The 206,977-nt window shown below is 56.4% G+C and carries 194 protein-coding genes, 3 tRNA genes, 1 other RNA gene, 3 pseudogenes and 1 other annotated feature (1 of these 202 cut by a window edge); of the genes and pseudogenes, 97 read left to right on the forward strand and 104 right to left on the reverse strand.

Annotated features, from left to right (window positions below; translation table 11 throughout):
* The 5 genes from ABIB18_RS05365 to ABIB18_RS05385 all read right to left on the reverse strand — a co-directional run.
* Positions 1–493, reverse strand: the 5' end (the start) of a protein-coding gene (locus ABIB18_RS05365; protein ID WP_031377614.1) for an oxidoreductase. It extends 554 nt beyond the left edge of the window; the window shows 493 of its 1,047 coding nt (coding positions 1–493); it begins with the start codon at positions 491–493; its stop codon lies beyond the left edge, outside the window.
* A 226-nt stretch (positions 494–719) separates the two neighbouring features.
* Entirely contained in the window at positions 720–1,637 is a 918-nt protein-coding gene (araC, locus tag ABIB18_RS05370) for an arabinose operon transcriptional regulator AraC (RefSeq protein WP_046288339.1), read from the reverse strand.
* Between the two features lie 77 nt (positions 1,638–1,714).
* Positions 1,715–2,701 carry an L-arabinose ABC transporter permease AraH gene (araH, locus tag ABIB18_RS05375; RefSeq protein ID WP_031377613.1) on the reverse strand — a complete coding sequence of 329 codons (987 nt, stop codon included), beginning with the start codon at positions 2,699–2,701 and terminating at the stop codon, positions 1,715–1,717.
* Positions 2,702–2,713: 12 nt separating this feature from the next.
* Positions 2,714–4,234 carry an L-arabinose ABC transporter ATP-binding protein AraG gene (gene araG, locus ABIB18_RS05380; protein WP_031377612.1) on the reverse strand — a complete coding sequence of 507 codons (1,521 nt, stop codon included), beginning with the start codon at positions 4,232–4,234 and terminating at the stop codon, positions 2,714–2,716.
* Between the two features lie 130 nt (positions 4,235–4,364).
* Positions 4,365–5,348, reverse strand: coding sequence for an arabinose ABC transporter substrate-binding protein (locus ABIB18_RS05385; protein WP_031377611.1), 984 nt, complete (start codon positions 5,346–5,348; stop codon positions 4,365–4,367).
* A gap of 365 nt (positions 5,349–5,713) precedes the next feature.
* Here ABIB18_RS05385 and ABIB18_RS05390 point away from each other — a divergent pair, with 365 nt between their 5' ends.
* From ABIB18_RS05390 to ABIB18_RS05400, 3 genes are all read left to right on the forward strand, one after another.
* Positions 5,714–7,411, forward strand: coding sequence for a ribulokinase (locus tag ABIB18_RS05390; protein WP_046288340.1), 1,698 nt, complete (start codon positions 5,714–5,716; stop codon positions 7,409–7,411).
* Between the two features lie 147 nt (positions 7,412–7,558).
* Positions 7,559–9,058, forward strand: coding sequence for an L-arabinose isomerase (araA, locus tag ABIB18_RS05395; protein WP_046288341.1), 1,500 nt, complete (start codon positions 7,559–7,561; stop codon positions 9,056–9,058).
* Between the two features lie 872 nt (positions 9,059–9,930).
* Positions 9,931–10,398: a GNAT family N-acetyltransferase gene (locus ABIB18_RS05400; protein ID WP_159222752.1), complete on the forward strand. Its 468-nt coding sequence runs from the start codon at positions 9,931–9,933 to the stop codon at positions 10,396–10,398.
* A gap of 44 nt (positions 10,399–10,442) precedes the next feature.
* Here ABIB18_RS05400 and yjfF read toward each other — a convergent pair whose 3' ends face one another.
* The 4 genes and pseudogenes from yjfF to ytfQ form a co-directional block, all read right to left on the reverse strand.
* On the reverse strand, positions 10,443–11,429 hold the full coding sequence (yjfF, locus tag ABIB18_RS05405) for a galactofuranose ABC transporter, permease protein YjfF (RefSeq protein WP_031377340.1): 987 nt from the start codon (positions 11,427–11,429) through the stop codon (positions 10,443–10,445).
* Positions 11,419–12,442: pseudogene (gene ytfT / locus ABIB18_RS05410) on the reverse strand (galactofuranose ABC transporter, ATP-binding protein YtfT); the annotation flags it as partial. The gene yjfF and the pseudogene ytfT, both read right to left, overlap by 11 nt.
* Positions 12,435–13,955 carry a sugar ABC transporter ATP-binding protein gene (locus tag ABIB18_RS05415; protein ID WP_046288343.1) on the reverse strand — a complete coding sequence of 507 codons (1,521 nt, stop codon included), beginning with the start codon at positions 13,953–13,955 and terminating at the stop codon, positions 12,435–12,437. The pseudogene ytfT and the gene ABIB18_RS05415, both read right to left, overlap by 8 nt.
* Before the next feature lie 54 nt (positions 13,956–14,009).
* The gene (gene ytfQ, locus ABIB18_RS05420) at positions 14,010–14,966 is read right to left on the reverse strand and encodes a galactofuranose ABC transporter, galactofuranose-binding protein YtfQ (RefSeq protein WP_031377342.1); all 957 of its coding nucleotides are present in this window, start codon (positions 14,964–14,966) and stop codon (positions 14,010–14,012) included.
* 755 nt (positions 14,967–15,721) lie between these two features.
* On the opposite strand from ytfQ, the pseudogene ABIB18_RS05425 reads away from it, so the two are divergent.
* The 13 genes and pseudogenes from ABIB18_RS05425 to ABIB18_RS05485 all read left to right on the forward strand — a co-directional run bounded on the left by ABIB18_RS05425 (position 15,722) and on the right by ABIB18_RS05485 (position 28,143).
* Positions 15,722–16,255 (forward strand): annotated as a pseudogene (locus tag ABIB18_RS05425) (cysteine hydrolase family protein).
* Positions 16,256–16,630: 375 nt separating this feature from the next.
* Complete coding sequence (gene ydgT / locus ABIB18_RS05430; protein WP_031377344.1) at positions 16,631–16,846, forward strand: transcription modulator YdgT; 216 nt, start codon at positions 16,631–16,633, stop codon at positions 16,844–16,846.
* Positions 16,847–16,950: 104 nt separating this feature from the next.
* On the forward strand, positions 16,951–17,394 hold the full coding sequence (locus ABIB18_RS05435; RefSeq protein ID WP_031377345.1) for a DUF2569 domain-containing protein: 444 nt from the start codon (positions 16,951–16,953) through the stop codon (positions 17,392–17,394).
* 123 nt (positions 17,395–17,517) lie between these two features.
* Positions 17,518–18,099, forward strand: a complete 582-nt coding sequence (rsxA, locus tag ABIB18_RS05440) for an electron transport complex subunit RsxA (protein WP_031377346.1) — start codon at positions 17,518–17,520, stop codon at positions 18,097–18,099.
* Complete coding sequence (gene rsxB, locus ABIB18_RS05445) at positions 18,099–18,677, forward strand: electron transport complex subunit RsxB (protein ID WP_031377347.1); 579 nt, start codon at positions 18,099–18,101, stop codon at positions 18,675–18,677. The genes rsxA and rsxB overlap by 1 nt, the downstream gene beginning before the upstream one ends.
* Positions 18,670–21,294, forward strand: coding sequence for an electron transport complex subunit RsxC (gene rsxC / locus ABIB18_RS05450; protein WP_354473777.1), 2,625 nt, complete (start codon positions 18,670–18,672; stop codon positions 21,292–21,294). Before rsxB ends, rsxC begins: the two co-directional genes overlap by 8 nt.
* Positions 21,295–22,353 (forward strand): electron transport complex subunit RsxD, encoded by a 1,059-nt coding sequence (gene rsxD / locus ABIB18_RS05455; RefSeq protein WP_031377349.1) that lies wholly within the window; start codon positions 21,295–21,297, stop codon positions 22,351–22,353. It begins immediately after the preceding gene.
* Positions 22,354–22,356: 3 nt separating this feature from the next.
* Positions 22,357–22,989, forward strand: a complete 633-nt coding sequence (gene rsxG, locus ABIB18_RS05460; protein ID WP_031377350.1) for an electron transport complex subunit RsxG — start codon at positions 22,357–22,359, stop codon at positions 22,987–22,989.
* Complete coding sequence (locus ABIB18_RS05465; protein WP_046288345.1) at positions 22,982–23,686, forward strand: electron transport complex subunit E; 705 nt, start codon at positions 22,982–22,984, stop codon at positions 23,684–23,686. The genes rsxG and ABIB18_RS05465 overlap by 8 nt, the downstream gene beginning before the upstream one ends.
* On the forward strand, positions 23,683–24,315 hold the full coding sequence (nth, locus tag ABIB18_RS05470) for an endonuclease III (protein ID WP_031377352.1): 633 nt from the start codon (positions 23,683–23,685) through the stop codon (positions 24,313–24,315). The genes ABIB18_RS05465 and nth overlap by 4 nt, the downstream gene beginning before the upstream one ends.
* A gap of 227 nt (positions 24,316–24,542) precedes the next feature.
* Positions 24,543–25,265 (forward strand): HPP family protein, encoded by a 723-nt coding sequence (locus ABIB18_RS05475; protein WP_031377353.1) that lies wholly within the window; start codon positions 24,543–24,545, stop codon positions 25,263–25,265.
* Positions 25,266–25,475: 210 nt separating this feature from the next.
* Entirely contained in the window at positions 25,476–26,819 is a 1,344-nt protein-coding gene (locus ABIB18_RS05480; protein WP_279810275.1) for an MFS transporter, read from the forward strand.
* Positions 26,797–28,143 carry an enolase C-terminal domain-like protein gene (locus ABIB18_RS05485; protein ID WP_046288347.1) on the forward strand — a complete coding sequence of 449 codons (1,347 nt, stop codon included), beginning with the start codon at positions 26,797–26,799 and terminating at the stop codon, positions 28,141–28,143. Before ABIB18_RS05480 ends, ABIB18_RS05485 begins: the two co-directional genes overlap by 23 nt.
* Positions 28,144–28,180: 37 nt before the next feature.
* Here ABIB18_RS05485 and ABIB18_RS05490 read toward each other — a convergent pair whose 3' ends face one another.
* The gene (locus tag ABIB18_RS05490) at positions 28,181–28,879 is read right to left on the reverse strand and encodes a CTP synthase C-terminal region-related (seleno)protein (RefSeq protein ID WP_354473778.1); all 699 of its coding nucleotides are present in this window, start codon (positions 28,877–28,879) and stop codon (positions 28,181–28,183) included.
* A gap of 678 nt (positions 28,880–29,557) precedes the next feature.
* On the opposite strand from ABIB18_RS05490, the gene dtpA reads away from it, so the two are divergent.
* Positions 29,558–31,054 carry a dipeptide/tripeptide permease DtpA gene (dtpA, locus tag ABIB18_RS05495; RefSeq protein ID WP_031377355.1) on the forward strand — a complete coding sequence of 499 codons (1,497 nt, stop codon included), beginning with the start codon at positions 29,558–29,560 and terminating at the stop codon, positions 31,052–31,054.
* Positions 31,055–31,203: 149 nt separating this feature from the next.
* Entirely contained in the window at positions 31,204–31,809 is a 606-nt protein-coding gene (gstA, locus tag ABIB18_RS05500; RefSeq protein ID WP_354473779.1) for a glutathione transferase GstA, read from the forward strand.
* A gap of 69 nt (positions 31,810–31,878) precedes the next feature.
* Here the strand turns inward: gstA and pdxY are convergent, their stop codons facing one another.
* From pdxY to ABIB18_RS05520, 4 genes are all read right to left on the reverse strand, one after another.
* Positions 31,879–32,739 (reverse strand): pyridoxal kinase PdxY, encoded by an 861-nt coding sequence (gene pdxY / locus ABIB18_RS05505; RefSeq protein ID WP_031377357.1) that lies wholly within the window; start codon positions 32,737–32,739, stop codon positions 31,879–31,881.
* A 56-nt stretch (positions 32,740–32,795) separates the two neighbouring features.
* Positions 32,796–34,070: a tyrosine--tRNA ligase gene (gene tyrS, locus ABIB18_RS05510; protein ID WP_031377358.1), complete on the reverse strand. Its 1,275-nt coding sequence runs from the start codon at positions 34,068–34,070 to the stop codon at positions 32,796–32,798.
* Between the two features lie 140 nt (positions 34,071–34,210).
* Positions 34,211–34,867 carry a pyridoxamine 5'-phosphate oxidase gene (gene pdxH, locus ABIB18_RS05515; protein ID WP_069728248.1) on the reverse strand — a complete coding sequence of 219 codons (657 nt, stop codon included), beginning with the start codon at positions 34,865–34,867 and terminating at the stop codon, positions 34,211–34,213.
* A 25-nt stretch (positions 34,868–34,892) separates the two neighbouring features.
* The gene (locus ABIB18_RS05520; RefSeq protein ID WP_031377360.1) at positions 34,893–35,207 is read right to left on the reverse strand and encodes an MliC family protein; all 315 of its coding nucleotides are present in this window, start codon (positions 35,205–35,207) and stop codon (positions 34,893–34,895) included.
* Between the two features lie 189 nt (positions 35,208–35,396).
* Here ABIB18_RS05520 and ABIB18_RS05525 point away from each other — a divergent pair, with 189 nt between their 5' ends.
* Positions 35,397–35,600, forward strand: a complete 204-nt coding sequence (locus ABIB18_RS05525) for a hypothetical protein (RefSeq protein ID WP_031377361.1) — start codon at positions 35,397–35,399, stop codon at positions 35,598–35,600.
* A 68-nt stretch (positions 35,601–35,668) separates the two neighbouring features.
* Here ABIB18_RS05525 and ABIB18_RS05530 read toward each other — a convergent pair whose 3' ends face one another.
* Positions 35,669–36,349, reverse strand: a complete 681-nt coding sequence (locus tag ABIB18_RS05530; protein WP_354473781.1) for an SOS response-associated peptidase family protein — start codon at positions 36,347–36,349, stop codon at positions 35,669–35,671.
* 306 nt (positions 36,350–36,655) lie between these two features.
* Between ABIB18_RS05530 and ABIB18_RS05535 the strand changes: the two genes are divergently transcribed.
* From ABIB18_RS05535 to ABIB18_RS05545, 3 genes are all read left to right on the forward strand, one after another.
* Positions 36,656–36,889 (forward strand): YgdI/YgdR family lipoprotein, encoded by a 234-nt coding sequence (locus tag ABIB18_RS05535; protein WP_031377363.1) that lies wholly within the window; start codon positions 36,656–36,658, stop codon positions 36,887–36,889.
* Positions 36,890–36,905: 16 nt separating this feature from the next.
* Complete coding sequence (locus ABIB18_RS05540) at positions 36,906–37,136, forward strand: YgdI/YgdR family lipoprotein (protein WP_031377364.1); 231 nt, start codon at positions 36,906–36,908, stop codon at positions 37,134–37,136.
* A gap of 407 nt (positions 37,137–37,543) precedes the next feature.
* Positions 37,544–37,816, forward strand: coding sequence for a hypothetical protein (locus ABIB18_RS05545; RefSeq protein ID WP_031377365.1), 273 nt, complete (start codon positions 37,544–37,546; stop codon positions 37,814–37,816).
* 191 nt (positions 37,817–38,007) lie between these two features.
* On the opposite strand, the gene ABIB18_RS05550 is transcribed toward ABIB18_RS05545, so the two are convergent.
* The 6 genes from ABIB18_RS05550 to umuD all read right to left on the reverse strand — a co-directional run bounded on the left by ABIB18_RS05550 (position 38,008) and on the right by umuD (position 41,550).
* Positions 38,008–38,148: a hypothetical protein gene (locus ABIB18_RS05550; RefSeq protein ID WP_227021914.1), complete on the reverse strand. Its 141-nt coding sequence runs from the start codon at positions 38,146–38,148 to the stop codon at positions 38,008–38,010.
* Between the two features lie 108 nt (positions 38,149–38,256).
* The gene (locus tag ABIB18_RS05555; protein WP_031377366.1) at positions 38,257–38,460 is read right to left on the reverse strand and encodes a hypothetical protein; all 204 of its coding nucleotides are present in this window, start codon (positions 38,458–38,460) and stop codon (positions 38,257–38,259) included.
* Between the two features lie 145 nt (positions 38,461–38,605).
* Positions 38,606–39,220, reverse strand: coding sequence for a TetR/AcrR family transcriptional regulator (locus ABIB18_RS05560; protein WP_354473842.1), 615 nt, complete (start codon positions 39,218–39,220; stop codon positions 38,606–38,608).
* Between the two features lie 209 nt (positions 39,221–39,429).
* On the reverse strand, positions 39,430–39,708 hold the full coding sequence (locus ABIB18_RS05565; RefSeq protein ID WP_354473783.1) for a hypothetical protein: 279 nt from the start codon (positions 39,706–39,708) through the stop codon (positions 39,430–39,432).
* Between the two features lie 151 nt (positions 39,709–39,859).
* The gene (gene umuC, locus ABIB18_RS05570) at positions 39,860–41,128 is read right to left on the reverse strand and encodes a translesion error-prone DNA polymerase V subunit UmuC (protein WP_354473784.1); all 1,269 of its coding nucleotides are present in this window, start codon (positions 41,126–41,128) and stop codon (positions 39,860–39,862) included.
* A 2-nt stretch (positions 41,129–41,130) separates the two neighbouring features.
* Positions 41,131–41,550 carry a translesion error-prone DNA polymerase V autoproteolytic subunit gene (gene umuD, locus ABIB18_RS05575; RefSeq protein ID WP_031377370.1) on the reverse strand — a complete coding sequence of 140 codons (420 nt, stop codon included), beginning with the start codon at positions 41,548–41,550 and terminating at the stop codon, positions 41,131–41,133.
* Positions 41,551–41,886: 336 nt separating this feature from the next.
* On the opposite strand from umuD, the gene ABIB18_RS05580 reads away from it, so the two are divergent.
* The gene (locus ABIB18_RS05580) at positions 41,887–42,138 is read left to right on the forward strand and encodes a hypothetical protein (RefSeq protein WP_031377371.1); all 252 of its coding nucleotides are present in this window, start codon (positions 41,887–41,889) and stop codon (positions 42,136–42,138) included.
* Positions 42,139–42,234: 96 nt separating this feature from the next.
* Here the strand turns inward: ABIB18_RS05580 and ABIB18_RS05585 are convergent, their stop codons facing one another.
* On the reverse strand, positions 42,235–42,459 hold the full coding sequence (locus ABIB18_RS05585) for a hypothetical protein (protein WP_031377372.1): 225 nt from the start codon (positions 42,457–42,459) through the stop codon (positions 42,235–42,237).
* 541 nt (positions 42,460–43,000) lie between these two features.
* Between ABIB18_RS05585 and ABIB18_RS05590 the strand changes: the two genes are divergently transcribed.
* The 3 genes from ABIB18_RS05590 (at position 43,001) to ABIB18_RS05600 (ending at position 45,349) form a co-directional block, all read left to right on the forward strand.
* On the forward strand, positions 43,001–43,258 hold the full coding sequence (locus tag ABIB18_RS05590; protein WP_031377373.1) for a biofilm development regulator YmgB/AriR family protein: 258 nt from the start codon (positions 43,001–43,003) through the stop codon (positions 43,256–43,258).
* Between the two features lie 289 nt (positions 43,259–43,547).
* On the forward strand, positions 43,548–44,396 hold the full coding sequence (locus ABIB18_RS05595) for a manganese catalase family protein (protein ID WP_069728245.1): 849 nt from the start codon (positions 43,548–43,550) through the stop codon (positions 44,394–44,396).
* An 89-nt stretch (positions 44,397–44,485) separates the two neighbouring features.
* Positions 44,486–45,349 (forward strand): glucose 1-dehydrogenase, encoded by an 864-nt coding sequence (locus tag ABIB18_RS05600; protein WP_354473787.1) that lies wholly within the window; start codon positions 44,486–44,488, stop codon positions 45,347–45,349.
* A 48-nt stretch (positions 45,350–45,397) separates the two neighbouring features.
* Here the strand turns inward: ABIB18_RS05600 and ABIB18_RS05605 are convergent, their stop codons facing one another.
* Positions 45,398–46,366 (reverse strand): UV damage endonuclease UvsE, encoded by a 969-nt coding sequence (locus ABIB18_RS05605; RefSeq protein ID WP_031377376.1) that lies wholly within the window; start codon positions 46,364–46,366, stop codon positions 45,398–45,400.
* Between the two features lie 96 nt (positions 46,367–46,462).
* On the opposite strand from ABIB18_RS05605, the gene ABIB18_RS05610 reads away from it, so the two are divergent.
* Both ABIB18_RS05610 and ABIB18_RS05615 read left to right on the forward strand, forming a co-directional pair.
* Positions 46,463–46,828 carry an MmcQ/YjbR family DNA-binding protein gene (locus ABIB18_RS05610; protein ID WP_031377377.1) on the forward strand — a complete coding sequence of 122 codons (366 nt, stop codon included), beginning with the start codon at positions 46,463–46,465 and terminating at the stop codon, positions 46,826–46,828.
* A gap of 154 nt (positions 46,829–46,982) precedes the next feature.
* Positions 46,983–47,159 carry a con-10 family general stress protein gene (locus ABIB18_RS05615; RefSeq protein ID WP_031377378.1) on the forward strand — a complete coding sequence of 59 codons (177 nt, stop codon included), beginning with the start codon at positions 46,983–46,985 and terminating at the stop codon, positions 47,157–47,159.
* A gap of 125 nt (positions 47,160–47,284) precedes the next feature.
* Here ABIB18_RS05615 and zinT read toward each other — a convergent pair whose 3' ends face one another.
* Both zinT and ABIB18_RS05625 read right to left on the reverse strand, forming a co-directional pair.
* On the reverse strand, positions 47,285–47,935 hold the full coding sequence (gene zinT, locus ABIB18_RS05620) for a metal-binding protein ZinT (RefSeq protein WP_354473788.1): 651 nt from the start codon (positions 47,933–47,935) through the stop codon (positions 47,285–47,287).
* An 86-nt stretch (positions 47,936–48,021) separates the two neighbouring features.
* Complete coding sequence (locus ABIB18_RS05625; protein ID WP_354473789.1) at positions 48,022–48,435, reverse strand: VOC family protein; 414 nt, start codon at positions 48,433–48,435, stop codon at positions 48,022–48,024.
* A 195-nt stretch (positions 48,436–48,630) separates the two neighbouring features.
* On the opposite strand from ABIB18_RS05625, the gene katE reads away from it, so the two are divergent.
* On the forward strand, positions 48,631–50,895 hold the full coding sequence (gene katE / locus ABIB18_RS05630; RefSeq protein WP_031377381.1) for a catalase HPII: 2,265 nt from the start codon (positions 48,631–48,633) through the stop codon (positions 50,893–50,895).
* Positions 50,896–51,007: 112 nt separating this feature from the next.
* On the opposite strand, the gene ABIB18_RS05635 is transcribed toward katE, so the two are convergent.
* Positions 51,008–51,271, reverse strand: coding sequence for a hypothetical protein (locus ABIB18_RS05635; protein WP_069728242.1), 264 nt, complete (start codon positions 51,269–51,271; stop codon positions 51,008–51,010).
* 451 nt (positions 51,272–51,722) lie between these two features.
* On the opposite strand from ABIB18_RS05635, the gene ABIB18_RS05640 reads away from it, so the two are divergent.
* A complete protein-coding gene (locus ABIB18_RS05640; RefSeq protein ID WP_354473791.1) occupies positions 51,723–52,184 on the forward strand; it encodes a hypothetical protein in 462 nt (153 codons plus the stop codon).
* 147 nt (positions 52,185–52,331) lie between these two features.
* Positions 52,332–52,901, forward strand: a complete 570-nt coding sequence (locus ABIB18_RS05645) for a hypothetical protein (protein ID WP_069728241.1) — start codon at positions 52,332–52,334, stop codon at positions 52,899–52,901.
* A gap of 235 nt (positions 52,902–53,136) precedes the next feature.
* On the opposite strand, the gene ABIB18_RS05650 is transcribed toward ABIB18_RS05645, so the two are convergent.
* Entirely contained in the window at positions 53,137–54,798 is a 1,662-nt protein-coding gene (locus ABIB18_RS05650) for a methyl-accepting chemotaxis protein (protein ID WP_031377385.1), read from the reverse strand.
* A gap of 264 nt (positions 54,799–55,062) precedes the next feature.
* Between ABIB18_RS05650 and ABIB18_RS05655 the strand changes: the two genes are divergently transcribed.
* Positions 55,063–56,319 (forward strand): mechanosensitive ion channel family protein, encoded by a 1,257-nt coding sequence (locus tag ABIB18_RS05655; RefSeq protein ID WP_031377386.1) that lies wholly within the window; start codon positions 55,063–55,065, stop codon positions 56,317–56,319.
* Positions 56,320–56,360: 41 nt separating this feature from the next.
* Here ABIB18_RS05655 and ABIB18_RS05660 read toward each other — a convergent pair whose 3' ends face one another.
* Positions 56,361–56,627 (reverse strand): hypothetical protein, encoded by a 267-nt coding sequence (locus tag ABIB18_RS05660; RefSeq protein WP_089561265.1) that lies wholly within the window; start codon positions 56,625–56,627, stop codon positions 56,361–56,363.
* Between the two features lie 463 nt (positions 56,628–57,090).
* Between ABIB18_RS05660 and treZ the strand changes: the two genes are divergently transcribed.
* From treZ to budC, 4 genes are all read left to right on the forward strand, one after another.
* Complete coding sequence (treZ, locus tag ABIB18_RS05665; protein ID WP_089561258.1) at positions 57,091–58,878, forward strand: malto-oligosyltrehalose trehalohydrolase; 1,788 nt, start codon at positions 57,091–57,093, stop codon at positions 58,876–58,878.
* A complete protein-coding gene (gene treY / locus ABIB18_RS05670) occupies positions 58,875–61,403 on the forward strand; it encodes a malto-oligosyltrehalose synthase (protein WP_354473792.1) in 2,529 nt (842 codons plus the stop codon). Before treZ ends, treY begins: the two co-directional genes overlap by 4 nt.
* A gap of 62 nt (positions 61,404–61,465) precedes the next feature.
* Entirely contained in the window at positions 61,466–63,541 is a 2,076-nt protein-coding gene (glgX, locus tag ABIB18_RS05675; RefSeq protein ID WP_046288352.1) for a glycogen debranching protein GlgX, read from the forward strand.
* A 116-nt stretch (positions 63,542–63,657) separates the two neighbouring features.
* The gene (gene budC / locus ABIB18_RS05680; protein ID WP_031377849.1) at positions 63,658–64,422 is read left to right on the forward strand and encodes a meso-2,3-butanediol dehydrogenase; all 765 of its coding nucleotides are present in this window, start codon (positions 63,658–63,660) and stop codon (positions 64,420–64,422) included.
* Between the two features lie 139 nt (positions 64,423–64,561).
* Here budC and ABIB18_RS05685 read toward each other — a convergent pair whose 3' ends face one another.
* The gene (locus ABIB18_RS05685) at positions 64,562–64,837 is read right to left on the reverse strand and encodes a hypothetical protein (protein WP_031377850.1); all 276 of its coding nucleotides are present in this window, start codon (positions 64,835–64,837) and stop codon (positions 64,562–64,564) included.
* Between the two features lie 542 nt (positions 64,838–65,379).
* Here ABIB18_RS05685 and ABIB18_RS05690 point away from each other — a divergent pair.
* Positions 65,380–65,922, forward strand: a complete 543-nt coding sequence (locus ABIB18_RS05690; RefSeq protein ID WP_031377851.1) for a TetR/AcrR family transcriptional regulator — start codon at positions 65,380–65,382, stop codon at positions 65,920–65,922.
* Positions 65,919–67,088: an MFS transporter gene (locus ABIB18_RS05695; protein WP_354473793.1), complete on the forward strand. Its 1,170-nt coding sequence runs from the start codon at positions 65,919–65,921 to the stop codon at positions 67,086–67,088. Before ABIB18_RS05690 ends, ABIB18_RS05695 begins: the two co-directional genes overlap by 4 nt.
* A 172-nt stretch (positions 67,089–67,260) precedes the next feature.
* On the opposite strand, the gene ABIB18_RS05700 is transcribed toward ABIB18_RS05695, so the two are convergent.
* The gene (locus ABIB18_RS05700) at positions 67,261–67,494 is read right to left on the reverse strand and encodes a hypothetical protein (RefSeq protein ID WP_069728235.1); all 234 of its coding nucleotides are present in this window, start codon (positions 67,492–67,494) and stop codon (positions 67,261–67,263) included.
* 309 nt (positions 67,495–67,803) lie between these two features.
* Here ABIB18_RS05700 and ABIB18_RS05705 point away from each other — a divergent pair, with 309 nt between their 5' ends.
* The 3 genes from ABIB18_RS05705 to ABIB18_RS05715 all read left to right on the forward strand — a co-directional run bounded on the left by ABIB18_RS05705 (position 67,804) and on the right by ABIB18_RS05715 (position 70,150).
* Positions 67,804–68,328 (forward strand): GNAT family N-acetyltransferase, encoded by a 525-nt coding sequence (locus ABIB18_RS05705; RefSeq protein ID WP_089561255.1) that lies wholly within the window; start codon positions 67,804–67,806, stop codon positions 68,326–68,328.
* 97 nt (positions 68,329–68,425) lie between these two features.
* Complete coding sequence (locus ABIB18_RS05710) at positions 68,426–69,643, forward strand: diguanylate phosphodiesterase (protein ID WP_354473794.1); 1,218 nt, start codon at positions 68,426–68,428, stop codon at positions 69,641–69,643.
* A gap of 273 nt (positions 69,644–69,916) precedes the next feature.
* Positions 69,917–70,150, forward strand: a complete 234-nt coding sequence (locus ABIB18_RS05715) for a DUF4060 family protein (RefSeq protein WP_046288354.1) — start codon at positions 69,917–69,919, stop codon at positions 70,148–70,150.
* 61 nt (positions 70,151–70,211) lie between these two features.
* On the opposite strand, the gene anmK is transcribed toward ABIB18_RS05715, so the two are convergent.
* A complete protein-coding gene (gene anmK, locus ABIB18_RS05720) occupies positions 70,212–71,333 on the reverse strand; it encodes an anhydro-N-acetylmuramic acid kinase (RefSeq protein WP_354473844.1) in 1,122 nt (373 codons plus the stop codon).
* Positions 71,334–71,618: 285 nt separating this feature from the next.
* On the opposite strand from anmK, the gene slyB reads away from it, so the two are divergent.
* Entirely contained in the window at positions 71,619–72,086 is a 468-nt protein-coding gene (gene slyB / locus ABIB18_RS05725; RefSeq protein WP_031375726.1) for an outer membrane lipoprotein SlyB, read from the forward strand.
* Between the two features lie 43 nt (positions 72,087–72,129).
* On the opposite strand, the gene slyA is transcribed toward slyB, so the two are convergent.
* Positions 72,130–72,567 carry a transcriptional regulator SlyA gene (slyA, locus tag ABIB18_RS05730; RefSeq protein WP_031375725.1) on the reverse strand — a complete coding sequence of 146 codons (438 nt, stop codon included), beginning with the start codon at positions 72,565–72,567 and terminating at the stop codon, positions 72,130–72,132.
* A gap of 150 nt (positions 72,568–72,717) precedes the next feature.
* Between slyA and ABIB18_RS05735 the strand changes: the two genes are divergently transcribed.
* The 3 genes from ABIB18_RS05735 to ABIB18_RS05745 are packed head-to-tail and all read left to right on the forward strand — an operon-like array spanning position 72,718 to position 75,813.
* A complete protein-coding gene (locus tag ABIB18_RS05735; RefSeq protein ID WP_031375724.1) occupies positions 72,718–72,954 on the forward strand; it encodes a DUF1656 domain-containing protein in 237 nt (78 codons plus the stop codon).
* A gap of 4 nt (positions 72,955–72,958) precedes the next feature.
* On the forward strand, positions 72,959–73,816 hold the full coding sequence (locus ABIB18_RS05740; RefSeq protein WP_354473795.1) for an efflux RND transporter periplasmic adaptor subunit: 858 nt from the start codon (positions 72,959–72,961) through the stop codon (positions 73,814–73,816).
* Positions 73,813–75,813, forward strand: a complete 2,001-nt coding sequence (locus tag ABIB18_RS05745; protein ID WP_354473797.1) for an FUSC family protein — start codon at positions 73,813–73,815, stop codon at positions 75,811–75,813. The genes ABIB18_RS05740 and ABIB18_RS05745 overlap by 4 nt, the downstream gene beginning before the upstream one ends.
* Here the strand turns inward: ABIB18_RS05745 and ABIB18_RS05750 are convergent, their stop codons facing one another.
* From ABIB18_RS05750 to ABIB18_RS05765, 4 genes are all read right to left on the reverse strand, one after another.
* Positions 75,814–76,281, reverse strand: coding sequence for a hypothetical protein (locus ABIB18_RS05750; protein WP_031375723.1), 468 nt, complete (start codon positions 76,279–76,281; stop codon positions 75,814–75,816).
* Between the two features lie 131 nt (positions 76,282–76,412).
* Positions 76,413–76,931, reverse strand: coding sequence for a superoxide dismutase family protein (gene sodC / locus ABIB18_RS05755; RefSeq protein WP_089561252.1), 519 nt, complete (start codon positions 76,929–76,931; stop codon positions 76,413–76,415).
* 84 nt (positions 76,932–77,015) lie between these two features.
* Positions 77,016–77,912, reverse strand: coding sequence for an aldo/keto reductase (locus ABIB18_RS05760; protein ID WP_031375721.1), 897 nt, complete (start codon positions 77,910–77,912; stop codon positions 77,016–77,018).
* A 68-nt stretch (positions 77,913–77,980) separates the two neighbouring features.
* Positions 77,981–78,220: a DUF1289 domain-containing protein gene (locus ABIB18_RS05765; protein WP_354473798.1), complete on the reverse strand. Its 240-nt coding sequence runs from the start codon at positions 78,218–78,220 to the stop codon at positions 77,981–77,983.
* Between the two features lie 178 nt (positions 78,221–78,398).
* Here ABIB18_RS05765 and ABIB18_RS05770 point away from each other — a divergent pair, with 178 nt between their 5' ends.
* The 4 genes from ABIB18_RS05770 (at position 78,399) to rnt (ending at position 81,450) form a co-directional block, all read left to right on the forward strand.
* Complete coding sequence (locus ABIB18_RS05770) at positions 78,399–78,995, forward strand: TetR/AcrR family transcriptional regulator (RefSeq protein ID WP_031375719.1); 597 nt, start codon at positions 78,399–78,401, stop codon at positions 78,993–78,995.
* Positions 78,996–79,045: 50 nt separating this feature from the next.
* Positions 79,046–80,143 carry an alkene reductase gene (locus ABIB18_RS05775; RefSeq protein ID WP_046288357.1) on the forward strand — a complete coding sequence of 366 codons (1,098 nt, stop codon included), beginning with the start codon at positions 79,046–79,048 and terminating at the stop codon, positions 80,141–80,143.
* A gap of 114 nt (positions 80,144–80,257) precedes the next feature.
* A complete protein-coding gene (gene gloA, locus ABIB18_RS05780; protein WP_031375718.1) occupies positions 80,258–80,665 on the forward strand; it encodes a lactoylglutathione lyase in 408 nt (135 codons plus the stop codon).
* Positions 80,666–80,784: 119 nt separating this feature from the next.
* Complete coding sequence (gene rnt / locus ABIB18_RS05785; RefSeq protein ID WP_031375717.1) at positions 80,785–81,450, forward strand: ribonuclease T; 666 nt, start codon at positions 80,785–80,787, stop codon at positions 81,448–81,450.
* A gap of 45 nt (positions 81,451–81,495) precedes the next feature.
* Here rnt and ABIB18_RS05790 read toward each other — a convergent pair whose 3' ends face one another.
* The gene (locus ABIB18_RS05790) at positions 81,496–81,831 is read right to left on the reverse strand and encodes a Grx4 family monothiol glutaredoxin (protein ID WP_176035873.1); all 336 of its coding nucleotides are present in this window, start codon (positions 81,829–81,831) and stop codon (positions 81,496–81,498) included.
* A 364-nt stretch (positions 81,832–82,195) separates the two neighbouring features.
* Between ABIB18_RS05790 and ABIB18_RS05795 the strand changes: the two genes are divergently transcribed.
* The gene (locus ABIB18_RS05795) at positions 82,196–82,990 is read left to right on the forward strand and encodes a C40 family peptidase (RefSeq protein WP_031375715.1); all 795 of its coding nucleotides are present in this window, start codon (positions 82,196–82,198) and stop codon (positions 82,988–82,990) included.
* A gap of 59 nt (positions 82,991–83,049) precedes the next feature.
* Here ABIB18_RS05795 and cydH read toward each other — a convergent pair whose 3' ends face one another.
* Complete coding sequence (gene cydH / locus ABIB18_RS05800) at positions 83,050–83,139, reverse strand: cytochrome bd-I oxidase subunit CydH (RefSeq protein WP_122983609.1); 90 nt, start codon at positions 83,137–83,139, stop codon at positions 83,050–83,052.
* A gap of 281 nt (positions 83,140–83,420) precedes the next feature.
* On the opposite strand from cydH, the gene purR reads away from it, so the two are divergent.
* On the forward strand, positions 83,421–84,446 hold the full coding sequence (gene purR, locus ABIB18_RS05805; RefSeq protein WP_031375714.1) for an HTH-type transcriptional repressor PurR: 1,026 nt from the start codon (positions 83,421–83,423) through the stop codon (positions 84,444–84,446).
* Here purR and punR read toward each other — a convergent pair.
* Positions 84,443–85,348 (reverse strand): DNA-binding transcriptional activator PunR, encoded by a 906-nt coding sequence (gene punR, locus ABIB18_RS05810; RefSeq protein WP_031375713.1) that lies wholly within the window; start codon positions 85,346–85,348, stop codon positions 84,443–84,445. The two genes, purR and punR, sit on opposite strands and share 4 nt — an antisense overlap.
* 106 nt (positions 85,349–85,454) lie before the next feature.
* On the opposite strand from punR, the gene punC reads away from it, so the two are divergent.
* Both punC and cfa read left to right on the forward strand, forming a co-directional pair.
* Positions 85,455–86,657, forward strand: coding sequence for a purine nucleoside transporter PunC (punC, locus tag ABIB18_RS05815; RefSeq protein ID WP_046288358.1), 1,203 nt, complete (start codon positions 85,455–85,457; stop codon positions 86,655–86,657).
* Between the two features lie 312 nt (positions 86,658–86,969).
* On the forward strand, positions 86,970–88,118 hold the full coding sequence (gene cfa, locus ABIB18_RS05820) for a cyclopropane fatty acyl phospholipid synthase (RefSeq protein WP_031375712.1): 1,149 nt from the start codon (positions 86,970–86,972) through the stop codon (positions 88,116–88,118).
* A gap of 53 nt (positions 88,119–88,171) precedes the next feature.
* Here the strand turns inward: cfa and ABIB18_RS05825 are convergent, their stop codons facing one another.
* Complete coding sequence (locus tag ABIB18_RS05825; protein WP_279809986.1) at positions 88,172–88,831, reverse strand: riboflavin synthase subunit alpha; 660 nt, start codon at positions 88,829–88,831, stop codon at positions 88,172–88,174.
* Between the two features lie 205 nt (positions 88,832–89,036).
* Between ABIB18_RS05825 and ABIB18_RS05830 the strand changes: the two genes are divergently transcribed.
* The 6 genes from ABIB18_RS05830 (at position 89,037) to ABIB18_RS05855 (ending at position 93,104) form a co-directional block, all read left to right on the forward strand.
* Positions 89,037–90,410 carry an MATE family efflux transporter gene (locus tag ABIB18_RS05830; protein ID WP_031375711.1) on the forward strand — a complete coding sequence of 458 codons (1,374 nt, stop codon included), beginning with the start codon at positions 89,037–89,039 and terminating at the stop codon, positions 90,408–90,410.
* A 153-nt stretch (positions 90,411–90,563) separates the two neighbouring features.
* Positions 90,564–90,640: transfer RNA gene (locus ABIB18_RS05835), tRNA-Val, on the forward strand.
* A 3-nt stretch (positions 90,641–90,643) separates the two neighbouring features.
* Positions 90,644–90,720: transfer RNA gene (locus ABIB18_RS05840), tRNA-Val, on the forward strand.
* A 10-nt stretch (positions 90,721–90,730) separates the two neighbouring features.
* Positions 90,731–90,807, forward strand: a tRNA-Val gene (locus ABIB18_RS05845).
* Between the two features lie 344 nt (positions 90,808–91,151).
* Positions 91,152–92,564 carry a pyruvate kinase PykF gene (pykF, locus tag ABIB18_RS05850; protein ID WP_031375710.1) on the forward strand — a complete coding sequence of 471 codons (1,413 nt, stop codon included), beginning with the start codon at positions 91,152–91,154 and terminating at the stop codon, positions 92,562–92,564.
* Between the two features lie 303 nt (positions 92,565–92,867).
* Complete coding sequence (locus tag ABIB18_RS05855) at positions 92,868–93,104, forward strand: major outer membrane lipoprotein (RefSeq protein WP_006118977.1); 237 nt, start codon at positions 92,868–92,870, stop codon at positions 93,102–93,104.
* 79 nt (positions 93,105–93,183) lie between these two features.
* On the opposite strand, the gene ABIB18_RS05860 is transcribed toward ABIB18_RS05855, so the two are convergent.
* From ABIB18_RS05860 to sufA, 7 genes are read right to left on the reverse strand one after another with little or no spacing between them, the layout of a single operon-like run.
* Entirely contained in the window at positions 93,184–94,209 is a 1,026-nt protein-coding gene (locus tag ABIB18_RS05860) for a L,D-transpeptidase family protein (RefSeq protein WP_046288360.1), read from the reverse strand.
* A gap of 56 nt (positions 94,210–94,265) precedes the next feature.
* A complete protein-coding gene (gene sufE / locus ABIB18_RS05865; protein WP_031375709.1) occupies positions 94,266–94,682 on the reverse strand; it encodes a cysteine desulfuration protein SufE in 417 nt (138 codons plus the stop codon).
* Between the two features lie 21 nt (positions 94,683–94,703).
* Positions 94,704–95,927 carry a cysteine desulfurase SufS gene (gene sufS, locus ABIB18_RS05870; RefSeq protein ID WP_354473845.1) on the reverse strand — a complete coding sequence of 408 codons (1,224 nt, stop codon included), beginning with the start codon at positions 95,925–95,927 and terminating at the stop codon, positions 94,704–94,706.
* A complete protein-coding gene (sufD, locus tag ABIB18_RS05875) occupies positions 95,927–97,207 on the reverse strand; it encodes a Fe-S cluster assembly protein SufD (RefSeq protein WP_031375707.1) in 1,281 nt (426 codons plus the stop codon). The genes sufS and sufD overlap by 1 nt, the downstream gene beginning before the upstream one ends.
* Positions 97,182–97,928 carry a Fe-S cluster assembly ATPase SufC gene (sufC, locus tag ABIB18_RS05880; RefSeq protein ID WP_031375706.1) on the reverse strand — a complete coding sequence of 249 codons (747 nt, stop codon included), beginning with the start codon at positions 97,926–97,928 and terminating at the stop codon, positions 97,182–97,184. The genes sufD and sufC overlap by 26 nt, the downstream gene beginning before the upstream one ends.
* Before the next feature lie 42 nt (positions 97,929–97,970).
* Positions 97,971–99,464, reverse strand: coding sequence for a Fe-S cluster assembly protein SufB (gene sufB / locus ABIB18_RS05885; protein WP_031375705.1), 1,494 nt, complete (start codon positions 99,462–99,464; stop codon positions 97,971–97,973).
* Positions 99,465–99,471: 7 nt separating this feature from the next.
* On the reverse strand, positions 99,472–99,846 hold the full coding sequence (gene sufA, locus ABIB18_RS05890) for a Fe-S cluster assembly scaffold SufA (RefSeq protein ID WP_031375704.1): 375 nt from the start codon (positions 99,844–99,846) through the stop codon (positions 99,472–99,474).
* A 389-nt stretch (positions 99,847–100,235) separates the two neighbouring features.
* On the opposite strand from sufA, the gene ABIB18_RS05895 reads away from it, so the two are divergent.
* Positions 100,236–100,640, forward strand: a complete 405-nt coding sequence (locus ABIB18_RS05895; RefSeq protein ID WP_089561262.1) for a hypothetical protein — start codon at positions 100,236–100,238, stop codon at positions 100,638–100,640.
* 33 nt (positions 100,641–100,673) lie between these two features.
* On the opposite strand, the gene ydiJ is transcribed toward ABIB18_RS05895, so the two are convergent.
* Positions 100,674–103,727, reverse strand: a complete 3,054-nt coding sequence (gene ydiJ, locus ABIB18_RS05900; RefSeq protein WP_089561247.1) for a D-2-hydroxyglutarate dehydrogenase YdiJ — start codon at positions 103,725–103,727, stop codon at positions 100,674–100,676.
* A gap of 207 nt (positions 103,728–103,934) precedes the next feature.
* Here ydiJ and ydiK point away from each other — a divergent pair, with 207 nt between their 5' ends.
* Positions 103,935–105,044: an AI-2E family transporter YdiK gene (gene ydiK / locus ABIB18_RS05905; protein WP_031375702.1), complete on the forward strand. Its 1,110-nt coding sequence runs from the start codon at positions 103,935–103,937 to the stop codon at positions 105,042–105,044.
* 264 nt (positions 105,045–105,308) lie between these two features.
* Positions 105,309–105,416: antisense sRNA RprA (rprA, locus tag ABIB18_RS05910), an RNA gene on the forward strand.
* Positions 105,417–105,486: 70 nt separating this feature from the next.
* Here rprA and ppsA read toward each other — a convergent pair.
* Positions 105,487–107,871: a phosphoenolpyruvate synthase gene (gene ppsA, locus ABIB18_RS05915; RefSeq protein ID WP_354473800.1), complete on the reverse strand. Its 2,385-nt coding sequence runs from the start codon at positions 107,869–107,871 to the stop codon at positions 105,487–105,489.
* A gap of 439 nt (positions 107,872–108,310) precedes the next feature.
* Here ppsA and ppsR point away from each other — a divergent pair, with 439 nt between their 5' ends.
* Both ppsR and ABIB18_RS05925 read left to right on the forward strand, forming a co-directional pair.
* Complete coding sequence (gene ppsR, locus ABIB18_RS05920; RefSeq protein ID WP_031375700.1) at positions 108,311–109,138, forward strand: posphoenolpyruvate synthetase regulatory kinase/phosphorylase PpsR; 828 nt, start codon at positions 108,311–108,313, stop codon at positions 109,136–109,138.
* Between the two features lie 152 nt (positions 109,139–109,290).
* Positions 109,291–110,337: a 3-deoxy-7-phosphoheptulonate synthase gene (locus tag ABIB18_RS05925; protein ID WP_031375699.1), complete on the forward strand. Its 1,047-nt coding sequence runs from the start codon at positions 109,291–109,293 to the stop codon at positions 110,335–110,337.
* Between the two features lies 1 nt (position 110,338).
* Here ABIB18_RS05925 and ABIB18_RS05930 read toward each other — a convergent pair whose 3' ends face one another.
* The 15 genes from ABIB18_RS05930 to ABIB18_RS06000 form a co-directional block, all read right to left on the reverse strand.
* Entirely contained in the window at positions 110,339–111,790 is a 1,452-nt protein-coding gene (locus ABIB18_RS05930; RefSeq protein ID WP_354473802.1) for a protein adenylyltransferase SelO, read from the reverse strand.
* Positions 111,791–111,875: 85 nt separating this feature from the next.
* Positions 111,876–112,622 (reverse strand): EAL domain-containing protein, encoded by a 747-nt coding sequence (locus tag ABIB18_RS05935; protein WP_089561244.1) that lies wholly within the window; start codon positions 112,620–112,622, stop codon positions 111,876–111,878.
* Positions 112,623–112,917: 295 nt separating this feature from the next.
* Complete coding sequence (locus ABIB18_RS05940) at positions 112,918–113,376, reverse strand: C40 family peptidase (protein ID WP_031375696.1); 459 nt, start codon at positions 113,374–113,376, stop codon at positions 112,918–112,920.
* Positions 113,377–113,444: 68 nt separating this feature from the next.
* Complete coding sequence (gene btuD, locus ABIB18_RS05945) at positions 113,445–114,194, reverse strand: vitamin B12 ABC transporter ATP-binding protein BtuD (protein WP_354473803.1); 750 nt, start codon at positions 114,192–114,194, stop codon at positions 113,445–113,447.
* Positions 114,195–114,740, reverse strand: a complete 546-nt coding sequence (locus tag ABIB18_RS05950; RefSeq protein ID WP_031375694.1) for a glutathione peroxidase — start codon at positions 114,738–114,740, stop codon at positions 114,195–114,197.
* A 39-nt stretch (positions 114,741–114,779) separates the two neighbouring features.
* Positions 114,780–115,763 (reverse strand): vitamin B12 ABC transporter permease BtuC, encoded by a 984-nt coding sequence (btuC, locus tag ABIB18_RS05955; RefSeq protein ID WP_069728223.1) that lies wholly within the window; start codon positions 115,761–115,763, stop codon positions 114,780–114,782.
* 161 nt (positions 115,764–115,924) lie between these two features.
* Complete coding sequence (gene ihfA, locus ABIB18_RS05960) at positions 115,925–116,227, reverse strand: integration host factor subunit alpha (RefSeq protein WP_003853259.1); 303 nt, start codon at positions 116,225–116,227, stop codon at positions 115,925–115,927.
* 4 nt (positions 116,228–116,231) lie between these two features.
* On the reverse strand, positions 116,232–118,619 hold the full coding sequence (gene pheT / locus ABIB18_RS05965; protein ID WP_354473804.1) for a phenylalanine--tRNA ligase subunit beta: 2,388 nt from the start codon (positions 118,617–118,619) through the stop codon (positions 116,232–116,234).
* 14 nt (positions 118,620–118,633) lie between these two features.
* Positions 118,634–119,617, reverse strand: coding sequence for a phenylalanine--tRNA ligase subunit alpha (pheS, locus tag ABIB18_RS05970; protein WP_031375692.1), 984 nt, complete (start codon positions 119,615–119,617; stop codon positions 118,634–118,636).
* Between the two features lie 71 nt (positions 119,618–119,688).
* Positions 119,689–119,814: a sequence feature (Phe leader region), on the reverse strand.
* Entirely contained in the window at positions 119,765–119,809 is a 45-nt protein-coding gene (gene pheM, locus ABIB18_RS05975) for a pheST operon leader peptide PheM (RefSeq protein ID WP_159859786.1), read from the reverse strand. (Overlaps the previous feature by 45 nt.)
* Before the next feature lie 117 nt (positions 119,815–119,931).
* Positions 119,932–120,288: a 50S ribosomal protein L20 gene (gene rplT, locus ABIB18_RS05980; RefSeq protein WP_003853267.1), complete on the reverse strand. Its 357-nt coding sequence runs from the start codon at positions 120,286–120,288 to the stop codon at positions 119,932–119,934.
* A gap of 40 nt (positions 120,289–120,328) precedes the next feature.
* Complete coding sequence (rpmI, locus tag ABIB18_RS05985; RefSeq protein WP_004157374.1) at positions 120,329–120,526, reverse strand: 50S ribosomal protein L35; 198 nt, start codon at positions 120,524–120,526, stop codon at positions 120,329–120,331.
* Positions 120,527–120,626: 100 nt separating this feature from the next.
* Positions 120,627–121,178, reverse strand: a complete 552-nt coding sequence (infC, locus tag ABIB18_RS05990; RefSeq protein ID WP_031375691.1) for a translation initiation factor IF-3 — start codon at positions 121,176–121,178, stop codon at positions 120,627–120,629.
* 3 nt (positions 121,179–121,181) lie between these two features.
* Positions 121,182–123,110 (reverse strand): threonine--tRNA ligase, encoded by a 1,929-nt coding sequence (thrS, locus tag ABIB18_RS05995; RefSeq protein ID WP_031375690.1) that lies wholly within the window; start codon positions 123,108–123,110, stop codon positions 121,182–121,184.
* Positions 123,111–123,357: 247 nt separating this feature from the next.
* Positions 123,358–124,119: a DUF481 domain-containing protein gene (locus ABIB18_RS06000; RefSeq protein ID WP_069728221.1), complete on the reverse strand. Its 762-nt coding sequence runs from the start codon at positions 124,117–124,119 to the stop codon at positions 123,358–123,360.
* Between the two features lie 352 nt (positions 124,120–124,471).
* Between ABIB18_RS06000 and ghoS the strand changes: the two genes are divergently transcribed.
* Complete coding sequence (ghoS, locus tag ABIB18_RS06005; RefSeq protein ID WP_031375688.1) at positions 124,472–124,792, forward strand: type V toxin-antitoxin system endoribonuclease antitoxin GhoS; 321 nt, start codon at positions 124,472–124,474, stop codon at positions 124,790–124,792.
* Between the two features lie 78 nt (positions 124,793–124,870).
* On the forward strand, positions 124,871–125,764 hold the full coding sequence (locus tag ABIB18_RS06010; protein ID WP_354473805.1) for a fructosamine kinase family protein: 894 nt from the start codon (positions 124,871–124,873) through the stop codon (positions 125,762–125,764).
* Positions 125,765–125,769: 5 nt separating this feature from the next.
* Here the strand turns inward: ABIB18_RS06010 and ABIB18_RS06015 are convergent, their stop codons facing one another.
* The gene (locus tag ABIB18_RS06015) at positions 125,770–126,306 is read right to left on the reverse strand and encodes a YniB family protein (protein ID WP_031375687.1); all 537 of its coding nucleotides are present in this window, start codon (positions 126,304–126,306) and stop codon (positions 125,770–125,772) included.
* 145 nt (positions 126,307–126,451) lie between these two features.
* Here ABIB18_RS06015 and hxpB point away from each other — a divergent pair, with 145 nt between their 5' ends.
* The 6 genes from hxpB to ABIB18_RS06045 all read left to right on the forward strand — a co-directional run bounded on the left by hxpB (position 126,452) and on the right by ABIB18_RS06045 (position 131,757).
* Positions 126,452–127,120, forward strand: a complete 669-nt coding sequence (hxpB, locus tag ABIB18_RS06020; RefSeq protein ID WP_069728220.1) for a hexitol phosphatase HxpB — start codon at positions 126,452–126,454, stop codon at positions 127,118–127,120.
* Positions 127,121–127,295: 175 nt separating this feature from the next.
* On the forward strand, positions 127,296–128,132 hold the full coding sequence (gene kduI / locus ABIB18_RS06025; protein WP_046288365.1) for a 5-dehydro-4-deoxy-D-glucuronate isomerase: 837 nt from the start codon (positions 127,296–127,298) through the stop codon (positions 128,130–128,132).
* A gap of 16 nt (positions 128,133–128,148) precedes the next feature.
* Positions 128,149–128,910 carry a 2-dehydro-3-deoxy-D-gluconate 5-dehydrogenase KduD gene (gene kduD / locus ABIB18_RS06030; protein ID WP_031375685.1) on the forward strand — a complete coding sequence of 254 codons (762 nt, stop codon included), beginning with the start codon at positions 128,149–128,151 and terminating at the stop codon, positions 128,908–128,910.
* A gap of 141 nt (positions 128,911–129,051) precedes the next feature.
* Positions 129,052–129,642 (forward strand): metal-dependent hydrolase, encoded by a 591-nt coding sequence (locus ABIB18_RS06035; protein WP_354473807.1) that lies wholly within the window; start codon positions 129,052–129,054, stop codon positions 129,640–129,642.
* Between the two features lie 152 nt (positions 129,643–129,794).
* Positions 129,795–131,186, forward strand: a complete 1,392-nt coding sequence (locus ABIB18_RS06040; protein ID WP_031375684.1) for an L-cystine transporter — start codon at positions 129,795–129,797, stop codon at positions 131,184–131,186.
* 196 nt (positions 131,187–131,382) lie between these two features.
* Positions 131,383–131,757 carry a DUF6515 family protein gene (locus ABIB18_RS06045; RefSeq protein ID WP_031375683.1) on the forward strand — a complete coding sequence of 125 codons (375 nt, stop codon included), beginning with the start codon at positions 131,383–131,385 and terminating at the stop codon, positions 131,755–131,757.
* Between the two features lie 72 nt (positions 131,758–131,829).
* On the opposite strand, the gene osmE is transcribed toward ABIB18_RS06045, so the two are convergent.
* A complete protein-coding gene (gene osmE / locus ABIB18_RS06050; protein ID WP_010245718.1) occupies positions 131,830–132,165 on the reverse strand; it encodes an osmotically-inducible lipoprotein OsmE in 336 nt (111 codons plus the stop codon).
* Between the two features lie 303 nt (positions 132,166–132,468).
* Between osmE and ABIB18_RS06055 the strand changes: the two genes are divergently transcribed.
* From ABIB18_RS06055 to cho, 4 genes are all read left to right on the forward strand, one after another.
* Entirely contained in the window at positions 132,469–133,671 is a 1,203-nt protein-coding gene (locus ABIB18_RS06055) for a multidrug effflux MFS transporter (protein WP_354473809.1), read from the forward strand.
* 118 nt (positions 133,672–133,789) lie between these two features.
* Complete coding sequence (gene nadE / locus ABIB18_RS06060; RefSeq protein ID WP_031375681.1) at positions 133,790–134,614, forward strand: NAD(+) synthase; 825 nt, start codon at positions 133,790–133,792, stop codon at positions 134,612–134,614.
* A gap of 60 nt (positions 134,615–134,674) precedes the next feature.
* On the forward strand, positions 134,675–135,565 hold the full coding sequence (gene yddG, locus ABIB18_RS06065) for an aromatic amino acid DMT transporter YddG (RefSeq protein ID WP_354473811.1): 891 nt from the start codon (positions 134,675–134,677) through the stop codon (positions 135,563–135,565).
* A 67-nt stretch (positions 135,566–135,632) separates the two neighbouring features.
* A complete protein-coding gene (cho, locus tag ABIB18_RS06070; RefSeq protein WP_354473812.1) occupies positions 135,633–136,493 on the forward strand; it encodes an excinuclease Cho in 861 nt (286 codons plus the stop codon).
* 78 nt (positions 136,494–136,571) lie between these two features.
* Here cho and spy read toward each other — a convergent pair whose 3' ends face one another.
* The 6 genes from spy to ABIB18_RS06100 form a co-directional block, all read right to left on the reverse strand.
* Positions 136,572–137,066: an ATP-independent periplasmic protein-refolding chaperone Spy gene (gene spy, locus ABIB18_RS06075; RefSeq protein WP_094106258.1), complete on the reverse strand. Its 495-nt coding sequence runs from the start codon at positions 137,064–137,066 to the stop codon at positions 136,572–136,574.
* A gap of 295 nt (positions 137,067–137,361) precedes the next feature.
* Positions 137,362–138,357 (reverse strand): succinylglutamate desuccinylase, encoded by a 996-nt coding sequence (astE, locus tag ABIB18_RS06080; RefSeq protein WP_089561238.1) that lies wholly within the window; start codon positions 138,355–138,357, stop codon positions 137,362–137,364.
* Positions 138,358–138,407: 50 nt separating this feature from the next.
* Positions 138,408–139,736 (reverse strand): N-succinylarginine dihydrolase, encoded by a 1,329-nt coding sequence (astB, locus tag ABIB18_RS06085; protein ID WP_354473814.1) that lies wholly within the window; start codon positions 139,734–139,736, stop codon positions 138,408–138,410.
* Entirely contained in the window at positions 139,733–141,202 is a 1,470-nt protein-coding gene (gene astD / locus ABIB18_RS06090; RefSeq protein ID WP_179420088.1) for a succinylglutamate-semialdehyde dehydrogenase, read from the reverse strand. Before astD ends, astB begins: the two co-directional genes overlap by 4 nt.
* Positions 141,199–142,230: an arginine N-succinyltransferase gene (gene astA / locus ABIB18_RS06095; RefSeq protein ID WP_069728212.1), complete on the reverse strand. Its 1,032-nt coding sequence runs from the start codon at positions 142,228–142,230 to the stop codon at positions 141,199–141,201. The genes astD and astA overlap by 4 nt, the downstream gene beginning before the upstream one ends.
* Complete coding sequence (locus ABIB18_RS06100) at positions 142,227–143,447, reverse strand: aspartate aminotransferase family protein (RefSeq protein ID WP_046288369.1); 1,221 nt, start codon at positions 143,445–143,447, stop codon at positions 142,227–142,229. Before ABIB18_RS06100 ends, astA begins: the two co-directional genes overlap by 4 nt.
* Before the next feature lie 922 nt (positions 143,448–144,369).
* Here ABIB18_RS06100 and ABIB18_RS06105 point away from each other — a divergent pair.
* Positions 144,370–145,443 (forward strand): porin, encoded by a 1,074-nt coding sequence (locus ABIB18_RS06105; protein WP_031375675.1) that lies wholly within the window; start codon positions 144,370–144,372, stop codon positions 145,441–145,443.
* Positions 145,444–145,507: 64 nt separating this feature from the next.
* On the opposite strand, the gene ABIB18_RS06110 is transcribed toward ABIB18_RS06105, so the two are convergent.
* The 7 genes from ABIB18_RS06110 to ABIB18_RS06140 all read right to left on the reverse strand — a co-directional run bounded on the left by ABIB18_RS06110 (position 145,508) and on the right by ABIB18_RS06140 (position 153,010).
* Entirely contained in the window at positions 145,508–146,956 is a 1,449-nt protein-coding gene (locus tag ABIB18_RS06110) for a YchO/YchP family invasin (protein WP_354473817.1), read from the reverse strand.
* A 170-nt stretch (positions 146,957–147,126) separates the two neighbouring features.
* Positions 147,127–147,924 carry a glucose 1-dehydrogenase gene (locus tag ABIB18_RS06115; RefSeq protein WP_031375673.1) on the reverse strand — a complete coding sequence of 266 codons (798 nt, stop codon included), beginning with the start codon at positions 147,922–147,924 and terminating at the stop codon, positions 147,127–147,129.
* 11 nt (positions 147,925–147,935) lie between these two features.
* Positions 147,936–149,003: an ABC transporter permease gene (locus tag ABIB18_RS06120; protein ID WP_354473818.1), complete on the reverse strand. Its 1,068-nt coding sequence runs from the start codon at positions 149,001–149,003 to the stop codon at positions 147,936–147,938.
* A 17-nt stretch (positions 149,004–149,020) separates the two neighbouring features.
* Entirely contained in the window at positions 149,021–150,553 is a 1,533-nt protein-coding gene (locus ABIB18_RS06125) for a sugar ABC transporter ATP-binding protein (RefSeq protein WP_089561234.1), read from the reverse strand.
* 10 nt (positions 150,554–150,563) lie between these two features.
* Positions 150,564–151,175: a DUF2291 family protein gene (locus ABIB18_RS06130; protein WP_046288370.1), complete on the reverse strand. Its 612-nt coding sequence runs from the start codon at positions 151,173–151,175 to the stop codon at positions 150,564–150,566.
* A 45-nt stretch (positions 151,176–151,220) separates the two neighbouring features.
* Positions 151,221–152,156 (reverse strand): D-ribose ABC transporter substrate-binding protein, encoded by a 936-nt coding sequence (locus tag ABIB18_RS06135; protein ID WP_069728206.1) that lies wholly within the window; start codon positions 152,154–152,156, stop codon positions 151,221–151,223.
* Between the two features lie 56 nt (positions 152,157–152,212).
* Entirely contained in the window at positions 152,213–153,010 is a 798-nt protein-coding gene (locus tag ABIB18_RS06140) for a GolD/DthD family dehydrogenase (RefSeq protein ID WP_046288371.1), read from the reverse strand.
* A 350-nt stretch (positions 153,011–153,360) separates the two neighbouring features.
* Between ABIB18_RS06140 and ABIB18_RS06145 the strand changes: the two genes are divergently transcribed.
* Positions 153,361–154,173, forward strand: a complete 813-nt coding sequence (locus tag ABIB18_RS06145; protein ID WP_031375669.1) for a DeoR/GlpR family DNA-binding transcription regulator — start codon at positions 153,361–153,363, stop codon at positions 154,171–154,173.
* Between the two features lie 281 nt (positions 154,174–154,454).
* On the opposite strand, the gene cobA is transcribed toward ABIB18_RS06145, so the two are convergent.
* The 7 genes from cobA to ABIB18_RS06180 all read right to left on the reverse strand — a co-directional run bounded on the left by cobA (position 154,455) and on the right by ABIB18_RS06180 (position 166,378).
* Positions 154,455–155,273 carry a uroporphyrinogen-III C-methyltransferase gene (gene cobA, locus ABIB18_RS06150; protein WP_354473820.1) on the reverse strand — a complete coding sequence of 273 codons (819 nt, stop codon included), beginning with the start codon at positions 155,271–155,273 and terminating at the stop codon, positions 154,455–154,457.
* Complete coding sequence (locus ABIB18_RS06155; protein WP_354473821.1) at positions 155,270–157,888, reverse strand: nitrate reductase; 2,619 nt, start codon at positions 157,886–157,888, stop codon at positions 155,270–155,272. The genes cobA and ABIB18_RS06155 overlap by 4 nt, the downstream gene beginning before the upstream one ends.
* Positions 157,885–161,952, reverse strand: coding sequence for a nitrite reductase large subunit NirB (nirB, locus tag ABIB18_RS06160; protein WP_354473823.1), 4,068 nt, complete (start codon positions 161,950–161,952; stop codon positions 157,885–157,887). The genes ABIB18_RS06155 and nirB overlap by 4 nt, the downstream gene beginning before the upstream one ends.
* A 10-nt stretch (positions 161,953–161,962) precedes the next feature.
* Positions 161,963–162,751 carry an ABC transporter ATP-binding protein gene (locus ABIB18_RS06165; protein WP_354473824.1) on the reverse strand — a complete coding sequence of 263 codons (789 nt, stop codon included), beginning with the start codon at positions 162,749–162,751 and terminating at the stop codon, positions 161,963–161,965.
* Between the two features lie 10 nt (positions 162,752–162,761).
* A complete protein-coding gene (gene ntrB / locus ABIB18_RS06170; protein WP_031377501.1) occupies positions 162,762–163,634 on the reverse strand; it encodes a nitrate ABC transporter permease in 873 nt (290 codons plus the stop codon).
* Between the two features lie 11 nt (positions 163,635–163,645).
* The gene (locus ABIB18_RS06175; RefSeq protein WP_354473846.1) at positions 163,646–164,896 is read right to left on the reverse strand and encodes a CmpA/NrtA family ABC transporter substrate-binding protein; all 1,251 of its coding nucleotides are present in this window, start codon (positions 164,894–164,896) and stop codon (positions 163,646–163,648) included.
* Positions 164,897–165,157: 261 nt separating this feature from the next.
* Positions 165,158–166,378, reverse strand: coding sequence for a nitrate regulatory protein (locus ABIB18_RS06180; protein ID WP_031377503.1), 1,221 nt, complete (start codon positions 166,376–166,378; stop codon positions 165,158–165,160).
* A gap of 489 nt (positions 166,379–166,867) precedes the next feature.
* On the opposite strand from ABIB18_RS06180, the gene ABIB18_RS06185 reads away from it, so the two are divergent.
* The 8 genes from ABIB18_RS06185 to ABIB18_RS06220 all read left to right on the forward strand — a co-directional run bounded on the left by ABIB18_RS06185 (position 166,868) and on the right by ABIB18_RS06220 (position 175,883).
* Complete coding sequence (locus ABIB18_RS06185; protein WP_031377504.1) at positions 166,868–167,359, forward strand: hypothetical protein; 492 nt, start codon at positions 166,868–166,870, stop codon at positions 167,357–167,359.
* A gap of 85 nt (positions 167,360–167,444) precedes the next feature.
* Positions 167,445–168,662: a type IVB secretion system protein IcmH/DotU gene (icmH, locus tag ABIB18_RS06190; RefSeq protein WP_031377505.1), complete on the forward strand. Its 1,218-nt coding sequence runs from the start codon at positions 167,445–167,447 to the stop codon at positions 168,660–168,662.
* Between the two features lie 2 nt (positions 168,663–168,664).
* A complete protein-coding gene (gene tssM / locus ABIB18_RS06195; protein ID WP_354473826.1) occupies positions 168,665–170,779 on the forward strand; it encodes a type VI secretion system membrane subunit TssM in 2,115 nt (704 codons plus the stop codon).
* Positions 170,780–170,792: 13 nt separating this feature from the next.
* Positions 170,793–171,491, forward strand: coding sequence for a type VI secretion system-associated protein TagF (gene tagF, locus ABIB18_RS06200; protein ID WP_031377507.1), 699 nt, complete (start codon positions 170,793–170,795; stop codon positions 171,489–171,491).
* Positions 171,492–171,527: 36 nt separating this feature from the next.
* Positions 171,528–172,670: a type VI secretion system-associated FHA domain protein TagH gene (tagH, locus tag ABIB18_RS06205; protein WP_031377508.1), complete on the forward strand. Its 1,143-nt coding sequence runs from the start codon at positions 171,528–171,530 to the stop codon at positions 172,668–172,670.
* Positions 172,667–173,443 (forward strand): PP2C family protein-serine/threonine phosphatase, encoded by a 777-nt coding sequence (locus ABIB18_RS06210; RefSeq protein ID WP_031377509.1) that lies wholly within the window; start codon positions 172,667–172,669, stop codon positions 173,441–173,443. Before tagH ends, ABIB18_RS06210 begins: the two co-directional genes overlap by 4 nt.
* Before the next feature lie 14 nt (positions 173,444–173,457).
* Positions 173,458–174,411 (forward strand): hypothetical protein, encoded by a 954-nt coding sequence (locus ABIB18_RS06215; protein WP_031377510.1) that lies wholly within the window; start codon positions 173,458–173,460, stop codon positions 174,409–174,411.
* A 44-nt stretch (positions 174,412–174,455) separates the two neighbouring features.
* Entirely contained in the window at positions 174,456–175,883 is a 1,428-nt protein-coding gene (locus ABIB18_RS06220) for a serine/threonine protein kinase (protein WP_046288374.1), read from the forward strand.
* A gap of 97 nt (positions 175,884–175,980) precedes the next feature.
* Here the strand turns inward: ABIB18_RS06220 and ABIB18_RS06225 are convergent, their stop codons facing one another.
* A complete protein-coding gene (locus tag ABIB18_RS06225; RefSeq protein ID WP_031377313.1) occupies positions 175,981–176,658 on the reverse strand; it encodes a gamma-glutamylcyclotransferase in 678 nt (225 codons plus the stop codon).
* A gap of 228 nt (positions 176,659–176,886) precedes the next feature.
* Entirely contained in the window at positions 176,887–177,117 is a 231-nt protein-coding gene (chaB, locus tag ABIB18_RS06230; RefSeq protein ID WP_031377314.1) for a putative cation transport regulator ChaB, read from the reverse strand.
* Between the two features lie 369 nt (positions 177,118–177,486).
* Between chaB and chaA the strand changes: the two genes are divergently transcribed.
* Entirely contained in the window at positions 177,487–178,578 is a 1,092-nt protein-coding gene (gene chaA / locus ABIB18_RS06235) for a sodium-potassium/proton antiporter ChaA (RefSeq protein WP_031377315.1), read from the forward strand.
* Between the two features lie 68 nt (positions 178,579–178,646).
* On the opposite strand, the gene kdsA is transcribed toward chaA, so the two are convergent.
* The 6 genes from kdsA to hemA are packed head-to-tail and all read right to left on the reverse strand — an operon-like array spanning position 178,647 to position 183,968.
* Entirely contained in the window at positions 178,647–179,501 is an 855-nt protein-coding gene (kdsA, locus tag ABIB18_RS06240) for a 3-deoxy-8-phosphooctulonate synthase (RefSeq protein ID WP_031377316.1), read from the reverse strand.
* 25 nt (positions 179,502–179,526) lie between these two features.
* Positions 179,527–180,336 carry an invasion regulator SirB1 gene (gene sirB1 / locus ABIB18_RS06245; protein ID WP_031377317.1) on the reverse strand — a complete coding sequence of 270 codons (810 nt, stop codon included), beginning with the start codon at positions 180,334–180,336 and terminating at the stop codon, positions 179,527–179,529.
* A 1-nt stretch (position 180,337) separates the two neighbouring features.
* Positions 180,338–180,730 (reverse strand): SirB2 family protein, encoded by a 393-nt coding sequence (locus ABIB18_RS06250; RefSeq protein WP_031377318.1) that lies wholly within the window; start codon positions 180,728–180,730, stop codon positions 180,338–180,340.
* Positions 180,731–180,753: 23 nt separating this feature from the next.
* Positions 180,754–181,587 carry a peptide chain release factor N(5)-glutamine methyltransferase gene (gene prmC / locus ABIB18_RS06255; protein ID WP_069728197.1) on the reverse strand — a complete coding sequence of 278 codons (834 nt, stop codon included), beginning with the start codon at positions 181,585–181,587 and terminating at the stop codon, positions 180,754–180,756.
* Positions 181,587–182,669: a peptide chain release factor 1 gene (prfA, locus tag ABIB18_RS06260; RefSeq protein ID WP_031377320.1), complete on the reverse strand. Its 1,083-nt coding sequence runs from the start codon at positions 182,667–182,669 to the stop codon at positions 181,587–181,589. Before prfA ends, prmC begins: the two co-directional genes overlap by 1 nt.
* Positions 182,670–182,711: 42 nt before the next feature.
* A complete protein-coding gene (hemA, locus tag ABIB18_RS06265; RefSeq protein ID WP_031377321.1) occupies positions 182,712–183,968 on the reverse strand; it encodes a glutamyl-tRNA reductase in 1,257 nt (418 codons plus the stop codon).
* Between the two features lie 216 nt (positions 183,969–184,184).
* Here hemA and lolB point away from each other — a divergent pair, with 216 nt between their 5' ends.
* The 4 genes from lolB to ABIB18_RS06285 all read left to right on the forward strand — a co-directional run bounded on the left by lolB (position 184,185) and on the right by ABIB18_RS06285 (position 188,112).
* Positions 184,185–184,808, forward strand: a complete 624-nt coding sequence (gene lolB, locus ABIB18_RS06270) for a lipoprotein insertase outer membrane protein LolB (protein WP_031377322.1) — start codon at positions 184,185–184,187, stop codon at positions 184,806–184,808.
* Positions 184,805–185,662, forward strand: a complete 858-nt coding sequence (ispE, locus tag ABIB18_RS06275) for a 4-(cytidine 5'-diphospho)-2-C-methyl-D-erythritol kinase (protein WP_046288375.1) — start codon at positions 184,805–184,807, stop codon at positions 185,660–185,662. The genes lolB and ispE overlap by 4 nt, the downstream gene beginning before the upstream one ends.
* A 136-nt stretch (positions 185,663–185,798) precedes the next feature.
* Positions 185,799–186,746: a ribose-phosphate diphosphokinase gene (gene prs, locus ABIB18_RS06280; protein ID WP_006118899.1), complete on the forward strand. Its 948-nt coding sequence runs from the start codon at positions 185,799–185,801 to the stop codon at positions 186,744–186,746.
* 214 nt (positions 186,747–186,960) lie between these two features.
* Positions 186,961–188,112, forward strand: a complete 1,152-nt coding sequence (locus tag ABIB18_RS06285) for a GGDEF domain-containing protein (protein ID WP_354473828.1) — start codon at positions 186,961–186,963, stop codon at positions 188,110–188,112.
* Here the strand turns inward: ABIB18_RS06285 and ychH are convergent.
* Positions 188,109–188,384, reverse strand: a complete 276-nt coding sequence (gene ychH, locus ABIB18_RS06290) for a stress-induced protein YchH (protein ID WP_031375314.1) — start codon at positions 188,382–188,384, stop codon at positions 188,109–188,111. The genes ABIB18_RS06285 and ychH overlap by 4 nt on opposite strands.
* A gap of 261 nt (positions 188,385–188,645) precedes the next feature.
* Here ychH and pth point away from each other — a divergent pair, with 261 nt between their 5' ends.
* The gene (gene pth / locus ABIB18_RS06295; RefSeq protein WP_031375313.1) at positions 188,646–189,233 is read left to right on the forward strand and encodes an aminoacyl-tRNA hydrolase; all 588 of its coding nucleotides are present in this window, start codon (positions 188,646–188,648) and stop codon (positions 189,231–189,233) included.
* Between the two features lie 108 nt (positions 189,234–189,341).
* Positions 189,342–190,433 carry a redox-regulated ATPase YchF gene (gene ychF, locus ABIB18_RS06300; protein ID WP_031375312.1) on the forward strand — a complete coding sequence of 364 codons (1,092 nt, stop codon included), beginning with the start codon at positions 189,342–189,344 and terminating at the stop codon, positions 190,431–190,433.
* A gap of 280 nt (positions 190,434–190,713) precedes the next feature.
* On the opposite strand, the gene ABIB18_RS06305 is transcribed toward ychF, so the two are convergent.
* On the reverse strand, positions 190,714–191,340 hold the full coding sequence (locus ABIB18_RS06305) for a hypothetical protein (protein ID WP_354473829.1): 627 nt from the start codon (positions 191,338–191,340) through the stop codon (positions 190,714–190,716).
* A 392-nt stretch (positions 191,341–191,732) separates the two neighbouring features.
* Here ABIB18_RS06305 and ABIB18_RS23775 point away from each other — a divergent pair.
* The 3 genes and pseudogenes from ABIB18_RS23775 to ABIB18_RS06315 form a co-directional block, all read left to right on the forward strand.
* Positions 191,733–191,887: pseudogene (locus ABIB18_RS23775) on the forward strand (tyrosine-type recombinase/integrase); the annotation flags it as partial.
* A 198-nt stretch (positions 191,888–192,085) separates the two neighbouring features.
* Positions 192,086–195,688, forward strand: a complete 3,603-nt coding sequence (locus tag ABIB18_RS06310) for an AAA domain-containing protein (RefSeq protein ID WP_354473830.1) — start codon at positions 192,086–192,088, stop codon at positions 195,686–195,688.
* 586 nt (positions 195,689–196,274) lie between these two features.
* Positions 196,275–196,463: a YjfB family protein gene (locus tag ABIB18_RS06315; protein WP_069728194.1), complete on the forward strand. Its 189-nt coding sequence runs from the start codon at positions 196,275–196,277 to the stop codon at positions 196,461–196,463.
* A 222-nt stretch (positions 196,464–196,685) separates the two neighbouring features.
* On the opposite strand, the gene ABIB18_RS06320 is transcribed toward ABIB18_RS06315, so the two are convergent.
* From ABIB18_RS06320 to ABIB18_RS06355, 8 genes are all read right to left on the reverse strand, one after another.
* A complete protein-coding gene (locus ABIB18_RS06320) occupies positions 196,686–196,841 on the reverse strand; it encodes a hypothetical protein (RefSeq protein WP_162836813.1) in 156 nt (51 codons plus the stop codon).
* A gap of 118 nt (positions 196,842–196,959) precedes the next feature.
* Positions 196,960–198,072: a lactonase family protein gene (locus ABIB18_RS06325; RefSeq protein ID WP_354473831.1), complete on the reverse strand. Its 1,113-nt coding sequence runs from the start codon at positions 198,070–198,072 to the stop codon at positions 196,960–196,962.
* Positions 198,073–198,273: 201 nt separating this feature from the next.
* Positions 198,274–199,683: an EmmdR/YeeO family multidrug/toxin efflux MATE transporter gene (locus ABIB18_RS06330; RefSeq protein WP_031377882.1), complete on the reverse strand. Its 1,410-nt coding sequence runs from the start codon at positions 199,681–199,683 to the stop codon at positions 198,274–198,276.
* Positions 199,684–199,801: 118 nt separating this feature from the next.
* Positions 199,802–200,551, reverse strand: coding sequence for an ABC transporter ATP-binding protein (locus ABIB18_RS06335; RefSeq protein WP_354473833.1), 750 nt, complete (start codon positions 200,549–200,551; stop codon positions 199,802–199,804).
* On the reverse strand, positions 200,544–201,425 hold the full coding sequence (locus ABIB18_RS06340; protein ID WP_069728192.1) for an ABC transporter ATP-binding protein: 882 nt from the start codon (positions 201,423–201,425) through the stop codon (positions 200,544–200,546). The genes ABIB18_RS06335 and ABIB18_RS06340 overlap by 8 nt, the downstream gene beginning before the upstream one ends.
* Entirely contained in the window at positions 201,418–202,701 is a 1,284-nt protein-coding gene (gene livM / locus ABIB18_RS06345) for a high-affinity branched-chain amino acid ABC transporter permease LivM (protein ID WP_354473834.1), read from the reverse strand. The genes ABIB18_RS06340 and livM overlap by 8 nt, the downstream gene beginning before the upstream one ends.
* A 10-nt stretch (positions 202,702–202,711) precedes the next feature.
* Complete coding sequence (locus ABIB18_RS06350) at positions 202,712–203,626, reverse strand: ABC transporter permease subunit (protein WP_046288247.1); 915 nt, start codon at positions 203,624–203,626, stop codon at positions 202,712–202,714.
* A 136-nt stretch (positions 203,627–203,762) separates the two neighbouring features.
* Complete coding sequence (locus tag ABIB18_RS06355) at positions 203,763–204,878, reverse strand: branched-chain amino acid ABC transporter substrate-binding protein (RefSeq protein WP_031375104.1); 1,116 nt, start codon at positions 204,876–204,878, stop codon at positions 203,763–203,765.
* A gap of 340 nt (positions 204,879–205,218) precedes the next feature.
* On the opposite strand from ABIB18_RS06355, the gene ABIB18_RS06360 reads away from it, so the two are divergent.
* A complete protein-coding gene (locus tag ABIB18_RS06360) occupies positions 205,219–206,673 on the forward strand; it encodes an AMP nucleosidase (protein WP_069728190.1) in 1,455 nt (484 codons plus the stop codon).
* The last annotated feature ends 304 nt before the right edge of the window (positions 206,674–206,977 follow it).

Raw genomic sequence — 206,977 nt, forward strand, 5'->3', positions numbered from 1 at the left:
CACGCCAGCGCTGACGCACTTCCAGCCGGAAGCGGTCGAAATGCGACTCGAAGTAGCGGACTTCTCCCAGCGTACCGGCGTCGATCAGCGATTTCAGCGTCAGGAAATCACTGTCCCAGCGACGGTTATGGAACACCGATAACAGCAGCCCTTTCGCTTTGGCTAAGGCATCCAGCTCGCGCGCCTGTGACAACGTCACGGTGAACGGCTTATCGACCACCACATGTTTACCGGCGTTCAGCGCCGCTTTCGCCAGCGGAAAGTGGGTATCGTTGGGGGTAGGAATAACAATCAATTGCAGAGACGGGTCGTCCAGCAGTGCCTGAGGATCAGCCACTACCTGAACCGCAGGCCAGTCGGCGTGGACTTTGCTGGCATCGCTACTGGAAATAGCGGCCAGTTCAACGTCCGGGGTGCCCGCAATCAGCGGGGCGTGAAACGTTTTGCTGGCAAAACCGTAACCGATCAGGCCAACACGCAGTTTATCGCTCATTTTAATCCCTCTTAGAGCCTATCCCGCTAGGCGTAATTATTGCAGATAGTCTGGACCCGGACAGCGCGGAGTAACCGGAGCGTACAGCGGGTTCGTCAGGATTGTGAGCCCTGTTCAGGCACAGACTGTCAAATAAAATAGCCTACCGGGATAGGCTCTTAGTTGCTAACCTGATTGATTTAAGACTATTAACCAGGCCAGGACAAGGAGGAATTTCCCGAAAAAACTAAGAGATAGCACTCTGTGTCATCGGCCAGGCGGTTTGTGCCGCCAGGTTGTCGTGCGCGTCCTGATTGCGGCGACGGAAGTCACTCGGGCTGACGCCGACCCGCTTACGGAACACCCGGGAAAAGTAGAGCTGGTCGTCGTAGCCGACTTCGCGCCCGACGGTAGCAATCGGTTCCTGAGTGGTTTGCAGCAGCAGTTTAGCGCGAATCACCCGCTGATCTTCGCGCCAGCGCAGCAGGTTAACGCCCATCTGTTCGCGGAACAGGTGTGCCAGCCGCGACGGTGACAGGCAGACATGACGCGCCACCTCTTCAATTTTCACTTCGCTGGCCAGATGATTGGTGACGTACTGACAGGCTTCAATCACCCGCGGATCGCGGATCAGCTGATGACTGCGCGGATCCTCTTCCACTGCCCGCAGCAGCAAGCGCTCCAGCAGGTTCATCGCCAGCTCTTCCGCAAAGCGGCGGCCGGAGTTATGGGTCTGTTCGATACTGGCAAACAGCCGGTCAAATTCGCCGCGCAGCGATTCCGGCAACAGCAGACGGCCGACGCCCTCCTGCTCATCCTGCCAGCGCAGCCAGTCGTGCCAGTAGGCGCGCGGCCGGAAATAGACCCAGCGATGAAACCACTGTGGGCTGTCAGGCGCGCGGCCATAGTAGTGGGCGGTTTTAGGCTGAAACAGCAGCATTTCGCCCGGCTCGCAGTCAAAGGCCCGCTCGCCATCGAATACCCGCCCTTTGCCTTTAATGGTGAGATTGAGAATGTAACCCTTCATGCCGTGCGGACGATCGATAAAAAAGTCCAGCGGACCGTCGGCGGTAATCGGCGTCAGCCCCGCCACCAGCCAGGCATTGAACGAATAGCCCGGCAGTAAGGGATTTTGCTGCTCGGCCGGTAATTCACGGTGATACATAGCGTCCTCACTCAGTCTGTCATTGATCGGATCATCCGCGGACGCCTGATGCGTCCGCGGGTTAACTGCTCGCCAAATCAGGCTTTATGCTTTTGTTTGTAGCGGTCAAATATCACCGCTGCTAACAGTATCAGACCGCGCACCACATACTGTGAGAATGGCGAGATATTCAATAAATTCATCGCATTCTCAACGGTTCCCAGAATCAGCACCCCGGCAACCACATAGGAGATTTTACCGATACCGCCCTTCAGTGAGACGCCGCCGAGCACGCAGGCGGAGATCACCACCAGCTCATAACCCAGCGAGGTCATCGGCTGACCACTGGTCATGCGTGAAGCCAGAATGATGCCCGCCGCGGCCGAGACCAGGCCGGACAGAATAAAGATAATGATCCGGGTCCGCACCACCGGCACCCCGGCCAGTCGTGCCGCTTCTTCATTACCGCCAATCGCCAGCGTATTACGGCCAAAGGTGGTTTTGTTCAGCAGAAAGCCGAAGATCAGCATGGTGGCGATGGTCAGCCAGATAGGCGCAGGGACGCCCAGCCAGTTGGCAAACCCGAGCGCGAAGAAGCGTTCATCTTCGATACCAACGGCTTTACCGTCGGAGAAGATGTAGGCCAGACCGCGCACGATCTGCATGGTCGCCAGGGTGGTGATCAACGCATTGATCTTCAGCCGGGCGATGACAAAGCCGTTGATAAAGCCGGTGAGCATACCGAGCACCAGACCGGCTGCCACGCCAATCCACAGGCTTTCGGTCATGTTGATCACTACCGCCGTGACCACGCCGGCACAGGCGATGACCGAGGCGACCGACAGGTCAAAATCACCGGACGCCAGGCAGAACAGCATGCCGCAGGCGACCATGCCGGACATCGACATCGCCAGCCCGAGGCCTTTCATATTGATAAATGAGCCGAAGTTCGGCACAAATACCGCACAGGCAATAAACAGCAGCGCAAACACCACCAGCATGCCGAAATTGTCCCAGATGCGACCAAACTGCAGGCCGCTGCGTGACGCTGGCGGCGGCGTATTTGAGGTCGTGGATGAAGCCATGTTGCTCTCCTGTCAGGCCACGGCGGCCGCTTGTGTGGTTTTTGGCATTGCCAGGCTCAGCGTTTGCTGCTCCGTGGCGTCGTCGTGCAGCACTTCACCGGCAATCGCCCCTTCACGCATCACCACGATGCGATCGGCAAGGCCCATCACTTCCGGCAGGTCGCTGGAGGCGAACAGTACCGCGATGCCGTCGTTGGCCAGCTGGTAAATCAGGTTATAGATTTCGTGTTTCGCCCCGACATCAATGCCGCGCGTCGGCTCATCCAGCAGGATCACCTTCATCTCTTCGGATAACCAGCGGCCGAGAATCGCCTTCTGCTGGTTACCGCCGGAGAGGTTCATGATCAGCTGTTCTGCCCCAGGCGTTTTGATGTTAAGCGAGCGGATATGGCTGTCGGCGTTGCGGCTTTCCCAGTCGTTTTTGATCAGGCAGCCCGCGGTAAGGTTGTGACGCCGGGCGCTGATGTTGATGTTATCGCGCACCGAGTGCACCGGAATGATGCCTTCAGCTTTACGATCTTCCGGGCACAGCATAATGCCGGCGCGGATAGCGTCGATCGGTTCGCGCAGCGTCAGCGGTTCGCCATCCAGCAACACCCGGCCGCCGCGCAGGCGCGTGCCGCCGAACAGCCCTTTCAGCAGTTCGCTGCGTCCGGCGCCGACCAGGCCAAACAGCCCAACGATCTCGCCAGCGTGGACCTTGAGCGAAATCGGCGTTCGTACCCCCTTCGCTTCCACCTGGTCCAGCTCAAGGCGCACCGCGCCTTTTTCACGCGGCGAATAACCGTAGATATCACCGAGGTTGCGGCCCACCATCGCCTGCACCAGATCGTCATGATGGGTGTTAGCCATGTCGGTAAAGGTGCGGACATAGCGGCCATCTTTGAACACCGTGATAGCGTCGCTGAGGGCAAAAATCTCTTCCATCCGGTGTGACACGTACAGCACCACCCGGCCCTCCTCACGGAGCTGACGGATGACGCGGAACAGGTTGTCGATTTCACGCGCCGACAGCGAACTGGTCGGTTCATCAAAGGCGATAATGCGCGCGTTACGCGCCAGCGCTTTGGCAATCTCCACCATCTGCCACTGACCGAGCGACAGGTACTTCAGCGGCATATCCGGGTCGATATCCATGCCGAGATTTTTCAGTTGCAGACCGGCCTCGTAGCGCATCAGCTTACGATTGACCAGGCCATGCTTGTGCGGAATCTGGCCGAGATAGATGTTCTCCGCCACGCTCATTTCCGGCACCAGGTGCAGTTCCTGGTAAATAATCGCCACCCCGGCATCCAGCGCATCGGTGGTGTGCTGGAAGTTTACCGGCTGGCCTTTGATCCGAATCTCGCCGCCGCTCGGCTGGTAGCTGCCGCTGAGAATTTTCAGCAGCGTCGATTTGCCTGCGCCGTTCTCGCCCATTAAGGCGTGGACTTCACCGCTGCGGCAGTCGAAAGAGATATCCTGCAGCGCTTTCACGCCAGGAAAGGTTTTACTGATGCCATGAAACGACAGAAATGCTGAATCAGTGTTCATGTTTATCCTCACTATTTCGCGCCGCTTACCCGCACCGGGTGTTAATGCCCGGCGGCAGTGTGGCGGCGCGAAATACACGGGCTGACTATATCGTGACGCCGTTGTGTTCAGACACCGGCAGGAGCAGGCTTTACATCAGCCCTTTCTTCGCCAGTTCGGTTTTGAAGTTGTCGCGGGTGATTAACACCACGTCGGTGACTTCGGTGAATTTTGGTGGCTCTTCGCCTTTGCTGACCCAGTTGTAGAGCATCTGGCTGCTTTTATAGCCGTGAACATCCGGGCTCGGCAGCAGAGAACCGTAGAAGCCGGTGGCTTTATCTTTCGACAATTCGCTGATCGCATCGACGCCGTTGATGCCGATACCGATGACGTCAGCCGCTTTAAAGCCCTGTCCTTCTGTGGCACGCACGCCGCCCAGCACGGTGTTGTCGTTCATGCCGACAATCAGCCAGTGTTTAATTTCAGGGTGCTGGACCAGCAGTGAGTTACCGGCATCAAACGCGCCCGGAATATCATTTGATTTGGTCGGCACCTGATAAATCTGCGCGGCCGGGAAGCCGGCTGCTTTGATCGCGTCCATCGAGCCGCCGGTGCGACGACGCGCGGTGTCCAGCTCATTCGCTGTAATGGCCATTACGCCGGTGGTTTTCGCATCCCAGCCGCGTTTCTGCATCTCTTTGTAGAGTTCCTGACCCTGACGCTCACCAATTTTGGTGGCCGCCATCATCACCAGCGGAACGGTATCCATCGGCTTGCCTTTGGCGGTCACGAACTGATCGTCCACCGCAATCACCTTCAGACCATAGCCACGTGCTTTGGCCATGATCGCTGAGCCAAGCTTTGGATCGGGCGTACAGATGACGAAGCCTTTGGCGCCGTTAGCGGCCAGGCTGTCGATGGCGTTGAGGGTTTTCTCACCATCGGGAACGGCAATCTTAATCACGTCAAAGCCCAAATCCTTGCCGGCTTTATCGGCGAACTTCCACTCGGTCTGGAACCAGGGTTCCTCCGGTTGCTTGACTAAGAAACCGAGCTTCATGGTCTCGGCGATAGCGGATTGTGACATAACCGCTGCCAGGCCGATGGCCGCGAACGCTTTAGTGAATTTATGCATGATGCTCTCCGGTGCCAGGTTGTTTTTCACTGCTAATAACGAATCGGTGTAAACGCTACCAGTGTTTTCTCATTTGTAGGTACAGCCATAAATCAGTGCGTTAGAGTGCTATGTGCTGAAAGCCTGTTCAGACGCTGGGCTAGTTTTAGCGGGATTAGCGAAGAAAAATGTAGAGCGGTATCACATCTTAAAATCACGGCAGAATGGTCCATATATTCAGCAAATTTAACCGGAGGTTAACTTTTGCAATGGATCACAAAATCACTGTCGATGACAGAAAAGTGCATATTGTCAGCCAGCCATGACTAACCGTTCTGGCGCGCCGGTCACAGGATGTAGGAGTTCATTAACTACAGGAGATTCCGATGCGTGCTGGAGCCATCACCCTTGGGCTGGACTTTGGTAGTGATTCGGTGCGTGCGCTGGCCGTTGATTGTCACAGCGGCAAAGAGCTGCAGAGTGCGGTGGTCAGCTACCCGCGCTGGCAACAGGGCTTATACAGCGATCCACACACCAACCGTTTTCGTCACCATCCACAGGATTACATCGATGCGATGGAACAGGCGATGCTCGGCGTTCTGAATGCGCTCAGCGAAACGCAGCGCGCCGCCGTAGTCGGCATTGGCGTCGACACAACCGGCTCGACCCCGGCCCCCATCGATCGCGACGGTAACGTGCTGGCGCTGCGCCCCGAATTTGCCGACAACCCCAACGCCATGTTTGTGTTATGGAAAGATCACACTGCAATTGAAGAAGCGGAAGAGATCAATCAGCTGTGCCACAGCGGCCGCTTTCAGGATTACAGCCGCTATATCGGCGGCATTTACTCCTCAGAATGGTTCTGGGCCAAGATTCTGCACGTATCACGCGAAGACGCGGCGGTGCGTGACGCGGCAGTCTCGTGGGTCGAACTGTGCGACTGGGTACCGGCGTTACTGAGCGGCACCACGGCACCCGACCGGCTGCGGCGTGGCCGTTGCGCCGCCGGACATAAAGCGCTGTGGCACGGCGACTGGAACGGCCTGCCCGAAGCGGACTTCCTCAATGCGCTGGACCCGCTGCTCACTCAGCAGCTCGATTCGCCGCTGTTCAGCGACACCTGGACCGCTGACCTGCCGGTCGGCACCCTCAGCCCGGAATGGGCGCAGCGGCTCGGTCTGCCGCAGACGGTCACCCTGTCCGGCGGTGCGTTTGACTGCCACATGGGCGCAGTCGGCGGCGGCGCGAAGCCGTATACCCTGGTCAAAGTAATTGGCACCTCCACCTGCGACATCCTGATTGCCGATGCTGACCAGGTTGGCGATCGCGCAATTAAAGGTATCTGCGGTCAGGTTGATGGCAGCGTGATGCCCGGTGCTGTCGGGCTGGAAGCGGGACAGTCTGCTTTTGGCGATATCTATGCCTGGTTCAGCCGCCTGCTGGGCTGGCCATTGCAACTGGCCGCTGAGCGTCATCCGGCGCTGAAACCGCAACTGGCAGAAATGCAGAAAACGCTGATTAAAGATCTGACCGAGGCGTGGGCTGCCAATCCGCAGCTCGACCACCTGCCGGTGGTACTCGACTGGTTCAACGGCCGCCGCACCCCGAATGCCAACCAGCGCCTGAAAGGGGTAATAACCGATCTCAACCTCGGCACTGACGCACCGGCGCTGTTTGGCGGGCTGGTTGCCGCCACCGCGTTTGGTGCGCGCGCCATTATGGAGTGCTTCGAGCAGCAGCAGATCCCGGTAGAAAACATCCTGACCCTCGGCGGCATCGCGCGTAAATCGCCGGCGATTATGCAGGCCTGCTGCGACGTGATGAACCGGCCACTGGATATCGTCGCCTCTGATGAATGCTGTGCGCTGGGCGCGGCGATTTTCGCCGCCGTCGCGGCTGGCGTCTACTCCAGCGTGCCCGAGGCACAGCAGGTGATGGCCAGTCCGATTGCCGTCACCCTGCAGCCCGATCCGGCGCGCGTGGCACGCTATCAACAACTCTATCAACGCTATCAACAATGGTGCGTGACGGCTGAACCGCAATACGCCGCTCGCCCCGCTTCCGCTAAGAGCCTATCCCAGTAGGCGTAATTGTTGCAGGCAGTCTGGACACGGACAGCGCGGAACAACCGGAGCGTACACGGAGTACGTGAGGATTGTGAGCACTGCCCAGGTTCAGACTGACAAATAAAATAGCCTATTGGGGTAGGCTCAAAGTAAAGGAGTGATTTTATGGAACAGTTAAACAGCTACAGCGTGTGGTTTGTGATTGGCACGCAGCACCTCTACGGTGCGGAGACGTTACGCCAGGTAGAACAGCATGCGCGTCAGGTAGTCGAGGGATTAAATCAGGCTGGCCTGCCGCTGCAGCTGGAGCTGAAACCGCTGGTGAAATCACCGGATGAAGCGCTGACGCTGTGCCGCGACGCGAATCATGACACCCGCTGCGTTGGCATCATTACCTGGCTGCACACCTTTTCGCCGGCTAAAATGTGGATCGGCGGCCTGAGCGTGCTGAATAAACCACTGCTGCAGTTCCATACCCAGTTCAATGCTGAAATTCCGTGGGACAGCATGGACATGGACTTTATGAACCTGAACCAGACCGCACACGGCGGCCGTGAGTTTGGTTTTATCGGCGCACGGATGGGTCTGCAGCACAGCGTGGTCACCGGTCACTGGCAGGACGGTGCCAGCCAGCAGCGTCTGGGTAACTGGATGCGTGCGGCGCTGACGAAACAGGCCAGCCAGCAGCTAAAAGTGGCGCGCTTTGGCGATAACATGCGCGAAGTGGCGGTTACCGAAGGCGATAAAGTTGCGGCGCAGATTCAGTTCGGTTATGCCGTCAACGGCTGGGGCGTCGGCGATCTGGTTGAGGTAATCAATCAGGTCAGTGATGGCGACGTCAATGCGTTGATCGATGAGTACGAAAGCCTCTATCGCTTTACCGATGTGGCGGCCTCGGGCGGCGAAAAACGGCAGAACGTACTGGATGCAGCGCGTATCGAGCTGGGCCTGAAGCGTTTCCTGGAAGCAGAAGGCTGCCAGGCATTTACCACCAACTTCCAGACGCTGCACGGTATGACGCAGTTGCCGGGACTGGCGGTGCAACGTCTGATGGGCCAGGGTTATGGCTTTGCCGGTGAAGGTGACTGGAAAACCGCGGCGCTGTTACGCATTTTCAAAGTGCTGGCGGGCGATCGCAAAGGTGGTACCTCATTTATGGAGGATTACACCTATCACTTCTCACCGGGTAACGATCTGGTGCTCGGCTCCCACATGCTGGAAGTCTGCCCGTCGATTGCCATTGAAGAGAAGCCATTAATCGATGTGCAGTTCCTCGGCATTGGTGATAAAGCCGATCCGGCCCGCATGATTTTCTCAACGCCAGCCGGGCGTGCGATTAACGCCAGCGTGATTGATATGGGCGATCGTTTCCGTCTGCTGGTTAACGTGGTAGATGCGATTGAACAGCCGAAACCGCTGCCGAAGTTGCCGGTTGCGCGCGCACTGTGGAAAGCCCAGCCGTCATTGGCGACCGCGTCCGAAGCGTGGATTCTGGGCGGCGGCGCGCACCATACGGTGTTCAGCCAGGCGCTGACTTTGGATGATATGTATCTGTACGGTGAGATGAACGACATCGAAGTGCTGGTGATTGACGAGCATACACGTTTACCTGCTTTCAAAGATGCGCTGCGCTGGAACGAAGCGTACTACCGGCTAAAACGTTAATTACGCACTGCGGCAGCGCTGTTCATTTTAATGATTAGCAGCGCGCCAGAATCAATCAAACCACCGATGCAGGCTTATGCGGCATCGGTTTTTTTTTATAAAAACGGTGCTATTTAGTCGGGATGGCGGGCGTTCCGTAACATCGCCGTCAACAGATCCCTGTAGCCCCGGCTGCCGGGATACTCGCCTCACACTATCCGCTTCCTGCTTCTTAAAACGATGCATCAGCCCAGCCGGGAAGGAAAGGCATGCCTGAAGAGCAAAGCGTCCGCGCCGGGGATGGCGCGGCCGATCCGCAGGGATGCGGGAATCCTTTGCGATCGGGCATGCCTTTCCTGACCCTGTACTCTCAGCCAACAGCGACTGTTTTATGCTATCCCCAATAAAAACTATCCGCTTCCTGCTTCTTAAAACGAAGCATCAGCCCAGCCGGGAAGGAAAGGCAATGCCTGAAGAGTAAAGCGTCCGCGCCCGGGATACAGCGGCCGATCCGCAGGGATGCGGGAATCCTTTGCGATCGGGCATGCCTTTCCTGACCCTGCACCCTCAGCCAACAGCGACTGTTTTATGCTATCCCCAATAAAAACTATCCGCTTCCTGCTTCTTAAAACGATGCATCAGCCCAGCCGGGAAGGAAAGGCATGCCTGAAGAGCAAAGCGTCCGCGCCGGGGATGGCGCGGCCGATCCGCAGGGATGCGGGAATCCTTTGCGATCGGGCATGCCTTTACTGACCCTGCACCTTCATCTAACAGCGACTGTTTTAGCCGGATATACAAACATCCTTTACTGCAATGTAACCTCTTCATGATCTTGCTCTTTAACCCACCAGCCTGTATTGCTTGATGCCTGACAAAATAAAGGCGCCCCGCACATGCTTATTGCCGAGCTGAATCAACATCCCCGCTACGCCGAACAAACCGCACAGCTGCTGCACACTGAATGGTCACATTTTCCTGCATGGTCTCACCCGCCTGCCATTGTTGCGCGTTTAAAACAGCGCAATCAGAAACCTTCGGCAGAATTTACCCTTATTGCCACGCCGGATGGCGAAACGGTGATCGCGACCTGTAGCATCATTCGCTATGAACTGGATGACATTGCCGCGCGGGAATACTGGATTGGTGAGGTGGTCACAGATAAGAGATTCCGGGGTCAGGGCGTGGCAAAAGCGTTGATCCAACAGGCGATTGCGACAGCAATCAAACAACAAATCAGTGAACTGTGGCTCTATACGCCCGATCAGCAAGGGTACTATCAGCGCTCAGGATGGCAGGCGGTGGAACAGCGGCACATAGCGGGTGAAGAGGTCACGGTGATGAAGTTGCGTCTGGCGCAGTAAAGGACGGCTCCGGCGAGCCGCCCTCTAGCGGGATACTCAGGTAGTCAGGAACTCAATCGTTTTACCGGTGCATTCTGCTGGCGATCCCAGATCACCGTCAGCAAACGTTGTAACGCGATAAAGGCAAACAGCAGGATACCAATGGCGATTTTGGTCCACCACGAGCTGAGGGTGCCGTCGAAGTTAATCCAGGTCTGGATCAGCCCCTGAATCAGCACGCCGAACAGCGTACCCAGCACCGTTCCGACCCCGCCCGACAGCAGCGTGCCGCCGATGACTACCGAAGCAATCGCATCCAGCTCCACGCCCAGTCCCGCCAGCGCATAACCGGCCGAGGTGTAGATAGAGAAGACGATACCGGCTAGCGTGGCTAAGGTGGTAGAGAGCATATAGATTTTGATGGTGGTGGCACGGGTCGACACCCCCATCAGCTGCGCCGAGGTCAGGTTACCGCCAATCGCGTAGACCTGATTACCAAAGCGGGTACGGTGCGCCAGAATAATCCCACCCAGCACCACCACCAGCATAATCACCGCCAGCAGGCTGAGACGTCCGCCGCCTGGCACTTTCCACGCCAGGCTGGAGAGCATGGTATAGAACGGATGATCGATCGGAATCGAGTTCTCCGACACCAGATAGCTGCAGCCGCGCAGAAAGAACATGCCGGCCAGGGTGATAATAAATGCCGGGATCTTCAGCGCATCGATCAACCAGCCCATCATCGCGCCGAACAAGGCACCCAGCGCCAGAATTACCGCAAAAGCCAGCAGCGGATCGAGGTGGAAATCGCCAATCGCCCGCGCCAGGAACACCCCGGTAAAGGCGATCACCGCGCCGACCGACAGATCGATACCGCCGGATAAAATCACAAAAGTCATACCGACCGCGATAATGCCCAGAAAGGCGTTATCAGTCAGGATATTGCAGATGACCCGGGTTGAGGCGAAGCCCGGAAACTGGCTCAGGCAGAACAGGTAACCCGCGACGAACACCAGCAAGGTGATCATCAACGGCAGATGGCGTTTGATCATGTCGGGCGTCTCCGTTTTAACATCGCAATAAACCGGGGTGATTGCAGTAACAGCACGCACATCACTACCACCGCTTTGACCACCTGATTCAGCTCTGGCGGGAAGCCGGAGAGCAAAATACCGGTGTTCATCGACTGAATAATCAACGCACCGATCAAAGACAGCACCAGATTGAAGCGTCCGCCCATCAGCGAAGCGCCACCGATTACCACCGCCAGAATCGCATCCAGCTCCAGCCATAATCCGGCGTTATTGGCATCCGCACCGCGAATGTCGGCAGCAACAATCAGCCCGGCTACCGCAGCGCAAACGCCGCTGATGGCGTAGGTCGACATCACCACCAGCCAGCCGGTGACGCCCGCATTGCGCGCGGCACGCAGGTTGATCCCTACCGCTTCAATAAACAGGCCGAGCGCGGTTTTGCGAGTCAGCAGCCAGACCGCCAGCGCCACCAGCAGAGTGATCCACACCGGTACCGGCAACATCAGCAGCGAACCGTTGCCAAACCAGCCAAGACTGTCACTGTCGAAGGTAACGATCTGACCCTGGGTAATCAGCTGGGCAATACCGCGCCCCGCCACCATCAGAATCAGCGTGGCGACGAACGGCTGTATACGCAGCAGCGCCACCAGCACCCCATTCCAGATACCGCAGGCCAGACCGGTAGCCAGCGTCACGGCAATGATAAACGGCACGCTGTGTCCGGCCACGGTCAGGGTCGCTGCCGTCGCGCCGGCAATCGCCATCACCGCCCCAACCGACAGATCGATACCGCCGGTGGCGATCACCAGCGTCATGCCAATGGCCAGCAGCGCCACCGGCGCAGCGCGGTTGAGGATATCAATCGGACTGCCGAACAGTCGGCCATCCTGCAGATGGACAGCAAAAAAGTTATTTGCCACCAGGCTATCGATCAGCAGCACCAGCAGCAGCGCCGCGATTTGCGGCATGCCCGGTGGCAGTTTCAGCTTACGGCGTTGCGGTTTTTCAGGTGTCATAGGGGTCTCAAGCATGTTGTGCCCCTCCGTCAGCGATAGCGTTGACGATCGACGCTACCGAAAGTTGCTCCAGCGGAATTTCTGCCACCTGCTTCAGATCGCGCATGATCAACACCCGATCGGCATAACCCACCAGTTCTTCAAGCTCAGAGGAGATGACCAGCAGCGCCAGTCCATCAGCACATAAGGATTCAATTAAACGAATAATCTCGGCGTGCGCGCCCACGTCAATGCCGCGCGTCGGCTCGTCGAGGATCAGAAACTGCGGTTTAGTCACCAGCCAGCGCGACAGCAGCACCTTTTGCTGGTTGCCACCCGACAGCAGCTCCACCGGTTGATCGGCGTGCGGCGTACGAATGCCCAGGCTCTTGATAAAGCGTTCGGCGATCGCCTGCTGCTCACGCTTTTTAATCGGTCGTAACCAGCCGCGCTGCGCCTGCAATGCCAGAATGATATTTTCGCGCACCGATGCCGCGCCAATAATCCCGTCGGTTTTGCGATCTTCCGGACAGAACCCCATCCCCAGCTGCGAGGCGCGAGCCGGGTTAGTGATTCGCTGCACCTTGCCTTTGATTTTTGCCGTGCCGCGATCGGCGCGGCGAATACCAAACAGCACTTCTGCGGTTTCGGTACGGCCCGAGCCCAGCAGTCCTGCCAGACCGACCACTTCACCCGGCCGGACCTCCAGATTAAACGGCTCGATGGTGCCTTTTTTGCCGTAATCTTCAAACGATACCACCGGCTGATTACTGCGCAGAGTGCTGCCCTGCCGCTGCAGCGCCGTCTCCAGCAGTTCGCGCCCCAGCATCAGTTTGATCAGTTCAATTTGCGGCAGCGAGGCGGTGTCGCGGGTAGCGATAAATTGCCCGTTGCGTAATACCGTGATGCGATCGGTGATGCGGTAAACCTGGTCGAGAAAGTGGGTAACGAAAATCAGGCTCATCCCTTTGGCTTTTAACTGCGCCATCAGGGTAAACAGCATCTCCACTTCACTGGCGTCGAGGCTGGCGGTTGGTTCATCCAGAATCAGCACCTGGGCGGAGAGATCGACTGCGCGGCAGATAGCGATAATCTGCTGCATCGCCACCGAGTAGTGTCCCAGCGGGCGCGTCACGTCGAGTGAAAAACCGTAGTTACGCATCAGCGCATCGGCATCCCGCACCATGCGCCGCCGATCGAGCATGCCGAAGCGTCGTGGCTCGCGGCCTATATAGAGGTTATCGGCTACCGACATATTCGGCAGCATGTTCACTTCCTGATAAACGGTACCAATGCCCATCTCCTGCGCCTGGGCAGTGTTGTGCGGCGTAATCGGCTTACCGTTCAGGGTGATGGTGCCGGCATCGCGGCTGTAGACCCCGGTCAGCACTTTGATCAGGGTTGACTTCCCCGCGCCGTTCTCGCCCAGCAGCGCCATGATCTCGCCCTTGCGAATATCAAACGAGACGTTGTTCAGCGCTTTAACGCCGGGAAATCCTTTGCTGACGCCGCTGATGGTTAACAGCGATGTTTCATTGTGTGTGGTCATTCTGCTAACTCCGCCTCACGTCATGAAAAACCGCCCCGCAGGGCGGTCTGCGGCTTAGTAACCCATGCCTTTTTTGCGTTCCAGTTCCCGCTGAGCGTCAGCAGGCAGGAACAGTTTCGATTCGGTTTTGATCACTTTTGGCGGCAGCGTTCCCTCTTTCTTAAATTTCTCCAGCGCATCAAAGGCCGGGCCGGCCATGTTTGGCGTCAGCTCCACGTTGGCATTGGCTTCGCCTGCCAGCATCGCTTTATAGATATCCGGTACGCCGTCAATCGAGCCGGTCAGAATATCTTTGCCAGGCTTCAGACCGGCTTCTTTAATCGCCTGGATGGCACCGATCGCCATGTCATCGTTGTGTGCGTAAACCATGCAGATGTTCTTGCCGTTGTTTTCCGCCTTAATGAAGCTTTCCATTACCTCTTTACCTTTGCTGCGGGTAAAGTCGCCAGACTGAGAGCGGATCACTTTGATGTTCGGATGACCGCTGATCGCTTCAGCAAAGCCTTTCTTACGATCGATCGCCACGCTGGCCCCGACCGTGCCCTGCAGTTCCACCACGTTACACTGTTTGTCGCCGACGGTTTTCACCAGCCAGTCGCCAATCAGCTTGCCTTCCAGCACGTTATCCGCAGTGACAACCGCCTGATACAGCGATTTGTCTTTGACTACGATGGCGCGGTCCAGCAGATAGACCGGGATTTTGGCGTCTTTGGCTTCTTCCAGCACCGGTTCCCAACCGGTCTGCACCACCGGCGCGATAAAGATGGCGTCAACGCCCTGAGCGATAAACGAGCGAACCGCTTTAATCTGGTTCTCTTGTTTTTGCTGACCATCAGCGATTTTCAGGGTGATACCGCGTTTTTTAGCTTCGCTTTTCGCCACGTTGGTTTCGGCGGAGCGCCAGCCAGATTCCGAACCCACCTGCGAGAAGCCGACCGTCATGTCCGCAGCCAGCACTGGTCCGGTCAACGCGGCGCTGACCAGCGTGGTCAGAAGTAAACGTTTCCACATAGTTTTTATTCCTCTGAAGGGCATTTGCTGTTTAGGGTAGAGAGCCCGCTTAGCCTGGACTAAAAAAGGGTGCATAATGGCGACATGCTTCACAAAATTGAGCAATTTAAAGGAGTTACGTCAACATCAACCGTTTTATAGTGCAGGCTGTTATGGATAAAACGACTGAAAGTGAAATCAGGACGGGTTAAATAATTGTAATAAACAGAATCGCTTATGCGCAGCCCCACTGAAAGCGATTACAGCCAGGCGTACAAAATGGGTTATCTGCCTGCGGGATGAACAAAAAATGGGATTTGTGATTGCCCGCACATTGCTTGCATAGTGCTAGCGTAGCGCTCGCATAGTGCCTACATAGTGCATTTTTCAGGTGACTGGCGGGCGAAACGTTTCTCTGGCGACTTCTGCGGGCGATCGGTTGACAGCGCGACGCCGTCTGACCACGACGGGCGGCCTGAGACGACGGCAGGCAATGCGCACTGCCGGGTTAAGTGCGACCCTGACCAAGCGTTTTTTACTCCGCTGCGGCGTATTTACTGCACCATCTGTGTTAGCGTGTTGTTCAGTAGTCACCACTCGTTCAGCAGTCACCACTGAAGGCAACATCATGTTTATCTCAGGTTCGATCACCACCACTACCACCCGCACCGCTTTGAGCGTATCTGTGACCGGCACCTGACAAACAGATCTTCGCTCCCCGCCCAACCGGACGGGGACCTGTTCTCCGTTCTTTACCCTCTGAATGGAGAAACAACATGAGTTCATCTGAAAGCGCATTATTAGTCATCGATATGCAACAGGGCCTGTTCAGGGGAGCTGTCACGCCTCATCACGCCGATAGGGTGTTAGCGAATATTTGCCTGCTGATTGAAAAAGCGCGTCAGGCTAAGGTCCCGATCTTTTTTGCACGCCATACCGGACCCGATGATTCCCCATTCAGCGCCCGGAGCCCGTTAACCCGTCTGTTGCCGGAACTGGGCGTTGATGACGCGCAGGAGGGTGTTTTTATCAAAAAATTCCCCAGCTGATTCAGAGATACGCCGCTGCTGAGCCAGTTACGAGAAAAAGGGATTAAACAGCTGGTGGTGACCGGGATGAAAACCGAGTTTTGCGTCGATACCAGCTGTCGGGCAGCCGCAGATTGCGGTTTTTCAGTGGTGCTGGTTTCTGATGCCCACACCACGGTGGATAATCCCCATCTGACCGCAGAAAAAATCATTGCACACCATAATCTGACCCTGGCCGGTCCGTTTGTTACCCTGAGCGCGGCTGCAGAGTGGCATTTTTAGTCAGCATTGCGTTATTAAAATCTGCGCAGTCACTCTATCTGCCGCGCCGGTCAGCCACCTGCCACGCTGCTGCCGGCAGGCCTGATGCTGGCCTTCACCACGCAGGCCAGGCAAAAACCGTCCGGACGCGGTGTGACACGCCTGGCACGTCAGCGCGGAGGGATTATTTTCTGACACGGGCGATGTTGCAGAATTCCCGGTTCAGCACCGCGGGCAGGTGGCCCTATCCGCGAATAAACCTGCAAAAATGGACTTTTAGCGGCGTATTCCGGTCGTTTATCTGATTTTCACCTTTTTTTGATCACAGGATCTGGACAGGTTTAGCTTGCCCCCTATACTGAGCACTCCTTAGTTCCTTCTACTGTTATGGCAATGATGACTGCGTACGACTACCTGCTTAAATTTCGTAAAGTGAATAACTCAGACAGTCTGGAAAAGCTCTTCGATCACCTCAATTACTCGCTCACCGATGAGATGGATATCATCAATATGTACCGTGCTGCCGATCATCGGCGCGCCGAACTGGCGTCGGGCGGACGGTTATATGATCTTGGCTGTGTGCCTAAGACGGTGTGGCGCTACGTGGTATAACTTCCTGCTGCCTGATTTTTTTGGTTACGTTGTCCAGGCGGGCGCGCCCCATCTGGACATGCTATTCTGCTGCGCTTCGACTTCCCAAGACAGGAATTACCGCTATGAATGAACAGGTTGCTGCGCCGCGCATCGGTGGCTGGCTTTTGCTGCCGCTGGCCTGGCTGATTATGACCCTGTTAACCACTGCGCTGGTAATGGCGATGTACCTTACACCGCTGTTTAATCCGGAATGGCGCGCGACACTCTTCTCCCATGGCAGCACCCTTTTCTCTTACTGGGCCATCTCCCTGCTGACCGCCGCGGCGGTCTGGGCTTACAGCCTGTGGATTAGCTGGCTGTTCTTTAAGCGCTCACGCCGTTTACCGCGCCATTATCTGCTGTGGTTGCTGATTACCGTGCTGTTGGCGCTGAAAACCTTTGCCTTTACCCCGGTAACCGACAGCCGCGCCTTACAGACGCTGTTGCTTTCACTGGCGGCCGCAGCGGTGTTTGCCCCCTACTTCAAACGCTCAAAGCGGGTAAAAAGCACCTTTATTGAACCCTAACGCTGTGAGTTGTGTCAGGAATTTAATTCTGAGTGCGGTCTGCCCGGCCGGTTGCGGCGTAGCGGTTGAGATACGCCGCACTATCAATGATAATAAGCCGCTTTCTGGATTTCAGGCGAAAAAATGACCGATTATCTGCTTCTCTTTGTTGGTACTGTGCTGGTAAATAACTTCGTGCTGGTGAAGTTCCTTGGCCTGTGCCCGTTTATGGGCGTTTCCAAAAAACTGGAGACGGCAATCGGCATGGGCCTGGCCACCACTTTCGTGATTACGCTGGCCTCAATCTGTGCCTGGCTGGTGAATCACCTGATTTTGCTGCCGCTCGATCTGGTCTACCTGCGCACCATGGCTTATATCCTGGTGATCGCGGTGGTGGTGCAGTTCACCGAGATGGTGGTGCGTAAAACCAGCCCGTCGCTCTATCGCCTGCTGGGCATTTTCCTGCCGCTGATCACCACCAACTGCGCGGTGCTGGGCGTGCCATTGCTGAGCGTCAATCTGAATCACACCTTTCTGCAGGCAGCCCTGTACGGCTTTAGCGCCTCACTCGGCTTCTCGCTGGTGATGGTGCTGTTCGCCGGCATGCGTGAACGTCTGGTGCTGGCCAACGTCCCGGCCCCGTTCAAAGGTAACTCCATTGCCCTGATCACCGCTGGCCTGATGGCGCTGGCATTTATGGGCTTTACCGGTCTGGTGAAATTCTGATGACCGCGATCTGGATAGCAGTTGCTGTATTAAGTGCGCTGAGCCTGGTGTTCGGTGCGCTGCTGGGCTACGCCTCGCGCCGCTTTGAGGTCGAAGAAGACCCAATCGTTGAGCAAATTGATGCCATTCTGCCGCAGAGTCAGTGCGGGCAGTGCGGCTATCCCGGTTGCCGCCCGTATGCCGATGCGGTGGGCAACAACGGTGAAGCCATCAACAAGTGCGCGCCAGGCGGTGAGCAGACCATGCTCAAGCTGGCAGAGCTGCTGAACGTTGAGCCGCAGCCGATTGATGGCGATGAAACCGCCAAAGCGCCGGTCCGCACCGTGGCCTTTATCGATGAAGCGAACTGCATTGGCTGCACCAAGTGTATTCAGGCCTGCCCGGTAGATGCGATTGTCGGGGCGACCCGCGCCATGCACACCGTGCTGAGCGATGTCTGCACCGGCTGCGATCTCTGTGTTGCGCCCTGCCCGACTGACTGCATCGAGATGCGGCCGGTTGAGACCACGCCTGCCAACTGGAAGTGGGATCTGAACAGCATTCCGGTGCGGGTGATTCCGGTAGAAACTCATGCTTAATTTGTTGAATTTTTTCAAAAAAGATAAGATCTGGGATTTTCAGGGCGGCATTCATCCGCCGGAAATGAAAACCCAGTCCAACGGTACCCCGCTGAGCGAACTGCCGTTGCCGCACCGTTTTATCATCCCGCTGAAACAGCACATCGGTCACGAAGGTGAAATCTGCGTGGCACCGGGCGATAAGGTGCTGCGCGGTCAGCCCCTGACCTTTGGCACCGGCCGGATGTTACCGGTGCATGCCCCGACCTCCGGCACCATCGAGGATATCGGTCAGCACATGACCGCCCATCCGTCTGGCCTGTCAGAGCTGTGCATTTTCCTGACGCCCGATGGCGAAGACCGCTGGATGCCGCTTGATCCCCTGCCCGATTACCGCCAGCATCCGCGCGCCGACATCGTGCAGCGTATTCACGATGCCGGGATTGCCGGTCTGGGCGGCGCGGGCTTCCCGACCGCTACCAAGCTTAAAGGCGGTCTGCGCGGTGTCAAAACCCTGATCATCAATGCGGCAGAGTGCGAGCCTTACATCACTGCGGATGACCGTCTGATGCAGGACTACGCGGCTGAAGTGCTGGAAGGCAGCCGGATTCTCGCCTGGGTATTACAGGCAGAACGGGTGCTGATTGGCATCGAAGATAATAAACCTGAAGCCATTGCGGCACTGAAGCAGGCGTTAGGCGGCGAGCGCGATCTGCAAATACGGGTGATCCCGACCAAATACCCCTCTGGCGGTGCTAAACAGCTGACCCGCATCCTGACCGGGATGGAGGTTCCGCACGGCGGACGCTCGACCGATATTGGTGTGCTGATGCAGAACGTCGGTACCGCCTGGGCAGTTAAGCGCGCGATTATCAATGGTGAACCGATTACAGAACGCGTCGTGACGCTGACCGGCGAGGCGATCGCCCAGCCGCGCAACGTCTGGAGCCGTCTCGGCACGCCTATCAGCCATCTGCTGCATCAGGTCGGGTTCCGTCCTGGCCCGCGCCAGATGGTGATCATGGGCGGTCCCCTGATGGGCTTTACCCTGCCGTCGCTGGACGTGCCGGTGGTGAAGATCACCAACTGTATTCTGGCCCCGTCCAGCAGCGAAATGGGTAACAACGACGAAGAGCAGTCCTGCATTCGCTGTTCTGCCTGCGCTGATGCCTGCCCGGCTAAACTGCTGCCACAGCAGCTTTACTGGTACAGCCAGGGCGGCGACCACGATAAGGCGCGCGCGCATCACATTGATGATTGCATTGAGTGCGGTGCCTGCGCCTATGTCTGCCCGAGCAATATTCCGCTGGTGCAGTATTACCGGCAGGAAAAAGCTGAGCTGCGCGCCATCGATCTGGAAGCGAAACGTACCCTCGAAGCCAAAGCGCGCTTTGAAGCGCGCCAGGCCCGGCTGGAACGTGAGAAGCAGGCGCGTGAAGCGCGACATGAAGAGGCGAAACAGCGCGTTGCCCGCAGCGACAACGGCGAGCTGGCGGCAGCGAAAGCGCGGGCCACCGCCCGTCGTGCCGAACCTGATGAAGCCGCTGCTGAAGCGCAGCGTGAAGCCCGTCATGCGCAGGCGCGTCTGCGTCAGGCCGAGGCTCAGGCAGAAACTCAGGCGCTGAGTCGTCAGACTACCGATCCGCGTAAAGCGGCGGTTGAGGCGGCGATTGCCCGCGCCAAAGCGAAGAAAATGACGCCAGCCGGGGCCGGGAGCGAGGCCAGTGAAGAGGCGGCAGTCGATCCGCGTAAAGCGGCGGTTGAAGCGGCTGTTGCCCGTGCGAAGGCGAAGAAAGCCGCCCAGGCGGAAAGCGCGCAGCCGGTAACGGACGCTGACGCCCAGCCTGCCGCTGAAACTGACGATCCGCGTAAAGCCGCGGTGCAGGCCGCGATTGCCCGCGCGAAAGCGAAGAAAGCCGCCCAGGCGGAAAGCGCGCAGCCGGTAACGGACGCTGACGCCCAGCCTGCTGAAGAAACTGACGATCCGCGCAAAGCCGCGGTGCAGGCCGCCATTGCCCGCGCGAAGGCGAAGAAAGCCGCCCAGGCAGACAGCGCGCAGCCGGTAACGGACGCTGACGCCCAGCCTGCCGCTGAAACTGACGATCCGCGTAAAGCCGCGGTGCAGGCCGCCATTGCCCGCGCGAAGGCGAAGAAAGCCGCCCAGGCAGACAGCGCGCAGCCGGGAACGGACGCTGAGTCACAGCCTGCCGCTGAAACTGACGATCCGCGTAAAGCCGCGGTGCAGGCCGCGATTGCCCGCGCGAAAGCGAAGAAAGCCGCCCAGGCGGAAAGCGCACAGCCGGTAACGGGCGCTGACGCCCAGCCTGCTGAAGAAACTGACGATCCGCGCAAAGCCGCAGTGCAGGCCGCGATTGCCCGCGCGAAGGCGAAGAAAGCGCAGGCTCAGGCAGCGGCGGCCGATGCAGCCTCACGTGATGCTGCGGTAGTGGCCACGCAGGCCCATTACGCCGTCGAAAAAGCTGAACAGGCGCAGGAGCAAGCGAACAACGCCAATGCTGAACCGGAACAGGCACCTGAATTGAATCAACCCGATGATGCGCGTAAAGCCGCCATAGCGGCCGCCATCGCACGTGCCAAAGCGCGTAAAGCGCAGTCGTCTACGACGCTTGAGGATTAAATGGCTTTTCGTATCGCAAGTTCCCCTTATACCCATAACCGCCGCAGTACCGGCAATATCATGTTGCTGGTGGTGCTGGCGGCGGTGCCGGGTTTTGCCGCACAGTGTTATTTCTTTGGCTACGGCACGCTTTTACAGGTTTTACTGGCTACGCTGACCGCCTGGCTGACTGAAGCTGCTATTTTACGGCTGCGTAAAGCGCCGGTTGGCAGCAACCTGGCAGACAACTCAGCGCTGCTGACGGCGGTGCTGATCGGTATCAGTCTGCCCCCGCTGGCACCGTGGTGGCTGGTGGTGATCGGCACGGTGTTCGCCATCGTCATTGCCAAACAGCTGTATGGCGGGCTGGGCCAGAACCCCTTCAATCCGGCGATGGTCGGTTATGTGGTGCTGCTGATCTCCTTCCCGGTCCAGATGACCAGCTGGTTGCCGCCCGACACGCTACAGGCGATTAAACCGACGCTGATGGACAGTCTGAGCATGATATTCCGCGGCCATACGCTGGCGGGCGAGACCATGCAGCAGTTGCAGATTGGCGTTGACGGCATCAGCCAGGCGACGCCGCTGGATACCTTTAAAACCGGGCTGCGCGCCGGTCACAGCGCCGATCAGTTACTGGCGCAGCCAATCTACAGCGGCGTGCTGGCGGGTCTCGGCTGGCAATGGGTCAATCTGGGTTACCTGGCTGGCGGTCTGTTTCTGCTGTGGAAAAATGCGATCCGCTGGCATATTCCTGCCGCTATGCTGCTGTCGCTGGCGTTCTGCGCTACGCTTGGCTGGGTATTTTCACCAGACTCGCTCAACAGTCCGCTGATTCACCTGTTCTCCGGCGCGACTATGTTGGGTGCATTTTTCATCGCCACCGATCCGGTTACCGCCTCCACCACTAACCGCGGTCGTCTGATTTACGGCGCGCTGATCGGCCTGCTGGTCTGGCTGATCAGAAGTTTCGGCGGTTACCCGGATGGCGTGGCCTTCGCGGTGTTGCTGGCCAACATCTGCGTGCCGCTGATTGACTACTACACCCAGCCGCGCGTTTACGGCCATTTAAAGGATTAAGCGATGCTGGAGACGATTCGTAAAAATGGCGTGACGCTGGCGATCTTTGCCGCGATCACTACTGCGGCGACCGCAGTGGTTAATACCGTGACCAAACCCACGGTGGAACATCAGACTCAGCTACAGCAGAAAAACCTGCTTGACCAGGTGGTGCCGACCTCGCTCTACGACAACAACATCCAGCAGGATTGTTACGTTGTCACGGACCCGGCGTTAGGCAATGCCGCGCCCCACCATCTTTATCTGGCGCGTAACAACGGTCAGCCAGTGGCGGCCGCGCTGGAAACGACCGCGCCGGATGGCTATTCCGGTGCCATTCAGATGCTGGTCGGGGCCGATTTTCACGGTAAAGTGCTGGGTGTGCGGGTGGTGGAACATCATGAAACGCCGGGTCTGGGCGATAAAATCGAGTTGCGTATTTCGGACTGGATCAACAGCTTTAACGGCAAAGTGGTTCAGGGTCCGACAGATAAAGCCTTTGCGGTGAAAAAGGATGGCGGTGAGTTCGACCAGTTTACCGGTGCCACCATTACCCCACGCGCGGTGGTCAACGCCACCAAACGCACCGCACTGTTAATAGCAACCCTTCCGGAGAAACTCTCTTCGTTACCGGCATGTGGAGACGCAAATGAGTGAAGCTAAAAGCCTGCTGGTCGGCGGGTTGTGGAAAAATAACTCCGCCCTGGTGCAGCTGCTGGGTCTCTGCCCGCTGCTGGCCGTGACCGCCACCGCCACCAACGCCCTGGGATTAGGTCTGGCGACCACCCTGGTGCTGACTCTGACCAACAGTTTTATCTCCGCCTCACGCCGCTGGGTGCCGTCGGAGATCCGCATCCCGATTTACGTGATGATCATCGCTTCGGTGGTGAGCTGTGTGCAGATGCTGATCAACGCCTACGCCTATGGTCTGTATCAGTCGCTGGGCATCTTCATCCCGCTGATTGTGACTAACTGCATCGTGGTTGGCCGGGCCGAGGCGGTCGCCTCGAAAAGCAGCATCCCGCTGGCGGCGCTGGATGGTTTTGCCATCGGTATGGGTGCCACCTGTGCCATGGTGGTGCTGGGATCGATGCGTGAAATCATCGGCAGCGGCACGCTGTTTAACGGTGCCGATCAGCTGCTGGGTCCGTGGGCTAAATCGTTGCGGATTGAGGTGGTGCATTTTGACTCGCCGATGCTGCTGGCGATGCTGCCGCCCGGAGCCTTTATCGGTCTCGGCATGATGCTGGCGGGTAAATATCTGATCGACCAGAAAATGAAACAACGGGCTGCACAGCGCGCAGAAGCCGCTGCCTCTGCCGCTCCACAGGGCGCGACCGGGAAAGCGGTGTGAACCAGACCAAACGTAATGAGATCCTCCGTCGGCTGCAGCAGAATAATCCGCATCCGACCACCGAGCTAAACTTCAGCTCGCCGTTTGAGCTGCTGATTGCGGTTCTGCTGTCGGCGCAGGCCACTGACGTCAGCGTTAACAAAGCCACCGCCCGGCTCTATCCGGTAGCGAATACCCCGGCCGCGATGCTGGCGCTGGGCGTTGAGGGCGTTAAGGAGTACATCAAAACTATCGGGCTGTTTAACAGCAAAGCGGAAAATGTGATTAAGACCTGCCGCATCCTGCTGGAACAGCATAACGGCGAGGTGCCGGAAGATCGTGCGGCGCTGGAAGCACTGCCCGGCGTGGGCCGTAAAACCGCCAATGTGGTGCTGAACACCGCGTTTGGCTGGCCGACTATCGCGGTCGATACCCATATCTTCCGCGTCTGCAATCGCACCCACTTTGCGCCGGGTAAAAATGTCGAGCAGGTGGAGCAGAAACTGCTGAAGGTGGTGCCGGCGGCCTATAAAGTTGATTGCCACCACTGGCTGATCCTGCATGGCCGCTATACCTGCGTGGCGCGAAAACCGCGCTGTGGTGCCTGTCTGATTGAAGACCTGTGTGAGTATCCCGATAAGGTTGATTAATTTTCATTCTGACCCGCTACGGCGGGTCTTTTTATTTAGCGCCCCACCTGCCAGCGCCAATGTCGACAGTTAAACATCGTTGCTGCCCCCATGATTTCCCCTTTTTTCCGGGGTAAATATCGCCCCGAAGATACCTGCACAATTTGTCGGGTTGTTACATTGATGTTGATGATGGAAAATCGCCGACCCCGACGATAAGAAAAAGTTATGACACGGTGCGTAAAGTAATGAGCAAAAGCCCTTCCAGCGGGAGGCAGGCGATGCGCCTGTTTCTGGCCCGATTCTGGCCCCATCCGCTGGCGGTGAGTAAAAAGCATGTGATGATCGCCAGCCTCGGTGCCGGTATCGGATTGATCCTGACCAGTCTGCTGAGTCACTGGGTGCTGGGCGAGCTGAACCTGTGGTTTGTCGCGCCGGTGGGTGCATCGGCGGTATTGCTGTTTGGCGTACCGGCCAGTCCGCTGGCGCAGCCGTGGGCAATCGTCGGCGGCAATACGCTGTCGGCGCTGGCTGGCGTGACGATCGGTCAGCTGATCCCCAATCCGGCGATTGCCTGTGGCGTCGCCGCCTGCATGGCGATCCTGCTGATGTTTCAGCTACGCTGCCTGCATCCGCCGGGCGGCGCTGTCGCCCTGACCGCCATTCTGGGCGGACCCACAGTGAATCAACTCGGCTATCATTTTGTGCTGACGCCGGTGCTGCTCAACTCCCTGACCCTGGCGCTGCTGGCTATCCTGTTCAACAACCTTGCCGGGCGGCGCTATCCCCATCCGCTGGCACCGGAAGAGGTGAAACCGTCTCCGGTTGAGATACCGGTGCCGCTGACGCGCGCGGATCTGCATCAGGCGCTGGAAGGCGGCGAACTGCTGGATATCGACGAGGACGATCTGCAGGCGCTGTTGCAGCGTGCCGAACAGATTGCCCAGCGTCGTCAGACCGCCAAAGCGTGAAACGCCGCAGCCGGTAATGCTGACGGCCAGACCCTGAATATGATCCGACCCACAGTTTTGCTCAGCCAAAGCGAAGCGCCGGTCCAATAACATATTGATAACAATGATGCCCAGGCCGGACGCCCAGTGTCCCCTGGGCGATTGCCCATAGAGCCCGCCTTTTCAGCGCCCTACACTTTGCTCTTCTCTACGCAGCCGCGAGGAAGACCGATGGATAGCGCCCTGTCACCGCATCACGATGAGCTGATCGCCTCCGCCATCAAAAAGTTTTTTACCCGCATCATTCCGATGCTGGCCGTTATGCTGATCATTAACCAGATTGACCGTGCCAACATTGGCTTTATCAAGGCAGAGCTTCACACCGACGCCGGGATCAGCGCGGCCGCCTTCGGCCTGGGTGCCGGGCTATTTTTTATCGGTTACGCGCTGTTTGAGGTACCGAGTAACCTGATGATGAAGCGTTATGGTGCCCGGGTCTGGCTGACCCGCATCATGATCACCTGGGGTATGGTGGTGGTGCTGACCGGCTTTATCACTTCTCCGCTGCATTTCTACCTGTTGCGCTTTTTACTGGGCGTTGCCGAAGCGGGCTTTTTCCCTGGCGTGCTGTTCTATTTTCGCCAGTGGGTGCCCAATGCCTGGCGCGGCCGGGCCACTGCGATGGTACTGAGCGCAACCGCCGGGGCATTTCTGTTTTCCGGCCCGATCACCGGCGCGATCCTGATGTTGCATGATTTTCTCGGTATCGCCGGCTGGAAATGGGTGATGTTCCTCGAAGGTGGTGCCTCGGTGCTGGTGGGGATCGTGGCCGCCTGGGTGCTGGTTTCGCGGCCCGCCGATGCCCGCTGGCTGAGCGAGCCGGAAAAACAGGCGCTGGCACAGCAGCTGCACAACGAAGAAGCCCATCGCGATCGGCTTAACCAGCAGCCGGGCCGGATGTCACTGCTGCGTAACCGTAGCCTGCTGTTCTTCTGCGCCATTTTCTTCACCATGACCATGACCGGCTACACGCTGGTGTTCTGGCTACCGCAAATTATTCAGCGTATTCAGGGCTTCAGCAGCTTTGGCATCGGCATTCTGACCGCCGTTCCCTGGCTGTGCGCGATTGTCGCCATCAATCTGCTGAGCCGTTTTTCAGACCGCCATCGCGATAAGCTGGATAAAGCGCTGGGTGTCGCGATGCTGGTGGCCGCCTGCGGTACCTTTATGGCGACGCTGGGATCGCCGTGGTTTGGTTTTCTGGCGATGATCGTCGCCTGCATCGGCTCGAAAGTCAGCGCCACCTTCTTCTGGCCCATGCCTCAGGGTGAACTGCCCGCATCGATTGTCGCCCCGGGAATTGCGCTGGTGAACTCCATCGGCAATCTTGGCGGTTTTTTCGCGCCGACGGTGTTCGGCTATCTGGAAATGAAGACCGGCTCGACCACCGGCGGCCTTTATGCACTGACCAGCGTGTCGCTGCTGACCGGTCTGTGGCTGCTGCTGCGCCGTAAACCCACCCCGTCTTCCCTTGTACCTATGGAGAATCAACATGTCAGCCAGTCCAGTCATTAAAACTATGCGGGTGGTGCCGGTCGCCGGCTATGACAGCATGCTGCTGAATATTGGCGGCGCGCATAACTGCTATTTCACCCGCATTCTGGTGATTATGACCGACTCCGCCGGCCGCACCGGCGTCGGCGAAAGCCCCTGCCACGCCTCGACGCTGGCGCTGCTGGAGCGCTTCCGGCCACAGATTGAGGGCAGCGATCTGCTGCGGCTCAACGCAACGATTTCGACGCTGTTTGCCAGCGATGCGCGACACCAGCAGAGCGCACATACTAATGACATTCACATTCCGCAGATGAACCCGGAGAAGTTCTACAATGCCGCTGCGGCAATTGAAGCGGCGCTGCTTGACCTGCTGGGACAGCATCTCGATTTGCCGGTCGCCGAGCTGCTGGCCAGCGGCAAACAGCGCGATCGGGTGCCGGTGCTGGGCTACCTGTTTTATATTGCCGACCGTAAACTGACCACCATGAATTATCAGGCGGGTCCGGCTGGTAGCGATGGCTGGCTGCAACTGCGCCATGAAAAAGCGATGGATGCTGCTGCCGTGGTGCGGCTGGCGGAGGCTGCGACGGATCGTTACGGTTTCCGTGATTTCAAGCTTAAGGGCGGCGTGCACCACGCAGAGGTGGAAGTTGAAACCGTTAATGCCCTGCTGGCACGCTTTCCCGATGCGCGGGTCACGGTGGACCCCAACGCCAGCTGGTCACTGGATGACGCGATTTACTATGGACGCCAGCTGGCGGGTCGCATTCCTTATCTGGAAGATCCCTGCGGCGCGGAGAACGGCTATTCCGGCCGCGAGACGCTGGCAGAATTTAAGCGCGCCACCGGCATTCCGGTCGCCACCAACATGATTGCCAATGACTGGCGTCAGTTGCAGCATGCCTTACAGCTTAATGCCATCGATATTCCGCTGGCCGATCCGCACTTCTGGACGATGCGGAATGCGCATACCGTGGCGCAGCTGTGCCACGAATGGGGCCTGACCACCGGCTGTCACTCGAATAACCATTTTGATGTGTCGCTGGCGATGGTGGCGCACCTGGGAGCGGCTGCGCCTGGCGATCGGCTGACCGCCTTCGATACGCATTGGATCTGGCAGGATGGACAGCAGCTGACGCAGCAGGCACCCCAGATTCGCGACGGCTATCTGGAACTGCCTGAGGGGCCAGGACTGGGTATTACGTTAGATATGTCGAAGGTTGAAGCGGCACATGCTCTCTACAATGCACTGCCGGATAAGAACCGTAACGATGCAATCGGCATGCAGTTCCTGATTAATAACTGGCGCTTTGATGCCAGACGCCCGGCGCTGTTACGCGATTAATCGCGCAGCCGGTGACACTGTCACTGGATGCTGGCGGTCAGCGCTGCGCCAGCGCGGCCTGCATCCAGGCGACCACCAGCGGTGAGGTCTTCTGTTGCAGCGCGGCCCGCTCTGACTGAAACAGCGTGGCGACAAAAAACGGGTGATCGTCCAGCTCAACACCGCGTACATCACCGTCTGAGTCCCAGGCGGTGATAGCCAGCGTCCTGTCGGCCAGCGCTGCGCTGAAGTCCGGGTTAACGCCAAAGTTACAATGGTAACCCTCATCGCTGTTCAGCGTGCCGTAGGCCCTGGCAATACGCGAACCGGCGGCAAAGCTGACCGCGCCGCGCTGCTCCACCAGCGAACAGCTCAGTGGCGCTATCACCATCCGTCCGCTCTGGTCGGTCTCCGCATGTGCCGCATCCTGCCAGTCGAGCACGTTGCGGGCATACTCAATCACCGCATACTGAAACCCGCCGCAGGAGCCGAGAAAAGGTTTGCCCTGTTCCCGCGCCATACGAATGGTGGCAAACACACCGGCATCATGGCGATAAGGGCTGCCTGGCACCACCCAGATCGCCTCACGCTGTTGCAGCTGGCTGAGATCGCCCAGTTGTTCAGTGGCAATCCACTCTGCGTCAACGGTGATATTCAGCTCAGCGGCGGCACGTTCTATTGCCAGCGGAATCGCCTGATGGGCGACGGCGTCAGCACGGTAATCGCCGACCAGAGATAAACGTAAAGGGGAAGACATAAACCATCCTCATGAGGGAAAGAATGAGGTTACAGGAATGTTAATTTGCTGTCGAGCGAGGCCGGACGCGCCGTGAATTTGTGCCCTCTGCACCCTACCGAACCGGGCATCTGATTCCGGACTGTCAGACCGCGCAGGCAATTTTTATGCTTCGATTGTCGTCTGCTGCCGTTTTTTGCTGCGCAGATTTTCAGCACGCAAACGGTTTCTTCTTTTTCTTCCTGAATTAAATCATCTATTTGTGCGCAGGATCGTCATTTGTTCACTTTTAGTGCAAAGCGGCCAGATAAATGATGGATATTTCGCCGCTTCGCCTGGAATATAGTCGCTGGCTGACGAATAGTGCTGGATAGTTATTATTCAACAAACTATTAATCTGCATAATCCTCTATTAGCAGTTAATATCAATATTATCCAGCCACTGGCTCGCATCCACAGCATTTATACTGCTATAATCGACACTTGCCATATTTAAATCCGATTAACAGTTTGTTATAAGTTTTTTAACCCGACAATATCAGGCTAAACCAGTGGTCAGAAAATTCTTGCCCTGTCGCGCTTAATCAGCCAAATTAGTCGCCGCTTTTCCCTTCTAATAACAATCTTGCGCATGGACAACTCACATGACGCGGACTTAATTCCTGTCCCGAAACAGGGTGTGATAAAACTGAGGTACATGTGTCAACTGCAAACAAACACACTGATGAGACAGTCAGTCTCAATGCGTTTAAACAGCCAAAGGCGTTCTACTTAATCTTCTCGATTGAGCTGTGGGAACGTTTTGGTTTCTATGGCCTGCAGGCCATCATGGCGGTTTACCTGGTGAAACAGCTGGGGATGTCCGAATCAGACTCCATCACGCTGTTCTCCTCGTTCAGCGCACTGGTCTACGGACTGGTGGCGATTGGTGGCTGGCTCGGCGATAAGGTGCTGGGTACCAAACGCGTGATTGTGCTGGGCGTGCTGGTGCTGGCGCTGGGTTATGCGCTGGTGGCCTTCTCCGGTCACAACGTCAGCATTGTCTATATCGGTATGGCGACCATCGCCGTCGGTAGCGGCCTGTTTAAAGCGAACCCGTCTTCGCTGCTGTCAACCTGCTACGACAAAGATGACCCGCGTATCGACGGTGCTTTCACCATGTTCTATATGTCGATCAACATCGGCTCGCTGTTCTCGATGATGCTGACCCCGTGGTTAGCCGAGAAATATGGCTACAACGTGGCGTTCTCGCTGTCGGTCATTGGTCTGGTGATCACCCTGTTCAACTTCCTGTTCTGCAAGCGCATGGTCAAAGATTACGGTTCTAAACCGGACTTCGCCCCGCTGCAAATCGGTAAGCTGCTGATGACGCTGGTTGGCGTTGTGGTGCTGGTGGCACTGGCTAACTGGATGCTGCATCACCAGTCTATCGCCCGTCTGGTGCTGGCGGTGATTGCGCTGGGTATCGTGCTGGTGTTTGCCAAAGAGGCCTTTGCCCTGCAGGGTGCCGCGCGTCGTAAGATGATTGTCGCCTTCCTGCTGATGGTCGAAGCGATTCTGTTCTTTGTGCTCTACATGCAGATGCCGACTTCGCTGAACTTCTTTGCCATCCGCAACGTTGAGCACAGCATTCTTGGCATCACCTTTGCGCCGGAACAGTTCCAGGCGCTGAACCCGTTCTGGATTATGCTGGCCAGTCCGCTGCTGGCGGCGCTCTACAACAAGCTGGGCGATAAACTGCCGATGCCGCATAAGTTTGCTTTCGGCATGGTGCTCTGCTCAGGTGCGTTTCTGGTGCTGCCGGTGGGCGCGAAGTTTGCCAGCGATGCGGGTATCGTCTCGGTTAACTGGCTGATTCTGAGCTATGCGCTGCAGAGTATCGGTGAGCTGATGATCTCCGGTCTCGGCCTGGCGATGGTCGCACAGCTGGTGCCACAGCGTCTGATGGGCTTTATCATGGGCTCATGGTTCCTGACCACCGCAGGCGCGGCAGTGATTGCCGGTAAAGTGGCTAACCTGATGGCAGTGCCGGAAAACGTGACCGATCCGCTGATTTCGCTGGCCACCTATAGCCGCGTGTTCCAGCAGATTGGTATCGTGACCGCGGTCATTGCCCTGCTGATGCTGATTACAGCGCCGTTGCTTAACCGGATGACCCAGGATAACGACGCAAAAACCAAAGAGGTCGAGGCGTAAACCGTCTGACCCTTTACCCGCCGGGCACTGCCCGGCTTTTTTTTATTCCTCTCCCAGTCGCCCTCTCTCCGTTCCCTGATCGTCGTCACTGGCAATTCCGGGCCAGGCCCTTATGATGCAATGATCCCATCGCATCAAGGAGGCTGGTCATGAAACTGTTTTGCAAAGCGGGTGCCTGTTCTCTCTCACCCCACATTGTCATGCGCGAATGCGGGCTCGACTTCACGCAGGTGAATGTTGATCTGGCAAAAAAAATCACGGAACGTGGCGACGATTATTGGCAAATCAATCCCAAAGGACAGGTACCGGCGCTGCAGCTCAGCGACGGCACGGTACTGACCGAAGGCGTGGCGATTGTGCAGTATCTGGCGGACCTCAAGCCTGACCGCCATCTGCTGGCTCCGGGCGGCAGCCTGACGCGCTATCACACCGTGGAATGGCTGAGCTACATCAGCAGCGAACTGCACAAAAGTTTTACCCCGCTGTTTCGTCCGGATAGCACGGAAGAGGAAAAAAGCCGGGCGCGGACCCTGCTGACGGCTAAGTTCCGCTTTGTGGATGAGGCGCTGCGTGACAAGCAGTGGCTGATGGGGCTGCGCTTTAGCGTGGCCGATGCCTATCTGTATGTGGTGACGCGCTGGGCCAGAGCGCTCAGGCTCGATTTATCGGCCTGTACGGCGCTGGAGAGCTGGTTCAGTCGGGTGACGGCGCGGCCGGCGGTGCAGGCGGCGTTAACGGCGGAAGGCTTACACTGAGTCTGGTGCTACCTCAGCAAAAAATGAGCCGCTACGTGAACAGGGCCGATGATCCGGCCCTGCTCTGTTTTACAGCTTTTCAGCCGCGAAGTGCTGGGTCGGCGCGGCAATCGCATCCTGCGCGGCCACCAGTTGCAGTTCATACTCGCCCATCTGATGGGTTTTCAGCATCACTTCATACACTGCCGCCGTCACGTGCTCCAGCGCATCCTGTAAGCTTTTGCCGTGCAGCAGATTCACCAGCAGCAGGCCGCTGGTCAGATCGCCCACGCCAACCGGCTGCCGTACGCCAAAATCAACCAGCGGACGACTGATGTGCCAGGCATCTTCGGCGGTGACCAGCAGCATCTCAAAGCGATCGCTGCGACGGCCCGCCCGCGCCAGATGTTTTACCAGCACCACTTTTGGTCCCTGGGCGATCAGCGCCCGCGCGGCGTCTACCGCGGCATCAACGTCGGTAATGCTGCGCTCGCTCAGCATTTCCAGTTCCAGCAGATTCGGGGCGATGATATCGCTGGCCGGCATCGCCATTTTACAGTGAAATTCCGCCACGCCCGGCGCTACGATACAGCCCTTTTCAGGATGGCCCATCACCGGATCGCAGAAATACCAGGCGTCGGGATTAGCCGCTTTGACCTGGCGGACAATCTCTAAAATCTGTTCGCCCTGTTCCGCCGATCCCAGATAGCCGCTCAGCACCGCATCACAGGTCTTCAGGCGGTCGATGTCGGCGATACCTTTCACGATATCGGTCAGATGAGTGGCTGGCATCACCGTGCCGGTCCAGTGACCATATTGCGTATGGTTGGAAAACTGTACGGTGTTCAGCGGCCAGACGTTCGCGCCCATGCGGCGCATCGGAAACTCGGCAGCCGCGTTACCGGCATGACCAAAAACAACGTGCGACTGAATCGCTAAAATATTTTTCACTTGTTTGCCCTGTCCTGCCTTGCCATAAAAAAGGGCCGGAAACCGGCCCTGAAATCTTACTGCCAGTTAATCAGGCAGTAATGTTTCTTGCCGCGACGCAGCAGCGTGTAGCGATTAAACAGCTTATCGCTGTCGCTGAAGCGGTACTCCGCGTCCGACTGCTTCTCACCGTTGAGTGAGACGGCGTTTGAGCCGATCATGGTGCGAGCCTGACCGCGTGACGGCACCAGCTCCGCTTTCACCAGCGCCTGCTGCAGATCGTCCTCCGCGCTCAGGGTGATGGTCGGCATGCCATCCTGCGCCAGCTGTTCGAAATCGGCTTCGGTCATTTCGCTGATCGAACCGGAGAACAGGCTGGCGGTAATCCGTTTCGCGGCGGCCAGACCTTCCTCACCGTGCACCAGGCGGGTGACCTGCTCGGCCAGTACATACTGCGCACGTGGCGCGGTACCGCTGTTTTTGTCTTCTTCTTCCAGCGCATTGATCTCTTCAATGCTCATGAAGGTAAAGAACTTCAGGAACCGGTAAACATCGGCATCTGCGGTGTTGATCCAGAACTGGTAGAACTTATAAGGACTGGTTTTCTTCGCATCCAGCCAGACCGCGCCGCCTTCGGTTTTACCGAATTTAGTGCCGTCAGACTTGGTGATCAGCGGAACCGTCAGGCCAAATACCTGGTTCTGATGCAGACGACGGGTCAGATCGATACCGGAGGTGATGTTGCCCCACTGATCGGATCCGCCAATCTGCAGCGAGACGCCGTGACGCTCATTGAGGCAGGCAAAGTCGTAGCCCTGCAGCAGATTATAGGAAAACTCAGTGAAGGAGATGCCCTGATCGTCACGGTTCAGACGCTGCTTCACCGCTTCTTTATTGATCATCTGGTTCACTGAGAAGTGCTTACCAATATCACGCAGGAAGGTCAGCACATTCATGCTGCCAAACCAGTCATAGTTATTGGCGGCGATAGCGCTGTTGCTGCCGCAATCGAAATCAAGGAATGGCGCCACCTGCTGGCGGATCTTTTCAACCCATTCGTTGACGGTTTCGCTGGTATTGAGTTTACGCTCTGCTGCTTTAAAGCTGGGGTCGCCAATCAGGCCGGTAGCACCGCCAACCAGCGCGACCGGCTTGTGTCCGGCATCCTGAAAACGCTTCAGGCAGAGCAGCGGTACCAGATGGCCCAAATGCAAGCTGTCAGCAGTGGGATCAAAGCCGCAATAGAGCGAAATTGGCCCCTGCGCCAGTTTCTCTGTTAACGCGTCTTCATCCGTCACCTGGGCGATCAGGCCCCTCTCTTGCAATTGTTGTATCAGGTTACTGCTGGTCATCACTGACTCCAAATTGATCAGACTGCACCTATGCTGGTACACAGCTTTCCGCTGAGTTGCGGAATCGAAAAAAATGAGGGCTATAGCATAAAGCGCTGACGCCTTCTGTGCCAGCGCTGAAAGGCGGGAATCTTACCGATTCAGGGTGCCAGTCGGTCGATTTTCCAGCCGTCGTGATCGCGCTGATAGAGGAAACGATCGTGCAGGCGATGTTCGCCCCCCTGCCAGAACTCCACCGTATGAAATTTCACCCGGTAGCCGCCCCAGAAACTGGGCAGCGGGATCTCGCCCTGCTGGAACTTCTGCTTAAGCTCAAGGAACTTGCCTTCCAGTATGCCGCGCGCGGAGATGCGACTCGACTGCTTCGACACCCAGGCACCAATCTGGCTGTCACGCGGACGGCTGTGGAAGTACTTCAGCACCTCCAGCGGCGACAGCTTCTCGACCTCACCCAGCACCAGCACCTGACGCTCCAGAAAGTGCCACGGGAAATGCAGCGAAATACGCGGGTTGTGCGCCAGCTGCAAGGCCTTACGGCTGCCCAGATTGGTATAGAACACCATGCCCTGCGCATCAAAATGCTTCAGCAGAACGATGCGTTGCCACGGCTGCCCCTCTTCATCCACCGTCGCCACGGTCATCGCCGTCGGATCGGGCAGCTTCGCTTCGCAGGCCTGGCTCAGCCACTGTTCAAACAGCACGATAGGATCGTCCGGCAGATCCTTACGGCGCAGCCCGCCGCGGGTATATTCACGCCGCAGGTGGGCAATGGTGTGTAGCGTATCGCTGTCGCTCATAATGTTCGCTCATTCAGATAAACAGTCAGCTGGCGGGTTGCAGCTCACAATCATTAACGACAATTTTATCGTTACGTTCGATAAACGCGCCGTTTCCTTTGGACCAGAAGACATAGTTGCCGTCGCTGTAGCGGGCACCCGAGGCGGATACCGTCTGTTTTAGCGTCAGCGGCTGACCATCCATAATAAAGCTGACCTGCTGCTGTGCTTCATCAAGGGTGACGGTCAGCGGCAAGGTACCGCAGCGGTAGTGCAGGGTCTGGGGCGCCGGTGGCTGTTTATGCATCAGGCTACAGCCCGACAGCAGCAGCGCAGCGGCAACGGTTAATCCTTTCAACATAAGCGGGTCTCCTTCACGAGTGAAGCTGGCATTATAAGAAGGATTTGACGTGAAGTAAGTGGGAATCAACGCCAATCTGGCCGACAGCTGAGATTGAGGTGCTTTATTGCGGTTTATCAGCCGGTTGTCTGAATGCACGCGCGGCTTAATCAGGCTACGCTCTATAGATCTGAAGCGAGGGAGACAAAAATGAAATTTGATAACGAAGATGCGTTCAAACTGGCAGTCGCGTTTATGAACCACAAAGAGAACGCCACCATAGCCAGTAGCTACTTTAAAACCTTTATCGACACCTACCAGAAATTCGATCGCTGGCTGAGCGCCTCCGATCCGATCAATGCGATGAAAGCCGAGAAAGCGGCCGCCAAAGCCGGGGAAGACTCGCTCCTCTGATCGGCCCTGCCGATCGGCGCACCCAGTTGATCGGCACGGTTATCAGCCCTGTCCGACCCGGTAGCGGCTCACTCTGCCGGGTCATCAATCTCCGCGATCAGGCTGGCATCCTGATGATGAATATTCCCCACCGCCTGGCTCACCGGGTGCCAGGCAAACGCCTGCTCCGGTAACGCCGCCTGCTGCGCAATCTCAACCGCCCGTTCTGGCGTCGTCTCCGCACTTAGCCACTCAGTTACTGCGCTGGCTTCCAGCACCAGCGGCCGCCGATCGTGAATATCAACCATCCCCTTATCGCTGGCGGCAGTCACAATCACAAATCCCTCTTTGCCGTGCTCGCGGTCATAAGGCGCTTTGCCGATAGCGGCGAAGAACAGCGGTTGCTGGTGACGATGGTAAATAAACCACGGCTGCTTCTGCTTGCCCTGTTTTTTCCATTCGTACCAGCCATCGGCTGGCACGATAGCGCGACCCTGTGCCCACAACGGTTTAAACATCCGTCCCTGCGCCGAGGTTTCGCTGCGCGCATTGATCAACGGGGCCTTGTGCCACCAGTCGGGACCGTAACCCCACAGCACCGGATCAAGATGCAGCTGGTTATCGTGCTGGTTAAGCAACAGCACCCGGGTACCGGGCGCCACGTTGTAGCGGCCGATCGGTTGCGGGTCGTAAATAATTTCATCTTCCGGAATCCCCAGCGCATCGAAATAGTCATTCCGGCTGCTGTACTGCGCAAATCGTCCACACATAAGCACCTCCATGGTTAAGCATAGCTGACGCCGACGGCACCACCTGGACAGCGGCAGTGAGATTAATTTTACTGGTCTGACCTTTTTACTGCGGATTATTTGCGTACCCTTTAACCAGGCGGATAAATAACCTGCCCGACTGCTTTCATTGGCAATAAATGCTATATCCGGCGCACAGGTGGGCGATTATTCCCCTGCACGCGCCTTTCTGGCCAAAAATCAGCCAACGAAGCGCTACAGAGCCAGCAAAATTTATAAAGGCGTCTATGCTGTATACGTCTGGATTTACTTCAAGGAGATGAAAAAATGAAAATGAAATCCCTCTCGGCTGTCGCTTTGGTGGCCCTTTGTTTAGGCACCCTGGCGGGTTGCGCATCTAATCAATCGATTAAGACTACCGATGGCCGCACTATTGTTACCGATGGCAAGCCACAAATTGATGATGATACCGGACTGGTCTCATATCGCGATGCTCAGACCGGTAAAACCGAGCAAATCAATCGCAATGAAATTAGTAACATGAGTGAACTCGACAACTAATTATAAGGTGAATACGATGAAAAAAGCGCTGATTTTACCTCTTGCTGCATTGATTGGTATGACCGTATTAACCGGTTGCACCCGTACCAGCTACGCAATCCACACCAATGATGGACGCACCATTATTAGTGATGGCAAACCTTCTGAGTCAGATGCCGGTCTGCTGGCATATAAAGATGCCAACGGCGTTAAGCAGCAAATTAATAAAGCTGACGTTAAAGCAGTTTCTGAAGTGCCAAATAAATAATTACGGATATTCCGTTATAAAGCCGCCGCATGGCGGCTTTATTTTTGCTTTTTTTTAGCTGAAACGTTAATCGCGGCCTGTGCTGCAGTGCGCCCTTAACACCGCCGCCCTTCAGCTGTGTCGGGCTGTCCGGTGCTACTGCCGCGCTTTATTCCGCCCCTTCGCTTATCTGAATTTCAGGCTCATCCAGCTTTTGTTACCGGTATTATGTGTACCCCGAGTGGCGTCAAAAATAGTAATGCGTAACGTTTTATCGCGATATCAGTAAGTTAACCGGATAGGCAAAAGTTCATTTTATTTGCTGATGACTTTAATAGCGTCTGCCTTAGGGGATTCCACTTTCGTTTAAGCTGCCTTTAACTAGAATAATTATTGTGTTATTTACATTTTCACTCAGGAGGTTACCCATGGTATTTCACGATAAATCAACCGGTCATATGATTCTAGGTGAAGCCGCCATTAACCTGGCGTTTGAACAACAGGATATTACGCTGGTATCACTGATTCGACAGTTGGGTGAGATGGCTGAAAATGAGCGTAACGACGATCGCGTGGCGCAAATTGCTGATGCGCGCAACTGGCTGAAAAGTTTTATCAATGCTTCAACCCGCGATCGGGCCGAGCTGAACTGGCTGGTGGTGACCGGACAGGAACCGGTTGAACTTAAAAACTATCGTTAATCCTTCCTCTCCGGCTGACATTTCTGCCGAGGGCACCTTCTCCGGTGCCCGTATCGCCCCGCTGCCCGCCTTTTATTACCGCGTCATGCTGCTTCAGACGAGCCAGCTGAAAAGCGAATCCTGTGCTCTGCGGCGTGCCGGGCAACGGCAGGCTGACCTGTCCGGGCCGACTGTGGCGCTATCCAGTTCGCCTATTCAGTCAGTGGCTCGCCGTTTTCGGTTACGCTCTGATGCGACGGATGTTGTGTCGCATGGGTTTCGAACCCGCCACGGGCGGCAAAAACGGAACAGCCGATAGCGGCCACCAGGGTCAGTAAGATTGAGGTTTTCACGAAACAGGCCTTAATTTTCTACGCAGGATAATGGAGCAGAAAAGCCTGGCACACAATAAGCGGTTCGGAAAGCGCACCGCAGAATTTCTCTGACTGAAAAGCGCGGGGCTAATGGAGTTTACGCGCCAGAATGCGAATCGCTTTCCGACAGGATAAGCGCGTATTACGGTCAGGTGAACGGACGCGCAAACTGTGCAGCGCAGTGATGATCTCATGAACACTCAGCACTTCATCGGGCCTGATCAGGCGTGAGACCACTTTTCCTATCAGGGCGCGAATTTCATCATTAATCGTCAGGTCGTCGTCTGTCACTGCTCGCTCCCGGGCATCTGGCGGGCGGCGATTGTCCCGCCGCGGGTTATGATCGTTGCCATCGCGTTTCTCTTGTTCGCTGTGGGTTACCTCTGTCCGTTTACCGATAAATTTAGGAAGCGCTCGCCTCCTAATTAGCTAAATTTTAACCCAGCACTTTTAATGCCAGGGCAAGGGTCTGTTGTTCGTCTGCCACATCGCTGACCTTGCCCGCCACCCGCATCCCATAGGCAATGCAGAGGATCAGTCCGGCAGCCGACTCAACATCCAGCGTGGCGGAGACAGAGCCATCCTGCTGTCCCTGCTCCAGCAGCGAAACCAGAAAGCACTGATTACGCCCCACCACCTGATTGATGCGGAGCGCCAGCGCCTCATCCAGCGTCTGCAATTCAATCGCGCTGGCGACCACCAGACAGCCGCGTCGCCCTTCAACGGCACGCGCGGAATCGAGATAAAACTGCAGCAGTTCCGCTATTTTTGCTCGTCCGCTGGTACAGGGCAGCAGCCGGCGGCGCAGCTCGGCATTACGCAGCAGCAGATAACGTTCAAACACCTGCAGAAACAGGGAGCGTTTATCTTTAAACGCCTTGTAGATGCTGCCAGCAGAGAGGTTCATCGCCTCGCCCAGCTCGCTCAGTGATGCCGCGTGATACCCTTTTTGCCGAAAAACAATCATGGCGTGGTCCAGAGCCTGTTCAATATCAAACTCTCTGGGGCGGCCCCGTTCTTTGTTTTTATGCGCTGTGGCTATCGTGATCATCATTACCGGCCAGGGGGAAAGGTGCTCCCGTAAAAATCAACAGGGGATTGTATCCCAGCCGCTGATAATAAGTATACCGCGCTGATACTTTATCTTCAGGCACGGGTTCGGCTGCGTGACAATTTAATCGCCTTAATGGTTAACGATGCTACTCAATTTATGCTTTTTAGTGAGAACCTATTTTCCCGGCATCAGAACAATCCCGCCGCTTATTTATCCGGCAATAATGCTGCCTCGGCGTGACGTTCGGCCTTTTGCTGGCGGCGTTTATCGCTATTTATTTTGATCAGCCACAGCGTAAATTGTTTAATAAGCAAGCTGGCATGGCTTTCATTATCCGCAAAGCAGATAAATAGCTGAGATTTTATATTATTGCTCTCATCGACTGCATAAATTTCATATTCCTCTTCGCGACGGTTTTTTACTATCGCGGTGAAATGTATGGCCGGCCACTGATTAATTCTGTTTTCAAATTGTCTAAAATTCATCACATTTACCTAAATATTTTATCAATACACCCGACCAGCTAACAACTGGTCGGGCCAGGTAAAGGATAACGGCCCGATAATTTCACTGCGTGATAAAAAAGCTTTTATCCGGAAATCATTATGCTACGGCGGCAGTAAAAACAGCGGGCGCTTATTTCACTCTCGCGACCGGTAAATCGGTCAGACGGGTAGTGTAAGCGGGCGACAGCATCTCGCGTTTCATCGCCCACTCTTTATGGATGCCCTGCCCGGCAAACCACAGCTTTCCCCGGCCTTTCTGGTTGATGTGGTCAACCAGCTGCATCAGCACCTCGCTGTCAGCGCGCGGTGGCATCTCATCGAACAGATTAAGCTGGGCAACGCCCTGACTGAAAAAATCGCCCAGCAGGACACCGGCTTTCATATAGCGGTGGCCCTCTATCCAGATATTATCCAGGCACGCCATGGCGACGCGGATAATGTCACGCGTGTCATGGGTTGGGGTCAGCAGCTGACCGGTAGACTGATTGCCATAGAAAGTTTCGTTGACCGCATGCGGACTGGTACGCACAAACACCCCGACCTGACGGCAATATTGTTTCTCCCGCCGCAGTTTTTCTGCCGCCCGTTCGGCATAGGCGCAGATGGCCTGCCGCATCTGATTGTAATCGGAGATACGGCTGCCAAACGATCGCGAACAGATGATCTGCTGCTTCACCGGAGTGAACTCTTCCATTTCCAGACAAGGCTCGCCGCGCAGCTCCCTGACCGTACGCTCCAGCACCACATTAAAATGCTTGCGAATGGTCGGAGTACTCTGGGCAGCCAGATCCTGCGCGGTCTCGATCCCCATCGCATTCAGCCGTTTCGCGATGCGGCGACCTACGCCCCACACCTCGGCGACATCAATCAACGCCAGCAGCTTTTTCTGCCGCTCAGGATCGGACAGATCGACGATGCCGCCGGTTTTGCTCCACTTCTTGGCGGCAAAATTAGCCAGCTTCGCCAGGGTTTTGGTCTGGGCAATGCCGACGCCGACGGTCAGATGCGTCTCTTTCAGCACCCGTTGGCGGACCTGGCGGGCAAAGGTTTCCAGCGCCGTACAGTTCTGCACGCCGGTCAGATTCAGAAACGCTTCGTCGATCGAGTAGATCTCAACCGAAGGTGCCATCTCTTCCAGGATGGTCATTACGCGTTGGCTCATATCGGCGTAGAGCGCATAGTTCGAGCTGAAGACCTGCACCCCATGACGCGTCAGTTCTTCACGCATTTTAAAATAGGGTGCGCCCATTTTGATGCCCACCCTTTTCGCCTCAGCGCTGCGCGCAATGACACAGCCGTCGTTATTCGACAGCACCACCACCGGCTTGCCGCGCAGATCGGGCCGGAACACCGTTTCACATGAGGCATAAAAACTGTTCACGTCGACCAGCGCGAACATGATTAATGGGTCGATTTAATAACGAAGGTCACCACACCGAACACTTCAAGCGCATCTTCCGTTTTAATGGCGATCGGCTTGAACTGGGTATTCATCGGCATCAGTTGCAGGCAGGGATGGAGCTGGAGGCGTTTAACCGTGAATTCACCGTCAACGGCGGCGACCACAATATCGCCATGGGCAGCGGTCAGCGAACTGTCGACCACCAGCATGTCACCGTCGTTAATACCCGCGTCTGTCATCGATTCACCGCTCACCCGGACAAAATAGGTGGCGCTGGGTCGCTGAACCATCAGCGCGTTTAAATCAATTCTTTGTTCGACATAATCCTGCGCCGGTGAGGGAAATCCGCAGGGTACCCGTTCGATGTACAACGGCAACGGCATAACGGCGTGCAGGTCCGCAGGTTTGATGAACTCCATAATAACACTCCTTTTCCAGATAACTGTATATAAACACAGTAATATCGAATTACCCTTTTAATCAAGCGCAACGGAAAAGGTTTAAGCGAAGGGGTTGATGACAATGCACTTTTTTTTGTGGCGTTTTTTTGCGCTGGCGTAATATTCAGCAGAAAGCGATCACTATCACCGCACAAGCTGAGCGGCGCGACTTGTTGATCGGGAATGGCGGTATAATCGCCCGGCTAATGCATTATTCTGACTTAAGGAAAATCTGACAAAGTTTGTCTGCTGCCTGCGTTGTTTGAATATCCGGCGTGGCATGGTTATTCTGCGGTGTTTAATCATGGAGGTGTTATGTCAGACGATGCGCGAATCAAACATCTTGAAGATGAAGTCCGTCAGCTAAAAGTAGAGACCACGGTATTAAAAGAGATCCTCGGCCAGCAAATTGCGCTGAATAATCTCAACTACAAAGGTAAGTTTGATGATGTGCTGGCGGCGCTGGCGAAAGAATATGCCGGACGCGGTCTGGATGAGGGCGATAACCGGGCGATCCATGACACATTACGGCAGTACATTAAATATGAGCCGCCGTCAGTAGAATAAGCGTTACCCGGCAGCCAGAGCGTTGCCGGGCTTCAGCGGCGACCCGGTGCTGAGGCCCGGTCTGCCATCCACACCTCGCCGCCTCAGGCCGCAGGTTTACACTTCGCTATCGCTTTCCAGCGCATCCTGAATCGCATCCGCCAGATTAGCAATTTCATTGGCCACCGCCTGCAGATCCCACGCCGTTTTTGAACCGGTCGCCGAGGTTGACGCGCTGACTGACTCTTTAGCTACCGCCAGCGCCGCTGCCACCGCCACCGTGCGCTTGTGCTGTTCCTGCGTGATGCCGGCAGGCGGAAGCGCGAAATAGTCGTTAATCATGATCATCTCCTTCTGATAAGTAAGCGCTAAACCTTAGCCTTCTGAGGCGCAGGTGTGAAGTGAATTGTGCTGGCTTCACGGTCAGGTGAATAAGATTGCCACCGTTGTACCGCCCGCCCCTGTCCCGTCAGCGCGGTTTTACTGTCTGAACCTGTACAGGTTTTTGCGGAAAATCACCCAGACGTACAGCCTTGAGCGGAAATATTTTTTTCAGCGAATTTGATAAAGAAAAAGCGAAAAGCGCAGCGACAACAAGATAACCACTTGTATTTAAATATATTTAATAAAAATTAACCGTTAATTATTTTAAACATGCATGTGAAATACACCACCGACCAGTAAAATTTTATCGAATTTCGTTGTACAAGTTTGTCGTTATTGTATAACTTTGCGCCGTGATGTTAAGTCACTTGTAACGAAAGGTGCATTGCACCGCATCTGAAGGTGTCGTGGATTTCCACCTTCAGATGCTCTTTTTTTGCGTCGTCCGCTGACCGGACCTGAAATGGCGCATTTATCCCCCTTTTTGATGAGGCCTGATATGCAAACGACAATCAATACAGAGTCTCAGATTTCTGAATACTTCATGAACTCTGGCACTCCGGTTACCAGCGAGAAAGAAGTTATTGCAGCCGTCCATGCTGAACTCGCGCATTACAAAACCCACGTTTCCGATAAAGACATTGTGCTGGGCCTGATTCATCGCCTGGAGAGTGAGCGTGACGTGGCTAAACAGGATATTTATCGTCAGGCACTGGAACACGTTCTGCAGAATGCGTCGTCGACCAGTAACAGCTGACATCCTGTGTCTGTTGTGAGGGATCACTGATTAGCACGGATGCTTTTGCTTCCCAGAATTTGCCCCGCCTGCGGGGCTTTTTTATGCCTTTTCTTCCGGTGGTCAGCGTCATCATTCTACTGTAATCAGCCCTCATCGGCGGACCAACCGTTTATTCATTTTTCGCGGTTTTTTGCCGCTTATCCCCTCTTACTCATCCACTAATTGCTCTCGTTACGCTTTCTTTTTTCGCTATCCCTGTCCAGGCTTTTTTCTGCATCGAGTGCGAACACTGACGAGGAAAAAAATCATGTTTCATCATTCATCAAAACTCCAGTTCCCGGTTCGCGTCGAGAAACCAGATCCAGAATTCGCCATGCTGTTACAGCAAGCCATCGGTGGCGTAGAGGGTGAAATTCGTGTGGCGATGCAATACTTTTTCCAGGCGATGGGCGCGCGTGGCGATGCCCGGATTCGGGATCTGCTGATCTCCACCGCAACCGAAGAACTCGGCCATATCGAAATGCTGGGCTATGCAGTGGCACTCAACCTTGAGGGCGCACCGCTCTCCTACCAGGAAGCCTCAGCCAAAGATCCGGTGGTTAACGCCATTCTGGGCGGCATGAACCCGCGTCATATCCTTTCATCGGGTCTGTCAGCGATGCCGGTTAACGCCAACGGTATGCCGTTCGACATGAGCCATATCTATGCTTCCGGCAACGTGGCGGCCGATATGCTGGCTAACGTCACGGCTGAAGCCACCGGCCGCGTGCTGGCGACCCGCCTGTACAATATGACGGAAGATAAAGGGATGAAGGACTTCCTGTCGTTCCTGATCGCTCGTGACACCATGCACCAGCAGCAGTGGCTGGCGGTGATTGAAGAGATGGGCGGCCTGAATGCTTCGCTGCCTATTCCAAACAGCTTCCCGCAGGAAAATGAAGCGCAGGAGCACTCTTACTACTGCCTGAACACCTCGCTGGATAAACCGCTGCCGGAAGGCCGCTGGAGCAATGGCCCGGCCTACGACGGTCACGGCCAGTTCAGTGCAAAACAGCAGCCGGAGATCCTCGGTGATGAGCCGCTGCTTGGTAACGCCCGTCCAGGCTCAGGCGCACAGCAGGAGCAGATTGACGGTGTCGCGTCACCGAAACCTTAATTGACGCCAGCGTGTCAGTCAGGGCCACAGCCGTTTCGGCGGTCCTGACTGACTGTTTTACGCTAACGGATTTTTATGGAGGAATATTCATGTCATCGACTCAACGCCCCCAACCCCCTTTTGCCGAACAGCAACAGAACTGGCCCGGTACGACCTCGGCCATGCAGCCGCAGCCCGATCATGGTGAACAAAGTTATCAGGGCTCAGGCCGGCTGGCGGGCAAAAAAGCCATTATTACCGGCGGCGATTCCGGCATCGGTCGGGCGGTCGCTATCGCGTTTGCCCGCGAAGGGGCTGATGTCCTGATCTCTTATCTTGATGAACATGAAGATGCGCAGGATACCGCCCGGCTGGTCGAAGCCGCAGGCCAGAAAGCGATTCTGGTGCCAGGCGACATTACCGAGGCAGCACACTGTTCCGCCATCGTTGAGAAAGCGGTAGAAGCGTTTGGTGAGATCAACATTCTGGTGAACAACGCGGCTTATCAGATGACGCGTGAATCGCTGGATGAAATCAGCGATGACGAGTTTGACCGGACGATGAAAACCAATCTTTACGCCCTGTTCCGCATCACCAAAGCAGCAGTGCCGCATATGCCAGCGGGTGGATCGATCATTAATACCGCGTCGATCAACGCCGACCAGCCAAAGCCGAAGCTGCTGCCCTACTCGGCGACTAAAGCGGCTATCGTCAACTTTTCCGGCAGCCTCGTCGCCATGCTGGCGGAAAAAGGCATCCGCGCCAACGCGGTAGCACCGGGCCCAATCTGGACACCGCTGATCCCGTCGACCATGCCGGTTGAGCAGGTGAAAAACTTTGGCAGCGAAGTGCCGTTGCAGCGCGCCGGTCAGCCGGCTGAACTGGCCCCGACCTATGTGATGCTGGCCAGCGATGAGGCCAGCTATATTTCGGGCGCTACGGTCGCCGTCACCGGCGGCGTGGCGATTATTTGAGGTCGCTTCCCCTTGCTGCCCGACCAGCAAGGGGAAAGCTGTCGGCTGTTACGCTATCCGCTGTTGCTGTTTCGCCCACTGGTAGAGCTGTTCCCGCGCCAGATTCTTCATTTTCACTTCGCACATGATGTCGAAATCCTGAAACGACAATGCCCAGTCATTGAGCGTGTCGTTGAAGTAGTAATCGGAGTGCGCCCGCAGTTTGCTTTTCGACACGCCCAGCTGTTGCTGATCCGGCCAGCCCTGCGGCGGAATAATCCCCTCCTGTGAAATCGAATAATGCAGTACCGGCCGGACGCCGCGCCACGAAGCGATTATCGCGGCAATCCGCGCATCGTCAGGCTGGATAAACTGATTCTCTTTCACCCAGTGATGGTGAATATCCAGCACCACCGGACAGAGCGCGGCGGCCTGCAGTACGTCATCCAGCGAACAGGATATTTCATCATTCTCTACCGTCAGCATCCGGCGCGCTTCCTCGCTCAGCTGACCAAACGAACGTTTAAAACCGTCGAATCCCGCCTTACCGTTCATATGAATATTGATTTTAAAATCCTGGAAGCGTTGGCCGTAGCCCATCAGGCAGGCGCATAGGGTGTGATATTCGACATCCTCCAGCGCGCGGCTCACCACATCCGGATTATCTGACGCCAGCACCGTATATTGCCCCGGATGAAAGGAGAGTCGGATCTGGTGCGCGCGTGCCAGTTCACCGCAGCGGGCGAACAGCGGATGAAGCTCGGGTAAAAACGCGGCAAACAGCGACGTGGCCTCCGGAACGGTATAAAGCGGCAGCAGATCGCTGCCAATACGCATCATTCTTAACGGCTCCGGTAAGGTCGCCAGCTGCTCCAGCGTCAGGTAGAGCTGGTTAAGGTTGGTAACGGATATCTCATAAATCAGTTGATTACGTTGATCGTGCGGTAAACTCAGAAACCGTTTACGCGTGGTGGCGCGGAACGGGAAAAACTGTTTGCCATCGTGGTTGAGATACTTACATGCAAAGCCTAATTTCATGTCTGCTCCTGATTTATGCTTATCAGAAGTGTAACAGGCCTCAGTCACTCAGCCAGTGGGCAGAGATTGACCAACCCGGTAACAAGGAGATTCGCTATGCAGGGTGCTGATATCCAGCGCATCGCTATTGAGGCGGCCGAGCGGCTGCCTGCCGCCGAGTCCAGCTATCCGTTTGGACCGGCACATCAGGTCTATAAAGTGTGCGGTAAGGTGTTTCTACTGCTGACCGTGCTGCGGGGGGTGCCGATCATCACCCTGAAATGCCAGCCGCAGCAGGCGGAACTGCATCGCGCCATCTATCCCTCTATTACCGCCGGTTACCATATGAATAAGCAGCACTGGATCACCGTCTACCCGGGCGACGCACTGTCAGAAGGGTTGATCCAGCAGCTGGTCGACGATTCGTATCAACAGGTGGTGAAGGGAATACCGGCCTCGCGCCGGCCGGTATGGGTTGGCTGAAGTCCCGCCAATTTATGCAGATAATCAACAGATTAGCGAGGCGACAGCCGCCTCGATTTTGCCGTTTTGCTGGCATAATCCAGCCGGCAAACTAAACTTAATGCTGTGACTAGCTAGTCCTACTTATCTAAGGAACCTGATACGAGGCCTATCTATGACACAACAGAAATACCGGGGTGGCGCAGGCAACTTTGCCAATGACCCGGACCGTGCCAGTGAAGCTGGAAGTGCCGGTGGCAAAGCCAGCGGAGGCAATTTCAAGAACGATCCTGAAAGAGCCAGGGAAGCTGGCCGCAAGGGCGGTAAAGTCAGTCGGCGCACCTCTAAGTAGATCTGAGTGAAGCGCTTTAGGATTTTGTACGCCACGGATTGGCGATTTACCTGCATAAGCTGGCCGCGTTTGTCGCCTGAAAACCCGCCGTTACGGGCGGGTGTGTCAAAAGCCGAAGCAAATCCTTAATGATGCAGCATCTCATCCACCACCTGCGCATTCATCATCTGCCAGGGATAGTAGGTCGGCCAGTTATCCATCTCCGCCAGTAAAGCTTGCTGCGAACGATTACCCATAAAAATATGGAAGTGGGCTGATTTGCGCGGTGCGATGGTGTGATCGCTGAACTGCACATATTTCGGCGCATCGCTGTTTGCCTCCTGGCATTCGAACAGGTAGCGCACCCCTTTCTTGCCCGAGGTATAGGTCAGGATCCGGTGGCCGGCATAATGGTAGCGGCAGGCGCTGACCCGATCGCCAATATGAAATTCCATCACGCCGTTTTCGATGCCGATAGTGTCGACGTAGGTCGCGTAGCCTTTACGGTAATAAGCTTTAACCTGCTGCGCCGTTTTGCTGCCATCCTGCTGCGCTTTTTTCTGCCATACCGGGTCCAGCTCGCCACTTTCTAATAGCGGATAGACCGACTGCCACAGGCCATCCCAGTCCGACAGCGGGCGATCTTTAACATCCGCATCGGCAAAGTCCCCTTCCGCCGCTTTCTGTTCCATGGCTGACAACGGTTTGCCGTGCGCATGATCGCCATGCGCCGCCACCTGATTGCTGATCAACAGCGCGCCCAGCGCCATCGCCCACTTACCTGTATGATTTGCCAACGTCGCGATCCTCAATAGAAGTTACAAAATGAAATGTTATGATATAACATTTCTAACTTCAATCAGGAAATGCACGCCGGCTGCAATTAAACCGACGCGTAGGCCGGATCGTCGTTACAGAACAGCGCCAGCTTATTGCCTGCCGGATCGCGCAGGTAAGACACGTAAAAATTCGGGTTATAGCGTTCACGAATGCCTGGCGCGCCCTCATCTGTGCCCCCTGCCCGCAGGCCCGCCGCGTAAAGCTCGTCAACCCTTTGCCGCGTCGGCGCGCGGAATCCGGCCATGTTGCCGTTACCCGGCTGCGCGTCTGCGCCATCCCACGGCTTCGCAATGTAGACGGCACCGGGTCCGTTTTGCCGATCGGGCACCTCCGGCAGCGAAAAAATCAGCTGTTCGCCATCGGGCTCAACCAGATACCCGAGCGGCAGCAGAACTGCCCGATAAAAGTGACCGGACAGCGCCACATCATTCGCACCAATAAACAGATAGCTGAGCATACAGACCTCCGAATAGTTGCAGTTGGCCGGCAATAAGCGAAACGACAGGCTGCCGCACCGGGTGAAGGTGTTATTTTAGCCCGCCAAAAAGAAACCCGGCGAGGTCAGTTAAAGTCGCGGTTTACCCCCAGCATTGGTCAGGTTGTTCTATATTTAGTGTCGTCGAAAGTAAAATAACCGCTGGAGCATGGATTAATGTCGAAAGAAACAGAGAAGAAAGAACTGAGCCACCGCGCCCCCACCACCGGGCCGGAGTCGTCAGAACCCGGACTCGGTTCGCTGGCACCTCAGGATGGATCACATCAGCCGCCAGCCGAACCGACGCCTCCCGGCAAACAACCGACCGCGCCAGGTAGCCTGAAAGCCCCGCAGACCCATAACGCTAAACTCGACCAGCTCAATGCCAGCCGTAAAAACGGCACCAACAGCCCGCTCACCACCAACCAGGGAACCCGTATTGCGAACGATCAGAATTCGCTGCGTGCCGGTTCGCGTGGGCCAACCCTGCTGGAAGACTTTATTATGCGTGAGAAGATCACGCATTTTGACCATGAACGTATCCCGGAGCGCATCGTGCATGCGCGCGGCTCAGCGGCGCACGGCTATTTTCAGCCCTACCGCTCGTTAAAAGATCTGACTAAAGCGCAGTTCCTCAGCGATCCGAATCAGGTGACGCCGGTTTTCGTGCGTTTCTCCACGGTACAGGGCGGCGCCGGTTCCGCTGATACGGTGCGTGATATTCGCGGTTTCGCCACCAAGTTTTATACCGAAGAGGGCGTCTTCGACCTGGTCGGCAACAACACCCCGGTGTTCTTTATTCAGGATGCGCATAAATTCCCTGACTTCGTGCACGCGGTGAAGCCTGAACCCCACAACGAAATCCCGCAGGGCCAGAGCGCCCACGATACCTTCTGGGATTACGTCTCTCTCCAGCCGGAAACCATGCACAACGTCATCTGGGCGATGTCCGATCGCGGCATTCCGCGCAGCTATCGCACCATGGAAGGGTTTGGTATTCACACCTTCCGCCTGATTAATGCTGCAGGCAAAGCGACCTTTGTCCGCTTCCACTGGAAGCCGGTGGCAGGCAAAGCCTCGCTGCTGTGGGATGAGTCGCAGAAACTGACCGGCCGCGATCCCGATTTCCATCGTCGCGACCTGTGGGAAGCGATTGAAGCGGGTGACTTCCCGGAATATGAACTGGGCCTGCAGCTGATCCCGGAAGAGGATGAGTTCAAATTCGATTTCGATATTCTGGACGCCACCAAACTGATCCCGGAAGAGCTGGTACCGGTCGAGATCGTGGGTAAGATGGTGCTTAACCGCAACCCGGATAACTTCTTCGCAGAAACCGAGCAAGTAGCATTCCACCCAGGCCACATCGTGCCGGGCCTCGATTTTTCCAACGATCCGCTGCTGCAGGGCCGTCTGTTCTCCTATACCGATACCCAGATCAGCCGCCTCGGTGGTCCGAACTTCCATGAGATCCCGATCAACCGTCCAACCTGTCCGTACCATAACTTCCAGCGCCAGGGGATGCACCGTCAGGATATCGACACTAACCCGGCCAACTACGAGCCGAACTCGATCAATGATAACTGGCCACGTGAAACCCCGCCAGCCGCTGAAGGTGGCGGTTTTGAAAGCTACCAGGAGCGCGTTGAGGGCCACAAAGTGCGCGAGCGCAGCCCATCATTCGGTGAGTATTATGCTCAGCCGCGCCTGTTCTGGATGAGCCAGACGCCGGTCGAACAGCAGCATATTATCGGCGCTTACTCGTTCGAGCTGAGTAAAGTGGCGCGGGCCTATATTCGTGAGCGGGTGGTCGATCATCTGGCGCGGATTGACCTCGGTCTGGCGAAAGGCGTGGCGGATAATCTCGGTATCGCCCTGACCGCCGATCAGCTGAATATCCAGCCGCCAAAAGCGGTTAACGGCCTGACCAAAGATGACAGCCTGAGTCTCTACGCCATCCCGGATGGCGAGATCAAGGGCCGTCAGGTAGCGTTACTGGTCAGCGATGGCGTGAAGGCGGCAGATGTGCTGTCAATTCTGCAGGAACTGAAAGCGGTCGGTGTTCACACCAAACTGCTGGCCGCACACATGGGCCAGGTACGCGCCGATGATGGTTCGGTGCTGCCGATTGATGCCACCTTCGCCGGTCTGCCGTCACTGACCTTTGACGCCGTTATCGTGCCGGATGGCAACATCGACGCCCTGCTGCTGAGCGGTGATGCGCGTTACTTCCTGCTGGAAGCCTACAAGCATCTGAAAGTTATTGGTCTGTCAGGCGATGCACGTCGCTTCAAGGCGCAGTTCAGTCTGGGCGAAACCGAACAGGAAGAAGGCATTGTTGAGGGTGACAAAGCAGAAAACGCCCTGATGGCGGACTTCATCCAGGCGATGAAAGCACACCGCGTCTGGTCACGCAGCCAGAAAGCGCTGTCAGTACCGGCCTGACGATCGCGACGTGCTATTGCGCGTCAGATCTGCAATAAAAAACCGCCTCCCGGGGCGGTTTTTTACTGCTCGATCCGGTCGGCAAGCGGCGCTGCTGCCAGATATGCGCCGATCATTTTGTCTTTTTGACCCGGTTTTCACGGAACAGTAAGGTGACGACACCGAATATCCCGCCGGTCAGAAAACCGTATTCGAGATCGGCGGCATCCTTACGGATATCCTGCAGCCTGATCAGCGCCCTTTCCGCATCTGGCGCAATAATTTCCTCAAACTGTTTCTGATAGCCGTCAGCCTTAAGCCGTTCGACTGCCGCGCTGTCCTTCCGGTCGGCAGCCACCAGCTGACGGCCTTTCCTGAAAAAGAAAAATTCGGGCATGCTGAGTTCCTTTGCAGTCACGATTTGAAGCTTCAACATAACCGCAATCGGACGCTGCGCCCAGCGGAAACTCAGGCCAGGGCAGCCAGGCAAAGCGACATTGATCAGACGCCGGCTTATCCGCGCTGGCCGTCGCCTGCTTGTATTCTGTTATCGGTGGCAACGGGTCGTCCTGGTAAATGCACTAAAGCGCAATAGCGAGAAAAACAGGCGGTTGCGCCAGCGAGATGGATTCAGGCTCACGGACAACGAATGTGCCTCGCGGACGGCTGCCTCGCACGGGAGCCGGGTCGAATGCGGGTCGGGTTTGTGGAGTGGCTCTTTACCTCTTCCGTGTCATGAGTCAGCAACGGCAGATGAGGCTGGATGACAAACGTTAAAGGATGGACCAACCGTACCGATACTGTTTCAATAACTGATTAGAACGCGTGAAAACAGCCAGGAAGGGTCGATGGCACGAAGAAGAGAGCTCAAAGGAATTAGCCATTCTCTGAATAGTAGTTTTGTCAGTCGAAACAACGATTACAATGGTTTCTGGGCTATAGGCCGGTTAAAACGCTTTGCTATTAACCAGGGACTTAAATCCGTGACGTTTACCTTTCCCATGCCTGCAAGCGGTGCAAATTTTGATCTGATAAATGATATCGGGCAGCGTTATACGGTAATGCTGGCAAACCTTATACTGAAACAGCAACTGCCTGACTCATGGGTTAAAAATGCCGCTATTGTCATCGATTTTTATACAAATGATAACGCTGCTCAGTCAGCTGAGTGTCATACATCAGGTGATCCTTTTAAGTGCGTTTGTCAGATAACTGATGATAGGGGGGGTGATTATTCTTCCATCATTTATGGCCGGTGTCTGCCTCACTCCCCGGCGCGAGAATTACGATCAAACCGTTATCTCGGCTGATAATTTCTAAAAAGCTTAAACTACAATCTGAGCTGGCCCCCAAAGTGAAAATCCAGCCGAAACAGGAAGCTGCGTCAGACGCTAAAGTTGAGCGAGCATGTCAGAAAAGCGGCAGCATTACTCACTGATAAATAAGGGAATATAAGTATGAGCAACAGTACTTATTTCAAAGATAATTTCAGGAAATGGTTTACTGCCGCAGTGGTATACATTCTGTTAGGTGGTTGGTGCTGGTATATGTTGTGGGCATCAAGCATTTCCCACAATACAGTGTTAAAAAAATCGGTTCCTGAATGGAAAACCTATATTTTATCTGGCCTGTTTATGGGCGTCATTATTCTGGCGCTGGCTTGCTGCCGGGGCACTTTTAATAAAAACGTAAAATCTCTGTTTAATGCATTCAGTGGCGGTTTTATTCTGGGCTTTGTGTTGTCCTTAAATTGTTATGATGTCTATGTTTATCTCTTCCCGGACAAAGTTATTGGCTATGAATCGGAATATGAAGTTGTCTTTCCAGGCCCGTCAAGAGGCAAGCACGGGCAGTGTGAAGCGGGTATCTGGCTAAAAGACCCGAACACCAGCAGATGGAAGCAGCTTTGTATCAATAAAGAGTATCTGCACAGCCACCGTAAGCAAGGAATGACAGGCGTATGGGTAACCGCTCGTGTGAATAATATTGGCTCTTACATCGTGAAATATGAATTTATCTACCGGTAAATTAAGCTGGCTGTAGTGATTCACCAATGTTATTCGCCAACGTATCGGCCGCTATCTTCTGTTCTGCCGACTGTAAAAATGAGTGATAGTCATTAACGTCCGCCCTTCACTGTTAGAAACATTCACCACCGCTGCACCGCAATCAAATACCTTCCCGGTTGAGCTCAAATGCAGCGAGCTCAACCGGGTTATCACGCGATGGCGGTCAGCTTTTGGCTGGCTGACGGCCAGCCACTCAGAAGGCCTGCCAGTTCTGGTTATCCGCCTGCGGGCTGACCGCAGCAGGACGCAGCTGACTCACGACCGGCTGGGCCGGAGCTGCGGAAAACGCCGCCTGCAGGCTGCCGGTTTTAAATACCGCCACCGTTTTACGCAGATAGCTGGCCTGCTCTTCCAGCGAAGCCGCCGCGCTGGCCGACTCTTCAACCAGGGCGGCGTTCTGCTGCGTCACGCCATCCATTTCAGAAACCGCGATGCAAACCTGCTCAATGCCACGCGTCTGCTCAACTGATGATGAGGCGATCTCTTCGATCAGCTGGGTTACCCGACTGACCGACGTTACGATACTTTCCATCGCCTTACCGGCTTCAGAGGCATGGCCGGCCCCGGTTCTGATCCGTTCGGCGGAGCGATCGATCAGGCCGCGGATTTCCTGAGCGGCACTGGCGCTGCGGCCTGCCAGCGAACGTACCTCGCCCGCGACCACCGCAAATCCACGTCCCTGCTCACCGGCACGCGCGGCTTCTACCGCAGCGTTGAGCGCCAGAATATTGGTCTGGAAGGCGATGCTGTCGATAATCGCAATAATGCCGGCGATTTGCCCGGAGCTTTCACTGATCTGCTCCATGTTGGCGATGACCCGGGCCACCGTCTCGCCGCCCTGGGTGGCGGTGGTTGACGCCTGTTTCGATACGGCCGTTGCCTGCTGCGCATTGTCGGCATTGAGCTTAACGGTTGAGGTCAGCTGCTCCATGCTGGCCGCCGTTTGTTCCAGCGCCGCGGCCTGCTGTTCGGTGCGTGATGAAAGATCGGTGCTGCCGGCTGAAATTTCGGCAGCGCCGGTAAAGATAGAGCGGGTGGCGTCATCAACCGAAGTAATGGTGACCACCAGCGCATCGCGCATCTGCTGCAGTTCGGTAATCAGCAGCCCCATCTCATTACGGCCTTCATGCTGAATGTCTGAGGTCAGATCGCCGGCAGAAATCGCGCGGATATAGCCGGTCAGTCGGCTAAGCGGGCCGATAAGCCGTTTTTGTAACCCGACCCAGACCGCGAAAATGATCACCACGGTCACCAGGCCAAGCACCAGCAAGGTCCAGAGCGCATCGGTCAGGCTGCGCTGGTTCTGCTCAGAGGTGTTTTTCATTAGCTGAATGTTGACCGCGCGCCAGGCCTCATAAGCGCTGTCGAGCCGATCCTGCGCCGCCTGCGCTTCCAGATTGCCGTAGCCCTGATAGTTGCGCTGTTTCAGGAAAGTCACCGAGGCCAGCATGGTGTCGTGCATTTGCTGATAGGCAGCCTGCACCTCACCGGCCTGGGCTTCATCCTGCCCCGCTTTACGCGGCAACGCCTGCCAGGCGCGGAATTCAACATCGGCGGCGGCGGCTGACTGCTCAGCCTTATCCAGCAGCGACGCCATCGCAGCCAGTGAGGCCGGATCCTGCTGATTTTTAAGGAAGCGGATCGCCACCCGATTGATAGTGACGCGGGTTTTAATCAGGGTTTTCACCGCATCGCTCAGGTGCTGTTGCTGCAGGGTTAACTGCTCCGCCGCAACGAAGTTCTGGTCTGCTTTGGAGACGGCGTTATACAACAGAAAGCCGGTCAGACTCAGCAGTGCGGTAAAGATAAAAAGTACGGCGAGAATACTGTGGGTTATTTTGAGGTTTTTAAGCATGTCAGCAAACTCATGTCAGAGGAGATAGTGCTGTTATCGGCCAGCCTGGACTTTATCTGAGTGCCGGCAGGCGATGAGCTCGCGATAAGATAAATAACCGGGTAAATGGGCCTGGTTTTAGTCGCCTCTGCCGTCGGTCGGGGTTGACGCAGCCGAAGCGGCGGCAAAACCGGGCCTCAGCCGCGCTAAACGCATTCGTCGCTCAACAACCCGCGCCGCAGTGTGGTTGAATTCGCCCCTTATCTAGCTCAGCACGTGGTTAACATGCATTACATTCATAGTTTAATGGATTTTATTGAGGGAAATGCGGTGCTGTCGGCCAGCTTCAGCGTGATCCTGTTGATCATGGCCGGGATGGTGGCTCACTTAATCTGTAAGTTTTTCGTGGTCAAAGTGATCAGAAAGGTCTTTTTCAGCAGCCATAAACAGGGCGTTCCGCTGGATAAAGATGTCCGCCTGTCTCAGAAGCTGTCGAATTTTGTGCCGGTGATTGTGGTCTACAATTTCCTGCAGTTTATGCCGGGCCTGCCTGATAATCTGAAAGTGGCGATTCAGACCATCTGCGGCATTCTGTTTTTTGTCTATCTATCGATCTTCTTCAATGAAGTGCTGGAGATTGTTAACAACTCCTATTCACGCAAATCGAAGCGTAAGAATCACTCGATCAAGGGCTATATCCAGATTGGCAAAATTCTGGTGCATATTATCGCCGCGATCATGATTCTGGCGATTATGTCCAATAAGTCACCGGCGATTATTATCTCCTCGCTGGGTGCGGTTGCCGCGGTACTGATGCTGATCTTTCAGCACACGCTGCTGTCGCTGGTGGCGAATATTCAGCTCTCTTCCAACGATGTGCTGCAACTGGGCGACTGGATTGAGATGCCGGATAGAAATATCAGCGGCGAGGTGATCGATATTGCGCTGCATACCATCACCATCCGCAACTGGGATAACACCATCTCGCGCATTCCGACCAAGAATTTCCTCACCGAGACCTACACCAACTGGCAGGCGATGTTCTCTTCAGGCGCACGGCGGATCATGCGCAGCTTTTATCTTGATCAGAAGTCGATCACCTTTGTGAATCAGGAGATGCTGCAGGCGATGAGTCAGATCCGCATCGCCAGCGAATCGATTACGGAACTGCTGGATGGACGTGATATCAGCGCGGTCGGCGACCGCTGGTTTATGGAGAACGGTATCACCAACCTGATGGTGTTCCGTAAATTCCTGACCGCCTGGCTGACGCAGCGCGAGGACATTAAGAAAGAGATGTATATCGTGGTGCGTCCGCTGAAGCCGTCGCCGGATGGCTTGCCGGTGGAGATCTACTGCTTCACCTCCTCTATTTTCTGGGCTGATTATGAGAATACCCAGTCAGCCATTTTTGAATACATTTACGCGATGGCCCGCTATTTTGATCTGCAGATTTATCAGCATCCGGCGGGTTCGGATTTCGCCCGACTGGCCCAGCCACGTGCTGCGAGCGCTGATGCGCAGCAGAACGGCCCGCAGTAAGCCGATCGCCGCCGCACGCCCCCTGCAATGGCGCGGCGGCGTCAGCTTTTGCTCAGGGCAAAGTTCAGCACCCTGTCATTCTTCATCTGCACCGTCAGCGTCTGCCCTTCGGTGGTGTTAAGGGTGCGCGCCTCACTGTAGGTCCACTTCAGCAGACGCTGTCCATCCGGATACGGCGTCTCGCTGTCGGGCTGACCAAACAGCGAAATCAGCTGTGCCTGCGTAGTCTGGCCGGGATGGATATGCTGCAACCGCGCGGTATCCAGATTATGTCCGACGCGATTAGAGCAGCCGGATAACAGCATCATCAGCGCCACAAACAGGGCTTTCTTACTCACGTAACATCCTTTTGAAAAAATAATTTCGCGCTGCTGGATTGCCCGGCACGCCTGCGTTGGCAGGTCATCCAGCTTATACGCAATCGACCGCCGTCGGCAGGATTTTCTGCCGCCGTTCCGCCCGGACTGACCGCGGCGAGGATGCGAATCCGCGCCACTAAGTCAAATTCCCGCCTCTCTATGGTCCGCTGCCCCGCGATTGCGACATCTTAGTCTATGATTATTCTTCGTATGCCGCGTGGAAACGGTCTCATCACCGGCTTTTCGCCGCATCACACTGTTTACCAGTCCAGGATCCTGGCTGAAGAGACGCGCCAACCCATTTGGCATCCTGGTCTCGCTGACATGTTTATGTTTTTGAAGCTCGCATCATCGGCATCATTTCCGCGCGATGGCGATCATTGCGCATTTCCAGCTTAAACGAGGCAACTGAATGGAATCCAAATCATTTTTTAAAAGCTGGGGCGCCGAACGGGTGTCCAGCGATGAGGTCCGTTTCCGTCTCTGGGCAACGGGCCAGCAACGCGTCACCCTGCGGTTATCCGGCAAAGATATCGAGATGACCCGCCAGCCTGACGGCTGGTTCGAAACCCAGCTGAGCGGCGTCGCCCCCGGCGCCGAATACGATTTTGTGCTGGCGGACGGCACCGCAGTGCCCGATCCCGCCTCCCGCGGCCAGAAAGGTGAAGTCAACGGTCCGTCACTGGTGATCGATCCTGAGGCTTACGTCTGGCAAAACACCGACTGGCAAGGCCGCCCATGGCAGGAATCGGTGGTGTATGAATTGCACATCGGCACCTTTACCCCACAGGGCACCTTTCAGGCCGCGATTGAAAAGCTGCCGTGGCTGGCGGAAAACGGTATCACCATGATTGAAGTGTTACCGGTTTCGCAGTTTGGTGGCAATCGCGGCTGGGGCTACGACGGCGTACTGTTGTATGCACCGCATTCCGCCTACGGCACGCCCGATGATTTCAAAGCGTTTGTCGACGCGGCGCACGGTCATGGCCTGTCGGTAGTGCTGGATATCGTGCTAAACCACTTTGGCCCGGAAGGTAACTATCTGCCGCTGCTGTCGCCGGACTTCTTCCATAAAGAACGGCAGACGCCGTGGGGCGCGGGTATCGCTTATGACGTTGACGCGGTGCGCCGTTACATCACCGAAGCGCCGCTCTACTGGCTGCAGGAGTTTAATCTCGATGGCCTGCGCTTTGATGCCATTGATCAGATTGAAGACCCGGCCGATAAACATGTGCTGATTGAGATTGCGGAGCGCATCCGGGCTGAAATTACCGATCGACCTATTCATCTCACCACCGAAGATTGCCGTAACGTCACCTTTCTGCATCCGCGCGATGAAAAAGGTCAGGCAACGCTGTTTACCGGCGAATGGAATGATGACTTCCACAACGCGGTCCACGTGCTGGCGACCGGCGAAAACCATGCCTATTACCAGGACTTCGCCGATCGACCGGAACAACGGGTTGCCCGGGCGCTGGCGGAAGGCTTCGTTTATCAGGGTGAGGTATCGCAGCAGTCTGGCGAGCCGCGCGGTGTTGACAGCCGCGGTCAGCCGCCGGTGGCCTTTGTCGATTTCATCCAGAACCATGACCAGGTGGGTAACCGGGCCCAGGGCGAAAGGCTGGTGAGCCTGGCCGGCGTGGAACGTACCCAGCTGTTGCTGGCTACCTTACTGCTGTCGCCGCACATCCCGCTGCTGTTTATGGGCGAAGAGTATGGCGAAACCCAGCCGTTCCTGTTCTTCACCGATTTCCATGGCGACCTGGCCAAAGCGGTGCGTGAAGGCCGCGCCCGAGAGTTTGAAGGCCATGCCGGTCACGAAGGTGAAAGCGTGCCGGACCCGAACGATCCACAGACCTTTGAACGTTCGAAGCTGAACTGGGATAAGCCGCAAACGCCGGAAGGCCAGCAGTGGCTGGCGCTGACGCGCAGACTGCTACAGCTGCGCCAGCAACACATTGTGCCGCTGCTGCACACCGCCGGCGGCCACTGTGGTCGGGTGGTGAATACCGCGCCCGGTTTCCTGGCAGTGCGCTGGGACTTCCCGCAGGGCACGCTGTCACTGGCGCTGAACGTCGGCGACCAGCCGCAACCGATCGCCGATCTGCCGGGCGAGACCCTGTTTGCCTGGCCGCAGCAGACCCCCGAACTGGCACCGGAGGCGATCGTGGTTCGTCTGGATAAAGGAGCCGCACAATGAACATCCCAACCGCCACCTACCGTATTCAGTTCCGCAACGGCATGACCTTTGATCGTGCTGCGGCGCTGGTGCCTTACCTGAAGCAACTCGGTATCAGCCACCTTTACGCTTCGCCGATCTTCAGTGCTACTGCGGAATCGACCCACGGTTATGACGTCACCGACGTTAACCAGATCGAACCGTCGATTGGTGGTCGTGCAGGTTTTGACCGCATGGCTGCGGCGCTGAAAGCGGCCGGACTCGGGCTGATCCTCGATATCGTCCCCAACCATATGGCGGCCTCGCTGGAGAATCCGTGGTGGCGCGACGTCATCGAGAACGGTGAGCAGAGCCGTTATGCCCACTACTTTGACATTGACTGGTCACGTCGCCTGACGCTGCCGTTCCTTGGCGACAGCTTTGAGACAGTGCTGGCCAACGGCGAGATCAGCGTGCAGCGCGATCCGCAAAGCGGCAAACCGGCGCTGGCCTACTTCGATAACTATTACCCGCTGGCGCCACACACCTGGCAGGGCCGTGAGGAAGAGGTGCTCGGCCTGCGCGAGCCGGACCAGATTGCCGCGCTGCATGATCAGCAGCCGTGGCGCCTGATGTCGTGGCGTGATGCACCCAACGACCTCTCCTACCGCCGCTTCTTTGAAGTGACCGGGCTGGTGGGCGTGCGGGTCGAAGATAAAGCCGTGTTCGACGCTGCACACCAGCTGATCCTCGAACTGGTGCACAGCGGCGCGGTGCAGGGATTGCGCGTCGACCACGTCGATGGACTGGCCGATCCGCGTGGCTATCTTGAGCAGTTACGCCAGGCCGCAGGCCCTGATTGCTACCTCACGGTCGAGAAGATCCTCGGTGAGAACGAGCAGTTACCGGATGCGTGGCCGGTCTCCGGCACCACCGGTTACGAATTTATGGCCGCGCTGTCGAACGTGCTGGTGGACGGTAATCACCTTGGTGCGCTGCGTAAGGCTTATCAGGCGGTGATTGGCAAAACGGTCGACATGAAGGCCGAACTGCGCGCCGCCAAACTCCTGATGGCCAATCGCAACTTCGCGGGCGAGTTTAACCGCCTGCTGCAACTGGCTCTCGGTATCGCCAGCCACGATGGCGCGCCACAGCCGGAAGCCAAACTGAAAAATGCGCTGCGCGAGCTGCTGGTGGCGTTTCCGGTCTACCGCACCTACGGCACGCCGCAGGGCCTGACGCCGGCCGATACCGCCCTGCTGCAACAGGTGGTGAGCCAGGTAAAAGCCAGCACCAGTGCACCGGATGAGCAGGCACTTGACCTGCTGGTCCGGATTCTGCGCGGCGACGTCGCAGCCGCTGCCGCTGAAGATGCCAGCCAGTTCCGCACCCGCTTTCAGCAGCTGACCGGGCCACTGATGGCGAAATCCGTTGAAGACACGCTGTTTTTCCGTCAGCACATGGCGCTGGCGTTAAACGAAGTCGGTGCCGAGCCGCTGGCGCGCCACTTTTCGCCGGATCAGTTCCACGCCGAAATGCAGGCACGACGTGAGCATCAGCCGGATGCGCTGTCGGGTACCTCAACCCACGATACCAAGCGCGGCGAAGACGCCCGCGCCCGCTTGTATACCCTGACCGAAGCGCCAGACCGCTGGGCAGAATGTGTCGCCCGCTGGCGGGAGATGAATCACGGGCAGGTGATCGCGTTGAAAGATGGTCCGGCACCGGAACCGGCGGTGGAGTGGATGCTGTATGAAGCGCTGGCCGGTGTCTGGCCGCCGTCCCTGCAGCCAGAGGACGCCGACGGTCTGGCGGCACTGGAAGCGCGCTTTGTGGTTTACGTCGAGAAAGCGCTGCGCGAAGCCAAATTACGCACCGACTGGGCAGACAATAACGATGCCTACGAACAGGCGGTACTCGACTATGCCCGTCATCTGCTGGCACCGGCCAATATCACCTTCCTGCGCGATTTCTGCTCCGCCCTGCGCCCGTTTGTGCGTGCCGGACTGGTTAACAGCCTGACCCAGACGGTGGTGAAACTCACCGCGCCAGGCGTGCCGGACATTTACCAGGGCAGTGAAGCGCTGGACTTCAGCCTGGTCGATCCGGATAACCGGCGCGAGCCTGACTTTGCTGCACTGGCCGCAATGCTGGACCAGCCGCAGCATGACGAGGGCGACGGCCACTGGCTGCGCGGTCAGGTGAATCAGCAGGCCATTGCCCGCCTGCTGGCGGTGCGTCAGCAACATCCGTCGCTGTTCCGCCACGGTGACTATCTGCCGCTGCCGGTGCACGGTGAGCATCAGGATCGGCTGCTGGCATTTGCCCGTTGCGAACCGGATCAGGCATTGATTGTGGTGGTTCCGCGGCTGGTGCTGAGCAACCTGCCGGCGACGCTCGAACAGCCACCGGCAGACCGCTGGGCCGCTACCGCGATCGCCCTGCCGCCTTCACTCAGCCAGCGCCGCTACCGTGATGTACTGAGCGGGAAAGAGATTGCGCCTGGCGAACAGCTGCAACTGGATAGCATCGCATCAGGCTGGTGTGCAGTGCTGCTGGCACAGTGATCGTCCGCTTTCAGGACGTTTTTTTTAACGCGTCAATCTGGTCATTGAATAACGAGGCATAAATGTCAAACAGTAAGCGTTTTGAAATCACGGCGGGCTACAGCCATCTGCTTGGGGCAAATTTTGATGGTCAGGGCGTTAACTTCGCTCTGTTCAGTGCGCATGCCGAGCGGGTGGAGCTGTGCCTTTATGATCCGAGTGGCAAGACTGAAATCGCCCGGCTGGAACTGCCAGAGTTTACCCATGAAGTGTGGCACGGCTACGTGCCAGGACTGCAACCGGGCGCGCTGTATGGCTATCGCGTCTACGGTCCTTACGACCCGGAAAATGGCCATCGTTTTAACCCGAATAAATTACTGCTCGATCCCTACGCCCGTGAACTGGCTGGCGATATTGAGTGGAATGAGGCGCACTTTGCCTATGACCTTTATCACGAAGACAAAGACCTGACCTTTGACAGCCGTGACAGCGCGCCGTTTACCCCAAAATGCCGGGTCATCGATCCGGATGAGTTCGACTGGCAGGACAAGAACCGTCCCAACGTGCCGTGGCCGAAGACGGTGATTTATGAAACCCACGTTAAGGGTTTCACCCAGCTCAATACGGCGCTGCCACCAGAACTGCGCGGCACCTTTGACGGCATGAGCCACAAATCTACCGTCGACTACATCAAAAGTCTGGGGATTACCTCGGTTGAGCTGTTGCCGGTGCACTGGTTCCCGGATGACCAGCATCTGCTGGACAAAGGGTTGAAAAACTTCTGGGGTTACAACACGCTGGGCTTCTTTGCGCCCGCCACGCGCTACTTTGGTCCGCGCGGTATTCAGGGCTTCCGTGACATGGTGCGGGCGTTTCACGATGCCGGTATCGAGGTGATCCTTGACGTGGTGTATAACCACACCGCCGAGGGCAACGAGCTGGGCCCAACGCTGTCGTTTAAAGGCATCGATAACTTCTCTTATTACCGTACCCTGCCCGATCAGCATCGTTACTACATCAACGATACCGGTACCGGCAACACGGTTAATACCTCGCATCCGCGGGTGCTGCAGATGGTAATGGATTCGCTGCGTTACTGGTCTGAATCGATGCATATCGACGGTTTCCGCTTCGATCTCGGCACCATTCTCGGCCGTGAGCCTGAAGGGTTCGATCCGCGCGGCGGCTTCTTTGACGCAGTGATGCAGGACCCGGTCCTGTCGCAGAAAAAACTGATTGGTGAGCCGTGGGATATTGGTCCGGGCGGCTATCAGGTTGGCGGCTTCCCGCCGGGCTGGGCGGAGTGGAACGACCAGTACCGCGACACGGTGCGCGATTACTGGAAAGGCAACAACGTCTCAACCGACTTTGCGGCTCGCCTGCTGGGTTCGGGCGATCTTTACGATCAGCGCGGCCGTCGTCCGTGGGCCAGCGTCAACTTCATCACTGCCCACGATGGCTTCACCCTCAACGATCTGGTGTCGTATAACGACAAGCACAACGATGACAATGGCGAGGATAACAACGACGGGCACAACGATAACCGTTCTTACAACTACGGAGCGGAAGGCCCGACCGATGATGAGAACATTAACGCGGTGCGCGAGCGTCAGAAACGCAACTTCCTCGCGACGATGATCTTCTCACATGGCACCCCGATGCTGCTGGCGGGTGACGAGTTTGGCCGGAGCCAGTTGGGCAACAACAACGGCTACTGTCAGGATAGTGAGATCTCCTGGGTGCACTGGGATAACCTGCCGGAATCCGCCGAGGCGCTGCGCGAATTTACCCGTCAGATCCTCAAGCTGCGTGCTGACCAGCCGCTGCTGCGGCGCGAAAACTGGCGCGACGGCATGGATATCAAGTGGTTCAACGCCGGTGGCGGTTTCCAGCAGGCGGAACAGTGGGATGAAGGTTCGACGCTGGGTGTCTATATCGGGCGACCGGATCTGCAGACTGAGGAAGGCATCTGGCACGACGTGCTGATGCTGTTCAATCCATTTGAAGGCAACGTGCCGTTCCGTATTCCGCAGTTTGGTGAAGGTGGCTGGGTGCTGGAGCTGACCACCAGCGACACGGCGAAGCGCGGTCTGGTGATCACCAAAGAGAAAGATTTCGAGCTGGAGGGACGCAGCTTCGCCCTGTTCAGACGTCCCTAGCCGTTAAGCAAGGCAGCCAGGCGCAGCGCATTTCGCGCTGCGCTTGAGTTTCTGACCATGGCTGCCAGGCTTGACCGGTTATTAACACGCAATATTGATGCTGACAAGGAGGCATAATGTCGAGATTTACGCAGAAGGTTGTGGTTGTGACAGGTGCCGGTTCTGGTATTGGTGAAGCGGCGGCTAAACGCTTTGCTGAAGAAGGCGCATCGGTGGTGCTGGTGGGAAGAACCCGCGAAAAACTGGAAAAAACCCTGGCCGGGCTGGCTGCGGGCGATCATCTGGTCGCTGCCTGTGACGTCTCTGACGCTGACCAGGTGAAGCAACTGTCAGAAACGGTACAGGATAAATATGGCCGGGTTGACGTGCTGGTCAACAACGCCGGGGTGATCGTGCAGGGCCGGATCCATGAGGTCGAGCTTGATGACTGGAAAACGCTGATGAAAACCGACCTGGATGGGGTTTTCCATGGCGTACACTACTTCATGCCCGCCCTGCTGCGCAGCAAAGGTAACGTGGTGAACATCTCTTCCGTTTCCGGCTTAGGCGGCGACTGGGGCATGAGCATCTATAACGCCGCTAAAGGCGCCATCACTAACTTCACCCGTGCGCTGGCGATGGATTACGGTGCTGACGGCGTGCGGGTGAACGCCATCTGTCCGGGCTTCACCTTTACCGATTTGACTGAAGATATGAAAGATAACCCCGAACTGCTGGAGCGCTTTTACGACCGTATTCCGTTACGGCGCGCCGGGGAAGCGGACGATATTGCCCGCGCGATTGTCTTTATTGCCAGCGAGGATGCTGCTTATATTACCGGGGTCAACCTGCCGGTAGATGGCGGTATTACCGCGTCAAATGGTCAGCCAAAACAGGCTTAATGAGCTGACAGATATCCTGACGGAGATAATCAAAAGGGCAGCGTAAATACGCTGCCCTTTTTCTTTTATCACTGCCGCGCTTCACCGCGCTTTTTATTATCTGCAGGGTCCAGGCCGTCAATAATCAGCGACAGCGGGATTAATGTCTGGGTGTATGACGGGTTGGCGTAGCGGCACGCGCCGGCTTAATTGCCGTACTGCTGGTGGTCGGGCAGATAAAATTATTCAGGCAAACACTACACATGGTGGCATTAGCGTGATGTATTTTCGCAACGGTTAATGCCTGCTGACGGGTATAAAGCGAGCCTATAAACACGCGCTTATCGCTTTTTAACAGATTAACGCAACCTTCTTTGTGTAAAATCCATCCACCCATGGGACGTGGGCACAGATAATAATAACTGGCTTTGAGCATGGTATTCATCCTAATAGTTGCTGTATGTATCTTAAAAAAACCGACAAAATTCGTAAGGGCTTATGTTTTTATCTGAAGCTTTATTAAACTAACTGAGAGTTATGCTTAAAACCACTTTATTGTACCGGTTAAACTGACTTTGGGATTTAGCCGTTTTCAGACGCCTGAGTCGCTTTAGTCCTCCAGTAAGAGTTAATTCCCTCTATGCCCCACCGTCGCCAGTTTCATTCAGCATGCTAATGATTTTAATCGATAGCCAATGATAAAATAATCCTTTAAAATCAAAATATTAAAAACAACGACTTGTTCAGCAATGCAGTGGAAGAGATCAATTTGATTAAATCAGCTGTGGTAAAAAGCGTGCCTCTGGCTGGTAATTATGAGCATTGATGAACTGAAGCAAAATCATCCAGTCATTCAACTGCTGGCCTTAATCAGACTCAGCGGCAGTGCCGTCTGGCTTAGCGGTTAATCAGTTAAGGCGGACGCGATAAATCCGTTCTCGCCTTGAAAAAGTAAAACGATCGGTTTACTTTTAAACTATGAAAAAAAGAAACGATATTATTCAGGCGGCCGAGCGCTTGTTCTATGCCAGCGGCTTTCACGCCACCAGTACCGACCAGATATGCCGCGCGGCAGGTGTCTCGACGCGCACGCTTTATCATCACTTTAGTTCGCGGGAAGCGCTGACCGCTGCGGTGATGGATGCCCGTGAGCAGCGTTTTATGGCGGACCTGTGGATGCCACAACAGCCTGAAGCGATTGCCCGTCTGTTTCAGGTTCTGGGCGAGTGGACACAGGCGAACGGGGCAAAAGGCTGCTTTTTTCTTAAAGCCTGGGGCGAGTATGCCGAGCGGGATGCGGCGCTGGCTGCCCAGGCGCTGGCCTTTCGCGCCACGCTGCGTCGTTACATTAGCGACTGCGTCACCGTCGCGCGGGGAGAAGAACAGCCGCTGTTGAGCGACGCCATCTGGATGCTGTTTGAAGGTGCAATTACCTCGGCGCTGGTGATCGGTCCCGCCGCGGCTCAGCAGGCCGGTACGGTCGCCAGTCAGCTGCTGCAACAGCACGGTGCAGCGCAATGAGATCGCCGGGCGCGCTGGCGCTGACCGGATTTAGCCTGATTGCGGTGACTTATGGCATGGCGAGATTTTCATGGGGGCTGATGCTGCCGGCTATTTCGGCTGATATTCCGTTCAGCCCGCAGCTGGCGGGTCTGCTCTCCGCCTGCAGCTTTGTCGCTTACTGCCTGACTATTCTGGCCGCCGCCTCGCTGGCGCAGCGGTTTGGCGCGCGTCGCGTCGCGCTGCTGGCGTCACTCTGCGCGGCGAGCGGTCTGGTACTGCTCGCCTGTGCCACTTCGCCGCTGTGGCTGGCGGCGGGCCTGTTTATTGCCGGCCTGAGTTCCGGCCTGGCGTCTCCGGCGCTGGCCGCCGCCGTCAGTCAGCGGCTGAGCGCCGCCCGGCAGTCGCCGGTTAATACCCTGATTAATGCGGGCACCAGCGCCGGAATTATCCTGACGGTGCCCATACTGAACCTTTTACCGGGTGGCTGGCGGGCCGCCTGCCTGCTGTTCGCGCTGCTGGCGCTGAGCTGTATCGTGCCGGTGATGCGGGTTTTACCCGGTGACACTGAAGTCGATCACCGTTGCCGCCAGCCGTGGCATCAGCAACTGTTTCGCCGTTCAATGGCGCGCCTGATCGCCATCGCCTTCGTTTCAGGCCTGACGAGCGCCGCCTGGTGGAGCTTTGGCTCCGCCCTGCTGCGGCAGCATGTCGGCCTCGATCCCGCTGCCACCAGCCTGCTGTGGCTGGTGGCAGGCGGTGCGGGGATTGCCGGCGCGGCGACCGGACCGGTCGCGGCCCGCATCGGCATGAACGCCGTTTACCGGCTGTCACTGTTGGGCATGGCGCTGCCGCTGCTGATGATCGCCTTCAGCCACGGTTATTCAGCAGGCTTGCTGATTGCGGTGGCCTGCTGCGGTGCAGGTTATGTCACGCTGTCAGGCGTGCTGCTGGTATGGGGCGCGCAGGCGACCGAAGAAACGCCGGCTACCGGCGTCGGTATCCTGTTTTTCATGCTGGCTGTCGGTCAGGTGATTGGATCGCTGCTGTTTGGTCAACTCTACGCCGCGGCGGGTGCCGTTATTGCCCTGCTGCTGTTTGCCGCCAGCGCGTTACTGCTGCTGTTTTTTGCCCCGCAAGAAGCCACACGAAGTGAGAGCAAAAAAAAACCCGCACGCTGCGGGTAAAAGTTCGTTACAGAGAAACTCTGTTCTGTTTCGGCAGCACGTCTGGGGCGAAGTTCATTTTTTCTCAGCCGACTCTTTTAAACCAGCCGGCTATTTATGCCGCTGGCAGTATCAGCGGCAAATAAACTCGCTCTGCGTCGGAAGGACTATTACGGCTGGGCAGGCTGACAGGTCAGATAACACGAATATTTTTAATTCTCGGATTTATCGTCTGGTTTAACAGCTCCTGTTCCGGCCCAAGATAATAAGGCACGGCGCACTGCTTGCCATCTTTGGTGAAAATAACCTGATTGTCATGCAGAAACAGCGCAGTGAAATGGCCTAATACCACACCATTTAATTCAAAGCAGTGTTTTCTTGCTTCACGAAGCCCCTGCTTACTATTAAGAAAATCAACAAATCGCATCACGCTGCGTCTCCCCTGGCGAATTTCATCCGCTCTGCTTTTTTATTAAACAGAGACCTGGCGAAGGATAATAGCCGTAAGCGCAGCGCGGATCATTAAGGTCGCGCGGTTTTCAGAATAGGCTTAATGGCGAATAATCAGCCGGACTGAACAGAGCAAATAATCTCAGTCCTGCCCGCTTAACAGTGCTGGCGGGGCCATCAGAGGAAATACTTATGCTTCGGTCTGCGCATATTGCGCCGGGAAAGCGCGCGCCTTATGGTGGTTTTCACTGAGCGCACCTGGGAAAGAATAGCGAAGAGGCAGGAGATGGAAATTTTTGAGGCGGATGAGCGTCATATTGCGGCGATTCAGCAGATTTATGCCTGGCATGTGCTTAACGGTACCGGTTCCTTTGAAACCGTGCCGCCGGATGAGGCGGAGATCGGTGAGCGTCTGAACAAGATTAAACAGGCGGGCCTGCCGTGGTTTATTGCCGTCGGTGACGGCGCAGTTCTCGGCTTTTGCTATCTGGCGCCCTATCGTCCGCGCCACGCCTACCGTTATACCCTCGAAGACTCAATTTATATCGATCCGCAGTTTCGTCAGCGCGGCGTCGGCTCGCGTTTGCTGCGCCATGCCATTAGCTGGGCAGAACAGGCGGGATACCGACAGCTGATTGCCAACGTCGGTGATAGCGATAACCGCGCGTCGGTCGCACTGCACTGTGCGGCAGGCTTTGAAATGGTCGGCACACTCAGGTCGGTCGGCTTCAAACATGGCCGCTGGCTTGATACCGTTTTCCTGCAGCGCGCACTCGGCGTGGCTGATTCGGTGCTGCCCGCCGACGGCTAAATCACGGCGGGAATAATAAAGGCAGCCAGGCCTCGTTCACCGCTGATAAAGCTTCTGGTAATGTGTGCGGACAAAAGCAAAAAATCCGGAAGCCTTTATGTTGTCGACAATCATTTACCGCAGCCATATCGCCGGGCATGTTCCGGTTAAATCACTGTTTGATTTGGCGGTAAAAGCTAACAAGATCAATGAATCATCCAGCATTACCGGCATCCTGCTGTTTAATGGCACCCACTTTTTTCAGGTGCTGGAAGGCCCGGAACAGGCGGTAAAGTCGATATACAGCCGGATTTGTCAGGACCCGCGTCATCATAATCTGGTGGAACTAATGCGCGATTATGCGCCATTACGCCGGTTCGGCAATGTCGGCATGGAGCTGTTCGACCTGCGACAACATGACAAAGAGACGGTGCTGGAGGCAGTGCTGGCAAAATGCACCACCAAATTCCAGCTCACCTATGCCGATCGCGGCCTGCAGTTCCTGCGGACCTTTGTCGAAGCCCGCGAAAAAGAGAACTATTTCGAGATCCCTGACGCCAGCAGCTGGACCTTTATCCACGATGAATCCGCCGGGCGCGACGGTGAAGCGGCGCTGCTGGCCTCTGATGAGGTCAGTTTTGCCTTTCAGCCGATTGTCGATCCCTTCGCCTGTGAGATTGTGTCGCTGGAAGCGTTGCTGCGCGGCCCGCAGGGTGAACTGCCGCTCGACTATTTCTCCCGACTGTCACGCGACGAGGTTTATCTCACCGATATCCGATCTAAAAAGATCGCCTTTGCTCAGGCAAAGCAGCTGGGCATTGAAGGCCTGACGCTGTCGATTAATCTGTTGCCGATGTCACTGGTCGAGGTGCCTGACGCGGTGCCGTTCCTGCTGAATGAGATTGCAGCGCAGGGGCTGGTACCTGAGCAGATCATGGTAGAATTTACGGAAAACGAAGTAATCTCACGGCTTGATGAGTTCGAAGCCGCGATCAAGCAATTAAAAGCAGCCGGTATCAGCCTGGCGCTTGATGATTTCGGTGCCGGTTTTGCCGGCCTGTCGCTACTGACCCGGATCCAGCCCGATAAGATTAAGATCGACCGCAACATCATCAGTGGCGTACATAAGAGCGGCCCGAAACAGGCGATCATTCACGCCATTCTGAAATGCTGCTCCTCACTGGAAATCTCGGTTATTGCGGAAGGCATTGAACAGCCAGAAGAGTGGATGTGGCTGGAAGCGGCGGGTGTTTCGCAGTTCCAGGGCTTTCTGTTCGCGAAACCTAAACTCAATGGCATCGCGCCGGTTGCCTGGCCCGAACTGAGCCAGAGCTGAAACCACAACCAAAGCCAGCGCTAAACAGAGTCTCGCGCCCTGCGATTTAGACGAATCTGATCTCCCCCGCCTTGCCGGATCGCCCTGGTGCTGCTAAAAAATAAGCAGCACCGGGTGATGATCTTCATCTCACTGTCATCTCACCGCTGCACAGTCAGCTATTATTATTTCGTTATTATCATCGATGTTTAGCAGTCAGATGTTCAGTGTTTAGGCCGACGCAGCGCGCCATGCTTGCGACGTGACTCCCAGGGACAGCATTTGAGGAACTGAATGAAGCAAATCATCCGCGGTGATAAAGAACCCGCCCATATCCTGGCCGCGACTCGCGCGCTTGAAGCGCACTACTCGCGCTACGGTGAAGGCAACAAATACCATCCCATCATCTATTCCATCGCCTATCGCAGCCGGTTTTACCAGGTTGAAGTCATTACCCGCCGTGAAACCATGGTCGCTACGGTGATTACCGGGGTGCGCAATCTGACCCATCTTTCTGGCGCAGCCTGATACCGACCGATCCCGTCAAAAATCACAGGGGCCCCCGGCCCCTGTTTCATTCGTTCCCGCCTCAGCGGCGGTAAAGCGCATTAGCCGGATAAATCGCACCAAGCACGCTCTTTTCGCGCGCGCCTGTCACGGCTGGCAGGTTGCCCGGCAAGCCGGAAAGCGTGCGAAAGGCCAGCCAGGCGAACGCCAGCGCTTCCATATCATCGCCACTGATGCCCGCAGCATCGGTGGTGGTCACTTCCGTGCCCGGCAGATGCGTCGCCAGACGCGCCATCAGCAACGGATTGCGGCTGCCCCCGCCACACACCAGCAGGCGATCGCAGCCATCGTTGAGCTGCACCTGCTGAGTGATGGTGATGGCGGTGAGTTCCACCAGAGTCGCCTGCACGTCCTGCGGTGCCAGTCCCGGGAAATGGCGCAGATGCTGCTCCAGCCAGCCGAGATTAAAATGTTCACGGCCGGTGCTTTTCGGCGGCGGCAGCGAAAACCATGGCTCACGCAGCAGTGCCTCCAGCAGCGCCGGGATCAGCGTGCCGCTGCGTGCCCACTGGGCATCTTTGTCGTAGGCTTTGCCCTGATTGCGCCAGATCCACGCATCCAGCAGCATGTTGCCCGGTCCGGTGTCAAAACCGCGCACCGGCTGACCCGGAAACAGCAGCGAGAGGTTGGCAATGCCGCCGATGTTCAGCACCATGCGACGCTCCGTGGCATCCATTAAGAGCGCCTGGTGGAAGGCCGGTACCAGCGGTGCACCCTGCCCGCCGAGCGCCATATCGCGGCGGCGGAAATCCCCGACCACGGTAATGCCGGTCGCCGCGACAATCTGGTTATTATCGCCAATCTGCAGGGTGTTCGGGGCGTCGCTTTGCGGCTCATGCCAGACGGTTTGCCCGTGACAGCCGATCGCTACCACGTCGCTCGCCTCCAGCGATTCGCGTTTCATGAGCGTCAGCACCGCCTCAGCAAACAGCTGGCCCAGACGGGTATCCAGCTGGCCCAGCTGTGAGAGCGTCAGGCTCTGGCCCTGGCAAACCGCCAGAATAGCCTGACGTAACTCGGGTGGCATCGGATGGCAATAGCTGGCCTGCTGCGCCACCAGATTCTCATCAATCGCCGCCAGTACCACATCCACCCCATCCAGGCTGGTACCTGACATCACACCAATATAACGTCCTGATTTCATAGCCATTGATTTTTCCCCGCTGGGTGTGCGATTCATCTGCGATTAGCCTGACAAATTACGTGGGCTAATTCTATGATTAATTTGTTTTTTTCTCAGAGATAGCGCACAGATAACGCAATGGGACACTTTTTTTTCTGCCGATTGAATTATTGTTAACCTTGCGCAGTCTATGCTTCGTCCCACCGTGTTTTATTCGGACAAGGATTAATTTGCCAGGTTTGTGTCTTATACTGTGTGCAGGATATCGCGATAAACGTGGCGCCTTCTCGACTAAAGGAGTTTCAAATGATTAAGCGTGTAGTTGTGGTCGCTTTGACCGGTATGATGCTGGCAGGTTGTAGCAACACGAGTACGCTGTCGGGTGATACCTACAGCGCCAGTGAAGCTAAACAGGTGCAGAGCGTCTCTTACGGCACACTAGTCTCGGTTCGTCCGGTGAAAATTCAGGGCGGTGATGAGAGTAATGTGATTGGCGCTATCGGCGGTGCCGTGCTCGGTGGCTTCCTGGGTAATACCATTGGCGGTGGCAGCGGCCGGAGCCTGGCAACAGCCGGCGGTGCAGTACTGGGCGGCGTTGCCGGTCAGGGCGTACAGGGCGCAGTGAACAAAACTGATGGTGTCGAGCTGGAAATCCGTAAGGATGATGGCAACACTATCATGGTAGTGCAGAAGCAAGCCGCAACGCGCTACTCTGTGGGTCAGCGTGTCGTGATGGCGTCGAATGGCAGCCAGGTGACAGTTTCACCTCGCTAATCTGCATGATGCAGAAAAAACCGACGCCTGGGCGTCGGTTTTTTTATTTCTCGCGATGCTGTAATTCGAGAATGTTTTTTTCAAGCCGGGCAATCAGCGTCACCATCTGATTGATCTCTTCACGGCTGATGCCAGATAAGATGTCATCCCGCGTAGCATCAATCACGCTCTCAACCTGTGCGATAATCGGCTCCGCCTGTTGCGTCAGCTTGATGCGCTTGGCGCGACGATCGTTGGCGCAGGTCGAACGGGTAATCAGTCCCTTCTCCTCCAGCTGGTCCAGCGTACGCACCAGTGAAGGTTGTTCGATGCCGATGGCTTTGGCTAACTGAATCTGTGACTGCTCTGGCGGCAGTTGATGAATATTGTGCAGCGTTACCCAGTGAGTCTGAGTCAGCTCAAGCGGTTTTAATCGCTGATCAATCAACGCGCGCCAGATGCGCACCAGTCGAGATAAATCCGTTCCGAGGGGCGTATCCATTTCATCTCCTTATAATTAGCTTGCTAGCTATCAAGCCAGATTTTACACTATTCTGCGAGTTTACAGGACAAATTACAAATCCCGGGCCAGCGCGCCATTGCGCGGCATCCCCTTCAGACTGCCGCTCGGGTTACTTAAGGATATTGAAACGTGCTCACCAACGTCTTCTCCAGTGCCAAACCGCTGACTGATCTGGTGGTAGGCGCCTCGCTGTTTTTCCCGCCGATCTTCAAAGCGGTGATACTCGGCTTCCTGGTCTGGCTGCTGATTCACCCGCTGGTGCGCGGCTGGATCTATTCTGGTGATATCTGGCATCCCACCTTGTTTGATCTCTCCCTGTTTGTGCTGTGCGTTACCGCTGCACTCTGGCTCATCGGTCACGGATAATCGTATGAAATTCAACGCGGTAAAATACTTTTCAACCCTGATTGTGTTTGCGCTGGCGCTGCTGGCCGCCGGCTGGATGTGGAACTACTATATGCAGTCGCCCTGGACCCGCGACGGCAAAGTGCGCGCCGAACTGGTCGATATTACGCCTCAGGTCTCCGGCCGCATTACGCAACTGCAGGTGAAAGACAATCAGTTCGTTCACCGCGGTCAGCTATTGCTGACGCTCGATCCGGTGCCGTGGCAGATTGCGCTCGACAACGCCGATGCCCAGCTCAGCAAAACGCAGGCCGATCTGGCCCGGGCGCAGCACGAATTTAACCGGCGTAGCCGCCTGCCGCGCAATGTGATCTCAGCCGAAGATCTCGATGCCGCACGGCTGGCAGCCAATGCCGCCGCGGCCAGCGCCAAAGCCGCCCAGTCAGAGCTGGATCGGGCACGCTGGAATCTGCAACAGACCACTATCACCGCGCCGACTGACGGCTGGATCACCAATCTCACCCTGCGGCCCGGCAACTATGCCACCGCGGGCAGCCCACTGTTTGCGCTGGTGGATAGCCACTCTTATTACGTGGTGGGCTATTTCGAAGAAACCAAACTGCGCCACATTCGTCCGGGTGCGGCGGCCCAGGTGGTGCTGTATAGCAATGGCGCACGGCTCCAGGGTCAGGTCGACAGTATTGGTCGCGCCATCTACGACCAGAGTATTGAGACGGACAGCGGCCTGGTGCCGGACGTCAAACCCAACGTGCCCTGGGTACGGCTGGCGCAACGGGTGCCGGTGCGGATTCATCTCGATCCGCTGCCAGCGGATGTGCCACTGGTGGCGGGAACCACCTGCACTATCACTATTCAGCCATGAATTTTCAGTGGCTGGCATGGGATCAGTTGCCGTGGATTAAGGCTAACGCTAATCAGTGGCGCTATGCGTTGCGCAACGCCATTGCTATGTGTCTGGCGCTCAGCATCGCCTATGGACTGGATCTGGATGAGCCTTACTGGGCGATGACCTCAGCGGCGGTGATCAGCTTTCCTACCGTCGGCGGCGCCATCAGTAAGAGTCTGGGCCGGATTGCTGGCAGCCTGCTTGGGGCCAGCGCCGCCCTGCTGATCGCCGGGCATACCCTGAATGAACCCTGGCTGTTTACCTTTGCGATTGCTGGCTGGCTGGGGTTGTGTACCGGCGTCGCCAATCATTATCAGAACAACGTCGCCTACGCCTTTTCGCTCGCTGGTTATACCGCCGCCATTATCGCCTTCAGCAGCGTTAACATTACCGATATCACCGATTTGTGGACCATTGCCCAGGCGCGGGTTTGTGAAGTGATATCCGGTATTTTATGTGCCGGCTTTATGATGATGGTGCTGCCGAGCACCTCGGATGGCGAGACCTTAATCACCTCGCTGAAGCAGATGCATGCGCGGCTGCTGGAACATGCGGTTTTGCTGCTGCAGCCGTCGGTCAGCGATAACATTCGTACCGCGCACGAGAACGTTATCAGCCAGATTCTGACCATGAACCTGCTGCGGATTCAGGCGTTCTGGAGTCACTACCGCTTTCGCCGGCAAAACAACGTGCTCAACTATGTGCTGCACCAGCAGTTGCGGCTTACCAGCGTGCTTTCCAGTCTGCGCCGCATGTTGCTGAACTGGCCCGACGCGCCCGACGCGCTGTTTGCTGCGCTGCAACAGCTGCTGGCGGAGCTGGGTAAACCGGAATGTGATAAATACCAGCTGGCACGCATCCTGCGTAGCGTCACGCCGGCTGCTGATGGCGACTACCGCCAACGCGCCTTCTGTCAGCGGCTGCGCTACTTCTGCTGGATGTATCTCAACGTGCTGCGCTGGATCAGGCTGCTGGATCGGGCCGACGCCGATACCCGCTTCCAGCCGCCACCGGTTCCCGCACTGGCGCGCGATAGCGACAGCGCCGAAGCGGGCTGGAGCGCGCTGCGCACCTTTAGCGTCATCGTGCTCGGCTGCGCGTTCTGGATCAATACCCAATGGTCCTCCGGCGCAGCGGCGCTGACCTTAACCGCCATCGCCTGCGTGCTGTATGCCTCTTCGCCTTCACCGGGCGGCAGCGTTACCCTGCTGCTGAAAACCCTGCTCTGGCTGTTTGCATTCAGCTTTGTCATGAAGTTCGGTCTGATGGTGCAGATCAGTCAGCTGTGGCAGTTTTTGCTGCTGCTGTTCCCGCTGCTGGTGACGCTACAGCTGTTCAAGCTACAGCAAAAGCAGCGGGCGGGAATGTGGGGGCAATTTATCGTGTTTATGGGCTCGTTCATCGCCGTCACTAACCCGCCGACCTGGGATTATCAGGACTTCTTTAACGATAATATCGCCAAAGTATGCGGGGTGTTGCTGGCCTGGCTGGCGTTTCAGGTGCTGCGCCCCAGTTCAGATGCCCGTCGCAGCCGGCGTCATATCCGGGCGCTGCGGCTGGCGTTTCTCGACCAGCTCAGACGGCGTCCACGGCTGAGTGAAAGCCGGTTTGAATCGCAGATTTATCATCGCATCAGCCAGCTCAGTCACAGCCGGGATGAGCAGGCGCGCGTCTGGTTATTGCGCTGGGGAGTGGTGTTACTTAACTGCTCGCATATCGTCTGGCAGTTACGGCAGTGGCAGGCGGACTCCGCCACGCTGATGGAGGTGCGCGACAGCAGTCTGCAGAATTTACAGCGGATTATCAGCAGTCGCGGCGTGCAGCACAGTTCGCTGGACCAGATCCTGGCGGAGCTGGAGAGGATGATCGCCACATTGCTGGCGCTGGGCAGTAATGAGGCCAGTGAACTGGCCGGTATTATCTGGCGGCTGCGCTGTTCGCTGGCCCAGTTGCAACAGGCGGTACCCGGCTGATTACTGGCAGTATTGCTGCTGTTGCCGGTTAAAGTCATCCTGTAACTGTTGCAGCGTTTTATGACCCTCAAAGCGGGTTTTATCCACCTCGGTCATCGGTTCGATCACCAGCGCTTTTTCATCCGGCGAGAAGATAAAACGGCGGGTCAGTTCAGTGCCGGTAAAACTTTTACCCTGAATGCTGCCACAGACCATCGTCATGGTGCGCCGGGATATGGTGGTTTCAATGAAATTGGTCTCGGTGGCGCTGCGGAACACCTGCTCACAGCCCTTCGCTTCCAGCTTCCGCACCGTATTGCGGCTCAGCCATTCACGCCCTTTAGCGATATTTTCACAGGTGCTGCGCATCGGGCTGGTATCAATCGTGCGCTGTAGCTCACGCCCGGTTTCCGTCACCAACTGTGTATCGTTGGGTTTATCGCACCCCACCAGCAGTAAGCACAGCAGTAATGCGCCCTTGAATTTCATACTCCTGCTCCTTGACCCTTCGCGCTTTCTTACCTGAATCAATATCATAGGGGGGAAATCTGCGGGATGGTACAACAATTCATAAACAGGCGGGAAGAAAAGCGGGCGGCAGGCTTTCACCGCCCCAAAACTCAGATAACACCGCAGGCAAAGCGCGCGCCGCCGCCGCCCAGCGGTTGAGGATGATCGGCATGGTTATCGCCGCCGACATGCACCATTAGCGCTTTCCCCTTAATCTCGCTCAGTGATTTGAGGCGCGGTGCCAGTACCGGGTAGCCGGCGTTGCCTTTGTCATCGATATACAGCGCCGGCAGATCGCCAGCATGTCCGTCGGCATAGGGACCGAGATGTTTGCCGCTGTTGGCCGGATCAAAATGTCCTCCTGCCGCACCGGCCGCCACCACTTTCCCCTGTGATTCTCCCGGCTCACAGCTGCCCTTCGCATGCACATGGAAACCGTGAATGCCCGGCTGCAGCCCTTTCAGGTCCGGGGTGAACTGTAAGCCATACTGCGTCTCTTCAATCGTCACGCTACCGAGCGATTTGCCAATCCCCTCCGCCGTAACCTGATGGAGGGTAACCTGCTCGCTGGCCGCCGAGGCCGCACCGCAGGCAAGAAGGGCTGATAGCGCAACTGCTTTGAGTTTCATTGTGACTCCTTTGAGGTACCAGGGTAAGGCATAAGCCTGGTACCGGTTGCGCTATTCTGCCGAAGATTGACGCAGTTTTACGCTTCAGGGCACATCAAAGCCTAACGCCGCCTTGCGGATGCGGAACCATTGCTGACGCGTCAGCGATAAGTTTACCGCCGCCGCCGCTTCGCTGACGCGCGCCGTTTTACCTGAACCAATAATCGGCAGCGGTTTACTCGGCAGCATCATTATCCACGCATACACCACCTGCTCGAGGCTGCTGGCACCGGTTTCCTGACGAATGACCTCCAGCTCGTCACGCAGCGGCTGATAATGAGGATCGTTAAACAGCCGGCCACCGCCAAGACAGGACCAGGCCATCGGCCGGAAACGTAACTGCTGGCACTGATCCAGCGTGCCATCCAGCAGCAGATTTTGTTGTACCGGCGAGATCTCCAGCTGATTAGTGACCAGCGAAAACGGCAGACGTGACTGCAGCAGCGCAAACTGTGCCGGGGTGAAGTTGGACACGCCGACGTGCAGCACTTTTCCGCTCTGGTGCAGAGACATAAAGGCTTCGGCGACTTCATCGGCATCCATCAGCGGATCGGGACGGTGGATCAGCAGCAGGTCGAGGCGATCGGTACCAAAGTGGCGCAGTGAATTTTCAGCACTTTGCAGGATATGGGCTTTACCGGTGTTGTAATGACCGATCTGATGCTCAGGGCGGGCGCGGGTAGCAATGCCGCATTTGGTGACGATCTGGAGCCGCTCACGCAGGCCCGGTGCCAGCTTCAGCGCCTCGCCAAATGCGGCTTCGCACTGATAATCGCCGTAGATATCCGCGTGGTCGACGGTGGTAATGCCGAGGCTCAGATGGTGTTCAATAAACGCCACCCGCTGTTGCGGCGACATGCCCCACTCCATCAGCCGCCAGTAACCCATAATCAACGGTGAAAAATCCGGACCCTGCGACGCGATGGCTTGCGGTTGTAACATAACGATCTCCCTGTGGCACGATGGCTGCAATAAATGTGTCAGAGAGTATAACGGAAAGCGAGAGACCGTCAGAACAAGCTCGGCTGATGTGGATCAAGCGGCTCCTCTTTATTCTGTTGCCGCTGCAGGCGCAGACGACGCTGATAACAGAGACGCAACACCTCACGCTTTCGCGAATCGCTAAAGCGCATCCAGTTGAACCGCTCATCACGGCTGCGTAAACATCCCAGACAATAGCCGCGGGCATCGCTCTGGCAGATGCCACGACAGGGACTGGGAACCGGGAAAAATTCAAGCTGCTCGGCCACCACGACTCCGGATTGAGAGAGTGAAACAGTCTATTGAAAAGATCTTAGCCGGTTTGTGCAACAAATAAGCATAAACTCACCCAATTTCTCTTTAATAACCCCAATACACTGAACACTCTGTGCCAAATGGGAGCGACTGGCATTGCATTAGACCGACTGGTCTACTAACCTGATGGCCATGAACAAGACGCAACAACGCAATGAAACCCGCGAACACCTGCTCCGCATCGGTGAGCAGATCTGTCTGCAACGCGGTTTTACCGGAATGGGCCTCAGCGAACTGCTGACCCAGGCGGAAGTGCCGAAAGGCTCTTTCTACTATTACTTCCGTTCCAAAGAGACCTTTGGCGTGGCGTTGCTGGAGCGCTATTTTGCGCGATTCCTGCAGGATGTTGAGTTACAGCTGAATCAGCCCGACGGTACGCCGCGCGAGCGTCTGCTTAACCATTTCCGGGCGGCAGAGCAGCTGTTCACTCAGCAGGGGCACATCGTGGGTTGTCTCGGCGTGAAGGTTTCCGCTGAGGTCTGCGATCTCTCTGAACCGATGCGCGATGCGCTGCAACAGGGTGCGGCAAAAATTACTGCCCTCTATGCGCGCACGCTGAGCGCCGCTGCGCAGCAGGAGTCGCTGTCGTTACCGCACCCTCCGGAACAGATGGCTGAGTTGCTGTCACTGCTGTGGCTGGGTGCCAGTTTACAGAGCAAGATTTCCCGCGAGCCGCAGCCGCTGCGTCTGGCATTACGTACCATCGAACAGTGGCTGAAAATCCACTGATTTTTAAAAAGAGTGTTTGTAGACGACTGGTCTACTAATCAGGAGCTAATATGGCGAGTACCCAGCTGTTTCGTCCGCTGAAAGTCGGCGCGATTACCGTGCCAAACCGCGTTTTTATGGCGCCGTTGACCCGTCTGCGCAGTATTGAGCCAGGCGATATTCCTACCCCGATGATGGGCGAATATTACCGCCAGCGCGCCAGTGCCGGTTTGATCATTACCGAAGCCACCCAGGTCTCTTTCCAGGCGAAAGGCTATGCCGGTGCACCAGGCTTGCATACTCAACCGCAGATTGCGGCGTGGAAAGCGATTAACGAAGGCGTTCATCAGGCTGGCGGACACACTGCCGTGCAGCTGTGGCACACCGGCCGCATCTCACATAACAGCGTGCAGCCAGACGGTAAAGCACCGGTTGCGCCCTCCGCTATCGCCGCTGGCACCCGCACCTCGCTGCGTGCCGCTGACGGCAGCGTTTATCGCGAAGACACCTCGTTGCCACGTGAACTGACAGTGGCCGAAATTCAGCAGATCGTGGCCGATTTCGGTCAGGCGGCAGCCAATGCCCGTGAAGCTGATTTCGACCTGCTGGAACTGCACTCGGCGCACGGTTATCTGATCCATCAGTTCCTCGCACCGGGCTCTAACCAGCGTACCGACGAATATGGCGGCAGCATTGAAAAACGTGGCCGTTTTGCACTGGAAGTGGTTGATGCCGTGATCGCTAACTGGTCAGCCGACCGGATTGGTATCCGCGTATCGCCGATCGGCAGCTTCCAGAATCTGGATAACGGTCCGGATGAAGAAGAAGCGGCGCTGTGGTACATCGGTGAACTGGCGAAGCGCAATATCGCCTATCTGCACCTCTCCGAGCCTGACTGGGCCGGCGGTAAGCCATACAGCGACGCGTTCCGTGAGAAAGTTCGTAACCTGTTCCCTGGCGCAATCATCGGCGCGGGTGCCTACACCGTTGAGAAAGCGGACGACCTGATTGCGCGTGGTCTGATCGACGCGGTCGCGTTTGGTCGCGATTACATCGCCAACCCGGATCTGGTGGAGCGCCTGCAGCAGGATGCGCCACTCAACCCGCAGCGTCCGGAGAGCTTCTACGGCGGCGGTGCTGAAGGCTATATCGATTACCCAACGCTGTAAGAGAGCGGGCTGCCATCCGGGATGATGGCAGCCATTATTCATTGGCGATTTTGATCGCTATACTTAGCGCTTGTGTCATCCGGCGATGGCGTTTTGATTATTAAAGAGGATGTTATGCGTTTACTTCATACCATGCTGCGCGTTGGCGATCTGCAACGCTCAATCGACTTCTATACTCGCGTGCTGGGCATGCGCGTGCTGCGTCAGAGTGAAAATACCGAATATAAGTATACGCTGGCGTTTGTTGGCTATACCGAAGAGAGCGAAGGCGCAGTGATCGAACTGACCTACAACTGGGGCGTTGATAAGTATGACCTCGGTAACGCTTACGGTCACATCGCGCTGGGCGTCGACGACGTTGCTGCAGCCTGCGAACGTATCCGTAACGATGGCGGCAACGTCACTCGTGAAGCGGGTCCAGTGAAAGGTGGCTCAACCATCATCGCCTTTGTTGAAGATCCCGATGGTTATAAAATCGAACTGATCGAGAACAAACACGCCGGTCACGGCCTGGGCAACTAAGCCTGCTCTTCAGCCTGCCCTGTCGGGTGGGCTGACCTCTTCTGCTCCTCTTCATCTGCTGCACCCGGGCCAGATTTTTGCCATAATGCGCGCTGCCCTTTTTCTGCAATGAGATCCTGATGTCTGAATCGAATTCCCCCAATGCACTCAATCAACGTTTCCGTGGCTTCTATCCGGTGGTCATCGACGTCGAAACCGCCGGCTTCAACGCGCAGACTGACGCGCTGCTGGAGATTGCCGCTACCACGCTGAAAATGGATGATGAGGGCTGGATCCATCTCGACCAGACGCTGCATTTTCACGTTGAACCGTTTGTTGGATCGCTACTGCATCCTGAAGCGCTGGCGTTCACCGGTATCGATCCCAGCAATCCGCTGCGCGGCGCAGTGAGTGAATATGAGGCGCTGCACGCCATCTTTAAGATGGTGCGTAAAGGCATTAAGGATACCGGCTGCAATCGCGCCATTATGGTCGCGCATAATGCGACGTTTGATCTGAACTTCATGAACGCGGCCGCCGAGCGTGCCAGTCTGAAGCGCAATCCTTTCCACCCGTTTGCCACCTTTGATACCGCGGCGCTGAGCGGACTGGTGCTCGGACAGACCGTGCTGGCGAAGGCGTGTAAAGCCGCGGGTATGGCGTTTGACAGCACCCAGGCACACTCGGCGCTGTATGATACTCAGCAGACCGCTATTTTGTTCTGTGAACTGGTGAATCGCTGGAAACGGCTGGGTGGCTGGCCCCTGCCCTTCGCCGAAGGCGAAGCAGCCGCGAGCGCTGACTGAAGAATCTGCAATGAAAAAGGCCGACGCGATGTCGGCCTTTTTGTTTTATTCCGCTTCTTTAAACTTCTCTGCGGTCTCTTTAATCAGCGACTGCAGTTCACCGCGCTGGAACATCTCGACGATGATGTCACATCCGCCGACCAGTTCGCCATCAATCCACAGCTGCGGGAAGGTTGGCCAGTTGGCATATTTCGGCAGCTCTGCACGAATGTCTGGGTTCTGCAGAATATCCACGTAAGCAAAACGCTCACCGCAGGCTGACAGCGCCTGTACCGCCTGCGCAGAGAAACCGCAGCTTGGCAGTTTCGGGGAACCTTTCATGTACAGCAGGATCGGGTTTTCTGCGATCTGGCGCTGAATTTTTTCTACAGTACTCATAATTGCCTTCCTTAATTCGTCACTTCGTGTTTGTTTATTGTAGCGACTTCGCACCAGGACTGAAAACGAGATTTTGGGGGTTGCCCGATTAAATCGCCATGTTTGTTAAGTCCTCTTTTCGGCCCTGTTAACTCCCGATTATTAACTACAAGTAACATATTAATAATTTGCAATAGTTTTGTAGATATAAGACGCTGAAAATGCTCATTTTCAGCGCAAACGGGCGAGGCCGAAAGATTAATAAAAAAAGGCGTTACGGTTTTCAGGTGAACTGGACTAGAATGGCTTCGGCGCTGATCCTGGATCAGATTTTTCCCAACTTTGTCGCGGTGCGTAGTGGCCCTGACAACTTAACTAAAACCGGACTATGCGTTTAATCATTACGCTTTTCATCCTTGCCTTTGCGCAACTGTTCTTCAACATCGCTTCTGCTTCCCCGCAGGCGCCGGTGAATGTCAGTTCGCATAAAGCAGAGAAAAAGAGTGCGCGCGAAGATGAGCGCCGCAAGCGTCGCCCGTTGAAAACGTCGGCGAAGAAAACACGCGTCAGCCCGGTCCAGAAGCTCAAACTCAAAAAACAGAAAAAAAGCGAACTCACCGCCAGTCATCTTCCCGCAAAGAAAAGCAAAACCCTGCTCAAAACCGCCAGTAAGAAACGCTACGGCCATCAGCGTCTGCTTAAAACGGCTGACGCCAGCAGCAATGACAGCGGTGACACCGGCACCATTAAAATGAGCAAGTCACATCGCCAGCGCTACCAGAAGGCGCGCGAGACGGCGATGACCAAGTTGATGGGCCAGCTGGGTAAACCCTATCAGTGGGGCGGCACCTCACCGCACACCGGTTTCGACTGCAGCGGTCTGGTGTGGTACGCCTATAAAGATCTGGTTAAATTTAAGATCCCGCGTACCGCCAATGAGATGTACCACCTGCGCGACGCCGCGCCGGTAAAACGTGAGTCGCTGGAGAAAGGCGATTTAGTCTTCTTCCGGATTAATGGTCGCGGCACCGCCGATCACGTTGGGGTTTATCTCGGCAACGGCAAATTTATTCAGTCGCCACGCACCGGCAAAGATATTCAGATCAGTGCGCTGGGTGAAGATTACTGGCAGCGCCACTACATCGGCGCGCGTCGGGTGATGACGCCGAAAACCATTCGTTAAGCGGATTCGCTACGCGAATAACCAGACAGAGAAAAGCCGGGCGATGCCCGGCTTTTTCATTAGTGCAGCACAGCTGTAAAGCTAAAGGCGACAATCATCAGCAGACAGCCGACGGTAGTCATCAGGGCCAGTTTCAAATCTGTACTCATTTACCGCTCCTTAGTCACACATTTTGTAGGGATAAGCCATTTTCCCATACGGGCCGGTAAAAATCTCGTTTTATCCGTCCAGCCTTGTTAGAATCCTGCCTTTGTTGCGCAACGCGCGCAGCCCCGGTTCCGTTTGCTCTCCTTTTCAGGCGCTCATTACCCGCCAGACGCCTGTTTACCGGCCAGAAAAGCTGCATAATTGCGGAGAAAACCCTGAGCAGACGCAAACGTTTAACATTATGCTTATCATTGCGTTAGATAAGCCCTGGAGTCCGATTTTAATGGCAACAATTAAAGATGTGGCAAAACGCGCCGGCGTCTCAACGACCACCGTTTCGCACGTCATCAACAAAACGCGTTTTGTCGCTGAAGAGACGCGCAACGCCGTCTGGCAGGCGATTCAGGAACTGCACTATTCGCCGAGCGCCGTAGCGCGCAGCCTGAAAGTGAATCACACCAAAACGCTGGGCCTGCTGGCAACCTCGAGCGAAGCGCCCTACTTTGCTGAAATTATTGAAGCGGTGGAGAATCACTGCTTCGACAAAGGTTACACCCTGATTCTGGGCAATGCGCATAACGACCTGCAAAAGCAGCGAGCCTATCTCAGCATGATGGCGCAGAAGCGCGTCGATGGTTTGCTGGTGATGTGCTCTGAGTATCCGGACGATCTGCTGAAGATGCTGGAAGAAAATCGTAATATCCCGATGGTGGTGATGGACTGGGGCGAGTCACGCGCCGACTTCACCGACACGGTGCTGGATAATGCGTTTCAGGGCGGCTATCTGGCCGGACGTTATCTGATTGAGCGCGGTCACCGTGAGATTGGCGCGATTCCCGGTCAGATGGAGCGCAACACCGGCGGTGGACGTCATGCTGGTTTCCTCAAGGCGCTGGAAGAAGCCGGCATTCAGCCGCGTGCCGAATGGATCGTGCAGGGCGACTTCGAACCGGAATCAGGCTATCAGGCGATGCAGCAGATCCTGTCGCAGAAACAGCGCCCGACCGCGGTGTTCTGTGGTGGTGATATCATGGCGATGGGCGCGATTTGCGCCGCCGATGAGATGGGTTTGCGGGTGCCGCAGGACATTTCGGTGATCGGATATGACAATGTGCGCAACGCGCGCTACTTCGCGCCTGCGCTGACTACCGTGCATCAGCCAAAAGCACAACTGGGTGAGAAAGCGCTGGAGATGCTGCTTGACCGCATCACCAGTAAACGAGAGGTTTCTCAGACCATCGAAGTGCATCCGACGCTGATTGAACGTCGTTCCGTGGCTGACGGTCCGTTCCGCGATTATCGCCGTTAATCTTCGCTTAACCACTCCTGATTAAGCGTTTGCGCATCACCCAGATAGCTGAGTAACCAGCCCGTCGCCGGTGATGCGCGATCTTCCGCCCAGCTTACGCAACAGGGGCTGTCCGGAAATGCAACCGGCAACGTCAGCTCCACCAGCGCTCCGCTGTCCAGTAATGGCCGCGCCAGATGCCCCGGCACCATCGCCACACACAATCCCGCCAGCACGCAATCCAGGCCGGTCTGCCATTCCGGCACCACCAGACGACGCTGATTGTCGAGCGTCCACGTCATCCGGCGTGGCAGCGCGCGTGAGGTATCTTCCAGCACCAGCGACGGCCAGCTGCGCAGGGTGTCGTCATCAATCTGACTCACGCCAGTCAGCGGATGGTGGTTCGCCACCACGCAGCGCCAGTTGAGCGTCCCCATGTCGCGAAAGGCAAAGCGTCCGCCGACCGGTATCGCCTGAGTGGCGCCGATGGCCACTTCAACCCGATCATCCGCCAGCGCATCCCAGACGCCGTTAAACACTTCATAACTGATGTGCAACTCCATGTCGGGGAAATGGCGGTAAAAATCTTTGACTAACTGCCGGGTGCGCTGCGGCTTGACGATGCAGTCGACCGCAATACTCAGCTGTCCACGCCAGCCGTTAGCCAGCTGCTGACACTGGCGGCGGGTGGCGAGCATTTTTTTGATAACGCTGCGCCCTTCACGGACAAAATGCTCGCCAGCGGGGGTTAATACTACCTCGCGATGCTGGCGCTCAAACAGCGGTACCGCCAGCCACGTTTCCAGCTGACGCACGGTATAGCTGATAGCAGATGGCACCCGATGCAGCTCCTGCGCCGCGGCGCTGAAGCTGCCACCGCGCGCCACCGCATCCACCACCTCTAATGCATATTCTGACCACATAATCTGCCTTCAATTTTTTTAACAGCAACCGGCAAATATTAGCGTTTCACAGCGGCAAACGCACCTTTTACACTCTGCCGCGTTCAACCTGCAAAATGAGAATCAGATGTCACCGTCAAAAGGATTTATGCCTTATCTCGCTCTGCTGAGCATGCTGGGCTTTTTAGCCACCGATATGTACCTGCCCGCCTTCGGCGCGATGCAGCAAACTTTTAACACCTCACCCGGCCTGATCAGCGCCAGTATGAGCCTGTTCCTGGCGGGCTTTGCCTGCGGTCAGCTGTTCTGGGGACCGCTGTCAGATCGCATCGGCCGCAAGCCGGTATTGCTGGCCGGACTGGCGCTGTTTGCCGTCGGCTGCGCCGGTATGCTGTGGGTCAATAATATCTATCTGATGCTGGCGCTGCGCTTTATTCAGGCGATCGGCGTCTGTGCCGCAGCCGTTAGCTGGCAGGCGCTGGTTGTAGATCGTTATCCGGCGGCGCGCGCCAACAAGGTGTTCGCCACCATTATGCCACTGGTGGCACTCTCGCCAGCGCTGGCGCCGTTGCTGGGCGCCTGGCTGATCAGCCATTTTCACTGGCGGTCTATTTTTCTGGTGCTGACGCTGATTGCCGTGGCCTTGATCCTCACTACCCTGCGTCTGCCGGCCAGCCGTAAAGCCAAAGGTGAGCAAGGCGCACAGCCTGGCTTTTTCACTCTGCTGAAGTCGCGGGTCTACAGTGGCAACGTGCTGATCTACTCCGCCTGTTCCGCCAGCTTTTTTGCCTGGCTGACCGGCTCGCCGTTTATTCTGGCCGATCTGGGCCTGACGCCAGCCGACATCGGTCTGAGCTATCTGCCACAAACCTTTGCATTCCTGATTGGCGGTTTCGGCTGCCGCGCCCTGCTCAACCGTTTTGCTGGTGCACAGTTGCTGCCGTGGCTGCTGGCGATCTACAGCCTGAGCATTCTGGCGCTGTTTGCGGTTGCGCTTTCCGGCCACAGTACGCTGGTCAGCCTGCTGCTGCCGTTCTGCGGCATGGCGCTGGCCAATGGTGCCATCTACCCGATCGTGGTTTCCGCTGCGCTGATGCCTTTCCCTGACGCCACCGGTAAAGCGGCAGCATTGCAGAATACTCTGCAACTGGGATTATGCTTCGCCGCCAGCCTGGCCGTCTCGGCCGGACTGACGCAGCCGCTGCTGACCACTACCCTGATGATGGCGCTGACTATCCTGCTTGCTCTGCTCGGCTTCGTGATGCAGCGTATTGCAAACGCACAATCTGATGTTGCCACCCCCTCTACCGCCTGCCAGGATAATCACTGAAGCAATGATTTTTTAGTTAGCAAACTAACAATAAGTCATTGAATATTGACCCGCGTGAGAATATACTCATTCGGGTCAATAATTCTGCAACAAATCAACAACATAATAACGTTACACATTGATTGGCAACCGGGTTGCCGGGATGGCGTCTGCGCGCAGGTTAGGGTTATCGCGCCGGATCGTTTTGCACCGTTTTAATCCTCTGTATCACGCCAGATATCTGGTTTACGGAGTCATCCGTGACTTTTCTCAATTCCTGAAGAAATTGACTATTCTTTTTCAGGTTAAGATTGGACAGGTGGTGGAGAAGCTATGAGTTCATCGTATGTAGAAGAAGTGAGCCTCGAAGAAAACCATTGGTATCGCATCGTTCATGAACTGCTGGATAAAGCAGATATCGAAATTAATGGCTCACGTAGCTGGGATATTCAGGTTAAAAACCCTGACTTCTTTAAACGTGTTTTGCAGGAGGGATCGCTGGGTCTGGGCGAAAGTTATATGGACGGCTGGTGGGAATGCGATCGGCTGGATATATTCTTCCACCACGTGCTCAAACATAAACTGGACCAGCAACTTCCACATCATTTTAAAGATACGCTGCGTATTGCCGCGGCGCGCTTAACCAACCTCCAGTCGAAAAAACGCGCCTGGATTGTCGGTAAAGAGCATTATGATTTAGGAAACGATTTGTTTTCTCTGATGCTCGATCCTTATATGCAGTACTCCTGTGGCTACTGGAAGGAAGCCACCACGCTCGCCGCCGCGCAGGAAGCAAAGCTGGATATGATTTGCCGCAAATTAGCGCTGGAGCCGGGCATGTCGCTGCTGGATATTGGTTGCGGCTGGGGCGGACTGGCAGAATTTGCCGCACGTCATTATGGCGTTAAAGTGCATGGTGTCACCATTTCGGCTGAACAGCAGAAACTGGCGCAGCAGCGCTGTGAAGGATTAGACGTCACCATTCTATTACAGGACTATCGCGATCTGAATGAACAGTTTGACCGTATTGTATCGGTCGGAATGTTTGAACATGTCGGTCCTAAAAATTACGCCACCTATTTTGATGTCGTCGATCGTAATTTAAAGCCAGACGGTATTTTCCTGCTGCATACAATCGGTGCGATTAAAACCGATATGAATGTGGATCCGTGGATCGATAAATATATTTTTCCGAATGGCTGTCTGCCTTCGGTACGACATATTGCTGACGCCAGTGAGCCGCATTTCATTCTGGAAGACTGGCATAACTTTGGCGCAGATTACGACACGACCCTGATGGCATGGTATGAACGCTTTATTCAGGCCTGGCCGCAGCTGGCGGATAGCTACGGTGAACGCTTTAAGCGTATGTTCTCTTACTACCTTAATGCCTGTGCTGGCGCATTCCGCGCACGTGACATTCAGTTATGGCAGGTGGTCTTCAGTCGGGGCGTGGAAGGCGGATTACGCGTGGCGCGTTGAGGCAGTCGTGGACCGGATTAACCATTAAAAAAGGCGCTGATGCGCCTTCTTTTTTAGCTTTCTGCCGTCGGTTGCCCGGTCAGCATATTCATCGCCGCCGCCGCATCACGCTGCGCTAATACCCGCTCAACGGTGTCGACAATCGCCTGAGTATGTGGATCAATCTCGATATTAACCCGGTCGCCAAAGGTTTTGGCCCCCAGGGTAGTGCGCTCCAGCGTTTCCGGGATCAGATAGACGCAGAATTTGGTACGGGTTACATCCCCTACCGTCAGGCTTATCCCATCGATGCCGACGAAGCCTTTGTGCAGGATATATTTCATCTGGGTCGGATCCTGGATCTTAAACCACACTTCGCGGTTATGTTCCGACTGGATAATTTTGCAGATTTCAGCGGTGGTCATAATATGACCGGACATCAGGTGTCCACCTATTTCATCGCTGAATTTCGCGGCGCGTTCAATATTGACCACATCCCCCTGGCGTAAATCGCCCAGGTTGGTGACGCGCAGGGTCTCTTTTATTAAATCAAAGCTGACCCGATCGCCCTCAATAGCCGTCACGGTTAAGCAGCAGCCGTTGTGTGCCACCGATGCGCCCAGTGCCAGGCCCGGCAATAATTCTTCCGGCAACCTGACGGTGTGAGTACGGAACAGCTCTTTCTCTTCAATGGACACTATTTCTGCGGTGCCCTGCACAATACCGGTAAACATAGTCTTTGCCTCTGCGAAGTTTGCGCTAGTTTATCACAGCTCACGTCCGCTGTTAGCTTTCAGCCAGCGGCGTAGCCTTACAGCGTAGCAAAACGCATGCAGTGACAAAGATTGGCGAATCCGGTATCGCCAGTTACACTAGCTGACGCAATTCCTGGGGCTTCCCTGCCCCGCCATTATTTCATTTAACTATTCAGGTGTTAACGTGCAGAAGTATTTAACAGAAGCACGTCAATTGCTTGCCCTTGCGATTCCGGTCATCCTTGCTCAGGTGGCTCAAACCGCAATGGGATTTGTGGATACCATTATGGCCGGCGCCGTCAGCGCCACGGATATGGCCGCCGTCGCTGTCGGCACCTCTATCTGGCTTCCGGCCATCCTGTTTGGTCATGGTCTTCTGCTTGCATTGACGCCTACGGTTGCGCAACTCAACGGCTCTGGCCGCCGCGAACGCATCGCCGAGCAAATTCGCCAGGGTTACTGGCTGGCCCTGTTCGTCTCGCTGCTGATTATGGTGCTGTTATGGCATGCCGGCTACTTAATCCGGGCGATGCATGACATCGATCCGCTGCTGGCGCTGAAAGCAGAAGGCTATCTGCATGCCCTGCTGTTTGGCGCACCGGGTTATCTGTTTTTCCAGGTACTGCGTAATCAGTGTGAAGGCCTGTCGAAAACCAAGCCGGGTATGGTGCTGGGCTTTCTCGGCCTGATGGTAAATATTCCGCTGAACTACATCTTTATTTATGGCCATTTCGGCATGCCGGCGCTGGGCGGCGTGGGCTGTGGCGTGGCAACGGCCTCGGTCTACTGGGTGATGTTCATCTGTATGCGCTTCTGGGTACGCCGGATGAGAACCATGCGCGATATCCATCTGACCAGCAGCTGGTCACCGCCTTCGCGTCCGATTCTGACCCGTCTGATGACGCTGGGCTTACCGGTAGCGCTGGCGCTGTTCTTTGAAGTCACGCTGTTTGCTGTGGTTGCACTGCTGGTGTCGCCGCTGGGTATTGTTAACGTAGCCGGCCATCAGATCGCGCTGAACTTCAGTTCACTGATGTTCGTTCTGCCGCTGTCGCTGGGCGTGGCAACCACTATCCGGGTCGGCTATCGGCTGGGTCAGGGGTCAACCGAGCAGGCCAAAGTCGCCGCCTGGACTGCCCAGGGCGTCGGCATCAGCATGGCCGCGCTGACCGCGCTGTTTACCGTGACCTTCCGGCATCAGATCGCCCTGCTGTATAACGACAACCCGGAAGTGGTGACGCTGGCGGCGCAGTTGATGTTGCTGGCGGCCATCTATCAGTTCTCTGACTCGATACAGGTGATTGGCAGCGGTATTTTGCGCGGCTATAAAGATACCCGCTCGATCTTCTTTATCACCTTTATCGCCTACTGGCTGCTGGGCCTGCCGGCCGGTTATTTACTGGCGCTGACCGACTGGCTGGTGCCGCGGATGGGGCCGGCAGGCTTCTGGTGCGGCTTCATTGTCGGCCTGACGTCTGCGGCGGTAATGATGATTTGGCGGATCAGGCGCCTGCAACAGTCACCTGCCGAGGTGATCCTGACGCGCGCTGCGCGCTAACCGGTTGAGCGGGCGGTAAAAGGCCCGCGACGCCTAAAAAAACGACGCATAGCACAGTTGCTGTTCAGTCACGGTGAAAAAACCATTTTTCCCCTTGCCAGCCTCATCGGCTGCCGTTAATATTCGTCCCCGCTGTCGCCCAGACAGCGTGTTGCGCTCTTAGCTCAGTTGGTTAGAGCACCACCTTGACATGGTGGGGGTCGATGGTTCGAGTCCATTAGAGCGCACCAAGTGCGTCCGTAGCTCAGTTGGTTAGAGCACCACCTTGACATGGTGGGGGTCGGTGGTTCGAGTCCACTCGGACGCACCATTTCCTGTAAGCGTTCTTAGCTCAGTTGGTTAGAGCACCACCTTGACATGGTGGGGGTCGATGGTTCGAGTCCATTAGAACGCACCACTTTCAGAATTTCTCCCGCTTGCGCAAATCCCCCTTTTATTGATCTACATCTTTTCCGGAACTGCTTTTCGATTGGTTTTCGCATACTTAGCGACTATACTGTGCCGCGTTGTCCACTTGAAAGGTTTCAGCGATCACGTGCCTATTGCGATAACTCAGATAATTTGCGCAACACTCAGAAGGTGGTTACCAACCGTAACCGCACAACTTCCCTGCACGCCTGGCCTTCGTCACCTATTCTTACTCTGTATAGCCCGTTTCGATTTCAAACAGAATTCTCACTTCGATGCATTGCCATCGGATTTCGCCCTTTATCATCCATCACAACTTACAGATAACCCGTCATGAAAAAGACTAAGATCGTTTGTACTATCGGCCCGAAAACCGAATCAGAAGAGATGCTGACTCAGCTGCTTGAAGCCGGCATGAATGTTATGCGTCTTAACTTCTCCCACGGCGACTACGCCGAGCACGGCCAGCGCATCACCAACATGCGTGCCGTGATGGAAAAAACCGGTCGTCAGGCGGCTATCCTGCTGGACACCAAAGGCCCTGAAATCCGCACCATGAAACTGGAAGGTGGAAATGATGCGCCGCTGAAAGCGGGTCAGACTTTTACCTTCACCACCGACCAGAGCGTGATCGGCAACAGCGAGCGCGTTGCGGTGACCTATCCTGGCTTTACTGCTGACCTGAAAATCGGTAACACCGTGCTGGTCGACGATGGCCTGATCGGTATGGAAGTGACTGAAGTCACCGAAAACACCGTGGTGTGTAAAGTGCTGAACAATGGCGACCTCGGTGAAAACAAAGGCGTTAACCTGCCAGGCGTTTCTATCCAGTTGCCAGCGCTGGCAGAAAAAGACAAGCGCGACCTGATCTTCGGTTGTGAGCAAGGCGTCGATTTCGTTGCTGCGTCGTTCATCCGTAAGCGTTCAGACGTGCTGGAAATTCGTGAGCACCTGAAGCAGCACGGCGGTGAGCACATCCAGATCATCTCTAAAATTGAGAACCAGGAAGGCCTGAATAACTTCGACGAAATTCTCGAAGCATCAGACGGCATCATGGTTGCGCGTGGCGACCTGGGCGTTGAAATCCCGGTTGAAGAAGTAATCTTCGCGCAGAAGATGATGATCAAGAAGTGTAACAAAGCGCGCAAAGTGGTGATTACCGCTACTCAGATGCTTGACTCGATGATCAAAAACCCACGCCCTACCCGTGCTGAAGCGGGCGACGTGGCAAACGCCATCCTCGACGGTACTGATGCGGTTATGCTGTCAGGTGAAAGCGCCAAAGGGAAATACCCGCTTGAGTCAGTGACCATCATGGCCACTATCTGTGAGCGTACCGACCGCGTGATGAAGTCCCGCATCGATAGCCAGAACGACACCCGCAAGCTGCGTATCACCGAAGCGGTCTGCCGTGGTGCAGTTGAAACCGCTGAGAAGCTGGAAGCCCCACTGATTGTGGTCGCGACTGAGGGCGGTAAGTCAGCTAAGGCAGTCCGTAAGTACTTCCCGAACGCCACTATCCTGGCGCTGACCACCAATGCCACTACCGCGCGTCAGCTGATCCTGAGTAAAGGGATTGAGACCCGTCTGGTAACCGAGATCGCTTCTACCGACGATTTCTATCGTCTGGGTAAAGAAGCGGCACTGGAAAGTGGCTATGGTCAGAAAGGTGACGTGGTGGTGCTGGTGTCAGGTGCATTAGTACCAAGCGGAACTACCAACACCGCCTCAGTACACGTCCTGTAAAACTATTTTCACCATTTATTTAGAAGCGCCTTTCACGGGCGCTTTTTTTATTTGTACTTAATACAAATGTCGGAAAATTCCAATCGAAAATAACTATTCAATTTCACTTTATATTAAGGTTAATCCGATTAAATCTCTCTGTTTTCGCTAAATTTTTTTATCATCTTCTGCGATCCGCTGCTTCTTTGAGCGAACGATCAAATTTAAGCATCTTCTCATCAAAAATTTATTCTCAACTTAAAAAGCTTTGTGTAATACTTGTAACGCTACATGGAGATTAACTCAATCTAGAGGGTATAAATAATGAATCGTACTAAACTGGTACTGGGCGCGGTAATCCTGGGTTCAACTCTGCTGGCTGGTTGCTCAAGCAACGCTAAAATCGACCAGCTGTCTTCTGACGTTCAGACTCTGAACGCTAAAGTTGACCAACTGAGCAACGACGTGAACGCAGTGCGTTCAGACGTTCAGGCTGCTAAAGATGACGCAGCTCGCGCTAACCAGCGTCTGGACAACCAGGCTCACTCTTACCGTAAGTAAGAGTTCTGGTTTAAAAATGGCGCCTTTAAGGCGCCATTTTTTTTGCTTTGCGTTTACGCGGTTTCCCGCGTAACTGGCTTTACGGCGTGGCCGTTTCGGCTTCAGCCCGATCAACCGGCGCAGCAGAGGCCGATGAAGGTGTCTCCAGCCCCGCAGGCGGCGTTGTTTCACTCTGGACCGGCTCACCACTGCTTACCAGCACCGGCATGCCTGAGCGGCGCGTCAGGCTCGCTTTAATCAATGCGCTATCACTCTTCTCGCTTTTGATAAATTGCTTCAGCCCGCCACTCAGTGCTAACGGCATGGTTTGTGGATCGTCCTTATCGTTGTGCGATAACGGCTGATGCACCTCGACGTAGCGTTTGCCATCCGGTTCCACCGCATACTTCACCGGCTGATTGATGATCTGCACCCGCGTACCTTTCGGCACCGAATTGAACAGCGCTTCGATATCCTCTGAACGCAGACGAATACAGCCTGAGCTGACGCGCATACCAATACCGAACTTCGCATTGGTGCCATGAATCAGATACTGGCCGCTACCACGCGCCAGGCGCATTGCAAACAGCCCCATCGGGTTATCCGGCCCGGCAGGCACCACCGCGGGCAGCGTGATGCCCTCTTTGGCATAGCGCTTGCGAATATTCTGAGTTGGCGTCCAGGTCGGGTTAGGAATTTTCTGGCTGATTTGGGTCACCATCACCGGGGTTGCCGCCCCCAGCTGACCAATACCGATCGGATAGACGATGACCTTGTCTTCGCCTTTGGGATAGTAGTAGAGCCGCAGCTCGGCCAGATTCACTACAATGCCTTCTCGCGGGGTATCAGGCAGCAGCATTTGCAGCGGGACGGTGAGTTGTGTTCCGGCTTTCGGCAGCCAGGGATCGGTGCCTGGATTGGCTTCCAGCAGGCTAAGCAGGCCAACCTGATAGCGAGCCGCAATCTCTTCCAGTGGGCGTTTGTCGTCAGGAACCTGGGTCAGGACGTTTTCGCCAATCAGGCGACTGTCAGGTGGTGGCAGCGGGTATTCCGTGGCAAATGCGGGTGCAGAGAGCCCAAAACAGGTCAGCAGCAATGCACCGGCTAAACGTAAAGCAGGTTTCATGCAATTTTCTCGTCAGATAAAAAAACAGACGCCGGATGGCGTCTGTCGAGTGTAGCTTAGCTGAGGTTCTGAGCGGTATGGCGAATAGACCGAATCATCGCTTCCAGCCCCTGCGACCGGGTCGGCGTCAGGTGCTGCATCAGTGCCAGTTCACCGAACCAGTGGCGCACATCCAGCGCCACGATTTCGGCCGGCGGCAGATTCTGATAAAGGCTAAACACGATGGCAATCAAGCCCTTAACAATAGCAGCATCGCTGTCGCCTTCAAACGCGATGGTGCCATCTTCCTGCGGCGTCATCCTGATCCATACCTGGCTCTGACAACCTGAAATAGCATTCTCTGGCTGGTGCAAGCTTTCGGATGATTCCGGAAGTTTTGCACCCAGCTCAATGATGTAGAGATACTTCTCTTCCCAGTTGGCGCAACGGTTGAAGTTACGAACCAGTTTCTCTTTTTCTGGCAAGTTCGCCATCTGTCACTCCGTTAAAACTGTTCAGCCGCCCAGCAGACGATGAATACGTGTCAGTCCGGCCGCCAGACGATCCACTTCCTCTTCACTGTTGTAGAAGGTGAAGGAGGCGCGACACATGGCAGGCACATTGTAATGGTGCATCAGCGGCATCGCACAGTGGTGACCGGTGCGGATCGCAATGCCGTACTGATCGAGGAAACTGCCAACGTCAAATGCGTGGTGCTTGCCCAGGTTGAAGGCGATCACCCCGGCGCGTGACTGCGGGCCGTAAATCCGGATGTCCGGTACCGAGGCCAGCTTATCGAGCGCATAATTCATCAGTGCCGTTTCGCGCTGATGAATGGTATCCAGTCCCAGCGCCTCGACGTAGGCCAGCGCTGCGCCAAAGCCGATAATCCCGCCGGTGTTCGGCGTACCGGCTTCAAAACGCCAGGGTGCGCTGTTCCAGGTGGTGCCGGTTGGCAGCAGTACGCGGTCGATCATCGATCCGCCCCCTTCCCACGGCGGCATCTCATCAAGCAGCGCTTTACGCCCATAGAGAATGCCGACGCCGTTCGGGCCGTACAGCTTGTGGCTGGAGAAGACGTAGAAGTCGCAGCCGATATCCTGCACGTTCACTTTGTCGTGCATCACCGCCTGCGCGCCATCAATCAGCGTCACCACGCCCGCGGCTTTCGCCTGTGCGACGATCGCTTTCACCGGGTTGACCGTGCCGAGAACGTTAGAAACGTGCGTCACCGCCAGCAACCGGGTACGGCTGTCGATCAGTCCCGCCAGTTGCTCCAGTGCCAGCTCGCCATTATCGTTCAGCGGCAGAACCCGAATTTCAGCACCGGTACGCTGTGCCAGCATCTGCCACGGCACGATGTTAGCGTGATGCTCCATCTCAGTGATGATCAGGTTATCGCCCGGCTGGAGGTTAGCACCGCCCCAGCTGTTGGCCACCAGATTGATGCCTTCAGTGGTGCCTTTGACGAACACGATCTCTTCCTGCGTGGCCGCATTCAGAAAACGGGCCGCCTGATCGCGCACGTTCTCCATGTCGCTGGTCGCCTGCTGGCTGAGCGTATGGATACCACGATGCACGGCCGCATAGCCGTGCTGGTAAAAATGGCTTTCGGCGTTGATTACCGACAGCGGACGTTGTGCGCTGGCCGCACTATCAAGATAGGCCAGCGGATGACCGTTGACCTCACGCTTCAGGATCGGAAAATCTTCCCTGATGCGTTCGAGATCGAAGTTCATCATGAGTCGCCTCCAGGAAAGCGCTCAGCGATACGCTGCAGCACTGCCTGACGCAATACCTCATTCTCCAGTGCTTCGGTCAGTTCCGCAGCAAAGGCATGAATGATCATGGTCTGGGCAGCATCCTGCTCAATACCGCGCGAGCGCAGATAGAACATCTGCTCATCATCGATGCGACCGATGGTGGCGCCGTGGCTGCACTTAACGTCATCCGCATAGATTTCCAGCTGCGGTTTGGTATCCACTTCGGCCAGACGTCCCAGCAACAGGTTGTTGTTGGTCATCTGTCCATCGGTTTTCAGCGCATGCTTCGCCACTTTGATGTGACCATTAAACACCGCACGGCCTTTATCGCGCACGATGGTTTTATGCATCTGGCGGCTCAGGCAGTAGCCTTTATTGTGCTCAAGGTAAGTACGGGTATCCGCCACTTCCTGACGCACCGGCAGCACCAGGCTGTTCACCGCCAGTTGGGTGTTTTCACCGTTCAGCTGAGTACTGGTGTTATGACGGCTCAGGCCCGCACCCAGCAGGAAGCTGGTGCTGCTGACCTGCGCATCGCTGCCGATCACCAGGTCGTTATGTGCGAAGTGATAACTTTCGCTGCTTTCAAACGCCAGTTTGGTGTGGGTCAGTTTTGCATTGTCGCCGACGGCAAAGGTAAAGCGGGCACCGGTGAAGTGCGCACTGCCATCCAGCGAAACGTAATGCTCAATCACTTCTGCTTCAGCGCTCTCATCCAGCTGCAGATGATGACGATGATGAACCGTGTTCATCCCGTTCTGCTGGCCGCTGGTGATGTGCAGCAGATAAAGCGGACGGGCCGCCGACTTGCCGCGCGCCAGACGCAGGAAGGTCACCTCTTCCGCCAGACTCTCGGTCAGGTGCAGGAAGACTTCCGGCTGCACGGCGGCCGGCAGTGGGCGACGTTCAGCCGCTACGCTGTGCTGAATCTCAAACAGATCGCTGTCGCGGCTGCTGAGTGCAGGCTGGAACTGGCCATCAACATAAACCAGACGCACCGCATCCAGTGGCAGAGCCAGCGCATCGACCTGCTCAGCGCTCAGCGTTTGCGGTGCCTGCGGCAGCACAAACTGTTGCGCCAGCAAGGTATCCAGCGAGGTGTATTTCCAGTTCTCATGCTTGCGGGTAGGCAAGCCGATCCGCATCAGTTGCTGCCAGTGCTGCTGTGCCTGCAGCGAACGCAGGTCGCCGCGCGATTCAAACAGGTGATGCCACTGTTGCAGCGCAGAATCACTCTTCGTCGGTAAGCCAGCCATAACCTTGCTCCTCCAGCTGTTTCACCAGCGAGAAGTCGCCAGATTTCACGATTTTGCCCTGATAAAGAACGTGTACGAAGTCTGGCTTGATGTAATCCAGAATACGCTGGTAGTGGGTAACGATGATGAAGGCACGCTTCTCATCGCGCAGGCTGTTAACGCCATTGGCCACAATTTTCAGCGCATCGATGTCCAGTCCGGAATCGGTTTCATCGAGGATACAGAGTTCCGGCTCCAGCGCCGCCATCTGCAGAATGTCGTTACGCTTCTTCTCACCACCGGAGAAGCCCACGTTTACTGAACGGGTCAGCAGATCTTCCGGCATCTTCAGCAGGTGAATTTTATCTTCGATAAAGTCCTGGAAATCGAAGCGGTCCAGCTCTTCCTGCTGACGATATTTACGCACCGCGTTAACGGAGGTTTGCAGGAAGAACTGGTTGCTCACGCCAGGGATCTCAACCGGATACTGGAAGGCCATAAAGATACCTTCACCGGCACGCTCTTCCGGCGCCAGCTCCAGCAGATCTTTGCCTTTGAAGGTCACCGAACCGCCGGTCACTTCATAGTCTTCACGTCCGGCCAGCGTGGCAGAAAGCGTACTTTTACCTGAGCCGTTCGGGCCCATAATGGCATGGACTTCACCCGGTTTAATTTCGAGGTTCAGACCACGCAGAATGGCTTTATCTTCAACACTTACCTGTAAATCTTTAATGCTTAACATACTTATTCCTTCACATTGCTTCCGGCAACGCGTGTGACGGCATCAGCCCACACTGTGCTCAAGGCTGATGGCTAACAATTTTTGGGCTTCCACGGCAAATTCCAGCGGCAGCTCCGAAAATACGTCTTTACAGAAGCCGTTCACGATCATCGAGATGGCATCTTCTTCACTGATACCGCGTTGCAGACAGTAGAACATCTGGTCTTCGCCGATACGTGAGGTGGTGGCTTCGTGCTCAAGCTGGGCGGTGTTATTGCGGGTTTCAACATACGGGAAGGTATGTGCGCCGCAGTCCGGGCCAATCAGCATTGAGTCACACTGGGTAAAGTTACGCGCGTTGGTGGCGGTCGGCATGATCTTCACCAGGCCGCGATAGGTGTTCTCACTTTTACCGGCCGAAATCCCTTTCGAGATGATGGTCGATTTGGTGTTTTTACCAATGTGAATCATCTTGGTGCCGGTATCCGCCTGCTGGCGGCCGCTGGTCAGCGCCACAGAATAGAATTCGCCGACCGAGTAATCACCGCGCAGAATGCAGCTCGGGTATTTCCAGGTAATGGCTGAGCCGGTCTCAGACTGCGTCCAGGACATTTTACTGTGGTCACCTTCACACAGCGCACGCTTGGTAACGAAGTTAAGGATACCGCCCTCGCCTTCACCGCCCGGGAACCAGTTCTGCACCGTCGAATATTTCACTTCGGCATTTTTATGGATGATCACTTCCACCACGGCCGCGTGCAGCTGATAGCTGTCACGCACCGGCGCTGAACAACCTTCGATGTAGCTGACGTAACTGTCTTCATCGGCAATCAGGATGGTGCGTTCGAACTGACCGGTTTTGGCTGCGTTGATGCGGAAATAGGTCGACAGCTCCATCGGGCAACGGACGCCTTTCGGGATGTAGACAAACGTTCCGTCTGAAGCCACCGCCGAGTTCAGCGCGGCAAAGAAGTTATCGTTGGCCGGGACGACCGTGCCGAGATACTGCTTCACCAGCTCCGGGTGTTCCTGAATCGCTTCGCCGAAGGAACAGAAGATAATGCCCTGCTCCGCCAGCTTGCCGCGATAGGTCGTAGCCACCGAGACGGAGTCAAAAATAGCGTCAACGGCCACTTCACGACCTTCACGCACCGGGACACCTAGCTGGTTAAAGGCGTTTTCCACTTCCTGCGTCAGGTAATCGCTGGCCGGCGCGCTGCCTGATGCCTGGGTCGCACCCGGCTCAGAAGCGCAGCTGTCATCGCAGTTACCGCACGACGGTGCGGAATAGTAGCTGTAATCCTGGTAATCGAGTTTCTCGTAATGCGCTTTCAGCCAGTGAGGCTCTTCCATTTCAAGCCAGGCACGGAAAGCTTTAAGACGAAACTCCAGCATCCACTCTGGCTCGTTACGCTTGGCCGAGATCGCGCGCACCACATCTTCATTGATGCCGTTCGCAAATTCTTCGGTCTGCAGTTGGGTAAAGAAGCCCTCTTTATAGTTGAGCTTGCCGTCCCAGATTTGTACATCGTCAGATGTTTCGCTGTGTCGTGACATATTTCACTTACTCGACGCCAAAGCTTTCGCCACACCCGCAGGCGTGCTGAGCTTTAGGGTTATTGAATTTAAAAATCTGATTCAGGCCTTCGCGAACGTAATCCACTTCGGTGCCATCAACAAATGGCATCGCCTGAAGCGGCACAAACAGAGTTGCGCCGTGGAACGAGAACTGCAGATCGTCATCGACTGGCTCTTTCACCAGATCCATGACGTAACCAAACCCGGCGCAGCCGGATTGTTTCACGCCTAACCGTAGCCCCTTGACATCAGGGTCCTGAGCAGCCAGATTGAGAATTTGTTGCGCTGCGGTTTCAGTCAGCGTCAGCCCTTTCCAGACGAAATCGTCGGGTGAGAAAGAGTCTGCATTAACGGATGCCATGTTGATACCTCTTGAGTCCGGACCTTTTCAGGCTATCCCCCTATGGTAGTGATCTGACCGATCACTTCAACCTCTTGTTTTGCAGGGATAATCATCTTGTGCTGTTTTTTTCGCCTGTTTATTAAGCATAGACCCTTCAACTCACTTTGCGGTGAGACAGACCACGCGAAGAGTCCTGTTGTAACCTGTTAATAACGCACTCTTTTTTAAATTATGACTTTTCATAAAAGTGCTTATTAATAGGTTACGCCTTTCTACGATGTAAACAGATTGTTATTTCCGATTATACCGACAGGTCAGATAAATCGTTAAATTTTTCTGCCGCAGCAATTGCATTCCTCGCCCGGATGAATATGATAATTATTATCATTCACGTTCAGGGTGGCATTATGACGCTTTCAGTCTCTGCCTGGCTGCAGCATAAGATCGATGAATACAAATTTTCGGTACGCGATATCACCGTCGACTTCTACCTGGCGCAGGCCAGACTCGACCGGGCCGACTGTCCCATTCAGCAATTACGTCAGTTTAATGATACCTGTCTGGATATGGCAGAAGTCTGCCAGCTGAACGGAGATGACCAGAGCTATCTGCATGCCATGGGCAAACTGCATCATCGCCTGGTGCAGGAGATGGGAAATAGCGATCGCGATCGCCTGTTCCGCATTCAGGCCTACCAACTGGCGCGACTCTCCCTGACCCGTCTGTGCCATCAGCTGGCGATGATCGGTGAATGGGATAAAGCCACCGCGCTGCAAAGCGACTTTGTGCGTCACGCGGGCTGGATATTCTAATCCAGCCGCGTCGTGACGTCGCGCACAATTTTTTTACATTAGCGTTAAGAGCGCCTGCAGCGGATGGCGCATGCCGTTACCTTCCACCCGCTTGACCTGACTGCGGCAGGAGTAACCGGTGGCAAGACAGCGCTGACGCGGTAAGCGCTGTAGCTGCGGATGCCAGGAGAGCGCGTAGATCCCCAGCGAGTTTTCGAGGTTTTTCGTTTCGTGGCCGTAGGTGCCCGCCATGCCACAGCAGCCCACGTTGATATTCTCCAGCTTTGCGCCAAAACGGGAAAAAATCTCCTGCCACTGATTCGGCGCGGAAGGCAACGCCGTCACTTCGGTACAGTGTGCGAACAGATACCACGACTCGCCCGTAGTGCCCTGCACTTCCCGTTCCGCCAGCGCACTCTGCAACCACTCATGCACCAGCAGCACGCTGAAATCACCGCGTGTCTCGCCCAGCGTCTGACGATACTCATCGCGGTAGCAGAGCACGGTCGCAGGATCGACCCCAACCATCGGCATTCCCAGCCGTGCTACCCGGTTAAGGAAATCAGCGGTGCGGCTGGCGGTCCGGGCGAAGCGCTGCAGGAAGCCTTTCACATGCTGCGCTTTGCCATTCGGTGAGAACGGCAGTAGAACCGGTCGATAGCCGAGCTTCTCAATCAGCCGGATAAAATCATTCACCAGCTGCGCCTCATAGAAGCTGGTAAACGGATCCTGCACCACCAGCACGCATTTCGCCTGTTCAGCCGCCGGTAACCGTTCCAGCTGTTCCAGCGTCATGTTCATGGCGGGATGGCCGCTCAACTGCTGTTTCAGCGTCGGTGAAGAGAGTAGTGGCAGATCGACCATGCCGATCTGGCTTTTGCTCAGCTCTTTCAGCCACGGCTGGCGCAGAAAGAAGTTAAAGGTTTTGGGGGCCTTCGCCATTAATGGCGCGTAGCTTTCAACCGCCGCCACCAGATGATCGCTGACCGGACGCAGATAACGGGTGTGATAAAGCTGTAAGAAGCGCGAGCGGAAGCTGGGCACGTCAATTTTGATCGGGCACTGCGTTGAGCAGGCTTTGCAGGCCAGACAGCCCGACATCGCCTCTTTGACCTCATGCGAGAAATCGTATTCCCCTTTACTGGCGTGCCAGCTGTTGCGGGTACGGGCGATCAGCCCACGCAGCGAAAGCCGGCTCTCCGGTAACTGCTTCTCCAGCATCAGTGGATCCACGCCCTGATTAGCCAGCAGTCGCAGCCATTCCCGCGTCAGGGTCGCCCGGCCTTTGGGAGAATGGATACGGTTACGGGTGATCTTCATCGACGGACACATCGGGCTGCGAACATCAAAGTTAAAGCACAGGCCGTTACCGTTACACTCCATCGCGCCGCGCCATTCGTCACGCACCGTGAGCGGAATCTGACGATCGAAGGTGCCACGCTTCTCCGCATCGACCTGCATCATCTCGTCATGGCTGTCAAAAGGGGTGCAGATTTTGCCGGGATTGAGGCGGTTATGCGGATCGAATGCCGATTTAATGCGGCGCAGCTCATTGAACAGGGTTTCGCCAAAGAACGCCGGACTGTACTGCGCGCGGAAGCCTTTGCCGTGCTCGCCCCACAGCAATCCGCCGTAGCGCGCCGTCAGGGCCACCACTTCGTCGGAGATCTGCTTCATCATCATCTCCTGCTGCGGATCGCACATATCCAGCGCCGGACGGACATGCAGCACGCCAGCATCAACGTGACCGAACATGCCGTAACTCAGTCCGTGGCTATCGAGCAAGGCGCGGAATTCGACAATGTAATCCGCCAGGCTTTCCGGCGGGACGGCGGTATCTTCGACGAACGGGATCGGCTTGGCGCGGCCTTTGGCATTACCCAGCAGCCCCACCGCCTTTTTGCGCATGTTATAGATACGCTCAATGCCCTGCAGATCGTCGCAGAGCTGATAACCGATGACGCCGCCCTGCTGTTGCGCCATCAGCGCATCCAGCCGCGCACAGAGCTGGCTGATTTGACTGTCGATCAACGCAGCGTTATCACCGGCAAACTCGACAATGTTCAGCCCCAGCATCTCTTTATCCGGCACGTCGGTAATCAGTTCCCGCACTGAATGCCAGACGATATCTTCACGCGCCAGGTTAAGCACTTTTGAGTCGACGGTTTCGACCGACAGCGCCTGTGCTTCCACCATGAATGGCGCATTACGCAGTGCAGAATCGAACGAATCATATTTGATGTTGACCAGCCGCCGCACTTTAGGCAACGGCGTAATATCCAGCCGCGCTTCGGTGATAAAGGCCAGCGTCCCTTCGGCTCCGCACAGCAGGCGCGTCAGGTCGAAGGTTTGCATATCGTCGCTGAACACATGTCGCAGGTCGTAACCGGTCAGGAAGCGGTTGAGCCGCGGGAATTTTTCGAGGATCAGCTCACGCTGCTCACGACAGCGGCTCAGCACCTGCTGATAGATGCGCCCTTCCGGGGTTGCCGTGCGGGCAATCGTTTCAGCCAGCGCTGTCGCCATCGGCCGGGTATCGAGGATATCGCCCCCCAGCAGCACCGCTCGCAGACCAATGACGTGATCGGAAGTTTTGCCATACACCAGCGATCCCTGGCCGGAGGCGTCGGTATTGATCATCCCGCCCAGCGTCGCGCGATTACTGGTCGACAGTTCTGGCGAGAAGAAAAAGCCATACGGCTTAAGCCAGGCGTTCAACTGATCTTTGATGACGCCCGCTTCTACCCGCACCCAGCCCTCATCCGTATTGATCTCGAGGATGCGGTTCATGTAGCGCGACATATCAACAATAATGCCCTGGTTCAGCGACTGTCCGTTGGTGCCGGTGCCACCGCCGCGTGGCGTGAAGACCAGGCTTTCAAAGCGTGGCTCGCCTGCCACCCGGGCGATCAGCGCAACGTCAGCGGTTGAGCGCGGAAACAGCGCCGCGTCGGGCAGCAGCTGATAGATGCTGTTATCGGTAGAGAGTGAAAGGCGGTCAGCATAGCTGGTGGCGGTGTCGCCGGTAAAACCCTGCTCTTTCAGCGACTCAAGGAATGTCAGCACCAGTTGAACGAGGCCCGGCGCCTGCGAAATCTGTGGGATCATTATTGTCTAACCGAAGATGTTGTAAACGTTTGCGTTTGCGCGTTTGCGGTCCCTCGTTTTATCACATTTTTTGGCTGACCGCCGTTTTTTCAGGAAAGGGAAAAACCTTTCCCTGCTGCTCTGTTTAATCCGCACTAAATAGATCATGATAAAAACGGGCACCGAGAGCCCGGCAATGAAGGATTTAGACGAGGTTATGAGTCGATGATGAAAAGCCTGTATCGGGACATGGATTTACCACAGATACTTTTTACCCTGATGTTCATTTTGTTACTGATCATCGCCTGTTTGTGGGTGGTGCAGCCCTTTATTCTGGGTTTTGCCTGGGCCAGCATGGTGGTGATCGCCACCTGGCCGTTGATGCTCCGGCTGCAGCGGCTGTTATGGGGACGCCGTTCACTGGCGGTGATTGCCATGACCTTGCTGTTGCTGCTGCTGTTTATTATTCCTATCGCTCTGCTGGTCAGCAGCCTGATCGATAACAGCGCACCAGTGGTCGCCTGGGTGACGCAAGGCCATCTGATGCCACAACTGCTGTGGCTCAACGATATGCCGATGGTGGGCGAAAAGCTTTACGCCAGTTATCACACGCTGGTGGAAGGCGGTGGCTCCGGCATCATGGCCAAAGTGCAACCCTATATTGGCCGCACCACCGGCTTCTTTGTGGCGCAGGCCGGCCATTTTGGCCGCTTTATGATCCATCTGGCGGTCATGCTGTTGTTCAGCGTGCTGCTCTACTGGCGTGGTGAACAGGCGGCGCAGGGTATTCGCCATTTCGCTTTCCGTATGGCGGGTCGCCGGGGCGATGCAGCAGTGTTGCTGGCGGCGCAGTCAATCCGTGCCGTGGCGCTGGGCGTGGTCGTGACGGCGCTGGTGCAGGGCGTGCTGGGCGGGATTGGCCTTGCGGTCTCCGGCATTCCTTACGCCACGCTGCTCACGGTGCTGATGATCCTCTGCTGCCTGGTGCAGATTGGTCCGCTGCTGGTGCTGGTGCCGGCCATTATCTATCTCTACTGGAGTGGGGATACCACCTGGGGCACCGTACTGCTGGTCTGGAGTTGCGTGGTCGGTACGCTGGATAACGTGCTGCGCCCGGTGCTGATTCGGATGGGTGCTGACCTGCCGATGATATTGATCCTTTCCGGGGTGATCGGCGGCCTGTTCGCCTTCGGCATGATTGGCTTATTTATCGGTCCGGTGGTGCTGGCAGTCTCTTATCGCCTGGTGTCGGTCTGGGTGCATGAAGCGCCCGCGCCAGACGATGACCCGCTGGCCGTGGCCGAAGCCCTCACCGATCACGACGAAACCCCGCATTAAATCTGCATCAGCAATGGTTAGGGCGGTTAATGATGATTGACCGCCCCAATTATTTTGCGTCACGTAAAGTTTATTTTTCATTAGCGGTTTTTAAGAAAAAAGCCATCTTTAGCCCTGAATCGACCATTCAGGGCTAAAAAAGATTACTTTCTGCACTGTTTCTTAAGGGAAATGCAGCATAAAAGGTGACAAAAGATTATCGGCTTTAAACTAATAAGAGGATTCTTAAAGACGTCAGCCGGTCTGGTGAATAACATGTTTCCTATGTTCGAAATCAACCCACTGATTTCTAAACAACCTTTTTCCCCTGAGTAAAGTAAAGAATTGCTGTGTGTAGTCTTTGCCCATCCCCTGTGATGGGCTTTTTTTTTGCCTGTCACTGGCCAGCCATAAATAGAAAAGGCCAGCAGAGCTGGCCTTTACGGGTGAATCAGGGTTGCCGTCAGGCAGATTTGTTTAACTGCGCCAGGCTTACCCAGGTCTCGACGACGGTGTCCGGGTTGAGCGATAAACTGTCAATCCCCTCCTCCATCAGCCAGGCAGCAAAGTCCTGATGATCCGACGGTCCCTGACCGCAAATCCCGACATACTTGCCCTGCTTCTTCGCTGCCTTGATCGCCATTGACAGCAGGGCTTTGACGGCCTCATTGCGCTCATCAAACAGTGCTGAAACCACCCCTGAGTCGCGGTCCAGTCCCAGCGTCAGCTGAGTCATGTCATTGGACCCGATCGAGAAGCCATCGAAGTGCTGCAGGAACTGCTCCGCCAGTAAGGCATTGGACGGGATTTCGCACATCATGATCACCTTCAGCCCGTTCTCTCCGCGCTTCAGTCCCTGACGGGCTAGCTCTTCAACCACCGCCTGCGCCTGATCGACGGTGCGTACGAACGGGATCATGATCTCCACGTTAGTCAGCCCCATCTCATTGCGTACCCGCTTCACAGCTTCACACTCCAGCGCAAAGCAGTCACGGAAACTGTCGGCGACATAGCGACCGGCACCCCGGAAGCCGAGCATTGGATTTTCCTCTTCCGGCTCGTAACGCTCACCGCCGACCAGGTTGGCATACTCATTGGTTTTGAAGTCCGAAAGTCGCACAATTACCCGTTTCGGTGCAAAAGCGGCCCCAAGTGTGGCAATCCCTTCAGTCAGGCGTCCGATGTAAAACTCAACCGGATCGTCAAATCCCTTCATCATTTTACGAATCTGCTGCTGCAGTTCCGGGGTCTGCTGATCAAATTCCAGCAGCGCTTTTGGGTGGACGCCAATCATGCGATTGATGATAAATTCCAGACGCGCCAGGCCAACGCCTTCATTCGGCAAACAGGCAAAGTCAAATGCGCGGTCAGGGTTGCCAACGTTCATCATGATTTTCAGCGGCAGCGTCGGCAGTGAATCAACCTGCGAACTGGTGACGTCAAAATCGAGCAACTGATCGTAGACATAACCGGTATCGCCTTCGGCACAGGAGACCGTGACCTGGTGGCCCTCTTTCAGACGATCGGTGGCATCACCACAGCCGACTACTGCCGGGATCCCCAGCTCACGCGCAATGATCGCCGCGTGACAGGTACGGCCGCCACGGTTGGTGACAATCGCCGAGGCCTTCTTCATGATCGGCTCCCAGTCCGGGTCGGTCATGTCAGTCACCAGCACATCGCCTTTTTCGATACGGTTCATTTCGCTGATGTCGTGAATCACCTTCACTTCACCGGCGCCGATACGATGACCAATTGCGCGGCCTTCTACTACCACACTGCCCTGGCCCTGCAGGGTGTAACGCTCCATCACCTGACCGTTTGAACGGACGGTTTCAGGACGCGCCTGCACGATAAACAGCTTGCCGGTGTGACCATCTTTGGCCCATTCGATATCCATCGGACGCTTATAGTGCTGTTCAATCAGCACCGCCTGCTGCGCCAGCGCCTGCACTTCGTCATCAGAGAGACAGAAGCGATCGCGCTCCGCTTCCGGCACATCTTCAATCCGCACCTGTTCGCCATGCTCCAGTGAATCGGCATAGACCATGCGAACTTTTTTCGAGCCCATATTGCGGCGCACAATCGACGGCCGGCCAGCCGCCAGCGTCGGTTTATGCACATAGAACTCATCGGGGTTAACCGCGCCCTGCACCACCATCTCACCTAGGCCCAGCGCTGCGGTGATGAATACCACCTGATCAAAGCCGGATTCAGTATCGATAGTAAACATCACGCCGGAAGCGGCAAGGTCGGAACGGACCATTCGCTGGACGCCCGCTGATAAAGCCACGCCACGGTGGTCATAGCCCTGATGCACGCGGTAAGAGATGGCACGGTCGTTAAACAGCGAAGCATAGACATGCTTCACCGCCACCATCACTGCCTCGATGCCCTGCACGTTGAGGAAGGTTTCCTGCTGACCGGCAAAAGAGGCATCGGGCATATCTTCAGCCGTCGCCGATGAGCGAACCGCAAAGGAGGCTTCGGCATCGTCGGCCGAGAGCTGCTGATAGGCTTCAAGGATTGCCGCTTCGAGTTCCGGCAGGAACGGCGTTTCAATAATCCACTGACGAATTTGCTTACCGGCTTTCGCCAGCGCATCAACATCATCAATATCGGTGCTATCCAGTAATGCATAAATGCGCTGGTTCAGTCCGCTTTGATCGAGAAACAGGTTGAAGGCATACGAGGTGGTCGCAAAACCGTTGGGAACCGAGACCCCAAGCGACGACAAATTAGTAATCATTTCACCCAGAGAGGCATTTTTGCCCCCCACCCGATCAACATCATGCATGCCAAGCTGGTTATACCAGAGCACTAGCGGCTGTTCGCCTTTATTGGACATTGAGCTTATCCTTTATCAATGAATGGGCACATGGAATATTCTGCAATCAACCCGTTCAGCCTGGCATAAGCCCCTGGCAATGACGATCTGTTGAATCGTTAAAGCAGAATATTGGCAACAGATTCGGAATTGTGCACGCCAGAATAACCCGTTGCGCAAGCGGTTTATTTTTCGCTAACTGACTGATGCAACAGTAAATGACAGCTTTTCAGTCACTTAATAATTGTTTTTTGTTGCGCAACAAGCAGGGTGACTATTTACGGTCCCCGAAAGAGTGACCGCCAAATTATGCGGAATGAAACACGCTTTCATTTTTACTGATGTGCTAAAACAGGGCGTTAATAATGCAACTAAAAGATTCATAACAGGGAAATATGGATTATTTATTTTATCTCGCGGCGCTTTCTGACCGCTCATTCTTTGCAGAGGCTGACCCGTCATGACGACTGACAGAAGCGTTTTCTATATTTCCGATGGTACTGCCATCACCGCCGAAGTGCTGGGCCATGCGGTGCTGTCACAGTTTCCGGTCAATATCACCAGCCTGACGCTGCCGTTTGTTGAAAATGTTCAGCGGGCGCAGGCGGTCAAAGCGCAGATCAATGCCCTTTATCAGCAGAGCGGTGTGCGGCCGCTGGTGTTCTTTTCTATTGTTACGCCGGAAGTGCGCGACATCATTGTTCAGAGCGAAGGCTTTTGTCAGGACATCGTTCAGGCGCTGGTGGCCCCGTTGCAGCAGGAGCTGGGATTATCGCCAGCACCGGTAGCTCACCGCACCCACGGGCTGGATGCCAGCAACCTCGGCAAATATGATGCGCGTATCGCCGCGATTGATTACACCCTGGCGCATGATGACGGCATTTCGCTGCGCGGTCTGGAAGACGCTCAGGTCATTCTGCTGGGCGTGTCGCGCTGTGGCAAAACCCCCACCAGCCTCTATCTGGCGATGCAGTTTGGTATCCGTGCCGCCAACTACCCTTTTATCGCGGATGATATGGATAACCTCAAACTGCCGCCGGCGCTGCGCGCGCATCAGCATAAACTGTTCGGGCTGACTATCGATCCGGAACGGCTGGCCGCCATTCGCCAGGAGCGGGCGGAAAATACCCGTTACGCCTCAATGCGCCAGTGCCGGCTGGAAGTGGGAGAAGTGGAAGCGCTGTTCCGGACCCATCAGATCCGCTATCTCAACAGCACCAACTACTCGGTGGAGGAGATTGCCACCAAAATTCTCGACATCATGGGCCTGACCCGCCGCATGTACTAAGCGTCTCCCCGCGGCCGCGATGTAAAGCGTCGCTGCCGTCGGTTTTGATTTCATTATTAATTCCCGGGTTGAATTCGCAGGCTAATGGTTTATTGTGACCACCATCACTTCCCGGTATTTCACCGTTGCGAAGAATAGTTTCCGAGAAAATCATGAACAAAACCGACGAATTGCGTACCGCGCGCATTGGCAGCCTGATTACGCCTGCCAGCCTTGCGGCCGGACATCCTGTCTCAGACGCCATTGCTGATAACGTCACGGCGGCCCGCCAGCGTATTGCCCGTATCCTGACCGGTGAAGATCCACGTCTGCTGGTGATTATCGGCCCCTGCTCACTGCACGACCCAAAAGCGGCGCTGGAGTATGCCGAACGCCTGAATGCCCTGCGCGTCCGTTATCAGGATCGACTGGAGATCGTGATGCGCGCCTACTTCGAGAAGCCGCGTACCGTTGTGGGCTGGAAAGGGCTGATCTCCGATCCCGATCTGGATGGCAGCTATGACGTGAACCGCGGGATTGGCATTGCTCGCCAGTTGCTGATTGATATCAACGCCCTTGGCTTACCGACCGCGACAGAGTTTCTCGATATGGTGATCGGGCAGTTTATTGCCGATCTGATCAGCTGGGGCGCAATTGGTGCTCGTACCACCGAAAGCCAGATCCACCGTGAAATGGCTTCTGCACTCTCCTGTCCGGTCGGCTTTAAAAATGGTACCGACGGCAATGTCCGCATTGCGGTAGATGCGATTCGTGCCGCCCGCGCCAGCCATATGTTCCTGTCACCGGATAAGCTCGGTCAGATGACCATCTATCAGACCAGCGGCAACCCGCATGGCCATGTGATCCTGCGCGGTGGCAAGCAGCCTAACTATCACGCCAGCGATGTGGCAGACGCGGCGGCCAGCCTGACAGAATTTAACTTACCGCAACAGCTGGTGATCGACTTCAGTCACGGCAACTGCCTGAAGCAGCATCGCCGTCAGCTTGATGTGGCGGCCGATGTGGCGCAGCAGATCGTAGCCGGATCGCGTGCGGTCGCCGGCGTGATGATTGAGAGCTTCCTTGCAGAGGGTAATCAGAAGGTGGTCGGCGGTGAACCGCTGGTTTATGGCCAGTCGATTACCGATCCCTGCCTCGGCTGGCAGGACAGTGAAGCCGTGCTTGCCCTGCTCGCCGAGGCAGTCTCCTGCCGTTTCTGAGTTAGCTGGAACAGCTCACCTCTAAGGTTTTACCCCAGTCTGGCGGCCGTTGACGATATTCAGCGGCCGTCTGATCGCTGCAAGGTTGCTGCAGCGCCTGGTGCAATCGCGCCAGCGCGCCCTGCTCTCCCCGCTCTGCCTCATCAATCGCCTGCTGTGCCAGATAATTACGTAACACCACTGCCGGATTCGCTGATTTCATCACTGCCTGTCGGCTGGCATCGGGCACCTCTTCCTGCAATAACCGCGCACGATAGCGCTGATACCAACCATCAAAGGCTTCACGATCGATAAACTCATCGCGCAGCGGTGAACGGGATTCAGCCTGCTGCGTCTCACTTAACAAGCGGAAGGTCAGCGTGTAGTCGCTGTGCTCTTTGGTCATCAGCGCCAGCAGTTCGGTCAGAATTTCGTTGTCGCCGCTCTCCGCCGTCAGCAAGCCGAGCTTAGCCCGCATCCGTTCGCCCCAGACCCGCATCAGTTCCGGCTCGTAAACGCTCAGCGCCTGCTTCAGCTGCTCTGTAGTCATTAGCCCGGACAGCGCATGTGCCAGCCGGTTGAGGTTCCATAAGCCGATCATCGGCTGATTTTCGAAGCTGTAGCGCCCCTGATAATCGCTGTGGTTACAGATGTAATCGGGCTGGTAGTCATCAAGGAAGCCGAACGGGCCATAATCGATGGTCAGGCCCAGAATCGACATGTTGTCGGTATTCATCACGCCATGGGCGAAACCGACGCTTTGCCACAGCGCGATCAGGCGTGCCGTGCGCAGGACCACATCGGTAAACCACAGTTGATAGCGTTCAGCATCCTCTTTCAGGTGAGGCCAGTGGTGGCGGATCGCATAATCGGCCAGTTGCTGCACCTTATCCTGCTGCTGGCTGTAGAAGAAATGTTCGAAGTGGCCAAAGCGCAGATGGCTCGGCGAGATCCGCATCAGCATGGCGCCGCGTTCCGGCGTTTCACGATAGACCGGTTCATCGCCAATCGATAACGTCAGCGCCCGGGTGGTCGGGATACCCAGATGATGCAGCGCCTCTGAGGCCAGAAATTCGCGCACGCTGGAACGAATCACTGCACGGCCGTCCCCCATCCGTGAATAGGGCGTCAGACCCGCGCCTTTCAGATGCCAGTCAAGCTTGCTGCCATCTTCCAGCCGCTGTTCGCCCAGCAGAATACCGCGCCCGTCGCCCAGTTGCCCGGCCCAGACGCCAAACTGGTGGCCGCTGTAAACCTGCGCCAGCGGCTGCATGCCGGGCAGTAAGGCCGCGCCGTGCCAGACATCATGACCGTCACCGGTAAACAGCGCCTCATCCAGCCCCATTGAGGCGGCCAGCGGTGCGTTATGATAGAGCAGGCGTCCGCCTGTCAGCGGCGTGGGGGTAAGCGCGGTGTAACACCCTGTCAGTTCGCGAAACCAGGTGTTGTCAAAGGTAAGCTTGCCAGTGGACATTGTTTCTCCCATGCGACGCTCAGCGATACGTCGTTCAGCTAAAACCTTCAGTGTAACGCTGATATCGGGGATTAAACAGGTCGCATCAGCACGGATGCAGGGAGGATGGCACGCGGTTGTCGGCACTGATTAGTGAGCATAGCGCATCTGATTTCACCACCGGGAACAGCGCGCCCTGCAAATGCGCACCGCTCAGCTGAAGGGCTTTGTCCAGCAGCGCCTCATCGTCAATGCCACAAATAATGATCTGATCGCAATGGGATCGGAAGTTATCGATAATGCTTTGTATAAACGGCACGAAAGAGGCGCGTTTGGCCAGCGAGTGAATAAATCCTTTATCGAGACTGATACAGTTAAATAAATTATCGTAGACTGCATTGGCCGGTGATTTTCCGGCACCAAAATGCGAAAGCGATAAATTAAATTCAGCCCGCAGGCTCTGTAGCAACGGATTATTTCTGCCCTGCCTGAGGTGCGGAAACGTTTCAGTGATATCCAGCCGCACATAAGGAAGCTGCTTTATTTTCCGCATCAGCAATTCACTTTCCAGCAGGGTGTGCGCCATTCCCTCATCAATTCGAATTAATGCCGAAACCGTGTGGGTTTCAAACAGCGCGCGATACTGCTCCAGTAATCCAATTTGACTCTGTAACAGGCGCAGCTGCTGCGATTCGTCCAGCTGCGGCAGCAGCAGGTCCTGCGGCAGGGTGATAGGTGCACTTTCATGCACAAACTGGGTTACCAGCTCGACAGCGGTCAGCCGCCCGTCAACATCACAGGCAGGGTAGAACCAAATTTCCGACTGATAGTCGGCCGATAAGTGAATTTTCATTTCTACTGCCAGAATATGCGGCGATGGTTATATCCTATATGAATGGATACAGGCAGGCAATAGGACCAAATCATTGAAGAGATGGACTTAATTAGCCTTCCATCGCCGTTTGCCGCCTCACAATCTCGCTTAAGCCAAATAGGACTAATAAAACCCCGGTTATTAGTGGAATTAAACCGGCAGACATTATGATTAATAAAATCCCGCCGGGATAAATGTCATTTAAAATAAAACTTTCACTGGCGGGTTAAGGTCTGATTTAAATTGGACTTAAGTCGGCGGGATGGGCGCGCGGTTAAATGCGCCGCGCCTGCCAGAACACTTTACGCCAGTAGACATTATCCAGCGATGACCGGATCACGCCCTGGCTGGTCGAGGCATGGATAAAGGCGTTATCGGTGTCATAAATCCCGACGTGTAAGCCATTTTCTCCGCGGCCGGTTTTAAAAAATACCAAATCACCCGGCAGCAGATCGTCCTTACTGATCCGCGTTCCGATATCGCTCTGCGCCGCAGTGGTGCGCGGTAATTGCAGGGCGAATTTGTCACGGAAGGTGAGATAAACAAAGCCGGAGCAATCGACGCCGTTGCGGCTCATGCCACCATAGCGATAAGGCGTACCACGCCAGTTGCCAAGCTGATCGTTCAACTGGGCAATCACGGTGATCGAATCGGAAAGACGGCCGTTAATGGGCGGCGCGTGATGACTGCAGCCCGTCAGTAGCAGAACCCAAAGCAGCAAAGCCAGGCGCATCGCCAAATGTCCTTATCAGAAGTTACGACCGGCTTAATGTAGCGGGAAAGCGCGCCGGGTGGCAAGTGTCAGGGCAGCACTGTCAGCAGCGTGCGCCCTTCTATTTCCAGCTGGCGAAACGCAATCTGATACAGCGGCGTCAGTTGCGACGGCGTCAGTACCATCGCAGGCGTTCCCTGCGCCACAACCTGGCCCTGATGCATCAGCCAGACGCAATCAGCCTGTTGCAGGCTGTGATTGAGGTCATGGCTGCTGGCGATGACGCTGATACCCGCCGCGCACAGCTCAGCAATTAAATCATCCACCGCTTTCTGCTGGGCCAGATCCAGCGCGGTTAGCGGCTCGTCGAGGATCAGTAACCGGCCACGCGGATTAATCTGCGGATCGATCTGGGCACAGACCGCAGCCAGCCGGACGCGTTGCCACTCACCGCCAGAGAGCTGGGTCAACAAACGGGTTAACTTGTCATCCAGCTGCAGCCGTTGCAGCAGCGTAGTCAGGCGCCGATCCGCGCCGGTATCAGCCGGTTGCAGATGCAGGCGCAAATAGTGCCAGACCGGCATCTGGCTCAGTGGTAACTGCTGCTGAGGCAACCAGCTCCGCACCTGCGCCAGCGCGCTGCCGTGCCAGTTACCCAGCGGACGCTGATCCAGCTCGACGCTGCCGTCAGCGGATTGCAGACCGGCGATGACGCTCAGTAAGGTGCTTTTGCCGGCACCGTTCGGCCCGACCAGATGCAGCAGCTGACCGGCATCCAGCGCACTGCTAAACGGCAGCAGCCGTCCGGAGACGGCTACCTGTTTCAACCGCAACAGCATTTATTTTGCCAGCGCCTGCTTGATGGTCTCCAGAATGATCGGATCTTCCGGCGTCATATCAGGTGCAAAACGCTGAATAACCGTGCCGTCACGGCCAATCAGGAATTTTTCGAAGTTCCACAGGATATCTCCTGGCGCTTTCGGGCCCCGGCCTTTGCTCACCTGGCGCTCATAAAAACCACTGCCTTCCGGACGCACGGCGTCAGGTCGTGCCGCCACCAGCTGGGCATAGAGCGGATGGCGTTGTTCGCCATTAACCTCGGTTTTTTCAAACATCGGAAACGTCACGCCATAAGTGGTGCTGCAGAAAGTTTTGATCTCCTCACTGCTGCCCGGCTCTTGCTCAAGAAACTGGTTGCAGGGAAAGCCCAGCACGCTGAAACCCTGATCCTGCCAGGCTTTTTGCAGATTCTCCAGCTCTTCATATTGCGGCGTCAGACCGCATTTAGAGGCGACATTGACCACCAGCAGTACCTTGCCCTGCCACTGTGACAGCGTGGTTTTTTCCCCATCAAGCGTAACCAGTTCAGTTTGATAAATGCTCATTCTGGATTCCTATCGTGGATGTTAAATAACCAGCCGAGGCTAGCGTGAAGATTTCACCAGTAATGCAATAAACAACGGTGCACCGAGCGTTGCGGTCACCACGCCAATCGGTAATTCAGCTGCGGTCAGTGCCAGGCGGGCGACGATGTCGGCGCCCAGCAGCACACTGGCACCGGCCAGCGCGGACGCCGGCAGCAGATAACGGTGATCGCTGATGCCGCTCAGGCGCAGCAGATGTGGGATCACCAGCCCGACAAAGCCGATGGCCCCGGCCATGGCGACGCTAACGCCCACCAGCCAGCCCATCGCCAGCACCAGCAGATTGCGCCAGCAGAACAGCGACAGGCCAAGCTGGCGTGCCGAAGTCTCGCCCAGTGCCAGTAAATTCAGTATCCGGCCGCTGCCGTTCAGCGCCAGCATCACCGGCAATAAGGCCAGCATCATCCAGCCGTAGCGCCAGTCAATACCGCTGAAGCCGCCCATCATCCAGTACATCAGCTGACGTAAATCAAGACTGGTGCTGAAGTAAACCGCCCAGGTCATGATAGCGCTGCAGATGATGCCCAACGCAACGCCGGTCAGCAGCAGCCGGGTCACGGAGAGCTGGCGATGGGCGAAATGCAACAGTATTAAGGTGATGATCAGCGCACCGGCCATCGCCGCCAGGCTCAGGCTCCACAGTGAGCCGCTGCCGAGCAGTACCCCGAGCACCAGCCCTATCCCGGCACCATTCGAGACGCCAAGCAGTCCCGGCTCGGCCAGGGGATTGGTAAACAGTGCCTGCATCACCACGCCGCATAACGCCAGTGAGGCGCCCACCAGCATCACAGCCACGCTGCGCGGCAGCCGCAGCTGCCAGACAAACAGCATGCTACTGTCATTGAGCCAGTGTGACGGCGCAATCCAGCTGTCGCCAGCGCACAGGCTGACAATAAGTAGCGCAAGCAGCGCAATAGCCAGCCCCGCCAGCCATTTCTGGCTACGGCGATCGGCCTGGTGAGCAAGCTGGTCTAGCAAAGACATAAGCAGGATTAGCTGAGAAAACAGAGATTTGATTGTAGAGGGATTGCAGAAAAAAGAAAGGCTGCTGGTGATGCGTACCGGCGCGGTTGCCGGGAAGCGTGAGGCCGGGAATGCCTGAAATGAAAAAAGGCCGCTTGCGCGGCCTTTTTGAAACGCTGAAATCAGTCAGTCTCTTTGGGTGTAGCGTTCTCTACGCGGCTTTTCAGCTTCTGCCCTGGGCGGAAGGTCACTACGCGACGCGCAGTAATCGGAATATCTTCCCCCGTTTTCGGGTTTCTGCCAGGACGCTGGTTTTTGTCGCGCAGGTCGAAATTGCCAAACCCAGACAGTTTTACCTGTTCTCCATTTTCCAAAGCGCGGCGTACCTCTTCGAAAAACAGCTCCACTAACTCTTTTGCATCGCGTTTGCTCAGCCCGAGTTTCTCAAACAGGTACTCTGACATTTCAGCTTTTGTAAGCGCCATAGGTTCAATCCCTCAAGGTTGCCTGGAATCGCTCTTTTAATGCCGCAACGCATTTGCCAACGGTCGCGGCAATCTCCTCTTCTTCGAGTGTCCGGCTGGTATCCTGCAAAATCAGGCTGATTGCGAGGCTCTTGTAACCCTCAGAAACGCCCTTACCGCGGTACACGTCAAACAAGTTTACGCCAACTACCTGATTTACGCCAACTTTCTTACACTCCGCGATGATATCTGCTGCAGGGACGTTTTCAGCCACCACAACGGCAATATCACGACGGTTCGCCGGGAAGCGTGAAATCTCGCGCGCGTCAGGCAGGACGCGGTCTGCGACCTTATTCCAAAGCAGTTCAAAGACTAAGGTGCGACCATTGAGATCAAGCTTACGTTCCAGCTCAGGATGAACCACTCCGATAAATCCGATTCGTTCATCATGCAAATAAATCGCAGCGCTCTGTCCTGGATGCAACGCCGGATTCGCTTCAGCCCGGAAGCTGATGTCGTCCAGTTTGCCAGTTAAATCGAGCAGCGATTCTAAATCGCCTTTTAAATCATAGAAGTCAACCGTCTGGCGCGCCAGATCCCAGTGCTCTTCAGCGCGGTTGCCGCTCAGTACGCCAGCCAGCATAAGATCCTGACGGATGCCAAGATCGGCCTGACTATCCGGCACAAAGCGCAGGCCGCTCTCAAACAGGCGCACCCGGCTCTGCTGACGGTTCTGGTTGTAGACCACCGCACTCAGTAAGCCGGTCCACAGAGAGAGACGCATGGTCGACATATCGCTGGAGATCGGGCTGGGCAGCAACAGTGCCTCTTCACCCGGATGCAGCAGCTGCTGAATTTTCGGGTCCACAAAGCTGTAGGTAATCGCTTCCTGATAGCCTTTATCGACCAACAGAGTTTTGGCACGCTTCAGCGACAGATTTGCTTCGCGGTGGCGGGTCATCACCAGGCCGGCCTGTACCGGCACGTCCGGAATGTTGTTGTAGCCATAGATACGGGCGACTTCTTCAACCAGATCTTCTTCAATCGCCATATCAAAACGCCAGCTCGGCGCAACCGCCTGCCACTGGCCCTCAGCGGCGCTCACCTGGCAACCGAGGCGGGTCAGAATATCCGTCACCTGCTGATCCGGGATAACGTGACCAATCAGACGGTCCAGCTTCTCACGACGCAGGGTAATGGTGGCCTGCGGCGGTAACGCGGCCTGATGGGTCTGATCGATGATCGGACCCGCTTCACCACCACAGATGTCTAACAGCAGCGCGGTCGCACGCTCCAGCGCCATCTGCTGCAGAGCCGGATCGACGCCACGCTCATAACGATGTGACGCATCAGTGTGTAAACCGTGACGACGTGCGCGGCCGGTAATCGAGAGCGGGTCGAAATAGGCGCACTCAAACAGGATATTCTGCGTTTCGCTGTTCACACCGGAATGCTCGCCGCCAAAAATACCGGCCATCGCCAGCGCTTTCTGGTGATCGGCGATCACCAGGGTGTCGCTCTGTAAAGTGGCTTCGGTGCCGTCCAGCAGCGTCAGGGTTTCCCCCTCTTTCGCCATCCGCACCACAATCCCGCCATCAATACGGTCGAGGTCAAAGGCGTGCATCGGCTGACCCAGCTCCAGCAGCACATAGTTGGTGATATCAACGATAGGGTCGATAGAACGAATGCCACAGCGACGCAGCTTCTCTTTCATCCACAGCGGAGTCGCCGCCGTGACGTTCACGCCTTTCACGACGCGGCCCAGATAGCGCGGACAGGCTTCGGTTGCATCCACCTGAATCGGGAAGGTCTCGTTCAGCGTCGCCGCTACCGGCTGGATCTCCGGCATGTTGAGCGGCAGGCCATTCAGGACGGCCACATCACGCGCAATACCGATAATGCCCAGACAGTCGGCGCGGTTCGGCGTGACGCTGATTTCGATGGTGTTGTCATCCAGCTGCAGATAGTCGCGGATGTCAGTCCCAATCGGCGCATCCGCAGGCAGTTCGATAATGCCGTTGTGATCGTCGGAAATACCCAGTTCGGAGAACGAGCAGAGCATGCCCTCGGACGGTTCGCCACGCAGTTTTGCGGCTTTGATTTTGAAATCACCCGGCAGTACGGCACCCACGGTCGCCACGGCGACTTTCAGGCCCTGACGGCAGTTTGGCGCGCCACAGACGATATCCAGCAGGCGATCGCCGCCGGTGTTGATTTTGGTGACGCGCAGTTTGTCGGCGTTCGGGTGCTGACCGCACTCCACAACTTCACCGACTACCACGCCGTGGAACGCGCCCGCGACCGGGTCCACGCCATCCACTTCCAGGCCGGCCATGGTAATTTGCTCAGACAGCGCCGCGCTGTCCAGGGCTGGATTTACCCATTCGCGTAACCAGAGTTCACTGAATTTCATTGGATAACCTGCCCTTACTTAAATTGTTTGAGGAAACGTAAATCGTTTTCGAAGAATGCACGCAGATCGGTCACGCCATAGCGCAGCATGGTCAGACGCTCCATTCCCATACCGAAGGCGAAGCCGGAGTAAACTTCCGGATCGATGCCGACATTACGCAGCACGTTTGGATGCACCATGCCGCAGCCCAGCACTTCCAGCCATTTACCGTTTTTGCCCATCACATCGACTTCCGCCGAAGGCTCAGTGAACGGGAAATAGGAGGGACGGAAACGAATCTGCAAATCTTCTTCAAAGAAGTTGTTCAGGAAATCGTGCAGCGTGCCTTTGAGATTGGTAAAGCTGATGTTTTTATCGACAATCAGCCCTTCCATCTGATGGAACATCGGCGTGTGAGTCTGATCGTAATCGTTACGGTAGACGCGGCCTGGAGCGATGATGCGAATCGGCGGCTGCTGGTTTTTCATGGTACGAATCTGCACGCCAGACGTCTGGGTACGCAGCAGACGCGTCGCGTCGAACCAGAAGGTGTCATGATCGGCGCGTGCCGGGTGATGGCCAGGAATATTCAGCGCATCAAAGTTATGGTAATCGTCTTCGATCTCCGGGCCCGTCACCACCGCGAAACCCAATTCGCCGAAAAAGGTTTCGATACGGTCGATGGTGCGGGTTACCGGATGCAGACCGCCATTCTCAATGCGGCGGCCAGGCAGTGAAACGTCAATCGTTTCGGCGGCCAGACGCGCATTCAGTACCGCCGACTCCAGCGCGTCTTTGCGTGCGTTCAGACGCTCGGTGACCTGCTGTTTAGCTTCGTTGATCACCGCGCCCGCTGCCGGACGCTCTTCGGCTGGCAGCTCGCGTAAGGTGGTCATCTGCAGGGTCAGATGGCCTTTCTTACCCAGGTATTCGACGCGCACCGCGTCAAGGGCGGCGATATCTGTCGCCCCGTCGATGGCCGCCGTGGCGTTGGCCACCAGTTCTGCGAGTTGGGACATAGTTTCCTCTTTTTCCAGTCAGGCTGGTCAGTTCTCGTTGGGACCTGCCGGTCCAATATGCTAGCGCCAGAAACAAAAAAGCCTCCACGAGGGAGGCTTTCAGCGCGATTTTTCGTTTCTCTTCTTATGCGCAAAAGCCCCCGAATGTCAGGCGCTAAAGTAAAAAAAGAAACGGAAAATAGCAGCAGTCATGCTTGCGGTTACCTTGTCATGAATCATGAGGGTACTATTGAAATGCGTGGCGAAGAAAATGTCAATCTTTTGCGCGAGTTACAGGCAATAAAAAAGGGAGCAAGCTCCCTTTTTCATCCGGCTTACGCCAGTGCTGATTTCGCTTTTTCGACCAGTGCAGAGAATGCCACTTTATCGAATACTGCGATGTCAGCCAGGATCTTACGGTCAATCTCAATGGCTGCTTTTTTCAGACCATTGATGAAACGGCTGTAAGACATGCCGTTCTGACGTGCCGCTGCGTTGATACGCGCGATCCACAGCTGACGGAACTGACGCTTACGTTGACGACGGTCACGGTAAGCATACTGACCAGCTTTGATAACAGCCTGGAAGGCAACGCGGTAAACACGTGAACGTGCACCGTAATAGCCTTTAGCTTGTTTTAAGATTTTTTTGTGACGTGCGCGAGCAACTACACCACGTTTAACGCGAGCCATGTGAGCTCTCCTGTTCTATATTCTGTTTAAAAAAATGGACTTATGCGTACGGCAGGCAGGCAATAACCAGACCCAGATCGCCTTTGGACACCATGCCTTTAGGGCGCAGGTGACGTTTACGCTTAGTAGATTTTTTGGTCAGAATATGACGCAGGTTTGCGTGTTTACGCTTGAAGCCGCCAGAAGCGGTCTTCTTGAAGCGCTTAGCCGCGCCACGTACAGTTTTAATCTTTGGCATTTTAAAAAATATCCACTTCGCATTGTTGATAACATGACCCAGACAGGCGAACAGTTAACCGCACAGCGCGAACGCTGCGCGGCCAATGTTACTTGAAAGCCTACTGTTTCTTCTTAGGAGCGAGCACCATGATCATCTGGCGGCCTTCGATCTTCGAAGGGAAGGATTCGACAATGGCCAAATCCAGATCTTCACACAGGTCTTTACGGACGCGGTTAAGCACTTCCATACCGATCTGCTGGTGCGCCATCTCACGACCGCGAAAACGCAGCGTGATTTTGGCTTTATCGCCTTCTTCCAGAAAGCGAATCAGGTTGCGTAGTTTGACCTGATAGTCGCCATCATCGGTTCCAGGACGGAATTTGATTTCCTTAACCTGAATAACTTTTTGCTTCTTCTTCTGTTCCTTAGAAGATTTGCTTTTTTCATAGAGGAACTTGCCGTAATCCATGATGCGGCAGACCGGCGGTTCGGCGTTCGGGCTGATTTCTACTAAATCAACACCCGCTTCCTCGGCTTTTTCCAAAGCTTCGCGTAATGTGACAATGCCAATCGGCTCGCCATCCATGCCTGTTAAGCGCACTTCAGTTGCACGGATTTCACTGTTGATTTTGTTCGGACGCGTCGGTAGTACTCGTTTTCCGCCTTTAATACTTTATTCCTCCAATTGGTGAAGATTTCGGCTGCGAATCTCTTGTTGAAGTTTCTCAACAAACACATCGACATCCATCGACCCAAGGTCTTTACCACGGCGGGTGCGAACGGCCACTTTGCCAGCTTCCACCTCTTTATCACCGCAGACCAACATATAAGGGACGCGACGTAATGTATGCTCGCGGATTTTAAAGCCTATCTTCTCATTTCTCAAGTCTGCCTTCACACGAATGCCAGCATTCTGCAGCTTACGCGTCAAAGACTCAACATATTCTGCTTGTCCATCGGTAATATTCATTACCACGACTTGCAGCGGTGCCAGCCAGCTTGGGAAGAAACCCGCGAATTCTTCGGTCAGTATACCGATGAAACGCTCCATCGACCCCAGAATCGCACGGTGAATCATCACTGGCGTCTGACGATCGTTGTTTTCGCCCACGTAGGTTGCTTCAAGGCGTTTTGGCAGGGAAAAGTCTAGCTGAACTGTTCCGCACTGCCAGGCGCGATCAAGACAATCGTACAAAGTAAACTCAATTTTAGGACCGTAGAACGCACCTTCGCCTGGCTGGAACTCAAACTCAATGTTGTTCTCGTTCAGCGCGGCGGCCAGATCTTCCTCAGCACGGTCCCACATTTCATCAGTGCCGATACGCTTTTCAGGACGGGTGGACAATTTCACCACAATCTTTTCAAAGCCGAAGGTGCTGTACATGTCATAAACCATGCGGATACAGCTATTCACTTCGTCACGCACCTGCTCTTCAGTACAGAAGACGTGTGCATCGTCCTGGGTAAAGCCACGAACGCGCATCAGACCGTGCAGGGCTCCTGATGGCTCATTACGGTGACAGCTACCAAACTCCGCCATGCGCAGCGGCAGGTCACGGTAGGATTTCAGACCCTGATTAAAGATCTGAACATGCCCAGGACAGTTCATCGGCTTGATGCAATATTCACGGTTCTCAGACGAGGTGGTGAACATCGCTTCTTTGTAGTTTTCCCAGTGCCCGGTTTTTTCCCACAACACGCGATCCATCATGAATGGACCTTTGACTTCCTGGTACTGGTACTCTTTTAGCTTGCTGCGGACAAACACTTCCAGCTCGCGGAAGATGGTCCAGCCGTCATTATGCCAGAATACCATGCCCGGCGCTTCTTCCTGCATGTGGTAGAGGTCAAGCTGCTTACCAATCTTACGATGGTCACGCTTCGCCGCCTCTTCCAGACGCTGCAGATAGGCGGCCAGTTGCTTCTTGTCTGCCCACGCGGTGCCATAAATACGCTGCAGCATTTTGTTATTGCTGTCGCCGCGCCAGTAGGCACCGGAGATTTTCTGCAGCTTGAAATGATGACAGAAACGCATGTTCGGCACGTGCGGACCGCGGCACATGTCGACATATTCTTCGTGATGATAAAGGCCAGGATGGTCATCGTGGCTGATGTTTTCATCAAGAATGGTGGTTTTGTAGACTTCACCCCGCGCCGCGAACACGTCGCGCGCTTCCTGCCAGCTGACTTTTTTCTTCACCACGTCATAGTTGGTTTCAGCCAACTGATGCATGCGTTTTTCCAGCAGGTCGATATCTTCCTGGGTCAGAGTACGATCAATATCGACATCATAATAGAAGCCGTTATCAATCACCGGACCGATAGCCATTTTAGTATCCGGCCACAGCTGCTTAATCGCATGCCCTAACAGGTGCGCGCAGGAGTGACGGATGATTTCCAGACCCGCTTCGTCTTTTGCGGTAATGATCGCAACGGACGCATCTTCAGTGATGGGATCGACAGCATCAACCAGTTCACCATTAACGCGACCCGCGATGCAGGCTTTTGCTAATCCCGGGCCGATGTCCAGCGCGATATCCATCACGCTGACAGGGCGATCAAATACACGCTGGCTGCCATCAGGAAGCGTAATTACAGGCATTTCATATCCTTAATTGCAGTGGTAAGCCACACGAAAGCTTACATGCAACATCATGTAAATTTAATGACCTGGCGTTATGTCAGACCCACAGTGTCGGAATGTCGCCAGGATTTCAGTGCGAAAGCGATGATAGCAGTTTTCCTGGGCGAGAAAAACCCATGCCGTTTTCGCTAAGCCTCGGAGAGATCAAAAAAAAGCGGCCTGACTCATCGTCAGACCGCCTGGCATGCTGCTGCGGGAAACCGCCTTACATGGCGTAAGAGAGCATGATAGAGGTTTTGGTATCAGTGCGATCCGGCGCAGACTCTGGTGGATTGTTGTTCCAGGTCACGTTGTAAGCCAGCTTCAGCGCGAAGTGGCTATTGATGGCAACCTGCAGGCCGGTTTCAGAGTTGAGGGTGGTGTCTTCACCGAAGCTGCTCAGCACGGAGACACCCTGCACGAATTTGGTGGTATCAGTCAGCTGCCACTGGTAGCTGATGGCGCCGTAGCCCAGCGCTTTAGTTTCATGACCGCCATCGTGGAAGTCATCATAACGTACACCCGGACCAAATTCCGCACGCAGCGAATGCACCGGGCCGTTCAGAATCTGGCGACCGTAACCGGCAGTCAGCACATCACGTGAATCGTAGCCGTTGAAGCGATCGCTTAACCAGCTTGCCTGACCAAACAGGTAGTCATAGGAGTTGAGGTTATAACGTGAACGGCCACCGATGTTATAGGTCTCAGACGAGCGCTCATCATTTGATGAAGTATTCGCTGCGTTGCCCCATAAGCTGTATGCCATCGATGACTGATACCAGGTCATGTTGGTCTGAGCGGTCATGGATGAACTGGTGGTGTTACCGGTTTGCGCCAGGTAACCTGCAGATGCAGAACCTTCGAACGGTTTTTTCGCCGTGGAAGGGTCATCCATTGAAGTAAATACGGCATTATCGGCCAGTGCCTGGTGGCAAAACGCTCCGGCGGAGAGCAAAAGAACAGCAGACAGCTTATTAAAGGCTTTCATTAAATGTGATCCGTGCGACAGTTTAAAAAACGGAGAGTCTGAAGCGTTTTGCCGGGCAATCAATGCAATTTACGGTAAGTTTTGTAAAAAAATATTAACTCGCTCGAAATGCATGGTATTGCTCTGAAACCGCATGTTAATTGGGACTCTTCTGATTAACGCGGCGCATTATAGTGGTCCCCACAGCAAAATACAGCCGCTGCGCAACAAGATTTTTCAGAACGTTAACCGTTGCCATTGACAGGTTTTTACGTTCCGTCGTCAGCGTATGCTTTCACCATCCCCTTAATAACTCGCTCATTTTTTCACCATGGTCTACGCTCAGTTCAGTTTCTCTACCCAGAGGTGCATGATGAGCAGCAATTCCTTAACCCGTTATATCGTCACGTTGCAGTATCAGGAATCTGGCTTAAGTGACATTCTTGAGCTAACCGGCGCAATGACTGCTGCCGGGTTTACCACCACCCTGACGGATGATGAGGGGCACCCGCATGAGCTGGGGACCAATAGCTTTGGTATTGTTACCACGCTGGAGGAAGACGATCTGCGACAGCAGGTCGCTGCCGCTGGCGAAAGCGCACTGGGACAAAAGCCAGAAGTGACCGTCACCACCTTTGAGCAATTCCTGCGCGACGCCGCCGATCATCGCCCTGCCGCCTCCCCGGCTGAGTAAAGGGTGCTTCCGCGCTGGTTTTGGTGAATATTTACGCGCTACAATCGAACTTACGCAGCGAATAACGAGGATAGCCCGATGTGGTCAGCCATTAGTCGTCTGTTAAGCGAGCAGTTAGGCAACGCCGAAATTACCCAACGTCACGCCCTGCCCGGTGGCGAAGTCCATCCCACCTGGCGTATCCGCTACGGTGACTACGACGTGTTCGTAAAATGCAACAGCCGCGAGATGCTGTCGCTATTTACCTGGGAAGCCGATCAGCTGGCACTGCTGGCCCGCACCCAGACCGTCAGGGTGCCGAAGGTCTATGGTGTCGGTCATCATCGCGAAGAGAGCTTCCTGCTGCTGGAATATATTCAGCCGCAGCCGCTCGATCCCCAGAGCGCCTTTCAGCTGGGCCAGCAGCTGGCGCATCTGCATCAGTGGAGCGAGCAGACTCAGTTCGGGCTCGACTTTGATAACAACATCACCACCACTCCCCAACCCAACAGCTGGCTGCGACGCTGGTCGGTTTTCTTTGCTGAGCAGCGCATCGGCTGGCAGCTACAGCTGGCAGCGGAAAAAGGCATTCAGTATGGCGATACTGAACTGATTATTGCCTGCGTGCAGCGGGTGCTGGCATCGCATCATCCTCAGCCCTCTTTACTGCATGGCGATCTCTGGCCCGCTAACTGCGCCGGCAGCGCAACCGGGCCGTGGATCTTCGATCCCGCCTGTTACTGGGGCGATCGTGAATGTGATTTAGCGATGCTGAGCTGGTTTCCTGACCTGCCGCGGCAAATCTTCGAGGGCTACCACGCTGTCTGGCCGCTGCCGGATGGCTTTTCGCAGCGTCAGCCGGTTTATCAGCTTTATTATCTGTTAAACCGGGCGAACGTGTTCGGCGGTCACTGGCTCGGCGACGCACAGTTCGCCATTGGTCAGTTGCTGGATGAGGATGCACTGTCAGCCAGTCAGGCCAAACCGGCCTGACTGCATCAGATAAAGCCCAGCAGCGACAGCGCGAAATAGCCAGCGATGGCAATCACGATCGGCAGGACGTAAAGCGGAAAAATCTGCAGAAAGATGGTGTGGCGCGGGACGCGTACCTTCTCTTCCAGCTGCTGGCGGGTGCGCCCTTCACTGCCCTTCACCTGCTCCAGAATTAACTGATCCTCAATGCCTTCTTTGACATGACGCACCTGACGTCCCATCCGCGCGCCTGATGATTCCAGCGCCAGCCCGACAAAGATCAGAATATAGATCAGCCAGAACCCGAGGTTCATCTGACCGTTAAACTCCGGTACCGGCGAGTTATGCCAGAACACGTTAAGGAACGGGGTATTAAAGCGGATCATGTCGACGATCACATGGACAAAATCGAGCATAACTGCGTCAATGCCTGGCTGCTTTTCGCTGTGCTTAAACATAAAGCTCAGCACAGAAATAATCGTCGAGAGTAGCGCCAGTAAAAAAATCACCCAGCCAGCCACACGCTTAAGGATGGCGATGCGGCCAGCCTGTTGATAGGTCATGATATCTCCTGAACCCAAAATCCAATTTGCTGTAAGTCTACCTGCCAATGACGAAATTTCCCAAATAAAGCGTGGCTGGCTGCTCTGCGACCCGCAGCCGGCCGATCAATGCTAAGGTAAGTCAGACTTTATAAGGAGACCTCAGATGCCCTATCACCGCCCCGTTCTCGCCGCATTGTTTGACATGGATGGCTTATTAATCGATTCCGAGCCGCTGTGGGATCAGGCTGAACTGGATATTTTTTCGACGCTGGATGTCGACCTGTCGCGCCGCAACGAGTTGCCTGACACGCTCGGCTTACGCATCGATCAGACAGTACGTATGTGGTACGAAACGCTGCCGTGGAACGGTCCCAGTCAGCAGGAGGTCACGCAGCGCATCATTGCCCGGGCGATGACGCTGATTGAAGAGACCCGTCCGCTGTTGCCAGGGGTTGAGGCCGCACTGCAGCTGTGCCGGCAGCACAACCTGAAAATTGGCCTCGCCTCCGCCTCACCGCTGGCGATGCTGGAACGGGTACTGGAGATCTTCAACCTGCGGCACTATTTCGACGTGCTCGCCTCGGCGGAAGCGCTGCCTTACAGCAAACCCCATCCGCAGGTCTATCTCAACGCGGCCGCCAGCCTGGCGATCGACCCGCTTAACTGCGTCACGCTGGAAGATTCCTTCAACGGTATGATCGCCACCAAAGCGGCGCGGATGCGTTCGATTGTGGTTCCGGCGGCGGTGCACCGGGACGATCCGCGCTGGGCGCTGGCAGATGTCCGGCTGGATGACCTGACCCAACTGACGCTGGCCGATTTACACGGTTAAGTGCAAGCCCGCCAGCAGGCGGGCTGTTTAACCCGCTTCGGCGTACTGTTGATCTACTCCGCAAATAATTAAAACAACGTTTCATTTTTATTGAATTCATATCCCGCTCTGCCTAAGATGCCCAGACAGTCCCTGTTCCGGGGCATGCTTAACCTGATCTGCAGAGAGGCCTGAGATGGACGTTCGTCAAAGCATTCACAGTGATCACGCCAGACAGCTGGACACTGACGCGCTGCGCCGCGAGTTTCTGATTGAAACGATTTTTACTGCCGATAACTACACCCTGACCTACAGCCATATCGATCGCATTATCATCGGCGGCGTAATGCCGGTGAATAACCCGGTAACGATTGGCGACGAAATGGGTAAGCAGTTAGGCGTCAGCTACTTTCTTGAACGCCGCGAACTGGGCATGATCAATATCGGTGGCCCCGGACTGGTGGAAGTGGATGGCAAAAGCTGGGAAATCGGCCATGAAGAGGCACTCTATATCGGTAAGGGTGCGCGAAATCTGCTGTTCCGCAGTCTGAATCCGGCCCAGCCGGCGAAGTTCTACTACAACAGCGCGCCTGCGCATGCGACCTTCCCGGATAAAAAAATCACCTTACAGGAGGCCGCCACCGCCACACTCGGCGATCCTGCCACCTCCAATCGCCGCACCATCAATAAGTTCATCGTGCCGGACGTGCTACCGACCTGTCAGCTCACCATGGGCTTAACCAAACTGGAGGAAGGCAGCCTGTGGAACACCATGCCGTGCCACACCCATGAACGCCGCATGGAGGTCTATTTCTATTTCGACATGAGCGAGGAGAGTGCGGTTTTCCACATGATGGGCGAGCCGCAGCAAACCCGTCACCTGCTGGTGCATAACGAGCAGGCGGTGATTTCACCCAGCTGGTCGATTCACGCCGGCGTCGGCACGCAGCGCTACACCTTCATCTGGGGCATGGTGGGCGAAAATCAGGTCTTTGATGACATGGACCACGTCAAAATCAGCGAACTACGCTGAGCAGAGGAGAAATATCATGGTACTGAATGCGTTTAGCCTGGAAGGGAAAGTGGCGCTGGTGACCGGCTGTAATACCGGTTTAGGACAGGGTATGGCGCTGGGTCTGGCGCAGGCGGGATGCGACATCGTCGGCGTCAACCGCGAAGGACCGGACGAGACCCAAAGCAAAGTGGAAGCGCTGGGCCGCCGTTTCTGGTCGATAAAGGCTGACCTGATGAAAACGGAGGTGGTCGGCTCGGTGGTTGAGCAGGCGCTGGCCGCTGCTGGTAAAATCGACATTCTGGTGAATAATGCCGGGATTATCCGCCGCGAAGATGCGCTGAACTTCAGCGAGCAGGACTGGGATGATGTAATGAATCTCAACAGCAAGAGTCTGTTTTTTCTGTCACAGCAGGTAGCCCGGCAGTTTATCGCCCAGGGTAACGGCGGCAAAATTATCAATATTGCTTCGATGCTTTCGTTCCAGGGTGGGATTCGCGTGCCCTCTTATACTGCGTCAAAAAGTGCGGTAATGGGGCTGACCCGCCTGATGGCGAACGAATGGGCGAAGCACAATATTAATGTCAATGCGATTGCCCCCGGTTACATGGCCACCAATAACACCCAACAGTTACGCAGTGATGAAGCGCGCAGTGAAGAGATCCTCGGGCGTATTCCGGCCGGACGCTGGGGCGTACCCGACGATATGATGGGGCCGGTGGTGTTCCTGGCCTCAGCCGCCTCTGACTACGTTAACGGCTTTACGCTGGCGGTGGATGGCGGCTGGCTGGCGCGCTGATTTATCGGGCGGACACGCCACCGGGATTGTCCGCTTTTTTTAGTTAAATTCACGCTTCGTTACAGCGTCACATGTTCTCATTCACTGGATAAATCCCTATACTGGATGCATCGACAGTTTTCTTTGCAGCCAGGTTCCATCATGACGGCCGAGGGCCATATCATTTTTGCCATTGCGAGTGCCATTTTCGCTAAACGTGCTGAACTTACACCGGTGCTGGCGCAGGCAGACTGGTGGCATCTTGTTCCGTCGGCACTGCTGACCTGCCTGTTGCCCGACATCGATCACCCCAAATCGCTGCTCGGACAACGACTACGCTGGCTCTCTCATCCGATTGCACGGGCGTTTGGCCACCGCGGTTTTACCCACAGTTTACTGGCGGTGGCTGCCGGGCTGTGGCTGTTTCAGCTTAACCTGCCAGCTGAGTCGCCGATTCCGCCTGATGTATTGCAGGGACTGACGCTGGGTTATCTCAGCCATATTGTTGCTGACATGCTGACACCGGCGGGCGTGCCTCTGTTATGGCCCTGCCGCTGGCGCTTTCGTCTACCTATTCTGAAAAGTCAGAAAGGTAACCAGCTTGAGCGGGCTTTGTGCCTTGGACTGGTTGGCTATGCGCTGTGGTTCCCGGTGGGTATGCCTTCGTTTGGTGCAAACGGCTGGCCCGCTCAGCTATTTGATACGCTACAAAATGGTGTTGGTCGGTTAATTTCCAGTCATACTGCGCATTAAATCAACAAATTAAGCGATTAAGTTATAAAGCATGCCATTTGGATATAAGGCCTGCACCCTCTCCTGCTGATACCATTCCCGCAGTCTTAATTCGTGATTAACATTATGCGGTTTTCCCGACGCGGAAAACCGCATTACTCTGGAGTTTCAGTATGGACCTTCCTCTTACGCTTAACCTCGTCGCCTTTGTGGTGCTGCTGGTGTTGCTCTCCCGTTTCAGCCGCAACAACTGGAGCCTGTCGAAGAAAGTGCTGACCGGTCTGGTGATCGGCGTACTGTTCGGCCTGGTGCTGCAGCTGATTTACGGTGAAAACAGCGCGGTGGTTAAAACCTCTATCAGCTGGTTTAACATCGTTGGCAATGGCTACGTGCAGCTGCTGCAGATGGTGGTAATGCCGCTGGTGTTTGTTTCGATTCTGAGTGCGGTTGCCCGCCTGCATAACGCCTCTTCACTGGGTAAAATCAGCGTACTGACCATCGGCGTGCTGCTGTTTACCACCGCTATCTCGGCGCTGGTTGGGGTGTTCGTCACCGGCCTGTTTGGTCTGAGCGCTGAAGGTCTGGTGCAGGGTGTGCAGGAAACCGCGCGTCTGAGTGCCATTCAGAGCAACTACGTCGGCAAAGTCTCTGACCTGAGTGTGCCGCAGCTGGTGTTGTCCTTTATTCCGAAAAACCCGTTTGCCGATCTGACCGGTGCGAATCCGACCTCGATCATCAGCGTGGTCATCTTTGCTGCCTTCCTTGGTGTGGCCGCGCTGCAGCTGCTGAAAGATGATGAAGTAAAAGGTCAGCGCGTGCTGGTGGCGATCGACACGCTGCAGTCGTGGGTGATGAAGCTGGTTCGTTTAGTGATGAAGCTGACGCCGTACGGTGTGCTGGCCCTGATGACCAAAGTGGTAGCCGGTTCGAATCTGCAGGACATCATCAAACTGGGAAGCTTCGTGGTTGCCTCTTACCTCGGTCTGGCAATTATGTTTGGCGTCCATGCGCTGCTGCTGTCGGTCAACGGGATTAACCCGATGCGTTTCTTCCGCAAAGTGTGGCCGGTGATTACCTTTGCCTTTACCAGCCGCTCCAGCGCCGCCAGTATTCCGCTGAGCGTTGAGACGCAAACCCGTCGCCTCGGCGTGCCAGAGTCGATTGCCAGCTTCTCAGCCTCGTTCGGTGCCACAATCGGCCAGAACGGCTGTGCCGGTCTCTATCCGACCATGCTGGCAGTGATGGTTGCGCCAACCGTTGGCATCAATCCGTTTGACCCACTGTGGATCGCCACGCTGGTCGGGATTGTCACGCTGAGCTCGGCTGGCGTAGCCGGTGTTGGTGGCGGTGCGACTTTCGCCGCGCTGATTGTGCTGCCCGCCATGGGCCTGCCGGTCACTCTGGTGGCGCTGCTGATCTCCATCGAACCGCTGATCGACATGGGCCGTACCGCACTGAACGTCAATGGCTCCATGACGGCTGGTTCCCTCACCAGCCGCTGGTTAGGTCTGACCGATAAGCGCGTGCTGGACAGCGACGAACACGCCGAACTGGCACACCGTTAATCCGGTATCAAACCTGGCGCGCCCGCGCCAGGTTTTCTGCTCTTCTCCCGCTTTCTCTCCATAATTTCCCCGCTTGATGGCGACGCCGTTAAGAAAACGTTAAGCATGGTAAACAGGCGAAAATTCGCCGCTTTAGCGCTTGTCTTTAGTCGCTAAAAGGCCAATTCTGCAGGCAGTCTTATAAGGAGAATGCCCGATGAAAAAAGTTATCGCCTCCCTGCTGGCGTTAACCCTGTTAACCCCGGCTATCGCTTTCGCTCATCCTGGCGGATGGGGTCCACATGGTGGTCCTGGCCCACACTGGGGCGGGCCCGGTCCGGTGCGTTTTTTACCTGAAGCCGCAACAGCGGTGTTGATCGGCGGACTGACCTATTACCTGCTTAACGGCAACTATTATCAGCGCCATGGCGAAGAGTATGTGGTGGTCGAACCGCCTGAAGAGCGCCGGGTCAGCGATGACATGCGGGTGCTGGACTTCAACGGTAAACGCTTTTATGTGCAGCAGGGGCATTACTACCAGCGGCAGATAGATGGCGATTACGTCGAGGTTCCGCGTCCGGCAGGCTTATAACGGCCGAAACGAAAAACGGCCCGTCAGATGACGGGCCGTTTATTATTCAATCGGGGCTTTGCAGCGAATGACTTACTGCTGAACCTGCGGATCGGTATCGTATTCCGCACAGCTCTGGAAGCCGTAGTTCATTACGCGACCGGTATCGTTATAGCTCACGAAATAGGTCTGCGCTTTGCCGTCACGCTGGCCCAGTACATACGTCTGGCAGGTGCCACGCGCGTGAACCATGGTGATTTCAGTAGACGGTGTGCCAGCGATCTGACGAACCTGGTCACGGGTCATGCCTTTTTTAACATCCTTTACCACCGGCTTAGTCACATAGCTTTCAGCGCGATCGTAAGTCGTACAACCAGACAGGGCAGCCAGCGTCAGCGCCGCAGCGATACATCCCATCACTTTATTCATCTTGTTGTTCCTCATTTATTGTCCATGTGCAGACAAGCCTGGAACATAAATTCAGGTTTATCAAGTTTATGGCGAACTTTTAATGCGCTGACAACCGTCAGGATTTCGTAAAGAAGGCTGTTTTGCTGTCAACGGGCACGTATAATCTGCGGCAAAAAACAGGTCCCCTTAGCCAGCATAAAAGCGTCGCCGGGGCGCGGGTTGCCCTCACCGGCGGCTCACGGGATGACGCCGGCATCAGTAACCGCCCGCTAATGCGTTGTCCGCCTTTCATTCACCCATCGCTTCAGATACTGAGGATAAATGACACCTGCACACTCCAACCGGCTGGTTTATGCCATCACGCTGGGCCTGCTGGCCGCACTCGGCCCGCTCTGTATCGACCTTTACCTGCCCGCGCTGCCTCAGCTGGCCCGGGACCTGCACACCGAAACCGCCACGGCGCAGCTTAGCCTGACCGCCGGACTACTCGGCCTGGGTGCCGGCCAGTTAGTCTTCGGTCCGATGAGCGACAAATTTGGTCGTCTGCGACCGCTGGCTTTGTCACTGGTACTGCTGTTTATCGCTTCGATCGGCTGTGCGCTGGCGCAGGATATTCATCAGTTGCTGCTGGCTCGCCTGTTTGAAGGTTTGGCCGGCGCGGGCGGCGCGGTGTTATCACGCGCCATCGCTCGTGACATGTATAGCGGTCACGAGCTGACCCGCTTCTTCGCCCTGCTGATGCTGGTAAACGGTCTGGCACCGATTGCCGCTCCGGTACTCGGCGGCGTGCTGATGACGGTGCTTAACTGGCGTGGCATTTTTGTGGTGCTCGCCTGCATTGCGGTACTGCTGATTTTACTGGCGCGCTGGAAGCTGCATGAAACCCTGCCCGATGCGCGCCGCAGTAAAGGCTCGATTTTCTCCGCCTACGCCGCGCTGGGCCAGGTAATTACCCATCGTCCTTTTATGGGCTTCTGCCTGACCCAGGGCTTTATGATGTCCGGCATGTTCGCCTATATCGGCGCATCGCCGTTCGTGTTGCAACAGCTGTACGGTCTGTCACCGCAGGCATTTAGCTTCTGCTTTGCGGCTAACGGTGTCGGACTGGTGATCGCGTCCCAGACCAGCGCCCGTCTCTGCCCGCTGTGGGGAGAATATCGGGTACTGAAAGGCGGGCTGACGCTGGCCTTTGTTGCCTCCAGCCTGCTGCTACTGGCCGCACTGACGCAGGCGCTTTTACCGCTGCTGCTGGTGGCGCTGTTCTTTACCATTGCCAGTAACGGGGTCATTGCGACCACCGCTTCATCACTGGCGATGCAGAGCCAGGGCCATCGCGCCGGTAGCGCCTCAGCAGTGATTGGCGTCACCATGTTCACACTGGGCGCCCTCACCGTGCCGATTACCGGTATTGGCGGCACCTCAGTGCTGAGCATGACCGCCACCATTTTTGGCTGCTTTATGCTGGCGATCCTGATGTTCCTGCTGCTGGCAAAAAAACCGCTGCCGCAGGTGAAAACTGTCTGATTTCGCAACGGTTAACTGCAATCGGCTGCCGCTTTGGCTTGTTGTTTTCGCTGAGGCACGTTAGCTTTAATAAAACGTTCGCATCGAGCCGACGGGCCACTGACCTGAGGAGAAGTTCATGTCACTGCAGCAGGAAATCATTGAAGCACTGGGCGTTAAGCCCACTATCGACGCCGATCACGAAGTGCGCGTTAGCGTCGATTTTCTTAAGTCCTACCTGAAGCGGCACAGCGGTCTTAAGACGCTGGTGCTGGGGATCAGCGGCGGCCAGGACTCTACCCTGGCGGGTAAACTGGCGCAGCTGGCAATCAGCGAACTGCGCCAGGAGAGCGGCGATAACGACTACACCTTTATCGCGGTGCGCCTGCCTTATGGCGTGCAAGCCGATGAGCAGGATTGTCAGGACGCGCTGGCGTTCATTCAGCCCGATCGGTCGCTGGTGGTGAACATCAAAGAGTCGGTGCTCGCCAGTGAGCGGGCGCTGCAGGCGGCCGGCATTACGCTGTCTGACTTCGTGCGCGGCAATGAAAAAGCGCGTGAGCGAATGAAAGCGCAGTACAGTATCGCAGGCATGACCAAAGGCGTGGTGGTCGGTACCGACCATGCGGCTGAAGCGGTCACCGGCTTCTTCACCAAGTATGGCGATGGCGGCACCGACATTAATCCGCTGTTCCGCCTCAACAAACGCCAGGGCAAACAGCTGCTGAAACAGCTTGGCTGTCCGGAACATCTCTACCTGAAGAAACCGACGGCCGACCTCGAAGACGATCGTCCCGGCCTGCAGGATGAAGTGGCGCTGGGCGTGACCTACGAGATGATTGATGACTATCTGGAAGGCAAAACCATCGATCCTGATAACGCAAAAATCATTGAAGGCTGGTATCTGAAAACCGAGCACAAACGTCGCCCACCGATTACCGTTTTCGACGATTTCTGGAAGTAATCCCGCTCCTCCCTTGCTGCGGCAAGGGAGGCTTTAGCGCCTTACCCGGTTGAGAGTGACATGCCTGCTCCTGTCCCACGCGCCACCCTGATCGGTCTGACTGCCATTCTGCTCTGGAGTACCACCGTTGGCCTGCTGCGCAGCATCAGCGAAGCCTTTGGCCCCACCGGCGGCGCTGCACTGATCTATACCACCACCGCCCTGCTGCTGTGTGTTACCCGCGGTCTGCCAAAACCGGGTGCGATCCCCGCCGCCTATTTAGCTATCGGGGGCGCGCTGTTTGTCGGCTATGAAATCTGTCTGGCGCTGGCAATTGGGCTGGCCAGCGATCGCAGCCAGTCGCTGGAGCTGGGGATGATTAACTATCTCTGGCCCTGTCTCACCGTGGTGCTGGCGATCCCATTTAACCAGCAGCGTTTTCGCCTGTGGCTGTGGCCGGGACTGGCGCTCTCTCTGCTGGGCATTTTCTGGGTGATGAAAGCCAACGGCGGCGGTTCACCCGGCCTGATGTGGCAGAACCTGTTGCGTAACCCCACCGCCTATTCGCTGGCCTTTATCGCCGCCGTCACCTGGGCACTCTACAATAATGTCACCCGTCGCTACGCCAGAGGGGCGAATGGGGTAACGCTGTTTTTTATCCTGACCGCGATGGCACTGTGGCTTAAATACTTACTGAGCGCGCCAGCGGCACCGATGACGTTTAGCCTGGCGCCGCTGCTGCAAGTGTTATTTATCGGGGCGTCGACCGCCATTGCCTATTCAGCGTGGAACCACGGCATTCAACACGGCAATCTGACGCTGCTAGCGACCGCCTCCTACTTCACGCCGGTTTTGTCCGCACTGCTGGCTTCGTTATGGCTGGGCCTGACGCCGCCGCTGGCATTCTGGCAAGGAGTCGCGATGATCACCCTCGGTTCCCTTATCTGCTGGCTGGCGACGCGGCGTCTCTGAGCAGACGGCTGGCGATCATTTCACCTGCCTGTTATGCTGTATGGACAACCAGTAAATGGAGTCCATCTTGGTCAGACGTGCTGCAACGCCCCGCCTCGAGTTCGACGCGGCTGCAATTTATCAATATCCCGAACACCTGCGTGAGTGGCTGGAAGGCCTGCCCAATCAGCCCGGCGTTTACACCTTCCACGGCGAAAGTGATTCGCTGCCGCTCTACATTGGCAAAAGCGTCAATCTGCGCTCGCGAGTGATGTCCCATTTCCGCACCGCGGATGAGGCAAAAATGCTGCGCCAGTCGCGGCGCGTCAGCTGGATCCCGACCGCAGGCGATCTCGGCGCGCTGCTGCTGGAAGCGCAGATGATCAAAACGCAACAGCCGCTGTTTAACAAGCGCCTGCGTAAGAATCGTCAGCTCTGCTCGTTGCAGATCACCGACGGTAAACCGCAGGTGGTTTACGCCAAAGATCTCGACTTCAGCCAGTCACCCAACCTGTTTGGCCTCTATCGCAGCCGCTTTGCCGCGCTGGAACGGCTGAAACAGCTGGCCGATGAGTATCAACTCTGCCACGGCCTGCTGGGGCTGGAAGCGCTCAGCGCTCAGCGCGGCTGCTTCCGTTCCGCGCTGCGCCGCTGTGCCGGTGCCTGCTGCGGCAAGGAGCCGGTCAGCGATCATCAGGATCGGTTACTGGAAGCGCTGGAAAATGTGCGGGTGTTTTGCTGGCCGTGGCAGGGTGCGGTCGGGCTGGTTGAAGAAGGTAAACATATGACCCAAATCCACGTCATCGATCACTGGTTTTATCTGGGATCGGTCAGCAGTATGGAGGAGGCGAAGAAGTTGAAGCGTACTAAAGGCGGCTTCGATCATGATGGCTACAAGATCCTCTGCCGCCCTATTCTGTCAGGCGATTACCCTATTCAGCCGCTCTGATCAAAAAAAACCGCCGACGCTGTCCACTCACTGTCAGTGGACAAGGCCGGCGGTCTCAGACCGTTCGCTTAACGAAAATTATTCAGCGGGTGCGGCTGGCGGTGCCATTTTGTCATCGTGCGGACGTTTCTCCGTCAGACGCTTTTCGAAGTTGGCGTTATATTGCTTCTTCTGCTCTGGCGTCAGCACGTTGTACAGTTTGTTCTGGGTTTCCAGCATCTTCAGCGCATGCTCTTTCGCATTGGCGGTCATTTTTTCCGCCTGAGCCTCCGCTTTGCTCTGGTCGAAGCTGTCAGCGGCAACGATGCTGTGCATCGCACGGCGCTCTTCCAGCGACGGACGCTTCATATCTTTGTGGCTCTCTTTCATGATGTCGCGCATCTGGTTTTTTTGCGCGTCGGTCAGGTTCAGACCTTTAAACATCATCTCCATGCCGTGACGCATTGGCGGCTTATGCATTGCTTTTTCACTGCCGGCTGGCGGTGGAGTCAGGTTATCAGCGGCGGCGTGAACAGCGCTGGCCGCGCCAAATGCCAGTGAAGAAGCCAGTAACAGGGAAGTCAGTTTGCGCATAATAGTGTCCTTATTGATTCGGGATTATGACGACAGCACTCTGTCGCGTCTTCGGAAACAAGCATACGACGCCGAACGTCAACTACTCAGAGGCTGAGTAAAGCCGTGAAAGCATAAAAGACAAAAATTCGGCAATCATGAAGAGAATGCGAAGAAAGGCGTGAGGAATTGCAAAAGTTTATGAATTTAAAGCGAATCTGGCAGAAATCATGGAGAGGTGTGCGGAGAGTGTAAGGGTTAAGTCAAAAAAGCGGAAGCAAAACTCCCGCTTATTGCTGGATGGTGAAGAACCACGTCAGATCGGCAGCGCCTGGGTCTGTTCGCCCTCTTCAATCAGCATCAATCCGGCACGCAGCCCGGCAGCCACATTGGGGTTAGGGAACAGCACATACTCACGCGCCTGCTGGACGTAATAACGGGTCTCGCCGTCCTCCGCCAGCAGCGTGCCCTGTGGAAACGCGGTGAAGTTCAGCGTTTCCGGTGACATGTGTAGCTGAAAGTTTTCACTCAGCCGGGTAATCTGCTGCGCCACCCGATAGTGACGCGGGGGTGCCAGCGGCTGCGGCAGCGTATCGCCGTACAGCAGCGCCGCCAGCGCCTGTTGCGTAGCGCTAAACTGGCTGAGATCGTTAGCGCCGAACGGCAACGCTTTCCCTAACTCCAGCGTGCAACTGGCCGCGCCAAAATGTTCACAGCTGAAATGGGTAAAGGTGCCGCCGGGCGAACGGTGGAACACCAGTGCCTCCAGTCCGGCCGCCGCCAGCCAGTGAAGAAACTCTGGCGGCCACGGACGTTCATTGTGCGGCATCACGCCGAATCGAGGGTGATAAGAGCCGCGAATCGCGGTGTGCATATCGAGGTGCCAGCGCGTCTCATCACACTCACCGACCTGCCAGAAGGTTTCCAGCGTCTGTTCGAGCCGCAGCACGCGACGGGCTTCATCGCCGTCATCAATCTGCTGCCAGCGTCCACCAAACAGCCGGTTAATGTCATAGCGGATGTAACGCTTGCCGGTACGCAGCGCAGAGGGATTCCCGAGGATCACCAGCATCCGCTGCTGTAGCGGCTTCTCACCGCGTAACAGCGGCGTGATCACCTGATTGAGTATTTCGACCGGCGCGGTTTCATTGCCATGAACGCCCGCGGACAGCACCAGCGCCTGTTTGACCTGCACTGTCGGTTCCATTAACAGAATGCCGTGATATAACCATTGCCAGCGAAGATGCGCCGTTTCACCACTACGCTTACGCGGCGCCTCGCCGGACAGCGTTTGCTGTAAAAAGTCCTGCATCGTTCCTCCTTTTGGCCTGAAGCGAGCGGCAGCCTCTGCTGCCGCGCCCTTCACTGCTGAAATGCGTACACATTTCCTAAGTCTAGCAGCTTCGTCAATTCATCCAGCGCGTCACGTCCTTCGCGCAGCAGCTGAGGATCGACCAGATCGGCCTGAGTCAGGCGATCGCGATAGTGACGATCAACCCACTGGTTAAGCGTGGCGAATAGCCGATCGTTCATCATCACCGCCGGATTGACCGCCTGCTGCTCCTGTGGCGTCAGCACCACCCGCAAGCGCAGGCAGGCCGGACCGCCTCCGTTATACATGCTTTCACGCAGATCAAACACCTTCAATGCCTTCAGCGGACCGCCGCTTTCCACCTGTTCGCACAGATAATCCCAGACGCCCGCGTGCTGACGTGACTCTTCTGGCAGCACCAGCAGCATGCTACCGTCGGGCTGGCTCAGCAGCTGGCTGTTGAACAGATAGGTGTTAACCGCATCCTTCACTGATACCCGATTTTCCGGTACTTCCAGCGCCACAAATCCCGCTACCCGCGCCTGTAGCTCGGCCAGTAACGCAGGCTGATCGACAAAGGCGTGCTGATGACAGAACAGCATCTGCTGATTGCTGACGGCAATCACATCATTATGAAACACGCCCTGATCGATAACCGCCGGGTTTTGCTGGGCAAACAGCAGATGATCGGGTGAGAGCTGATGCAATCGCGCCACCGCTTCACTGGCTTCGCGCGTCTGGCGGGCCGGATAACGCTGCGGCGCCATCCCTTCGTGGCTGCTGTCGCGACCATAAACAAAAAGCTGCACGCCGCGCTCACCATAATCTCCGCCAAACCGGTTATGGTTGGCCGCGCCTTCATCGCCAAACATCGCGACCTGCGGCAAAGCATCATGCACCGTAAAATGGTGGCTATCGCGGAAAATGGCGCGCAGCAGTAACGCGGTCTCCGGCGCTTCCATCGCCCGATGAAACTTGTTGTTGAGGTTAGCGACGGTCAGATGGACCCGGCCATCACCACTGTCAGCCGACGGCGAAACCGTGGCAGCATTTGCTACCCACATCGCCGAAGCGGAACTGGCGGCCGAGAGTAAACCCGGTGCGGTTTTACCGGCGCGGGCCAGCATCTGCTCATCGCTGCCGCTGAAGCCTAACTGACGCAGTGCCGCAATATTTGGCCGCTCATGGGGAGGAATGACACCCTGCAGATAGCCCATATCCGCCAGCGCCTTCATCTTCAGCAGGCCCTGCTTCGCCGCCAGACGGGGATTCGACGGCTGCAGCTGATTACGCGTCGAGGCCTCATTACCAAACGACAGACCGGCATAATGGTGAGTTAAACCCACCAGCCCATCAAAGTTCGCTTCTGTTGCCTTCATTTGGCCGTCTCCCCGCAGGCGAAATCAAGCCCCGGCGATAGCGTGGCAGGCAGCGTCAGATCCGGCGTCTCCAGCGAGGCCATCGGCCAGGCACAGTAGTCGGCGGCGTACCAGGCGCTGGCCCGGTGGTTGCCCGATGCTCCAATACCGCCAAACGGCGCGGTACTGGCCGCCCCGGTCAACGGTTTATTCCAGTTTACGATGCCGGCGCGTGCCTCAAGCAACAGCTGATCAAACTGCTGACGCGACGGTGAAATCAAGCCGCACGACAGGCCGTAGCGCGTCTGGTTGGCCAGCGCAATCGCATCATCGTAATGGTCATAGCGAATCACCCCGAGCAATGGACCAAACACCTCTTCATCCGCTACATCTTCGACGCCGGTCAGTTCAATAATGCCCGGCGTCAGCAGTGCGCTGTGGCGATCCGGCCAGCGCATCGCCAGCAGCACTTTGCCGCCCGCCGCGACCCGCTGCTGCCATTCGCCATAAATTTTTTCTGCCGCTGCGGTCGAAATCACGCTGCCCATAAACGGCTGCGGCTCTGCGTTCCAGCGGCCCGGCTGCAAACGACCGGCCACTTCCACCAGCCGCTGTAAAAAAGCATCGCCTGCCGCGCCGCGTTTCACCAGCAGCCGACGCGCACAGGTGCAGCGCTGACCGGCAGTGATAAACGCCGACTGCAGCGCAATGTGAACCGCGGCGTCAATATCAGCCGGATCTTCAACTATCAGCGCATTGTTACCGCCCATCTCCAGCGCCAGCATTTTCTCTGGCTGGCCGGCAAACTGACGGTGCAGCTGATAACCGGTATGCGCGCTGCCGGTAAACAGCAGGCCATCGATCTGGCTATCCGCAGCCAGCGCCTGACCGGTTTCCCGACCGCCTTGCAGCAGCGCCAGCACACCGGTGGGCAGACCAGCCGCCAGCCAGAGCTGCACGGTTTTCTCAGCCGTCAGCGGCGTCAGCTCGCTGGGTTTGAACACTACGCAGTTACCGGCCAGCAGCGCCGGAACGATATGACCGTTCGGCAGATGTCCGGGGAAATTGTAGGGACCAAACACCGCCAGCACGCCGTGAGGACGGTGACGCAGGCTGCTCTCACCTTCCGACTGTTCACCCGTCCGGCTGTGATAGGCCTTAATCGAGATAGCGATTTTATTAATCATCGCGCCGACTTCAGTCAGCGCTTCCCAGCGCGGTTTTCCGGTTTCACGGGCAATGGTTTCCGCCAGCTCAGCTTTGTGGGCCTCCAGCTGCGCGGCAAATTTTTCTACCGTCGCCTGACGCTCGGCAAACGGCCGCTTTGCCCAGCCGGGAAACGCGGCGCGCGCCGCTTCACAGGCGGCACTGACCTGTGCCGGCGAGGCGGCCTGGCCCTGCCACAGGGTTTCACCGCTTACCGGGTCAGATTTGACCAGAGATTCAGCCTCGCCGCTCAGCCAGTTTCCATTAATCAGGTGGGTCATGCTTTTTTCTCCTCGCTGCAGAGCGGCACCACGCGCAGGCTATCGCCCGGCTGGCAATGTAACGCCCGCATCTGTTCATCTGTCAGGTGCACACAGTCGCTGTCAGCCTCGGCCGGGATCAGCGCCACGCGGAACTGGCGATAATTGTTGTTGGCAACCAGGCACAGCGGCGCATCGTGGCGGTTTTCGCCCGATTCAGCGCAGCGCAGCCGGCTTTTGCGTACCGCACGGATCCGATCAATGTCGCACTCCAGCGTCGGACCGCCATCAAAGATGTCGACATAGTTGAGGTAGCGAAAACCTTCCGCCTCCAGCACGGCACGGGCCGGCGCGGTTTTAGGATGCACCTGGCCAATGACTGCCTGCGCTTCTGGCGACAGATAGTGGATATAGAGCGGGTGTTTTGGCATCAACTCGGCGATAAACGATTTCTGACCGGTACCGCTCAGGAAGTCCGCTTTGCTGAATTCCATCGAGAAAAAACGGCTGCCAACGCTGTCCCAGAACGGCGAATGGCCATGCTCATCGCTGACGCCGCGCATCTCTGCCACCACGCGATCCATAAAGCGCTCGCGGAAGTTAGCCATAAACAGAAAGCGCGATTTAGACAGCAGATAGCCGTTTTTACCGTCGCGGTAGTCCGGATCAAGGAACAGCGTACACAGCTCACTGCTGCCGGTATGGTCATTACTCAACGACAGCGTGGGCAGCGCGGCATAAACATTCAGCTCTTTTGACGCGTGCACCTGAGTACCGACCCGGAAGTTATACCAGGGGTCCTGCAGGCCCACCGCCACTTCAATAGCGCAAATCCCGACTGCGCGGTTGTCTTCACTGTCGGCCAGCACAAACACATAGCCCTGCTCGGCGCGCGGCAGCGTATCCTGCCAGGTTTGCAGCGATCGATCGATACGCGCCTGCAACGTGGCGCTATCAACCGGCAGCGAGGTCAGCCCGCCGCCGGTTTTGCCTGCCAGCGCCAGCAGCTGGCTCAGATCATCGCGTTCAACCGGACGGATTACCATCATGATGCGGACCCTCGTACCAGACGCTCACATACCTCGGCGAAGCGTGCCATGCCCAGCTTCACTTCCTGCTCACTGATATTGAGCGCTGGGGCGAAACGCACCACGTTGGCACCGGCGATCAGCACCATCACTCCCATTTCTGCCGCGGCGAGATTGATCTGCTTCGCTTTGCCGGCAAAATCGTCGTTCAGCACGGCACCAATCAGCAGGCCCAGACCGCGAACCTGTTTAAACAGGTGCAGCCGCTGGTTAATCTCGTCTAGCGCGGCGACGATCCACTGGTGGCGCTCGGTCACGCCAGCCATCAGGGCCGGTTGATTGATCAGCTCCATCACTTTACCGGCGACGGCTCCGGCCAGCGGGTTACCGCCGTAGGTGGTGCCGTGTGTCCCGACACCCATCACTAAGGCCAGATCTTCACGCGTCAGCATTGCCCCGATCGGGAAGCCGCCGCCGAGCGCTTTGGCGCTGGTCAGCACGTCAGGCGTCACGCCATAGTGCATGTAGGCATAAAGCGAACCGGTGCGGCCGACCCCGCTTTGTACTTCGTCAAAAATCAGTACCGCATGATGCTTATCGCACAGCTCACGCAGTCCGCGCAGGAACGCCGGTTCAGCAGGCACCACGCCCCCTTCACCCTGAATCGGTTCAACAATCACTGCACAGGTATTGTCGTTAATCAGCGCTGCTGCTGCGGCCAGATCGTTGAAAGGCGCATGCTGAATGTCAGGCGGCAAAGGGGCAAAATCTTTGGAATAGGCCGGTTGTCCTCCGGCGGAAACGGTAAACAGGGTGCGGCCGTGGAAGGCGTTATTAAAGGCGACAATGCCGCTTTTGGCCGGACCAAAGCGATCGTGCGCGACTTTACGCGCCAGTTTCAGTGCGGCTTCATTCGCCTCGGCACCGGAGTTACAGAAGAACACCCGGTCAGCGAAGGTGGCATCGATCAGCTGCTTAGCCAGACGCAGAATAGGCTCGTTGGTATAACCGTTGCCGGTATGCCATAAACGCGCAGCCTGATCCTGTAACGCCTGCTGTAAGGCCGGATGAGCATGCCCTAATGCATTGACGGCAATGCCACCGGCGAAATCAATGTAATCCTTGCCGTTTTGATCCCAGACGGTTGATCCTTCAGCGCGAACCGGCACAAATGCGGCGGGCGCATAAACCGGCATCATCCATTGATCAAAATCGTGACGCGAAACCTGCAGTGACATAACCCGCTCTCCTGCTTCCCCGACTGGGTAAAGCTTTTGTTTTAAAATTGTTAAAGGATGTTGTGAAGCAGCCCTACTGTAGAGTGCAGATAGCGTGCCAGCCAAGGAGATTAATGCATAAAATCGGCCATCAAACGGATTATCAATAACTTAGGTAGAGAGGCTATTCACTTATTTTGCATATATAGTGAATAATTGTCTGATCGAAGCGCCAGCGCCGGGTTTTAATCAGCAGAATTATGCATTTATGGCAGGAAATATCGCTTTTGTGATCGCTGATAAATTATCTGTCCAAAAAAGTTCAGACGTTGCCCTGTTTTAGCGCATTACGCCTTTTCACGGTGCACAAAAAGCGGCTGCTGCACACCGGGTGGATTGCCGCCAGCGGTGTCTGTTTTAACAATTAATCTTCATTTATAACCACTAAGCTGACCGTAACGGCGATAGTTAAGGATTATTTTTTAAGCACCATGTACATTATTTAATCAGATTGACATCTTTATTAATTACGATATTAACCAGACAAAAATATAACTCCGCAGCATGTAAGCAACTATTACTAAGCAGGCTAATGGTCAGACAAAAACCTTTATCAGCTTATTCCTTTTATAAGACTCCTTATTTTAATAATGGAAAACGCCCACTGATAAGCCGTATAAAAAACAGCCTTCAGAAAACAATAAAAAAAACATTCAATCTATTGTTTTCAATGAAATTAATGTTGAAAATACATTTCAATCCGTCAGAAGAAAAAAGTATTAGCGCTGCTGAAATTATTCTATCGCCATCATTTTTTCGAATACCAATGTAATCATTAATATTTTGTTACTTTTATTACACTTTGTGATTTTATCGTTTTATGTCATTTTCATTTCACCCCAAAAAGGGGAATAATAATGAATGAATACAGGGTAATAATTAAATGATAAAGCGCACGCTTCTGGCGGCTACTGTGCCGTTACTGATCGGCTTGTCTTCTGCTCAGGCCGCAGAGATTTATAACAAGGACGGAAATAAGCTCGACCTGGTCGGCAAAATTAACGTGTCTCACCTGTTTTCGGACGACAACAACAACAATGGCGACACCTCGTCCTATGCCCGTTTCGGCTTTAAAGGCGAGACCAAAATTACTGACCAACTGACCGGCTACGGTTTCTGGCAGTATCAGTACAGCCTGCGCAACTCTGAAGGCAGCGATGCTCAGACCGGCAACCGTACCCGTCTGGGCTATGCTGGGCTGAAATTTGGCAAGGCAGGTTCTCTGGATTATGGCCGTAACTATGGCCTGGTGTATGACGTACTCGGTTACACCGATATGCTGCCGTTCTTCGGCGGCGATTCCGGTTACACCGATGCTTTTCTTTCCGGTCGCTCGACGGGCGTGCTGACCTGGCGCAACAGTGATTTCTTTGGTCTGGTGGAGGGATTAAACCTTGCTGCGCAGTATCAGGGTAAGAATGAGCGCAGCAGCGACATCGATGGCGTACGGCGCTCTAACGGCGACGGCTTTGCCCTCTCCGCCTCCTATGATTTCGATTTTGGTCTGAGCTTCGCCGCTGCCTTCGCCAGCCTCGATCGCACCAACAGACAGAATGCCGCCGCACGCGGTGAAGGCGAGAAAGCTCAGCACTGGGCGACCTCGGTCAAATATGACGCCAGTCAGGTCTATCTGGCAGCGATGTACGGTGAGACCCTGAATGCCACCCCGATCAGCGGTGGTTTTGCCAACAAAGCGCAAAACTTCGAAGCCGTGGCGCAGTATCAGTTCCTGAATGGGTTCCGTCCGTCGCTGGGCTATGTTTCATCGAAAGGCAAAGAGATTGAGAACATCGGTGACGCCGACATCATTAAGTACACCGCGGTAGGCGCGACCTGGTACTTCAACAAGAACATGTCGGTTTACGGTGAGTACCGTATTAACCTGCTGAAAGATAACAATCCACTCGGCCTGGCCACCGACGACATTACCGCGCTGGGCCTGATCTACCAGTTCTGATTATCCCGCTGTGTTACGCAACGGCCCGACAGTGATTGTCGGGCCGTTTTTATTGGGCTGCGCGCTACAGCGTGACGCCGGAAGCGCCGATCGGTGCCATAAGATCGTAGCGATTATCCGCGGAAGGATCGTCCATCGCCATCGGCGGCTGAATTTTCAGGGTAATCCAGTTTGATGTTACCCGTTGTTGCTTGTTGTCTTCCAGCGTGACCGACAGCCGGTATTCATTGCTGGCACCCGGTGAGTCATCCCACTGCGGTAAAATCACGCTCCAGCCCTGCGGATCGGCGTTATTGGCCGGCGGCGTCAGGCTCAGCGCCTGGGTATCGCCCTGCCAGCTCACCGCTTTGATCGGATTGCTGGCGCGGACCTGAAGCTTCAGCGGCAGGCTCTCACCGGCGTTTAATTGCCACGGCGGCGTCGCCAGGAAGACTGACAGGGTTTTGCGCTGGCGGAACGACAGCACCGGCGTATCGCTGCGGGTGACAATATCGTAACGGCTGCCGCGCAGCGAGCGCGCTTCATCGACATTACTGGCATCCAGCTGGCGACGCAGAGCAACGCCGAAGCGATAATTGAGCTTCAGCCCGAGCTGATCCTGCGTCTCTCCGGCGCTGCTGGTTTTATGGGTCGCCGACAGCGTCACCAGCGGCACCGGGGTATACGACAGGCCAAACGACATCGCCGAAGGATTATGGTAGCGGTTGCCGCTGTTAAACAGATCGACGTTTTCGCCCAGATATTGCTGGTAGCTCACCGAGACGCCGAGCTGACGATAGAAAGGCAGGTAGGTTTGACTGGTGATGTCATAGCCGCGCGCCATGCGCTGTTGCTGGGAATCACCAAGATTTTTCCAGCCTGACAGCGGCATGTAGTAGTTGGCTGAGAGCCGCAGATTATCACTCCAGGCTTCGGTACCGAGCGAAGCGCGCTGCAGGCCGCTGCTGAATACCCGATCGACAAAACCGTTGTAGCCGAGCAGCCAGTTACCGGCATCCCAGCGCTGGCCCAGGCCGGCATTGCCGACCACGCCGTCACCGGTATCGTGCAACCCGAGCTGGCTGAAGGTGAGCATACTGTTCTCATCAGCCAGCGCACTGAACAGATCGCCGCCGGTGCCGGTAAAGTTACCGTTCATGTCCACCATCAGATCGAGCTGTGCCGTACCGTAAGGCGAAAGCAGCGACTGCCCTTCGCTCTCGACCCGATTGGCGACCTCGTCACGCAGATGATTAAAGGCCCAGACCCCGGCCTGCTGACCAAAGGAAGCGTTGCTGTCATTGTTGCTGGCTTCACCGATGCTTTTGGCAACCGATGCCAGCTTCCGGCTCCACTCTTCATCCTGTTCCGCGCTGCTGCCCAGCGTCGGAAGCGCCTCCAGCGACTGACGGTAGCGCGCCGGGTCGTCGAATGGCGTCTCTGACACCCGTGTTTCGGTCTGTAACGCGCGGACGGGCTGCGTAACCAGCAGCGCGGGCGCGATCAAAGAGAGAATCACTGTTTTTCGTATCATGTCACCAGGCATTCGGATTAAGGTTAAGCGTGAGCGAATGAAAAATATCTCGCCTCTACCTTAACATATTGTGACAGCGATTCAGGACAGACGTGACAAATTGTGCATATGCCAGAAAATTCTGACACAAAAAAGCCTGCCGCAGCAGGCCCGGGAATCACAACCCTGTATCAGGAGAAAATTAAGCCGCCATCGACATTGATAGTCTGGCCGGTGATGTAGCGCGCATCCTCAGATGCCAGAAAGGCCACCAGCCCGGCGACGTCTTCAGGCTGGCCGGCACGTTTCAACGGAATGTTATTCACCCACTCCGCCATCAATTCCCCTTTGCCGTAGGTTTTCTGATCGTTACTGAGGATTTCGCCCCAGACTCGGTCGTTGTAATCCCACATTTCGCTCTCAATGATGCCGGGACAAAAAGCGTTGACCGTGATGTGCCACGGCGCCAGCTCCAGCGCCAGACTCTGGGTAATCCCAATCACGCCCATTTTGCTGGCGGCGTAGTGCGGCGTATAGATGAAACCCTGCCGTCCCTGACCCGATGAGGTGTTAATCAGACTGCCGCTGCGCTGCTTTACCATATACTTCGCCGCTTCACGGCAGCAGAGCCAGACGCCGGTGGTATTCACCGCCAGCACCTTGTCGAAATCGCTTTTTGGCATGCTGTCGAAGCGATCGATGGTGATCACCCCGGCATTCTGGATCGACACATCGATCTGACCAAAGCGATCGGCGGCCTGCTGGTAGAGCTGCTGCACTGCGGCCTCATCGGTGACGTCCACCTGCAGCGCCAGAATTTCACTGCCGAACTGCTGCTGGAGCTGTTCGGCGGTGGCAAAGACGCGATCGGCATTCGACACCATCACCAGCCTCGCCCCGTCGCGGGCAAAGCGGGCCGCAATACCGGCACCAATGCCTCGGCAGGCTCCGGTGATCACCACTGTTTTTCCACTAAAATCGCGGGTCATAAACACTCCTGTTAACTGTGACGGATGTCAGAGAGCGGTGCCGCCTGCAGCTTCTTTTCATGACGACGTAACAGCACCACTTTGCTTTGCAGACGTTGCTGGAACTGGTCAATCACCACTGCGGTGACAATTACCAACCCTTTAATCACCATCTGCCAGAAATCGCTGACGCCCATCATCACCATGCCGTCCGCCAGGAAGACAATCACGAAGGCGCCAATAATCGAACCGGAAACCCGTCCGCGCCCGCCTGCCAGTGCCGTACCACCCAGTACCGTGGCGCCAATCGCGTCCATCTCAAACATATTGCCGGTCATCGGGTGCGCCGTTTGCAGCTGAGAAGCGACCACCAGCCCGACCAGGCCCGCGCACAGGCCGGAGAAGGCGTAGACAAACACTTTCACTTTGATGATCGGCACGCCCGCCAGCCGTGCGGCTGACTCATTACCGCCAATCGCGTAGATGTAACGACCGAGCGGGGTTTTACGCGTCAGATAGAGCCCGAGCAGCAGAAAGCCGATCATCAGCCAGATCGGGATATAGACGCCCAGCACCGAGCCGGAGCCGAGCAGCGCAAAGCCGGTGTTACCGAGTGCCGGCAGGCCGACCAGGTTGGCGTAGGTGCTGCCATCGTTGAACAGCAACGCCGCACCGCGCGCCACATACATCATGCCGAGGGTACAGATAAACGGTGCCACGCCCAGCCGGGTAATCACCGTGCCGTTAATTAATCCCACCAGCACGCCAAAGATGGCCACCACCAGAATCACTTCGGGCACGTTGAGGAACAGGGTATTGCCACCACACAGCGGCACGCCATTAGTCAGCAGCGCGCCCGCCACCATGCCGCAGATGCCGGCGACCGCACCCACCGACAGATCAATGCCGCCGGTGAGGATCACCAGCGTCATGCCGATCGCCAGCAGTCCGGTAATCGCCACGTGCTGGGTCATGATCAGCAGATTGGATGGGGTCAGGAAGTTGGGAACCATCACGCTGAAAAAACTGACCACGATCAGCAGCGCAATAAAGGTGCGCGCCTTCAGCAGGTACATATAAAGCAGATATTTTTGGTTCATGGAGTTCTCCGGCCAGCTTAATCTTGCGGGGTGGATGCCGCGATCAGTTGCTCTCGCGTTGCCACAGCACGCGGTAAATCGGCGGTAATCCGGCCATCGGCCATCACTAAAATACGGTCCGCCAGTGCCATCACCTCATCCAGTTCCGATGAGGAGAACATCACCGCCAGCCCCTGTTGCGCCAGATTGCCAATCAGGTGGTAAACGTCAGTTTTGGCGCCGACGTCGATACCGCGCGTCGGTTCATCCAGTAACACCACCTGCGGACCGGTCATCAGCGCTTTACCCAGCACCACTTTTTGCTGATTGCCACCGCTCAACGAGGTGATAGGCAGTTCGGCGTCGCTGACCTTGATCGACAGATGCCCAATCATCTCATTGACCCGCTGATTCTCCTGGGCCGGACGGAGCAACCGCAGCGCGCGGCGAAAACCGCGCAGGCTGAGATCGGAGAGGGTCATGTTGGCGGTAATCGACATCAGCTCTACCACGCCTTCCCCCTTGCGGTCTTCGGGCACCAGCGCAATGCCGCTTTTTAACCGCTGCTGGAAACTGCGTTTCGCCAGATCTTTCCCGGCCAGTTGTACCCGGCCCGACTGGCACGGCATCAGGCCAATCAACCCCTTAAACAGCTCGGTGCGCCCGGCGCCCAGCAGGCCATAAATGCCGATGACTTCCCCTTTACGCAGCGTAAAGCTGACGTCGTTCAGGGTGTAACCGCCGTTCTGGTGCAGGGCGGTGAGTCCCTCAACCTGTAATACCGTTTCGCCCTGCGGGGCGGCCTGATAATCAAACTGCTTCTTCTTATCTCCCACCATCTGAGCGATGATCCACGGCACGCTCGCCTCACGCACTTCGCGTTCGCTGATGAACCGTCCATCGCGGAAAATGGTGATGTGATCGCCAATCTCCATCAGCTCTTCAAGCCGGTGCGAGATATAGATGATGGTGACGCCCCGCCGCTTAAGCTGAGCGATAACGTTAAACAGCACTTTCACTTCAGACTGACTCAGCGCGCTGGTCGGCTCATCCATGATCAATACCCGGGTATCTTTAGAAAGCGCGCGGGCAATCTCCACCAGTTGCTGATGGCCGATACCCAGCTCGCCGAGCGGAGCATAGGGATCAACATCCAGCTCCAGCCGCTCAAGCAGCGTCTTCGCCAGCGCATACTGATATTTCTCGTTGATCACTCCGCGCTGGAAAAACTCGTTGGCGATAAAGATGTTGTCCATCACGTTCATGTTGGGAAACAGGTTCAGCTCCTGAAAGATAATGCTGATGCCCTGCTTTTCTGCCTGATGCGTGGAACTCAGTGACACCACTTTTCCATCCAGCAGAATCTCGCCCGACGAAGGGGTTTCCACCCCCGCCAGCATCTTCATCATGGTCGATTTACCGGCACCGTTTTCGCCAATCAGCACGTTGACCTTATTGCGATAGACCCGGTAATTAACCTGATCGAGCGCCGTTACGCCGGGATAGAGACGCGACACATTGCGGGTTTCGATGATCACATCGCTACTCTGCTGCGGTTGAAGATCTTGCATCTGCCGCTCCTTATTGCCGGCTTATCGCCGCCGGGGTGATATCCGGCAGCGACTGCGGGATATCCCAACTGCTGAACACGCCGATGACCGTCACCTTATCGCCCACGGCAGGCTTGAATTTCTGCATCAGGCTGGACGCCTGCTGATTAATCGCCTTGCCGTAATCGCCAAACAGCACCTGATCGTTAAAGTCCTGATAGCTTGCGCCCTTGTAAGCATCGCGCAGTGCGGTACCGCGAATGATTGGCCCGGTCTGAATAGTGACAGTGTCACCTGACTCATCGCGGATTTTCATCTTACCGCTGCGTGAGGTGCTATTCAGCGCAGTGATTTCGCCACGCACCGCCACGCTAAACACGCACGGATTCTCCGCCTGGCTGCGATAGCCGTAAGATTGACAGGCGCTGTCAAAGTCCTTAGCCGACTGCAGCGACTTAATTAAGGTCGCCAGTGGTTTCGCCTCCGCCGTCAGCTGCGGCACCAATTTCTGCTGCCAGACCTGATCGACGTTTGCCATCTGCGGATTGGGGGGATTTTTCAGCTCGGCCAGCTGTTGCTGTGACACTATTCGGCAGCCGCTTAGCAGCAGGACCACCAGCGTCAGCCAGACTCTTCCGGACATCTCATTCTCCCTGGCGCCCGCTCTGGCAGGCGCGGCGGCGGTTAATTACGACTTAAAGTTGAAATCCTGCACGCCTTTGGCATTGTCCGGCGTAATCAGGATGCCGCGGAACATCACGCGCTGTTTCTCTGGCTTCGCGCCTTTCTGAATGTAATTGTCGAGATCGGTCACGCCCTGCGCCGCAATCGCCTGCGCCTGCAGCATCACCGTGGCTTTCAGGGTGCCGGCCTTCACCGCATCCCGCTCGTCATTGCTGCCATCAATACCCACCACAATCACATCGTTGCGTCCAGCCGCTTTCAGCGCCGCAATCGCTCCCAGCGCGACCGGGCCATTACCGCAAATCACCCCTTTCACATCCGGGTGCGCCTGCAGAATACTGTCCATGATCCGCTTGCCGTCGATCAGCGTCCCTTTAGCATCCTGACGTGCGACGCTCTGCATATCGCTGTACTGATCCAGCACCTGATGGAATGATTTGGACCGCGTAACACAGTTATTGTCGGCCAGGTTACAGGTCAGCTCGGCATACTTGCCCTTCTCGCCCATCTTCTCGACAAACACGTTGGCCACGTCAGACCCCGCCTGGAAGTTGTTGTGGGTAATCTGCGCCAGCGCCACATCGTCTACCGGGATTTCGCGGTTAATCAGCACCACCGGAATGCCAGCATCTTTGGCCTTTTTGATCGCCGCCACGCTGGCCGTTGAGTCAGCGTTATCCAGCACGATACCCTGCACTTTTTTGCCGATAGCTGCGTCGATCAGTTCGCTTTGCTTCTTCACATCTTCGCCGTGCGACAGCACCGAGGTTTTGTAGCCCAGCGCCTGCGCTTTGAGGTTGGCGCCTTTGGCTTCAGAGGCGTAATAAGGATTATCAAGTGAGTTAACCAGAATCATAATGGTGCCTTTCTCGACGGCGAATGCCGCCTGCGAAACCAGACAGGCAGCCACAGCAGTGCACAGCAGGGTACGGTTTTTCATGATGTTCTCTCTTATCGTTATCACTGGTTGGTGATTTCCCGGGTGTCAGAGCAGCCTTACCAGATGGTAAATCCGCCATCGATCATTAAATCCGCGCCGGTAATCATGTCGCTGCCGTTGCTGGCAAAAAACAGCACCGCCGCGGCAATCTCATCGGTATAAGCAAAGCGGCCTAACGGAATCAGTTTTTTCATCTGCTCACCCTTCTCACCGCGCCAGGCTTTTTCGCCCATCGGCGTCAGCACCACGGTGGGCGAAAGGGTATTTACGTTGATGCGGTGTGGTGCAAACTCTTTGGCCATCACTTTGGTCATGCCGAGCAGTCCGGCTTTGGCCGAGGTGTAAGCGACGTGGTTATCGATCGCAATCGAGGCTGCCTGCGAAGCGATATTGATAATTTTTCCGCCGTTACCGGCAGTGATCATCAGGCGTGCTGCCGCCTGCGAGCAGAGGAAAGGACCGGTAAGATTGACGGCAATTTGCTTCTGCCACTCGGCAAAATCGGTATCAATCACCGGCTGTAACATCACATATCCGGCGCAGTTCACCAGAATATCGATGTGGCCGTAGTGGGAAATTACCTGATCAAACGCCTGGGTAACGGCGGCGGGATCGGTGACATCACAACAGACAAACTGCACCCGATCGGCGGCAAACTCTGCCTGCAGGCTGGCAACCCTGTCCGCTTCGAACGGCGGATAAAGCAGCGCCAGACGCGCACCCTTTTCCAGCAACATGCTATTCGTCGCCATCGCAATGCCGCCCAGGCCGCCGGTCACCACCGCGACTTTGTCAGCCAGATTCAGCGCGGTATCCACGCCGTATCGCAGGTTTACGTCATATTCACCACTCATCCCACTTATCCCCTCAGTTTTTTGCTGTCGCCGCTGACTCAATCATTTTCGAACAAAAATATAAGCTATCGAAAAGAAATGATATGTGGGGCAGATCAAATTTCGACCATCTGCTGCTCTTCGGGGATTATCTTATTGAAAAGACGTGATCTGGCTTGCAATGCGCAAATAAAAATGAAACCTGCAAATCGTGAAAGCAGGTGTGATTCAATAACCTGCAACTCTTTAACTTTCGTTCGAAAATGAACATCCCTTGCGGCCATCTCGCATTCATAAAAATGGCGCGTTAAACTCTGCGACAGATCCTTCTTCGCCTGAAAACCCTGCGATTGGAAAAGGGAGCATTTCGATTGAAAAGCAAAAGTGAGCAGTTAGCTGATATGCAGCAACGCCGCGAAAAGATTCTGGAGATGATCCGCGAGGATGGCACGGTCACGGTCAAAGCGCTGACGGAGACCTTTGGCCTGACTGAAGCAACGTTGCGCAGCGATCTGCGAATGCTGCAAAAACAGGGTTTTGTCCAGCGCTACCACGGGGGCGCGACCCTGATGACCGGCAAACAGAATACCGGCGCGATGCTGCTTGAGCGGCAAACCCATCTGGAAGAGAAAGAGGCCATTGGCCGACTGGCGGCGCAGCACATCGAAAATGGTGACACGGTGATTTTCGATTCCGGCACCACCACCACCGCCATCACTGATGCCATTACCCATATTCGCCGCTTATCGGTGGTCACCACGGCGGTGAATATCGCACTGAAACTGGGTGGCGAACCCGGCATCAATATTCTGCTGACCGGCGGCACCTTCAAATTCCCGACGCTATCGACCTCCGGTGAAAAGGCAGCCAGCTTTTTCGAAAACGTACTCGCCGAGAAACTGTTTCTGGCGACCGCCTGCATCTCACCTCGCCTCGGCCTGAGCTTCCCCAGCGAAACCGACATCAAGGTCAAGCTGGCAATGATTCGCTCAGCCAACACGGTGTATGTGGTGGCCGACTCCAGCAAGATTGATAAGGTGTCGATGTTTGCGCTGCCGTGCGACTGGAGCAATATCCACTATCTGATTACCGACAGCGGCATCACCCCAGCACAGGTTAAGGCGTTCGAGGCGCTCGGCGTTAAAGTGCTGGTCGCCCCGCTGCCGCTGAAGCGGGCAATGTAATCGGCATTACCGGCGCGGTTCTGCCCGGCGGCAGGGATCATCAGAAAGAGATCTGGTGGGGTTATGCTGTGCTAACCATGCTGAAACGGGCAGCAAGTGCCTGCCTGAACGCCTTTCACCCAAAACACGCACACCAGCCAGCCGGCCAGTAAGCGCCTGCCCGAAGAGCAAGGTGTGCGAGCCACGGATGGCGAGCCCGGTCCGCAGGGACGCGGGTCCCCCGTGCGATCGGGCAGGTCCTTGCTGACCTTCGCACCGGGCGCACCACCGCACTCGCCATCTCAACACACCGCAACGCGCGCCCTCGCATCGGCCTGTGAATCCGCCCGGTAATAACGCACCACCTCACCGACCAGCAACAACGACGGCGAAACCGGCTTCTCCTGATCCACCGTCTGCGCCAGTCCGCCCAGCGAGGTAATCAACACCCGCTGATCCGACCGGGTACCGTTCTCAATGATCGCTACCGGCGTCGACGCATCACGCCCGTGATCCTGCAACTGCCTGCTGATCGAGGCACTCCAGCTCAACCCCATATAAAACACCAGCGTCTGATTGTCCGCCGCCAGCGCAGCCGCATCCAGCTGCGGCTCCCCGCTGCGCCCGTGCCCGGTGATCAGCCGTAACGACTGCGCGCAATCACGGTGGGTCAACGGAATGCCACTGGCCGCCGCGCAGCCCACCGCGGCGGTAATCCCCGGCACCACCTCACATCGAATCCCGGCCAGCTGCAGACTCACCATCTCCTCGCCGCCGCGACCAAAAATAAACGGGTCGCCGCCTTTCAAACGCATCACCTGGCGGCCACTGCGCGCCAGATCCACCAGCAACTGATTGATCTGCGCCTGCTTAAGACCGTGCTGCCCAGGTCGCTTACCCACATCAATGCACAACGCGCTCTCCGGCACTTCCGCCATCACCGCTTCACTCACCAGCCGGTCATACACCACTACCTCGGCACGCTGCAGTAAACGCAACGCTTTCACCGTCAGCAGATCAACGTCGCCCGGCCCGGCACCCACTAACCACACCGCGCCCTGCTGCGGAACACTGCCCTGCGGCGACAGCAATTTATCCAGCGATTCAATTAACAGCGTCATGACGCCTCCGTAATCGATTGGGAACGCAACAGCTGCTTCAGTTCCGGAATACAGGAACCACACTGCGTGCCGCATTTAAGCTTCTCGCCCAGCGCCTGAGTCGTATCACACCCCTGCGCCACCGCCTGCAAAATGGCCGACTCACCGACCGCCATGCAACTGCAGATAATCCGCCCCGCCGCCTGACCCTGGGCGGCCTGGCCCGCCAGCAGCCGATGCCGCCGAAACGCATCCGACGGCGCAGCCTGAAACGCGGCAGCGACGAAATCGTGGTCGACTGCTGGCAAGCCAGCCCCGGCATACAATGCCAGCTGCAGCACGCCGTCTCGCCATGCCAGCACCCGGTAATCACTGCCGCTGCCGTCAGCGACCTGCAACTGGCACCCGCTAAGATCGTAATGCGCCGCCAGCCACGCTTGTGGCGCGCCCTCGCCAGCAACCACATAACGCTGCACCCCGGCATACGGTGACCGCGCCCAGTAACGCAACCCCACGGGTGATGCCAGCGTCGGCTGCCATAACCAGCCCTGCCAGCTCACCGGCAACGGCATAATCCGCACCGGCGTCTGCTTCAGCGCCGGCTGGCGCGAAAACGGACAGCCTCGCGCGGCGATTAACATATCGACATGGCTCTGCTGACTGAACTGCCGGTTCCAGTGCATCGGCACAAACAGCTCTCCGCGTCGCAGCCCGCTATCCAGCGTCACCCGCGCGCTGATCCAGCCAGACAGCGACTGCACACGGGCCAGCGCCCCCGCCGTCAGCCCATAGCGGGCCGCATCGGCCGGATGAAGCGCCACAAACGGCTCGTCACAGTGCTGCATCAGCCGTGGCACCAGCCCGGTGCGGGTCATGGTATGCCACTGATCGCGCACCCGACCGGTATTCATCAGCAACGGATAAGCCACCTCGCGTGGCGTCACCACGGGCGTCGCCGGTACCCATAGCCGGGCTTTGCCATCTGGATGATAAAACCGGCGATCGCTAAACAATCGGGCACAGCCAGCAGGATGTTCAGCGTTGACCGGCCACTGAACCGGACGCAGCGCATCCCAGTCGGCATCACTTAACTGCGCCAGCGCGCTGATATCAAACGCCCGCTGACCGCCGTTCTCAAAGCCCGATAGCGCCGCATGTTCACGGAAAATCGCTGCCGGATGCTGCCAGTTAAATCCTTCAAAGCCTAAACGTCGGGCCACCTGGGCCAGCAGCCACCAGTCGGGACGGGCATCGCCGGGCGCGGCGGCAAAGGCGCGCTGACGCGAAATCCGCCGCTCTGAATTGGTCACCGTGCCATTTTTCTCGCCCCAGCCCTGGGCCGGCAGCAGAATGTCAGCAAACGCGCTGGTATCGGTTTGCGCCATCACGTCCGACACAATCACCAGCGGACAGGCCGCCAGCGCCTGCGCCACCCGATTGCCCTCCGGCACAGAGACAGCCGGATTAGTGCCCATAATCCAGACCGCTTTAACTTCGCCGGTGGCGATAGCCTGAAACAGATCCACCGCCGTCAGGCCGGGCTGACGGGCGATAGTCGGGCTGCGCCAGAAACGCTGCACCCGATCGCAGTCAGCCAGATCAAACCCCATATGCGCCGCCAGCTGATTAGCCAGCCCGCCAACTTCACGTCCTCCCATCGCATTTGGCTGTCCGGTCAGCGAAAACGGACCGCAGCCCGGCCGCCCGATCCTGCCGCTTAACAGATGCACATTGAGGATCGCCTGATTGTTATCACTGCCGGTGAGCGACTGATTAATCCCCATGCACCACAGCGTCACTACCCGCCCGGTCTGGCTGAACAACCGGTAAAAGTCGGTCACCTGCTGCGGCGTCAGATCGCACTGTGCGGCGACGTGCGCAACCTGCCACGGCTCTGCCGCCGCCAGCGTTTCCGCCACGCCGCTCAGGTGCGGCAGCATCGTCTGATCGATGCCGCCCTGCTTTGCCAGCCAGCGCAGCAGGCCGGAAAACAGCAGTGTATCGCTGCCAGGACGCAGCGGCAGATGCAGATCGGCCAGGTCGCAACTGGCGGTACGCCGCGGATCGATGACCACCATCCGCATTTCAGGACGCTGCTGCTTCGCCTGCGCCAGCCGCTGCCAGATCACCGGATGTGCCCAGGCCGCGTTGGAACCGACCAGCACCACCAGATCGGTCTGATCCAGATCCTCATAACAACAGGGCACCGCATCCGCACCGAACGCACGCTTATAGCCGATCACCGCTGAGGCCATACAGAGCCGCGAGTTGGTATCGATATTGGCGGTGCCGATATAACCCTTCATCAGCTTATTGGCGACGTAGTAATCCTCGGTCAGTAACTGGCCGGAACCGTAAAACGCCACTGCCTGCGGGCCGTCACGCTCAATCACCGCGCGTAATCCTGCCGCCGCCGCATCCAGCGCCGCGTCAAGCGTCACCGGCTGGCCATTAACCTGCGCCTTCAGCAACCGTCCCTCTGGCGTCAGCGTCTCGCCTAACGCCGTTCCCTTAACGCACAGCCGCCCGGCGTTGGCCGGATGCAGCGGATCGCCCGCCACCTGCGCCCGATGATTGTCCTGCGGCGTCACGCAGACGCCACAGCCGACGCCGCAATAGGGACAGGTGGTATTCATGATGCCTGCGCCAGTTGATTCGCCGGACGGTTCGCCAGCCAGATCTGCCCCGCTTCCAACTTCACCGGCCAGCAGCGTAACTGGTGCTGCGGGTTATCCAGACTCTGACCGTCCCGCAGCCGCACCCGCTGCTTGTAAAGCGGCGAAATCACCACCGGCTCGCCGCCGACATCACCGAGAATACCGCGCGACAACACGCTGGCTTCGCTGCCTGGCTCGCGATCCTCCAGCGCATAAAGCGTCTCACCAAAGCGGAATAGCGCGATACGCTCACTGCCGAGCCGCGCCCCGATGCCGGCCTGCTGTGGCACCGCGTCGAGTGCGCAGACTGCGCTCCATCGCTCGGCCGGCAGGTGCAGCAACGGGCGGGACGTGGCCGTGTCCGGCTGGCGCTGGCCGCGCACCCGGCTGTAGTGCAGGCTCTCATCCGGCTGATCGCTGTTGACCGTCGGAGTGAACAGCGCCAGGCGTGACGCATCCGCCAGCGTGGTCTGCCATTCGCACTGGTACGCCTCGACCACCTGCTGCATCTCCTGCTCCAGCGTTGCCGCCAGCCCGAGGCTATCGTCAATCACCACCTGACGCAGATAGTCGAGGCCGCCCTCCAGGTTATCCAGCCAGACGCTGGTGCGCTGCAGCCGGTCGGCGGTACGGATATAAAACATCAACAGACGATCGACATACCGCAGCAGCGTAGCGTCGTCGAGGTCGCTGGCGAACAGATCGGCGTGACGCGGCTTCATACCGCCATTGCCGCAGACATAGAGATTCCAGCCCTTGTCAGTGGCGATCACCCCGATATCTTTGCTCTGCGCTTCAGCACATTCACGGGTACAGCCGGAAACCGCCATCTTGATCTTGTGCGGGGCGCGCAGGCCCTTGTAGCGATGCTCCAGCGCGATAGCGAACGCGGTAGAGTCCTGCACGCCATAGCGGCACCAGGTTGATCCGACACAGGACTTCACGGTGCGCAGCGATTTGCCGTAGGCGTGGCCGGTTTCGAAGCCAGCGTCCAGTAACGTCTGCCAGATAGCTGGCAGTTGATCGAGCCGCGCACCGAACAGATCGATGCGCTGTCCGCCGGTAATTTTGGTATAGAGATCGTAGCGCGCCGCCACTTCGCCAATGGCAATCAGACCTTGCGGAGTGATCTCACCCGCCGGAACGCGCGGCACCACTGAATAGGTGCCATCTTTCTGGATATTGGCAAAGTAGCGATCGTTGGTGTCCTGCAGCGGCAGATGTGCCGGTTGCAGCAGATAGTCGTTCCAGCAGGAAGCCAGCAGCGAGGCCACCAGCGGTTTACACACTTCACAGCCGTGGCCTTTGCCGTGCGCCGCCAGCAGATCGTCAAAGGTTTTGATCGCCTCCACCCGGATCAGGTGATAAAGCTCCTGCCGCGACCAGGCGAAGTGCTCGCAGACATCCTTCTTCACCACCACGCCGAGGTTCGACAACTGGTATTCCATCACCTGTTTCACCAGTGCCGCACAGCCGCCGCAGCCGGTGGCCGCTTTGGTACAGCTTTTAATGCTGCTCATCTCACTGCAACCGCTTTTCACCGCTGCGCAGAGTTCGCCTTTGCTGACGTTATGACAGGAGCAGAGCTGGGCACTGTCAGGTAGCGCGGCCACGCCCGCTGCCCTGGCCGGTGCGCCCGCCAGCAGCGGCAGAATCAGACTCTCGGGCGCGGCCGGCAGCGGCAGCGCATTCAGCATCATCTGCAGCAGTGTGGCGTAATCGCTGCTGTCCCCCACCAGCACGCCGCCCAGCAATCGGCTGCCGTCGCCGGAGACCACGATTTTCTTGTAAATGCCTTTTGGACCGTCCGTCCAGTGATAACTCTGGCTGCCGATAGTGCGACCCTGCGCATCACCAAACGACGCGACCTCGACCCCCAGCAGTTTGAGCTTTGTGCTCATATCCGCACCGCTGAACGCAGTGGGTTCCGCCGCCAGATGGCCCGCCAGTACCCGCGCCATCTGATAGCCGGGCGCCACCAGCCCAAAAATCTGACCGTTCCACAGCGCGCATTCGCCGACGGCGTAGATCGCTTCATCGCTGGTCTGACAGCGATCGTTAATCTCGATACCGCCGCGCGGACCGAGCGTCAGCCCAGCCTCACGCGCCAGCTCATCACGTGGCCGGATGCCGGCGGAGAACAGCACCAGATCGCTGTGCAGGCTGCTGCCATCGGCAAAGTGCAGCAGCACGCTGCCGTCGGCCTGAGTCTCAATCTGCTGAGTCTGTTTTGAGGTGTGTACCGTCACACCAAGCGACTCGATCTTCTGACGCAGCATTGACGCGCCGCCCTCATCGAGCTGCACCGCCATCAGGCGCGGCGCAAACTCCACCACATGGGTTTCCAGCCCGAGTTGCCGCAGCGCATTGGCCGCCTCCAGACCCAGCAACCCACCGCCAATCACCACGCCGCGCTGACTGTGACGGGCGCAGGCGGCAATCGCATCGAGATCGTCGAGCGTGCGGTAGACGAAACAGCGTGCCGCATCGTGGCCGGGAATCGGCGGCACAAAGGCGCGTGATCCGGTCGCCAGCACCAGCCGATCCCACGCCAGCTGGTTACCCGCACTGTCAGTCAGGCTACGCTGCGCCCGATCAACCGACACCACCTGGCAGCCCGTGCGCAGCTCAATGCCGTGCTGCGCAAAGAAATCCGCGCCCACCAGCGAGAGATCGGCCGCCTGTTTGCCGTTGAAATAGTCCGACAGATGCACCCGGTCATAGGCTGGCTGAGACTCTTCGCCATACACCACAATGTGATAGTGCTGATGCAGTTCACGGGCGACCAGTTGCTCAAGAAAATAGTGGCTGACCATGCCGTGACCGATCACGGCTAATAGCGGTTTGCTCATCAGAAGACTCTCTGCAGCCTGCGGCTGCGTTTCAGGTTGATCGGGATCGAACAGGGTGGCGAGCGTGACGGGTTCAGCACGCTGCAGGCGGCCGAGCAGTGCGGCCCCCTGCTGGCTGTCACCAAACAGCAGCACGCCGTTGAGGCGTCCCTGTCGCAGAAAGAGACGACGATAGTCGCCGGAGAGCGGATCAAAACTGCTGACCGATGGCGCTTCACTGATATCCCCGGCGCTGAACAGTGAAATGCCGCTGACTTTCAGCCGCGTGCCGCCAGGCTGGGTACGGTAATCGGCCTGTGGCGAACCGGCCAGCTGCGCTGCCAGCACCTGCGCCTGCGCCAGACAGGGCGCCACCAGGCCAAAGGTCTCCCCCTCGATTTCACAGCACTCGCCGACGGCATAGACATCGGGCACCGCGCTGCGTAGCTGGCGATCGACCAGAATACCGCGCTGACACGGCAGCCCCGCCGCCCGCGCCACGGCCACGGCTGGCTCCACGCCGATGGCGATCACCACCTGCGCGGCGGCGTAATCAGCGCCATCCGCCAGTGTGACGCCGGTTGCGGTGATCGCCTGCAGGCCACTGTTCAGCAAACAGTGGATGCCACGCCCGCGCAGCGCCGTCAGCAGCAGTTCACCCGCTCTGGCATCCAGCTGGCGATCGAGTAACCAGCCTTTGTGGTGAATCAGCGTCACCTCACGGCCCTGCGCCCGCAGTGCCGCCGCCGCCTCAATGCCGAGGAAACCGCCCCCCAGCACCGCCACCGGGCCGTGGCCCGCCAGCAGCCGTTCAACATCATTGATGCTGCGGAAACCGCTGACGTGCGGCCGATCGATGCCCGCAATGGCCGGCAGACGCGGCTGCGATCCGGTGGCGAAAACCAGCCGGTCCCAGCCCAGCTGACGCTGGTCGGTCAGCACCGTGCGGGCCGCCAGATCGACCTGCTGCACCGTTTCACCGGCCAGCAGCGTCACGCCGTGCTGCTGATACCATGAGGTGGCATGAAGCAGGGTCTCGCTGAAGCGCATCTCGCCAGCCAGCACCGGTGATAACAGCACGCGGTTATAGTTGCCGTACGGTTCGCGACCGATCACCGTGATGGCGTAGCGCTGCGGCGCGCGTTGCAGCAGGCTTTCGACCAGCTGCATCGCCGCCATTCCATTCCCTATCACCAGCAGCCGTTGCGTCATGATGCGATCCTCACGCCGCCGTGGTCTGTTTTTCATACAGAAAGTGCAGCACCTGCTGACGTAGCTGGTGATAGCGTGGATCGTCGGCCAGCGCGACGCGTGAGCGCGGACGCGGCAGATCGACCGGCAGAATCTCACCGACCCGCGCCGCCGGGCCGTTGGTCATCATCAGTACCCGATCTGACAACAACACCGCCTCATCGACGTCATGGGTGATCAGCACGATGGTGGTGTTCAGCGCCTGCTGAATGCGCATCACACTGTCCTGCAGATGCGCGCGGGTCAGAGCGTCCAGCGCGCCAAACGGCTCATCCAGCAGCAGCACCCGCGGCTTCATCGCCAGCGCCCGTGCGATGCCGACGCGCTGCTTCATGCCGCCGGAAATCTCACCCGGCCGCTTGTGCATCGCATGGCTCATCTGCACGCGATTCAGGTTGTGCTCAATCCAGTCACGCATTTCCGCTTTACTGAGCCGGCCTTTAAACACCTGCTGCACCGCCAGTTCAACGTTCTGAAACGCCGTCAGCCAGGGCAGCAGCGAATGGTTCTGGAACACCACAGCCCGCTCTGGCCCCGGCCCGGCGATCTCGCGGTTATCGCACAGCAATACGCCGCTGCTGGGCCGGCTTAATCCGGCAATCAGGTTCAGCAGGGTTGATTTGCCGCAGCCGGAATGGCCGATCAGACTCAGGGTTTCGCCCTGGTGAATATCAAAGCTGACGTTATCCAGCGCCAGAAATTCACCGCTGGCGGTATTGAAGCGCTGGCTGACCTGCTGAACGCGAATAATGTGTGACATGGTGAACTCCTTATTTATCCCAGCTAAAACGACGGACCAGCAGCATCAAGCCCTGCTCCAGCAACAGGCCGACAACGCCGATAATCAGGATGGCGATCAGAATGTTTTCCACATTGAGGTTGTTCCACTCGTTCCAGATCCAGAAGCCGATACCCAGTCCGCCGGTCAGCATTTCGGCAGCGACAATCACCAGCCACGCAATGCCAATCGACAGGCGAACCCCGGTCAGCACGGCGGGCAGCACCGCCGGCAGCAGGATGCGGCGCATTACCGTCCACTCGGAGAGCTGCAGCACCCGCGCCACATTGAGGTAATCCTGTGGAATGCGTTGTACCCCTTCAGCGGTGTTGATGATCATTGGCCAGATTGAGCAGATGAAAATGGTCCAGCTGGCAGCAGGCTCGGCACGCTGAAACAGCAGCAGACCAATCGGCAGCCAGGCCAGCGGACTAACCGGGCGCAGCAAGGCGATAATTGGATTGAACATCCGTGCCATAAACAGAAAGCGGCCGAGCAGAAAACCGGCCGGAATGCCGACCAGGGCCGCCAGGCCGAAGCCGACAGCGACCCGTTGCAGCGACGCCAGCACGTTCCAGCCGATGCCCTGATCGTTGGGACCGTTGCTATAGAACGGATCGGCAAACAGCACCTGCGCCGCCTGCCAGGTGGCGTACGGCGTCGGAAAAGACGGCTCCGACAGCGCGGCAAGTTGCCACACCAGCAGCAGCAACAGCATCCCGCCGGCTGCCGGGATAGCCCGCTGGATCAGCGGACGCAGGCGAGCCGGTCTGGCGGCGGCTTTCGGGGTAATCTGCAGCGGGATAACGGTAGCACTGCTGTCGGTCTGTACCGGCTGCGCCAGGGCGCGCGCGTCAGTTTTCATGGCATCCTCTCTTAATGTTTGATGGCGAAACTGGCGGCATAGGCGGCAGGATCGCTGCCGTCCCAGACTTTGCCGTCGATGAGGGTACTGCTGCGCATCTCCGTGGCGGGCAGTGCGATCTGGCCGACCGCACTGGCGGCCTGTTTATAGATGTCGATGCGGTTAATCTGGCGTGCTACCGCCAGGTAATCAGGATCGTCGGTCAGCAGACCCCAGCGTTTCATCTGGGTCAGGAACCACATGCCGTCAGAGAGCCACGGGAAACTGACCTTGCCGTCACCGAAGAAGCGCATCGGATGCGCGTCCTGCCACGACTGACCCAGCCCGTTCTGGTACTGACCCAGCATCCGCCCTTGCAGCGTCTCAACTTTGGTATTGATCCAGGCGCGCCCGGCTAACACCTGGGCCGTTTCGCGACGGTTATCGTCAGAGGCATCAATCCAGCGGGCGGCTTCCAGTACCGCAGCCGTGAGTGCGCGTGCGGTATTAGGATTCTCGTTGACCCACTGCGCGCGGGTGCCGAGGATTTTTTCCGGATGCTCAGGCCAGATCTGCTGGCTGGTGGCGGCGGTAAAGCCGATGTTGTCGCTGATGGCGCGCTGGTTCCACGGCTCACCGACGCAGAAGCCGCTCATGTTGCCTATCTTCATGTTCATCACCATCTGCGGCGGTGGCACAACCACAGTGCGTACCTCCTCAAACGGGTTGATGCCGGCATTGGCCAGCCAGTAATAGAGCCACATGGCGTGGGTGCTGGTGGGAAAAGTGTGGGCGAAGGTGAAGTGGCCTTTGGCCTGGCTGTCGACCGCCTTTTTCAGGCTGGCCGCATCTATCACGCCGCTGGCTTTTAGCTGGTTCGACAGAGTGATCGCCTGGCCGTTATGGTTGAGCGTCATCAGATTAGCCATGTCGTGCTGCGGACCGGCCACCCCGAGTTGCAGGGCGTAGATCATGCCGTACAACACGTGCGCGGCATCCAGCTCGCCAGAGGTCAGTTTGTCGCGTACCGCCGCCCAGCTCGCCTCTTTACTGACCTGTAGCGTCAGGCCATATTTTTTATCAAATCCTTTAACTGACGCCATCACCACGGGTGCACAGTCGGTGAGCGGAATAAAGCCGACCCGCACGGTGTTTTTCTCAGGCGCATCCGATCCCGCCGCCCATACGGCATTGCGTAATCCCGGAACAACCCAGGCCCCGCCCAGCGCGGCACCGGACAGCAGTAACTGACGTCGTGAAAGGGAAAATGGCGTTTTGCTCATCATATTGCCCCTGAACAGGAATAAAAAAAGGCGTCCTCCGACATGCCGAAGCATGCGGATGGACGCCTTTATCCAAAGCACTGGCCCCACCGCCGTTGGCGGGAACAATGCGCACTGTCTGTACTATCAAGCAAGCAGCGTGCCAGAATTACTGACCGCTTTAACGCCGGGTTTTCGCCCTGCTCCGGGTGAAAAAGCAACCGTTTTTGCACTTCTCTGACGCAGGCTGCGCACAAGCGTTGTGCAGCTAACGCTTTCGGGTTAAGTGTTGAGGGTCGCGGCGACGGCCAGCACCGCCTGCGCGATCTCCAGTACCCGTTTGTTCTGGTTCATGGCGCTTTTACGCAGTGCCTGCCAGGCCGCCTGCTCGCTGAAACCGTGCTGCTGCATCAGCCAGTGCTTGGCCTGTTCAATGATCCGGCGCTCATCCAGTGAAGCGCGCATGGCGGCCAGTTCATCGGCTTGTTGCTGCAAGCGCTGCGACTGTTCACCAATCAGCGACAGTACTGAGCGCCCAAGCTGCGGCGCCAGGCCGTCGCTGTCCAGCGTGGCCGCGCCGGGCAGCCAGTCGGCACCCGAAACATAGAGCGCAAAACTGCTCTCTCCCTGCACCGGGGTCAATGGCAGCGCCGCCTGCTGTTCGGCCAGTTCAATCGCGGTCCGGCAACGCAGCATCAGCGTGGCGGAGAGTCCGTCTTCGACCTGTTTCATCTGATCGAGCCGTGCGGAAAGCAGTGAAAACCAGTGCAGCGCGCCGGACGCTTCGCCGCTGCCGCCGGTGCAGGCGATGCGCCGCAACCGCTCGATATCCCGGCTGGCCTGCGCCAGCGGCTGCCATCGGGCACGCGCCTGGTCATCGGCAAACTGGTGAAAGGTGGTGAAACTCTGCTCCTGGGCCGCAATCAGCGCGACCATCTGGCTGCGCTGATCGGTGCTGAACTGCCCGGCCGCAAAGCCAGCGGAACCAATGGCGCGCTCCTGTCCGGCCAGCTCTTTGCCCTGCATAAAGCTGAACAGCGCAATCAGGGCGCGGGAGATATCGGGATGGCTGGCGGTGTCAGCGGCTTCAAATACCAGGTTGAGTAAGGTGCGTATCACCTGGTTAAACGCCGCCATCGCCGCTGGCTGATTAAGCGTCCCCTCCGCGATCTGCTGTCGCAGTGCGGGCAGTTCACTCAGCGCCTGTAATGCGGCGGCGATCAGGTGACAGAAGCGGCTGTAGCCCGGTTGCGCTACCGCTGGCGGTAGCGCCTGATAAACCTGCTGCAGGCAGGCGCTGACCTCCTGCTGACGGGCGACCCGCTCAGCGCTGAACAGCCGGCCGTGGGAACAGATCCAGATATTGCTGGCACCGCGCTCCCGCTGCAGTTGGTGGACCAGCTCACTGACCGCCGTTAGCAGTTGTCCGGTCTGCAGTAGCCGTTGCAGGCTGGCAATATCGCTTTCCCGTGATGCCTGCAACCAGCTCAGGGCGTCCCTCATGGTTCACCTCTCATCGGCGTAAAACCATTATTAAGCAAAAGCCGTGCCGTTTTGACAGTAAAAAGCGTGGCCGGCGCGCCCGGAAATTCCGATTTTGATGAGTTTCTTAAGGCAAATGGATAAAAATTTCTGACAATGAGTGATTAGAAAAACTTAATAGTTTCCCATTGAATCCTTTGCGTGGCAGAATGCGCGACAACGTTCTCAACCAGTTTGCCGTCGCGATAATTCAGTTAGCTTTAACTATCGTAAAGCATGGCGCTTTTCCCGCGCCCTGGCTTGCCAGAAAAGCGCCTGCTATCACGCATCGGCAGCCGGTGCAATGGTTTGAATTCTCAAAAGTCTTAGGTAGACTGAACGCAGTACTATCCTGATGTAATCTGACCTTTTTTTGAATGTCAGAACTTTGGCCTGCTGCGGCGCCCTTGTCGGCGCCCTCCTGCGTTGGGCCAGGTAATATGCAGATACTTTGATGAGATCACGAGGAACATGGTGAAAAAGAGTCTTGCGTTAACACTGCTGGCGGTCCTTACCCTGGCAGGCTGTAAGGCCCCGCCGCCGCCCGTCACTGATGACACGCTGGTGACCAGCGAAATCAACGGCGTCAAGCTGGTTCATCGGCATGCCGTTGCGGCGCCGACCGAATTCGAACCGGTCAATCAGACCTGGCGAGCGTTGTATGGCGCGTCAGTGATGACGACGCCCGATTACGGCGGCAAAGTGGTTCGCTATCTCGAAACGGGTAAACCGTTTGAAGTATTAGGCAATGTGGAAAATCACTGGCTGGCGATTGCCGATCAGGCTGACGGCCCGATGATTGGTTACGTTCCGCTAAAAGCGGGTGTGGAAAGCAGCCGCTATGACGCCACTGTCCAGAGCGATCGCCCCCGTCCTCGCAAGACGAAACAGGTCTGTGTCGCCGTTGGCGGTGCCAGTAAAGCGTGCCGCACTAACGATACCGCGACCTGGATCTTAGACTAAACATGAAATCCGGCGCATATTGCCCGCAGCACCGTCCTGGGCTGCGGGTTCAGGGATTTGCCATTGGCTGGAAGATCACGAATTAATGACTGTGGAATCCCCTGCGCGTGAGGTCACCCCCTCAGGCAATGAGAATCTATTACTTCAGGCTGCAGCGCCACTGCTGAACGCGGTGGTGCAAATTCGTCAGTCAGCCACCCATGACGACCCTGCGGGCTTACGCCAGTCGCTTATTGATGAGATCCGCCAGTTCGAACAGCGTTGTAAACAGGCCGGCCTGCCGTTTGAGATGATTATCGGCGCGCGTTACTGCGTCTGTAGCGCGCTGGATGAAGCGGCGGCGCAAACGCCCTGGGGCACGCGCGGCGTCTGGTCTGGCAACGGTATGCTGGTGACCTTTCACAATGAAAGCTGGGGCGGTGAAAAATTCTTTCAGTTGCTGTCACGTATTTCACAGAGCCCGCAACAGCACCTCTGGTTACTGGAGGTGGTGCATTACTGTCTGCTGCTCGGCTATGAAGGCCGTTATCGCGGCAGTGAACAGGGCCGCGCCCAGTGCGACGGTATCCGTAAACGACTGAAAAAGCTGATTGAAGAGACGCGTGCTCAGCGTCAGACGCCACAACCGCCGCTGGTGGAAGTGCATCCGCTGGTCAGCACCCTGGCGCGGCCGATGGTCCCGCTGTGGGCCTGCGCGATGCTGGTGGCGCTGATCGGCTGCCTGATTTACAGCGGCCTGAACTGGCGGCTGGGCAATGCGGCCGAGCCGCTGCTGCGCGCTATCTATCAGACGCCGCTGCCGCAGATAACCGCCGGTCGTCGTCCCTCTTCTCCTCAGGCGCTGCTCGACCTGCGACAGCGGCTGAATGATGTGATTGCCGCAGGCCAGCTTGAAGTCAGTGACGGTGCCTTCGGCAGCAAAGTTATTATCCCGGCGGATAAGCTGTTCGCCGAACAGGGCACGGTCATCAACCCGGTGGGGCGCGCCCTGCTGGCTCGCGTCTCGACCGCCATGAAAAATGTCAAAGGCACGATTCTGGTGTCGGTGTTTACCGACGATCACCCGGTTGATAACAGCCGGTTCGCCTCCAGCTACGAATTCTCGTTCGCCCGCGCCCGCGCGGTGACGCAATTGTTGCAGGTCCAGCTGGCCGACGGCCATACCGTACGTTCTGAGGGCCGCGGTGACAGCGACCCGCTGCTGCCGAACGACAGTAGCGAAAACCGTACCCGCAACCGCCGCGTTGAAATCACCCTGTTTGCCGCGCCCGAAACGCTCAGTAATCATCAAGGAGCACAATAATAATGCGCGCTTCCGTTCGACTGCTTCTGACACATCGATTGTTATGGAGTTTTATCGGCGTTACGGCGCTGAGCTGTCTGGTGTGGATGCTCGGTCCGCTCTGGACGTGGGGCGAATCGCGACCGCTGGAGCCGATCCTGCCGCGCCAGCTCACCGTCAGCGCCTTCTATTTTTTATGGGTCCTGTTCCAGCTGATGCCGTCGCTCTATCGTGCCTGGTTTAATAGCCGGTTACTGAATCAGCTACAGGCCGCAGGCAGCGACGATCCCGCCGAACGTCAGGTGACCGAAGAACTGCTCAACCAGCGCTTCAGCGATGCGGCGATGCAGCTCAGGCGCACCCAGTTTGGTCGCCGCCATTCCGGTGGTCTGCTGTCGCGCTTTAATTCCAATTACCTTTATCAGCTGCCGTGGTATCTGGTGATGGGCGCGCCGGGAGCCGGTAAAACCACGGCGCTGTTGAATGCCGGACTGAATTTTCCCCTGACCGATACGCTGGGCAAAAATGCGATTCGCGGCGTGGGCGGCACCCGCAACTGCGACTGGTGGTTCACCGACAGCGCGGTGCTGATTGATACCGCCGGCCGCTACGCGCTGCAGGAGAGCCAGCGCGCGCGCGACGCCGCTGAATGGCACAGCTTCATCAACCTGCTTAAACGCTACCGCACCCGCCAGCCGATTAACGGCGTGATCATGACCATTAGCATCGCCGATCTGCTGAGTGACTCCGCCGAGGCGCGGTTTGCGCAGGCCAGCGCGCTGCGTGAGCGTATGGCGGAACTGCACCAGCAGACCGGCATCCATTTTCCGGTCTATGTCATGGTGACCAAAACCGACTTGCTGAAAGGTTTTATGAGCTATTTCGGCTCGGTCGACAAAGCGAAGCGTGATGCTATCTGGGGCTTTACCTTTAACTGGGACCTCGGTAAGCCACATAAAGGCGACTGGCATCGCCATTTCGGCCAGCAGTTTCAGCGGCTGGAGCTGGAGTTACAGCAGAAGCTGGCTGACCAGATGACTCAGGAGCGCGATCTTAATGAGCGCGCCGAATGTTTCCTGTTCCCGCAGGAGTTTGCCTCGCTGCGTCCGCTGCTGAATGAATACCTCGATATCGTCTTCTCTGACCATCAGGATGCGGTTGCCTGGAGTCCGCGCGGCCTGTTCTTCACCAGCGGCACCCAGGAAGGTCTGCCTTTTGACCGGGTGATGGGCGAGCTGAGCCGTAAACTGCAGCTGCGCCAGGCCGGTGATCATTCGATCGCCGCGTGGGACAGCGTTAACCGCAACAGCCCGATTCCGGGTAACAAAGGTCAGAGCTTTTTTATTCGCGACCTGCTCAACGATCTGATCTTTAAAGAGAGCGGCCTGGCCGGCAGCAACCGGCGCTGGGAATACCGCAATCAGCTGTTTCACTGGATCGGTTACGGCGTGCTGGCTGGCGGCCTGCTGATTATGTCAAGCCTGTGGGGCCTCAGTTATTACCAGAATCAGCACTATCTGCATCAGGTTGAAGCGCGGGTACCGGCTATTCGTGAGCAGAGTCAGCAGGTGATTCATCAGCCTGCTGATAATATTTTTGATCTGCTACCCTTTCTCAATAGCCTGGTGAAATTGCCGCTGTCCGATCGTTTTTCTCTCGATAATCCGCCGCTTACTATGCGGGTGGGCTTATATCGCGGGACGCAGGTCAGCGATGCGGCCTGGGCGCTTTATCAAAATGCGCTTAAGTCTTTACTGCTGCCGCGCGTCGCCCAGCAGATCACCAATATTCTGCGCAATGACCCGGGCGATGATAACGCGTACAGCCGCAATGCCCTGCGCGCCTATCAGATGCTGTATCAACCGCGTAATTACGATGGCGAATTTCTGCGTGCCTGGCTGCTGCAAAACCTGCAGTGCTCGCTGCCCGACTCGGTCAGCACCCGCGATCTTCAGCAGCTCGACTGGCACCTGAGCCAGCTGCTGGATCAGCAAATTCAGTCATCGCCCTATGCACGTGATAATGCGCTGATGATGCGTAAGCTTGCGGAAAATCTGAAAATTGCAGGGCAGTCCGGCCCTATGCTGGCGGTGACGCCCTCCCGCTCTGCACAACGATTGACCCTGCATAGCGAGTAATGGTGAGGTGTACATGGCTGCTTATACTGCCCCCGGCTGGTATGGCAAGCTGCCGTCAACCGGCGACTTTCTGCATCACCGGCTGAGCGAGCAACAGATCACCCCCTGGAATCACTGGTTCCAGCAGGGTTTGATGCACTGGCATCAGCAGGATGATGCGGTAACCGCGAACTTTTTACGCGCACCGGTATGGAATTTTGTCCTGCCGATTACCCCAACCCGACAGCAGGTGCAGATGGGCTGTTTACTGCCCTCCTGTGACCGCGTCGGCCGTGCCTGGCCGCTGCTGGCGCTGCACAGTTTTCCGCTCAGCCAGTGGCATCCGGCTCAGTTGACCATTTCAGGCGACTGGTTTCAGGATCTCGGTGCGACGCTGCTGCGGGCAGTACAGACGCCGCTCAACGGTGCGCAACTGGAGCAGCAGATTCAGACGCTGCCGCCGCTGCTGGTGCCGGCCCGACAGCCTTCCGAAATCATGGAGGTGATCGGTTATCAGGATTTGCCCTGCACGCTGAGCTGGCGTGAAGTGGCTGAACGCTTCGATCCCCAGCAGCATATGAGCTACTGGTGGAGTAACCGCAGTGATGGTTTTGCCCATGCCACCCACAAGCACAGCGGCAACCTCACGGCACAACTGTTTTCGTTACTGTTTAACCCGGCGGCAGGTGCACAGCCGGGACGTAATGGCCTTTACCCACCGATGTTTGAGTAAGGCCGGTTGCGTTTGCCGTTCAATCTGGGATAACTCATGCAATTTACCATTGTGCAATGCACTACGGATGTTCCGGTTAAAACCGTTGCGTTTCAACCGCCTGGCGGCACCATTGGCCGTAGTCAGGATAACGATCTGGTGCTGCCAGATGAGTCGCGCGCGATTTCGCGCCTGCAGGCGCTGGTTCATCTGTCGCATGACGGCGAATGCCGCCTGACCAATCAGGGCAGCGTGACGCCGGTTGAGCATAACGGCATCGCGCTCGGTCGCGGCATGCAGGTGTTGCTAAAGCATGGTGACGCGTTGCGTATCGGCGATTATGCGCTGGAAGTGCGCGATCCCGCCTGTCAGAGCGACCAGAACGATCCCCTCGCGCTGTTTGCCGGCAACAGCGATCAGCCTGCCAATCCGTTAGGCATTCATGAACACCACGAGCACGAGGTTGAAGACCGCCTGCTGGTAAACGATGCGTCTCCGGTGCGCCACGAACGCCATAATGATGCGCGGCTGGCGATTGAGCCTCAGGCGGACGAGCCGCGCCGCGCCCTGTCGTCCCAGCCGCAGGATCAGGACAAGCTGATCGCCGCGCTGCTGGACGGGATGGGGCTGAGCAACGGCCACGCAACGCCGATTGATGAAGAGCAGATGCGCATCACCGGTCGGATGCTTAGCCTGTTTTCGCAGGGTACGGTGGCGCTATTGTCGTCGCGCTCCATCCTCAAGCGCGGCGTGAAAGCGGACATGACGATGATCCTGAATGAGGCCAACAACCCTTTTAAGATCCTGCCGTCCGGTAAAACCGTGCTGATGCAGATGTATCAGAGCCAGATGCCCGGCTTTATGCCACCTGAGCAGGCGGTACGCGATGCGCTGGTTGATCTGCAGGCGCATCAGCTGGGGATGATTGCCGGTATCCGCGCCATCATTGCAGCGATGCTGCAGTCGTTTAATCCGGCGCGACTGGAAGAGCAGGCACGCGCCGACGGCGTGCTGCCGAAGCTGCCGTTCTCCAGCACCAAAAAGGCGGCGCTGTGGGATTACTTTACCCGCAACTATCAGCGCACCGCCGGCGAAATTGAAGATGATTTCCATACCCTGTTTGGCGAAGCGTTCCTGCATGCCTATGACATGGAGGTTAATCAGTACAAAGATTCCCAGACGCGGGTAGATGAAGCATGAAAATCGTTTTTGCCAGCCGCTGCCAGCAAGGCCTGCGCGATGATAATCAGGACCGCACCGGTGCCGCGCTGGACGATCGCCGGGCCTGTTTCGTGGTCTGTGACGGCGTCGCCGGTCTGCCAGGTGGCGAGATGGCGGCGCAGCTGGTGCGTGACAGTCTGCTGAGCCAGCTGGAGAACTGTGAACACTTTACGCCCGACTTTACCCGTCAGGCGATCGAACAGTGCCGTTTTGCGCTGCATGAGGCACAGGGAAAGAATCCGAAATTTGCACGGATGAGTACCACCCTTGCGGCGCTGTTTATTGACCGTCAAAAACAGCGTGCATGGTGGGCCCACGCAGGTGATAGCCGGGTTTATCACTTCCGGCGCGGGGTGCTGCATGAGGTCACCCGCGACCACAGCCTGGCCCAGCAGTTGAAAGAAGCGGGCTATGAAAATACCGGCATTAACAGTAATTTACTCTATAATGCGCTCGGCGCTGAACCGCCGCGTGCAGTCAGTTTTTCGCACCAGATTGCGCTGGAAGATGGCGACGCGTTTCTGGTCTGTACCGATGGATTCTGGCTCAACCTGACCACCGGTGAAATGGAGCAGGCGCTGCGCATGGTGAACGCCTGCGAAGAGTGGCTGGCACTGATGGAACAGGCAGTGAGCCGCAACGTGAAAAAAGATAATCTCAGCGCACTGGCGGTCTGGATTGGTGAGCCGGAAGAAGCGACATTGCTCTATTCACTGGCTGATTCGGCGCGCTTTCTGCCGCCTCGTTTTTGATTCCAAGGATCCTTATGAAACTGTGGTTGCCCGGCATCGCCACCTTACTGATAGCCTTTTACGCCCAGGCCGAAAATTATCGTGTGGTCTATTCCCCCAGCCTGGCGCTGGAGGTCTACATCGATAACGTGGTGAGCAAAGCGCCCGACGACTGGTGCAAAGAGACGTTGCCGCTGCGCATTGTCTCTGGAAAAAGTAAGGATTCGGCGGTGCTGACCACCTTTTTACCGCGCGTCGGTACCCTGCTCGCCAACCAGTGTGGTTTGCTGGATGTCATGCCGTGGCAGATGACCGACAAAGACGGCGGCGTACTAGCCAGCGGCAGCGCCAGCAAGCTACAGAACTGGCGGCCGATTGTGATGGCGGACGCCACGGCCAGCGCCAGCGAAAGTAACGCCGCGCCGCTGGATCTGTCGCGCCCGGCCAACAGCACACCGCTGCAGCACTTTGATCTGCCGAGCGGCTGCCATTTTCGTACCGCCTGGGATGAGAATGCCCGGACGATGTTTATCCCGGACGTCAGCAAGCAGCAGTGCTCACCCGACGGCTGGGCCGAAGGCAAAAGTGAACTGACGCTGGCGACACCGGATCATCCGACGCCGGTGGCGGTGACCTTTTATCAGGGTTATCCGATCGCTAACCTGACCATCCCGGACAGCAAACTGGAAGTCATTGCGGCGAACAATCAGCGCATGATTGTGACCCGCGCCGATACCGCCGATAGCTGGCTGGTTCTGCCGTTCGATAGCCAGCAACACGTCTGGCGTTTTAATGGAACCCTGTTGATTAAGATGGATAAGAATGCTGCGCAGCAGGATGCTGACGCTGTGAAATCGCGAGTTGATACTTTGCGCGGCCAATGGGCGCCGCATTTCATGCCACAGCAAAAAGTGAATGTGTTACTCATCGACACCCTGCACGCGGATCTGGTTGATCCTGCCATTGGTGCCTGGCGTAACATCAATTAATTACCGCGCAGCCTGGCGAGCAGGCCGTGTTCAGAGAGTTCACTATGTCGGCAAATGATAATCAGAAAACGGTTCCGAATGCCCTGCCGGACGGATACCGCTTCAACGAGTTTGAGATCAAGGAAGTGATTGGCGGTGGCGGTTTCGGCATTGTCTATCGCGCATGGGATCACCAGCTGGAACGCACTATCGCCATCAAAGAGTACATGCCGGTTTCGCTGGCGGTACGCGCGGCGGACTTGACGCTGGAACTGCGTGGCGAACGCTTCCAGAAACTGTTTAACGCCGGCCTGAATAGTTTTATTCAGGAAGCGCGGCTGCTGGCCCGCTTTAACCATCCGGGCCTGCTGCACGTGCTGCGCTTCTGGGAGCAGAACGGCACCGCCTATATGGGTACGCTCTACTACAGCGGCATGACGCTGAAAGAGTGGCAGATCACCAGCCCGGAGTCGATTTCCGAAGCCTGGATCCGTCGTCTGCTGCCGCCGCTGCTGGGAGCCATCAGTACCATTCATCAGGCCGGTTATCTGCATCGCGATATCTCGCTGGATAATATTCAGATTCAGGAAAACCAGCTGCCGGTGCTGCTGGATTTCGGCTCTGCGCGTAAGGAGATCGGCAATCTCTCCGATGAAACCGAAATCATGCTCAAGCCGGGCTTTGCGCCGATTGAGCAGTACAGCGAAGAGGGTGAGGTCGAACAGGGTCCGTGGACCGATATCTACGCCCTGGGTGCCGTGCTGCATAGCCTGATCACCGGCAACCCGCCGCCGGTCAGCGTGGTGCGCTGCATTGAAGATAATTACCAGCCGCTGGCCGAGCGTCAGCCGGCAGGCTATTCCCTGCCGCTGCTGCATGCGATTGACCGCGCGCTGGCGATGAAACCCGGCGATCGTCCGCAATCGATTGATGCGTTTGCTGCATTAATCGATCTGCCGGTGAGCGATGTTGAAGCGGTGGTGAATAGTTTTCCGGTGCCGGGCGAGAGTGTCGCCGCAGTGGAAGAGGAGCCGGTCGACGCAGCGGCTCCGATCGTGATGGCGGTGAATCACGGTGCCGCCGCCGCCGAGCCGGTTACACCGCGTACCGTGCGTCGGCTGTCGCCGGGACTGATCGGTGCCGCCGCCGTGGCTCTGCTGGCGGTGGTTGCTGCGGTATGGCTGGCGAATCGTCACAGCGCCGCGCCGGAGCAGGTGACGCAATCACCGGTAGCGGCCAGCGCGCCCGCTCCGACAACCCCAGTGGCGGCTGCGCCAGCCATGCTGGCAACGGTCTATCTCAAGCTGGAAAGCGGTGAGAATGTGGTGCTCAATGGACAGCCGCTGGAGGTCAAACCGGGCAGCAGCGGTTTCGCTGCACTGAATCTGGCGGCCGGACAGTATCGTATTGAAGTCCACAACGGCAGCGTGACGCACGCGCAATCGTTGACGATTGACAAACCTGGCACCTGGCTGATTAATCCGGATAACTGACTGGCGAGGTAACGGGCTGGAGCAGTCTCCGACTGTGCCGCCCGACTGGCTGACCTCACCGCCGGGCGGTGGTGAGGGTTGTTGTTCCTGAGAGAGATCAGGCCTGCTTCAGGCAGTGACTCTGCTGTAAAGTCCGCACCTGATGCGCCAGCCGGCTCAGGCTCTCCTCTTCCATGCCGCGTTTAGTCAGCTCCTCTTCGAGTGAAAAAAGATACTGGGCATTCGAGCCAAGCGGGCCGCTGGCGGCGGCAATCAGCGGGGCGATCGCTTCCGGGCAGGAATCTGACTCATACAGCGGATGACGCGGGTCCATGATAAAAGTCAGCGCCGTTACGCTGCGACCATCATCCAGTTGCAGTTCACACCAGGTCGGCAGATAGCAGCCGGTAATCATCTCGCGTTTCCACAGCAGTGCCAGCTCTTCATGCAGCCGCGCCTCGGGCAGACGAAAAGCCAGACCGCTGGTCCGGCCGCCCTGTTTCAGCGCCAGCATCCGGCCAGGATGGGTGGCGGTACCCCGTCCGGCAATCAGCCGCAGACAGAAAGCGCGATGCCAGCCTTCCAGCGAGCCGGACGCTACCTCATCCGCTTCAAAGATCGGGTTCCACATCAGAGAGCCGTAACCAAAGATCCATACCGGGCTGTGATCGGGACGGCAGGCCAGCGTAGCAGCCAGCGACGCCGCGCGCTGCTCGCAACTCCAGAGCAGCGTCTCTTCGATATCACCGAACGACGTTTTACAATCCGCTTTTAAAAGAAATTCCCGGGTAAGCAATGCGACCTCCTCGACTTTCACGGCGTCCTGTCCAGATGGCTCCTCTGTAACGATCACCAAAACGGCTTCGCGTTTCGTTCACAAAATTGACATTAATCCATTTACTGGTGGGGTTTCAAGCGTGAGGCGGGTCGCAGGATAAAAAAAACCAGATAAACCTGATAGCAGAGGCAGAAAAAAGGGCCGGATATTTCTGGCCCTTTGATGAAAGCAGGCTACGCAAATAGATTAGCGCTTAGGATGCCACTTATCGTCATCGCCTTTTTCATACTCTTTTTTCACCGCCGCCCAGGCCACTTTATGTGCCACCTCTTCGCGGGAATCATCGCCGCGGCGATCTTCGGCCTCTTTATACTGCGACCAGGCACTGTTAAACGCCTGCTGATAAATATCCTGCGCGTGCGCCGGGAGTACGTGTTTAACGTTGTCAGGTAAATCGGCTCGGCTATCGTAAGGCATACTTCCTCCTCGGTTTACAGGGTCATAATAAGTCTGGCTCAGGACAGCAAAAATACAAATAACGATTTATGCTCAGTTTAGACAAAAATCCTTATAATCACCCTGTAAATTCATTTAATCCAACCATTTTATCGTTCTAAACAGCGAAGTCATCGGGGATTAACGATTCTTTATTACCTGATTATTAATGCAATATTCTGGATAACACCCGGTTAACCGGCTTCCGATATTTTATAGTACTTAAGTAAAAAGCAGTAAATTTTTCCCGCTCAGGCGGTTGAAAAGATAAACTGCGCGCTGCCCTAAAACTGATTATATTTTAACAGCAGCGCCGCTGCCCTTATGATCATTAACCAGAGAGGATGGTGAATGCCTTCACATGAAAAAACACGTCACAAGGAATTCTCGCTGATATTTCCCATCGTTACGCTGGGTGTACTCTATTTTTTTGGCGCACAAACCTCGTTTCCGATCGTCGTCGGTATCAACATACTGGCGCTGATTGCCATTCTTAGCAGCGCGTTCAGCGTGGTGCGCCATGCCGATGTGCTGGCACACCGGCTGGGCGAGCCCTACGGATCGCTGATACTGAGTTTATCGGTAGTGATCCTTGAAGTGAGCCTGATCTCGGCGCTGATGGCCACCGGCGATGCCGCGCCCGGCCTGATGCGTGACACGCTCTACTCGATTGTGATGATTGTCACTGGCGGGCTGGTCGGTTTCGCCCTGCTGCTCGGCGGCAATAAGTTCGCCACGCAGTACGTTAATCTGGCAGGCGTGAAGCAATATCTGATCGCCATCTTTCCGCTGGCGATTCTGGTGCTGGTGTTTCCTAACGCCCTGCCCGGCGGCAACTTTTCTACCGCGCAGGCGCTGTTGATTGCCGCGATTTCAGCCGCCATGTATGGCGTTTTCCTGCTGATCCAGACCAAAACCCACCAGAGCCTGTTTGTCTATGAGCATGAGGATGAGAGCGATGATGGCGATCCCCATCACGGTAAGCCCTCGGCACACAGCAGCGTCTGGCACACCGTCTGGTTGATTGTGCATCTGGTGGCGGTGATTGCGGTGACCAAAATGAATGCCAACACGCTGGAAAGCTTGTTGACCGAATTGAATGCACCGGTACAGTTCACCGGCTTCCTGGTGGCGCTGCTGATCCTGTCGCCGGAAGGATTGGGGGCAATTAAAGCGGTGCTGATGAACCAGGTGCAGCGCGCGATGAACCTGTTCTTCGGTTCGGTGCTGGCGACGATTTCGTTAACCGTACCGGCCGTGACCCTGATCGCTACCCTGACTGGTCAGGAGCTGATCTTTGGCCTTGAGCCGCCGCAGATGGTGATTATGATGGCGTCGCTGATCCTGTGTCAGCTCTCCTTCTCTACCGGCCGCACCAATGTGCTGAACGGTGCGGCACATCTGGCATTGTTTGCCGGTTATCTGGTCACCATTATGCTGTAAGGCCCGCCGCCTGCAGACGAAAAAAAAGAGCGATTTCTCGCTCTTTTTTTTGCCTTGCTGCAGCAGAATTACTTGCTGGTATCCAGCTCAGGGAAGCTTTTAACCAGATCGTCAATCGCCTTCATCTGCACCAGGAACGGCTCCAGCTTGTCGAGCGGCAGCGCCGAAGGACCATCACACAGCGCGTGATCCGGGTCCGGATGCGCTTCAATGAACAGGCCCGCAATGCCCACTGCCATACCGGCACGTGCCAGTTCGCCCACCTGCGCACGACGACCGCCAGAAGCCGCGCCAAACGGATCGCGGGTTTGCAGCGCATGGGTGACGTCGAAAATCACCGGGCTGTTGTGGGTGACCTTCTTCATCACGTTAAAGCCGAGCATGTCGACCACCAGGTTGTCATAACCGAAGTTGCTGCCACGGTCGCACAGGATCACCTGCTCGTTGCCGCCTTCAGCGAACTTATCAACGATGTTGCCCATCTGGCCAGGACTGACGAACTGTGGCTTCTTGACGTTGATCACCGCGCCGGTTTTCGCCATCGCTTCCACCAGGTCGGTCTGACGAGCCAGGAAGGCTGGCAGCTGGATGACGTCAACCACATCCGCCACCGGCTGCGCCTGTGACGCTTCGTGCACGTCAGTGATAATTTTCACGCCGAAAGCCTGCTTCAGCTCCTGGAAAATCTTCATGCCCTCTTCCAGGCCCGGACCGCGATAGGAGTGAATAGATGAACGGTTAGCTTTATCAAACGACGCTTTAAACACGTAAGGGATACCGAGCTTGTCGGTCACTCTGACGTAATGTTCGCAGATGCGCATCGCCAGGTCGCGCGACTCCAGCACGTTCATCCCGCCGAACAGTACAAACGGCAGATCGTTTGCTACCTTGATGTCACCAATACTCACGACTTTCTGTGTCATGCCCTTTCCTTTTCAGTGGGTACGCTTAGTGCAGCGTGACCTGTTTTTGTTCGATTGCGTGAATCTGAACTTTGATCATCTCGCTGACCGGGTCCTCAGGACACTGCTCAACGAAATAAGTGAGATCATTCAGCGCGATATGTTCGCACTCCAGCTGCGCATAGATCAAACCGCGATCGCGGATTTCGTACGGATCGTCAGGATCGATTCGCAACAGCACCTGGCTGACGTTCAGCGCCAGTTCCATCTTCTTCTCTTCCATCAACGCCGCTTTTAACGTGTCGAGCATTTTACGCATCACGGTGACGGTTTTGGCTTCATCAAGATCGTCATCGTACAGACGCGCGGTCGGGCTGATGTTGCCCTTGAGCCACACTTCCAGCGTATGCATGTCGAGCGTTTCGCCATTGAACGGATTAATCAGCCATTTCTCGCCGTCAATCCAGTCGGCGCGCAGGATCAGCTGAGTCGGGAAGATGACCGGCATCAGCGGCAACTCCAGCTCGGCAGCAATGTGCAGCAGGATCACGCCCAGTGAGACGGCCGTGCCCTGGCGGGTTCTCAAAACGTTGTCGAGCCAGAGCGCGTCAGAAAGATTATATACCCCGCTGGCGCCGCCAAATCCCCATTGGCGATAGAACAGCTCCAGCAGTTTTTCGAGTTTCAGATCGGCATCGCCGGCCTGGCTGACATAATCACGCGCTTCGGCCACCAGGGCCGCAAGTTGTGCTTCCACCGACACGGCCGGAAAATCGGCGCGGATGGCAAGCGTAGCGCCAATCACCGCTTCACATAACGGTGTCTGGCTAAAATCTAATTGTTCGGTAGAGGTCATACTATCCCCATAACGGCATTTTGCTCAGCGCCAGCTTAATGACCATCACCAGCGCGATTAACGCCACCAGAAACGCGATCCAGCGGGTACGGTCAGTGCGTGGTCGGCGGCTCAATGCCACAAATCCTAAGGCGATGTAGATAATAACCCCTAATAGCTTCTCAGTCAGCCAGCTTCCTTGCGGAGTGAAGGGATAGAAGTGAGTAATCATCACCAATGAGATACCGGTCAACAGTAACAGCGTGTCGTTGGCGTGCGGCAGAATGCGCACCCAGCGCCGCGATAGCATCGCCGATCCGGTGCGCAGCCAGAAAAAGCGCAGCACAAACATCGAAATGGTGACGATGACCGTTAACAGGTGGAGATTTTTGATCAGTGGATACCAGGCGTACATAGTGAGTCCTTTTTCGTCCGCTTTCAGGTTGAAGATTGCCCGAGGGTAACGCGGGGATTGCCACCGTAGTCATTGACGGTTTCTACCGCGCGGTAGCCGTGCTGGCGCATCATGTCACGCACCGCCTGATCCTGCTGCCAGCCGTGCTCCAGCAGCAACCAGCCGCCGGGCTGCAGCCAGTCAGCCGCCTGTTCAATCAGCGTGCGCAAATCTGCCAGGCCCGCGTCTGCTGCCACCAGCGCGCTGCGCGGCTCAAACCGCACGTCGCCCTGCTCCAGGTGGTGATCGCTGGCGTCAATATAAGGCGGGTTGCTGACGATAATGTCAAAACGCTGCGGAGTGAGTTGCTGAAACCAGTGGCTGAGCGCAAAACGGGCATTCGGCAGATTGAGCTGCTGCGCATTGCTGCGTGCCAGTTCCACCGCCTCAGCGATACGATCCACGCCGATGACCTGACAGTCGGGCCGTTCGCTGGCCAGCGCCAGCGCAATCGCGCCGGTGCCGGTACCGAGATCAAGGATGGTGGCTGCGGACACCGGCAGATGCGCCAGCGCCTGCTCAACCAGCAGTTCGGTGTCCGGTCGCGGGATCAGCGTGGCATCCGTGACGCGCAGCGGCAGCGACCAGAATTCACGTTCGCCGACCAGATGCGCCACCGGCTCACCGCGGGCGCGACGGCTCAGTAAAGCATCAAGCTGGCTAAGCTGCTGATCGCTGAGCAGGGTTTCATCAAAAGCGATTAACCAGCTGCGCGACTTGCCGGTCACGAAGCTCAACAGGATTTCGGCGTCGCGCTTCGGGCTGTCGCCGCCATTCAGGGTCGCAATGGCCTGTTTCAGCCAGTGACGAATATCCATTAATCCTGGCCAGCCAGCGCCGCCAGCTGATCCGCCTGATATTCCTGCACAATCGGCTCAATCAGGCTGTCGATTTTCCCTTCCATGGTTTCATCCAGACGGTAAAGCGTCAGGTTGATGCGGTGGTCGGTGACGCGACCCTGCGGGAAGTTATAGGTACGGATACGGTCAGAACGATCGCCGCTGCCCAGCAGGTTACGACGGGTGCTGGCTTCGGCGGCGTGACGACGGGCCATTTCGGCGGCGTGAATACGCGCGCCCAGCACCGCCAGCGCTTTGGCTTTGTTTTTATGCTGCGAACGCTCGTCCTGACACTCCACCACAATGCCGGTTGGCAGGTGGGTAATACGGATCGCGGAGTCGGTGGTGTTAACGTGCTGACCGCCGGCACCTGATGAACGGAAAGTATCGATTTTCAAATCACCGGCGTTGATTTCCGGCAATTCTGCCTCCGGTATTTCCGGCATTACCGCCACGGTGCAGGCGGAAGTGTGGATTCGTCCCTGAGATTCGGTCTCGGGCACGCGCTGAACCCGGTGTCCGCCCGATTCAAACTTCAGGCGGCCATAGGCACCCTCACCGGTCACCCTTGCGATCACCTCTTTATAACCGCCATGCTCGCCTTCGTTGGCGCTGACGATCTCAACCCGCCAGCGGCGCGCTTCGGCATAACGGCTGTACATGCGGAACAGATCACCGGCAAAAATTGCGGCCTCATCACCGCCGGTACCGGCGCGAACTTCAATGAAGCAGGCACGCTCATCATCGGGATCTTTTGGTAACAGCAGCACCTGTAACTGTTGCTCCAGCGCTTCGCTCTGCTCGCGTGCCGCCTGCAGCTCTTCCTGCGCCATGTCGCGCATCTCAGGGTCGTCGAGCATCTGCTGCGCCGTCTCAATATCTTCCTGAACCTGCTGCCAGTCGCGGAAGCAACGGGTGACATCGGTCAGCTGGGCATATTCGCGCGACAGCGCACGGAAGCGTTCCTGGTCGGCGATCACGCCGGCATCGCCCAGCATCGCTTCCACTTCTTCGTGGCGCTCCTGCAGGGCTTCCAGTTTGGCAACAATAGAGGTTTTCATTTAAATGTGGGATTCCCGTAACAGGTAGCAGCAGCCTGGTGCCTACTCGAGACCCAGGCTGTCGCGTAAAATCTGCAGGCGTTCATTATCGCCGTCGCGGGCGGCCTGCTGAAGCGATTTGGTTGGAGCGTGAATTAAACGGTTGGTCAGCTTGTGCGCCAGTTCCTGCATCACTTTCTGCGGATCGGCACCCTGTTGCAGCGCCTGTAGCGCGCGGCCTTCCAGCTCAGCACGGATTTCATCCGCCTGAGAACGGTATTCACGGATGGTGTTAACTGCGCCCTGAGAACGCAACCATGCCATGAACTCACCGCTTTCCTGCACCACGATGCTCTCGGCCTGCACTGCCGCCGCTTTGCGCTGCGCCAGGTTCTGCTCGATAATCGCCTGCAGGTCATCGACGCTGTAGAGATAAGCATTGGGCAGTTTGCCGACTTCCGGCTCGACATCGCGTGGAACCGCAATATCCACCAGCAGCATCGGCTTATTACGACGCGCTTTCAGTGCGCGCTCCATCATGCCTTTGCCAATAATCGGCAGCGGACTGGCGGTAGAAGAGATGATAATGTCGGCTTCCGCCAGCCGGGCATCGATCTCCGCCAGGCTGATCACCTCAGCACCAACTTCGGTGGCCAGCGCTTCAGCACGCTCACGGGTGCGGTTGGCAATAATGAGTTTTTTAACCTGATGCTCGCGCAGATGGCGCGCCACCAGCTCAATGGTTTCACCGGCACCGACCAGCAGCACGTTGACGGAAGAGAGCGATTCAAAAATCTGACGCGCCAGAGTACAGGCAGCAAACGCCACCGAGACGGCATTGGCACCGATATCAGTTTCGGTACGGACCCGTTTGGCGACGGAGAAGGTTTTCTGGAACATGCGTTCCAGTTCGCTGCTCAGCGCCTGGCTACGCGAGGAGTCGGCGAAGGCTTTCTTCACCTGTCCAAGAATCTGTGGTTCACCCAGCACCAGCGAATCCAGCCCGCTGGCAACCCGCATCAGGTGGCTGACCGCCTCATTATCCTGATGCCAGTAAAGGCTGTTGCGCACATCCTCTTCATCGAGCTGATGATAGTCGCACAACCAGCGTACCAGACGCGCCTGCAAATCGGCCTGCTGCTCTACACTGAGGTAGAGTTCGGTCCGGTTACAGGTCGACAGCACCACGCCGCTCTGCACCATTGGCTGTGATAACAGGCTGTTCAGCGCCTGCTCAAGCGTCTCCGGCCCGAACGATACACGTTCGCGCAGAGCAATGGGGGCAGTTTTGTGATTGATTCCGAGAGCGAGCAGCGTCATGGTGGTTTCGGTTGGGATGTCCCAATAATGTCAGGGTTTTGTGAGGCGCATTCTACAAGATGCGGCAGATCAAGAAAAGCCATACAAAGCCTATGACTGTAATAAGATTAACCTGATCGTGCTCAATTTGCTGCATAACAGCATTGACGGCTTAAATACGGATGGTTAGCGTTATCCGTTACGAATTATAAACGTGTCTGAGGAGATGACCACTTGATGCTTTATTCACCACGCACTCTGTTGCGCATTTTGCCCCTGGCCAGCGTATTGCTGGCCGCCTGTAGCGTTAACAAACCGCAAGGCCCGGGCCCCAGCGTGACCGCGCCACAGTGGCAACAGCATCAGCAGGCGGTCTCACACGTCACCCACTATCAGACGCGCGGCGCTTTTGCTTACCTGTCTGATAAACAAAAGGTCTACGCGCGCTTTAACTGGCAGCAAACTGCTCCTGACCGCTATCGCCTGTTACTGACCAATCCGCTTGGCAGCACCGAACTGCAGCTGGATGCGCAGGGTTCAGTGGTGCAGATCGTTGACAACAAGGGCAAACGCTACGTCAGCAATGATGCGCAGAAAATGATTTCGCAACTGACCGGTATGAACATTCCGCTGGCGAACCTGCGTCAGTGGATGATGGGCCTGCCCGGCGATGCCACCGATTATCAGCTTAATGAGAACTATCAGCTGCGCAGCCTGAATTACAGCCGTGACGGCCAGAACTGGCAGGTGTCGATTGCCGGTTACGACAGCAACGTCACGCCGCCGCTGCCTGCCAGCCTGGAGCTGAAAGAAGGCGATCAGCGGATTAAACTGCGCATGGACAGCTGGACCGTTCAATGATGAGTCACTGGCCGTCTCCGGCAAAACTGAACCTCTTTCTCTACATCACCGGCCGTCGTCCTGACGGCTATCACAACCTGCAGACGCTGTTTCAGTTTCTGGATTATGGCGATACGTTGCAGATCAGCACCGATCACAGCGATCGCATCCAGCTGCTGACGCCGGTGGCGGGCGTCGCGGAGGCGGATAACCTGATTGTGCGCGCCGCCGAACGGTTAAAACAGGCGGCACTGGCGAAGCAGACCCTGCCGCCAAAGGCAGGCGCGCAGATTGCCATCGACAAGCGGCTGCCGATGGGTGGCGGTCTCGGAGGCGGCTCATCCAACGCGGCGACCGTGCTGGTGGCGCTGAATCACCTGTGGCAAACCGGCCTGACGCCGGACGAGCTGGCGGCGATCGGCGTGCAGCTCGGTGCTGACGTTCCGGTGTTCGTAAAAGGCTTCGCCGCCTTTGCTCAGGGTGTAGGTGAACAACTTCAGCCCGCAGAGCCGGAAGAAAAGTGGTATCTTGTCGCCCATCCCGGCGTGAGTATCAGCACCCCGGCAGTCTTCAACGACCCCGCGCTAACGCGAGATACGCCGGTGCGCACTTTAGCGACGCTTTTATCCTCACCCTTCGCTAATGATTGTGAAGCAGTGGTAAGAAAACGTTTTCGCGAGGTTGATGAGCTTGTTTCCTGGCTGCTAGAATACGCGCCGTCGCGCCTGACTGGCACTGGCGCTTGTGTGTTTGCTGAATTTGACACCGAGTCTGCTGCTCGTCAGGTGCTGGAACTTGCCCCGAATGGGGTGCGCGGATTTGTAGCCCGAGGCGTAAATGTTTCGCCGTTACAGCGTGCCCTGCGAGGCGATTAGCGATTGCGTGACAGCGTCACCCCGTTCCAGACACTGCACGTTTCGCATCAACACACCCGTGTGAACGCCCATGACCGTATTCGCCGGTTACTGTCGTGCCGTTCATTCTCTGGACGCAAAGCCTGAGGTTCTTCTCGTGCCTGATATGAAGCTATTTGCTGGTAACGCCACCCCGGAACTAGCACAACGTATTGCCAACCGCCTTTACACCAGTCTGGGAGACGCCGCCGTTGGGCGTTTCAGTGATGGTGAAGTGAGCGTACAGATTAACGAAAATGTACGCGGTGGTGATATTTTCATCATCCAGTCCACCTGTGCTCCCACCAACGATAATCTGATGGAACTGGTTGTGATGGTCGACGCGCTGCGTCGTGCTTCTGCTGGTCGTATTACCGCAGTCATCCCCTACTTTGGTTATGCCCGTCAGGATCGCCGCGTGCGCTCCGCGCGTGTACCGATTACCGCTAAAGTAGTGGCAGACTTCCTTTCCAGCGTCGGTGTTGACCGTGTTCTGACGGTTGACCTGCACGCCGAGCAGATCCAGGGCTTCTTCGACGTCCCGGTTGATAACGTATTTGGCAGCCCGATTCTGCTGGAAGACATGCTGCAGATCGGTCTGGAAAACCCGATTGTTGTTTCTCCCGATATTGGTGGCGTAGTACGTGCCCGTGCTATCGCTAAACTGCTGAACGACACCGATATGGCCATCATTGATAAACGCCGCCCGCGCGCGAACGTTTCTCAGGTGATGCACATTATTGGTGACGTTGCTGGCCGCGACTGCGTGCTGGTCGACGACATGATCGACACCGGCGGCACGCTGTGCAAAGCGGCTGAAGCGTTGAAAGAACGGGGCGCCAAGCGCGTATTTGCTTACGCAACCCATCCGATCTTCTCTGGTAACGCCGTTGAAAATCTGCGTAAGTCAGTGATCGATCAGGTGATTGTCTGCGATACCATTCCGCTGTCTGAAGAGATGAAGTCACTGCCGAACGTGCGCACCCTGACCTTGTCTGGCATGCTGGCTGAAGCGATTCGCCGCATCAGTAACGAAGAGTCAATCTCGGCCATGTTCGAGCATTAATCTTCGCCAAACCGGGCCACGCGCCCGGTTTTTTTCATGCCGCTGATGATCCGATTAACTCGCTTCCTTTTCTGATATTCCCGCGATAAATTTCCCCAAAATCGACTATTTTCAACGCCACCCACTCTTTTAGTAAAACGCCGCGTTCCGCACTTCTGCCCCAGACGCTTAAGTGATAATTTGCTGCGCACTTTTCATAACAATCCCAACCACCATGACTCTGGATATCTATACCTTATTTATTTGTGAGCTTTACGTGTTGGGATTTTTAAGCATCATCATGGTATTTGCCTGGATGGGATCGCAATACGATCGCGTGCTGGGTTTTACCTGTCTGTCGCTGATTTTCACCCTGGTGGCGGTATTTTTCAGCAGCCTGCGCAGCAGCGGCCTGCAGTTTTTGCCGGTTGCTGCCGGCAATGTACTGGTGATGCTGGCCTACGGCGGATTACTGAATGCTTTTCGATTATTTTGCGGCAAAAAGATCGGCACTGGCTGGCTACTCGGCGCTTTACTGTGGGCGATCCTCTGCTGTTTCCCGAGCTTCTATCACAGCTTGCCCAGGCGGGTACTGGTGCTGTGCATCGCCTGTATTGCCTACACTGCGGCGCTTATCCAGCTGTTATGGCTGGCGCGCGACGCGCTGAAAGTCACCTTCTGGCCCGCGCAGCTGCTGCTGTGGATCCATCTGCTGTTTCATTTGGTGCGCATCTGGCTGGACAATGCGATACCGACCCGGCTGCACGGTGCGATTGGCGGTTCAGGCTTTTCGGTGTTCGTGATTCTGGAGTCGATTCTGTTTGTCATCGGCCTGACCTTCACTATTCTGGCGATGGTCAATGAACGTACCCAGATTGCCTATAAATACGCATCGCTGCACGATCCGCTGACCAGCGTCTGGAACCGGCGGGCACTGTTTAGTGAGGCGGAAAAAATGGTGGTGCATTGCCGTCGTCATAACCGCCCTTTCAGCGCCGTGCTGTTCGATCTGGACCACTTCAAAACGATTAATGACCGGTTTGGCCATCATCAGGGCGACCTGGTTCTGATCGACTTTTGCCGCCTGGTCAGTGGATTGATGCCGCCTGAGGGACGTTTTGCCCGGCTGGGCGGAGAGGAGTTTGCCGCGATTGTTGCGCTCGGTGAGCAGGATGCGCAAGCGTGGTGTGAAGCGATCCGCATGGCGGTCTGTCAGTCACAGCCCAGTGCTGTTGGCTACACGGTCAGCATTGGATTTACTACTGCCAGCCACCGCCATCAGAACTTCGAGGATTTACTGGCGCTGGCAGATGAGGCGCTTTATCGCGCCAAAGCCAGCGGCAGAAACCGCACGGAACAGCAGCCGGTACCGGCGCTGATCATTTAGTGGTGGGTGTGATGCGACCGGCGGCAGCGTTTGTCGTAATGACGCAGCCAGTAATAACGGTCTTCCACTTTTTCTCGCCCGCTAACGCGTGCACCCACTAACCACAGCAGCGCGCCAATAAAAATGCTGAACATCGCGCCGTGCGCCAGAAACTGTGGCAGATGAAGCGAAGGCAGCTGATTAATAATGGAATAGCCGACGCCCAGCACCATGGTGAGTAATCCCAGTACCATCAAACTATTACCCGCTACGCGACAATGTTGATGTTTCATCCTGCACCTCCATCCTTATGAGCCAATGTAAAACCGCACACAATGTTAAGTTGCCATAAGTTTAGGCAATGGCTGACGGCGACGTTGCGGGACGGATCACACAACCGGTATAAACTTCAGGCTGGATCTGTGGGCAGCTTGTTGATTTAGATGAAAAATGATTAATCACCGGCCTGAATCAATTTAGCCCTATGCGCTTTGTCATCTCGCCTGAGGCGAAGTAAACTAACGCCCTTTGGCAATAACAGCAGGATATTCATTGTGAGCAGCATTAAACTGATTGTGGGCCTTGCCAATCCAGGCGCTGAATATGCCGCCACGCGCCACAATGCCGGTGCCTGGTATCTGGATTTACTGGCCGAGCGCCACAATCAGTCACTGAAAGAAGAAGGCAAATTCTTCGGCTATACCGCCCGACTGGCGATCGCCGGAGAAGATGTGCGCTTGCTGGTGCCGACCACCTTTATGAACCTGAGCGGTAAAGCAGTGGCCGCAATGGCGACCTTCTATCGCATTGCGCCGGAAGAGATTCTGGTGGCGCACGATGAACTCGATTTGCCGCCGGGCGTGGCGAAGTTTAAGCAAGGCGGCGGACACGGTGGCCACAACGGGCTGAAGGACATCATCAGTAAACTGGGCAACAACAACAATTTTCACCGTCTGCGCATCGGAATCGGCCATCCTGGCGATCGCAATAAGGTGACCGGTTTTGTGCTGGGTAAACCGCCCGCCAGCGAGCAGAAGCTGATTGATGATGCCATTGATGAAGCGGCGCGCTGCACTGAACTGTGGCTGAAAGAGGATCGCATCAAGGCGATGAACCGGCTGCACGCTTTCAAGCCTGCTTAATCGCCCGAATCGTCGCGATTCTGTGTATAATGCGCGAAATTTTTCATTTCGTCTCCGACAGTCCGCCGCCGGGCGAGCTGTCCATCCAGTTATAAAGGGTATCAAACCATGGGATTCAAATGCGGTATCGTGGGCCTGCCGAACGTCGGTAAATCCACTCTGTTCAACGCGCTGACTAAAGCGGGTATCGAAGCGGCTAACTTCCCCTTCTGCACCATTGAGCCCAACACTGGCGTGGTGCCGATGCCTGACCTGCGTCTCGACCAGCTGTCTGAGATTGTTAAACCGCAGCGCGTGGTGCCGACTACCATGGAATTTGTCGACATCGCCGGTCTGGTAAAGGGCGCGTCAAAAGGTGAAGGTCTGGGTAACCAGTTCCTGACCAACATCCGTGAAACCGAAGCGATCGGCCATGTGGTCCGCTGCTTTGAGAACGACAACATCATTCACGTTGCGGGCAAAGTTAACCCGGCTGAAGATATTGACGTGATCAACACCGAACTGGCGCTGTCCGATCTCGATACCTGTGAGCGTGCGATTCAGCGCGTGCAGAAGAAAGCCAAAGGCGGCGATAAAGACGCTAAAGCCGAGCTGGCCGCGCTGGAGAAGTGCCTGCCGCATCTGTCTGAAGCCGGTATGCTGCGTTCGCTGGATCTGGATGCTGATGAGAAAGCGGCGATTCGCTATCTGAGCTTCCTGACGCTGAAGCCGACCATGTACATCGCCAACGTCAATGAAGACGGTTTTGAGAACAACCCATATCTGGATCAGGTGCGTGCCATTGCCGAAGCAGAAGGTTCCGTGGTGGTACCCGTGTGCGCCGCCGTTGAATCAGATATCGCTGAGCTGGAAGATGAAGATCGTGACGAGTTCATGGCGGAACTGGGACTGGAAGAGCCGGGCCTGAACCGCGTGATCCGTGCCGGTTACTCCCTGCTGAACCTGCAGACCTACTTCACCGCAGGCGTAAAAGAAGTGCGTGCCTGGACCATCCCGGTTGGCGCGACTGCTCCACAGGCAGCCGGTAAGATTCATACCGACTTCGAGAAAGGCTTTATCCGCGCCCAGACTATCGCCTTTGAAGACTTTATCGCCTACAAAGGTGAGCAAGGTGCGAAAGAAGCCGGCAAGATGCGTTCAGAAGGGAAAGAGTACATCGTGAAAGATGGCGATGTGATGAACTTCCTGTTTAACGTCTGATTTGCTTGCCTCATGAGATTTTACTTAATCTCATGACACCTGAATAACATATAAAACCCACGCAATTGCGTGGGTTTTTTCATTTCATGGCTTATCAAACAATATCGTGAGAATGCAGTTAAAATTGAGTACAAAGATGATAACGTCTCTTTTCCGTCTTCAAGTAAACTTATTATGATTAAGGTATAAGAAAGGGAGGATGGAAAAGTTTATCTCCCTGCTATTCCCTGATGTAATAATACCCGCTTCTTAAATCCTCCCGCCTATAAATCGCTGTCCCCTAAGCCACGTCCCGCATCCTTTTCAAAAAATCCTCAATCGCCGCCTCAATAACAGGCACACTCAGCGCCTCTGCATCAACAACCATCCGTAACCCATGCCCATAAGCGAAGCCCGGCAGCAACTGATAACCACAACACACTTCTGGCGGTTCATCTTGCGCTATTTCCCGCTCACGCTTCTCAATAAACTGCCAAAACGTTAGCCCGCCAAAAATCGCATAGGCCTGTTTTCCCTGGTGCACCAAGGTATGGCTAACGATTTTGCCTTTGCTATTCACATTGGGGGTTGTTTCATATCGCACCTCTTCTTCCTGTTGCTGCTGACTGAGCATCGCCCAGGCTTCATTGAATGCGCGATGATGCACCGCATCCTGAAACATCAACTTAGCCGTGATGATTTCAGCATTCCAGAGATCGGCAGGATCGCGGCCGACAAAATAGATATCACTCCATGCCCAAATAGAGTCGGGGTTATCCTGGTAGTGTTGGATATCGCAATCATCATAGAACATTCCGCCACAGCGATGACGTTCTCGATAGATACGGTTTTTAAGCTCGATGACTTTTTTACGGCGCTGACGACGAGAAAGGGAAATGAAGGGACGATGTTTGTTGAAAGGCGACATGGAAACTCCTTAACCGGCAACGCTAATGCGGCTGGAAGCAGTCCAGCCGCATAGACTAGCAAAAGCCGGGCTTGAGGAACAAGTGGTGAGGAACAGAAAATATTAACTGCGCGCCACCACATTACCTGATTAGCATGCGGTGAGACAAAGTCACGGCTGCATCGGTCGCTGCAGACTCGTAAGATCGTCTACGGCAGTTTACTGCCAAAAGCGGAAGTTGCTCATTCAGTCATCGTGATAATGCAGCTACAAGTGCAGCTAAAATTGAGTACAAAGATGATTACGACTCTTTTCTGTCTTCATTAAAATTTATTACTATTAGGGTATAACAAATATACCAAGGCACTTATGTTCAACGCCGCGCGGCAACACCTGAATAAAAGCTTTAATGGCTCAATAATTTCAATAACCTTTATCCCGAAGTAAAACCCAATAGCAGAAAGACGTGGCGTGATCGATTTTAGCTCAACGGTAAAACAGATCTGTTGCGTTGGGTGAGTATACAGCGGTAAAGCTCGCCGAGAGGCGATGGAAAAGTTCACGTTCAGTCAGAGATGCGAAATTTGACCAGCCCGGGCAGGCAAACCTGAACGGGATGTTATCTTTCAGCTGTCCTCCAGCAGCCTGAACAGCGCCTTTCTTATAGAGATATTTTCAAGTTAGCAGTTTGTATCATCCCTGTAGGCGTATGCTATTCTGGCTGTCCCATTCCGATGTCACGGACCGATACGGTGCAGCTAACATAATGAACGACACCTCTAAAAACATCCTTTCTGCATGGCAAGACTATTTACGACTTGGCGGTGCAGAAAAAAGCAAGATTCCCGCTAGCCAGGTGCACGAATATCAACAAATCATGTTGAGCGAAACGAACTGCTCAGAAAATCAAAATGGCGTAATGCTGACGATCCCCGCAGAGATGAGGCAAAACTGGCTCAAACGCTTCGTTAAGCATGACGAGGGGGGCAAGATAACCCATATTGAACGCGTCAATTTGCTTTTCCCGGTGATCCGTTGTGTAGAAAAAGAACGCGGCAAAACTAACGCAAAATACCTCCCGCTGTTCTCGTTTCCGCTTCCCAAATCATTTTTTGAAAGTGAGAGTTCGTCTTTATCGATTCCGGTTAAAGATGGGCAACTGGTTAGCGCCTTTCCTTTTGCGTTTCGTGAATTGTTTGGTATTCAGCTGGATGAACTAGGCGAAAACCGACACATGATGAGCATTGTCAGCGCGCTGACAGGTTGCAAGTATGAAACGTTCATTGACGCTTTTATGGCTCTTCAGGTCTGGATCAGCGAGCGACCAAACCGCCAGCAACGCGTGCTGGAAACTGCCTTTAACGCCCTTGTCGCTCCACTTCATAATGAAGATTACAACCTCAAGCGAGACGAGGAAGATTTTGCCTGGCTTAGCGATCATGCTGGCGACGATTTTTCTTTACTGGAGCGCTACCTTAATCATGTTCACGATGAGGAGAATGCACCAGATGTCTATGATGTCGTCACCAGCGGTTTATTCGAATCACAATACCCACTTGGCCATGGGCAGATGATGGCAATCCAGGCCATCAATCAGGATGAACGTCTTATTGCCGTTCAGGGCGCGCCAGGGACCGGGAAAACAACCTTATTTAAATCACTGATTGCTCAACAACTGGTTTCCCGGGCGCTGGCGATTGCAGATGGAAACGATCAGAATCTCGGTATGCTGGTCACCTCTACCGCCATCAAGGCTGTAGAAAACATCATTGATGATCTACGCGGCGATCCCGTAACCCAGGATCTGGACTGGCTCTGGTTCCATAGCGGTTCGAACGAGCAGGTACAGCGGGAGCTTACGCGTGCAGAACGCCTTATAAGCCAATGGCGGCAGCAAAGCTACGATGAGCAGGTTCAGAAAAATTACTTAGCCATTCTGCTTAACCATCGCAGCACGCTGGATTCATGCTATCGAGCCTATCTGCGCAGCAACGCTGCTGCGCTACAGGCCATCACCGACTGCGCGCTGGGTACCACAAACGCTGACGCGCTTACCCCGCTTTTGCTGGACAAACTTCCTCCTCTCGCCGCTGATGCGCAGAGGCTGGGTATTGAAATTTCATTGCATAGCCCTGACGCACTGAACAAGCTGGCTCACCTTATTACGCTACGTCTGCAGGAAATTCGCGAGATAAAAGCGCAGCGTCAGCAGGCAACACGTCTTCATCAGACCTTAAAAGCCACGTGGCCCCACCAGCAAGAGCTGGAGCAGATACTGAGCTGGATAGATTCTCCCCTGCGTCCGGCACTGGAAAAGCATTACCGCGACTATCCGCGCAAAGGTTTAATGCGGCACTTCGCCCGCTTCTTTGAGGGCAGATATACAGCACGATTAGCGCAAATGAATCAGGCAGTCCCGGAAGACTTTCACTCTTTTGGACTTTCTTCTCTCACTCATCCACAACGGGCAGCACTCGCAGATGCCGGTGAGTTACTGGCACAACAAACGGATAATCTGGCCCTTCTGCAACAACTACTGCATGACGAACCTGACGCTGAACAGGAAACCGGACTTGAAACTCTCGCGGCTGAGATCTCAGGGTGTCAGGCACAATGGCAACAGGTCCTTCACGCGCAACAGGTTATGGCGCAGCACCAGCGACAGTATCCGGAGGGGAACTGGTGTGACATTTTGCGTCAGCGTTTTATCCGTGAACATCGGCAAATGTTTGAAGCCGCTATCGGTTATCTGTGGCAGGAGCAACTCAAGCGGAAAAGTGAACTTGAAGAGGTGTTGACCCACTGGCGCGCACTGCTTAGCGGTCAACAAAGCGCGGGCTATTATCGCTGGCTCGATAAACTGGATGACTTCTATCGAGCCCTCTCTCTGGTATATCCGGTCATGGCCACCACGCTGGTCTCTGCCTGGAAAGTTGCCGGCTATCGCAAACTCAGTGAACTTAAAGGCCACAAACCCTGGCATCTGGCCCTGTGTGATGAAGCAGGAATGATATCGCTGGAGTCGCTGGTGCCTTTGCTCAGCCGTAGCGAAAAAGCGATGATCGTTGGCGATCCGCTACAAATAGAGCCAATCCGCAACTTATCAGAGAACATTCAATTGCAGCTTCGGCAACAGCACTTTGCCGGTGATAATTCACTCTACGAACGAGTCTCCCCTGCGACCGTGACTGGCTGGCACCGTGCGGCAGGTACGCTGTCAGGCAGAGGTGAGGACACCGGCAACGGCATCATTCTTGATGAACATCGTCGCTGCCAGAAACCTATCGCTGACCTCTTTATCAGGCTGGCGGGCTATCACGGCGTCAGCGTGGAAACCGCCCCTCCTTCTGAACGCATCGCCAGCGCCTTTGAGAAATCTGGCGGCCACCCTCTCATGTTCTATAGCGTCGAAGGGCAAAAAGGGGACATGGTTAACACCAACCTCAATGAAGTTGATGCTATTGAGCAACTGCTGAATAAGCTGGAAGAAGCGGGATACAATCTCTCTGCCGATATAGGTATTGTGACTCCCTACGCTAACCAAAAGTCATTACTGATTAAACGTCTTGCCGAACGCATGGGCCACTGGGAAAAAAACTGTATCGGTACCGTACATCAATTTCAGGGTGTGGGTTTTGAAGTGATTATTTATAGCCCGGTTATTTTCCATCCTCTTGATAACCCAGGTTTTCAGAACAACAAACCAAATATGCTGAATGTCGTCGTTTCCCGCGCGAAGCAACAATTTATCGTGGTCGGCAACTTTCATCGATTACGGCAGGCCGGTGGCTATCTGAAAGTGCTTGCCGACCGTGTTGCTGAAGATTTTCTGCTTGAACAGGGTAGCCAGCATCCGGATTTTGCCAACCTGAGTCAGACACCCCGATTGAATCGTTATTATCGTGATTGTGAACATATTGCCGCGTTTAGTGCCCTGGCAGCACAGAGTGAACAAGAGATGATTATCATAACCCCGTGGATCCGTCGTGGGGGCAAGCGATATCAGCGACCAGAGCTGGCACAGCTGGTGGCAACGCAGCAACGGGGGGTCAAGGTGAAAGTCTACTACGGCTATTATCACCAGCGCCTCGAACGTCCTGATGATAATGACGAAACGCTGGTTGCTGAATACCGGGAACAGCTTGGCCGGGACAATGTCATACGCTTGCCTGAAGGAACACACGAAAAAGTGCTGATGATCGACGGCCGCTATATTGTGCTGGGTAGCTGGAACTGGCTCTCACACGGTTATCATGATGGCTGTGAGCGTAGCGAGCAGTTCAGTAACGCTATTCGCCATGAAATCAGCGCGGAGCTGGATGATTCGGCGCTGGTGTGTGAGCTCAGGGAGCGGTTAAAAATCGGGTGATATCTATAATAAAATCAGAAACTTACGCACCCTCATCTGTAACAGAAAAGCCTGCTCCCGAGCAGGCTTTTTACTTCAGCGTTCTGATACCACGATACGACTACCCAAGCATCAGGGCTCAATATCGCATTTAGCCTGGCCAAAACCTGATTGACCATTATTTCAGAGATACACTCCGGCCTTTAATGCAATGACTCTGGGTGAGTGCCCGTGAATAACACCCTGTTGTTTTGATGCATATACTTTCCGGCGAAACGGTACAACCCGCGATATCATCAATCTTTCCGCTGTGGGTAACGGGAGCAATAACCGGTAGCCGGGTGAACGGGTTCAGTTGCAGAAGTGGCAGCATCTCAACACCTCTTCGCTGCAGTTAACCAGCGGATTCAACCTTTATGCTCGTTGTTTAGATACTTCAATTTCATAACGGCGACTTGCCAGCAAGTAACCCCTTCCGTTTGCCTCCTTTCACCCGGCCCGCCCCCCCTCTCCGGTTCAGGTTTTCTCCGCCGTTGCCGATAATGCTGTCAGGCTCTGTCGATGAGCCGTGACCCGTTCCCTCATGTTTTCACAACAGGAGTGCAAGATGGATGTATCGCAAATTACCTCGCTGGCTAGCGGTCTCGCCAGCATGGATCTGCACAGTCAGGTGAACACCGTATTACTGAAGAAGACGCTGGATAATCAACAGGCAGCCGCAGCCAGCATTCTCCAGGCCATCCCCGCGTTACCGGCGAATCCGGCAATTGGCCGCAACATTAATACCACGGCCTGATAGCTCAGAGGCAGGCGTGGCGTCTCTGTTTTGGCACTGCGCTTGTCCTCTTTTATTCTATCCCGGCCCACCGCTTGTGGCACCGGTTCCGCCGCGACGGGTTTTTCACGTTTCCCGACACCGGCCTTCAGGCGCAAAATTTTTGATAAAAGTGAAAGCCGCAAATAACAAAAAGGCCCGCGCAGAATGGCGGGCCTTTAGGCGATTAAAGTACAACAGGGATTATTTTTCATGGTAGCGATGCAGCGCCGGATAATATTCCATGCCGTAAAGCTGGCTGAGGGGAAACAGCAATTCAATGTTGATATCGCGTTCCGCCGCAACCGGCGCCGATCCGCTCAGCAGTTGTTCAAACCAGGCTTTCAGTTTCTGTTTCATGGTATGCGCTCCGTCAGGGTTGATGAGACGAGTAAACCCGCTCTGGCGCGTAAACTGAACCAAAAATTTCTGCGATGCTATGCCAGAAATTAACTATACCTTCCGCCCGGCCGTCGCTTTAGCCGGCAATTAAGGTGACCCAGTTAGCCCCTTTGCCGACGGGCGCTTCCGCCACCCGCCTGAGTTCGCCAGTGGCCGCATCGATGGCATAACTGCCGATCACCGCACTCTTCTCGCCGCTGGCAATCAGCCATTTTCCGCTGGCATCAATCGCAATACTGCGTGGCTGCTTTTCAACCCGCCAGCTGCCGATCAGCGTCAGTGCCCCGGACGCCGGATCGACCTGATAGCCGCTCACCGTGCTGGAAGTCCGCTCGGTGACATACAGAAACCGGCCGTCGGGCGTGATTTTAATGTCCGCTGCCCAGATGCGCGGCGTCGGATCGCTGTAGCCCGCCGGACGCTGTTCACCATGCTGCAGGCCATATTTCCCGGCAACCGCATTCGGCCAGCGCTTCAGCTCACTCAGTGATCCATCGGCCGCGCGCCTGTACTGGGTAATGGTGCCGCTCATCTCAGCCAGGTTATACAGGAAGCGGTTATCCGGGGAGATCACCGAATGGCGCGCGCCGCTGTTTTTCTCGCCCTGAACATAGCCGGTACCGATTGGGGTGATAGCGCCATTGTCTGCGAAGCGATATTGCAGCACCCGATCGGCGCCGAGGTTACCGACGTAAAGCGAATGGTTGCTGACATCGGTGATCACCGAATGGGCATGCGGTCCGGTGTTAACCCGGCCGATCACCTGCGGTGTCACCACGCCCTGCGCATCGATTCGGTTGCTGGTAACGATATCACTGTCATACGAGGCGGCGAGCAGGTAGTGCCCGCTTTTGTCGGTGGTGATCCACGGAAAACTGGCTTCAACCGGCGTTACCGCCAGCCGCTGCAGGTCGCCCTGCCGTGACATCACCCGCCAGCTGATGATCGAATAAGGCGGGCTGCGCAGCGCGCCATACAGCCGCTTGCCATCCGGGCTGGCAGCCAGCGGCATAATCTTTTTACCGGCTGGCGTATCGCCGCGCCACTGCAGGCTGCCGGTGGTGTCGTTGAGGTGATAGCGGGAAACGGTGCCGGAGTCGGCGTTCGAAACATAAACATAGCTTGTCGCCCACAGCGGACTACTGCACAGCAGCGGCAGCAAGGCCAGCGCCGGTTTGAGACGGATCATAGGGTCACCTTTAGCATCGTTATTATTATCTGCTTCAGTCGGCAGGAGAGTAACGCTAACGGCGGAAATGCCGGCTGGCTTTGTGCAATTGACTGAAGATTGACTCAGAAGCCTGGAGATGTGACGGGGATGGGGTTTTTGACGATGGGGCAGCTCGCCGTAACGCCTTCCCCGGCTCAAGGGAAGGCGTTATCGGCTGCACTATCCTGATTTGGCGATCATCCGGCGGTAGTTATTCAGCCATTTGCCGCTGTTGAGTCGCCACCAGAAAAAGACGCCGCGTACCGTCCAGTCGAGAAACATCCCCAGCCAGACACCGATGACGCCCATTCCCAGCTCAATGCCGAGCAGATAACCGGCCACCACGCGCGCGCCCCACATGCTGAACATCGAAACGTACATGGTGTAGCGTGCATCGCGCGCGCCCTTCAGACCGGCAGGCAGCACCCACGAGGCGGCCCACAGCGGCATAAACAGCGCGTTAAGCCAGATCAGCTGTTTCGTGACGTTAATCACTTCCGGATCGCTGGTGTAAAAGCGCGCCAGCAAACCGGCCAGCGGCACCGTCAGCAACGCCATCGCGGTCAGACAAATCGTCGCCAGCCAGAACACGTGCCGCACCTGCCGCTCCGCCTGAAACACCTGATTCTTACCCAGTCGGGTGCCGGTAATGATGGTCGACGACGAACCGAGCGCATTGCCCGGCAGGTTAATCAGTGAGGCGATGGAAAAGGCGATGAAGTTACCGGCGATCTCACTGGTACCCATTCCGGCGACGAACACCTGGGTCAGCAATTTCCCGCCGTTGAACAGCACCGACTCGATACTGGCAGGCACGCCGATGCCCAGTACCTCCATCAGAATGCTGCTGTTCCAGCGCCGGAAATAGCTCGACAGGGTAATCTTCAGCGAGGCGTTGAAGCCAATCATCAGCACGTAGATCACCGCAATCGCCCCGATATAGCGGGTGATGGTCAGCCCCAGTCCGGCCCCGATAAAGCCTAAGCCATCCCAGGAGAAGCAGCCGTAAATCAACACGCTACTGATGATGATGTTGAGGATGTTCATCCCGCCGTTAATCAGCATCGGAATTTTGGTATTGCCTGCACCCCGCAGCGCGCCGCTGCCGATCAGGGTGATGGCCGCCGCCGGATAGCTCCAGGCCGAGGTCTGCAGATAGCTCAGCGCCAGCTCTTTCACTTTGGGATCGGCGGCACCGGCTATCGCATCGATGATCAGATGCCCCCAGAACTCGATAGCGATGACCAGCACAAACGACAGCACCGTCATCATCCCCAGCGACTGTCGCGTGGCGGCACGGGCGCGTTTGCCGTTGCGTTTTGCCAGGCTGAACGCCACCACCACCGTGGTGCCGAGGTCGATGGCGGCAAAAAAGGAGATGATCACCATATTGAAGCTGTCTGCCAGGCCTACGCCCGCCATCGCCTCTTTCCCCAGCCAGCTGACCAGGAAGGTGCTCAACACGCCCATCAGTAACACACAGGCGTTCTCGAAAAAGATAGGCACTGCTAATGGCGATATCTCACGCCAGTAGAGCGTGCGGTAAGCGCGACGTTTCGGATACCACGCCGTGCGCTTGATCGCCTGCATCACTGCTACGCCGGGATTTTGCAAAGGATTACCAAATCAGAAGAGTCAGGACAGGAGATCTAATGATGATAGTGGGCAGAGAAATATGCAAAGTCTTTCCTGCCCAAATTAATCATCGTTACAAACTTTTTATTCCGCCGACGGCAGGCGCTGCTGCGCCGCCCAGATAAGCACTACGAACCTCTTCATTGTTCAGCAGTTCTGCCCCGCTGCCGCTTAAGCGAATTTCGCCATTCACCATCACATAACCGCGATTGGCCAGCTTCAGCGCATGGCGCGCATTCTGCTCCACCAGAAACAGCGTCATCCCCTGCGCCGTCAGCTCGCGCAGAATAGTGAAGATTTGCTTAACCACAATCGGCGCCAGGCCGAGGCTGGGTTCGTCCAGCAGCAGTAGCGCTGGCCGGCTCATCAGCGCGCGGGCAATCGCCAGCATCTGCTGCTCACCGCCGGAGAGCGTCATCGCACGCTGCCGACGCCGCTCCAGCAGGCGCGGAAACAGGCTGTACATCCGCGCCAGATCCTCTTTCTGATAACGATTGCCGATGGCAATGGTGCCCATCTGCAAATTCTCCTCCACGGTCATGTCGGCGAAGATACGGCGTCCCTCCGGTGCCTGAGCGATGCCACTGGCTGCAATAAAATGGGTCGACTTCTGGCTGATCGGCTGACCGTGAAAATAGATTTCCCCGCTGGCGATGCGCGGCTGCCCAAAAATCGACATCAGCAGGCTCGATTTACCCGCGCCGTTGGCGCCAATCAGCGCCACTGTCTCACCCGCATTGACCGTCAGCGAGACGCTTTTCAGCGCCTGTAACGGGCCATAAAACAGATCGACTGCCTCGAACTGCAACAGCGGCTCAGCCATGGTTTTGCTCCTCCTCGTCATCGCTGCCGAGATACGCAGCAATCACCCGTGGATCGTGGCGAATTTGCTGCGGCGTGCCCTCGGCAATAACTTCGCCGTGGTCCAGCACCACAATGTGATCGGAGATACTCATCACCATCGGCATATCGTGCTCAATCAGCAGTACGCTGATGCGGTGATCGGCGCGCAGACGATGCAGAATGGCACTGAGCGCCTCGGTTTCCACCGGATTCAGCCCGGCTGCGGGCTCATCCAGACAGATCAATTCCGGCTGGGTACACATGGCTCGCGCAATTTCCAGTCGCCGCTGCTGGCCGTAAGAGAGCGTCCCGGCCAGCCGGTTGGCGCTGGTCGCCAGGTCCACCGTTTCCAGCCAGTAGAAAGCGCGATCGAGCGCGCGGTTTTCCGCTGCCCGGTAGCTGCGGGTATTGAACACCCCCGCCAGCAGGTTACGGTTCACCAGCATGTGCTGCGCCACCAGCAGGTTCTCAATCACCGACATCTCACGAAACAGCCGGATATTCTGGAAGGTGCGCGCCAGTCCGGCACGGTTAACCAGGTGCGCACCGCCAAACATTTTGTACCAGAGGCGGGACCCGAGCTGAGCCGGATTAAGCCAGTCAGCGGCGTGAATTTTTTCGCCCAGCACCTGAATCACATCGGTCGACCGCTGGTTGGCGTTGAGCTGTATTCGCCCCCCGCTGGCGCGATAAAAGCCGGTCAGACAGTTAAACACGGTAGTTTTACCGGCACCGTTCGGCCCGATTAAGGCGGTGACCGATCCGCGTTCAACCTTAAGGCTGACCTCGTTTAGCGCCCGGATACCGCCGAAGCGCATCATCAGCTTTTCGACCTGCAAAATGGCATCACTCATGGCGGGCTCCCTGACGCAGCGGGACACCGACCCGGCTGGTGCGCACCAGTCCACGCGGTCGCCAGATCATCATCAGCACCATCAGCATGCCAAACAGCAGCACGCGATATTCGGCAAAACTGCGCAGCAGTTCCGGTGCCACGGTCAGCACAAAGGCCGCCAGTACCACCCCCAGCGTCGATCCCATGCCACCCAGCACCACAATCGCCAGGATCAGCGCGGACTCAAAGAAGGTGAACGAAGTAGGATTGACGAATCCCTGATAGCTGGCGAAGAAGACGCCGGCGATACCGGCCGTCGATGCCCCCAGCATAAAGGCCGACAGCTTGACCAGCACGTGATTCAGCCCCATCGCCCGACAGGCGATCTCATCTTCACGTAACGCTTCCCAGGCCCGGCCGATCGGCATACGCGTCAGGCGATGCTTGATATACAGCACCAGCAGCACCACCAATACCAGCACCGTGTAGATGAAGATAAACTTCATGTTGGGGTTATAGCTAAGGTGGAAAAACTCGTGGAACGGCACGCCGCCTTCGCGCGCACGGCGGCCAAACTCCAGCCCGAGAAAGATCGGTGCCGGCACCGATACGCCATTCGGTCCACCAGTAAACGACAGCCAGTTATTCAGCACCAGCCGGATAATCTCGCCAAAGCCAAGCGTCACAATGGCCAGGTAGTCGCCGTGCATTCGCAGTACCGGAAATCCCAGCAGCGCCCCGGCACAGGCCGCCATCAGCGCCGCAATCGGCAGCATGCTCCAGAATCCCAGTCCAAGATATTGATAGCCTAACGCCAGGCCATAAGCACCGATGGCATAAAACGCCACGTAACCCAGGTCCAGCAATCCGGCCAGTCCGACCACGATGTTCAGCCCGAGGCCGAGCAGCACATAAATCAGCCCGAGTATGGCCACCGTCAGCAGATATTTGGTTGAAAACAGCGGGAACAGACAGGCGGCGATCAGCAGCAGCGGGAGGATCCAGCGCAGCCGGGAGCGATAACCGGGTTCACGCACGTACACCCCGCCACCTTCGCCGTCAAACTTGCGCAGCAGTGCTTTACCACTGCGGGTTTGCAGAAACAGGCTGAACAGCAGGCGACCCGCCATCACAATGCCCACCAGCACCGCCACCCGCAGCGGTTGTATGCGGAACTGGTAGCCCTCCAGCACAATGCCAACGATCGGGCCAAATACCACCAGTGCGATTAACCCGGCCAGCACCGTTTCCCGCAGCGCCTCGGCCACATTCACTCCCTGATTGGTTTGATTCATCTCAGCGTCCTCACACTTTTGCCACCAGCGGGCGACCCAGTAATCCCTGCGGGCGGAAGATTAAGATCACCACCAGTAACGCGAAGGAGAACACATCTTTGTAATCGGAATTCACCAGCCCGGCGAACTGCGCCTCCGCCACGCCGAGCAGCAGGCCGCCCAGCATCGCGCCCGGCAGCGAACCGATACCACCCAGCACCGCCGCGGTGAACGCTTTGATGCCAATAATGAATCCGGCGTAAAAATCGAAGGTGCCGTAGTTCATCGTCACCAGCACGCCGGCCAGACCGGCCATCGACGCGCCAATCATAAACACCAGGGAAATAACCCGATCGGTATTAATCCCGAGGATCGCCGCCATCCGCCGATCCTGCTGCACCGCCCGACAAATGCGTCCCAGCCGGGTGTACTGGATAATCCAGGTCAGCAGCGCCATGCCGCAGGCCGCCGCCAGCAGGATGAATACTTTGGTCCAGGTAATCTGCACCACGCCGCTTGCCAGCTCCAGCCGCAATACGCCGCTCAGCAGCGTGGGCACGCCCTGCTGGTTGGGCCCCTGGCTGAGCTGCACATAGTTTTGCAGAATCAGTGACATGCCGATGGCGGAGATCAGCGGCGCCAGCCGGGTGGAGTTGCGCAGCGGACGATAGGCGATGCGCTCAATGGTCCAGCCATAAACGGCGGTAATAACGATGGTGAACAGCAGCGTTCCGAAGATCAGCAGTGGAAAAGAGTGAATACCGAACGCGGAGAGCAGCGCCAGACCGATGGCGCACAGATAGGCGGACAGCATATAGACCTCGCCGTGGGCGAAGTTGATCATGCCGATAATGCCGTAAACCATGGTATAGCCAATGGCGATCAGGCCGTAAACTGCACCCAGCGTCAGGCCATTCACCATTTGCTGTAAAAAGAAGGCATCCATAGCAAAAGTCTCACTGCGGGAGCCCGTCGCACCGGCTCCGGAAAAGGTATGCCTGAGTGACGCGTTGCCGCGTCCCCCGGCTGTCGCCCGACTGTTTCAGGCTGTAATCGCGGGGGATTACAGCCTGGCGGTTTACTCAGAGCTGATGATATTTTCCTTTGTCATCCCACTGATACACCACGTAGTCAGAGACTTTTAAATCCCCTTTGCTATCCCAGGACTTTTTGCCCATCACGGTATCAACGCTATTGGCTTTGAGCCATTCGCTGGCTTTTTCGTTATCCTTGCCGGCGCCTTTGTAGGCAGCGGCAATCGCCTGAATCGAGGCATAGGCGTAAAGGGTATAGCCTTCAGGTTCGAAGCCGCCGGCACGGAATTTTTCAATCACCGCTTTACCATCGGCAATCTGGCGTGGATCGTTGCCAAAGGTCATATAAACCCCTTTGGTGTATTGCGGCCCGCCAGCGGCGGTCACCATCTCTTCGGTCACGATGCAGTCACCGGAGAAGAAGTCCGCTTTCACTCCCTGCTCACGCATCTGACGCACCAGCGGCCCCGCTTCCGGGTGGCAACCGCCGAAGTAGACCACGTCGGGTTTTAACTGGCCGATTTTGGTCACCAGCGCGTTAAAATCTTTCTCGCCGCGCGATAAACCTTCATACATCGCCTCCTTGACGCCGCGTTTCTCCAGTGCGGCTTTGGTGGCATCTGCCAGCCCCTGGCCGTAGGTATCTTTGTCGTGGATCACCACGACTTTCTTCGCCTTCAGTTTGTCGAGGATGAAATCCGCGGCAATCGCACCCTGCTGGTCATCACGTCCACACATGCGGAACAGAGTTTTCATGCCCCGCTCGGTAATTTTAGGATTGGTGGAGCCTGGCGTAATCGCCAGTACGCCTGCTTCGTCATACACCTCTGAGGCAGGCATAGTGGAGGAAGAACAGAAGTGACCGACCACCGCATTCACTTTGTCCTGATCCACCAGTCGGTTCGCGACTGACACCGCCTGCTTCGGTTCACAGGCATCATCACCCTGAACCAGCACAATTTTCTCGCCGTTAATGCCGCCCGCCGCGTTGATATCCGCCGCAGCCTGCGAGGCACCTTTCCAGTACTGCGCACCATAGGTGGCATTCGGACCGGAGAAAGGTCCGGCGACGCCAATTTTAATATCGGCGTGTGCCGATAACGCGGTCATTAAACATCCGGCCATGACGAGCTTGATAGGGAACTTGATCACTTTCACAGACATGCGGTCATCCTCAACAGGGTTAAGAGCCAATGCCAATCAGGAGAAATCAGTTTCTGAACAGAGAGTGGAGAGTGGTATTACCGGGTGCGGCCAGCCGCGCCACGGAAGATTTAAGCAATAATCTCGCCATAAAACCTGCGGCTGTGAAAATAATCCGCACGGCGGGTGAAGGCGACCTGCCACGTTAGTGAGGGTCACCGATCACTAACAATAGAGCGACGCGGCCAACACACCAGCACCAGGTTGGTGCAAAATGCGGTCGATCACAGATTCTTCACCAATCTCTGCAACAAACCCGCTAAGCTTGGGCAAAACGCGGTAACAAATGGAAGGAGAAACCATGCCGACACAACGGAAAAACCTGACCAGCCAGCAAGCGCTGGATGAACTTGAGCGCCTGTATGAGGGCGCGGTCGATGCGCTGCGCACGGCAATCAAAGCCTTCACCGAGGATGGCTCGCTGCCGGAGGCGGCCGAACGCGCACAGGGATTGTTTGTTTACCCTGAGTTGCGTATTAGCTGGCACGGCGAAGGGCCTCAGCAGAACCGCACCCGTGCATGGGGACGTTTTACCCACACCGGCAGCTACAGCACTACCATTACCCGCCCTGCGCTGCTGCGGCACTATATTGCTGAACAACTGGCGATGCTGGAGAAAGAGTATCGGCTGGAGATCGAAGTCGGGCCTTCCAGCCAGGAGATCCCCTATCCTTACGTGATTGACGGTTCCGATCTGTCGCTGGATCGCACCATGAGCGCCGGTATCGCCCGTCACTTCCCGACCACCGAACTGTCGCAGATTGGCGATGAGACCGCTGATGGCCTGTTCCATGCCGATGCCCGCTTTCCACTGTCGCACTTCGACGCGCTGAGAACCGACTTCTCACTGGCCCGTCTGCGTCACTACACCGGCACTGCCGTCGATCATTTCCAGCCGTTTGTGCTGTTCACCAACTACACCCGGTATGTTGACGAGTTCGTGCGCTGGGCGATTGAGCAGGTACGCGATCCCAACACGCCGTATGACAGCCTGGCCTGCGCCGGTGACGTGGTGCTGACGGCCGATACCGCCAACAGCGAGTCGATGCTTTCCGACCTCGCCTGGAAGAAGCATCAGATGCCCGCCTGGCATCTCACCTCGCCTGACCGCCGCGGCATTACGCTGATCAATATCGGCGTCGGCCCGTCGAATGCCAAAACCATCTGCGATCATCTGGCGGTGATGCGCCCGCACGCCTGGCTGATGATTGGTCACTGTGGTGGCTTGCGCGAGAGCCAGCGGATTGGTGACTATGTGCTGGCGCACGCTTATCTGCGCGACGATCACGTTCTCGACAGCGTGCTGCCGCCGGATATCCCGGTGCCGAGCATTGCGGAAGTGCAGCGCGCCTTGTATGACGCCACCAAGACGGTGAGCGGCATGCCGGGTGAAGAGGTAAAACAGCGCCTGCGTACCGGCACCGTCGTCACCACCGACGACCGCAACTGGGAGTTGCGCTATTCAGCCTCGGCACTGCGCTTCAACCTGAGTCGCGCGGTGGCGGTCGATATGGAGAGCGCCACCATCGCGGCGCAGGGTTATCGCTTCCGCGTCCCTTACGGCACCCTGCTCTGCGTCTCGGATAAGCCACTGCACGGTGAGATTAAGCTGCCGGGCCAGGCGAACCGTTTCTATGAAGGGGCTATTTCGGAGCATCTGCAGATCGGTATTCACGCGGTTGAGTTGCTGCGTGCTGAAGGCGATAAGCTGCATTCGCGTAAATTGCGGACGTTTAATGAGCCGCCTTTCCGGTAGGGGTTTGAGGTTCGCTGCGCGAACGGGGCTGAGAGCAGATTTCGTTCGCTGGCCGATGAGGTTTGGGGGTTCGCTGCGCGAACGAGGCTGGGAAGGTTTCGTTCGCTGGCCGGTGAGGTTTTGGGGTTCGCTGCGCGAACGGGGGCTGAGAGGGTTTCGTTCGCCGGCTGGTGAGGTTTTGAGGTTCGCTGCGCGAACGGGGCTGAGAGGGTTTCGTTCGCTGGCCGGTGAGGTTTTGGGGTTCGCTGCGCGAACGGGGGCTGAGAGGGTTTCGTTCGCCGGCTGGTGAGGTTTTGAGGTTCGC

This window comes from Pantoea sp. UYEF8 (genome assembly GCF_040546285.1).
Taxonomy (GTDB): Bacteria; Pseudomonadota; Gammaproteobacteria; order Enterobacterales; family Enterobacteriaceae; genus Pantoea; species Pantoea brenneri.

Bases quoted from the DNA above. Each gene is read 5' to 3' on its own strand.
- ABIB18_RS06155 (WP_354473821.1), bottom strand. From the start codon at position 157,888: ATGAATACCACCTGTCCCTATTGCGGCGTCGGCTGTGGCGTCTGCGTG.
- ABIB18_RS06115 (WP_031375673.1), bottom strand. From the start codon at position 147,924: ATGACCCGCGATTTTAGTGGAAAAACAGTGGTGATCACCGGAGCCTGC.
- slyA (WP_031375725.1), bottom strand. From the start codon at position 72,567: ATGGATACGCCCCTCGGAACGGATTTATCTCGACTGGTGCGCATCTGG.
- ABIB18_RS06105 (WP_031375675.1), top strand. From the start codon at position 144,370: ATGATAAAGCGCACGCTTCTGGCGGCTACTGTGCCGTTACTGATCGGC.
- ABIB18_RS06120 (WP_354473818.1), bottom strand. From the start codon at position 149,003: ATGAACCAAAAATATCTGCTTTATATGTACCTGCTGAAGGCGCGCACC.
- ABIB18_RS05855 (WP_006118977.1), top strand. From the start codon at position 92,868: ATGAATCGTACTAAACTGGTACTGGGCGCGGTAATCCTGGGTTCAACT.
- btuD (WP_354473803.1), bottom strand. From the start codon at position 114,194: ATGCTGTTGCGGTTGAAACAGGTAGCCGTCTCCGGACGGCTGCTGCCG.
- pykF (WP_031375710.1), top strand. From the start codon at position 91,152: ATGAAAAAGACTAAGATCGTTTGTACTATCGGCCCGAAAACCGAATCA.
- ABIB18_RS06325 (WP_354473831.1), bottom strand. From the start codon at position 198,072: ATGATCCGTCTCAAACCGGCGCTGGCCTTGCTGCCGCTGCTGTGCAGT.
- ABIB18_RS06110 (WP_354473817.1), bottom strand. From the start codon at position 146,956: ATGATACGAAAAACAGTGATTCTCTCTTTGATCGCGCCCGCGCTGCTG.
- ABIB18_RS05435 (WP_031377345.1), top strand. From the start codon at position 16,951: ATGAATGAACAGGTTGCTGCGCCGCGCATCGGTGGCTGGCTTTTGCTG.
- ABIB18_RS06215 (WP_031377510.1), top strand. From the start codon at position 173,458: ATGAAACTGTGGTTGCCCGGCATCGCCACCTTACTGATAGCCTTTTAC.
- gstA (WP_354473779.1), top strand. From the start codon at position 31,204: ATGAAACTGTTTTGCAAAGCGGGTGCCTGTTCTCTCTCACCCCACATT.
- ABIB18_RS05580 (WP_031377371.1), top strand. From the start codon at position 41,887: ATGTCAGACGATGCGCGAATCAAACATCTTGAAGATGAAGTCCGTCAG.
- ABIB18_RS05690 (WP_031377851.1), top strand. From the start codon at position 65,380: ATGAAAAAAAGAAACGATATTATTCAGGCGGCCGAGCGCTTGTTCTAT.
- ispE (WP_046288375.1), top strand. From the start codon at position 184,805: ATGATGAGTCACTGGCCGTCTCCGGCAAAACTGAACCTCTTTCTCTAC.
- ABIB18_RS05585 (WP_031377372.1), bottom strand. From the start codon at position 42,459: ATGATTAACGACTATTTCGCGCTTCCGCCTGCCGGCATCACGCAGGAA.
- sufB (WP_031375705.1), bottom strand. From the start codon at position 99,464: ATGTCACGACACAGCGAAACATCTGACGATGTACAAATCTGGGACGGC.
- astE (WP_089561238.1), bottom strand. From the start codon at position 138,357: ATGCAGGACTTTTTACAGCAAACGCTGTCCGGCGAGGCGCCGCGTAAG.
- anmK (WP_354473844.1), bottom strand. From the start codon at position 71,333: ATGAAATCAGGACGTTATATTGGTGTGATGTCAGGTACCAGCCTGGAT.
- cfa (WP_031375712.1), top strand. From the start codon at position 86,970: ATGAGTTCATCGTATGTAGAAGAAGTGAGCCTCGAAGAAAACCATTGG.
- kduD (WP_031375685.1), top strand. From the start codon at position 128,149: ATGGTACTGAATGCGTTTAGCCTGGAAGGGAAAGTGGCGCTGGTGACC.
- glgX (WP_046288352.1), top strand. From the start codon at position 61,466: ATGTCAAACAGTAAGCGTTTTGAAATCACGGCGGGCTACAGCCATCTG.
- ABIB18_RS05600 (WP_354473787.1), top strand. From the start codon at position 44,486: ATGTCATCGACTCAACGCCCCCAACCCCCTTTTGCCGAACAGCAACAG.
- tagH (WP_031377508.1), top strand. From the start codon at position 171,528: ATGCAATTTACCATTGTGCAATGCACTACGGATGTTCCGGTTAAAACC.
- ABIB18_RS05695 (WP_354473793.1), top strand. From the start codon at position 65,919: ATGAGATCGCCGGGCGCGCTGGCGCTGACCGGATTTAGCCTGATTGCG.
- ABIB18_RS05485 (WP_046288347.1), top strand. From the start codon at position 26,797: ATGTCAGCCAGTCCAGTCATTAAAACTATGCGGGTGGTGCCGGTCGCC.
- ABIB18_RS06015 (WP_031375687.1), bottom strand. From the start codon at position 126,306: ATGACCTATCAACAGGCTGGCCGCATCGCCATCCTTAAGCGTGTGGCT.
- ABIB18_RS05490 (WP_354473778.1), bottom strand. From the start codon at position 28,879: ATGTCTTCCCCTTTACGTTTATCTCTGGTCGGCGATTACCGTGCTGAC.
- ABIB18_RS06135 (WP_069728206.1), bottom strand. From the start codon at position 152,156: ATGAAAAACCGTACCCTGCTGTGCACTGCTGTGGCTGCCTGTCTGGTT.
- ABIB18_RS06340 (WP_069728192.1), bottom strand. From the start codon at position 201,425: ATGAGTGATGCCATTTTGCAGGTCGAAAAGCTGATGATGCGCTTCGGC.
- rsxD (WP_031377349.1), top strand. From the start codon at position 21,295: ATGGCTTTTCGTATCGCAAGTTCCCCTTATACCCATAACCGCCGCAGT.
- sufE (WP_031375709.1), bottom strand. From the start codon at position 94,682: ATGGCGAACTTGCCAGAAAAAGAGAAACTGGTTCGTAACTTCAACCGT.
- ABIB18_RS05750 (WP_031375723.1), bottom strand. From the start codon at position 76,281: ATGAAATTCAAGGGCGCATTACTGCTGTGCTTACTGCTGGTGGGGTGC.
- astB (WP_354473814.1), bottom strand. From the start codon at position 139,736: ATGAAGGCAACAGAAGCGAACTTTGATGGGCTGGTGGGTTTAACTCAC.
- ABIB18_RS05635 (WP_069728242.1), bottom strand. From the start codon at position 51,271: ATGCCCGAATTTTTCTTTTTCAGGAAAGGCCGTCAGCTGGTGGCTGCC.
- araH (WP_031377613.1), bottom strand. From the start codon at position 2,701: ATGGCTTCATCCACGACCTCAAATACGCCGCCGCCAGCGTCACGCAGC.
- prfA (WP_031377320.1), bottom strand. From the start codon at position 182,669: ATGAAAACCTCTATTGTTGCCAAACTGGAAGCCCTGCAGGAGCGCCAC.
- ydiJ (WP_089561247.1), bottom strand. From the start codon at position 103,727: ATGATCCCACAGATTTCGCAGGCGCCGGGCCTCGTTCAACTGGTGCTG.
- ABIB18_RS05560 (WP_354473842.1), bottom strand. From the start codon at position 39,220: ATGATCACGATAGCCACAGCGCATAAAAACAAAGAACGGGGCCGCCCC.
- prmC (WP_069728197.1), bottom strand. From the start codon at position 181,587: ATGGATATTCGTCACTGGCTGAAACAGGCCATTGCGACCCTGAATGGC.
- ABIB18_RS05950 (WP_031375694.1), bottom strand. From the start codon at position 114,740: ATGAGCATTTATCAAACTGAACTGGTTACGCTTGATGGGGAAAAAACC.
- ABIB18_RS06285 (WP_354473828.1), top strand. From the start codon at position 186,961: ATGACTCTGGATATCTATACCTTATTTATTTGTGAGCTTTACGTGTTG.
- ABIB18_RS05925 (WP_031375699.1), top strand. From the start codon at position 109,291: ATGAACAAAACCGACGAATTGCGTACCGCGCGCATTGGCAGCCTGATT.
- ABIB18_RS05525 (WP_031377361.1), top strand. From the start codon at position 35,397: ATGAAATTTGATAACGAAGATGCGTTCAAACTGGCAGTCGCGTTTATG.
- ABIB18_RS06040 (WP_031375684.1), top strand. From the start codon at position 129,795: ATGGACCTTCCTCTTACGCTTAACCTCGTCGCCTTTGTGGTGCTGCTG.
- pheS (WP_031375692.1), bottom strand. From the start codon at position 119,617: ATGTCCCAACTCGCAGAACTGGTGGCCAACGCCACGGCGGCCATCGAC.
- slyB (WP_031375726.1), top strand. From the start codon at position 71,619: ATGATTAAGCGTGTAGTTGTGGTCGCTTTGACCGGTATGATGCTGGCA.
- ntrB (WP_031377501.1), bottom strand. From the start codon at position 163,634: ATGAAAACTGACGCGCGCGCCCTGGCGCAGCCGGTACAGACCGACAGC.
- ABIB18_RS06330 (WP_031377882.1), bottom strand. From the start codon at position 199,683: ATGCAGGCGATCAAGCGCACGGCGTGGTATCCGAAACGTCGCGCTTAC.
- kduI (WP_046288365.1), top strand. From the start codon at position 127,296: ATGGACGTTCGTCAAAGCATTCACAGTGATCACGCCAGACAGCTGGAC.
- ABIB18_RS05685 (WP_031377850.1), bottom strand. From the start codon at position 64,837: ATGCTCAAAGCCAGTTATTATTATCTGTGCCCACGTCCCATGGGTGGA.
- spy (WP_094106258.1), bottom strand. From the start codon at position 137,066: ATGCGCAAACTGACTTCCCTGTTACTGGCTTCTTCACTGGCATTTGGC.
- ABIB18_RS06100 (WP_046288369.1), bottom strand. From the start codon at position 143,447: ATGTCACTGCAGGTTTCGCGTCACGATTTTGATCAATGGATGATGCCG.
- chaA (WP_031377315.1), top strand. From the start codon at position 177,487: ATGCCTTCACATGAAAAAACACGTCACAAGGAATTCTCGCTGATATTT.
- ABIB18_RS05400 (WP_159222752.1), top strand. From the start codon at position 9,931: ATGCTTATTGCCGAGCTGAATCAACATCCCCGCTACGCCGAACAAACC.
- ABIB18_RS05795 (WP_031375715.1), top strand. From the start codon at position 82,196: ATGCGTTTAATCATTACGCTTTTCATCCTTGCCTTTGCGCAACTGTTC.
- punR (WP_031375713.1), bottom strand. From the start codon at position 85,348: ATGTGGTCAGAATATGCATTAGAGGTGGTGGATGCGGTGGCGCGCGGT.
- ABIB18_RS06125 (WP_089561234.1), bottom strand. From the start codon at position 150,553: ATGCAAGATCTTCAACCGCAGCAGAGTAGCGATGTGATCATCGAAACC.
- ABIB18_RS06035 (WP_354473807.1), top strand. From the start codon at position 129,052: ATGACGGCCGAGGGCCATATCATTTTTGCCATTGCGAGTGCCATTTTC.
- chaB (WP_031377314.1), bottom strand. From the start codon at position 177,117: ATGCCTTACGATAGCCGAGCCGATTTACCTGACAACGTTAAACACGTA.
- ychH (WP_031375314.1), bottom strand. From the start codon at position 188,384: ATGAAACATCAACATTGTCGCGTAGCGGGTAATAGTTTGATGGTACTG.
- purR (WP_031375714.1), top strand. From the start codon at position 83,421: ATGGCAACAATTAAAGATGTGGCAAAACGCGCCGGCGTCTCAACGACC.
- ABIB18_RS06185 (WP_031377504.1), top strand. From the start codon at position 166,868: ATGGTGAAAAAGAGTCTTGCGTTAACACTGCTGGCGGTCCTTACCCTG.
- ABIB18_RS06000 (WP_069728221.1), bottom strand. From the start codon at position 124,119: ATGAAAGCCTTTAATAAGCTGTCTGCTGTTCTTTTGCTCTCCGCCGGA.
- ydiK (WP_031375702.1), top strand. From the start codon at position 103,935: ATGAAAAGCCTGTATCGGGACATGGATTTACCACAGATACTTTTTACC.
- araG (WP_031377612.1), bottom strand. From the start codon at position 4,234: ATGAACACTGATTCAGCATTTCTGTCGTTTCATGGCATCAGTAAAACC.
- ABIB18_RS05775 (WP_046288357.1), top strand. From the start codon at position 79,046: ATGGCGAGTACCCAGCTGTTTCGTCCGCTGAAAGTCGGCGCGATTACC.
- ABIB18_RS06320 (WP_162836813.1), bottom strand. From the start codon at position 196,841: ATGAAACAGAAACTGAAAGCCTGGTTTGAACAACTGCTGAGCGGATCG.
- punC (WP_046288358.1), top strand. From the start codon at position 85,455: ATGTCACCGTCAAAAGGATTTATGCCTTATCTCGCTCTGCTGAGCATG.
- ABIB18_RS05625 (WP_354473789.1), bottom strand. From the start codon at position 48,435: ATGCTCAGCTATCTGTTTATTGGTGCGAATGATGTGGCGCTGTCCGGT.
- araA (WP_046288341.1), top strand. From the start codon at position 7,559: ATGGAACAGTTAAACAGCTACAGCGTGTGGTTTGTGATTGGCACGCAG.
- ihfA (WP_003853259.1), bottom strand. From the start codon at position 116,227: ATGGCGCTTACAAAAGCTGAAATGTCAGAGTACCTGTTTGAGAAACTC.
- ABIB18_RS05715 (WP_046288354.1), top strand. From the start codon at position 69,917: ATGAAGCAAATCATCCGCGGTGATAAAGAACCCGCCCATATCCTGGCC.
- ABIB18_RS05615 (WP_031377378.1), top strand. From the start codon at position 46,983: ATGACACAACAGAAATACCGGGGTGGCGCAGGCAACTTTGCCAATGAC.
- umuC (WP_354473784.1), bottom strand. From the start codon at position 41,128: ATGTTCGCGCTGGTCGACGTGAACAGTTTTTATGCCTCATGTGAAACG.
- ABIB18_RS05935 (WP_089561244.1), bottom strand. From the start codon at position 112,622: ATGAAAATTCACTTATCGGCCGACTATCAGTCGGAAATTTGGTTCTAC.
- tyrS (WP_031377358.1), bottom strand. From the start codon at position 34,070: ATGACCAGCAGTAACCTGATACAACAATTGCAAGAGAGGGGCCTGATC.
- ABIB18_RS06130 (WP_046288370.1), bottom strand. From the start codon at position 151,175: ATGTCCGGAAGAGTCTGGCTGACGCTGGTGGTCCTGCTGCTAAGCGGC.
- ABIB18_RS06165 (WP_354473824.1), bottom strand. From the start codon at position 162,751: ATGTCACACATTATTCGCGTTCAGCAGGTCAGCCAGCGCTTCAATACC.
- ABIB18_RS05640 (WP_354473791.1), top strand. From the start codon at position 51,723: ATGGCACGAAGAAGAGAGCTCAAAGGAATTAGCCATTCTCTGAATAGT.
- livM (WP_354473834.1), bottom strand. From the start codon at position 202,701: ATGAATCAAACCAATCAGGGAGTGAATGTGGCCGAGGCGCTGCGGGAA.
- ABIB18_RS06350 (WP_046288247.1), bottom strand. From the start codon at position 203,626: ATGGATGCCTTCTTTTTACAGCAAATGGTGAATGGCCTGACGCTGGGT.
- ABIB18_RS05520 (WP_031377360.1), bottom strand. From the start codon at position 35,207: ATGTTGAAAGGATTAACCGTTGCCGCTGCGCTGCTGCTGTCGGGCTGT.
- pheT (WP_354473804.1), bottom strand. From the start codon at position 118,619: ATGAAATTCAGTGAACTCTGGTTACGCGAATGGGTAAATCCAGCCCTG.
- rplT (WP_003853267.1), bottom strand. From the start codon at position 120,288: ATGGCTCGCGTTAAACGTGGTGTAGTTGCTCGCGCACGTCACAAAAAA.
- ABIB18_RS06310 (WP_354473830.1), top strand. From the start codon at position 192,086: ATGAACGACACCTCTAAAAACATCCTTTCTGCATGGCAAGACTATTTA.
- ABIB18_RS06315 (WP_069728194.1), top strand. From the start codon at position 196,275: ATGGATGTATCGCAAATTACCTCGCTGGCTAGCGGTCTCGCCAGCATG.
- rnt (WP_031375717.1), top strand. From the start codon at position 80,785: ATGTCTGAATCGAATTCCCCCAATGCACTCAATCAACGTTTCCGTGGC.
- ydgT (WP_031377344.1), top strand. From the start codon at position 16,631: ATGACTGCGTACGACTACCTGCTTAAATTTCGTAAAGTGAATAACTCA.
- ABIB18_RS06055 (WP_354473809.1), top strand. From the start codon at position 132,469: ATGACACCTGCACACTCCAACCGGCTGGTTTATGCCATCACGCTGGGC.
- ABIB18_RS05760 (WP_031375721.1), bottom strand. From the start codon at position 77,912: ATGTTACAACCGCAAGCCATCGCGTCGCAGGGTCCGGATTTTTCACCG.
- hxpB (WP_069728220.1), top strand. From the start codon at position 126,452: ATGCCCTATCACCGCCCCGTTCTCGCCGCATTGTTTGACATGGATGGC.
- lolB (WP_031377322.1), top strand. From the start codon at position 184,185: ATGCTTTATTCACCACGCACTCTGTTGCGCATTTTGCCCCTGGCCAGC.
- nadE (WP_031375681.1), top strand. From the start codon at position 133,790: ATGTCACTGCAGCAGGAAATCATTGAAGCACTGGGCGTTAAGCCCACT.
- pdxH (WP_069728248.1), bottom strand. From the start codon at position 34,867: ATGAGCGACAGCGATACGCTACACACCATTGCCCACCTGCGGCGTGAA.
- ABIB18_RS05650 (WP_031377385.1), bottom strand. From the start codon at position 54,798: ATGCTTAAAAACCTCAAAATAACCCACAGTATTCTCGCCGTACTTTTT.
- sufD (WP_031375707.1), bottom strand. From the start codon at position 97,207: ATGGCTGGCTTACCGACGAAGAGTGATTCTGCGCTGCAACAGTGGCAT.
- rsxA (WP_031377346.1), top strand. From the start codon at position 17,518: ATGACCGATTATCTGCTTCTCTTTGTTGGTACTGTGCTGGTAAATAAC.
- tagF (WP_031377507.1), top strand. From the start codon at position 170,793: ATGGCTGCTTATACTGCCCCCGGCTGGTATGGCAAGCTGCCGTCAACC.
- treY (WP_354473792.1), top strand. From the start codon at position 58,875: ATGAACATCCCAACCGCCACCTACCGTATTCAGTTCCGCAACGGCATG.
- ABIB18_RS05940 (WP_031375696.1), bottom strand. From the start codon at position 113,376: ATGCGCCTGGCTTTGCTGCTTTGGGTTCTGCTACTGACGGGCTGCAGT.
- yjfF (WP_031377340.1), bottom strand. From the start codon at position 11,429: ATGATCAAACGCCATCTGCCGTTGATGATCACCTTGCTGGTGTTCGTC.
- ABIB18_RS05595 (WP_069728245.1), top strand. From the start codon at position 43,548: ATGTTTCATCATTCATCAAAACTCCAGTTCCCGGTTCGCGTCGAGAAA.
- ABIB18_RS05390 (WP_046288340.1), top strand. From the start codon at position 5,714: ATGCGTGCTGGAGCCATCACCCTTGGGCTGGACTTTGGTAGTGATTCG.
- ABIB18_RS05655 (WP_031377386.1), top strand. From the start codon at position 55,063: ATGCATTACATTCATAGTTTAATGGATTTTATTGAGGGAAATGCGGTG.
- ABIB18_RS06220 (WP_046288374.1), top strand. From the start codon at position 174,456: ATGTCGGCAAATGATAATCAGAAAACGGTTCCGAATGCCCTGCCGGAC.
- katE (WP_031377381.1), top strand. From the start codon at position 48,631: ATGTCGAAAGAAACAGAGAAGAAAGAACTGAGCCACCGCGCCCCCACC.
- umuD (WP_031377370.1), bottom strand. From the start codon at position 41,550: ATGGAGTTCATCAAACCTGCGGACCTGCACGCCGTTATGCCGTTGCCG.
- ABIB18_RS05530 (WP_354473781.1), bottom strand. From the start codon at position 36,349: ATGTGTGGACGATTTGCGCAGTACAGCAGCCGGAATGACTATTTCGAT.
- araC (WP_046288339.1), bottom strand. From the start codon at position 1,637: ATGTATCACCGTGAATTACCGGCCGAGCAGCAAAATCCCTTACTGCCG.
- rsxB (WP_031377347.1), top strand. From the start codon at position 18,099: ATGACCGCGATCTGGATAGCAGTTGCTGTATTAAGTGCGCTGAGCCTG.
- ABIB18_RS06335 (WP_354473833.1), bottom strand. From the start codon at position 200,551: ATGGCTGAGCCGCTGTTGCAGTTCGAGGCAGTCGATCTGTTTTATGGC.
- ABIB18_RS05565 (WP_354473783.1), bottom strand. From the start codon at position 39,708: ATGAATTTTAGACAATTTGAAAACAGAATTAATCAGTGGCCGGCCATA.
- ABIB18_RS05645 (WP_069728241.1), top strand. From the start codon at position 52,332: ATGAGCAACAGTACTTATTTCAAAGATAATTTCAGGAAATGGTTTACT.
- rsxG (WP_031377350.1), top strand. From the start codon at position 22,357: ATGCTGGAGACGATTCGTAAAAATGGCGTGACGCTGGCGATCTTTGCC.
- kdsA (WP_031377316.1), bottom strand. From the start codon at position 179,501: ATGACACAGAAAGTCGTGAGTATTGGTGACATCAAGGTAGCAAACGAT.
- ABIB18_RS05745 (WP_354473797.1), top strand. From the start codon at position 73,813: ATGAATTTTCAGTGGCTGGCATGGGATCAGTTGCCGTGGATTAAGGCT.
- ABIB18_RS06305 (WP_354473829.1), bottom strand. From the start codon at position 191,340: ATGTCGCCTTTCAACAAACATCGTCCCTTCATTTCCCTTTCTCGTCGT.
- btuC (WP_069728223.1), bottom strand. From the start codon at position 115,763: ATGTCTTTGCTAGACCAGCTTGCTCACCAGGCCGATCGCCGTAGCCAG.
- ABIB18_RS05610 (WP_031377377.1), top strand. From the start codon at position 46,463: ATGCAGGGTGCTGATATCCAGCGCATCGCTATTGAGGCGGCCGAGCGG.
- ABIB18_RS06250 (WP_031377318.1), bottom strand. From the start codon at position 180,730: ATGTACGCCTGGTATCCACTGATCAAAAATCTCCACCTGTTAACGGTC.
- ppsR (WP_031375700.1), top strand. From the start codon at position 108,311: ATGACGACTGACAGAAGCGTTTTCTATATTTCCGATGGTACTGCCATC.
- tssM (WP_354473826.1), top strand. From the start codon at position 168,665: ATGCGCGCTTCCGTTCGACTGCTTCTGACACATCGATTGTTATGGAGT.
- ppsA (WP_354473800.1), bottom strand. From the start codon at position 107,871: ATGTCCAATAAAGGCGAACAGCCGCTAGTGCTCTGGTATAACCAGCTT.
- sufC (WP_031375706.1), bottom strand. From the start codon at position 97,928: ATGTTAAGCATTAAAGATTTACAGGTAAGTGTTGAAGATAAAGCCATT.
- ABIB18_RS06175 (WP_354473846.1), bottom strand. From the start codon at position 164,896: ATGAGCAAAACGCCATTTTCCCTTTCACGACGTCAGTTACTGCTGTCC.
- ABIB18_RS05590 (WP_031377373.1), top strand. From the start codon at position 43,001: ATGCAAACGACAATCAATACAGAGTCTCAGATTTCTGAATACTTCATG.
- yddG (WP_354473811.1), top strand. From the start codon at position 134,675: ATGCCTGCTCCTGTCCCACGCGCCACCCTGATCGGTCTGACTGCCATT.
- ABIB18_RS05660 (WP_089561265.1), bottom strand. From the start codon at position 56,627: ATGATGCTGTTATCCGGCTGCTCTAATCGCGTCGGACATAATCTGGAT.
- ABIB18_RS05605 (WP_031377376.1), bottom strand. From the start codon at position 46,366: ATGAAATTAGGCTTTGCATGTAAGTATCTCAACCACGATGGCAAACAG.
- sirB1 (WP_031377317.1), bottom strand. From the start codon at position 180,336: ATGACCTCTACCGAACAATTAGATTTTAGCCAGACACCGTTATGTGAA.
- ytfQ (WP_031377342.1), bottom strand. From the start codon at position 14,966: ATGTGGAAACGTTTACTTCTGACCACGCTGGTCAGCGCCGCGTTGACC.
- astD (WP_179420088.1), bottom strand. From the start codon at position 141,202: ATGACCCACCTGATTAATGGAAACTGGCTGAGCGGCGAGGCTGAATCT.
- ghoS (WP_031375688.1), top strand. From the start codon at position 124,472: ATGAGCAGCAATTCCTTAACCCGTTATATCGTCACGTTGCAGTATCAG.
- nirB (WP_354473823.1), bottom strand. From the start codon at position 161,952: ATGACGCAACGGCTGCTGGTGATAGGGAATGGAATGGCGGCGATGCAG.
- ABIB18_RS05385 (WP_031377611.1), bottom strand. From the start codon at position 5,348: ATGCATAAATTCACTAAAGCGTTCGCGGCCATCGGCCTGGCAGCGGTT.
- sodC (WP_089561252.1), bottom strand. From the start codon at position 76,931: ATGAAACTCAAAGCAGTTGCGCTATCAGCCCTTCTTGCCTGCGGTGCG.
- budC (WP_031377849.1), top strand. From the start codon at position 63,658: ATGTCGAGATTTACGCAGAAGGTTGTGGTTGTGACAGGTGCCGGTTCT.
- ABIB18_RS05860 (WP_046288360.1), bottom strand. From the start codon at position 94,209: ATGAAACCTGCTTTACGTTTAGCCGGTGCATTGCTGCTGACCTGTTTT.
- astA (WP_069728212.1), bottom strand. From the start codon at position 142,230: ATGATGGTAATCCGTCCGGTTGAACGCGATGATCTGAGCCAGCTGCTG.
- ABIB18_RS05895 (WP_089561262.1), top strand. From the start codon at position 100,236: ATGACGCTTTCAGTCTCTGCCTGGCTGCAGCATAAGATCGATGAATAC.
- ABIB18_RS05535 (WP_031377363.1), top strand. From the start codon at position 36,656: ATGAAAATGAAATCCCTCTCGGCTGTCGCTTTGGTGGCCCTTTGTTTA.
- ABIB18_RS06140 (WP_046288371.1), bottom strand. From the start codon at position 153,010: ATGAGTGGTGAATATGACGTAAACCTGCGATACGGCGTGGATACCGCG.
- ABIB18_RS05930 (WP_354473802.1), bottom strand. From the start codon at position 111,790: ATGTCCACTGGCAAGCTTACCTTTGACAACACCTGGTTTCGCGAACTG.
- gloA (WP_031375718.1), top strand. From the start codon at position 80,258: ATGCGTTTACTTCATACCATGCTGCGCGTTGGCGATCTGCAACGCTCA.
- hemA (WP_031377321.1), bottom strand. From the start codon at position 183,968: ATGACGCTGCTCGCTCTCGGAATCAATCACAAAACTGCCCCCATTGCT.
- ABIB18_RS06010 (WP_354473805.1), top strand. From the start codon at position 124,871: ATGTGGTCAGCCATTAGTCGTCTGTTAAGCGAGCAGTTAGGCAACGCC.
- ABIB18_RS06355 (WP_031375104.1), bottom strand. From the start codon at position 204,878: ATGTCTGTGAAAGTGATCAAGTTCCCTATCAAGCTCGTCATGGCCGGA.
- ABIB18_RS05705 (WP_089561255.1), top strand. From the start codon at position 67,804: ATGGAAATTTTTGAGGCGGATGAGCGTCATATTGCGGCGATTCAGCAG.
- treZ (WP_089561258.1), top strand. From the start codon at position 57,091: ATGGAATCCAAATCATTTTTTAAAAGCTGGGGCGCCGAACGGGTGTCC.
- ABIB18_RS05770 (WP_031375719.1), top strand. From the start codon at position 78,399: ATGAACAAGACGCAACAACGCAATGAAACCCGCGAACACCTGCTCCGC.
- cobA (WP_354473820.1), bottom strand. From the start codon at position 155,273: ATGACGCTGTTAATTGAATCGCTGGATAAATTGCTGTCGCCGCAGGGC.
- ABIB18_RS06360 (WP_069728190.1), top strand. From the start codon at position 205,219: ATGCCGACACAACGGAAAAACCTGACCAGCCAGCAAGCGCTGGATGAA.
- ABIB18_RS05415 (WP_046288343.1), bottom strand. From the start codon at position 13,955: ATGACCACACACAATGAAACATCGCTGTTAACCATCAGCGGCGTCAGC.
- ABIB18_RS05740 (WP_354473795.1), top strand. From the start codon at position 72,959: ATGAAATTCAACGCGGTAAAATACTTTTCAACCCTGATTGTGTTTGCG.
- sufS (WP_354473845.1), bottom strand. From the start codon at position 95,927: ATGAACTTCGATCTCGAACGCATCAGGGAAGATTTTCCGATCCTGAAG.
- ABIB18_RS05540 (WP_031377364.1), top strand. From the start codon at position 36,906: ATGAAAAAAGCGCTGATTTTACCTCTTGCTGCATTGATTGGTATGACC.
- ABIB18_RS05475 (WP_031377353.1), top strand. From the start codon at position 24,543: ATGAGCAAAAGCCCTTCCAGCGGGAGGCAGGCGATGCGCCTGTTTCTG.
- osmE (WP_010245718.1), bottom strand. From the start codon at position 132,165: ATGAATAAAGTGATGGGATGTATCGCTGCGGCGCTGACGCTGGCTGCC.
- sufA (WP_031375704.1), bottom strand. From the start codon at position 99,846: ATGGCATCCGTTAATGCAGACTCTTTCTCACCCGACGATTTCGTCTGG.
- ABIB18_RS05710 (WP_354473794.1), top strand. From the start codon at position 68,426: ATGTTGTCGACAATCATTTACCGCAGCCATATCGCCGGGCATGTTCCG.
- ABIB18_RS05465 (WP_046288345.1), top strand. From the start codon at position 22,982: ATGAGTGAAGCTAAAAGCCTGCTGGTCGGCGGGTTGTGGAAAAATAAC.
- thrS (WP_031375690.1), bottom strand. From the start codon at position 123,110: ATGCCTGTAATTACGCTTCCTGATGGCAGCCAGCGTGTATTTGATCGC.
- cydH (WP_122983609.1), bottom strand. From the start codon at position 83,139: ATGAGTACAGATTTGAAACTGGCCCTGATGACTACCGTCGGCTGTCTG.
- ABIB18_RS06045 (WP_031375683.1), top strand. From the start codon at position 131,383: ATGAAAAAAGTTATCGCCTCCCTGCTGGCGTTAACCCTGTTAACCCCG.
- ABIB18_RS05825 (WP_279809986.1), bottom strand. From the start codon at position 88,831: ATGTTTACCGGTATTGTGCAGGGCACCGCAGAAATAGTGTCCATTGAA.
- ABIB18_RS06180 (WP_031377503.1), bottom strand. From the start codon at position 166,378: ATGAGGGACGCCCTGAGCTGGTTGCAGGCATCACGGGAAAGCGATATT.
- ychF (WP_031375312.1), top strand. From the start codon at position 189,342: ATGGGATTCAAATGCGGTATCGTGGGCCTGCCGAACGTCGGTAAATCC.
- ABIB18_RS05480 (WP_279810275.1), top strand. From the start codon at position 25,476: ATGGATAGCGCCCTGTCACCGCATCACGATGAGCTGATCGCCTCCGCC.
- ABIB18_RS05700 (WP_069728235.1), bottom strand. From the start codon at position 67,494: ATGCGATTTGTTGATTTTCTTAATAGTAAGCAGGGGCTTCGTGAAGCA.
- rsxC (WP_354473777.1), top strand. From the start codon at position 18,670: ATGCTTAATTTGTTGAATTTTTTCAAAAAAGATAAGATCTGGGATTTT.
- ABIB18_RS05545 (WP_031377365.1), top strand. From the start codon at position 37,544: ATGGTATTTCACGATAAATCAACCGGTCATATGATTCTAGGTGAAGCC.
- icmH (WP_031377505.1), top strand. From the start codon at position 167,445: ATGACTGTGGAATCCCCTGCGCGTGAGGTCACCCCCTCAGGCAATGAG.
- rpmI (WP_004157374.1), bottom strand. From the start codon at position 120,526: ATGCCAAAGATTAAAACTGTACGTGGCGCGGCTAAGCGCTTCAAGAAG.
- ABIB18_RS06210 (WP_031377509.1), top strand. From the start codon at position 172,667: ATGAAAATCGTTTTTGCCAGCCGCTGCCAGCAAGGCCTGCGCGATGAT.